The following is a 230,686-nucleotide window of genomic DNA, read 5'->3' on the forward strand; positions in this document are numbered from 1 at the left end:
ACAATCTATCTATTGGCGGCACTCTGGAGACCTACGATTACGACGATGTTTTCCGGGAATCCTTTGCCATTGCCCCAGTGGAGCAACGTGCGCTATTCAATCTGGATTACAAAGCCGATTACTGGATGCTATACGCTAGCGCCACCTGGATCGGATCTCGTGACCTGGCTGAATTTGGCTACGAAGGCTTTAACCAGCTGGGCGATTCCACACTTAAGAGCACAAACGCAGACGCCTATTGGACACTGGATATGAAATTGACCTTTGATGTGAGTGAAAACCTCAGTCTGTATCTGGGCGGCAACAATCTCACGGATTACACCCAGGTCGAGGAAGGGGAAACCCCTCTGTTCTGGGATGCCAGTGGTGCCTATGACGTAGCCTATATCTATGGTCCCCTGCGCGGCCGTGAATTCTACCTGGGCTTCGACTGGAACCTGTAATGCGAGCCTGGCTCTTACTCCTCACACTTCTGTTCGCGCCAACTGGCGCGACTGAAGTTCCCACTTCCCTATTCGATTTTGAATTGCGCAGCCTTGCCGGGTCTGAGCGTATCAACTTGCAGCACTTCAAAGACAAGCCAAGCCTGATGGTACTGGTAGAACCCGACTGCCCCTGGTGCTTTCGTCAGGTTCGAGCACTCAACTGGCTTACACACTTGTGTTCACAACAGTTCCAGCCACTTGCCCTGGGTATTAACGGATCGCGCAAAGCACTATTGGCTGAGTATCGAAAATTGCGCCCGGAATTTCCCATGTTCCAGGCGAATCGAAAAATCCAGCAAGTGCTGGGTGAAACTCCCGGCACCCCCTTCAGTTTTCTAATAGCACCCAATGGCAAGCCACTGCGCTGGCTCAGGGGTTATATTCCTGATGAGCAACTGCAGCCAATCCTGGAACAAAGCTTTGGTTTTACCTGTGGTAATACTTCTCAAAAAACGTCATAAATTGAATGATTTAATTTTGTCCCTGGTAAAGCACAGGGGTAGATAGAAAAACAATCGAGCTTTTTCCATTAACTGCCCAACTAGATGCGCGGCGCTGATTTTCGAGAGAAGAAATATTTCCAGTGAAAATGATGCTTACGCTAATACTCCACCGTGAATACTCTAATATCCAGGTTAACTAGTAGCCGCCAGTAAGCCAAACCATGACAACATCTCTACGCCAGCTTTCTGAGATGGTCCGTAAAAGAAAGATCACAGCGACATCCTTAATTGAAGAAGCCTGTGATAATGCGGTTGCCCACTCAGAGCTGGATGCTTTTATCTGCCTGGATAGGCAAGGCGCATTACAGAAAGCACAGCGCATTGATAACGAGCTGAAAGAAGGCAGCAATAACAGGCCTCTTGCTGGTATTCCCATCGTCGTCAAAGACAATATGAATGTGAGAGGTATGCAAACGACTGCCGGCACGCCTGGTATGAACTTCCAGGCCAAGGCTTCTGCCCCAATAATTGAGAATCTAGAGAAGGCCGGAGCTATCGTCATTGGAAAAACCAATTTGCACGAACTCGCCTTCGGCGTAACCTCTAATAACGCCGCCTATGGCGCCGTCAGGAATCCCTGGGACAAATGCTGCTTTCCAGGTGGTTCATCCGGGGGAACAGCAGCAGCCATTGCCGCCGGGATCGTATCTGCAGGCCTGGGCACGGATACCGCCGGTTCAATCAGGCTGCCAGCAGCCCTCACAGGAATTGTGGGCTTTCGGCCATCCACTGGCTGCCTGAGCACCGAGGGAATAGTGCCCTCTGTGCCAGCGTTTGATACCCCAGGCCCCATGGCTGCCAACGTAGAGGATACCGCCTATCTGTTTGAAATATTAACCGGGTCTGCCCCACCCCAGGCAAAGCCACTCAATCAGCTGCGCCTGGGGCTTGTCCACCCGCTATTTGATAATCTCTCACCAGGTGTATACCAAGCTTTTAAAGCTGCGTTACATTCCCTTAGCTCCGCGGGAGCCACCTTAGTAGAAATCGACTTATCCTCATTAGTGAGCGCAGTCCTTGATGTTGGGTTTCCTATCGGATTTCATCAAATGAAAACCGCTATGACCCAATTCCTGGCGAGCTACCAGCCTAATACCCAACTGGCTGAGTTGGTTGCAATGATCAAAAGTAAAGATGTAAAGGCTGCCTATCAGGAGTCAGTAATGGGCCCCAAGGCACCATCAAATGCCGACTATCAGACCGCTTTAAAGAGAATGCCTGGAGTACGCGACAGCTACCTGAAAATCATCCGGCAGCACCAACTAGACGTGATTGTATTCCCAACAGCACCGATCGAGGCTCAACCCATTAGCACGTCATCTAACCAACTGGAACTGAACGGAAAAATGCTTCCGACTCTGGATACACTCATACACAACAATGCCACAGCAGCAGTCACCGGTGCTCCCGGAATAAGCATTCCTATTGGACGGGGTAATAATGGCTTACCGGTAGGTCTGGAACTGGATGGAGTGCCCGGCGCAGACTTAACACTTCTCGCCATAGCGAAGGAAATTGAGCTTCAGATACCACCACTGGTGTCGAATGGCCTGAAGTGAGATTTCAGGCCCCACCTAGCCTATTAATACTTACTCCTTATAAATCTCTTTATAAATCTCTACAGGCAATTGGTACATACCTGCTGTCGAATAGGGGCCACATTAGAGATGTCTCAATTATTGATAGCTCACTTTAATTACTGACAGCTCGCTTTAACTCCTCTCTTTTCTTTAAAACCATCACCTTAGCAAAAGACCGCACACTGACAGTCTCAGCCAAGTAGAAAGGAGTCTGAACAAACAACTTATTCCACTCACTGACCGTTCGTTCACGCCCTTGTGTTCCCATCAGCATCTGCATATCCATTGCCGCTAAATTGAGATCTGCCCCTTTCTCCGGCAGTACAGCATCAACAATAGCTAAAGTCGCATTGTGTTCACCCATCGCCCGGTGAATATTCTTCAAAAGCTCTTTAGCCCTGGTATCATTCAGCAAGTGAAAAATAGCCACACACAAATAGATGTCCTTATCACTTACTGCATTTGGAAGTGGGTCATTTAGGATATCAGCAGGATAAAAGTCTAATCGTTTCCTAACAATATCATTCAGGTGAGTATGCCAATACTCTCGCGCAGTCGATTCTACATTGCTCCTATCAACAATAACTGCAGTCAAGTGTTTGTACGAAGAAAGGATACTCGCACTTTTACTGCCCTTTGCGCCGCCCAAATCAATAATTCGACCAAAATTTGCCCAGTTAAAGTCTTGCAAATATTGTAAACCGGTAAGGTGATCTACAGTATCCATTGCATCGGAAAATAGATCACTAACCTTCGGGTGATCATTCATATAACCAAACATCTCCCGCTCATACACACCTTCAAAAGGTACACTGCCCTCCTTGATATGCCCCTCAAAATTGGTAAACCATGGCCTACTGAATTCAGGTGAATTATGCATCAGGATCATGCTCCTTACGCTGTTGTCAGCGTTGGTACGAAGCGCCCTTGAATTTCTATTATGGGAGAAATATTTCGATTCCCCTTCTTTAAAAACCCCCATTGCACAGAGCATTCTCATCAATCGATAGAGGTATTGTTTGTCAGCATTGCAAGCATCCGCCAACTTCTCTATTGAAATGGCTTTATCTTCAATATGATCAGCAACATTGAGGCAGGCAGCAGCGTATAAACAACGAGATTGCCAAAATAAAGATCCTATTTGCATCAAACGAAAGGGAGGCGGCATCAGGCGGTTTGGAATATTACATAAACTGTAAACCGCATTGGAAACCCTCTTAAAGATCCAGTTAGAAACCCTATTCTTTTGCATAGACCTGGGCATAAGAACTCCTCAGAAACAAATATCCGATAAAAATAGCCATTAAAAGAAACATCTCTGTGATTACAAACAGAGACTTAAAAGGTTACATATTTTGTAAACCAGCCTTTAGGATTCGGCCATTAAAATCGGCAAGCTGCTTTAAAAACTCAGGCCCCATTTCCTGGCCCATTTGCTCCTCGAGAACTGGCTTGGCCAGCATGGGTAACATGGCAAGACTGACAAACGCTATCCTGAGCAAATCATATTCAATGCCAGTGTCCGAAGGTTCAGCGCCCTGAATTTCCGCCAATCTCCTGGCACCCCGCTGGCGCCCCCGCTCTAAGAGTTGGCGAACAACATTCTTTCCTGGCCCTTCATTAAGTGCCATAACCTTCAAGATTAGGGCTGGAAACCTGGGATTCTTCTGCATTGTGGCATAGTAGAGATCGAAGAGGTCACCGAAATCCCAGTCGCCATCGAGGCTCAGCTGCTCAACCGCATTAATCAGGGGGAGCAAGGTTTGACGAATCATATCTTCGTATAAGCCATCCTTACTGCCAAAGTAATACCGGATCATTGATACCGCCACGCCCGCCTTAGACGCAATCTGGCGAGTGGTTACCCGGTGGTACTCATCGTTTAAAAAGCACTCCCGTGCCGCCTCTATCAACCGATTGGCAACATCCGACTCCTGCATATTCCTTACCGTCCCCGATTCACAATCCAATGGAGGCTAACAGGGTATAGCGCCACCTTCCAGAATGACTATTGTTCAATATAAGGGGTTTGTACGAACACTGAGAGCTTTACTACATAAGAGGACTTTACAGAAAATCAGGAACAATCTGATTCCCCATATATGCTTTCCAATTGAATAACCAGTCTGTCTTTAGCGTGCCCATTCATACAGACAAATCCTAAGTCATCCAGATGCTCGTGATTGATAAATCATCGGGAGCTGGTTAACACAGGAATCTATAAAGAACGCGAATTTAATCCGAAATTCTTAAGAGGAAAATCAGATTTATCCAACTGAAAAGAACAAAATATAGGCACGAAAATAATCTTATTGGATTTTATTAAGTTTGTTTTAGTGTCAAAGCTGCGTAGAATTGGTAGATATTTATCGGTGTTTAGGGCCACAACTCAACAGGCTTCTATTGCTAAATAGCTCAGAAGTAAAAGGCCCAAGATCTTTTCAAATAACCCATTTCCCTATAGGAGAACGGTAGCGTGACATAAGAGAAAGTAAAAGGCGCTGACCCAAGGTGCGGGAACACCAGGGGCCAGCTAACCAAATTGATACACAGACTATCAAAGTGGCTACATGCATAGTACGCTAGAAACCCGCTCATCTTCAATAAAGTGGAGTACATTCAGCAGCTTGGAGCGATTCCCCAAGCTCTGGGAGCGTATTGCCTGTCTTTTCTTTTTCTACGCCTACCGTTCCCGTGCCCCACCTCAAATTTCCTGCAAACACCGCCCTTCAAGCCTTTCCGTTACGGAATGCCTAATCATAGTATGTGTATCAGTAGGAAAAGAATATGTTGATCTTAAAGCGCCGGACTGGCGAAAACCTAAGAATTGGAACAAATGTCTCTATCACAGTATTGGAGGTTAAGGGGAATCAAGTAAAGATAGGAATACATGCCCCCAAATCCCTACCCGTGCACCGTGAAGAAATTTATAGGCGCATTAAACAAGGAAAGGGAATAAGTAATAGCGGTCAGTGAAACCCTACGCTCCCAGCAAGGAAGCCCCAACCTGCTGGGTATCCCCACATTAACCTAAATAGTTAGAATACTACTAGTACTAGCAGAGAATGAAATAACTTAAAAATCAATAGAATTTAGGCAGTAAGGGGAGTTACTGCCATACCGTAGAGTACATTATATCGACAAAGGAACAGCCGTGAATTGGTCAGGTACAAAAATCACTCTTCGTCGAGAGAAACTATTCTAGTCTGCTAAAAAGATATTACAGAATAATTAGGACACACCCTAGAATTTCATCAAAATGATAATTCACTTCATATTTTTTTCTATGAATTCGATAATTGAGCTAAAAACAGCTACGTGATGCTCACTATCAGCAGGGCCATGAGCCATATCTGGATAAACTTTCCACTCATAGTCTTTATTAAATTTACTCAACATCATATGCATACGATGCATATGCTCTATATCGACAACCTCATCCTTCTCGCCATGAATAATAAACACTGGGCGACTAAGTTCTTGAGCCAAGTATACTGGAGAGATATCTTTCAAGAGATCGTAATTTTTGACAGTGTCACCAACATTCTCTTGTAACCACTTAGTTTGAGCCTCTGATGTGTAAGGGGAGTTAAGATATAAGTTAACATCTGTAACACCAGCTATACTAACTGCACAGCGAAATAATTGTTGATGTTTAATAGCCATCATCAATGCTGCATAACCACCATAACTCACTCCTGCTGCACAAATTTGTGAAGACGCAATATCCTTACGAGCGCCAACCACCTTTGTAGCCTGATAAATATCCTCAAGCATCAAGTTACCCCACTGCTGAATACCGGCCTCTTCCAGTTCAGCTGAATAGCCACTCGATCCTCGATAATTCACTCTAAGAACAGCATATTTATTCGCCACAAAGAACTGCGTGTAATAATCAAAATACTGATGATCAAAAATACCCAATGGGCCACCATGTGGCATCACTATAAGAGGGTATGGCCCGTTTCCCTTCGGCATATTCAAAACATAAGGAATATCTATTCCCTCTACTTGAATCCAGTCATGAAATTGACGACTCTCAAGCCGACCATCTAAATGAGGAAACTTAGAAGCAACAAGCTGATCAGATTTCTGTCCTTGTTTTCGGATGAAATAGCGTCCAGGCTGATCGTGGGTCTCACTAAAGTAAAGCTTTACAGTATTATCGATACTTGCTCCCACCGTTGTTTCCAGCAAACTGGTCATGCCATCGTTTACTTGTATGCTTTCATCTATATATTGATACTCAAGCTTTCCATCCCTGACAACTTTTACACCAATTAACGCACCCGTTGATTCATCTATAATCAGATCAACAATATCATAGCTATCTGATCGGTAAACTACACTTTCTTCCCCAGTGGAAAAATTACACTGGTAAACAGTGCGATCTTTCTCAGCAGTTGTATCCAGACAAAAGTAAGCACCATCCTCAGGGCTAATAGACACCGGAATAAGAACACCATACTTTTCACCTGCAGATGGCTTCTCCTCTAACTCTTCTTTCGTCCAACTCTTTATTGGAGTTGAAGAAATACCATCGGCAATCCTACTTAGGTGAAGCTTCCCTTCATCGAAATACAGAGCAGATTCTGGCTGACCTGACAGGTCAAAGAACCATCGTGCAGCAAAGCCCTTAACCGAGGCTACTTCATTCTGAGCTGTAAATTGACCGCCATCTTTTCGTACAAGCTTACTCGCTTTCTGGTTAAGTAAGTTCAGTTTTGATACGTCTATCTTGTATACCTTGGAGTAAATCCCACTCTTGGCGTATAGAAAATACCCAGGCTCATCCGGTAAGGCATGAACTAACCAACCTGATGTTTTCACCTCAAATACTTTTGGCGGTAAACTTTTAGAACCTAAAACATCGAGCACCAATAAACGATAAGCAGGCTTGGTATCGAGTAAATTTTTAACACCTTTTTTTAACTCCATAAATTGCGCAACAATATATCTAGGACCGATCCAGCGAATGAATCGGATTGACGCATCCCTAGGTGTTAAGGCTTTCAGATCAATCAATGTTCTCTTAGATCCATCCACACTATTCCAAATAACCAACTTCTGGCTTTCATCACCCTGAGCTACAGAGGCTACAAACTTCCCATCAGGACTAATCTGAGCCGTCATAGTTTCAACGGGCTTAAAGTAAGTTTCAGCAGGCATCGCAACTGCCGACCCAACATTTACTATGAAACTCAACAAAGCTAATTGAATTAGCTGACAAACAATCTTCACTGCTCTACCTCCAGCGGACCCTGCCAACTATTAAAGAACACATCTTGTACTCCCGTGCCAGACACCAGAGGATATAACTCAGTTAACGATCCAAGTGATGCTTGGATTTCATTAAAATCTGTTGCTATACGATTTTTTAAATAAACTTCAATCGAATCTGATTTTCTCTGCTTACCTATGAACAAGCTGCCAATGTAATTGGTCTTTTCTGCTTCCACATGAAAACGCCAAGTACGTCGACTAGACGTATCTAGCTTGTATGGAAGATTAAAATAAGGTGCATTAATTTGAGTAATTTGGTAAAGGCCTGAGGGGATAGCCATTAAGTAATAGCCTGAGGGCTTACCCTTTAGGCTGATATGGTAACGGTTATTTTTTTTCAGCCTGGTTTTTTTCCCACTTTCTAAGTAGGTGCTTCCGTTGGAATACAATTTAAAAAATTCGATCGAAGGCGCCGTTCCATCCACATCAAGCTTCACCAGTACATATCCCTGCCTACTTCCCAAATCAGGTGGATTTTCATAAGATACCAGTGATAGAGTTCTTGCAATTACTGACTCCGATAAAAAAAGCGCAGTAAAAATGGCACTCTTTAAAAAGAGGGCCATTCGGCCTGAGTTACACTCTACCAGCCTTTTATTCTCCAGATTTTGCGTCAAGATACCGCTTCCATAAGTTCAGGTTTGCAAATGAATGATACGGCTGAGAATATTATCTTAGAGCTAGTTGCAATACAATTAGCAGGCATCGACCAAAATTATGGAGAGTAATATGCCCGGGATAAAACCCTTCAGATGTATAAAGTTTTACCCACTTATACTTTTGACCTGTACAATAATTATACAGGGCTGTGCGGGGCAGGTTAATATACTGCCTGCTCTGGAAGAGAGCACTCCTATTAATGATCAAGAGGGTATCGTAGTCGCTCGGATCATCAATGCCTCAGGTAACCCCCTACCCTTTAATCAGCTTACAATCAACCCTGAAAACCTGAATGAGTCAAAGTCAATAAAGCCGGAGCGCCTCCTAGCCGCAAAGCCAAAATTAAATGGCACGACCGTATTTGCCTCCTATGTCAAACCTGGAAACTACTCTCTGAGTAGCATTCGAGCGTTTTACGCCAATGGTAATGGATGGTACAGCCGCTTTGTCAGTGCAAATGAAAAACTGGGAACCTTCTCCGTAAACCAGGGAGAGGTAACAGACCTCGGCACACTAATCTATTATCCGAAACCTCAAGGTGATAGGTATCTTGACCTCTTGATTCGAGCCCCAGAATCAGAGAAAGGTGAAGTGCTTACGAAATACTTCCCATTCCTTAAGTACAACCCCGAGGTACTTAATGGATGGCATGTTGATGAAAATGATGAGGAACGTGAATCAACGTATATATCTATTGCACAGAATCCTGTGACATACAATGAGCAGTATGTTTCGCCGGCCAATTCTATCTATTTTCTAGGCAAGATTGGTGTATTTATCAAGCGGACCTCTGAAGGAGAGTGGGAGCTTGATGCTGTTGACACTAATCATGAATTAACCGCCATTGCTCAAAATAAAAATGGTGACCTGGTGGTAGGGGGTAGTGAAGGAGCTCTTTTCTGGCGTCCAGCTTTTGGGGACTGGCTAGATATATCACTAGAGCACAACTCTCATGTAGAGCATTTAAGAATGCTTGATACAGGAGAAATCGAGATTTTGGTTGCTCGTGACTTTGAGCTAGATATTCTAAGAGGCGCCGTATCTGGTTCAGATGTACAATGGAGACTAATTAACCGCTATTCCACTAATTCGAGTAAAAGATGGGATCATAGATTAGAAGCTGAAATAAAAAACAAACAGGCTCACTCAAAAAAAATAGATCGCCACATATACAACACAACACTATTTGAACTCAATGGGCAGAACTATATAAATATCCGTAACCACTCAATCTACGAAAATACCATATTTGCGACAATCAATAGCGAAATTTTCATTTATAACCCCGACAATTGGATGATCGAAAGATCTGTTAATGACTTTGAATTTTCAGCAATTATTGATGCTGGTGCTGTTCAGCTAGGTATTGAAAAAGCTGGCTTTTGGTCATTGAGTGGAAAGCCAACCTATCATAAAATCGACCAAAATGGCGCTCAGAATAAAATAACAACCTATATCCGAAGCTGCCCGGATAATAAATCTCCAAAAAACTCATGTCGCAAAAAGAGCTTTACATTCCGATCCGTTCCCTGGTTCTCCAATAAAAATGATGCTATTGCTATTGTAAGCTTTGCGTTAAATAGCTTTTCTGATGGAACTCGTGATACTGAAGTCAAAATCCTAACCACCACCGATGGTGGGGAGAGCTGGGTGGCAACCGAAAATGAACCGCCGACAGACTATTGTACCTCTATAGTCCCTCAGATTGCCGACCGCCTGTTGGTATCCTGTGATGGTGCCAATGGGGACTTCTATGAGTCAACTGACTTTGGAGCCAATTGGCATCAGGTAAGACAACAGGATAATTTCTAGCAAAATATGGGTGAGCATTGGTATTTTATATGCTCACCCATATTAAGTTAAAAATAGCCTATATCGTGCATCACCCCTAAATACTATTGAATTAGTAATTTTTTATTTACACACTTCAATGGCTAGCCTGATTTGCACAAGGTTTCACTTTACCAGATGCCAAACTCCGCCCAAACTCCCACAGCAAATGATATGCTTAGCTCTAGAAAAGGAATACCGGCTGCAGGCCAATGCACTTCTATCCATAGTAATTCTGAATACCCATTGAAATCAGATTGCTTACTATTCCGCCCCTCTATCTCAGGAAATCTAATAGCGTACAGCGCCTCTTTAATAGTATTTTCCGTTCAGTACTAATGGCTGTATGAATAATTGGGCTTTTACTATCTGCGATAAAAATCCAAGGCACATTTAAGAGCATGTGAAATCTAAATATATAAAATATAAGGTACCTTTATATCTGTACAAGCACATAAGATTGCTACTACACCTTGAACAGATTAGTACTTTTTAAGCTGGAATAAATTACCCATTTCGTATGCTGAATAAATTTCCTGCATTGCTTCTTCGGTCACTTGATTGATCTTTTCGATCGTAGGGTTCAATCCAGTACCGTCCACAGTTGTTCGAAACGGTCGACTTGAAGGCTCCGTCTTCAGTAAGTTCAGAACCGCATCTGCAACTAATTGCGGACTGGGGGCATCCTCTGATTCATGGCCCTTCTCAGTACCGGCCCACATTTGCTCAGGGGCATCTGCATATTCACCATAACTCGCAGCCACTTCTTTATCACTTGCTCTTAACAGGTTTGAGCCAAAACCGGTTCCAAATCCGCCTGGTTGAACAATCAAAGATTGAATACCAAATTGCGCCAGCTCTACGCGATAATTCTCTGCCATTCCTTCTACCGCATGTTTGGTGGCATTATAAGAACCAAGAAAAGGTAATACGAACTTGCCTAAAATGCTTGATATTTGAATGAGAGTTCCACTGCGGCGTTGTTTCATCTGCGGCAACACTGCACGTATTAAACGCTGAACGCCAAAAACATTGATATCAAAAAGTTTTTAAAGTCCTCGATGGTAAAGCTCTCCTGCCACCCGAGCGTACCGACTCCCGCGTTATTAATTAATATATCAATTGGACCGACTTCTTTAGTTGCTTGAGCAATACCATTGGCGACGCTCTCATCATCGGTTACATCAATATCGACGACAACGATACCTTTAGCAATAAGCTCATTGGCTACAGAAGCATTGCGGCCACTTGGATCTCGCATGGTGCCGATTACTTTATAGCCATTATTTGCAAGTGTATTGGCAATGAGATAACCGAAACCACTATTTGAACCAGTAATAAGCGCTGTTTGAGTCATGATTGTCTCCTTAAATTTTTCATCACATCAGCTGCCGCAAAGATTAAAACTTGTACGCGCATCAATGGAATTAATTTTATGCATATAGTACTGAACAAAAACAATAGCTAAAAAACCAGTACGCAAAAGGCTTTATAAGCCACCCCTATTGATCAGATATTCAATCAGGGAGTTTTTAAAAAAATAAGAAAAAAGGACTTCAGCACAAAGAGCCGGATTGGTTATCTATCAGCTCTTTTGTCTAGTTTTTAGTAAGCAAATAGACAGACATATCGTGCCGAATAAGAGAAACATACGAAATTTTTGAAAAACCAGTCTAAGGAATGAAAACCTTAAAAGCAGTTATCTAGTACCATACAGGTATAGGACTTAAACAATTACAAAATTGAATTAAATCCTACCTGCATTCCATTTAGATAATTCTGATTATATTTCCTACTAGGAAAATAGTATTCTCACTGTTTACCCATCTCCGCCTCAAATGCCTCGCGGTAATCGGGATGCCAACGAGAGAGTGGTGGGCGATTGTTAATGATATCCCCCATAGCCCATCTCATACGTTTAACATCAGTTTCACGATCTACGTCATTATCTGGGCAAAGAATGTAAAAATCACCACGCTCGACGCTCTCCAACATAAAACTAACCACTTGATCTGCAGTCCATGCGCCATCAGGTTTACTAGAGCTACCAGTCATACCCGTGTAAGTGAAACCGGGAATTAATAAGTGGGATGAGACCTGACTTCCAGGTGTATTTCGAATAGAGTGCTGTAACGCCTCCGCAGTGGCTTTTACCGCAGCTTTACTGACGTTGTAAGCCGGATTTCCTGGTGGAGTGGTAATTCCCTGCTTAGATCCGGTTGTAACGATAACCGATGGGCTGCTTTGACTTATCATTTCGGGAGCAAATGCATGAATACAATGAATGACCCCCCAAAGGTTGGTATTGATGATCTTATTCCAACCATCTAAGTTCTCCCAGCTTCCATTTTTAACAGCAGTGCCTGCATTGTTAAAAAGAAAATCAATACGGCCGTATTCTTTTTTAACTTTATCTTTGAGTGCCAGTACCGAGCTAAAATCACTTACATCGGTTTCTACTATTAAAGTGTCACTTGGTAAAACGCGCTTGGCTTCTTCCAATTTTTCTTTGTTAACATCAGCTAAACAAATCTTCATCCCTATTTTTGATAGGGCCTTTGCGGCTGCAAAACCTATTCCACTGGCACCACCAGTAATAACTGCGACATTATTCGGCTGAAAGATAGTAGATGTGCTCATAGGGATTCCTGGATTATCGTCAACGGTACTCAAAGGTATAAAATAGAGTTTGTAAAATACGGCATTTATACCGCCCCTTCAGGCATAGGCTATTTACCGAAATCATTCTTTATAGCCTTGAGATTCTTATTGAAGCTTTGCCTGAAGAAGCCTGTTACTAAAATAGACTACTATTTCATCAATTTTAGAAGTTCTTGAGCAACAGCAATGGAGGATTTGTTGTTCTGGCCTGTTACCAGTTCACGATCAACAACTACATGCGGCTGCCAATCTTCTTTGCTACGGGAATAATTACCGCCCGCATTGGTGAGTGCATTTTGAGGCCAGTAGAACAGCTCATCACCACCCAGGTAGTATTGAGTAGCCACAGCTTCTTCTGAGTTACTAAAAGAGGTCATTTTGTAGCCGTCATACACCCACCCTTTGGCAGCTTTAGCTTTCTTACCGGCTTTCATTTGGGCTTCAAATTCAGAGCTGTTAGGCAATGCGGACAGCAGCGCAACTGGGCCGTGACACACTAAACCGGTAGGCTTGGACTCGGCGTTAAAATGTCGTAAGAAGCTACCCAGTTGATCATTGGATACCAAGTCACCTAAAGGTGCATGACCTCCCGGCACAAACAGCGCATCAAAATTCTCTATCCCGATTTGCTCTATACGCGCAAAGCTGACTACTGGACTGTGATCTTTGTCAGTCAGCATAAGCTGGTTGAATAAAGCTCTATGGGCATTGTAGTTTTCTTGACTGGTATCCAAGAAATGGTCAGGCGCATCCGAAACCGGATCCAGTGTCGGCGCCAGCCCCATCGGGGTGGCAAATGTTATTGTGTGACCAGCTTCCATCATCAATTTGACCGGTTCCATAAGCTCATTCAAATAGAAGCCCGTTTTGTAGTCACTGCCACCCTTCAGCTTCATTTTCGATACGTCTGACATCACAACCAGAACGTTGTCTGCCATCGCCAGTGGGCTCACCAGCAATGCTGCCATCGCAAGCAGTTTCTTCAAGCTCATAATCACTTCCTCGAAATTGGGGTTGAAACAATTGAAGTGGCGGCAGAATAGGACCTTAGGGTTTATTACTGAAATTAATTAATTTAATATAGCTATGAACATAACTAATAGCCGAGACCGGTTAGAATGAGCAATATTTCGGACATTGAGCTAAGCCAACTTAGGCTCCTGCAGATTATTTTTGAGACCCGAAATCTAACCCGAGCAGGCGAGCGTGCAGGGCTAACGCAATCTGCGGTAAGCCATACGCTGAAGAAACTCCGCCATAGCTTTAATGACTCACTGGTCATAAGACAGGGTAATCAACTGGTGCTGACTCCAAGAGCTGAGTCCCTACAAACACCGCTAAATCGCTGGTTAAATGACTTTGAGCGGAATATTTTAAATCAAGAAGAATTCAACCCTGCAAGTACCCAGCACACTTTTTATATCGCAACGAGCGACCTGGTGGAGCAGAGTATCGCTCCCCCTCTAATAGCATCACTTCAAAAAGACGCCCCGAGAATCCAGATTATTTTTATAAAGTTAGATAAGCACAGGATCGCCAACCAAATTGAGAGCGGTGAAGCGGATCTCTCTATCAGTGTTATGGAATCAAATCATCCAAGCCTGGTGGTAAAAACTTTGTATAAAGATGATTTCGTCTCCGCGGTACGAGATGAGCATCCATTTTTGAGAGACAAAAAAAATATTCATAATTTTTGTCGATATCCGCATATTATGGCAGGCACAGGGAGAGATAATCGCGGAACGGTTGACAAGGCACTAGAAGAAATTGGCTTGTCCAGAAATGTTCAATTTAAAGTAGCAAATTTTTCCAGTGCGCCCTACATTGTAGAATGTAGTGATGGAATCCTCACCGCGCCAAGAAAATTTATCCAGTCTATTGCCGGAAAATTCAATATTGTGCATTTTACTCCGCCGGTCAGCCTTCCCCAATACTCTATGAAAGCCTATTGGAGCTTAAAAAATAAGGATGATCCGGCAAATAAATGGCTAAGGGAAAAGATTGCGAAAGTTGCTCGTATTGAGTACTAGTTTTAAATGAGTTTGGTTTGAACTACTTTATTAAATACATCAGGTATCGAAATTTATCACGTATGGCTACAATCAGTGAAACCTCTAAAATATTTATTTATAAATTAATATCGTTATCAAGAGCCCGCCGAGAACCTTTTGGCGGCCCCCACCTTACGCACACATCATCTTTCTCCAGGGTACCTTTCAGAACATCACACCTGATTTTAGGGGTCCTTATTTGCTGTCTACACTTCTCTAATGACATATCCGGATAGGAACCTCGACAGTATTCAGCAAGTAACTCACTTGCTTTTTCCGGTCTAGTAAAATAGGTGATACTGATTATCAGTAACACTACTACCACCACAATTTTCATTAATTTGACCTTGTGCATAGATTCGGAGCACCCACAAAACTCGTAGCTATAAGCGCCATAAATATTGACACAGCATAGACTGCAAAATCAAATGCTGCACAAATATACACATTTATATAATTAATGCCTTTGCCTCGTAGCGCTCAGATCTCTTTGAGCACGATACCCTATTATCATTGCACCTCTCGCTATGCAAAATGGGAATTCCTGTGTGATACAGATATGGAATTTAGCATTGACGATGAGTATCGTCGCGAGTAAATTGAGTCCAGGATACATAATCCGACTTCAATTACCTAAAACCACAAGGTTCGAACCCCAAGTATACCTTTCAGTTTTTCACTGCCGATTAGCCCTAAATTGATAATAAATATCTACCGATACTGTACTGGTACCAATAATCTTATTAGTACCTATCTCCAATTTTTAGGTGTCCTGAATTCACCGCCAACAAATTACGCTAAAAATATACACCACTTATCCCTCTATTAATTCAACTCACCTTAAAACTAACGACCAGATTCAAATTATACAAATAGAAACTCAACACCATTAATCATCTAAAAACTACTATCACCAATAAGACGGCAAATTACATCAAATTACAAAAACCACAAAACGTACACTTCCCCAAAAATAGTATTAAACCTATTGACGCAGTGATATTTCCAAATATACCATCAGTGGCGCTACCAATACTTAAATAAAAATTAATTTCCTTACGTTGAGTTGTGCAGATAACTTCACACCCAACTCAATAAGCTCACACAGGCTTTCCTGTTGTAGAGGCAAAAGGATATCAAGGTATTTGGTACAATTTATCTTGAAGGACACTCACACAAAACCTTGGCTAAGAGCCACTTAAAAATGAAAAAATTCCTATTATTGGGTCTTGCAGCTTTAGCTGCGAATGTTCAAGCTGATGCTGTAGTTGGTCCAGTAGCTAGAATCTATGTTCATGACAACATCGTCAACTTCCGATTAAAAGATGATGCCTGTAAATTAGAGAGTACCGTAGGAAATACCTATTGGCGTTTCAGCTTGGACTCTCAACCGGAAACGGCGAAAGCTTGGTATGCCATGCTATTAAATGCGGCCACTACTGGAAAGAGCGTTAAGCTTGGGGTTCCATCATGTGACCCGGAAAACCATCAGTATATTAGATATGTGTACCAGGACTATTAGGGAGCACCTTAATTTTGGTACCACCAACTGCCAGAACAGCTTTAGTAAGTAACCAAGATGCTTCTGGAACTTTAGGGTTTGGTGAGGAATGCTTCACCAAACTCTTGCTGAATATTGAAATCAGCAGAACCATTGTGAAGCATCAATCACTAAATTAGATTGGTGCAAACCACAAAATTCTATCCAAAAGTTGCCTTTCATATTGGCGCATTTACAGAAAAGGGGAAGGTATCCTTGATTATAGGATATGCATTGCCAATAGTTACCTGGAATCTTCCGGCACAATGCCCGGGTTAAATTGTAAATATATCTACTCAGTGGAACCAATGTTGGGCGGCGACTAGCTTCGCATTTGCGAATACATAAACGATAGGGAAGCAATAATGAATATAAATGCAATACTAGGGATAGTCTCTTTCGGTGCGCTGGTCACCGCGGGATCATTCTCATTTGCCGAAGACAGCCATTCATCAATGATGAATGAAATCCCCCCTCCTCCAGATGCAGTTATCAGTGAATCCATTTGTGGACCCACTACTGACTGGCAAGATGTTGAGAGCTATAACGGAACGCTTGGGCCAACCATAGACTTCGTTAACACGCATCAAGGTGCTGTCGGACATATTCGATGGAACAATAACCTTAATGCGCTATATAACAACCCAGGAAATGTCAATGACGTTAGGTGGTGTACGGGTACATTACTAACCAACAATTTGTTTTTAACCGCCGGGCACTGCTTCGATCAGCAAACCAATGACGGGCGCGGATGGGATGCTCCTATTGACAATACCACAGGGCGGACAATTACATCCGCACAACATGCTACAAATATGCATGTTGAATTTAATTATCAATATGATGCAAATGGCACATTGAGATCCATAGTATCGTTTGACATTGTTGACTTGGTAGAATATAGACACGGTGGTTTAGACTATGCAGTAGTCCAGCTAGCAGGCAACCCTAACTCTCAATTTCCATCTGCCTCGTTATCTGCCGACATTCCAAATCTGAATGACCAATTAACAATTATCCAACATCCCGCAGGAATTCCAAAGGTAATTGACGCCGGCCAATATGACGGCGTAGAGTCGAGTGGCGGCTTGGTCGGCTATATGCGCTACGCAAACTTGGACACAACAGGAGGGAGCTCCGGCTCCGGCGTGTTAGATGATTCCGGTCACCTGATTGGTGTACATACCAATGCAGGTTGTACGTCAACGGGCGGTGCCAATCACGGCGTTTTAAATTCCGATATTGAATTGGTCTCTACAGAGGTAGCTATTCGTATTGATAACGATAATGATGGCTTGTCCAATTGGCATGAGCGTCAAATCGGTACGAATGTAAACCTGACTGATACAGACGGTGATGGAATTGATGATAAATGGGAATATGACAATGGCCTTAATCCATTATCTGTAAATGACGCATGGTATGATCCAGATAATGATGGATATACCAACCTTCAGGAGTATGAAGAGGGTACTGATCCAAATGATCCATCATCCAATCCGCAAACCAAATTTGCAGCTATTTTAATACCAATAGTCAGTCTTCTATTAAATTAAAAAAAGAGCCTGCCAATGCCAGTAATTAGCCCACTGGCATTGGTGAGCAAAAGCTGTCTAGCAAAAAATCCAAAACTTGCTGTCAGTTATGAAGTGTAATACCCAAACCTTGTATGACACTTGAATCATAAATCATTGAAGCATTTGACAAATAAATTTGTGGGCATCAAGCACACATCGTCTATTCATAAACAGGCAGATTTTACCTGACATACATATATTCCTTTTGCCAATCGCAATCGAAGTTACTCTAACATGAACTAAGATACCGACCTTTTCCACTGTGAGACCTCGTCAAAAAATTAGTCGCACTTATTGATAAAAATTAGACACTGGCATTGATCCATAGGTACTCTTACTCTCCTATTCAGTCTTCGACAAAACTTCTAGTGATTCCATTTAAAACTTCTCCAACTGGTCAAGAAGAGGGCCTATACCAGATTTCCTTTCAATATAGTGACCCAGTAGAAGATATATTAAGTACTGCACAGAAAAGTAAATAAAGGGAACTAGAATGGTCCCCCAATTTTGCCTTTTCAACATTGTGAAGTGGTCCACAAGTTCCCACATTGCATTCGATTTAAATAATGTATCTTTGAGCAGACTATGGATAAGCTATTTAGCAAGAAAATTTTGGCACTGACACTTACTATCGTATTGGCTTCATGCGGTGGCGGTGGGGGCTCCTCTTCGGATTCCGATCCATCCCCATCCACAGGGGGAGATGGTAGTGGCCAGGGCTCCGGGGGTAGCACAGGTGGCAGTGGTACGGGCGGCAGCGGATCAGGTAGCACTACACCACTTCCAGACAATGAACCCGGCACAGTGACTGTTGGCGATATTGAAACTGCAGACTTGGGATTTGCCCGAATTACTTCTCGGGATATCACCCTACCGAATGGCCAACCCAATGCTCAAGAGGTTCACGGGCTCCCACACTATATTGCCAGGACAGACAGCACCCAGGACGACACCCTAAAGTCGGTCCCCATGCGAACTTACACGGCTGCCTGCGCAACTGACACTGATAAACCTCGGATATTTGTTTCCAAGACCCTAAGCGAGGGTAGTGGAGATGATGAAGTCACTTATGGCACGGTTTATGAGCTGCAATATAACCCAGAGACTTCAAGCTTCGATCAAACCGGTAACACAACGATACTAAAACAATGCTACGAGTCGCATGGAATTGCGGCCAGCTCAGATTGCTCCCGGGTTGCGGTCTTGTGCAACACTGAATACCAGGCAAACAAGCGTTATGAGGTTCAGGGTGACTTGGTAGAGCAATACGGCAGCGATTGGATGAAAATGGAGGACAATATCAGCCCTATTGATGCCCGTATTGAAAGGGACATCGGCCTGATGATATCAACCAATCATAGTCAGTACATCGGCTACTTTACTGATCACCCAACCCTAACATTTGAGGACTTCCTCCCTGGGCTTAAAGCCAATTTCCCTGAGACCGATTTTGGTGATTCTCCATCCTTTAAGACAATTAAAGGAAATGAGATGCAAGAGGAGATGGCTTATATCGTCGATCAGCTCTCTGAAGCCGACTATAACGCGATGGTCGAGTACATTCGTGAGAGGGGCTATAAATATAACGACCAGATCTGGCTAATGGAGTGGGACAATCAACCGCTCAGTGAAAAGCCCGCAGCCTATGTTGTAAACAAGATGCACGGTGGTGGCCATGCCGGAGCCCAGGAGCTTATCTATGTGGATAATGATAGCCAAGGCCGTACCAGCTATGCGTTCTCCGTGACAGCGCGAGTTTTTGACGGCAGCTATGGTGGCTCCCACTATTCTGCAGGAATGACCGTCATTGATCGGGATAACTGGTCCCTAAACATGAGTGGCAGCAATAATAGGGGTTGGTATTGGCTTTGTGGCTATGGCCATGTATTAAATATCCGGGCTTTCTATAACCCAGACAATGAAAAATATGGAGCAATTTGTACCAGCGATGGCGGCAAATATAATCAGTCTCGCGGGTTAAACACTATTGCTATCAAAATGGAGGATACTTCCTCAACCAGTAGATTTGAAGGAAATTACAATTACCTGGTCCCGTCCGACAATGCATTCTTCTCCAATGGAGGTGGGCACACGGTAGTTCCGGTTGATGAAGATACAAATCTATCGCTTATCGTCTCCCCCAAGTATATCGATGACGAGGAAATGAATAGCTTCCTTCAAAGCAAATACGGCATTGATACAAGTAGTGGAGGCCCCTTTGATGAGCAATGTTCAGATAGTACGAATTGCTTTTTCTCATATATGTCAAGCAGCGCCAACCCAACCATCTCCAGACAGGGCCTACGCGGAGGCGATGCCTTGGACGCCTCTTCTTTAACCCGTATTGGCATCGCCAAAGTCGATGGTAACGGCAGTATCGAGGGGCAAGGCTTCAAATGGCTGGTAGAGGAGCCCGACTGTCAAATCAGTGACCCTCAACTTATCGATTTGAAAAATGGTCGCTACCTGTTTGGCTACGCACAATTTCAGTGTATCTCCGACAACCTGTCATACAACCGAAGTTCAGCCAAGAATGGCGCAATGCGTATGCTGGTCCCTAAAGCCTATTATGTTATGGAGATTGACGCAGACCTGAATGTGTTAGAAGGGCCAGTAAAACTGACTAAATATGGTTGGGGTGGCCTAGATGAACCCACTTTCCTTGGTAACGGTAAAGTAGCCTGGTCATACATCAAGAACCCTACCTATGACAACTACGGTGGCGGCAAGCAAAATGTTTGGCAAGCGATGATTTACCACTCAAACAGCATTAATTAATTCAGCCATAGAGAAATCACTAACAACTTAAAAATGGAGAGCCTCGCTCTCCATTTTTAATAAATACATCTAAGTGGATTACGAATAGTTAAGGTTAATATTCTACAACAGAAGAAAATGCTTGGTACTGACTCAAGAATACATCTCCAGATAACTTCTGCAGAAAACTACTCCTCTCCAGGCAATCCATCACTGGCCCCTTAACTTCCGACAGATGCAGTTGAATGTCTCTATCCAGTAGATTGCCATTGATAGACTCCAATACCTCCAAGGCACTCCAATCTATTTCATTCACCGCACTACACATCAATATCACATGCTTCACTTGAGGATTACTGGCGAGGCCTGCATAGATACGTTCTTCTAAAACGCCAATATTAGAGAAGATCAACCGCCCATCTACACGGAAGCTAAGAATCTCAGGAACAGTTTTTACCTGGTGCCTATGAATATTGCGGAAGTGTTCCGTACCCTCCACCAGTCCAACTTCCGCAATATGCGGCTTAGAGGCTCGATAAATAAATAACAGCAGCGAAGCACCTACCCCGCAGGCAACGCCGGGCTCTACTCCAAACAGCAGTGTAACGGCGATGGTCAGGGTTACTGCTAGAAAGTCCGCCTTAGCAAAATGCCAGGTTTTACGCAGGATAGAAAAATCCACCAGCGAGAGAACTGCAACAATAATCGTAGCAGCCAGAGTGGTTTTGGGGAGATAGTAAAGAAACGGGGTTAAGAAGAGTGCGGCCAGGGCAATGCCCACCGCGGTAAAGATGCTGGCGAATTGCGTTTGCGCACCGGCTGCGTCATTCACCACAGAGCGGGAGAAGCCTCCACTCACAGGAAATCCGCCAGAGAGACCAGCCCCCACATTGGCCATACCGAGGGCAACCAATTCCTGATTGGTATCAATTCTCTGCCTGCGCTTAGCCGCTAGGGTTTTGGCAACAGATACAGACTCCACATAGCCAATAATGGCGATCATTAATGCCGGCACCAGTAAAGTCTCAAGTAACGGCAACGATATTTTGGGCACGGTCAGCGATGGTAAACCTGCAGGAATAAGACCTACCAAGGCTACTTGCCGCACTTCAAAGTCCATCCAAAATGACAAACCAATCGTTGCCAACACCCCCAATACTGGAGCAGCTTTAGATAGGAGTTCGGCAGTGCCCGATGATAAACCAAAGGTTTTCAGCAGTGTTGCCCCATAAGCTCGCGCCCAATATAGAAACAGCACGACTCCCAAGCCGGTTATTAAAGCCAGATTATTAACTGCACTTAAATTTTCCCATAGGGAGACAAGCAATTCGGGCGCAGTATCACCACTGGCAGATATACCCAGCAGATGCCGCAACTGGCTAAGTGCTATCAATAAAGCAGAGGCAGTGATAAAACCAGATATCACTGGGTGGGAGAGAAAGTTAGCGAGCATACCAAGGCGCAAAGCACCCAGTACTGCGAGGATAGCTCCAGATAAAAGCGCAAGAGCGGCAGCGGCACTCAGGTAGTCCACAGCACCTGACGCTGTAACTTCTCCTAATGCGGCAGCACTCATCAGGGAAACCACAGCAACCGGCCCCACCGACAGAGTATTGCTAGTGCCAAAAACACCGTAGACGATAAGGGGCACCATACTGGCATAGAGCCCTACTTCAGCTGGCAGACCGGCGAGTAGAGCGTAAGCAAGAGACTGTGGAATCAACAGTACTGTAACAATTGCTGCAGCCAAAAGATCCCGAATGAGGGTGTCCCGATCATAAAACGTAAGGGTATTGAGAATAGGAAACCATCTGGAAAACTGCTGCTTGGCCATCATTTACTGCTCACATTTTTCTCTATCCACGGCCCCCTTATACGCAGGACTCAAGAAAGATAAGAGACGGCACCAGTTTGTACCGCCATAGAGAATAGTTAATCACCAGCAGCCAGAATTGACTGCTGAAAAATATATGAGATTAAGGTTCGATTGTGACCAGTACTGCACTAATATCAAAACCCGCCCCTTGAGCCTGGGAGTGCAGTTGCTTTTTATCTGCACCCATCAGGATTTTGGCCCCCGCCCAAACCTGGCTGGAGCGGTTTCCGGTTCGGCAAAATGCATGCACTTTACTTCCCTCTTGCAGCACATTGCGAAAGGCCTCGCAGTGCTCTCGCATCATACGCCCACGGGTAAAGGGAATTGCCACAAACTTAATTCCAGCTTCTTCCGCTGCAAGCTTCATATCGGCATAGCTGGGATGCGCTTCACTCTCCCCTTCCGGGCAGTTACAAACCACAACCTGTATACCATTCTGCGCCAAGGGCGCCAAAGCGTCACAGGTGATATGTTCGGAAACGCTGACCTGGTCATCCAGTTTTTTAATGTTCATGTTCGCCTCAAAATTGATTTAATCCAATCCTCTGGGGACACTTTAACAAATAGCTAAAGCTGATTTAGCGGAACCTTTAAATAGACAGTACCATTGGATTCTGCCGGAGGCATTTGTCCCGCGCGGATATTTACCTGCACAGAGGGGATAATCAGCTTCGGCATATTCAGGCTGGCATCGCGCTTTTTGCGAATTTCTACAAACTCTTCTTCGCTGACACCATCGCGCAAGTGGATATTTTCCCGGCGCTGAATCCCTACGCTGGTTTCAAACTGGTAATCCCGCTTGCCTTTGGGTGGATAGTCATGGCACATAAACATGCGGGTTTCTTCTGGCAGGGACAATATCTTGCGTGCAGACTGATATAACTGCGTGGCATCACCGCCGGGAAAATCGCAGCGGGCGCTGCCCACATCCGGCATAAACAGGGTATCTCCCACAAACAGGGCGTCCCCGATTAACCAAACCATATCTGCCGGGGTGTGCCCAGGGCTGTACATCACTCGCGCTTCCAGCGCTCCCACCTTAAAGGTGTCGTCATCTTTAAAGAGATGATCAAACTGGCTGCCGTCTGCGAGGAACTCCCGTTCCAGGTTAAAGACATCGCGAAAGATTTTCTGCACCTGGCAAATCTGGTCACCGATAGCGATACGCCCACCCAGCTGCTCCCTCAGAAAGGGGGCCGCTGAAAGGTGATCCGCATGGGCGTGGGTTTCCAATATCCATTCCAGGGTCAGCCGCTTGTCGCGAATAAACGACACAATCTCTTCTGCCCCCTGGCTACCGGTTCGCCCGGAGGCAACATCAAAGTTGAGCACAGCATCCACCACTGCGGCGGAGCCCCCCTCCTTGTCGTATACCACATAGCTCCAGGTTTCGGTGTCCCGATCAAGGAACGGCTTTACCTGAGCGACTTGCTTCTCTTGGTGCATTTCATGCCCTCCAGCACTCACTATGCTATCAATATACATTCTGATAATATATAAAACAATATATTGTTATTTTGTAAATTGTTCATAGGCTCAGCGCTATGCCAGACCCCAATAATCTCGACTTCGACAAGATGCGCGAATCCGCCGGCCAGGCTGCGGCCATGCTGCGCTCGTTGGCCAATCAGGACCGCCTGATCCTGCTCTGCCAGCTGAGCCAGGAAGAACTAAATGTAGGCGAACTTGAGGAAAGACTGGGAATTCGCCAACCCAGCCTGTCCCAACAGCTGGGCATTTTGCGCCGCGAAGGGCTGGTGGCCACCCGCCGCGAGGGCAAACACGTGTATTACCGGGTAGCTGACCAGCGAGTTCTCACCCTGCTGCAAACCCTATACCAACTTTATTGTGCGGAGTAGACCCATGACTATCGATTGGACGGCCTTTACCCCCACTACCGCTTTCGCTGGCGGTGCACTCATTGGGCTCGCAAGCGCCCTTTTACTGCTTTTCAATGGTCGCATTGCCGGTATTTCTGGAATTATTGGCGGCCTATTGGAAAGGGGGACAGGTATTGGTTGGCGTTTGGCATTTATTGCCGGGATGCTTATCGCCCCCCTCTCCTGGCAACTTTTTTCTGCCCTACCCCCAATAAAAATTGATGCGGGTTACTCAACCCTGATTGTCGCCGGACTGTTAGTAGGGTTTGGCACCCGCTATGGCTCCGGCTGCACCAGCGGCCACGGTGTTTGCGGGCTGTCCCGCCTGTCTCTTCGCTCACTGGTTGCCACGCTGGTGTTTATGGGTGCGGGCTTTGCCACCGTATATGTTTTGCGCCACTTACTGGCAGCCTGATGGAGGGAATGACAGTGAAATCCAGAATAATCGCACTAATGGCCGGATTGATTTTTGGACTGGGCCTGATGCTCTCAGGCATGGCAAACCCGGAGAAAGTACTGGGATTCTTAGACCTGGCCGGAGCCTGGGACCCATCCCTGGCGCTGGTGATGATCGGTGCAATTACCGTTGGGCTGCCAGCCTTTCAGCTAGTAAAGGGACGCAGCCGTTCTCTCCTTAAAGAGCCCCTGCAGCTACCTACCAGTGCCGATATTGATCGCCCCCTGGTAATCGGCGGCCTGCTGTTTGGCGTGGGCTGGGGGTTGGCAGGCTTTTGCCCTGGCCCAGCGATTGTGGCCACAGGTGCCGGCCAGGAAAAGGCCCTGGTTTTTACGCTGGCAATGCTCACCGGCATGGGTATTTTCCAGTTCGGCGCCCGTAAAACTGTCGCAGCCCAGAGCTAACCCCGCGCTTTAACCACTAGCGCGGCACAAGCCAACTATCTTGTTGAAGCAGGCCAATCTTCAGCAGGCAAGGGAATGCGAGCTCACCACCTTATCCCACCCTGGTTAAAGCGCTACCAGCCCAAGTGGCTGGTAGGCGATGCCGTGGGCGCGCTCCTGGCCAGCATGATGCTGATACCCCAGGCACTGGCCTATGCAGCACTTGCCGGCCTGCCGCCTTACCTGGGCCTTTATGCTGGGCTACTACCCCTGGTTGGCTACGCAATATTTGGCTCAAGCTCTGTACTGTCCGTCGGTCCGGTAGCCGTTCTGGCTCTGATGACTGCCTCAGCCCTCACCCCCATCGCCACCCCAGGTAGCGAGGAATATATAAACGGCGCCATCCTCCTGGCCCTGCTGAGCGGGATCATTTTGCTAATAATGGGATTACTGGGCCTTGGCAGCCTGTCCAATTTATTGAGCCTGCCGGTGGTGGATGGCTTTGTCTCCGGCGCAGCAATATTGATTATGGTGGGGCAGATTGCACCGCTGCTGGGTATTCAGGGTGAGGGGCACACCGCTCTGGAGATTCTGGTAAGCACTCTCAGTAATTCCCCTATGACAGATCCGGAAGCCGCCTTGCTGGGAATTGTGGCCCTGGCCAGCCTGATTGCAGCGCGCCTGGGATTGCCATTTCTGTTGCGCAAAATGGGGGCCAGCCCACCGCGGGCAAAACTGCTCTCGCGACTGGCACCTATGCTGATCGTCCTGATATCGGTCCTGCTCACCACCATCTTTCATTGGGAAAAAGAGCTGCCGGTGGTTGGCGTGATTCCCGCGGGCTTACCGGCCCTAAAGGTGCCCTCTTTTAATCTGGGCATGGTTTACGAACTACTGTTGCCGGCATTGATTATTGCCCTGCTCGGTTTTGTCGAGAGCCTCTCAGTAGCCCACAGTATCGCCCTGCGCCGGGGAGAAAAACTCAACCCCAACGCCGAGTTGCGCGGCCTGGGCACTTCGAATCTTTTCAGCGCTTTTTCCGGAGGCTTTGCAGTAACCGGCAGTTTTGCACGTACTGCCGTTAATGATGAAGCCGGCGCGAAAACCCCGCTCAGCGGGATTATTGCAGCGATAGTGATCGCACTGGTATTGCTGTATGCCACCAAGGTTTTTACCGAACTGCCGATCTGCGTACTGGCCGCCACAATAATAGTGGCGGCGGCAAACCTGATAGATGTCCGCGCAATGGCCCACCACTGGCGCTACGACCGCACCGACGGCCTTGCCATGGGCGGTACTTTCTTGGGGGTACTCTTGTTTGGGGTGGAGGCCGGGATTGGCCTGGGTGTAGGACTCTCTTTCGCTACCCTGATCTGGCGCACAAGCCGGCCTCATATTGCCGTGGTGGGACGGGTTCCCGGCACTGAGCAGTTTCGCAATGTGCTACGCCACACAGTGAAAACCCTGCCGGATATCCTCTTCCTGCGCATCGATGAGAACCTGTTCTTCAGCAATATCAGTGCAGTCGAAGAGCGTCTGTTGGTGGAGGTCAAGCGCCACCCCAACCTGCACGACCTGGTGCTGATTCTCTCTTCGGTCAACCGTATTGACAGCACTGCCATCGAGCGTCTGCAACAAATCAATCGCGACCTGCTGGAGCGTAATATCTGCCTGCACCTGGCAGAAGTGAAAGGGCCAGTACTGGACCGACTGGGGCGCTCCAAGCTATTGCAGGAGTTGAGCGGCAGGGTGTTCCTGTCCTCTTATATTGCTGAATTGGCCCTGCGCCACCATAAGATCGATGACGACAATCAAGCTGCCGGGCCCAACCCTCCCGCTGATCCTGCCTGAACCGAAATCCCCCATAAACTTGTAAGCGCCGGCCCTACACTGGCAAAATATCCAGTATTTGGGCGAAGCACACGATGGGCGGCAATACTCTCACCACTGAGCAACAGGCAATTGCAGATCACGCCGGTGGTCATGCCAAAATTATTGCCGTTGCCGGCTCTGGCAAAACCACTGCCCTGCTGCACTATGTGAAAAACCGTCTGGATGCCGGTATTTCTCCTGAGCGACTGCTGGTATTGATGTATAACCGTAGTGCGCGGGAAGATTTCGATCGCCGTATGCGGCACCTTGCGGATGGACCTATTCCCTCGGTACACACTTTCCATAGTATGGGCTACCGCTTATACCAACGCATGATCGCCAATGATCATATTGCTGCGGCCAATCTCACCCCTCTCCCCCAATCCACTGTTCAACTGCAGATCTGGAAGGCGATTGAGGAATGTGCCCCCACCCACGAGCTGGAGGAAATCCGTGCGCGTAAGCAATCGGAGATCGAAGCTGCAGAATTTTTTATTGACTACACCAAGACCATTCTATCCGGGGACCTCAGCGCATTTCAGGAGCTGAAACTCGGCGATGAGTACATGTATTTCCTGCAGGTGTTTCGTACCTTCGAGACCTGGCGCCGTAGCCAAAATGCTGTTACTTACGCCGACCTGATTTACGATCCCGCCATGCTGCTCAGCCTCGATGAGCAGATGGCCGAACAATACGGTAGCTATTACGAAGATATCCTGGTGGATGAGTACCAGGATATCAACGAAATACAGCACTTTTTATTGCGCGTACTCTACGGAAAATCCGGCAACGTAATTGCCATTGGCGACCCGGACCAGACTATTTATGAATGGCGCGGCTCCAAGCCAGATTTCCTGCTCACATTTTTTGATGGCGATTTTCCGCCCTCAAATATTTATCACCTGAGCCGCACCTTCCGTTACGGCCACCAGCTATCCCTGGCGGCCAATCACTTTATCGAAAATAATCGCGAACGCGCCGATATATTCTGTGTTTCCGCCGATGAAGACCGGTATACAGAAATCGAACTGGTTAGAACCGATAAAGAAGGCCGCTGGCTGGTAGAGCATTTGCGCCGCTGCCAAAAGCATGGGCAGCCACTCAATGATATCGCCGTGCTAGTTCGCCTCTGGTCTATTGCGGCTCCCATTGAACTGGCATTGTTGGCCAACAATATTCCGTACAAATCTGCCAGCCGCAATACGGTGCTATCACGCCGCGAATTAAGGCCACTTTTTTGGAGTTTGAATATTGCCTCAGGCCGATTTGCCGAGCTGCCCGTCAAACGGCGTCAACAGGGGCTTTACGAGTGGCTAACTGCGCCCCATGTGCGTATTCCTCGCAAACTACTGGAGCCCATTTGCTCCTCCCTCGCCGCCCTGGATAAAGGCTGGGGCAAGCAGCTGGTACACCTGCTGCCGGAAGACCTGAGCAAGCCACAAACCAAACGCCTGCGCCAGCGCGCAGATCTGCTAACCCAAATTGAAAACTGGCGCGGCCATGCCGGTGAGCTGCTGCGAAGACATATCGGCGAACTGGAACTCCTCAGCGGAATTGCTGACGACGCCTTCACCCGCCAGCAGGGAGAAGAACGGCAGCAAACCATCCTCGCCTTCTGCCAATATTTGGACACACTCAAACAGCCGCCCATAGAAGCCCTTGCCCACCTTCAGGAGCTGCAGCGACAACACCGCGAAGGAGAGCAAACTGAGGCAGATGCCATCCAGATAACAACCATGCATCAGGCCAAGGGACTGGAGTGGGATCAGGTAATTATTCCCACTCTCACCCAGCACAATATGCCCTACCAGCCCCAACGGGATTTCAGCACCCCCGCCTCCCTGGAGAGTGAGCGCCGCCTGATGTATGTCGCCATAACCCGGGCAAAGTCAAAACTATTTCTGCTGGCACCGACAGAGGCAGCCAATAAAAAAGACCCCGAAGCCTCCCAGCCTTCACTGTTTATCAGTGAAATGCAACTTCCCCTGAGCAAGTTGATGGCGGATTCACTGCGTCAACGCTCTGAACAGATAGATACTGATATCCCTGTCTCCCGCCAGGCCCTCCACTACCTGGAAGCCTGTGATTACAACCCCAATATCAGCGCCCCACGTGCGCCCATACGCAAACCGGAACCCGGCGAGGGCCTACGCCACCGCAAACTCGGCCATGGACGGGTGCTGAAATGGGAAGACCAGCGAATTGAAATACTGTTTAGTGACGGCAAACCGCGGCGCTTTGACTGGGAGACTTTGGCTCAGTATTTAATGTAGTAAATGCGATAAAGAAAAATCTCTATATCTGGAGCTGGGATATAGTTTTGCATCGATACTTAATGGTTTAGCGGTGAAATGCCTATCACTGGTGAAAACCCATCAGTATCTTATTCAGATAACGAAAATGGATTTTTTTTGCATCGGTGCCAGTTACGCATTTACTGAGCGTTAACTACTTCCCGACCAATTAACAGACAGATTTCTATGCAACCTCCCATTAAAAGCCTTCTTTGTCATCACCTCTCCCAATTACTTTTAATTACTAATAAAATTCCACAATCATTGTTCGGCAAGCAGCTTTCCCCGGATATGTTTTCCATGGGAGACAATGCAAAAATTGCAGCCAATTTTGCTTTGCGCGGATACTGCCCATTGGTTGGCCGGAAAGTTGTTTCATTCGATAAGAAAGGGGTTATAAAAGAGGATATTCAAGATACTATCCAGAGAACACTGGAGTACCTGGATACCTTACCCAAAGTAACGCAACTTGATACCAGCAGGATAATCACTGACAAAGCCGGTTTTATTGAGGTGCAGCTGCCCCAAATTGAGTTTATCTACCAATACATACTGCCAAACCTCCTATTCCATATCAGCCTGGTCTATGGGACCGCACGCGCCCATGGTGTTGCACTCAGTAAAGGGGACTTTGATGGTTACCATAGCTATCCAGCTGGCTTCAGCTTTGTCTGAACTGAGGACACGCCTCCCGGCCTAGCACAACACCCCACCACTGAATCCACCCTCTATGCATAAATACCGGTATTGACATGATCCGACCGACCCTTCTGAGCCAGACTCATTTCCTTGAAGTTGTGGCCGCTATCTCCCGCCCAGCCTCCAACATCCCTCGGATACCGGGCTTATAGAAGGTAAGGCAATGATTTATAACGACTTTTCTGTAAAAAAGTAGTTGACTTCGGCGAACACCCTCTATACTATCCGCACCCGTAACGCGCTCGTAGCTCAGCTGGATAGAGTACCTGGCTACGAACCAGGCGGTCGGAGGTTCGAATCCTCCCGAGCGCGCCATACACGAAAGCCCGCACCGAAAGGTTCGGGCTTTTTTGTTATCTGCCCTTAAGAGCCCTCGCCGACGCCCTCTCCCAAGCTGCATATAACGTAAACTTTTGTCCTAGTGATTTGGCACTTACCTCCCATGGCAACCTTGCCCCATATCAACAACACTTTCCCTGCACCGATTGACCTCATCAGGAAGTTGCGATAAGGATGGCTGCAACGGGGTTACCCATGGGTTTCCCGTGAGATAATTGACAGAGTGAAAACCTGGCCCGGCGATATTTGCAGTCCATCAGTAGTGCCGACTCCCTGCCTGTTTGGAGGTCTCCTCCGTAGTATTCAGCCATAACTCTTTTAGCTGTACTCACGTCTAACCCTTTACTTCCCCCAAAACTCCCACCCGAAGTGTATACGTCTCTCTGGTATCAATCACACGTTGCATAATCCACTGTAAGTAAGGGAGTACCCAATGAGACCGCAGCTTTTAGCCACTGCTATCGTATTCGCCATCGCCAGTACATCAATACTGGCAAACAACAACACCCGGGTAGTGAACCAGAACGGCACAGGAAATACTGCCTTAGGGGATCAATCCGACCCTACCAGTGAAGGCAATACAATGGTGCAAACGCAAAACGGGGACAACAACTTCTCCGATGCTGCACAATTTAACACTACCCTCAACAGTACTATTGTTCATACCCAGATTGGCGACAATAACTTCTCTAGCTTCCTGGAGCAGGAAGGGGCAAGTAATTCATCAATACAGCTGTTACAGAACGGGGATACTAACGAAGTATTTGCTGTTCAATTTCAAAGCCAAGACTCAAATATGAGTCTGATTCAGCAGGGCTCTGGCAATAGATCAAGTCAGGTTCAACAGTGGTCTGACCAATCCAACTCAACTGTTTTCCAGCTGGGAGACCTGAATATCTCTACGACTATTCAGGTGCTGAGCACGTCGAATATTGGCAATTATGTTCAGATTGGATCATCCAATATTGCACTTTTAAATACTGTCGAGGCTTCATTTAGCCAGTTCAATGTGCAGCAGGTTGGTATGCAAAATACTGCCACCACCGGAGGAGGCCCAATCAATTTTAACTCTATCAGTGTGTCTCAGTTCGGTGATGACAATGAGGGTAGCGGCGTACAAGGCTTTATCGACAATAGCACCATTGATGTCGTACAAATCGGTTCACAAAATGAAGCTTCAACCGGCCAGTCTTTTGGTGAATTCGCCAATACTGAGGTTCTCCAAAATGGTACGCTGAATATCGCATTCTCCAATGGTGCAGGATCCTTTATTCAGTCACTGACAACACAGTTCGGTCAACAAAACGATTCATTCCATCAACCTTTTGGAGATGGGCATATCGCAACCACGTTTCAAAGTGGCACGCTTAATACAGCAACCACCTTCCAAAACGGAGCCTCCCAGACTGCCAACATTACACAGCTTGGCAGTAGTAACACCGGCACTGTAAACCAGTAGCAGTATCAATACTTGCTAGTTACTTCTTGTCTCTAAGAGCGGGGGTGCTCTTGCAAAGAACGCCCCCGCCAAGTTAACTGTCTGTTATTCCTATGATATACGTGATAAAAAACCCTACACTTTATTCCTACTATTTTCCTACTTAACTCCCATAGTAAACCGGCTCAAAATCTACAACACTTTCAATGCACCGATTGACCTCATCAGGAAGTTGCGATAAGGATGGCTGCGCCGGGATAAGCATAGGCCTCCCGTGAGATAATTGTCAGAGTAATCGTGGATTACGGCTATTTGCAGTCTATTCGTGCCGGCGCCCAACCTGCTTGGTGAGAAGTCCCGAAACACCCAGCCTCAGTTCTGGAATTATCACTCACGCAGAGTCCTTCCCTGCCCCAGTTAACCGGCCATACATATGCAGCCTGTTGATTTCAGCCAAATTACTGTTGCCACCTACATCCAAGGGATCGCCTTATGAGACCAAAGCTTTTAGTCACGGCAGTTACGCTTATCACCGCCAGTATCCACGTGCTAGCAGGAAACAATACCTCTATTATTGAACAGATCGGTACAGGCAACATGGCCATGGCTGATCAAGCTGACCTCAGTACTCACAGCAGCACCATTTCACAAATACAAAATGGTAGTAATAATTTCTCAGACGCAACTCAATTTGGAACCACTTTAAATAGCACTATCAGTCACACACAAATAGGCAGCGGAAATAGCTCTCTCAATTTGGAACAGGAGAATGCCGTATCCTCCAATATGACTATTTTGCAGAGTGGCGATGGAAACATACTGTCAAATTTTCAGATTAATACCATCGGAACTACGGTGTCACAAACACTCTTCGGGGCCAATAATGGCACAAGCGCCACCCAAATTAATTCATCTAATGATACAGCCATTTCTTTGCAGCAGGGTGACTCCAACAATACAGCGCTCACCCAAATAGACAGTACTAATAACTTTATGAGTATGACCCAGGACGGCAGCAACAATAACGGGGTATCGATACAGATTCAAAGCTCCTTTGGTACCGTACTGATTTTACAAATCGGGGATCAAAATGAGAGTGGAATATCTCACAGTCTAAGCACTTCTGACTTTGCCAGCTCCACGCAATTTGGCACAGGGAATATGATAAGCCTTGGCCAAGGTGGAGGCAGCAACAATTTTGCTACTGTTGACCAGATTGGCGAGCAGAATTCAGTACAGGCTAATCAATTCGGTAGCTCCTTTAGTCAATTAAATATTAACCAGCAAGGTATGCTAAATACGCAAAATATTTTTCAGGCAGGTTCGCTAATTCGCTCATGGACCACCCAGAGTGGTATGGAAAATTCTGTTGTATCTAATCAGGGTGGTATGAGCCATACTTTAACCTCCCTGCAAAGCGGGAGCCTGAACAGCCTTACAGCCAATCAAAATGGTGTCTCACAACTTGCTAACGTGACCCAGCTGGGAGCAAACAATAGCGGTACGATCAATCAATAATCACCAAACAACCTGGCAAGTCTCGCATGAGCTTCAGGAAGCCCTACAGGGGGCTTCCTGCCTACCCTTCTTAGATAAGCTCCTTACAGTTTCCAAAGAAGACCGCATAAACAGGCCTCCAGGTCACTAAATGTCAAAATATGCATCTAGAATGAAGAAAATGCTTGACTCTATCTTTGCCTATCTATATTGTGCGCCTCCTCGACGCGCTCGTAGCTCAGCTGGATAGAGTACCTGGCTACGAACCAGGCGGTCGGAGGTTCGAATCCTCCCGAGCGCGCCATATTGAAAAGGCTTACGCTACTTGCGTAGGCCTTTTTTATTTCTTGCTTGTTAAATGTCCAGCGCTTCCGCTCCCGAGCGACGAAGTAATGTCCACCATTAATATTCTTGGCTTAACACCAATCTAAACTACTGCTTTTAAAAGCCCCATCTACATTTCTGATATAACCTCACCATTAACTCTTCCAAAAAAGTCTAACCTACCAAAGCACGTATCAGGCGATCCTCTTTTATAGTGACATCCGGAAAATCATAACCATCTGAAAGGGAAATCAACATGAAGATCAACATACTTAACCTGCCGAGAGAAATTCTAACTTTTTCATTAATTCTCTTAGCATCATTTGGCTCATCACAAGTATTTGCAGTAGAGTGCGGCGCCACCATTATAAAACCAAGAGTTCTCACACAGGACCTCAACTGCGAGCTAACTGCAGAGAACCCTGTAGCCTTAACTGTAATTGGGCCCTTCGGCAGCCTTATATTAGAAGATGCTGAAATTTCCTGTTCGATTCAGATTCCATTTGAGATGCAGTCTTTTGGCATAGTTCTGAAGGGGGCGAGTGCTAGTGTATCAGGAGGAAAGATCTCCGGCTGCGAGAATGGGATTTCTGCTGAAGACCACGGAACTCACTCTATTTCCAACATTGAAATTATTGATTTTGACCGGGATGGTATTCGCTTAGCCAGCGGAACCAATACTGTGACAAATGTAATGCTTACAGGGCTTGCAGGCTCCACCAATGCAGATGGCATTATGATAGCGGGAAGTAACAATAATATTAATAACTGCATGATTAGCGGTATTGGAGATGAGGGTATAGAAGTAGGTGGAAACTACAATAGTGTTACCTTCTGCCATATCTCTGGATTTAATGAAGAGGGTATTGAAATAATTGGGGACTATTCCAATATCGCCCAAAATGTTATCGAACACAACCTTGAAAATGGCATCAGGGTAAATGGCGATTTCGCCACAGTCGGGCAAAATGTTGTTAGGTCTAATGCCGAAATCGGAATTGAGATTGATAACACTGTGGGTAGCAGGATTACCCAGAATACCGTAATCGAAAATGGCTCTAATCTCTCAGAGGGGTTTGGTGGAATTGTGGTTACTGATGAGGCAGCAGCCGGAAATCAAATCATTGGGAATATTGTTTTTGACAATGAGCCATATGACTTGTCTGACCTCTTTGATCCAGACTGCACCGGAACCAACATTTGGGAAGGAAATCGGTTTGGAAGCGCCAATCCAGGCTGCTTGAATTAACGGCGTCACCGCTTGATTCTTACCGGGAAAAAGGATTCAATTCCTATTTCCCGGTACAACCCTCACATTAAGTTAACGATTCATACTTCTGGGTATAAGAATTTGCCTGTTCCTGCAGAATATCAGCGCTCCCGAGATAAATTTTATGAATATCTTATCGATGCACGAAATCAAGCCAACTTATGGAGCACTCATGTTACTTTCACAATGACCCAGGGTGTCTTTCAGGTGTTCCGTCGCCGCCTTTCCCTGGAGGATGCCATCAGGTTCTCCCAAGCACTCCCCCCATGCCTGCGATCCCTCTTTGTGGAACAATGGGATGTCACAGAAAAGCAAAAGCCATTTGAAGATTTACAAACTATGACACAGGAAGTCAGGAACCTTCGCCCGGATCATAACTTTTCTACCGACAACGCAATCAAGGACGTTGCCTGGGCATTGAGAAAACATGTTGATGAAACAGTCTTCGATCGAGTACTGGATACTTTGCCCCCAGAGGCAAAAGCATTTTGGTCGATCGACAATAGATAAAATACCTTCCGCTAATATAACTATTCCAAATAACCCAAACTTCATACACCTTACCAAAGGTCAATATACGGTTACTCACGCAAATAGATCACTAATGGCTATGCTTTAAATATTTAAATCACTTGCCCTTTTGGAAAGGAGTTCCAGATGAAAGGTTATGGCTTCAACTTAGGAAACGCCATAAAAAGTGTCGCGGTACTCATTGCTGGATCGCTATTTTCCCTCCACGTATTCGCGGTTAGCTGTGGCGACACTATAACTTCGCCAACTACATTAACAGGTAATCTAAATTGCGAGCTCAGCCAGGCAACTCCAGTTGCACTTACCGTGCAGGGCCCTGCCGGCATTCTTAATATGAATGGGTTCGCAATTAACTGCTCCACACTAGATCCCGTCGCCACAGAGTTTACAGCTGTCGAATTACAAGGTACCGCTGCAAGAGTCAGCAATGGCACACTTAATAATTGCCTCAATGGCGTCGTAGCCATGGGCGATGGCTTCCATCAGATCAGCAATATGACGATGACAGATGTTATTAGGAATGGAGTCCTATTATTTAGCGACGGTAATATTTTGCTTGACACTTCCATCACCGGAGTCGCCGGTTCCACTGTTTCAGATGGTGTAGAGGTGTTGGGAAATGACAATATAGTCTCCGGGTGCACCATCTTAGGCGATGGTGACGAAGGCGTTGAAATACTTGGCCTGCGCAATACGCTGACATTTAGTTATGTGGCGGGGTTTAGTGAAGACGGTTTAGAGCTGGACGGAGATCATATCATTGTTGCGCAAAATACCTTTGAAAATAATGGTCAAACCGGAGTAATCATCAATGGTAACTTTGCCACAGTTACCCAAAATACTGTGACCGGTAATGGCCAGATTGGTATTAATATCAGCGGCGGGAATGGTGGTAAAATTAGCACGAACTTCGTAACAAACAACGGCTCTAATGCCTCCCCCAACTATGGTGGTATCGTCCTGACTGACCCAAATAGCTCCAACTACCAGATTCTTGGCAACATTTTATCTGGCAATCAGCAATTTGACCTGATTGATCTGTTTGATCCAAACTGCACCGGAAGTAATCGTTGGCTGGGAAATCAGTTTGAATCCGCCAACCCCATGTGTCTACGCTAAAGACTGAATCCTCTTCGTTTGTTATAGTGGGGAAAGTCCGCTTTCCCCTTTTCTTTGCTCTCTCTAACCTCTTACAAACTACCGCTCCCTGGCTATTTAGCGCCATTCTTACCAATACCCACATTATCACTATCCACTTTTTTAGCGTAAAGAATAACCTCCGCACTCCACATAAAATACTTAACTGCTACCGCACAGCTGGCTTATATTTATCATCTATCATTGTTTAGCGTCACTACTCGAGAATACTATTTAAGCACTGGCAGGAACCCGATGAAATGACCCTGAATTGCAACCTCCACGGCTGGAGCTTTTATCCTTAGCTGCAATGAAAAAATCATGGCCAAAAAAGTACTCATCAGTCTATTAATTTTAGTCGCCCTCTATATCACGATTGCATATATCTACAATACCCGATTCACTCAGACGGCTATATTTGAAAGAACCTCCGTGACTGAAGAGTTCATAAAAAGCACGGCAGATATCGAAAAAAAAGACACTATCAATATTCTCATTATTGAAGGTGGCGGAGTTCGCGGCCTCATTCCACTTTATATAATCCAGTACTTGGAGTCCCGCCTTGGTAAACCTGTTAGTGAGCTATTCGATGTTTTTAGCGGGGTTTCTACCGGAGCGGCAATTGCCACCGGGGTTAATGTTCCATTTAAATCTCTCCTTGAATACCGTGGCGGAGACCTGTCAGCCACTGAATACATGATAAAGGTCTATCGGGAGGATACCGATTATGTATTTTCCTCTCCGTGGTATCATAAGATACTCACTGCAGGAGGACTTTTTTCCCCTTCTTTTCTCGGGGACCGTTTACACGAGACCTTGGCGAAGCACTACTCAAAACACCTTCCATTTACTGATTTAAAAAACTACGTCATTATTCCCGCCCTGGATGTACACAGTGGAAAAATCCACCTTTTTAAAAACCGAGGAACTTCTGTCACCGACCTACCAACCAATACCACTTACCAATTGGTTACAGCTTCTGTCAGTGCAGAGACGGCCTTCCCACCAGTAATTTTCAGGGCTCCGGATGGGGAGACAAGACACCGATTTTTCGCCGATGCGGGTATGGCTATCAACAACCCAACCAGCCTGATTTTGTTGGATATCATTAACGAATTCCCCGGGAAAAATTACTATTTACTGATCCTGGGTGCTGGCAATCCACCTCTTGCGGGGGCGAAAATCAGTTATGACCAAATAAAAAACTGGGGGCGTTTACGCTGGCTGAGAGATGCCTTCTCTAATATTCAATTGTCCATGGATCACCAGCAGGTTTTTACACTGGAAATTGCCAAGTCTCTCTCATCCAAGGGGCGCATCGAATATGATTTTCTGGATATAGATATTGCAGAACCTTTTGTAGGCATCTTTGACGCCGGCTCCAAAGGGCACCTGAGAGCCTATGCTGACCAGCTAATTGAAGAAAATCGCCCGGCTTTAGAGAGAATTATTAAGCATTTGGAACAGCAAAATTAGTGCACCGGTCTCGTAATACCTTTCTGCTATCGTTCTTCCAGACGCTAAAGGCAGGGTTAAACTAAAGATTGAAATAGCGGCACGAGCTTAGCGTTAATTCTACCTGCTGCTGTCTTCTACTCGCTGTCAACCTTAATCATGAAGGCGTTAATATTTTGTACTATTGGAATTGGAAGCTTTCCCTCGGGCCTTTTCCAACAACAGGGTTAGTGCAAACTTTATCACCGCATTAACTTGCCCAGCATGATTTCTGCCAAACAATTGGCAAACCATTAGGTCCTCAGACCCGCCTTCTGTTTTCACTGTAACGCCCCACTAAATACCACCCCCACAGCAATCAAGAACTGCAATATGAATGGAACACCCGATATACATACCGCAAATACAGACCTTAATGCTGCTGCCTGCCCTTTAAATATTAACTACCGGCAGAGCTTCGAAACGCGTTGTGTAGGCCGGTGAGCGATAGGCCTGCCGCATCTTCCACTGCTTTTGCACACCCTCAGCACCTAAAAACAAAGTGCCACTGCCAAAGCGCTGATTAACCCGGTCCAGTGTCTGCATCATCATACCAGCACGGGCCGGCTGCCCGATGGCGAATAGATCACCCTGCCCCAAAGTCTTGGGTACCAACTCAACCAGCCCCACCCCAGCTTTCATAAAACGGTGTCCCGGACGATAGAGTTCCCTTATGGCCCCCTTCGCCAAACTGGCAATCAAGCGGGTGTCATCCGTAGGGTAAGGACATCGCACCACGGTGCTGCGGCTGTAATAGTTGGGCTCATGCGGGGATGTATGCAGAAACAGGTGAATCGCTGTTACCAGGTATTCCTGCGCACGCAATTTCTCTGCCGCCCGACTCGCATAGAGTGTAATAGCCTGTAACAGGGGCGGCAGCTCGGTGAGCTTTTCCCCAAATGAGCGGGTGCAATAAATCTGCTTCTTGGGCGCGGGCTGCTCTTCCAGGCTGAAACAGGGAGAGCCATTCAACTCCTCGATAGTTCGCTCAATATTAATATTGGTACGCCTGCGTAAAATTTTGGGGTTGGCCTGCCCCAGGTCATAGGCAGTTACAATGCCAAATTCCCCTAACCGTTGGGCCAAGCGCCGACCAACTCCCCACACCTTGTCAACTGGTATGCGTCTCTGCAGCCATTGCCAACGTTGCGGGCCATCCAAGACACAGACCCCATCGCATTTGGGAATCTTCTTCGCCGCTCTGTTCGCCAACTTGGCCAGGGTTTTACTGGGGGCAATTCCAACTCCCACCGGCATGCGTACATCCCGCCACAGGGTTCGACGTATTCCCTGCCCGTACTCGACCCAGTCCTCCCGCAGGCCTTGCAGATTGAGGAACATCTCATCAATACTGTACACCTCCACCTCTGGGCTAAAGTCCCGCAAGGTTGTCATGACTCTGTGAGAGATATCACCATAGAGAGGGTAGTTACTGGAAAAAATGGCAACATCATGATGCCGCAGCAAATGTTCAATCTTGAAGAAAGGTTCCAAATCACCGATACCCAGCAATTTGGCCTCTTTGGAACGCGCTACCACAAAGCCATCGTTATTTGATAACACCACCACTGGCCTACCCCGCAGGTCCGGCCGAAAAATCTGTTCACAGCTGGCGTAGCAACTGTTGCAATCCACCAATGCCAGCATTCAGCAAGATCGATGGTAGCGAATAGATGCCTTTACCACCCCTTCCACAACGAGTTCCTGCCCCTCCCTGATAGATATCGGAGGGTAGCGATCATTGGCGGAGAGCAGGCGCCCCCGGTAGCGGTCCAGGACCTTGCAGGCGAGCTGTCCATCCAGGGCAACTACCACAACATCCCCCTGAGCCGGCTCCAGTGAGCGGTCTACTATCAGGAGATCCCGGTCAAAGATTCCCAGGCCCTGCATGGAGTCCCCATTGGCACGCGCCATAAAAGTGGCAGCGGGCCGGGTAATAAGGTGTTGGTCGAGGCTTAGTGAATCCTCCCTGTGGTCATCCGCGGGAGAGGGGAAGCCTGCTGCAACACCATGGCTGTATAAAGGGGTCAGTTTCATTAGGGAACACCAATACTGTATATAAATACAGTTTAGAGGCTGAAAAGTGACACCGGCAAGAGAATTAAGTGACCACAGGGCCGGGAAGTGCTCACTAACATCCAATGGTGGTCAAGGAGAGGTAGAGTCTGACACCAAAGGCCAGCCCACCAGTTACCCTCAAGCCGCTTGGCAGCGTGACACTCTGGCACTATGATCCGGCCCCATAGGCAAAACCCAGATACTAGGGCCTCTTATTACTCGATCAATTGCCCACTGGAACCCCTCGATAAGCCTGCCCCAGCACAAAGAGAGAGACACAAATATGAATTTATTGGTCGCTGCACTGATTGTGGCTTCTTATTTTATCTGCATGAGATTGAGCTCTTCCGCCATCAAAAAGTTAGGCGGCGCCAAAGCAGTGAAACCCTACCGCCTGAAATACATCTCCAAAACTGTGGGCATTGCGCTACTGGGATTTCACTTGGCACTGCTGATCAGTGCTTTGGGATTTGAATATACCCAGGTTTCCATCTTCCTCTCTTCGGTATTTGCTGTAATTGGCGTGGCGCTCTTTGCCCAGTGGTCAATTCTGAGCAATATCACCGCCAGCCTGATTATTTTCTTCGGTTTTCCTTATCGTGTGGGTGACAAAATCCAGGTAATGGATAAGGACGACGACATTTCCGGGATTATTGAGGAAATCACGCTCTTCCATGTATTAATCAGGAGAGGGGAAGAATTGATCACCTATCCGAACACATTAATGCTCCAGAAAGGCGTAATAAAAAATCCCGAAAAGAGTAAGGCTGAGGATAACAAAGAGCCAGCGGAGTCACGCTCGGCAGAAGTACAGTAATACCCAGGTCCCCGCTTTTTACCATACCCAGCTCATTAACAGAGGGCCGAGACGTAGCTCCCCCGGCTCTCCCATATCCTAGTAATTTGCACACGAGTCCCCATTATCGGCAACAGGGGTTCGTATCAAGTTGATTCAATAGTCTCAATAGTTAAAAATGCGCATGAATCTGTAAAATTGGCTTTAAGGGACTACATGACCGATACCCTCAAAGATATACTCCACTTTATCCAAGAAATGGGCCTGAAAAATGGTCTGTTTGTCGTATTTTTCATCTTTGCACATTATTTACTTTTCTGGATGTACAGCGGGCGACTGAAAGATCGTCAAGTTGAAATTGATCGACTAGCGGCAGATAATAGGGAGTATCGAGACAGGTTCCTGAAGCTGATGGATAATGCCTTCTCCTATTCCCCGCCCACCAGAAAAGTGGCACCGAGAAAGCCAATTAATGAAAAGGAGTTTGAGTAGTGCTCTACATATTGTTAGCCCTTGCTCTTTTCTTCATTTCAATCCAGATATATCGGCTTTGGGAAATGAGAAAACACGACCAGCACTTGTTCGAGTTTTGTCAGTTGCGGAGAGATACCATTACGTATCTCTCTAACTCCTATGAGAGTCTCTCCAGAACAGATTATATCGCCCTCAGAAAAATCAACGATGCCCTGAGTACTATCATTGCGGAGTACAAGGAGCATAGAACCGTTGTATTCAATTTCCGTTTATTTGTGGAGTACCTGGATGAGCTGAAGGCTTTCGAAAAAAAGGCTGAAAAGATCTCTACCAGCAACAAAGAAATACAGAACCTGCTAAACAGAATACATTGTTCTATCTTCAAGGCATTCCTGGCATTCACGCCCTATCTCAAATCAGAGCTCGCCCTCTCACTGGTTATGAAGTTGAGCTCACTCGGGGTTAAAGCCGGAGTAAATTCCCTCAAGGGTTATCTCAGTAGCCTCAAAGAGGCAAAAATGATGGTCAACACCTTTAAGCGATCATCCACCCCCTGCTAACTGGCATCCGCTAGTACTCAAATGGGGGCTAAGCCCCCACCACTTTCCCATTTACCCCCATTCAAGTTAGACAAACCAACCCTCAACTCTACTCAGCAAGATTGATCAAGCCTTAGTAACCCTGTCGTTATAGTATTCCATTACCAAAGGGGAGGAAGGCAAGTATGTCCAGTTATCGGGAACAATTTCTGCAAGTACTAGCTTATATCGAAGCCAACCTTGATACCGAGCTGGATATCGACCAGCTATGCGGGCTCACCCAGTTATCCAGGTATCACTTTCATCGCCAATGCTCAGCATATTTTGGCATGCCCTTAATGGCCGTTGTCAGGCTGTTAAGGCTTAAGCGTAGCGCTTACCAGCTGGCTTATCGCACAGACAGAAGGATCCTGGATATAGCTTTGGAAAATGGCTATGACAGCCATGAAGCTTTCTCTCGGGCATTCAAAAAGCACTTTGGTCAGAGCCCATCAAAGTTCCGGCTGTCGCCAAACTGGGACCACTGGCTTTCCCACTACCAGCCTATTCTGACATTGAGAACACAGATAATGAGAAGCCAGGACAAAATCCAAGTGACCATCATAGACTTTCCCGAAACTTTGGTAGCGGCCTTGGAGCACAAGGGGCCACCAAATCTACTTAGCACAACCATTAGAAAATTTATTGAGTGGAGGAAATCACAGGGGCTAACACCGGCTACAAGCAGGACATTCAATCTTCTCTATAATGATCCGGCAACAACCGAACCGGGTGAGTACCAGTATGATGTCTGTTGTTCAGTACCATATTCAGTGAAGAATGATAACCATGGCATCAAGAGCAAGACTATTCCCGCTGGTAAGTGTGCGGTTATCAGGCATACCGGCAGTGATGACACAATAGGTATCACCGTAAGCTATCTATATTCAGACTGGCTGGAAGTGTCTGGTTTCACACTGCGAAACTTCCCGATTTTTCTGGAGAGGGTGAAATTCTTTCCAGAGGTGAAAGAGAGTGAAATGATTACGGATATCTTCTTGCCAATAGAATAAGCGCACTCTCAATCACTAGGCGCAAACTGACTTCAGCCTACACCTTTTTCCCATAGTAAGGGAAACTCAGCCAGCGAAATGCAAAACTCTTTGAGGCTCGCTCACCCCAGAGAGTGACCAAGGTAAAATTACCAATCTTTCCTCAAACAGCCTCTATCAACTGGCAACAGCTGCAGCTAGTGCTGAAACTGTATTTCCTTCAATAGTGTTTTAAACAGCAGGCAGGGATACTCTTCAACGATACTAAGCCGACATAGGGATAAGTGAATAGCCAGTCTCCTAACAGAACAATCACGTTATGTAATATGTTTACCAGGATACTCATAGAAACAGGCATACAAAATACGTGCTAATCACAAAATAATCTTAGAGTTTTTTGTCCCCTGGTCAGATAAACATTATCTTTAGCGTGTTAGTCCACCCAGAGTGGACATAGCAGGGGCTAACACAGTTATGAAGAGAGTGCTTCCGATTCTACTTACAGGGTTCGCTATTACACTGGCACCTCAAGTCACCCGGGGCGAAACTCTTTACGAACGTGAGATCGTCAGTCGCTGTCAGCATACCTGTAGAGATATCTACCGCAAGTGCATTCGTGATAATGAAAGACCACAAAATATCTGTGTTGAAAATCAAAGCCACTGCGATGTTATCTGCCGTGAAGGCAACAGGGTAGATTTCTATTATGATAAGTTTGATTCAAAATATCGATCTGGATACGACAATTACGATTACTAACCTCCACAAGGTAAAATTCCCCCTAGATAGTTAGCACTCAATTATCGTTTTACAAACCTCTATTTATTAAACCTCAATAAAACCCTGCGCAAACAACAGACTTCTAAGTTCGCGCTGATTCATCCTGCAATATCAGATTACATAAAACAAGATAGGCTCGATGTAATAAGACGTATTAGAAACGACTTGCAAGCATGATACCCTAAGTGAGTTGTTACTAGGAAATTTTTCCAGGAACCCTATTAAATATGCGCCGTACCAATTAGAAACAAACAAATGGATAAAATTCTATGAATAAAAATGCTTCCTCAGCATCAATATCAAATAGTGATACTCTTGATGGTACTAAAACCAACAAGGCCGGGGCTACTCTAGTTCTATTTCTATTACTTTCTATAGCACTCGCCTTTACCGCAGCCTTTCTCGGCCAATTCTTGCGCACAGGAAACATTGCCGCTGGCATAGGGGGAGGCTTAGCGCCAATTATCATGGGGCTTATAGTTGTTGTTTTTTTTCAAATTGGGAAGCCCTTCAGAAACTCACGATCTCGCTGCAAGATACTCCTGTGGAGCCAGATTGTGCTTATATTAGGCAGTATTTCAAACTTGCTATCCTATTTTTCCCGTGGGTATTGATCACTCAATGACTAAACTTAAAACTGTCAAAAATAGATAATTAAGTATTTAGTGTCAGGGTGCTCATATAGGCCCACCTTAAGTAGGCACTTCAGTTCACCGGCGCTAACTGCAGTAAAATCACATTTTTTATGTAACAATATTTTATACAACCTTACAATCAAAGGCTGCTAAAGAATAGCATAATCCGGTGTGTGCCCTCTTCTGTAAACCAGCACAGTTCTTAAGAACGTCATAAATATATCACCATTCTGCTTGATACCTCTAGTCTCAACGGTAACTATACCTTGAGCGGGCCGCGACTTCGATTCACGCTTAGAGATAATTTCACTTTCAGCATAAATAGTATCCCCTTCAAAGACTGGTTTTAACAACTTTACTTTATCCCATTCCAAATTGGCCACAACCTTTTTACTAATCGTATTAACAGTCATGCCAGTTATGATTGCCAAGGTTAAAGTACTATCTACCAGTGGCAATTTCCACTCTGTACGCTCAGCATAGTGCGCATCAAAGTGCAACTGAGCAGTATTCATAGTAAGTAGTGTCATCCAGACATTGTCAGTTCGTGTCAAGGTTCTACCAGGACGATGCTCTATCACCAGTCCAACTTCGAAGTCTTCAAAATAGAAACCAAAATCCTCTCGAAATCGGTTTTCTTCAATTTCTTTATATGGTTTAAAATTCACGATATTCTCCTGTAATTCTTCCCCTTAAAAAATCTCCAAGGTTCCTACTTCACGCACACCTCATAAAAAATGGCGTAAAATCACACACACCAAAAATAATCTAACAACTTAGATTAATCATCTGGCACACAACCAATCTATTCACACACCACGCACTGCACGATTTCACCCTAAACAGATACTTTAATCCCGCTCAGGAGAATAGCTAAGGCTATAAACTCTTGTTGCTTTAAATTAATCAAGGAAAGCACCTTTTCAATCTATTGGCAGAAAAATCATTACAAAGTGCCCCCGGCTATTTCTTGAAACCATCCTACACCCACACTCATAAGCCACTGAAAAATACAAACGTAAAATAACGACAATACGTAACTTACCAGACAAACTGAGCCAGAAACTAACTAATTGTGCACCAAAGTTCCACCATGTAAGAAGATGTGATAACCAGAAGTAGAACAGCAACAACGTGGACATATAGAATTGACTCGCTTACTAAAAAGTAAGCAGTATCTTTTGTTGAATCTGCCTGGTCAGCATCATCGATCAGTACTTTTAAATATATAAATGGGTAATCAATATGGAAGTTGAACTTAGCACTAAAGACGGGACTTTAGACCCCCAAAATCCAAACCCTGCTCCAGTAGAAGCCAAGTACACACCTGACAACCCTCCCACTGGATGGAGCTACATTAATTACAAGAATCAACCGGGCGGAGGATTCCAATGCCCTAACTGCAATAGGGTTGAAGACGGTGCAGATGTAGATGGGCATAGCTGCAACTGAGTGGAAGTTATTTAGGGCAAAATACTATTTTTGTCCTAAATATACATTAATATTTCACATGCCAGCTATAGAACTAAAGCGATTATATTTGAGACCACTTATTAATATAAGACCTCAGACAGTGAGGCTAAAACGAATAATTCAATAGCCCTTTAGCTCCAATACATTCAGATAAAATATAAGCCAAAAACCACCTCGAGAGATAGAAACACGAGAAGCAATAAGAAAGAGGATAAAATATAAATCTTCCCCACCACAAAAAAAACAAATAATTTCCCAGTGAAACAGCCACAAGCCCTCCCCAATTAAATATCTTTACGACTGCCTGGTAATCGATATATAAAATGTAAAAAATATTTATATATTCACAGTCACCAAAAGGTATTTTTAATGCAAAACTAATACGCCATTTAGTACTCTTCTTAATAAAGAGGATACAGGTTGAATTTGGCATGAGGACCAGATACTTACTACTTACTATTACTTTGTTAGCTTTTGCTTTCATTGGGACTGTTTATTTCTACAACAATCAACTTGCTGAAAGCATCAAGTTTAATGCGACTCCTATTTCTGATGAACCAATAGTCAGCAACAAGGGGCTTGAAGACAAAGATACTATCAAAATCCTTATCATCGATGGTGGTGGTATTCGCGGTCTTATCCCTCTTTATGTCCTTCAATATATTGAGGACAAATTAGGTAAGCCTACCAGTGAAATTTTTGATGTGTTTAGTGGGGTATCAACCGGTGCCATCATCGCAACCGGGTTAAATATGCCTCATCAGAAAGACTACATGTTCAAGGATGAAGAAGCAGAGCTTCATTCAAAAAGTGAAAAAATTATTGATATCTATAAAAGCGAAAGCGAATATTTGTTCTCTTCGCCATGGTATCACAAAATCTTAACAGTAAATGGCTTTTTATCTCCTAGATTTCTGGGAGATCGACTACATGAAGTCATGCAAAAGCACTATAGTAGCGAACTGAATTTTAGAGAACTAAATAATTACGTCATTATTCCATCACTCGATATCCATACCGGTAAGCTACATCTATTTAAGAACCGCGGCGAAGATAGTAGCGAATTGCCGACAGACACTCTTTACCAACTGGTAACAGCTGCCGCCGCCGCAGAGACCCTTTTTCCGCCCGTAGACTTTATGAGCCACAATGATGATGTTAAACATCGTTATTATTCAGATGCAGGAATATCAGCAAACAACCCTGCAAGCATTATTCTGCGTGAAATCATCAAAGAGTTCCCTGGAAAAAAATACTATGTACTTGTTTTAGGCGCAGGTACTTCTCCACTAGAAACTATGGAGAAAAATTACCGAGAACTCAAAAATTGGGGAAGATTGAATTGGATGCAGGATGCCATATCCAATGTACAGAGATCAATGGATGACCAACAAATATACACACTTGACATAGCAAAATCGCTTGCTCCTGAAGGCCAAATAGAATTCAACTATTTGAATGTTGAAATTATTGACCCCTTTGTAGATCCATTCGATTACAAATCAATTGACAAGTTGAAAATATTATCAGAAAGACTTATTAACGATAATAAAGAAGAAATTTGCCACGTTCTCAAGCATCTTGGTGGGGAGACATAACAATACCTAGCTCCCTACTTCAAGATCTATTTCCCGGCGCAAGGGTTTGCCAGCAGACTTTGATTACCGTTCAGTTAGCCCGTTAAGCTAACTTTAACCTATAAAACACTGCGACCAACACCAAAAGCTCCCGCACTAAAGGTTGGACATTAACTATCCAGCAAATAGTCATTCTTCAAAGGTGTAATCTGCTGATATTGATCAAGGCTCTCACGTAATTTATCGTTATATTGGTACAGACTGAATGGTCATATATTGAATAAATTTCCAATAAGGAGTCTATGCTATGGCAGTTCGATTGGGAGATGGCTATGCGGCTTATCGTTTCAGGCCGGAGTGTACTTGGGTAACCGGCACCAATGCAGGAGAATTAAGATCTGACGGTTATGGCTCCTGTGTAGGACTGGTACTTTATAGTGGCGCTCCCAGAAAGATTGGGGTAGTCGCTCACTTCTCTGGTTCAATGCAAGCTCCACAGGTAAGGGATGATACCTTTGAGATAATGGCAGCGGTGTGCCCTATTGCACCGGGAAGAAAGTGGAGAGGATGGGTGTTTGGCGGCGTATCTCTAAATGGCAACTCTTCGCACCAAACAATGAGTGGGAACGGATCCAGCCTAAGACATACTCAAGCCCTGATTGATGTGGTACGTGGAGTACTGGATTTTAATCGAATGTTTGATGTTAATTTTAATATCTCTAACCTGGAAAAATTTAATTTTAATAGTCAGGGAGTCTTTACCGAAATGTCCCTACGCCAAGGTGATACCTATGTTGGACACCAAGGTGTGAAGCTGAATCTCGCGACTGGAAGAGTTACCTGGGACGATCGTAATCACGGGTCAGGTAAGTCAAAAAGTAAAGAGATGGTGAATTCTATGTTTTGATCATTAAGGTTAGACCTGACTGGTGGTGCCACTTACCTGCCAGGTCTAACTCACTCGGCTTAGAGGATCATATTTAGCCTTAAGGGTGTTGTATTTCAGATCCGGCCTAACTCTATTCTTATCCCCCCTCTCCCCTACCGTAACCCTTACAGAGCTCGACATAAGAGCGAGATGATATTACTAAATAAAAAACTCCTGATACCATCAGTACCAGCCAAATACTTGATACAAAATATAGAGTCCATAAATAGGCTAAGAATGGTAACGTGAAAAGCGCTAACTTCCGTACACCCGTACCCGTAATATGTAATGATGCATAAATAGATATCAAAATAGTTAGAGAAGCGCAAACCAGAAGCAGCGATGAAGACTTCATGGTCAACATTATCAGGCTGAGTAGAACAAAAACTATAAGTCCAAACCACCGCATTTCAGGTTCTAGTGCTCCCATGCTGATAGGCGCAGCCATATAGCCAACGACATGATATCCAGTTACAACCACCATAAGTGCTGCCCAGCTATCCGCATTAGCTAGAACAACAGCTGCTAATACCCAATTGACTAGCATGGACCGTCTGGAAATATTATGTATTGGATCTAACACCGCGAGCCAACGAGGCATTTGCCCAACTGTAGCCATCGCGAATAAAATTCTTGATGATGCACCAAGATAAGTATACCCAGAGGCAGAGGGGCTAGTTACGCTGTCAGCGAGTAACACTAACGCTAGAAAATGCAGACCAAGAAGGGTAGCAAGATCTAGAAGTGGAGAGGTAAAGTTCAATCCCCGCCAACCACCAGTCTCAACCAGCAGGTCACGCGGAATCGCCTCCATAAAAGCAAATTGTAACGCAAGATAAACCAGGGTGATAATCACTACTGACAATGTTATAGCCAGTGGAATATTACGTCTTGGCTTCCTAATTTCACTGGCAAATGCAACACTAATTTGAAACCCATTGTATGAATAAATAAGTCCAGCGCCAATGATGGCAGAAAATGCACTACGAAAATCAAACTGCTGATTGTAAGAAAGGGAGAAATTTGAGCTGGTTTGATTACTGGTAAAAACCACAATGAGAAGCACAGTAAGCGCAAATAATGGAGTAAAAATCTTCAGTACAGTGACTACATTATTAATTTTAGTAAGCCAACGAATACCGTAAAAGTTAATTAACAGATAAACAGCTAAAATACTGAGTGCAAGTACCTTCCCCCATATAGTAAGAGTATGATTTTGTATTAGTATCGCAGAACCGATAGCAGATGATAGATACTGTGTTGTAGCCTGTGCTTCTGTAGCCACAACCATCAAGATACCAAACCAGTTCGCAAAAGCAAAAGGCATACCAAAGATGCTATTGTGCGAAAGGGCACTAGCTTGGGCCAAGGCTCCACGCACTGGGTAAGTCGCCACAATACGAGCAAGGCAAAGCCCTACCATCAAGACCAACAGAGCAGCAAGTATCCATGCCGCAAAAGCCCAATTACCTGCATATTTCGCCGTTAATTGAGCACTAAACAACCACCCTGATCCTATCATACAGGTGGCACTGAGTAATGTTGCGCTAAAAAGCGAAACTTTTTTCTTGCCACGCTTGGTATGATGCATATCGCTGATTTGTGTAAAATAATGAAATAAGAACAGTTTACAGTTTCACTATGCAATGACAAATGCACAGACTAACCTTTTCAGTACCAGCAAAAATAACCAGGTCTTTATCCGTCATCAAAAGCATTTTAAGGGCGTATATATCATCTAAATTCACTCAAGGTTAAACCTTATCCCTACCTTTCAGCTAACACGTTCCATACACAATTAGTTAAACGGTAGAGCTTCAGAGGGAATAGCTTCTCGCTCCTATTGCCATCACAGCTTAATCAAAATTAATCCTCAAAGTAAGCAACATCTATAGCGCGTCCCCATATATAAAAACTTTTTAAGATCTATGAGTCTGAAATATTATATTTTTTCTTCACACACTCCCGAAAGGTTCCAAAGTTAAAGGGACCAGGAACAAAGACTGGCTTGCATATAACAGAATTTCCCTTAACCCAGTAAGGTGTTCCTGCAACAATTTTGGTATCAATAGTGGCTTGAAAAATTGGTGCACCAACTACACCAACCGCTTCAGGGGAGGGGTTTTTCGGAAGTGAATTAAAGAACACATCAGCCTCTCCATCCCTGATTGCTTCATAACATTCCTTTATATCAAGCTGTCGTTTAGTGACAACCACATTCTCTGGAAAATACTGATTTGCTGTTTGAGTTGAAAGGTTTCCAGTACAAATTCTTATACTTGGATTAGACTGCAAATCGTCAATGGAACTAACTACATAGGGAGAGCCAACAGGTATATGAATAAACTGGCCAGAACTAATAATGGTGCATGTTGACCGACGCCCCTTCAGCCTGCGCAGATTTTCAGACTCACCACCTTTTGCATTAAACTGGCCTATAATATCAACGATGATACCTGGGTTATTAACGAATTCGAACATCTCGTAGACTTCACTAAACGGGCTAAGGTTTGTACCAAAGATCCCATCCTGTAAGGCAGAAGTTGTATTGAAAGGAAATGGAATTTCAATAGAATTTACCTCTATCTGCTCCACACTGTAATGCTTGGCAATTTCTCTGAGTATTTCTACAAAAATATCGTCAAGTATGCTTGAGCCATACATACCATTATCAAACCAATCAGAAGTACTAGCTCCAGAACTAATAAACCAGGGCATTCCAGCTATATACCCACGGCGTATTTGACCTGAAGACAATATCTTGGCAAATCGTCCCCTGGGCTTGGCGGGAAAGGGAGTGATCTCTGGGTTTGGAAGGCAGTCAGCTTGATTTACAATGTAATCTGTTGCATCAATTACTCCTGGAATCGGCTCAGCAAAGTCTTGGATTATTTTTCGATATTTACCGCTATTAATAATTCTTACCCAAGCAGCGTCAAATGCGTCAACTAACTGATCGTCGCCATCTACTTTTCTACTAGAGCCGGCTTGAACCTGGCTAACAAATAAAAGAGATGCTAATAAAAATATTTTCAGGAAAATATGGTTGTTCATAGTGCGGCCTATTGGTGATAGATAATCGATTTCTGCAATTGCTGCACATTATTTAGCTCACCATCCCAAAAAGTGCTAACCAAGGGTGCAAAATACTCAGGTAAGTACACCTTTTACACTCTCTGTGACTATACGTTCACGGTATTCAGAGTGCCCCACAATTACCAGCTCACTTTTTTGGTTTATTTAATAAGAAGCCACCCATCTGAAGTATCAGTCACCACGCTAGAAGAGTAAAAAGAAATACCTCTGAAATTTCATACACAAAACACCGCATCTAGTGGTGCTCAAAGAGCTCTTTAATATTTATAACTAATGAAGGATAAGCTTGTAGATGAAACATACATCTAAAAGTCACAAAGCAATATTACTTCTCTAATCGAACACCACTACAATGAGTTTGAACCAATCAGGTGGCACAATGAAAACTTGGCGATCAACAATTATATTTTTCCTACTAATCTTTGTTTTCGGCATCACCGCCTATATTTACAATCATCATTTTACTGAAAAGATAAAATTCAACAGAACCCCCCGTTACAGAAGAAATAATTATCAGTGAGGGTCGCCTAAAGAAAAAGGAAACTATCAATATCCTAATCCTGGATGAAGGAGGAGTTGGTGGTGAAGAAATCACCAACCTGCCTTCGAACAGTCCCTACCAATTAGTAATCGCAGCTTCTAGTGCTGAAATGTTTTTCCCCAGTTGACTTTATGATCATAAATAGAGATTTTAGCCACTGATACTTTGCCGATGCAGGAGTATCGGCCAATGATCCCACCGCATAATATTACTGGATATCATCGAAGAATTTCCGGATAAAAATTATTATGTGCTGATTTTGGCGCAGGCTCTGCTCCTCTCAGCAGAGTAAACACTAGTTATGAAGAGGTAAAAAATTGGGGGCAGCTACGCTGGTTTCATGACATTATCACGGATATGCAAAGATCGATGGATAACCAGCAACTATACACACTAAAGATTGCCAAACTATTATCTGCCCTGGAAAGGTTGAGTACGATTATTTGAACGTTAAGGTTATTAACCCAACAGTTGGTATCTTTGATTATGAGTCTATAGATTCTCTAAAAATCCATGCCGAGAGATTACTTGAAGCAAACAAAAACTCAAATAGACCAAGCTGTCAAACAGCTTAAGCAAAGATCTGAGTAGCTAAACCTTTTCACTCCATCTCTTATCCTCTAAAAGGAGCAACAAGATTCACTGCCTTTTTGAATCGGAGGGCATGGAACTGACCCATAGGAGCAAAATACACAGCAGTCACCTTGCTTGGGGCTTAATAATTTCCCACACTGCCCGCACTCATAGAACCATTGACAAGCATTAACTGGCATACTTTCTACCTGTTTATACCCACACTCAGGGCAGGTAATCGTAGAAGTTAGAATTTGTTCTCTCATTACCAGTTCTTAGCCTCTCACATGTCTACAGTCGAAATAACAGTTGTCTTGAACTCTTGATAATCACAAAGCTATTTCAGATAACTGCTACCAAGAACCAGTAACTCTATAAAACTATCTGTCAGGAATCACTATCTACCCTTATGAAATTGCGGCAACCTTTAAGGCCTCTGCATTTCGTCGAATAAAATCATTCCATGTAGCAGGCAACCTACCAACAGCTGCCTTGAATGCGGCCTCATCAAAAGTCCGATCTGCATTAGGTATTGCGCCAGCTGCATTTAAACGGAACTGATCCCTAATACAGGCCATATAGACAGGATCAGCGCCAGCAGCTACAGCCTCCTCATAAAAGATCTGGGGGTCAAGTGGGCTTAACGCTATTGACTGCCCTACCAAGTCACTCATCATCTCGGCAACCTCAGCCATACTCGCAGCATCATAACCGAGACGCCAGACTTGACCGCTAAATCTATCAGGGCTTTTAAGGGCTGCAGCCGCGATTGCCGCTACGTCACGAGCATCAACCCAACTCCAGCGAGCATCACCGATTAGGTTGGTTAAACTGCCATTTTGCAGCCACCCAAAACTAATCAGGTTTTGCATAAAGCCCTCGGGACGTAGATGGGTATACCTAAACCCTTGCTGCTCAATATAAGCTTCTATCATCTGGTGCCACCCCCAATGGGAAACCTCGGCGGTATCAGCACCAGAAGCGCCGATATGAACAATATGATCAACTTTTGAGCGCCTTGCAGCATCAATAACACGTTTCGAGTGCTTCAACATATCTACGGTGTAACCGGTCATCAAGAGAATTCCGTCGACACCAACTACTGACTTCTCGACTGTAGTCATATCATCAAGATCAAGCTGAATTGGCTCCGCGCCAATATCAAGCATCGACTGCGCCTGATCATCCCGCCGGATAGCAGCAACTGTTTGGATATCCGGGTACTTGACTAAAGAATAAACGACTTCCGCACCTACTTTCCCAGTAGCACCAATAACGAGGAGGCGCCTCTTCTTTTGATTACTCATTAAAGTACTTTCCCCTACTTTTGTTACTTTTCATTAGACTACCCACTTTTGTCATCTGATATCGCTAGGCTAAATCATGAAATAAGAAAACCTGAGTAGACTAATTAAAGCGTATTGTAATATGGGGAGATATCTATCTACGCCAGAGAAGTGGGGTAACATCCTGTCCTGCAAATCACTTGACCTATGGACTTCTCTTTCAGCTAATATAATCTAGTAGCTATTACCAACCTACATAAAATTGATAATCTGGCGCCTTAATACTCGCTCCAATAAGCTTCTATCCTTCCTAAATACGCTTCCTATCTTAAACGGCCTTCTCAAAGTTTAGCGAATGAATCTAAGATTTCCCCAGATTAGTAGAACTTAATTGTTAGCCGTCAATCTAATATAATAATTTTGTACATGCACTAATTCTCTTACTCAATCTACAAAAATGCTTCTTAAATTAAGATAGAGGGGGCCGATGAAAATACTGATTTTATTATCAGCACTCTGTATCTACTTCATAAGTAACACAGCCTCTAGCGAAATACTGAACAATAAAATAAAAGATTCTAACTTTAACTCACTGAAATCTGTTACTGAGCGCGCAATCGCCAACTCTGCTTTTTTCAGCGAAGATATACTTCAATTAATAAATAGATCCAATTTTGATTTTAAGGAGTCAAGTGAATCTGCACAAGTCCACCTATACATTGATAGCACTTCGGCATCTATTATCACTAAGAAATCTCAAAGTAATTCAGATTTTTTGGATATTACGATCAGAGCAGCTGACGCTAATTATCACATTAAGCTTAACAACCAAAAACCCGAGTACATTATTTCCGGGCATGGATCAAAAATTGATATTGAAGGGAAATTATTGCTTTGTATTATTGTCGGAAAAATGGAATTAAAAGGATGGCAGAAATCTGAAAATTTATACAAATCTGCATCATATAAGATTGCGAACTGGTTCTCTGAAATGCCTACTGGCATGGTAATTTATACTATTGATTCGATAAAAAAAGACAATAAAAAGTAAGAAATGCTGGTATGTCAATAGCAAGGTTGCCTGGCCCTTACCTCAAGACTATTTATATTCACTGAGTTTAGTAGGATTTCTTCCCGAAAATTCTACAATCTTGGCCAAAATATTTGCGAGCACTGGTCTTTTAGGGCCCACTCAAAAGAACTTAGAGCATATGTGCCGCTACCTTACTATCAATTCATTAAAGCAATGAGCCACTTAACAGTCGATTAACTTTGCGATACCAACCAAGTTTGGGGCTCTTTATTTTTGAGCGTTTTTTGACGACAATCAATAAACCCTTTAACGACTCAGAGAATAATAATGAAGGATTTTTTGATTGTTGGCGGTGGCCATAACGGCCTTGTCTGCGCCTGCTATTTAGCCAAAGCGGGAAAAAAAGTAACAATTCTTGAGCGCCGGACTATTGTTGGCGGAGCTGCAGTTACTGAAGAGTTCCACCCAGGATTCAGAAACTCGGTAGCGAGCTACACCGTGAGCCTGCTCAACCCGAAAATCATCGAAGACCTTCACTTGCGTGAGCATGGCCTGGACATCAAGTTACGGCCACAGTCAAACTTTTTCCCACTTACAGATAGTGAGAGTCTCTCCTTCCATAATAATCTGGCAGATACACAGACAGAGGTCGCCCGCTTCTCAGAAAGGGATGCAGCCACTCTACCCGACTTTTATGCCATGCTGGAAACCGTAGCGGATATTTTACGTGAAGAATTGCTACGCTCTCCCCCCAACGTGGGTGGCGGGTTTGTAGATTTGATTCGCGCTGGTAGCTTTGGCATGAGAGCGAAAAAGCTCAGTATGGCAGCTCGCCGGGATGCACTCGACCTGTTTACCAAGAGCGCTACCAGCGTGCTGGATGCCTGGTTTGAAAATGACCATGTCAAAGCAGCATTTGCCTTCGATTCTATTGTCGGTAACTATGCCGCTCCCAGTACTCCCGGCTCCGCTTACGTGTTACTGCACCATGTGTTTGGCGAGGTTAATGGTGAGAAAGGCGCTTGGGGTCATGCCATGGGCGGCATGGGTGCTATCACACAAGCCATGCGTAAAGAGGCTGAGCGCCTGGGGGTCACTATTCGCACAGACGCCGAAGTTAAAGAAGTCCTGGTTGATGGTGGTCGCGCTAGCGGGGTGCAGCTAAGCAATGGAGAGACCGTAACCGCCGGCAAAGTAATTGCCAATGTTGGCCCTAAACTACTCTACTCCCAGATGATTGACGAACAACACCTAGAGCCGGAGTTTCGTCGCCGTGTGCGCGGCTTCAAGGTAGGGTCCGGAACCTTCCGTATGAATGTGGCGCTGTCTGAACTACCAGATTTCACTTGCAAGCCCGGAACTCACTTACAGCCACACCATCAATCTGGAATAGTCATTGGCCCCACCATGGATTACTTGGAGCGGGCCTACGTGGATGCGACACAATACGGCTGGTCGAAGCAGCCCATTGTAGAGATATTGATACCCTCTACCATCGACCCCTCCTTAGCCCCCGAGGGCCACCATGTCGCCAGCTTATTCTGCCAGCAATTTGCTCCAGAACTGTCGGACGGCAATAGCTGGGACGACTACCGCGAGCAAGCGGCACAAACCATTGTCGATACCGTCACTAACTATGCTCCCAATTTCCGTGACGCCATCATCGCCCGGCAAATTCACTCACCTCTGGATTTAGAGCGCAAGTTTGGCTTGATGGGTGGCGATATATTCCATGGCGCCCTGGGGCTGGACCAGCTTTGGAGCAACCGCCCCTTTATGGGTTTTGCAGATTACCGTACGCCGATTCAAGATTTATATCTCTGTGGCTCCGGCACTCACCCTGGAGGTGGGGTTACTGGAGTGCCTGGACATAACGCTGCAATGGAGATTCTGAAAGATAGATGAGACTGGCTCGCACTGATCTTATGAACCCAGTGCGGCCACTATTTATAGAGTGTTCAGGCCAAGGTTTACCACTCAAGAGATCAGCTGGTATATACGTTATTTGAATGAGTCCCTGCACTTGCTGGCAAGTGCAGGGACCATAATGGGAGAGCGCTGACAGCCTGTATGATCTATGTCTACCTGGACTACTACACAGCAGCCTTATAAGACTATGGTTGCGTCAAGCTAACGAATACTGATGGCATGGTGAGTTACCCCACCATACCAACAGCCGTCCCAGTAAACAAAACCCAATCTAATTAAAGATTCAGTTACTGTAGCGAAATAGCAGTCAACTCAGAGCCAGCGATATACAGGGTTCCGTCATCACCAAGACTTAAGTGCCCGGAAGATTCAAAACTCCAGTCCAGCTCCTGAGTACCTATATTAATGGCATAAGTATGTGAGGAATCTCCAACAAAAATATGCGTTCGGGTTACCACAATATTTGAAGTTAACAACGTTGGCGCCTCCCAGGCCCACACTTCGCTGCCATCTTCTTCATCGATAGCCTTCAGAATGCCAGACTGCAAGGCATAAATAACTCCACCACTAGAGGATGGCTGCCCGGAAAACCCAACAGAAGTTTTCTCCCACAAAATATTGCGTTCATCCAGATCAAATACAACTAAAGAGCCCGATTGAATTGCCACAACATTATTATACCTAGTCAAAACTGTGGCCACATTTACATCGTATCCTCTCCAGTCAAGATTAGGATATTCAATCTTATAGGCTAATTCACCAGAATCACGATAAAAAACCTGTAGATCAGTAATAAATGCATATACATACTCTTCATCTACAGCTGGGGTAAAATCTTGATAATGATCTGTTGATGTAAACCAGGACTCCGATCCATCACTCAGATCAAATGAGTAAAGTCCTCCGTAATACCCCCCCGCAGTATAAATCCCTCCATCATATACAGTTGGAGACATATAAGTTGTCCACTGATTTTCATATTTAGTAGCAAACAATAGTGAGCCATCATCTATGTCAAGCCCTCGTATAAAGGAATCCCCATGACCACCAGTTTGAAAAATGACTTTTCCACTGTCATAAGCTGGGGGGTTTATAGAATGTATACCATCATAAACGCGCTCCCATGCCAAATCTCCCGTGCTTGTATCCAGGGCAACAATTCTATGCTCAGCAAAATAGGAATCATTAGATGCGAAGACCTTACCATCAGCCACCACTACCGGGTGTAACTTCGTCATATTAGGTAATGTCACGGACCAATGGTGAGAGAAATTATCTACATCTAGCTGTAGCGGTGTATAACCAGTATGCGCTGCTCCGCCTTGATATGTCGCCCATACCACAGGTAAGGGGTAACTATTGCTATCAATAGGTGAAGTGTCTGAGAAGAACTCTTCAAAATTTGTAAAAGAATCAAAATCTTCATCATTTGCTGCATCGTCAGCATCAATGGGGTCTAGCGCATAAAGCACTTCCCATCCATCCCGCATATGATCGCCATCAGTATCAGCAATAATTGGGGATGTACCATAGGTATTCGACTCTTCAAAATCCGAAAGGAAATCACCATCTGTGTCTATATCTATTGGGGAAGACCCCAAGGTATATTCTTGCAGGTTGGTCAGGCCATCAGCATCAATATCACCAGCGCTATCATCTGCCAACAAATCCAAACCATACTCAAACTCGTACATATCTCCCATACCATCACTGTCTGTGTCTTCAAGTAATGGATTTGAGCCGAGTTCCTTCACCTCTGTAAAATCAGTAAGCCCATCGTTGTCACTATCTTGCTCCAATAAACTTGTACCTAATTCCACCTCTGCTGCATCAGACAAACCATCAGCATCTGTATCCACAACAAAAGGATTAGAACCATAAATCAACAGTTCATCGCCATCGTTAACGCCGTCATTATCAGTATCAGGGTTGTCCGCATGAGTACCAAAGGTGTACTCTAGCAACGCAGATAAGCCATCCCCATCCAAATCGGAGCCCGCATCAGCAACATTCTTCGGATCTAATCCAAAGCCATACTCCCACCAATCAGGAAGTCCATCACTGTCAGAGTCCCAATCTGGTGTCAGATCTACAAATTTACCCCGCGCATCTAGCTTGGAAAAACTACTTAAGTCTGCCGTGACACGATATAGTCCGTCATATGCTGTAGCAGCGACTAACTCCCCATTACTACGGAGATTTAGATCATTAAAGCTCTGGCCAACGAATAATGTTTTTTGCAAAACCCCACCAGCCGTAAACTGATGTATCTCACCATTCCAGGTAGCTGAAAAAATATTACCAGCCTCATCTACCGCAATTGCCCGGGAAGTTTCAATAGATATGTTGGAGAGCAGAATTCCTGACTCTGGACTGAATTGAGAAACCTGACTGCCACTTAATGCGTAGAGATAGCCATCTGCGCCAACTGTCAGATCTATAAATGAGTCTGCATCTACATAGTTCACAGAACCATTTGCTAAGTCAAACTTCACATACCCTTGACTAGGACTGCCACTCGTTGACTGGTTGGTAACGAAAACTAGTTCACCAACAGCATCTATGCCGCCATAACTCAAATTATTAATAATACTCCAACCAGGCGCTGGATAATGCTCCCAAAGATTTGACTCTAGTGAATATACACTTAAATAAGGCTCAAATGTCCCATTGAAAATCGCTACTCTTCCATCATCCAAAATCACCGCATCTCGTGCATATGTGAAATCACTTCCACTCGGATTAGGGATGTCGAAACTTTTTATTTCACGACCATCGACATCAAGTAAGTAAAGCTTATTTTCAAAAATAGAAATTCCAGAGGCCCCCACTTCAAAAATTGTAGGAAGAGAAACCCCCTTCAGTTCATCAATCAAAATGCCACAATCGTTAGCTGAGGATTCAATCCTCACATCTAATGTATGATAACCCTCAGTAATGGGAACAGATATCTTTTCCCATGATGTTTGGGAGACAGACACACCTAATAATTTCTCACCATTTAGCTCAATAACCAATTCAGCATCATAGATGGAATAGCAGGTAGATCGTGCTTGTAGAGAAAACTCTACAGGGGAAAAGTAATTGGTTGTAGAAATACCCCAACTACCTTCGGTAAATAAGCTAACAACCCCATCACTAGCTGATTGAGTGACAAATTGTGGGCTACCCTGTGAGACCCAGCCCCCCGGCAATTCTTGATTTTCAAAAGAAAAATAGAATTCATCGATTGGAGAGGGTAAAGATAACTCCTCAGTTGGGTCAGAGCCCAAAAGGTACTCGATTAGATTAGAAAACGTATCATTATCCAAATCACTATCGGCATCGGAAGCATCCAACGGATTCAGTCCAAATAGTACTTCCCAGCCATCCGGCATACCATCTTCATCTGTATCACTGTTAGATGGATTGGTAAAGTAAGTGATAACCTCGTCAAAGTCTGACAACCCATCCTGATCCGTATCTGCCATCAAAGGCGAACTGCCGGCTAAGAACTCCTCAAGATTATTTAGGCCATCAGCATCCGAATCCTTCAAGGCATCTAGTTTGTCAGTGTCATCCAAACCATGGGCCAACTCCCACCACATTGGCAAGCCATCGTTATCGGCATCAGATTCATACCGATAATTTACTATATTCAGCTCATTGCCAATTGATTGATGAATTAGTATTACACCATTTTCATCAGCAATAAGGTCTATATAGGTATCGATATCGAGATATTGTTTAAATAGAATTTCTCTAAGATCATGACTGAAAATTGCTAAAAGATATTCCCTATCTACCTTAACCAGGCCAACAGCAACACTCTCGCTCCAGGTGAAATCCTGTAGCTGTATCTCCGCACCCACATCCTCAGATAAAGAGCTCAAATCAAGTGCGCTAACGAGGGGGTTAGCGGGGTACCCCTGGATAACATTCCCCTCTCCAGTCACAAACAATTTACCATCCGGTGATTGCGACAGCCATGCACCTAAAGACTCTCCGAAGTAATAATATTGATACCCGGAAAACTCCTTTCTATCATTATCAATATTAAAGCTATTTAAATCTCCATAAGAAGAATAATGATAAAACCGGCCGGTTTCCTCCACGTAAAACAGCTCCTGTGAGCTGCTTACCCAATTGTAACTATCCCTAATCACAAAGCTTTTATTAAGCAAGTGATAATTCAAATAAGCGCTACCTGAACCACCTCCAGCAACTGCCACATAGAAATCACCAGCACTTATTAATGCTTCCAGATTACCCTCAAACGAGGCCACTTCCTGGTTTTTTATAGGTAAAGTTTCACTAAACTCAAGAAGTTTACCATTCTCAAAACCAACCAATATCGAAGATGAATTGTCGACATTAATAGACAGCGCCTTACCGTTGCTCTCAAAGTGCCCCAAATGTAAAGGATTTAAATATTTACCAGCTACCGTATCCCACTTCCAGATTGAGCTGGAATTGTCATCCAGTAAATAAAGCACGTCTCCTCTTCGAGCAACATCATCTACATTTTTGACCTGCACTTGCCCTTGAATATCACAAACACCATTTATGCCATGCTCTGCAAGGTAGCAGGCTGAATCCAGAGGAAATAAATCGAGGCTTAAACTAGATTCTCCCACAGACGGATCATACCCATCATTCCATGAGTCGGGCGCGCCATCGAGGTCAGAATCTACTGATGCAGCCCTATCGTTTGGAAATGCATCTTCTCTATTCGGAACTCCATCGCCATCTATATCATCCAACAGCTCAACGAGCTGATACTTTCGGCCATGATTTTCAGTATAAGTAATGACTAAGGCCACTTCATCTAACTGTACTAAGCCCTCAGGAAGCCCTGTATAGGTAGCAGAAAAAAACGCCTCAAAATCATTATTGTAAGCAACTAAAGAGCTTCTATTATTAGTAACAGACGCTGATAGGGTTACAATCACACTACTATCGGAAAACCCATAATCAAAACTAGTTACTGGAGAACCAATAAAACTCAAGTCACTGGCTTCGTAATAATCACCACTACCAAGCAGTACTCCATTACCACCGTTCACAATCAGAATGGGGCCTCTGATAGTGTAATCACTATGGTAGGGAGATTCCCCTTGGACACCTATAGCGCCGCTCGACTGAGAGATTTCCTCAAAATGTATATCATTAGGGGACGTGCCATCTCTAAAATGATAAATCCGGCTATTTACGTCGTTCCAAGCGTAATAATGAGAATACCTATTCCAATCCTTGCTATCTAATAAATTTCCATCCTTAGACAAGACATGGTGTGAGTACCAAGCTCCCTGATTATCTTGAAGCAATAAATAATTACCCGCCTCAGCCAGTCCAGTTGCACCAACAGGCATTTGAATGAGGTCAACTATCTTTTCAGGTGTATCAATTGAAAAATATCGGATCCAGCCGTCACTATAAGCAAGATATACTCTCTTGTGCTCATCATGGTAACGTACAACCTGGGGACTTTGATCATCAACTACTAGATCAAGTTTTCCAGTGAAGTTTTGGGTCTCTAAACTCCACTGGTAAAAATTGTAAACCCCATTTTCAGAGAAGCTGAGATATATAACACCATTCGCATCAGAAAATACTTCATCCAAAGCTAGTGTATCGGTCAGAGTAGCGAAACAGGTCTCCCCATCACCTTCATTTATCCGGGAGCACAACGCATCAAGATCGTAATGGTCAGCATTATCACCAACTCCGTCACCATCCAGATCTGATGACTCTGTTTCATCCCAAGGGAATGCGTCGTTCTCGTTTTCTACGCCATCATTGTCGATATCATTGTCAACGTCATTGGGGGTACCATCCCCATCTAAGTCGGCTCCGATAGCTTTGATAATGGAGTATTTTGGTTTATCCCCCCAGGCTGAGATCTCTCTTGAACTGTCATATTGGCGTGTTTCATGAATAAGGAGCTTAACTAAGCCACCAACTTTGAGAGGAGTCTCAGCGTCTGAAGACTCGGGGTCAAAGGTGTTGGGCACAGGTAGCTCACCAACGTTCAGCCTGGACAAAAAGTCGTAATTATCTTGTATTGCCTGCGTGGTATTTGTATCAAGACCTTCGGCAAGGCCATCTAACGCCCCATCTGTTAGATCTGAAACTAACAACTCCAGTACTGTTGAAGTGCTTATATCTGTCTCGTTTTTAAGAGCCCACACAAGAGACGCGGTAGCTTCAGAAGCGGTACGGTAGCTCAAAATATCATCAAGATCGGCCTCATTCCCAAAAGCCACTGGTGGCGTATGAAAAAGGTCTACCTTATCTAGCAGCTCAAAGCCTAACTGACTTTTAACAATCAGAGATTGAGATATCAAAGCATCGGTCAATCCCTGCTTATCTTCGATATTTCCACGCCGGATCAGATCAACTACGATGGTTGTTAGCGGTGTTGCGAAGATATCTTTAGATTTCTCGAGAGCTTCAGATTCAACAATTGTCGACAGGCCAGGAAGGATTGGGGCCATTCCTGTCGTTAGGTCTACCGTGGCATCACTAGCCAAAAATTCAATTAGATAGTAACCATTACCCGGAAGATCTAAGCCTCCCTCAGTGAATTTACCTAACTCTGTGGTTTCACCTCTCGCTACAATATCCCCCTTTAAGTCCGCCGCCTCAAAAGAAACTTCATGAATCCTATAATTGGCAAAACTTAGGGGTCCCTTTACGGCTGCCCCTGAAAGTGAATACGTCACGGGTGGGGGGGCTGGTGGCTCGGGTTCAGGTGAAGAGTCACTGCCTCCTCCCCCTCCGCAACCTAATAAGACCGCAGTGAGACCTGCCAGTACAAGCTTTAAATTAAATGCCGTTGTTCGCGATCCCATATCACAATCCTTTTCAATCACTCAGCCTGCATACTTGGTGCGATAGTACTTGAGCTGTATAAATCGAGGCCTTTTAGCCACTGTGCGATTCTTTACAATAAGCGGGCGCGAATCATATACGGCTATTAAATGAACTGCAAAACCAAACCTGGAATACAATACCTTATATCACTATATCTCCCGCTGTGTGCGAAGGGCATTCCTCTGCGGTAGGAGGGCCAAATCCGGGAAGAACTGTGAGCACCAGCGTCAGCGAGTTGAAGATAGAATGCAAAAAGGGCCGAGATCTTTACTCTCGATATCGCAGTCCCAATTACCACTCGATCCAGAAACGTATTCACGCTGCAATCTCAACCGAGCAACCCACCTCTGGTGGGCAAGGAGCGCCGGGATGCCCAAAGGCTTACCTTTTCAGCTGAGCCGCTATTTAAAGCCAGTAGACTGGAGGGGCTGGCAACTGTAACCGAATAAACCAAGGATGCATGGGTTAAGGATTGCCAGCGCTTTCTTTTCCCACCGCTAAACTCAGAAAATTCATCAAGGACTACTATCTTGCTTGTGTGGCTCTTTGCCTAAATTCCTATCAACTGTCCGATGAGCGGCTATCGTGAGTTGCATACCGCCTGTTTCTGCGCAGAACCTCTGACAACCAATTAAATGATGTAAGCGTTTGACTCCCACCTCAGTACTCTCCAATTGGTGGGTATCCAACATCGTTGCAGCTCTGATTATGAGTTATTGCACCATGTATTTGGTAAGGTCAATGGTGAGAAAGGCGCTTGGGGTCATGCCATGGGTGATATGGGTGATATAGGTGCTATCGCCCAGGCCATCTGTAAAGAGGCTGAGTATCTCGGAGTCACCATTCGCATAAAAGCTGAAGTTAAGAAGGTGTTGATTGATGGTGGTCGCGCTACCGGAGTGCGGCTAAGTAGTCGGGAAACCATTACAGCCATTATAGTAGTTACCAATGTTGACTCTAAACTGCTCTATTCCCAGATGATTCGCGAACAACATCAGGAGACTGAGTTTCGCCGCCGTGTGCGCGGTTTCAGGGTAGGCTCCGGGACCTTCCATATGAATGTGACGCTGTATGAACTACCAGGCTTCACTTGCAAGCACGGAACTCACCTACAGCCACACCATCAACCTAGAATAGTCATTGATCCTACAATGAACTACTTGGAACAGGCCTAAGTAGACGCGAGAAAACACGGCTGGTCGAAGCAGCCCAAGCCACCCGGGAAGTGGGGTTACTTAAGTACCTAGTCATAACACTGCAATGGAAATATTAAGAGATAAATAAGAATGGCCTGCGAATGCGGGCCATTCATAGCATGAGATTTAGTTTCAGTAAATGAGTTAAGCTCAACTTCGAATTCAAACGTTTCAAAGAGTCTTGTTTAGCTCCACTACAACTAATGCATAATAACTCTGAAACAGTAAAGGGTATCCACTGAAACGCCCCCGCTATTAACTCTCCAAGCCCTTTTTATTGACTATCCATTGATCAATTAATTGCTCCAATACCATCAGGGGTACAGCGCCGTTGGTTAATACAACATCGTGGAATTCACGGATATCAAACTTATTTCCTAGTTCTTGACGTGCACCTTCACGTAATTCCAGTATTTTCAACATGCCAGTTTTATAAGCCACAGCTTGCCCTGGCATTACGAAGTAGCGCTCAACCTCAGTTATGACCTCAGTTCTCGCCATACCGGTCTTTTCCACCATGTACTCAATTGCCTCTTTCCGACCCCAACGCTTGTGATGTATGCCGGTATCCACCACTAAACGTACAGCCCGAAGCATCTCATCTTGCAATCGTCCAAGATCATCATAAGGATCATCTTGAAAACCCATCTCTTTTGCTAGTTGCTCAGTATAGAGAGCCCAGCCATCTGAATAAGCAGTATTTGATACTGCCTTAAGAAAAGTTGGCAGCTCCTCTAGATCCTGCGCAATCCCTTCCTGGAAATGATGCCCTGGAACTGCCTCATGGTAAGCTAAAGTTCGCATGCTGAATTTCTTGGTTTCATGAACATCGCGCAGGTTCACATAAAATACTCCTCCGCGTGAGCCATCAATTGCTGGGGGCATATAGTATGCTTTAGGTGCACCCTGCTCTTTGAACTCTGCTATTCGTCGAACCTCTACTCTCGCTGTCGGTTTTAAATTGAAATAGTCATCAATACCTTCATTAATTTCATTAATTATCAATTGGTAATCTCTGATAATCTGCTCGCGTCCTTTATCAGAATTTTCATAAATAAACCGAGGGTCATTATTGATTGCTGAAAAACGATAATTGATACTACCTCTATCAAGACCAATAGAAGCAAAGATCGTATTCATTTCCTCCTCTATGCGTGTCACCTCCTTCAAGCCAGTATCATGCAGCTCATCAGGAGTCAGATTTGTAGTGGTATGAACACGTGCTTGATAGGCATAAAACTCATCACCTTCCGGAAGAGCCCAAACTCCATGGCTCCCTGTAACTTTAAGCTGCAATTCTCGATAATAGGCGATCAAGCTTACGTAAGCGGGGTAGACCTCGGTTTCTATTAGTATCTTTCCCCTATCAAGGATACGTGTACGCTCATGGTCTGGTAGAGTTTCAAGCACACTCAGGCGCTCTTCCAGAGAGGTATAGAGTATGTTTTCTTGAGCTGGAACATCAATAAATCCTTGCATTTCCTTCAACACACGATCAATTACAAAGCGCGGAGGCAGGATCTTTTTTTGTTCCCGAATTCTTAATCCATCTAATACCTGAGAGAATTTTCTATCCACTTCACTTAAGCGAGAAAGATAATAATCAGCCTCTTTGATACTATTAATCTGATGCAACTCAACAAGAAATTCCGGCAGCTTATTTTGAACACCAAACATCTGATTGAGAGGATAGTTATGATGTTTCCAACGATCTCCCTCTACCATGCTTTCCAGGTAGTACTCAAAAATATCATAGGAAATTGCCTGTCGATCATTGAGACTAGATCGATCATACTTCCTTAAAGTAGATAGCTCATCCTTAACTATCTGAAGCTTATGTTGTACCATCTTTTCAGAAATATCATCAAGATGGGCATTGTGGCCATCAAATCCAAATTGTTCAAGAATCCGTAAAATTGACAGCGTTTCCAGGCTGGTACTTTGAATTTTGATGAATGCTCTTTCAAAATACACATTTATAGCCCAAGGCTTAAAATAAATCGCATTGGCCGCAAAGGCTGAAACTCCAACCACCCCAATCAATAGAGCTCCACCAAACCATTTGGCTGTTATTTTTATCATTATCGACCCCTCTTACTTTAGATCGCCATTGTCACCATGCTAATAAGTGAAGTACAACCATTTGAACCAAGCAAAGCGTCGAACAAACTGAATTAGGCGATAAAATGCACATTGCAGACGCATCAAGTCAGGGGCGCCACTCCTTAAGGAAAATCAAAATTCCTAATTTTTGTGCAAGTTACCATTGCGCTAAGTTGCTATCTATTTACGGAGGACAAGAAAGGAAAACATAAGTTCGTATGAGAGATATGAACATATACTCACCATTAAAATAAAAGTATGACTAGTAAGGATTCAATGGAAGGTACCCAACGATCCCTTAAATTCTAAATAAATGATCATTAACAAAGGTAGAAATTACTTAATTGCAGATCCGGCCATAAGTTACTTGGAGCAGGCCTATATGGATACGATGCAACATGGTTGCTCAAAGTAGCCCATTGTAGAATCGTTAACCCCCTCCATCATTGCCTCCTCTCACGGCAGAACGCCAATATGTCGCCAGCCTATTCAGCTAGTAATTCCTTCCAGAACTGCCTGGCGGCAAGAGTTGGAACAACTTCGTTGCATAAAACTCTCACCTAAATTGCAGAGTCCCAATCTTTGGGCGTACAGAATCATTGTACTCCAGTACCTGCTTTATCCTTCTAAGATAATAAAACTATATATATAAATATAACGATTAAGGTGTGATTTCTGTTCATAGGACAAGCTAAACAGATGACATCAGATTTCAGACAAGCCGATTAATTTAGCATTTCTAAATTATCAAGTGTGACTTTCATAGATTTTATATGGAATTATTGATGATAATTTTTTTCATATTTGTAAAAGTACAACAAGTAATGGTTTCTTAAAAGTCTGACTGAAAGAATATCTTTAATCATTTGTTTAGTATTTCAACAAATATCAGCAGCAGCAGGCTTTTTTAATTCTTCATATAAAGAATGTTAATTATTTCTTGAAATACTTAGAGCGTTCTTTGGTATGAAAACTGGCGCTGGTTAGCTTCTAATTTACAATCATCGAGTTGTAAATATGCACGAAAGTACTATATTATGCGCCCGCACAAGAATTAAGTGTGAAAATAAAAAATGGTCGTACCGCTACTAAACATCTATTAATTTAGAGGGATTAGATATGAATAGAACTCATATTTTTCTTTCACTAGCAGTACTCTCAGGGGCATCATATGCAGATCCCCTTTACAATTTTGTTGAGATAGGCCAAGCCGCAAGTTTCATCAGCGGGCATAATGTTGCCAAGCAGCCGGTAGTAGACGAGACTGCTGTAAAGAAAGAATATACGTTAATAGAGCGCACCTCTTCTTTAAGCGCCATTGCGGTTACTCCAGACGGTAAGCAATATGTAGCAGACGTAGATGAGAAATCGCTTTCATTGCTGGAGCAAGCTATAGCGATTTTTGAGTCTCAAGGCTTGGATGCAAGTGTTTTTTCCTCTAAAGGGCAATTGCCCACTATGGTCGAAGGTCAGGAACGACTGCTACCCACAGTTGTAATAGGCACTGACGACAGAGTTCAAATCACTAATACTGTGCAAAATCCCCACTGGTATAATGGCCGCATTGATGTGGGATGTACCGGTACATTGATTACAGCAAAACATGTCTTGACGGCAGGCCACTGTGTTTCTGATGGTTCCGGCAACTGGTTCAGTTCTCTTGATTTCACGGTGGCCCAATCTGGTAGTTATAAACCCTGGGGCAGTGAAACCTGGACCAATGCTGTGACTACCACCGCATGGCATAATAATGGAGACACTAACTATGACTATGCGATTATTGTATTAGCGGAACCACCTCACAATGGATATTCAGGATGGGGGGTCTATTCGAGCGGAACCCATAGCGTTACTGGATACCCAGGAGATAAGCCATTTGCTACTATGTGGACTGACTCAGGTAGTACATCCTCAAGTACCTATAGAGTGTGTTATACATTAGATACAGCTGGTGGCCAAAGTGGCAGTGGGATTAAAGATACTAATAACACCGTTCGCGGAATCCACACCACTGGATCGCCCTCACAGAACTGCGGAACTCGCTTAACCAGCACAGTGTATACTACCTTGCAGGATTGGATTGCCACTTATCCATAAAGTGAAAATACCACACTCAAGTTCGGAAAAAGGCGCCCTTGGGCGCCTTTGTTAATAATATGAGAATACTTATTCCTTTGATCTTTTTTCTAGGTGCATGCGGGATAATGGCCGATGATGAGCCCGAATGGCATCGTGTGATGGTGAGAGGCAGTCTAAAGACACCTGATCCCGTTTTACGCGAAGTACAGCGCCTGGAACAACTAGGACAAGTAAAAGATGTCGTTATTCTTGAGTCCTACCCACTACAGATATGGTTTAGTTCCGACTTGGAGACAGCTGAAAAGCTGAAATCTCTGTCAGAAAAATACAGCTCGGTACGCTGAGCGTATGCGATTGCTAGATCTATTTCTCTGCCAGTACATCAAGTAATAATAAACCTCTATCAACCGAACCAGTCATACCGATGCTCCATTTATATGCTCAATCTATGATCAATCAGAGGGAGGCATCTCAGGCCTGATCTAATACCTACTTCTTAGCTATTAATAATTCCAGTAAAGAAAAAATACGTGAGCTTAAAGTAATTTATTTAACCTATAGGTGTCCGGGATCAGCTTTTAAACATTGGGTTTACTGAATTTCTTGCAATTAACTTATAAAGCCCACAGTAGGTGGAGCAAAACACCCGCACAGGCCCGCGGGACCGAAGCAACTTGCCTGTGATAGTTATGTTCATTTGTTTGAACCTTCAAGTCTGAGTAAATCTTTTTCTACAGATCTTACCGATCGCTAATTCTTTTTCTGGAACCGCTTATTATGTGTTTATTCATCATACTCAATAAAATCCCATGGGATTTCTTTTTTGAATATTTCAATACATTCTTGCATCAGCTCAAGAGTTACTGACTCTTTGAATACTGTGACAGTGCGGGTTTTCTCCGTATCATCTCGAAATATCTCTATGACAAGTTCGTCGTCTCTATAAATCTCGACACCAATGCCATCTCTTGGATTTACATCGCTAGCTACTACAATTCTATCTTTTGGTTGAGACATCAATACTCCATTGTCAATAGTGCCCGGCTCACCAAGCAAATTTTTGATGGCAAATTTTGTGCGGGTTTTGCACAAAAGGTAACAGTGGCCGGAAGTCAAATTACAGGCACCTGTTATATTTTAATTTTACAATTTCCATGAATCCTTTTAGCTCAACCTCTGCGGGGCCTTGCTCTTTAATACCCTGCATAATTAAGCAGGTTTCATCATCAAGCCAGCTACAGCATTTAGCTTGATCACTGCTTAAATTTACCGAATGAAAACTCATTAAAATAAGCTTGCTTGGAACCTCATGAAAATCGAGTTTGTTACACTCATATAATTCCGCAATTCTGGATGCAACACTATCAAAAGCTTCACTTTCGCATTTAAAATCAAGCTGGGATAAAACCTTATATTGCTTATTCTCATCGTTGGCTAACAAAAGATCCATTATCATTTCATCGGGCTCGTCACATCGAAGATTTTTTTCATCAGCCCACTGCGAAATCTCTCCTGAAAAACATAACGCCCGACTAAGCAGCGAGCTTCGCAGCAGTAAGTCCGGCAGGCGCTGCCTGCATATTTGAGCCGCTTGTTATGTGAATCACTAGCCTGGGAACTGGAAATCATTGGACACTTTCTTAATTACATATTTGTTCCCAGAACTATAGCTCTCATACTCTAACATCTCGTTATCCAGTTTAATGATTCGATAAGCATCATAATTAAACGGATCAGCGGGGTTAGACGGAGAAAGATGATTGTCTTCAACCCAACCACGAAATATTGCAAAATAAACTGGGCCTGACACACCCCACTGGCCGGCTTCGGTTTGTTCCTTGATTTTTCCGTCTTTGTCATAAATACGAAAAATAATCTTGTAGGTTCCTTGCGGAAATCTCTCAACTATCTCTTGTCTCTTACCACCATCCTTAGTCGGTTGACTCCCGTACCATTTTCCAACCATGAGGTTCCAAGTTTCTTCTTGCGAAAATGTAAGTGACGGCTTTGCTGATGTTATCGCCACAGAAGATGTATTTGTAGTGGCACATCCTGTAACGATGAGCCCAGCAAAGACTATGAAGATGCTGACTATTTTCATGATTTTCCTTTCACATAACGCTCTAACTTGCGGCGGTTGCCGCATCGCGGTAACCGTCCGGCAACATTAGCTTGTTAGGTGCTGCTACCTTTAGCGGGTGCACCTGATTATTGATTAAGAAACCTTCTAGTTCACTTAGCTCAGCAGGTAACTTGGCGCCCTCATGGGAACCACAGCTGATGAATCGGAACCCAGCAGCGAATAGAATTTGTACCTTACGCCACTGCCTCTTATCAACTGCCTTTGGTGCCTTAAAGCTACGTCCCATCTCATGCATACATTCGCCACAACCTGGGCAAGGGTGACATCGAGTCGCCTTTTTACCAGAGTACTCAACAGGTCTTTTATAACTTTTTCGGCAATTGAAGCATACATGAGCAACCAAGTATTCGGGACCACGATGGAATGGAACCGGCTCAGGCGAATTAATAACACGAGTTCCCGTAGCCTTACGTAATTTCATTCTTCGGTGCTTTTCTAGATTTACGCTCATAATTCCTCTGGGCACCTAACGCCGAGCTAATTTTCGTCGATAGGCGTCAAATTGAGCCCCTTGTTAGCTTATTACCTAAAATACAATGAAAAAGCTCATTTAGCTGGGCCATTTCAATGCTTCTATCAGCTTTTGGGAGTTTTATATCTTCCAAACGAGTGAGTTGCTCCTCAATGTACTGATTCAATAAGGGAATAGCCGGAGACAGCATTTTTTCCTCGCTCACCCTTTTGCGTTCTAAAAGAGCATGAATTGTATCAAGCAACTCATTGTTTGTTACTAACGATAATACTTTTTCAAACTCTATTGGAGCGGCTGTACCATATTCTTCAAGCCACTGTATAGAGAATAATGGACGCAAGACATAGAAATACTTTTTAAGCGGCACCATTTCCTCACGTAAATACCCTCGATAATTGGTTTTTGCCATACTTCTGTAGTGATATATACCCTTTTCAGTAGAATATATTTCAGGCAGCAGCTCTAATGACTTATCACGAAAACAACCATCATCAATGTAAGATATTGAAGATTGGATCCACTCGACAAATGCAGGATTTGATTTCCAGAATAGTTTCAAAGCCTTCCTTACATCCCACCCGTTTAAATCGATATCATCAACTATTGGGTATTCAATCACATCCCGCTTATCTTCCAAATCCACCGATAGATACCATTCAGGTTTATTTACATAGATAAAACGGACATCATAATCGCTATTAGGTGAAGCAAACCCCCATGCTCTACTTCCTGATTCAATTGCCATAAGAATCGTTACATCAAATTTTTCTTCAGTCTTCTCTAGGCGACTTAATATATCTTCTCTAATACTGATGTCTATCATAATTTCATCTTGAAGCTAACAGTTAATTCAAAAGAAGCTTCTTTATATCACCCTGTTTTATATTTATATGCCCTAGCTCCTTCGAGAAGGAAAAAAACTAAGAAATTCAATCAATTATCTATACTTGGTACAAATGCACCAAAATAGATATAAAGTAGCGTCTTTATATCTCATTATTTTCGCTGCTTTGTATCTATTTGAGAATCCTAAAAGTATCAATAAGTTACTGAGTTTCACCTAAAAATAGGAGCAGCTGCTGCTGATCTTTGTTATAGAATGCACAACTGTATATTTTTCACTCAATATCAATCTATCTAAATAGCCAAAAACCGAAGATTTGAGGTTTATGGCTTGCCATCCACTTGAGCCCTCTAAACTGCTCCATCACCCACCTGGCGCTTGCACACGGTGTGCTCAATATCACCTGCTTAGCCTCCACCCAAGCTTTATGCCTAAACCTCACTATCTTGTAAACACAAGTCGATACACTGCACCTTTACTCGCCTCTTCCTCGAACTCATTAATCTCCTGATTTTTTACCATCCCGCGCCAACAGGTCCTTCACTACTACCATCTTTATAAGTGGCAGTAACGAATCCAGAGATTCTGGCTACACAGGTTCGAAAGACGAGTGAAGGATTGAAAGAGGTGCGGACTTGCACTTTGTAGGGTAGCCAAGCCGTTTGAGACACTATCTAAGGCCGAATAAGCTACGAGGGGTAGAAAAAGCAATGCGCAGATCCGATCAAAAATAGAACTTCCATTGGTGGTGACTGTAGTAGTCGCTAGCTCGGCAAACAAAACCCAGGAAGTAATGATGAGAATATTCTTTACTTCATCTGTCTCGCAGACACAACACTCAGAGCTTTTTTAGCTTTCTCAATATTATCTACACTTGGTTTCAGCAAAAATGGTGCAGTACACGGAGCTTGCAAAACTCCTTCAAGTTTTGATAATTTGAATGGATATTGGGTTTCAATGATACCCTGACCACCCACCTTTGCAGATGCCACCAAATAGCGATCCTCATCCAATTGACCGGGCAATCCAAAGGTAGAATTAGTCCAGAAAAGATCCACGATAGAGCTATCGTGCTTTCCAAATAACTCCTCTTCTACTGAAAAAGTTATTAGAGCATGCCTTGGCATTCCGGTGTATCTATTCTTGTCCACAACGATATAATTTTCTACCTTACCAACAAAAACATGGTTAGCAGAAATTATATTCTCAAAAATAAAATTTTCAATTTTAATACAAGCGCTGACTGAAGAGCTTTTCAAAAATAACAACAGTAAAATTATTCTAACTCGAAACACAATATTGACCATAAAATCATAAAGCTCAACACCTAGGCTAGGTACCTCATAGATCTAATATATCACCACTTACCTACTCATGGTAAGTAGCTTGTAGAGTTGGAATGAAATTGATTTTCTTATTGGTCAAAAATTTCCGAACTAGCTAGATTTTCATCGATTGTGTGAAGGTCCTCCCTACCATAAGTACCATTTTCTAAGTTGTCGTAAAGAAACAAGAGGAGAGACTTCTCGTATTCGTCACTCAAGTTAGCACTACCTAGTGCCTACAGCAGCTTGGCACGACGCCTACTTCAATTCATATATAGCGGTTATTCGTTGGCCTACTTTGATAAATTCAGGAACTGCCATTACTAAATCCATACCGTAGGAATCAGCTTCCATGGCTAAAGCATACGCTTGAGGGCTGTACTCCAATGAAAAAGTTGCATATGCCTGCCCAAAATTCTCTTCGGTAGTAATTCCATAGACACTCTTGACCGTTCTAGACTGGGCCTTAGCAAGGGCATCGGCTTTTTTCCTAGCTTTGAAGCTCAGATCAACAATCATTTTTTCTTTGTACTCATCTTCATGAGTAGTTTCAAAGAATGCATCTATATTTTGAACACCGTCTAACCGGATTAGCTGATTCATTATGCTAGGGTACTTCGTAAGATCAGTAATACGCAAATTGAATCCTTGCTGAACCTCATAACCCAAGATATCTAAGTTGTATGCTCCATCTTTTCTTGCTCGCTTAGTGGTCTTGTCGATTTGTGTTGATTCGATATTTGAAATGGGAATTTCGTTACTTTTTAAGATTTCTAACATTTGAGCAGAAAACTTGGTTAATTGATCCATCGCCTTATCTGACGATTTATCATATGCTGAAAGACTGAAGCGCACTTTTACCAAGTCAGGTTTAACTTCTTGCTCAAATTTTTCAGTGACAATCACAAACGGAAATTCGGGTACTGGATTGGCAAAAACTGAAAAAGAAATAATTAAAGATAGTGCCAATAAAACATATTTCATGCGCGATTCCTTTTAAGTTTTAATGCCCGTATTTGTGTCTTGTTTGTAGCGCAGCGGAAAACTAATCCGACAACATGCGCATGTTAAGAGGTGCTGCCACGCTCAGCTTCGTCTAATTTCTTTAAAGCAAACTCACCCCTTTCTGATACAGAGTGTGAGTTATCTGAAGCAAAGCGCTCAGCGAATACTCGTGCTTTCATACCTAAATTGCCTAACTCCCGTATCAATATCTCTGCTGAAAGGCGCCTAACGATGGACGAGCGATCTTCAGATGATCGTTTTAATAAGTCTAGTAGCGGAATTTCAATTTCTAGCATTCGCTCACCTACGATAGGTTTTAGCTTGCCTTCACAGTACCTTATATCAGTCCACACCCATTTTCGGCCTTCGATCCATGCTACTCGCCCTTCAAATAAGCTGCGGTATGCCTTAGCTCGAACCGTAGGCTGAATTGCAGACTGAGCTATTTCTTCAATTTTCTCATCAAGTATCGGTGTGCGGCCAAGTTGAGAAAAGAGTGAAAGCATAGGTCCAGAAGCCGATGAAATTAACTTAGACCGAAGAGACTTTGCTATTTCCTCTTCGCAGATAATTTTCAGAAGAACCTCTTTATCTATTTCTTCTATCCTGCCCCACGAGTTCCAATTAGAAAGCGTGACACATAGTGCATCAACTACAAATTTTGGATCAGTCGATCTAGCTACCCCAAGAAGCGTTTCCCTTGCGGCTTTACGGACTTGAGGCACCCAATCATTGAGTCTACGAACCGCCAGAGAGAAAAAGAAAGTATTCGGCGCAGCCCCGGAAAGGGCTCGCAGTGCTTTTTCACGTGTGTAACCATCCCAGCTAGTAAGATCGAGCCAAGTTACTAATTCCTTGGATTTTGACCATACCCCACACTTCGGGGGAACAGACTCCCTTATAGCCGAAGAAAATTCTGAACGAATAGAACGTTCCCAGTGATCAAAACTCGAAAGAGGCAGCTGAGACGTCACTTCAATTAGTTCAGACATATCGGCCATGAATTTACTATCCGAGTTTATCGAGCTAGCAAACGTTCTCACTGCTGAAATAATTTTATCTTCCATAATCTGTGATTATTGCACCTACTATTCTTGCCTATTAACACCGCAATCAGTAGCAACTTGCTTTGTGTGCTGCACAAAAATAGGAGCACAGCGACCGTACAAGAAGTGCACCAAGTAAGACGTCAGCTGTATTGCTTTGTTAACTGGGGCTCAACCAATACTTTTGAGACTGGCGCCGCACCAAAAGCAATTTGGGCGCGACTTACGTATTTTATGGCCACAATCAAGGCAGTTCTTCCCAGATATGGGGTCAAATTTCCCATCTAGCTTCCCATCACGTAAGTCAATTTCAGCCATTTTTTCTTTAAGCTGACTCTCAGAGAACCCTGTAGAACGCTCAAGCTCCTCAAATAGTGCATGGCATAGCAAAGATAAACGATCTACTTTCTCTTCCAGCTCGCGGACTGATGAAAGCGCCGCTTTAGAATCATGCTTTGCATCACTACTCAGTTTTTGATTATCCGAGATCTGACTCTGCTGAAAAGCATCCCAAAACCATGACATGGTTGATTATTTCCTCCGACTGTTAACGCTTTAAGCAATGGACCAAAAACGCAGTTTTGTGTCCGCTGCCTTAATTTGTTAAGTGATTGTTAGCTACTTTGTTTGGATATAAGCTTATAAGATGGCTTATCTGTTTCTATGGCATATCCAAAAAGAATATTTGAAGAAATAACAGGGGTTACCTTAATAATGCCAATTTTATTGGCTACTAATTCACGCTTTATCAATTCATAGCTGGTATTAATTTCCTGCATATTTGGACTCATCGAACTTGTTCCAAACATAACTATAACCGTACCATCACTTGTTCCAGCCACCTTCATTTTCATGCCAGATATAGAGATCTTTTTAGTAGGTCCTGATAAGCCAGAACAATCTTGCGACAGTTTATGAGGGCTACTACAAGTCATACCAACTGCCGAAATAGAATCATTATTCAGTGAGTCTGGGACCAAAACAGGCGGGCTTGAAACACAGGCAGTTAGTAATACCGCAGAAAATAGTAGTAGTGTATTTTTAATCATCTTCCTTCCTTATTGTTTAAAGTAAATAGTGCAGAAATAGCTTCATCAACTACTTGTGAAGGTTTTTTCCTGACTAAGGACGTTCTATGTGAATATGCTGAGGCTAGCAGCAGGCTGGACTCTTTCTCATAAAAACGGATATCCACATTTAGTAAATACCACGTCACATCCCACTGCCATTGCCCCCCATAAACAATTTTCACATCATAGTCTTTAGAAGTATCTGACGATTCAGCAAAAACCTTCAACCCTTTCTTCTTTAGTTGAAGTGAAATAATTTCATCTAGCCCCCTCTCATCAGTTGTATTCTTCTCAACCTTGTAAACTAAATTACGATCAATAGATTCTCCTGGGACAATATAGCCACCCATAGTACTTGAACAACCCGCTATGGATAAGAATAAAGCGGCAACAATAAATATTTTGTACTTCACTAAAACGCCTGAATCTGATGGATATGTATTTTCACTTAACGCCGCCATATAAAAGGCGAGCAACTTGTTGCGAGTCCAGCACGCGAAGTGTGCGATTTTTAATGGCCTTGTTAGAGCTCATTTCCCTTGTTCCTTTTGTTTGAGAAAACTGACTTTAGTGCAGCCAGACCAAACAATATCAATGCTGGAGCAATTCCAAAAGTTAAAACGCCTCCAGAGTATTCAGGTAGCTTCTCGACGAAAGTATTGTATAGAACCCATACAACTATCGAAATTCCTATTAAGAAAGATGTTAAACCAAATATTGCTTGAGGGAAAAATAGCAATACTGAAATGTATTCCTGAATTTTCGTTTTCCGTTCTAAAGCTCTAAGTTCAGCTGCGTAATCGAAGCAAAACAGAGTTGAGCAAATCAAAGAGACAAGAAATAGCAATCCGAACCAACCTGTAATCCTCATTAGAAATAAAGAACTTGGGATAAGAAGGAAAGATATTAGAAGCTTTGATCCACTAGATGTCATACGCGCAGCCCTAACAGTTAATTCAAAAGAAGTTTCTTTATATTACCCTACTCCATATTTCCAAGCCCTTCTCTCTTCGAGCATAAGAAAAATCTCGAAGAATCAGCAAGTTACCTGTACTTGGCGCAAATGAACCAAAATAGATATAAAGCAGTGTCTTTATATCTCATCATTTTCGCTGCTTTATATCTATTTGGGAACCCTTTAAATATCAATGAGTTACTAATTTTTACCCATAGATATGAGAGGCTGCTGCTGATCTTTGCTGCAAAATGCATAGCTGTTCATTTTTCACTCAATATCGACCGTTCTTGCATGCTCAATACCGATCATCTGCGGGTTGGGCTAGTCATCTACTTGAGCCCTCCAAACAACCCCTCACCTGGTAGCCTCTTGGGCACAGGATACCTCACATCGCTAGGCATAGCTCCCGCCCAAAGCTGTATATGCATCCACTTCACTGCCTTGTACACAAGTCGATACACAGCACTTTCACTCGCCTCCCTTCCTCGAACTTACTGACTTCCCAATTTTTGTCATACGGTGTCAATAGGTTCTCTACTGCTGCCATCTTTATAAGTGGCGGTAACGAATCTAGAGATTCTGACTACACAGGTTCGGAAGACATGTGATGGGTTTAAGACTAGAGGTGCAGAGTGGCACTTTGCAGGGCAGTAGCCAAGCCAATTGAGACATAGTCCAGTGAAGAATGAGTTTCGAGGGGTAGAAAATCGAAGCTCAGATTTCATCAAAAGTAGAACAGCCATTACTGGTGATCGGTGTGTCCGCTACCTCAGCACATAAGAGCTAGGGAGCATTGATGGGAACATTCCGTCATCATCAAAAGGCCGGGTATCTTGGCAAAGCGTGGGCTCTATTTTTAGCACAATCCTGAAAGCCATTTTAAGCAGTTGATGGGCTCGGCAGTATTGGTATGAAGTTTTATGTACAGTAAAACGAGCAATGAGTACGCGTCTTGTGGGGCTGACAAGGCTTGCTTACCCTTTCCTCCAGTCGGCTAAGAGGGTCTGCTTGTTAAACACCTCCAAGACACCAACATGGCCGCTCCGAATTCTCAACCTAATCACCTTTGGCACCCAAGAGGCATTCGAATCAGAATGCGTATACCGCCTAACGAACAGAGGCACAATGCTTCTGCTTGGAGTCCCGATAATTATTGGGTACCTCGAGTTGCCCCACCCTTTTAGTATATTCAGGCCTTTGCTTTCCGTTCCCTTTTGATCCGCACATCGATTTCTTCACGGTGGATGGGGAGTGATTTGGGTGCGCTTATGCCTATCTTCACTTGATTGCCTTTCACCTCCAGCACAGTGACTGAGACAAATGTTTTATCAGCTTTATACACGTTGCCGCGCCTCTTTGTTAAATGAAGATAGAGCACGAACTCGTTGTAAGTTGGATTAGGTAGTTAGATCTGAAGTTACTATGGAGCAAATCATATCCCCCGCATTACTGATCCTGCCTGGCTGCCTCTGGATTGAAGCTAATCGCATAGGTAACGTCTGCGATTACCGGTCACAAAGTGAAGAGGGTGTCGGAAATTTTGTAATTAGCAGTCAGTCCAATTCTTCTTGGACCCAATCACAATACCTCGGTTTCTAAGTTGGGCACCAAGCACATCTTGCCGCTTTCTACAGGCTCACTGGTCCGGCTGTACCAGTTGAGAGGTTAAATTGAAGCGGCAGATTACAGCTCCTTGAAAACCTATGTCTAGTAGATGGCAGCAGAGAGGAGTGCAAGGATGGTAAGAACTCGGATGAGTGTGTCATATCCTAGCAGAGTTCTCTGGGCGCGTTACACTACTGCCAATAATCTAAATTTCAGCTATTCAAACACTGCATGTCCATGATTGCTACGGCACTAGAGAATAAATATGGGTTAATATTTGACTATTCAGTAAAGTAAGACCTCAACCAAAATGAGGTAAAAGCAACTTATACAGCTTCCCTCTTCTACCTCAATTAGTGGGTGTTTAGGTTTTTTGTGGGTTTTGATTGTGGGTTTTGATTGTGGGTTTTGATTGTGGGTTTTGATTGTGGGTAAAATACCCCGGCACTTAAGAGCCTATAGGGTATTCGCTGTAATAATTATATTTAACTATTATAAGTGCAATCTGAGTTCGTACACAGCTGAACTATAGTAGCTTTTTGCTTTGTGCCAATGCATCCATCCAACCTAAAACGAATAGGCTTTTGGCTAACTTGAGCTGACATTGCAATTGATACGGCACGGTCAAAAGCTGCTTCGTTGCCTAAAGAATCAGAATCAAATCTTACCGCGTGATCGTCACTACCACATTCTTGAGTTTTAGGTCCAGTCCACCTTATAACCACGTAATCAGAAAAAGATTCAAGCAAATCAATCTCACCATGCGACCAGCTAGCCTCTGCAGATACATTAGGGGTTGCAAGCATTAGCAGCAGAGAAAAAATATATTTTTTCAACGTTTATTCCTTTTAAATATTGAGAGTAATTCTAATATTATAGCAATCCAGGGTATATTTCATCATCTAAGGCACTTATGAACTGAAGAACTAGCTGTGGGATAACCAACTTTCATGGGCCTTTCATCTTACCGACCATTAATCCAAAACCTCTATTTCTGCGGCCTCAAGAGGTGGGTTTACTGAAGTACCTCACCACACCACTCTGAAATTCCTCCTAACACTGTGGCTTTATCAAAAGGCCTAAACTCTATCCGTGCCAGCATCACCAAGATGCCTGAAGACTCTGGTTAAACTTCGAATCGCCGGTGCATTTGTGAAGCAGTCTCAGGATCTTCGCAAAACTATCTTTTTAGCCATACGTTCAGTGGAGCTTATGTTAAGTATATTATCTGGAATTCAGTTTTATCCTTACAACCAAGCTTCAAGGTCTTGACCCATATGAGTATTTTGGAGAGATACTCTGAAGAAGGTTCCGTATTTCCAATACGTTGAGAATTATGAAGTTTTGATACCCTGGAATATCCAACTTAAGAAGGTTGTGCTGGCAGCTATCGCATAATAAAAGGCTCTACCCTAAAGATGTCGAGCCATTAGCAACACAGGGCCATCAAACTCTCTACGACTTTGCATTCAGCGGTGCTATCCCTGCCTATGATCTTCCTCTTAAATTTGGTATATTCCTCACCTGTAGCTCACATACCGCTTGCCAATATAAAATAGGAATAGAAATGAAGTATTTTTTACCAGCTCTATGTATTACTTTGAGCACCTCAATTCCCCTAAATTCTAGCGCCGAAACTTCTCCTATCGCCAAGATTGACCACATAACAGTTGGTGAATCCTTTGCCCGTATCCATGCCACACAAATGATGGGGGTATCGAATGGGGTGGGGAATACATGTAGCGATAAAAGTTATTACTACCTGGATTTAACTGATGGTAAGAATAAAGGACAATTTTCCGCAATTCTTGCTGCAAAAGCAGCACAAAACGATATCGCGTTCCAAATAGATAGTGGAAGGTGTATCGGAGCTTATGCCGAAATACTGCATACATATGTTTATTAATTATCTGGGCCTCTAACCTTTTCTGTTTCAGGCCAAACTAACCCCCATATCGTAATTGACACCAACACAGTCCGCCTTCATGTTATCACCTGAATAGACTTCAATGGCACTTTCATGGGGGTTTCGATTGTTCATGGTAAATATAGTATTAGTGTTCCTTCTCAGGCAATGCGCTAGTCTGGCTTACATTCCGCTGGTTCCATAACTTCCATTTATATAAATCTAACTTTCATTTTTTACTCAGCACCTACCAGTAGTATCGTTTTTTAAGGGAGTTTTTTATTGCGGAGAAGTGAGCAGTACAAGAACTACGTTATTCAAATAACGCAAGTAGTTGATGCACCGCTTACCCATTCTATAGTTTCGTACATTAAGTAGACTCTGAAAGCTAATACAGCCTACTATGTACTAGACAGGTACACTGCATATATTTTTTTGCGATCACCTACACAGCATAACCACCAATGCTCAAACCTACTTGTTATCGACCTATATACTGCACGTAAAGTTGACAGTTTTCCCCCACTTCCCGAATCATTTCATAGATCAGAGAGTAACAACAAACTAACATCTCGAAATGCCTAACCCTAAACTACTTATAAATTCGTATCATTTGCGTAGATTGCGACCAATCATCAGTCTTACAATTAAAACCGTCCGGATATCTTAGTATTACCGATTCGCCTGTAGCCATTGCTTGTTGTGCAACTGACTGAAATGAGGAAGTGCTAGATTCAGAGTGCAAACCCAATGATTTCCATGAACTCCCAGACTCATCTTGGACTCGCAAAAGAACGTCCAATTTTTGAGACTGTATTGCAGTAATTTTCCATGGGCCACAGTCTACCGTTGCATAGCAATCTGAGGCCAATATCAAAAGGGCTATTATACTAACTTTCTTCATATCACTCTCCAGTATCTCGAATTTATAACAACTGTCCAAATAGTAAACCCTATAATTTAGTACCGATTTGAGATTTACCAAAGGGTTAACCAGGATGACAGCCTGAAGGCTAAGCTACTTAAGCTATTTCACATCAAGTCCGGACACATCACCGTGAATTACTTAAACTAATTACAATAAAAACCCATGATTCCAAGTTTCTACAACGTTACTGCCATACAAACCACATACACCATGTCCATAAGCAGTAACAGTTGCTCCTGAAGCCTTTGCCGCTAAAACCATACTTAAGACCGCTTTCCCCCCATCAGTAGCTGCATCCACTGCCAATGCATTGCCATAGTTTGTTTTATCCGCACAGGCTGCCGGCGTTCCACCTAAAGGCTTATCAAAAAAAATCATGGCTCTCCCATCTCCATCGACTCGAATCTGCTCCACCTTTGCACTGACCGAGCCTAAAGAATAAGCATTTGACGCAAGTAATACCGCAAAAGCTGTAATCAACAACTTCTTCATTTTACCAACCTTAATATTTTTAAACTAATAAAAAACAGTTCTGGATACCCAGCACAGGAGTAGCTTAAACCGTTAACCCACATATCACAACATCAAGCCCACTGAGTAAGTACCAGACATAAAAACAACTATTTCTTCAAATAATGTCTCTCCCGCGCCACACACAGATCTCCCCCGGCTCACAACCTTGCTATCATTGCGCCTGCAACCGTGTGCTCAGGATACTCCTTTGCGCAGGAGTATTGAATATGAATAAGTGCAGCAAACTAAGAAATTAATTTTTATTGATATTTACATGTGGATGCGAATTTTTTAGGCCGGCTTAGACATAAAATATAGCTTCTTTAGATGCCATCCAACTTAACGCCCCATAGTTTTAGAAACACTGACTAAAATTATGGGGCATCACTCTTGAGCTCCCAATCAGTAGGAAGCACTGCAATTTTCGTGCTATCTATTTATAGGTACTCATATACAGCGGCTTTTGATAGTCAACGATAGACTCGCAACTGCCTGCAGTTTTGATTAGTACATCACCACCACCAAATGAATCATAAGCACTTATTCCTTGAATCTTGCCTACAGCACTTGGAACCGCAGCCTGGACAGATAAAGCTCCTGTTAACAATAGCGTACTCAGTAGTTTCTTATACAACTTCTTTCTCTCTTGTGCTCGTTAATTTATAAGAGATTATTATACAACAGTGCAATACTCCCAAAGCACTTCAAAGTAGCTCATCTATTTCTGATATAGAGCCAACAAACAAGGGCATTGTATCAATATATAAATTACTATTACCAAAGCCCTCAGGATCTATAGCTGTCGCGCCCATCTGGACATCAACAAATGGAGTCCACGGAGCAATGTATGTGATATCAGACTTTGCCACCTTTGCACTAAATATTTCGCCTGAAAAGCAGAATAACGCAATAACGTAGAAAAAGTACTTCCTCATCTCTCACTCCACTAAGAAGCAGTTAAATTTATAACCATGCCCCAAAGAGGTTCATATATCGCTTTATCTTCTCTTTAATTTTCACCAAAAGCCAAATCTCTTTAATGTAACGCAAAACAAGCACATATACGACAGCAGGCTTAAGGGCCGGCATTCTCGCTGCTATCGACCTTTTTGGGAAGCCTCAAAAACTAGTGAGTTAGAATTTTTATGGTGGGGTGAAGAAGTGACCCTTGCAGCCTGTCACCAAAAGATAAAACTTGGCGCACTTCCCATTTAGCCACAGAGACTCCAGGCCCCAAACTGAGTTGGATGAGCGTATTGAGTAACGTAGTGGACGCAACCAATTCTTATATCCCTATCACTCACAATGCTTGGGGCAAAATACCTTGAGAATACATGCTGACCAGGCCCTGCCGGACGGAATTGGCTCACACAGGACTACCCCTTCAGGCCTATCACATGTTTTACTTCCTCCTTACTGGAAGACTTTCCCACTCTTGATCTAAACGCAATTACTCCCACGACTATCCATCATTTTGCAAGTGCGATTTATAAGCAGGAACAGAAAATGAGTACCCCATGAAGGCCCTTTAAACTGCAAGATTCAAGCTGGTTTTAAAAATCCAACAACAATGATAGTAAACGTTTAAATCAACATTTCTTCTAACAATGCAAGAACCTAGGCTGATTCCCCCAGAGAGAATTCAAGCCCACACTGCTCCGCCTGTATCCTCAACTTCCCATCCTACTAATAGTCTCATTCTCTCCAGGATAAAAAATGGTTCATATTTGACATTACCTAACATCAATTTTTCAGCTATTATCTTCCATCTATGATTTCCAGATCAGTAAGCTGCTAAAAACCACCATACACATGTCACCACTAGAAATAACAGTTCCCTATGGTTGTTAAGTAACCAGCAAAAAAGCTCTAGCTAGCTCTAACCGTTAAATAATATCCACACAGTATGTGAGGCTCTTAAAGAGCCTATCAATATGCACTCCTAACAACCATGCATATGAAAATGGTCACTTTTGACAGTTGTGCACTAAAAGTCACCCTGGTAATCTTCGATTGTCAATATTTATTGGCCAATAACGATAACTTTAAATAGGTAATTGATTGATGTATTTGTCAAGATTTATTTCTGGCTTACTATTGATTGGGGGGTTAGCTGGTAGTAAAGCTTTCGCCTCTGACAGTATGGACTGTGTGGTTATTGAAAAAAATGACCTAGTCCAGGTTGAACTAAATAAATCCAATTCTTATCAGAACTGCTTTTCTCTAGATAAAATCCCTTCTTCAACACCAGTTGACATAGTCTCTTTTGCTTTTGATGATACTAAGAATAAATTATCTGTATATGAGGTAGGGTCTTCCAATACCAAGCAACTAGTCGTAAATTCAATCTCAGGTACTGATACTGTTAACGCAATTTCGTTAAATACACATAATAAATCTCTCATTGTCGAAATTGCTCCAACCATAAAATTAACTTCTAACAAAGATGTTGACATTACATACCTTATGGTAAATGGAAGAGCCCAGGTTATTGTAAAGATTTACGACGTTAAATCACAAACCAGCTCAGGAGGCAGCTCAGGAGGCAGCTCAGGAGGCAGCTCAGGAGGTGGAACCACAATTCCTCCTATTGATCCAGGTGGCTGTGACAGCGTCATGTGTAGAGAACCCGTATTTTTCATGGCAACCTCAAGCTCTGCTCAAGCATGCACTGCAAGTCAGAAGGCCCCAAATCCGCCATCAAATTTTGATATCAATAAGCACTTGAAGCAATTCAAGAGAGCAGGCATCGCAGCAAGCAAACTCCCTGGAGGGAAAGTCACGTTAAGTGCGGCGGTTATGGCTAGCATGTTTGCACCTAATCGAACCTATGACCTTAAAAACAACCCAAATTACAATGCAGACCAAGAGTTTGGGAATTGGTTTTATGGAGCTGCCGCTCATCAAATGGGCTTTACTGAACAGGAAGCACTTACCGCTGGAGCAGTAGTACAACAGTGGCAAAACTATAATAACTCAAATCACCCCGACGCTAATGATATTGGAAAATTAGTGGGAAATATTGCTCATGCGCTCGCAACCGGAGAAGGGGACAACCATGATGATGCGGCACCAATTAAGGGCGGGCATAGTTATAGTAAAGATATATATGAGAATGATGCTAACGCCGATAGCAACTCTGACTCTTGCAGTCCGAACAAAACTGTAAACTCACCTACTACAGCTGCTCCAGGCTATGGTATTGGTGGTCTAGGGTATGGTGGAGGTTGGAGCGGAGGCGGTATGTATTTCGGATCTGGTGGCTGCTGGGGTAGCTGTAGTAGAACTGTAATCATTGTAGAATCGCTTTAAAATACTTTGAGGCCTGTCAATCCAAGGTAGGCCTCACTTATAAGTGAATATCACTATGATAAAAATTTTCTTGACCGCAATTATTTACTTCACATTCCTTATGATTTTCCCCTTTACTGGGTATGATTTTTTCTGGAAATACTCTCCATCCCTGCTTAATATATTTCTATTCTTTGTAATAATTTTTTCAATCTACTTTACGATACTGAAACAGTGGAAAGTCTCATTTAGAGAAAAGGTTAAATATAGCGTATTATTTTTGGCAATATCTACGATTTATTATTTTTCAGTAGAAAAAAAATCATCATACGAAATAAACCCAAGTACTTATTATACTTTTGATAGATTTGATGGAGGGGCCTTTACTTCTTCCACTCTATCTAATCTTATCAAACTAGACAGAGTGGCATTAATTCTCGCAAAAAAAACTGTGATAAAAACATACGAGAATGTTAAAAAAGAAAAGATTAAGTCTGTAGAGGGGGGGCACTTAATAATAGAATTAGAAGACTACTCTGGAAAGATTGAATCTGATCAAATTGAAGTTAACAATCTAAAAGGTAATGTTCAATGAACGGCGTCAACCTCCTCAAATGAAGGAGGAGGTCTCATAAATCTTACGGCCTAGCAAGTACTCAAGACTGAAGACAATTATTACAATGTGTGCAAGGCCATACAAAAGCAGTTGACCCTACTCTTCCAGGAGAGTCAATATCTGAATTGACTCTTTCGGCGAGAGCTTTAGCCCATGTTTCTCCACTATCGCCATAAACCGCTACACGTAGATTGCCTGGACCGGTTCATACGGTGGCATCCACTCATCAGGGCCTGTGTTCCCCTTGCTCTGGTTCCGGCCGTCATCGACCAACCATAGATCCCAAAATCTTCTGCAAACATCTTTTTAGCTCTGTCTAGCAAGCTAAACCACTGGACTGGTCAGCTCAGGAAAATGCGAGGGTGTGTTCAACAGATCAGACTGAAGAACTAGCCAATGTAGGTGTCTAGGCGCACCCCTTTGTTGGCCATGAAGCTCTTAATGCTGATGAAGGCAAATAGGGCTAAGTTAAACCGCCTGCATCCAAAGAGCTGAAGCAAAGATTAGGAAAATAAATTTAACTTATGCTGAAAATTAGCTAAAAATTCTGTGCAATAGATACATCTTTTTATCTTAAGAATACATAAAGCAACAAAAACACACCCTAAATACTTTAAGTCAAAACTGGCAAAGGTATTTATTATCCCTTTTTTGACTATCCATTAAGAGTAATAGAGTTTTATGGCTCAACTGCACCAAAAATAGAGCGCCTCTTAATTGATAGACATTTGAAACACTGGTAGCATCAGCTGCCAAAGAATCTTAAGAAGAAGTGTACCGAAATAATTTATAAGGTAAATACAACATCAACGAATACGCATAATGTTATAACTACAAAGTGTAGCCCCCATGCAAATCAAAATAGCTGACATAATTCTGCGCACATCGACACTTATAGGCTTAACTACCTAGGAGTAATACATCTGGAGCCCACACACTGTGAACCTCAGGTAAAATATTGTCGAAATGCTTAGAAGTGGTTGAATTTTTGATGCGAAGGCTCATTTTTATGTAATCCAGGCTGCCTCTGGAACAGAACCATTCAACCAGTAGTTTATTAAGGATATTTAACGTGATCGCTAGACTTTTGACTTTCTTAGCTCTTATTTTTTCTGGCAGCACTAGTGCACAAATAATAATAATGCCCCCAGAACTTTATGAACCAAACGTATATTGGTGCAACAACTGTGAAAGCTATCAAAATAAAGCTAACGAGGTAGCACTCGACAACTGGCGTAAGAAATACTACATAATTGACACTAACAATGACGTTATTAAAGCATACATAGGTGTGAACTCAAGCGGATCGAGCATGGAGCCAGACGCTGCAATAGGGCAACCATCTAGTGTAGATAGCGAATTTGAGAATCTTTTTGACAACTTAATGATTGCCTATATAGATTTATCTACAACAGACCCAATACAAATTCCAGCTGAAATTGGAAATAGCGCCTGGGACATGTCAGGAAAAAGTAAGACTAGAAATGATATCGCAGATTATTTATCTGAAAACATTGGCCTAAGAAATAAAATAGGTAACTATGCTACAGCTGCAACGGAAATTGCAGGAATAATCGAAGCAGAGATCACAGTAACAATCGTTTTTGTGGACGGATCATCTGCAAAATTCAAAATTTCTGAAATTAATAACAACCAAATAGAGTTTGAGTATATAGAAGGCAGCGCCAAAGACGCCAACAACAACTCTGTACCAACGACAGTTAAAGGATTCGCTGGAACTTTTGTACTTGAAACTCCTGAGCAAATAAATGAATTCCTGCAAGGATACAATAATTGGGGAGGAAATATGCCAGGCCTGGAAGGGTGCAAGAAAGCTGACGTCACTTGCGAAGTAATAGGTGACGAGGTCAGGTGTGTTGCAAAAAGCGTAAGCTGTTAATACCACCACCCATTGATAATGGTGCTCTCGAGTAACATTCCTAACCAAACCGCCATATTAAACGATCCTGTTTTGACATAGCTCTAAGAACCAAGGCTGACTACGATCTCTTAGAGCTATGGCTACCCTACTCTTCCAGAAGTGCCAATATCTGAGTTGACTCTTCCGGCGAGAACTTCAGTCCATATTTCTCCACTATCGCCATAAACCGCTGCACAAAGATTACCTGGACCGGTTCATAAGGTAGCATCCACTCATAGGGACCCTTATCGCCCTTGGTTTGGTTCCGGTCGTCATCGACTAGCCATAGATTCTCAGGGTCTTCTGCAAATTGACGCTTCAGCTTAACAGTCCAATTGGCACCATCATGCTCATGTGCCCAAGACAACGGCACGATGTGCTCAACATCTAAGTCGGACGCCAGACTATAGAATTGACCTGTATAAGGGTCCAACCACAGGCCTGTATCTACAGCGCTTAGCATTGGTGAAGGTTACAGGTGCCAAGGAGAACTGAACTAGGAGCTCATGGTGTGTGCTCTGACAATTACCGTCAGAGTCAGACCAGCGTGGCAGCCAGATAAAACGGTAGAATCAGGTGCATGACGACCCCTCATTGTTGCTTTAAGGGATCGCACAGGAGGTAGATTAGGAGAACAAACACAGGTTATTGCACATTAGACAAGCGCACGGCATTTATTTTTGGGCGACCACTTAAGCAGCCACTAATACTCAAGCCTACTTGTTTACCGGCCATAAAAGCTGCAAGTAAAGTTGACAGTTTAGCCTCGCTTCCTGAATCGTTTAAGAGATCAATACGGTATGAACTGCTACTACCACAGTTCTCAGGGTCTATAGCCGGCGTGCTCATCCGTACATCAACAAAGGGAGTCCAGGGAGCAATGTACGTGATCTCAGACACTGGCACTTCGGCACTTCGGCACTAAGCGCATTGTTTGAAATAGAAAAAAAAGCACAAAGAAAATATATTTTTTTCATATTCTAATCTAAATAATAAATAATAAGGCATCTAAAAAAGTGCCATGTTATCTACCTTGCATGCTAAATCCATTAAATCAAATAGTTTATATCTCTGATTAAAGCCAAGCACATGGCAGAATCATAATCACTCTTTTGCTGGTCGATATTTTGACCGCTGTCGACCAATTTGAGAACCCCTATAATAGAATTTTAGTGGCAGATTAGAGGGATTGCTTAAGATGCCTGTCACTATTTGTCAAAATTTATACTTATCTTAGATTCCGCTGATGAAGCCTAAGCAGCAACCACTCTATTATTTTGAGGAAACGTACAGAAATCCAACTGTAGGAACAAACACAACCTGTCACAGCAATAACGCTAAGTTAACCGACGCACGGTGTGAAGCACGCTTTTGCGCGTCCCACGGAGACCGCTTGCGGACGTAGTGTAGTTGAACATTTTGTTAAGTGCTTACTCCGAAACTCTATTAATATCACAGTTAGCCCTGATCATTTTGCTTTTTAAATTAGGCTCTCCCTTTCTTGAAACCCACATGTGCCCAGTAGTGGATATCTGTGGAATCATGAAGCGCTGCATACAACCAGGCATGTATTCGTGCCAGTGGAGCATGAACTTGACACTGGTCGAGCCGCTAATAGGAAACTTCTCATACCAAGGGGCGCGACAACCTTTTATGGTCTCGTATTCGCCCAAAATAGCATAACTGTGGGCCATGCCGATATTTTCACCTTGTGCTGTTTCATGAAAGTAGCCCTTCACACGAAAACTTGTCTCACCTTCAATCGGTGTACACTCAAACTCTACCCTAGCCCCTGCAACAGATGATGAAGACCAAATTAGTAACAAGAAGATGAGAAGTCTCATAGGCACTGGTCTTGCCCACAAAAAGTAGACACTCTAACTATGCGTATTTTCGCTCATACTCTGCTGGACTTACATAGCCTAATGCAGAGTGCCTACGAACCCTATTGTAGAAAATCTCAATGTATTCAAACACCTCAGATTTTGCTTGCTCTTCGCTTTCGAATGTTCCGGCATAGACCAGCTCGACTTTTAATCTGCTAAAGAATGATTCCATTGCCGCATCATCCCAACAGTTAGCCTGGCGACTCATACTCGGCTTGCACTTGCTTTCGGACAAGAGATCCTGGTATTTCTGCGATCGATATTGCATACCCCTGTCAGAGTGAACTATTAGTCCAGGCTTTATTTGTCGTCGCTCTAGAGCCATTTTCAATGCTCGACGTGTCAATTCATCCGTCATCTGGGAGTCGAATGCCCAACCTACAATACGTCGAGAGTACAGATCCATAACTACCGCGAGGTACAACCACCGCTCCAGAACCCAGATATACGTAATGTCACTTGTCCAGCGGCAATTTGGTCGATCCACATCAAAGCAACGCTTAAGTAAGTTGGCGGAGACATTAATGCTCCCCTCTACGGGCTGACTATATCGAAAGCCTTTGCCGTTTCTCGCTTTAATATGCTCCTGATGCATAAGCTTAGCGACGTAGTTCCGTGAACATGGCTCACCTAACTCTCGAAGCTCGCAAGCGATTCTAGGCGCTCCATAACGACCTTTAAACGCAGTAAACGTCTCTCGGATTTTATCGATTGTTCGTATCTTTCTAATCGTGCGAGAAGGTGGCAACCGCCCTCGCCATCGATAATAACCCGATCTTGAGACTTCTAAACACCGACACATCAAGCTAACCGGGAATGACCCCACATGCTCTTGTATCAGTGCGTACTTTACTCTTGGTGGTTCGCAAAGTACGCAGCTGCCTTTTTTAGAAATTCAACCTCCTGACGTGCTTCATGCAGTTCCTTCTTGAGCTTGCGAACTTCAGTGCTTTCCTGCTTGGAATAGTTGACGCCGTCTAAACTATTGAACTGCTTATCAGACAGTCGATTAAATTGACGACGCCAGTTGTAGATCTGCTGTGCGCTGACGCCTAGCTCTCGTGCCACGGAGGCCGTTGTTGCTCCAGGCTTTTCTGCTCTCTTAACTGCTTCTCTACGGAACTCCTCCGTATACGCCTGAGTTATTTTCTTACCCATGATACACCTCCGTGTTAGGCCTAAACCTAACTATACAGGGTGTCTACTAAACGTGGGTAAGTCTTAACGCTAACGCCACAAGCAAAGGCGCGCATTAGCGCGTCCAGCCCGCAGGGCGGTTTTTCCTTGCCTTGTTAAATTTAGGGCCTGCATTCTAGCCATACTCTTTCACCAGGGTGATGCTCCGCTATTGTTGTAAGGGCCTCGTTCAGTTCTTCTTCATTTACTGGATCAATTTCATAGCTGAAGTTTGTAATATCAAGCTTCATTTCTCGATAGCTATCTATCTCAGATGCACTCAAAACGTTGCAGCCAATCCAAACAGGGTACTTACCTGTTTTAATTACTGCTTCAAGCTCTCTAAACCCTTCTTTTGTAGTTGCAAATATGACCATGCGAATTTAATGCCAGGTTTAGCGGCCGCGGCAAGCGTAGCTTGACGAGGTCCGATGGAGGCCGCAGGCTGGAACATACTGCAACCTCTTGTTCTACATTTACTGGATAATATCTGGGCAGTACAGGTTTTCTGCGCCAGCAATTCCGCCCATAACTTTTACCCAATATCTATTAGAATTAAAATCAATAATGATTTCATAACTATATACATCGCTTATTACTGGATTTGACGGAATGTAATAGTTGTAAACAACATGATCTCTACTGATTTTCTGCCAGGGTATTTCATCGATTTTGTTTAGATCTTTAACCGTAAATTCTCCTGTACTACTCATATTTTCTTAGATGAGTGATGAAATCAATTCTGGAATATTAGCTTCGTGACCCTGCTTAACAAATTGGATCTCTGACTGCACTGCAGAACTAATAAGAAAAATCAACATGGTCAGTGGTACTCGTATCATATTTGTAGATCGCCAATGTAAACGGCGAGCGACGCAAGAGCGAGTCCAGCGGGATGCCGAAGACATGTAGCGGTGTTTAACATTTTTGTTAAATGTTTTTGTCATGCACTTTAAAGTTAGCATTAGCAACCGCCACCATCTCCGCCTCCACAACCCCCATCACCACCAAAAAATCCACCACCGCTATCTCCACTGTGACCACCACGACCACTATCCGGACCTAAAAGAAAAACAAATTTGATTAGCAGTAGAATTAGAAATACGCCTACTAAAATTGGCAAGATCGTACTTTGAAATACACTTTCTGATTGAAGGTCGGTGTAGTGCCATGAAGCAACTAAACCTAAAATAAATACTATCCATGAAAACATCATTTTAATCCTGAATGACATTTAACGCCGGCCACAGCGGCTGGCAAAACTGGCGATTTTTGTGCGCAAGCATAAAAAGTGACAGGTTTGACAGTCCGCTGCTGGCCCTTGTTAAGTGCTGAACTCATTTGGGTAACTACTTGTTAAATAGTTCATTGGAGGGTTATCAATACCAATTACATGCTCGGGTTTGAACCAAAGCTTACAGCCCGGCTCTAGATAGCCACTACCCGGCTCGATACAACTTGGTTCGTTATCAAGGATGCCTAAATAATGACCTTTTGTCTTTTTAAGGACAATAACCCACATCCGCTCTCCTGAGACTTGAACCGATCCATCTCCGTCTTGAGTTTCAATATCGAAAGCAAGCTTCGCAGCTTGCCCTCGCTTTAAGTTGAAACGATCTTCTTTAGATGGAATCTCGAAAGTTTCAGGGTTCTTCTGTTGCTCGAACTCAACGTTTCGGATTTCCCAAAAGTGCTCTTCTATGTTTGGTAATACGGGATCATCCCACACTTTCTCGATTCCTCCGCGCACTTAACGCCGTGCTAAGCGGCTGATTTTGTTGATTTGAATTTGTGCTATTCAAGCACAAATTTGATGCAATGAAAATGAGTCCGCCTTGAGCGCCTTGTTATGCGCATTTAGTAATGGTTATCTGGGTGGTTTCTTGCTGCTTAAGATTTGTTTCCACTTTCTTAAACCATGCTCACCCACAATAAGAAGGCTAAAGACTGTCACTACGATAATCCATTTGGGCATAGAGAGTGCTATGACTGCGTTGCTTACAATTAAGGTCGGTATGATAATGAAAATAATCCAATAAAGGGGTGTGATGTGCTTTTCATTCATTGTGCGAGTATTTTAGTTTAGAAGAGGGCGGAGTTTCATTGCACATAACGCCTGCGACTGCGGAAACCGGCGATTTTAGACGCGAAGCGCCGTCCCGGTTGTCCGACAGCATGCGTTTGTTAACTGTGGTGCACGTCACTACACACGCCTTTCGTTATTAGGAACACAGCGCCCCAATAAATCAACAAATAGAACGTTGTAAATAAAAACCTACCTAATTTTGTTGGTAGAAGCCCTATATCTTTTTGGAACCCGAACAATTCGTCTGTTGCTATGAGTCCAGGAGAGAGATATAGCATCTCAACCAGCTGACCAATATTACTTATTACCTCAGAATCGCTTCGCCCCACCATTAGAAGGGTAAACGGTAAAGCAATAATAACTACGGACACCCAAATATGTTTATTCATAGCGTACAGTTAACGCCGCCGGCAGGGGCAGCTTACTAGCTTAATGCCGACTCCGCTCACTACTGCAACAATACCAAATTAGCCGAGTTACTGGAGTGCAAGTTTTGGCCAAAAATCGATTTCTTCCGTAAAAATGGGATGCCATATATAAATTAGCGATATATTTCCCGGAAGCAAGAGAGCTTTGTAAGCCGGCATACCTCCGCCATACACGTTCCAATTTATAAAAAATGCTACTAGGCCGACAAGTAAACCAACCAGTTCTGAAATAGAAGCGACAGCCATAGTGCTGAATTTATTCATATTGCCCAATAATGCAGTGCGCACAGGCGAGCGAAACGCAGTGTAGCAAGTCCAGCCGCGTAGCGGCGATTGTGCCACACCTTGTTATGAGTGAGCTCACTCATAAGTTTTGCCTGCATGTATTATTTGTGCCGCCCGTAGCCATGCGTTGCCTTGCTCATTGCTTGCTTCTGAGTCCTCGGCGTAAGCAACAGCACTTTCAAGAAAACCTTCGATAGTAATATTTTGCCAACCTAAAGACCCAGCACTATATGGAGACGATGGGCTTTTCTTTTCAATTTGAATTTCTCTCTCGCGGTCTTTCATTAGCGCAGTGAGAAACTGTAAAAAAGTTTTCTCGTCATGAACTTTTTCGATGAGATCAAATAAATCGGTTTCCATACTCTCTTTTACTCATAACGCCTTTAGCAGTGGCAGGCAAAGCGCAGCTTTGACTGTCCAGCCCCGAAGGAGCGATGTTGCCTAAACTCTTTATAAGCTGATTTCACTAGGTATTTCACTAAAAAACTCAAATTCATTTTCCATGCCCAAACCATTGCCTCCACCGATATACCTAACACCGACAGCCGTACCTTCTGGAGTATTTTCTATTTGAATGACGACACAAGGTACTTTTGTATTTGACTCCTCATCTAGTTGGAGTGCAAACAGAGGAAGACCTGTTTCGTAAGGCTCGCTGCCTGTTGGAACATAAAATGCTGCTCGGCCTTCCGATACGTCAGCTTTTGTAGCAGCCCTACCTGAAATACATGGCGTATCTTTCCAGTTGTTAATATCGATTGCTTCCCACATCACACTTTCCTCAGGCTTATAACATTGAGCTAACCGGCAGCCAGTGCGAAGCACGCTTTTGGCTGTCCGACGGAGGTCGCATGCGGCCGGAGTGTAGTTAAGCTTTTTGTTAGGCATGCTCTCTACTCAGCTACTGAACACGAGTAACACTCCCTTTATTTGGAAACATTAAATGCTTTGCACGCTTCGTGGTAATACCCCAATCGTCGGTTTCCCACCGCCTATCGCCTGCCTCGGTTAGAAATAGAATGGTACTCCAAGACTCAGAATTACTCCAAGTCTCTACCTTAACTAGGGCGTCGCTTATGGAGTAGTCACTTAAGCTATCTCCGTCTCGCTCACTTAGCAAAATGGTGCCGTCATTGATGAGAGATTCTATGATGTTGGTTACATCAATAGAACCGTGGTCCCACTTCTCAAACTCCCATTTTAGCTCTATCAGCGATGACTCCTCTGATGCATTTAGAGCGACAAGGAAGTAAGCATCTTGCTCGGTGATTATTTTCATATGATGCCTAACACCCCACACAGGGGCAGATAAATAAGCACAGCGTTTTGGTTGTCTCAGCGACCAACGGGAGCGATCGCTGCGGCTTATTATGTTTCATCGATGGGCTCAACTAACCATCGACCTTTATCTAAATATGCCACATAGCCGGGCTTTAGGTCTTTAAATCCAGCTATCCATGGAAATTTCGTAAACAAGCACCCCATACACACAATCATTCCGTCACTTGCATCTTCGGTGGTATTGCACATGAACTGCCAATCACCACCCTTCCAGTGGAGAACCTCAACAATGGGCTGCTCTCCGCTCATGACGAACTTGGTGGTAACTGCCCCTACATTGTCATCAAAATCGAATGGCCAGTCTTCTGGGCTGAAGGAATGTTTATGTGCTTCTACTTTATTCATGACAAAACATAACGCCTAGATCAGGTGCGCCGTGGGCGTCACCTGGATTTTTTGTTAGGTGAACATTGCTCCGTTGTTGCAAGCCCAAGATCTATATAAGCGATTATGTAACCGTATTCCTTCTTTGTTAGCTCACCAATAGTATATTTTTCCTTTACCAGTTTATGTGACCACTGACGACCACATGGTGCATTGGGAATCGTTGTATTAATTTCAAGCAAGTAGGTTTCGTTTATTTTATAGCCTTTTTTGACAGCTGCTTTAGCACACAAACTTAAAGAATACTCAACTGCATACTTATCAATAGTAGGATTACCAATAAACTCTATATCACATGCAAGTTTTCGATCTCCTTGTGAGTCAAAGTAATACAATTTACCAGTACTCGTGCATCCTGCCAGAAATAAGGCAATGACAATGAAAACTATTTTCAAATTTTTCAATGATATTCCTTGTTCACCTAACGCCCCGCACAGGGGCAGACAAATAAGCGCAGTGTTTTGGCTGTCCCTGCGACCAACGGGAGCGCCTGCTGCGGTTTGTTAACTACTTTGTATAAGAGCATATGGAATTAGAACTGTTGCAGCCAAGGCTCCCAGTAGGATGGGGATTAGGAAAACCCAAGCTATAGGCCGCCACCCGTCACTCCATATAATAGAACCCTCAAAATGGTTTATAGGTCCATAAGTTAAAACAATAAACAGTCCTAAATTCGTCCACACCCACAGCATTACCAGTAATGCCGTCGAGACAGGAGACCAACCTATAAAAGGAAGAAAAAAGGACACAACTAATAACCACCTGAATGGATAAAGCTTAAGTGCAACCTTTGTATAAAAATCAGTAAATAGTCTCATAGTACATACAACAGTTAACGCTTCAAACGGGGGCGCGCGGTAGCGCGTCCCGGCCCGAAGGGCCCTTGCTGCTTTGTCTTGTTAAGTGTTTACCCCAGCCCAGACCTACTACATATGATGAAAGCAACGCAAAACCGATGCTAAAAAACGCTAATGACTCAGCGTAGTCTTGATTGGCGTAAGCCATGGAGAGCGATAAAATCACTAGCGGCAGGCTTAAAATAACAGCACACGCTAATACGGCATAGATTGCTTGAACTCCATTTGCTTTTCCGTACCACAAGCCAACACAAATACCTGCAATTAGCCCAGACAAACAAATTGCATCTTGACCGGAATATGTTCCTGCCAATTTATAGAACCCAATAGTTCCTACCCCTATAAAGAGAAGCATCAATCCTAAAATTTTGAAAATGTGCTTGATCATGTTTTTACACTTAACGCCCGGCGTACAAGCAAAGCAGGTAGTGCTTTGTCCAACCACACGAAGTGTGGCGATTGTGCCGCCACTTGTTAAGTGTTGATGTACTGCCTGTACTCTTCATGGACATCATTGTCTATTTCCACACCTCTGTTACCGCCATACAGCCGGTCATTTTTATCTTTACGGGGCCCGGATATCCAATAGTGGTCACCAGACTCGACCTCGAAGTAATTTGCTTTAAAGCCACTACCTTTAAGGCTTTGAAATTTCATTCCTCGATAGTAAAGCGTTTTTCCTGACTTTGATAAGTAAACACGACCAATACGAGCCTCACCTTCTAGGCCGCCCGACTTATCTTCGATATACATTATTTTAGAGCGAGATAGCTTGAATTCTGAAGGAAGTTTCTCTCCCTCAAATTCTCGCTCTTCTTGCTTTCCTTGATGTCTACTCATGGATTTTACACATAACGCCGCCGACAGGGGCAGCTTACCTTATGCGTCTTTTGCGCGAAAATGGGTGCAAAGCGACCCACGCGAAAGGCGCATAAGGTAAGCTGCCCCGCGGAGGGCCGGAGGCCCAGAGCAAATTGCCCGACCTTGTTATGGAGCCCTACCACGAGACTTGATCCATGGCATTCCTGTACGAAGAAAGAGTTTTATAAGTAGCCACTTTAAGAGGTAGCTTTTGCCTCAATACCTGGTATAGAAATACTGGCACTAGCCAAAATACAAAGGTTATTCCCTGCACCACCAATCCGACAATTACTATTTCATTCTCGAAACCTTCGACTAGAAAGAAGAATAACACCAGTAAATTGATGCAACCCACTGCCCATAGAGCTCGGCGGGCATCCTTCACCAATACATCATCTACTACTTCTTTTTGTTTATTGCTCATAGTTGAAAAGCTTCATAACGCCCGCGTCATTTGCCGCAGCGAAGCGGAGGTCAAATGCACGCACTTGTTACGTTTTTATTCAGAACTAGCATAGATTTTTTCTAGTTCGACCACTCTCATTTCACTTAATCGGCGTTTACAGAATGCCATATGTAATCGGTAACCACTGAAGTTTTCAAGTCCGTCCATTTCATTTATAAGTGCACAGTGTGAATCCCTATATGAGCGCCACACAGCTGAGGTTGATTTAAAGCGTTCTATTAATTCGTTTCCATCGGCAGCTTTACTTAGTTTCTCAATAATCTCTGCGTCTAGAGCATCAATTCTTCTTTCAGCTATCATATTATGAGCCCAACCACATTGTGCCGCCCCCCATTTACCACCAGCATCGTCGCATGGATCGTAAATATTCAACTTAATGCACTTTATTAGAATCTCCTGATCTTTAATTGCCCTACATGACTGCCGATCAATCGAAAACGATTCTAAGTCACTCCCGCTCCATAAAAGTTCTCTGAGCTCTGCTGTGCGTTGCTTGTATGCCGAGATGCAACTCTTTTCATCTTTACATGCATCATTCCGCTTTTTAATCCAGCTAATCTGCTCTTTCTTAATCTCCAACGACTTTTGCCCTGCAAATGTCGACATGACAGACTTATAGACAGCTGATAGATTTTCATCATAAGATCCAAGTCGCCTATTAGAACAGATCAATAATTCAGAACTGGTAGAAGCCTTCTCACAATCAAAGCTTGTGGCAAAAATATCAGGTGAGCCAACAATCAAAAAAGCAATTAATGTAAAGAAACTAATTTTCATTAAATATCCTTATCGCACGTAACGTCTCAAACACCGGCATGGTGAAGTTGGCGGCTTTTTTGGAACAAAAAAGGGGACAGCTTTGACTTGTTAACCATTGCCCTCATACCTTAGCCAAGTGCTACCAAGAACAATGGAATCGAACTTGATACCTTTTTCTGTAACTTCCATTTCATAAGGCGGATCTACAGCTGTGGCTGATATTTTCTTGCCCGATAATGAAAAAAGGAAGCATTCTAACTCACCAGTTTCAAGCACATACTCTTTATGCCTACTTAAACCCCAAAAGAGGCACATATTCTCAATACCTATGAGTTTGCTGTCTCTTGTAGATACCCGGGCACTAATGGAGCCACAACCTAAGAACAAAATACCTGTTTCAGGCACGTACAACACTTCCTGAGATACACCCGATGAGCACGACTCCCAGAAAACATAAATAGTCAGATAATCATTGAAGGTAATGGTAGATAAAGTGTTATTTTCAGAGTTACTTGACTCAATAAATATATCTTTATCTCGGCACCAACTGGGATCGGAGCACTCTTCATGCTCTATCTTGATTTCTGCGTCATTTATTGTGATTTTGCTCGATATCATTTTTTATGGTTAACGCCCGGCTTAGGGGCGGACTTGGAGTTCTTTGTGATGTGCTAGCCTAGCGATAAGCACATAAGCAAACAACGGAAAGGCCGACCCAGCCATGCGTCTTTTTACATGGCGACTACAGCCGTTTGTTAAGCGATGCCACCTAAACACCAAAATAGCTACTTACAGCTGCTGTTAATAACAGCAAGCCAAAGAATACAAACATATTTTTAGCAGCCTTACACCTATAAATCTTACCTTTTTCATTCAACCCTCTTGGTACCCACAGAGAGTTAAAAAAGTTAAACCTTACAAATGAACTCTGATTAGTTACATCCTTATTTCTATTTACAGATGCTTTAAACATAAAATAAATACCTTTAAAAAAGCACAACCCACCAATTACTATCGTAACGGCTAGCAAAATGGTTGAAATGACGGCTCCAGCTAATTCCATAGTTTACCGCTTAACAGTTTATTAATGAGCCAATGGCTAACTATCCATTTGGCCACTATTTCTGGGAGGGAGCTTCCAAGCTCCACAGAAAAGCCTATACATACAGCAGGTTATAAATTTTTGTCTAAATAGTAACCAGAGATAGTGAGCCATTGGCTCAAGTCGCCTGGCTCGCCCCCCGCTCTTGAACACATTTTACCCATAATTAAATCAATAAGTTAGGGGGGAATTTCTGAAGATGTAAGCCATGGCTCTATAATTCGAGCTTTCGCACCGGCGGTAGGCCCTCTCCACTACTGAAAACCACAGCTAGTATCACCCGCTCGGAATCGCTATAGCCACAATCGAGTTATGCACAGCCAGACGGTTAGCCACTTCGACAATGCAGCTCGCTACCAAATCAGCGGCATGGTCGGCGACGATTACCGGCTGGCCCGCATCGGTCTGCAGAGTCTTGATGGTTACATAAACGCTGGACATCAGATCACCAGCGCCATCAGTCTGTACATTATTCTGATCATCAATGACGGCAATGGTGCATTTAAGCACTGCAGTCGCTTGAGCATCGCTATTGGTGGGCTCTGTGATCTGGGTTACCGTTGCACGCACAATAGTGCCCGCACTGTGGCCGTCATCGATGGTGTAGGCGAACTGCCAGGCCATCAGGCCTGGCACTGTTATCGGGGAAAAGCTGTGCATTATCTATTCCTTTGCTTAATCAGATTTATGTACGCCGTTATGGGGGATGATGCGATGCTGGGGACCGGTACCGGCGGCATAGCTCTTGCCACCTACAGAGACCTTGTACACGGTACGGAGGCCGGCACATTCGACCCGCTCGACGGTTTCCCAGGTGAGCGGCTCTTCTTCAAGCAGTACACCCAGCTCAACGCCCTCGCAGTACTGCGCCTCGTAGACCCGCCCTGCACGGTCGGTAACGGGGGTTTCACGGCTGCAAATTACCTAGGCACCGCTTGTTGTGGTGAGCAATACGCAGGGTATTTCTGGCTCTGCATCTACCGCGCCAGTAATGAGGCTTAGATGGGTTTCCTCGTCGCCGGTATCCCAGCAGTCGATCAGGTCTCCGCTTTCGCAGTTGTCCGATAGGAAACCTTCGCGCAGCCAACTGCCTGCAGCAACGCACCAGGGGTCTCCGAGTACCGTGGTGCCGCCGCCATTGCTCGGGGTGGTAATGGTGCCAACACCTCGGCGCCAGGTATTGGCGGCCAGCTGGGAAATGTTGGTGGTTGCGTAATGGGTAACAGCGCCGCCCTGAGTATCCGGATCATCGCACTACACGTAGTACGACAAAGACAAGCTCGGCGAACTCCTCGCTATAAATAAAAAAGACCAGTGTGAAGCCGGAAATCTTAGCTCCAGGTTTACTGACGAATGCGCAAAGCAAGTTGCAAAAGAATTGCGTGAGGAGCTGGAGCCTTTAGCAACTGAATATGGATATGTCCGGGCGGCTTGATGTTTAAGCCTCCCTATTTAATCACGGGAGTGAGCAAAATGTCTGAGAATCTAAGTATCTGGCAGCGAGTAAAGAAAACTGACGCTCGCTTTGTAAAAGAATCAACGTTATAAGGCCGCAAAACCGCCAGTATCAACTATATAACCATGGTTGAGAAAGCCACCGAAATATCGGGATCAACCGGAATTGGTTGGGGTTATGAAATTGTGGAGAGCGAGACGACCGGAGCGCACCAATAATTGTGGAAGGTCAGGAAATTGGCCACAACCTCACCCATACAATCAGGCTCCGCCTCTGGTACATGATCGATGGAGTGGGCGGTCATGTTGAAAACTACTGCCATATACCTCGCATCTATTGGTCATATAAAAATAAGTATTTTTTCGAAGATAAAGAGGCTGCCAAAAAAGTCTCTTTCTGACGCCCTCAAAAAATGCTTCTCGTTCCTCGGATTCTCTACAGACATTCATAGCGGTGCGAATACCATCAGGAGCGTCAATTAGAAAGCCAAATCGCTAATGATTTATCACTGCTTACAACTATGCGCCGTGGTGATGTGTGCAGCTTGCGGCTGGATAAGCATGTAACCGATGCTGGTATTGATAAAGGGGTTGAGAAGTCAATTAATCAACGCGGCGAGGAGAGGGCTACATATTTGCGCTGGTCTTATAATCACCACCCTGGTTTACGCCAGATAATAAACCAAGCCCGACAGCTTTCCCTTCAAAACTACCGGTGCCCTTTTGCGGTTTCATATCAACCAAAGAAAAGACAGCCGCGGGCGAAGCAAGATGAACATTAGTGCAGGTTAATGCCAGCAAGGCTATCAAACCAATTTAAAGAGGCGCGAGACACCGCAGAGGTTCGCCAGGACTTACCCAATAGCGCCAGGCCAACCTTTCACGAGTTGCGCGCCCTAGCCTCTCACCTGCTCAAGAAATCCGGTCACAGCCCGGAAGAGATTGCAGAAATATGCGCCCATACAGATGCGGAAATTACTGAGAAGTTTTATCTCGGTGGACATGAGCGGGAATACAAAGAAGTGGGTATCAGCATCGACCCAAAACTACTGCTGCGGAAGTGATTGAGAGTTTTTTACGGGGTTTTTGTACGCTCAATCGGGAAAACTGGCTGAAAGCCGCATGATATATAGAGAAAGATGGTCGGAGCGGCCGGATTTGAACCGACGACCACCACACCCCCAGAAGCACTGGTACAAAAACCTAACCCATTGGTTTTAAAAGATTTTATAGTTGGAATAGCCGCCTATGCAAGCAGCGTCGAAAATAGTGACGAAACTGTACAGGCATACACTACTTTGCTAAGCGGTACGGTGATACCGGATTGACGCCTTAACCACCCCCTCAACTAGCAATTCTTGGCCCTCCCAGACCGGTATTGGCTTGTAATTGCCATTGGCCGACAATAGCCGGCCTCGCTTCAAGTCCAAGATTTTGCATGCCAGCTGCCCATCAAGTACCACTACCACAACGTTTCTTACTACTCGTGCCAAAGATCAGTCAGCAGCACGAAAATTGCTATCGAAGATACCCCTACTTAGAGTTACCATTGCTGCGAGTATAGAGGACGGACTGCCTGTTAAATACTCATCATGGCTATCATCCATCTAACATCAGTCATCTACTGGGGGCGTGTAATTTACTCAGAGATAATTGTGGCCAATACAAGAGGCTGCTTAAAATACTCTTCAATATTTACTGCCACTTACTACTGCATCGTAGAGCCCATATTTCCATTGCCAATTTGCACGACAATAGCTGTTTGACCAATTCCTGTCTGTGTAGTTGAGTAGCTATTATTACTACCTATTTGAGAAGTTATCGCTGTACTCAAAGTAGCTCCCATTTGAGAGATATCTACAGTATTCATGGAACCAAATTGATTGCTAACAGCGGCGCTAGCAGTAGTCTCAATTTGAAACAAATCTGTATTATTCCCCGTACCGACTTGAATGACCGAGGCACTACTTGTGGTTGTTTGACCTTGAACAAGGGTGGCATTATTTCCTAGGCCTATTTGATCAATTAGGGCACTGCTCGCTGTTACTTCACTCTGAGCAAGAAAGTTTGTATTCTGTGAGCCTGCTTGGTTGATAAAAGCAATACTAGCAGTAGTATCCCCCTGAGCCAGGAAGGCTGTATTCATTGCCCCTCCTTGATTTATTAAAGCACTACTTGCAATAGTTGCACCTTGACTAGTAGTAGCATCGTTCATAGAGCCCAGCTGATTAATCCAGGCACTAGTCGCCATTGTTTCACTTTGCCCAGAAATAGCCATATTCATAGTACCAACTTGGTTAATCAAAGCACTACTGACTATGGTTGTACCTTGGCCAATTTCAGCATTATTCATAGTACCTATTTGATTAATGATAGCAGCGCCTAAAGTAGTATCTACTTGCTCAGCGTATGTTATATTTCCTTGTCCTAGCTGACTAATTGAAATAAGACTAAGTGCAGTATTATCCTCTTGTATAGATTCTGAGCTATTTAACTCCCCAACTTGTATATGGTTTACTGTACTATTGTTGGTGCCTGTGGTTTGAGATATATCCGAACCATTAGAAACACCAATCTGTGTTTGGGTAATGAGATTGTTATGAGTAGTTGGATCTACTTGATTTGAGTTAGCTATATTATCGGACCCAACTTGAATTAATATCGCTGTATTGTTTCCCGCAAAGGCATCTAGACCAATTACAGCAGACACGACAGTAGCTAGAGAGATTAACTTCTTCATTAGTAACCCTTATACAATAGTTGTACGCATATATACATCTTGTGGTCATCGTTGAGCACGGCAGTCATTTTCGTACAATTTTATACTACGTATCGAAATGACTGATTTAGTAGCCAGCGAACTAAATACTGTATTCATCAAACAGTAAAATCATATATTGCTATGGATACTATCAGCGCATGGAAAGAGTCTGGAAAGAGCAAAACCAACCCATACTTCAATTTATAAGGTTGGATAAATCTATCTCTGAGTTAACCAAGTAATTCTGACACCTAAAATCGTACTCAAACAAAACCAACGGGATAAGTCTTGCAGAGAACTAGGCTAGGATCCATAGGATAAAAATCTTAATTTACTAGGAAATAAGTTCATAAAAATAGTGGTTAGATAAGTATATTGATGGAGGCCACATGAAAGCATAATTACAGCTAGAAGCGATATACTGCCACCAGCTTCCCTCGAGATAAAGGCGCTCTCACCATAAACTTCTGCACTTAGATGGCCTGAACGGGCTTATAGGGTGGCATCCACTCATCAGGGCCCTTGTCCCCCTTACTTTGGTTGCGGCCATCGTCGACAAGCCACAGATTCACAGGGTCTTCAGCAATATGCTCGACATATAAGTCAGAAGCCAGGCTGAACAATTGGCCGGTGTATGTGTCCAGCCATAGGCCAGTATCGCCCCTGCAGCGCTTAGTATTGGTGAAAGTAACCGGAGTCAGGGAAAACCGAACTAGCAGCTCATGACGGGTGCTTTGCCAGAGTCAGACCAACGTGACAGTCACTCATGGCGGTCATAGTCTTTACTGATGTTAGCCTCTATATCAAAACTGCCAGACAAAACAATAGATAAGATGATAGGTAAAATCAGACGCATGACAACTCCTCATTGTTTTGAGGAGTCGTACATGAGGAAGCTAGAAGGAGGCCCCAGATATACTAGGGCAAAAAGCGAAGACAAGCCGGAGTGGAAGAATCCGCAGTATTATTACCCCAATCGTTAATCAAATTATCGCAAAAGCTGTCAGCGAAAGGGTCTTCTAAATCAATGGGATTACCCAGAGCAACATTTTTCCTTATAGTGTTATTGGAGCTTTCAGGAAGTTGATCACTCACTAATATTCCAACAGTGCCATTATTGTTTGACGTATTCCCTCTGACAACATTATTGGAGCCTTCAATTTCAATACCTGCTGCCATATTGTGACTTGAAGTATTTTGAAAAACAAAAGCTCCACTGGTATCGACCTCAATACCATGTAAATCATTCTCCAGCAAGGTATTGTAGGTGATAGTCCCGTTTAAACCTTCAAAATCAATACCGGCCGAGGCACTACCTACAACCTCATTTAAGGTGACTGTTACGGAGTTACCTTCGACTATTATTCCCTCACCTCCAGAGTCAATCACTGTATTTTGAATGATAAAATTGTTATCGCCATTTGAATCAATTCCATCATCCCCATCCACCTTATTTCCAAGGATCGTATTTCCCTGGATAAGGTTAAAATTACTGTCAACTTGTATAGCATCGTCAACCAAATAATCGAGAATTTCAACATAAAGGATAGAGTGAAATCCTAATCCCCCTACCAGAATACCCCCTGGGCAGTTAGAAATAGTTCCACCAGTTACTGAGTGAGAACTACCCTTAATAAATATCCCGAATTTTTCATTGGTGACACTGCCAGTACATGTAATCCCACCATCACCAATCATCCTTAAATTTCCGCCTGGACCAGCAATAGTGAGAGCATAAGGATTCGCATCAGACAGCTCACATTGAAGGTTTTCCGTAAGGATGGCGGGTGTTTTGATCACATCATAACAGCTTACAGCCAAGGACTGAGAGGATATACCTATTGATAGTGTGCCAAGTGCGATGGGCCATAAACTAAAGGCAGGCACTTTTAAAATCATTTTTTAACTCCTTTTGACTAAGTCAATATTAATATCGATTACAGATTAGAAGTTAAATACCATTTCCGCTAATTAAACACCCAAATAGCCCTCGCCATGAAGGTGGCGGCCGGCTTGGTTATCAAATGTTCATCGTGGTAGCCACTCATGGCGGTCGTAGTCGCTACTACTGTTAGCCTCAACCTCAAGGCAGCCAGATAAAACGGCAGAAAAGACGATCGGTAGAATCAGGCGCATAACACCCTCTCTCTATTATTTTGAAGGATCGTACAGAAAGCCAACTATTGGGACAAATACAACCTGTCACAGCAATAACGCCGAGCTCACCAGCGGAGGCGCATAGGCGCCGGAGTCAGGTGCAGCGTATTGTTATCCCTTTTTACCTGAAACATGGTTTTGAATTTGGTCAGCAATGCTAATGTAAACTGACTTTAGCTGATTTGGGTCCAGTGTTGATTGAAACTCAATAACCAGCCCCTCGAAACCATTTTGTGTTGTGTTAATAACGAGCTCCATTGACGTGTTTTCTTGAAACTGATGTAAATCTATGCCGGCTTTAGCAAGCTCTGAACTTAACTTTTCTTTGTTGAGAGAGAAGCTACTCAATTTTTCTTGTAACTCCTGAGCGCTAGAAACTGACAATTCGTTAGCAGGAATTGTGTAATCAAATCCTCGTGTTACAGCTAGCTCTATGATGCCACTCTTTATAGCGGCATAGATCAGTAAGATGACGAGTACAGTACCATTGGCGAATTTGGAAAACTTTGACTTTCCAAGTGTGATGAATGGTTTCCTTTCTTTAGCCATTTCTTTCCTCATAGGGTTAACGCCTTACTCAGTCGCCACCGGAATGGAGCCGCTTTGTGCTAGCGTAGCGTACAGTACAAAGCGAGTGGAGTGTAGGTTGTAGGATGCAGTAACTTGTTAACCGTGTTGCTTGATAATGGCTATACAAGCCTCAAGTATACGCGGACGAAATTTAAATTCTATTTCGGCTAAAACTGGGTCTAGCTCAAGAAGAAGGTCCGGGTTCCACTCAAGACGCTCTACACCCACTGGAATATCTAGTGGCAAAGCTGAATGAAACTCCTTAAATATTGGATATCTTTCTTCCCATTCCGGCCCTAGCCAGTAAAGTTTGTTCGACACTGATTTAGAACCGATAGTAATTCCTACCTGCCCAGACACTACTGACTTCGCGGCAGATACCAACTTTTTCGTTCGTGCTATTTCTTGCTCAATGGTAAGGCTCATATACGGTTAACGTCTTGCTCTACGGCTGGCGGCGCGAAGCGACGACAGTCCGGTGGAGGCCCGAAGGGCCGGAACGTACAGCAGCAACTTGTTAGGCTTTTTGATCATGCTCTTTTAGAAATTCATACTTCAGTTTCGAGACAAAAGAGAAGCCAGAAGATACTCTATACAAGCTTGTCATAATCAATTCTGCTTCTTCTATCGGAAGTTTCTCGTGATGTCGAGCTAGTGCTTCTTCAATCGATTTTAACGTCGAAAGTTGACACACTGCATCACGAAATATTACTTCATCTTCACCAAGTTGATTATGGTACTTTTCATGAAAAGTTCGTATTTCATAGGCTTGGTATCGACACTGGTTCAATATACAAAGTAGATTTAGCTCCACTAATTTTTCTACATACATACTTTTATACCTAATGCCAAAATCAGGTGCGCCGTAGGCGTCACCTGGACTTTTTTGTTAGGTTTCAGTTGGTTTGCACCAATCAAAGAATTCAAGTTTAATACCTTTTTCTTGATACTCCAACCAAGCAAAAAACATTTCCTTATAATGTGAAAAGCCTATATTGAATCTTGTTTTGTATATTTTTAATTCAGGATTCTTAACTAGCATTTGTTCGCACTCAGAAATAGCTGACTTGCAGGTGTCTACTTCTAAGTGAAGGCCACACGGCAAGCTATGCATTGCAAAATCAAGCAAATCTAAATTCTCAATGAATAATAATTTTTTGCTTCTTTACTTTCTGGATTAATCGTTAAAGCGGACTCTAAAAGTTCTTTTGGCTCACCTGAGCACAAAAGATATGCATCCTTATAGAGCTTTGCTTTAAACAACCATAGAAATATTTTTTCATCTGGATTATCCAGCTTACATTTCCATAATTCCAAAATTTGAGGCCAAATATTTGGATGCTCCACAGGAATATTTAAACCTACATCAAAATGAAGTTTACAAATCTCTAAAAGATAGTCATTTAAATCTTCTTTATTCAAAGATTTAATTTCTTCCAATTGTTTTGATAGCAAAGGTTTCCAAACATGCTTTATTCCTGTATCTCTAGCACCAAGATACTTATTCCATTCTTCTTTTATATTCTCGATATCTAGCATGATTGCTGAACCTGAAACCTAACGTCTTTAGCAACGGAAAATTGCGGAGCCGAAGGCGGCGTAATTTGTCCGATTGCCTAAACTTGTTAGGCGCCTCACCACTTTAACCCTTTTAGGTTAATAAGTTTTGCTGACTGACTCTCTTTATCTAGCAATACTTCATACCCCACATAAGAGAAGTAGTCCTGCAGAGTCTCTGCTGGCTCAACGTAGCCTAGTAAAAGTTCTACCACGTTATGCTCATTGTTAATTGCAGCCTCACTTAAAGCAGTATCTCCATCTGGAGTCTTCTGCCTAGGATTGGCACTTTCCTTGAGTAGAAATTCACACAGCTCATAATAACCGAGGCTTGCAGCTTCAGACAAAGGAGTGTTGCCAAATTCATTAGCCGTATTGATTTCAGATCCACGCGCTAACAACCATGCGACTTCATCTAGATGATCTTCAACTGCTAAATAATGAAGCACAGTCTCTCCAATCCCATTCTTAGCGTGTACTATCTCCGGGTCTTCCGAGATGAGTTTTTCGGCTAGAGACTTGTCCTGCATTACCGCGTTAATGAGTAAATCAAACTTTTCCTTGCTCATCGATATCCTAGTCGCTTAACAGTTTATTAAAGAGCCAATGGCTCACTATCCATTTGGCTACTATTTCTGGGAGGGAGCCTCCAAGCTCCGCAGAAAAGCCTTTATTTACAGCAGGTTATAAACCATTGCTTAAATAACAACCAGAGATAGTGAGCCATTGGCTCAAGTCGTCTGGTTCGACCTCCCGCTCTTGAACACATTTTACCCATAATTAAATCAATAAGTTAGGAGGAAATTTCTGTAGATGTCAGCCATGGCTCTATAATTCGAGCTTTCGCACCGGCGGCACACCCTCTCCACTACTGAAAACCACAGCCAGTATCACCCACTCGGTATCGCCATAGCCGCAATAGAACTATGCACAGCTAAGCGGTTGGCCACCTCAACAATACAATTCGCTACTAAATCAGCAGCGTGATCAGCAACGTTTACCGGCTGGCCTGCATCGGTCTGCAGAGTTTTGGTTGTTACATAAACGCTAGACATTAGATCACCAGCACCATCAGTTTGTACTGTGTTTTGGTTGTCGATTACGGCAATAGAGCATTTAAGTACCGCAGCAGCCTGAGCTTCGTTGTTGGTAGGCTCCGTGGTCTGGGTTACCGTTGCGCGTACAATGGTGCCGGCACTGTGGCCGTCGTCGATGGTGTAGGCGAACTGCCAGGCCTCCAGACCTGGCACTGTAATTGGGGAAAAGCTGGGCATTATCTATTCCTTTGCTTAGTCAGATTTGTGTTGTCCGTTATGGGTAATGATGCGGTGTAATGGATCAACGCCGGCGGCATAACTCTTACCACCTACAGATATTTTGTACACGGTACGCAGGCCAGCGCATTCGACCCGCTCGACAGTTTCCCAGGTGAGCGCTTCATCCTCATGTAGAACCCCCAGCTCAACGCCCTCGCAGTACTGCGCCTCATACACTTGGCCTGCACGGTCGGTAACAGGGGTTTCACGGCTGCAAATTACTTGGGCACCGCTTGTTGTGGTGAGCAATACGCAGGGTATTTCCGGCTCTGCATCTACCGCGCCAATAATGGAGCTTCGGTGGGTTTCCTCGTCCCCGGTATCCCAGCAGTCGATCAAGTCGCCGCTTTCGCAGTTTTCCGCAAGTAAACCTTCGCGCAGCCAACTGCCTGCGGCAACGCACCAGGGATCTCTAGGGACCGTAGTGCCGCCGCCATTGCTCGGGGTTGTAATAGTGCCTATACCTCGGCGCCAGGTGCTGGCAGCCAGCTGGTAAATGTTCGTGGTCGCGTAATAGGTAACAGCGCCGCCTTGAGTGCCGGGATCATCGCAATAGACGTAGTACCTAGTGTTGAAAGACAGCCCAGTAATGCTGCCACTGTTGTAATTAACAATGCCGAAACCAAACTGCACCGAGTGCGCGGCAATTGTGATTTTTGCGGTACTGCCATCATCTGAGCCGGACAGCGCGGAACTGGTAGGCAGGCTGGCAATACCAGCTTGAATCATCGGCAGGTTGCGCTGGTCTTGCACTTCCACTACATCGATTTTTACATAATCGATTAAGGTATCGCCCGTTTTAGCCGGATAATTGCAATAAAAAATTGGCGTAATAAAACGGACATTCGCCTGCATTTTGGCCGGGTTGCCAATATGGTTTGCCCCCCTAGTACCACTGTATTCAGCATTACCACTAGCATTGCCTTTGACATAGGCCACCAGCGTCTGCCAATTCTGCCCCACTATATTTAGGCCAGCGGCAAGGACGTAGTGCTGGCTACTATAAGTTTCAGCGCCGCTAGCATTACAAACTTTGCCAGTACCATCGTAACCAGCCAAGCCCGCATACATGGTGCGATCCGCATCACCTGCGGCATACACATAAACCCGAGTCTCTATCCGGTAAAGCTTTCTGGGATCAAAGGGTATTTTCTCTGCGTGGTACATCGATACATGATTAGTCAGGCGAGCCGCACCACCACCAACTTTTAGGTAACCGCTGGTATAGAAATTCTGGTATCCGCCGGAAAAGTTGGTCCAGTACTGGGAATAATTACTATCAGAAAAATCCTCCAAAAAGGTATTCCGCATGGAGCGGATCTGCGCGCGCTCCTGTGCGGTAGCGCCAACGGTGGCACCGTCCTCGGGTTTATTGGTCCCGTAAATTTCTTCCCAGTCTGCGCGAGCACCGGCAATTTGATCGATCTTAATCAGCACTTTTTGTCGTGTGCTATATACCGTCTGCCATTTGGCTTTCCAGGTGCTGCGATCAATGCTGGTGACTGTTGAGGTATTGCCCAGACCGGCGCCGCTGAGATAACTGGAAAGTGCTGTTATTGCACCGCTGTAGTTGGTTTTCTCAGTGGTGATTCCGTAGCTATTGGCCTGCCCTTCTATATCGCCCTGCTCTGCCAGGATCTGGTTGTATTCACGTACCGCGGTTAATTTCTCTGTCGGGTGCAGTTTGCCATCTGCGGCAATATTGCTGAGGTCTAAAAGGGCAGCCGCGGCATCGGTTTTGGCTTCAACAGCAGCATTTGCAGCGGCTTGCGCCTTGGCATCCGCTGCAGAAACACCAAGCAATGCTTCAGGGTCACCACTACCGCCGAGGGTAACCACAAGGCCACCGTATGTGCCGCCATCTGCGGCGTTAGACCAGATGGAGATTTCATTGGCACCGGCCTGCAGAGTGACCGGGAAGCTGTACCACTGGGCTGTATCATTCGGCCCACTCATGATTCCGACCTGGACACCATTCAAACCAATACGGGGGCCACCCTCGGCATCGTATGCCAGTACATGGATAAATCCTCGGCCAGCAGTGGCATTAAAAGAATACTTAGTGCCGCCGGCATAGTTGGTATTGGTAGGCCAGATTAGTCCGGTAGGTCGTCCATCCCACTGAAACTGCAGCGTGGCCCCGACCATGCCCGCTTCGCGCGCCTGTTGGGCGATAGCGTTAAGCAGAACCTGGCGTGCGCTGTACACCGCTTCCCAGTTGGCATTCCATATTGTGCGACTGATAGAAGTATTGACTGTAGTGTCGTTCCAAGCGGGAGACAGGACGCCCAAATAACTGGCAAGTGCCGCCAGGTTGCCGGAGTAGTTGCCTTTTTCTATTACGAGTCCGGCACCATCAGCCTGCGCTTCAATACCCGCTTGTTCTGCCTGAAGCTGGGCATATTCACGGATGACAATGAGCTTTTCGTTTTGATGCAGAACACCATCGGCGGCGATGTTATCCAAGTCTGCCAACGCGGCATTAGCGTCGGCCTGTGCGGCTTCGGCCTTATCGATCGCCTCCTGCACTTCTGGATCGAGTGCCGGGTCCTCATAGTCGGTATAGGGTGTGCGCGACTTGGGTACAAACATCAGGCGCACGGCGTTAGTGCCTAAACAGGTGCCCCCGTGCCCCGCATTACCAGGGCTATCCGGGCTTTCCCCATAACATGCGATTATTTTGCTGTTACTGAGTATTGGCATGGGGTTCTGAGTACCGTCTATCAACAGCACTATGCCGCCAGGGGCACCACCGCCGCCACTGCCTCCAGGCACCTGGATTAAATCGCCAGTAGTACCGGGGCTGCCATCTTCGCCAGAGTTTTCTATTTTGCCGCTGACACCAATGGCGACACCCCGCGCAATTACAACAATACCCGCACCGCCCTTGCCACCTAAACCACCGCGCCCACTTGGTTCATAACTGCCATCCCAGGAATAGAAAGAAGAGTGACCACCGCGAGCCCCACCAGATCCGGATAGATCATCGGGGATCCCTTGTAGATCTCCGCCGTTATTCTCGATATTAAGGGGCGGCATTACCTCATTGCGGCCTTTGACAGTTTTCCCCCAAGCTCCCCGGGCCGTTCCTCGGTTGACAGTCTCTTGGGCATTTTTTAATTGACCAGCACCGCCATAGCAGGAGCCGAGAAAACCCACGCCGTTATTGCTTGGGGTGCCCCGCAAAGTGCCGTCAATTTGCAATACACCGCGCACCCGCAGCTCAATATTGCCACTCACAGAAAGTGTGCGTCCTACAGGAATCGTAAGATCGCCAGGGTAGTAATAAATTACGCGGCTATCGCTATTGCCAGTCAAAGTACCGTCAGCAGTTAAAAAGCCGCTGGCATCGATACTCAAGCCACTGGCCGTCATGGCCGCACCTTCAGCGCTGTACCAGGCATCCGGCAATTCCGCGCTGGTGCTATCGGCCTGGTCTGCAATCATACCGGCGGGCTGATAGCTGCCGAATAGATCCACGGATACTGCACCGCTCACCTGATCGATGCTGATACGCTGCACTTCCATAGCGCGGTTCAGAGTGCCGTTGTCTACGTTCTGGGAGTGGTCGCGCAATTGCGGCAGCCTTACCCGTACAATATCCCCTACTTCCAGGTCATTGTTACTGGGCAGTAATCCCAGGCGCAGACTGAGCGGCGGGCCAGCGAACCGATCGCGCAAAGCATCGAAAGTGTTTTTTATTGTGGTATAGGTATGGCGAGAGTTATGCAGCCCCCTGAATTTGAGAGAGTGCTGTTTGGCCTCGCCATGCACGGCGACAGAGTCCGCATCAATTAAATTATTCGAGCGCAAAAACTTGCCATCGAATCCGGGCTGCTCAAACCAGCTCCATTGCACCGAGAAGATATTGCGCACCCCGGCCAGATTGTACTTGAGCTCACCCAGGCTTTTCACATCATCGGGGCCGATGGTGGCTACTGTGCCGGATTCAGCCAGCACCCCAGCCATACGGCGAAAGCCCAGTTGGCCGGCGGCGTTGACTGGCATAAAAGCGCCGAGCAATAAATTAATCTCGGTCTCGATAAACTTCTTGCCGTCGGTTTCTTCCAGACCATCAAAGCGCAGGATTTTGCCCTTGCTGTGGTCGCCGGGCTTATACCAATCTGCCCCAATATTTTCGAACTCATCCAGCACCACAAAGGCGGGATCTATGCCTAAGTGCCAGTTGCTAGGCAGTACATTATTGGTGCCGAGAATATTTCCGGTCAGCAATGCATAGGCCAGCTGGGGACCAGGGCCTTCCAGATAGATAAATTCTTCAACTTCTACGCCGCTTTCGTCGTCACTGTTTTCAGGTAACTCATGGTCTCGGGCAAAGGTGCCGAACAGGCCGCGCGTACAGTTGGTAAAGCTACTACTCATTTTACCGGTTGCGCGCACAATCTCGAAACCGTCCTGATATTTAATTTTCAGGTAATACACGGATTGGTCAGGGGCATCACCATAGGCAAGAGTGTGCGGATTGGCTTCAAAGCTGCTGGTATCGAATACCTGTAAGGTGGTGTCTGCTTTGGCAAAATTGGCAGCCAGACGCGTGGTATTAGGTACAAAAATATCGCGACGCATCTCCCGCTGAATATCCCGGCAGCGCACGCGGTAGATGCCCTCAGCGTAGGAAATGGATTCCTCGGCAATCTGGGTTTGTTCCAGGCGAAAATCCGCCCAGTCGAGTCCGACAAAACCCTGATACAGACGTACCGTGCGGCCCTTAATGCCTTTACCCTGCTCCAGCTCATCGCGCAGCACATAAGACAGCTGGCCGCCGATATCCACGACTTCAAAGGAAATAGCTCCAATTTCTGCGCGACCCTGTTCAGGAACTAACTTTTGACTGGTTGCACTGCATTTATTTAGCGCACCATGAATGGCATTGGCTGGAAGGCCGGGAATATTGTTATGGCTGGTGATATACAATGGCAGGACATAGCCGATCTCAATGACCAGGCGCAACTCACGCTGTGCAGCTTGATTATGTAGATCGAAGATCTCAGAATTGTTGCGCACTCCTACACCTCAATAGCTGTAAACGTCACATAGAACTCAAACGCACCCTGCCGCATCTCACGGAAACCGTTACGCTTTAATCGGCATACAGCGGTCTCTCTGCCTCCTGGAATATCTGAAGTATCCAGTTCAAATGCTTCACCATTAGCACAGCTCGCCTCAAACTCTCTCCATAACTGCAACTGGTTTTCGAAGAATGGTGAAACTGATATTTGCCATTCAATATCTCGCCGATACAGAACACTTTCGGTATTTCCGGATAGGGCTGTGTGCTCTTTACCAGTAGATTTTGAAGTGCGATTGCATCTTGTCGCAGTAAAAGAGAGAGACCCGCTCGAACCGGCTACCAACTCTCGTGTCGGGGTATAACTAATACTTGGCATATGTGGTCCTTGAATTAACCGGCCAGCTCCTGGGCCTGACGAGAATCTGCATTTATGATTACGACATCTTGTTCATTAATCAGCTCTTTGAATTTCTCTACTAAACTCTCGGCGTTATCGCTATTTACATCGCCATCAATATTGAAAATGACCTGAGTTCCAGTATGTTGCTCAGTGCTGGTTGAGATCTGATCATTTGAGGCCAGCGGTGCAGTGGGTGAGGTCAAGCTGCGGGATGCTGTTGCTCCTGAGTTTGTAGAACTGCCACCACCTCCGCTAATAGCTGTGGCAGCGATAGCGGCAGCCGACAAATAACCCTTAGCCTTAACAGCGGTAGCCAAGCCAGCTCCAGCGACAGGTCCAAGCCCTAACGGTGGTGGGGCCAGTGCGGCCACAGCAGCAGCTTCCGCATTAATAACTGCTTGTGCGGCTGCCAATCCACGCTGCATTAAAAAAACAGTACGGTTATTGCTGTCTACATACGAGAGGATTTCCTGCAATGTCCCCGTGATAATACCCACTCGCTTCCTTGAGCTTTTCTGCTCGAGCTTTTCACGGTCTTTAGCGTGCTTGGATTCCAGAAAAGTTAGGTTGCGCTGATACTCACCTTCGAGCGCCAAACTGGCTTGGCGAGATTCTTCTTCGGTTGCCCGGGTAGCTTCTAGATGCTCAGCCAATAGTTCTCGTTTGGAGATGTAACCCTGGTCGAGGATTTCCATTTCCTCATCGTGCCGAACTTGAAGAAGTTCATTTTCTGTGAGCCATGATTCCCTTAGACCTTGAAGGCGAGCATCAATTTCCTCATCAAGCTGCTCCTTGCTACGCTGCAAAAGCTCTTCACGCTTCTCTGGATCATGCACATTTTCTTCAATAATTCGATTGCGGCGTCGGTAGCTTTCAGCAATGGCCTCTTCCTCTGTCATTAGGCTCTGGCGCAGGTTATTAACCGTATCCAATCGCTTTTGGGCCGTGCGTTCGAATTGCTCCTGTAGTGCTCGCTCTAGGGCTGGAAGGTCATCTTTTACGCTGGTAGAACTTAGGCTTTGTGGGGCATTTATTGGAGAGAGGGATAAGGGCTCTCCACCATCGGTGAGCGATTTCGGTTTGCCGATTTCAGCTATCCTTCGATCGATTTCATTTAGGTTGTTGGCCGCCTTTTCTATCTCCTCATTTAACTCCTTTACTTTTTCAGCATTTCTGCCTGGGAGCTGATAGCTAAAGCGCGCATTAGGATCAAATCCACCATCCCTCATGGTGTCACGCTCTTTAATTAACCTATCCAACTCAGCCTGAAGCTCATCCCTTCTGTCTTGTATCTTCTGCTCTCTATTTATCCGCTGGGCTTCTGTGAGCTCATACCAGCTTTGAGTCAGCTCATCAATTTTCCCCTTAAGGCTTTCAGCTTTCTCTTCGGCAGTTGGCTGTGCCGCATTCCAGGCAATCAATGCGGTGGTAGCCAAAGCAATAACACCCACTGGTCCACCAAGAAAAGCAAGAGCAGTACGCAACCCTGTGGTAGCAACAGTCGCAGCACGAGTTGCTATCGTAGTACGACCAATAGCTTGGCCAAGCGCATTGGTTTGAATAGTGGTTTTGTATGTGGCGGCATTGAGCAGACCCATCTGCACAATCTGCTTACTGATAGCACCAGCAAACTTCCCAGCCAGGATTGCAGCAACCGCGGTGAGCGCGAATTCTATACTGCCAGCAACATCACGTACGGCCTCTGCATCCGTAGAGAAATCAATAAGGACCTTTGCAAGGCCGGAGATTGAACCGGCAACCGAAGCAGATGCTCCTGAAACGCCGTCAAGCTGGCCAATAGCAGAGGTAATACCCGAAGTAAACTGCTCGAGACTCTGACCTATGGAAGTGTTGAGTTTGGATGCTTCCGCATCGATATCTGTGGCAGCTGCCTGGAAGGCCTCCACTAGAGTCCTCGCGCTCAGTTCCCCATCTCCAGCCATATCTCGCAACTTACCAGCAGCAGAGCCAGCAGCATCACTTGTCAGGTTTAAATGGTCGATTAAGGCCTTTTGTAGGCGTGGAGCATTCTCCATTACTGAATTGAACTCATCTCCGCGGAGAACTCCTGAGGCAAGGCCCTGGGCCAACTGCCGCAACGCTCCCGCACTTTCCTGGGCAGATGCACCTGACACAAGCATCGCCTGGCTAATGGTCTTGGTAACCGCCAGGATATCTTCCTGACCGTCAAACAATTCACCAGCAGACTGTGCCAGTCGCTGATACAGAACAGCGGTGGAATCTAATGAGCCACGAGTTTCAAAAGCTATCTCAACCAGGCTTTGCTGAACGTCTGCCAGCTCTTGGGTAGTGTCAGTTACCAATCTCAGTCGGTTTGTAAGATTGGTCCAGGTATCGGTATATCTCGCTATTTCCCTGACGGATAGGCCGGCAACGACTGACGCCAAAGCTCCAGCCAGTAAGTTGCTACTTGCAGCCATACTCTGGATACGGCCACTTGCTTCACCACTACTGCGCCCAAGACTCTCAACAGTCCTTTCAGCCTTTGCACCAGAGCGCTCCATCGCATCCAGCTTCCGGCGGGCAGAATCCGGCCCTTCCGCCTCTACACGGATACCCAGGCGAGCAATTTGATCAATCGGCATTTTGAATAGCCCAGTAATTAATATCGAGAGCACGAATTACAGAGACTTCCCACGCAGATATATTGCGCTGAGTGAGCTGGCTCCAGTTCTGAATCTCGGTGAAAGTGAGCGGTTCGGTTCCGCGGATCTCGCGGTAGTAGTGGAAGAGATAAATCAGGCCATCAGGGGGTTGTTCGGCCTTAAGTTCCGGCGGTGTTATACCTGTTGTTTTTTGGACCTGCTGGAGTTGCTGGCGGAGGCTTTCTTTGCACCCTTTCGGGATTTTGTCGAGCCGGAATTGGCAGCAGGCCCAGTTGACGAAGACTTGCTGCCGCTGGCGAAAAAAAGTGCGCGGTTGCTGGCTGCGCGATCAATCTGGTCAACTAATTGTGGTGCCTCAACTAATAGCTCCTTAATAGCTTCCTGGTTGAAATCATCTTCAAGGGACCAGCCAATTACCAATGTAGCCGCTGCAGCAACTTTAGCCTCCCGCACAAGCTCAAACCGTTTCGTCTTATCTTCCTCTAGATTGGCCGTTGCCAGGTCTCGCTGCATCTCTGACTGAGCCATCTGGAATGCATCTGAATCAACACTTAAGATTTCCAGGTAATGCTCTGTGGCCGTTCCCTCAGGAGTGTAAAGTGGTAATTTAACCCCTTTATTACCCTTCTCCCGGGTATAAAAATCGCTGGCTTTCATTAGGCTGCTATCCTTTCGATGATTAAATTAGTCCCTGCGATTTCGTCGTACACTGCCTGGAATGGCAGGGGCAAAATAATTGCACCCTCCCCTGAAACATCGACTTGACCACCGGTATATTTAATTTTCGGGAGGGTGATTACGTAAGAGTTACCAGCAGCATCAACCAGACTAAACTCCAGGCTCGAAGCATCTTCATTGAGGAACTTCTCAAGGAGCGTTGAATTCTCGAAGTAGGCTGAAAGCTGCCCGGTGACATTTGAGCGCCCTGCCCCCGGCTGGACAGTAGTATCGCTACCGATCACATAGCGTGACTCGAGGCCATTTTCCAAAGTGAGGGTGACTTCAGTCACTATGGCTAGGTCAGTTGAACCCTCGCTGATAACACCTTTGAATGAATCAAAAACTTGTGTGGACGTTGCATCCCCGTAAGTCGATCCCGGTAAGGCTGCAGCCCCAAGATTCATATCCTTCCCAATAATTCCAAAGCTGCCACTTACCCGGGCACCAGGGGCAACCGTAAGATTTAAGGTATTAACCTCACAGCCCTTATAGCGGTGATAAGGTTTATCAGGGATACCTCCAAACTTTCGCTCAATAGTAAAGCTGCGACGGGTTGCTCCAACAGTCAGCTTGTCATTGGTCCATGTGCCCATGCTCACTGCTTCGAGAAGGTCATCAAAGGATCCATAGGAAAGGTTTATATTGATATCGCCACCGACACTCTTATTCATGTGCCGATAGTCGGTTATCTGGCGGTCATCGCGCAGCTCCTCATCTGCTGACCCTTCTTTGGTCAGAGCGAGAGTGGTCCCCTTATTTCGGATTGCCTTAAATGAAGGTGAGGCTGGAGTAACGCCATAGGTGGACTCTGCCGCATAGGCCATTGAGTGTTGGCTGCCATCTGCCATTAGTGTGCTCCTAACGTAGAGTTGTAGCGGTCCAGGACGCGCTTATATCAAGTTGATACCAGCCATCTACGACCCTGCCGGGAGAGATGGTTGAAGATTGAATAGTTACGATTTGGCCGGAGTACTCCGGAAAGGAACCGGCTTTGAAGTGCATGAGAATTTGATCCGCTTTTGCTAGGGCATCCCCTCGCCCTTTTCCTACCGGATAGAAAATGCTGATCTGAAATATGCCTACCCGCTCATCCCTGCCTATCTCGCCAACAGTGTCCTGATAACTATCTGCAGGCAGGTTGTACACGGCCGCATAAGGTGTACCCACATCCGGCTCAAACCCGTCATTTTCATAACCAGTAGGCAAGCCGAACCCGCCCGATACATAGTGCTGCACCAGGGCCGAATAGATTTTGCTGTACATGGATTATCTGATTATTCGTCGGATGATCGATTTAATGCGTAAGACATTGCGGCGAACCATACCCGCTGGGGCCTGCTTTGAATGACCATATTCCAGAGGCTGGATATACGGCAAGTTGTTGATTAGATAATTCACTTTGTCCAGGCCGCTAACATTCTGAATTACCTCTGCCTGGGCCTCAGCACCTGACCTATCCAACCGCAAGCTTGAGCTCTGAGCAGGAGTGCCGACAGTCGTCTGCCAATTGCCGCGAGCCCGACCTGTATCAACCGGCGTATCGCGAATAACAGAGTTAAACAGCTCGATATTTGTTGCCCGATATAAGCGATCAGCCTCGGCCAAGGCATCTTCATTGAATTGTTTTAAGCTCGCTGAAAATTTCATTTGCGCACCTGGCAGAAGTAAACCAATGGAGTTCCTGCAGGATTGGCTTCTTTAATGTTAACCACCTGCCACTTAACCCCGTTAATCTCAGCTTCAGTGGTAAGGGTTGGAGCCCACTTCAAGCCAGCTGCAGCGATGATGAGTTTTTTGTCACCTTGCTGAATGCTCTGGCCCTCTGCATACATCAAGCCGGATTCTTTGAGGTTGTAGTCCTGCAGAATCACTTGGACGGGTTGATTTATGGGGGTATCGCCTGAGCTCTGCCCGGTAACCGGATCAGATACACCCGGAATAATGTCATGAAGGATTTGCTCAGAACCAAAACGCGCAATAAGCCGCAGAGCCGTATCGGCCATACGGTTGTAGAAGTCGCTCATAGGTTATGTCCGGACTAGGAAAAGCCCGTTGTTTTTAAGGAGTGGAGCAAGCAGAGCGTCGACCTTGGCAAAAGCGGGGGTAAACTGTTGTTGTACAGGCGCGGCATAGGCCACATCTACCGCCCCCTCTACACGCTCTTTGATTATCGGACCGGTATCGGTTGGTAGCCGGTTGGGCTGCAAGTCGTTCTCTCTCGCCTCAATTGCCAGGGCCAACTGTGCATACACCAACTCACGCGGAATCTCATTACTTGGGAAAAGTGCATCTGGATAGGAAATTCCCCAAGCATCAGAGCGGGGCCACTGCAGAGGCTGGCCCTGCACAGAGATATGCCCCTTGTACCGATCTCGCTTGCCTTCTAAGAAATCCATGGCCCTGATAAGAAGTGGCTCGCACTGCTCGTCCGACAACGCAGATAGGTCTACCCCACGTGCATCTGCATAGTCGCGCAAGTCTTGCACGTTGGCATAGCTGTTGGCATTCGGATTAGTACCGTTGCCATCTTCTATCATCAGGGCCATGGGTTAGTCGCCTGTAAGCTCGGATTTAGCAGACTCAAATGCCTTCAAGCCGCCGGATGTAAGAGTCCCATCTTCGCGCACTTGATTTCGTGCTGGTGCGAATTGGATGCCTTCCAACTCAACAACAAAACCCTCTTCATCATCCTGTATAACTTTAACAGGGACTTTGGGCGGTTCGACAGATACCGGGAAATCAGAGGCGGCTATTGTCACTTCTTTTGCTTTAGCAGCAATGCCGCGATCTATTCGCTTGGCACTGGCCAGAAGCTCTTTAATACTGGGCATGGATATCTCCAAGGAAACCGGGGCATTACCCCGGACGGATTAACCGTTGGTGATGAGAAAAGCCAGGGGCACGTTTTTGCGATCGACAACCCGGTCCCAGTTGCTTGGCATGGCCAGCTCTGCCCAAGTAGGACTCACTCCAGAAACGGAAGCCTCCAACCACTTAAAGCCGAACGGATGTATCAGCCAGCTCTTGCGCTCCCATAGGGTTTCAACACCGCCGCCATTGCCCTCATTGGCTGCACGCTCAAGCTCTACCGGAGTTTTTGCTTGGCCTTCGCCATAGCCGAGAGCACCTGCACCGAACAAGACAGAAGTGTATTTAAATCCGCTAGTACCACCTAGTATCACCGGCATACCGTCATCGAGAATGACGCGACGACCAAGAAAGGTAGGAATTGTTAGGTCACCTTTAGAGTCAGGGACAAATTCCACATCGTCGTTATCTACCATGCGCTTATAGACCATCGAGTGGACACCAATGGCAGACGTGGACTCAAATCGGTCACCGAGGGTAAAGGCCGCACCGGTAAAAGCTGTGCGACTGAACACATTGCTTGCGCCGGCATTGTTACCATCTTCAATGGCAATATCCTCGACCATATCCGCATCATCATTGGCGATGTTATCTGCCAGGATGCCATTTAGGACAGGGATTACTCGGCGCTGCCACTGACGCATCCAATAAGTGCCGAATCGATTGCGAACACGCTGCATTGGATCGGAGCCCGCAATCTCTCCAGATAGATCTGCAGAGCTATACCCCTGGTTGATATAAGCCATGCGTGCAACTTGTTTGCCCGCTACAACTTTTTGTGGCGAAGCTTTCTGGGCCGGATTATCTGAGCTGTAATTGGGCTCGACAGAAGCGTCCAGATCTCTCCAGAAAGGAACATTCAGCGTATCACCGCCAGAGTTCGCTTTCTGATCTAGCATTGCATTGCGAACAGCAACACCTGACTGGAAAAATACTGTTTTTTCAGGTCCATTTTCTGCCTGATAATCAGAATATACTTCCGGAATAACTACATCGGATAGTTGGGTTAACATAATTTTTTACCTTTAGGTTGGCGATTAACCTGCATCGCGTACCCGGCGATATTCCTCCGGGTTACGTTGATACAGCTCCACACGTTCTTTTTCGGATAATTCCGAAAACTTCTTGGAGGCACCGCCTCCCCCGCCACCGGCAGCACCGCCGCCTGAGGCTTTACTTCCAACAATCAACGGCGCAAATACCGGATTGCTGGAAAATTCTTGTTGTAGTTCTGCAACCGTCATAGCACTCGGCTTACCGGAATCATCCAGCACAACGGTTGTCGGTTTACCGTCACGAACCTCCATCGACAAACGGCGTTCAAGGTGAGGAATAAGAGCCTGTGCACTACCTTGAACTGCAATATCTGAAGCAATCGAACCTGCAACCCCGGATACCATTTGCTCACTCAACCAGCCATCACGCTCGCTAACCGCCTGGTCCATATCAGCCTTGAGTCGGTCATACTTGGCCTGCCAGCTCTTCTCCAGAGCCTCAATATCGCCGCTCTCACGATGCTTGCCGTTCTTCAAATCATCCAGGCTGTTTTGCAGTTCGCCCATGCTGGTTTCCAGGTCACTGACCTTTTTCTCAGCGGCTTTGCGATGGCGTTCCGCTTCTTCGTGCTTGGCTCGATAACGGTCCTCTTCATCACCCTCAATTTTTAGGGAATAACCATCACCACTATTTTCATAAAGCCCGCGGTATTGCTCTTCGACCTCATTAAGGTCATTGATACGCTTCTTTAACATTTGAGCACTGCTCCTTTTCTCGGGGCACAGCCCCTAGTTGTTTACCGAATAAACGGCAGATACAAAAAAGGCCCGCCGAAGCGAGCCCAGTTATTAATTTGGTATTTAGAGGCCTGCCCGCTCGAATGCGATTGGCTCTTTCAGTTTCATTTCTGCCAGAGTGAGAGGTTTGAAGTTACGCCCCAGATTCAAAGCTGCAAACCGTTCTGCAGAGAGCCCCCCTTCGAGCAGAAGTTTTGCCCGGGTGGGGCCAATGGCATCCTGTATGAAACTAAGGGGCTGCTTCTTGAGCCACTGGTAATAAGTCAAGCTAGCATCGACATATCCGCCCTTACTGGCCCGTGTGGCACCCTCGCTTAATGCCCGGTCCCTTTCCTTCAATACCGCAATAACTGTACTGCGGCAGCGTATGTGAACTGGTGGACGCGGTCCTTTGTCGAGGGGGAACACTTCGTTATCCAAACTGCGGCATTGTGACGATGTACGGCTATCCAGGGTGGATACCCAGCGCATGCCTTCCAGCAAATCGGCATTGTTCTGCAGCGTCTCCATCCGCGCAGTGGTAGCCGTGTGGGCAATCGCTGTTCGAACTACCGCATCGGCATTGCGCTGGGTTATCGCCAAAATCCCGTCGCGATATTTATTCGCCTTGGTACCGCGCACATTTCGGATAATCTGCGGGGTTGTTTGCCCCTCAAAGAAACCCTGCCGGATTGCCCCCGTAACCCGCTTTCTCTCGCTGCTAGTCCAGTCCTTGATAAATGGCTCAATCAACTGGCCACCATCTGGACCGCGCACAGAGAGCGGTGTGGAGAGCACCGCCACGCGTACCTGTGCTGGTGCGGGAATTACAGTCTCTACCCCGGCAATCAATGCGGCTTGTAAGTTTCGAGCCTCAAACTCTGATTCATACTCAGCAAGGTCAAGTAAATGGCCAGCAAGTTGGTCGTAATACTTACTGAATATCTTGGCCAGGTCGTTATCAACTACATTAAGCAGCTGCTCCAACCTTGTGCGGGAGAATTCAGTTAAATCGTGACTCGATAAGCGTTGCTTTATCGAGCGGTCTATCTGCTGCAGGAATGCCGCAAACTGATTTACTTCACCAGACTTTAATCGCTCCAGGTAGACAGCATGGCGAGTGCTTGAGGTGGCGAGAGCTTCACTCATCGTTTAACCCCGGCTCAGGCTCCTCACTATCTAGCTCTTCGCGAATTACCTCGTCAGTCTTTTCAGCATTAATAACGCCATGCTTCCGCAGGTTCGCCCAGAGGTCAGAACTCGGTAAGCGACCGGACTGCCAGGCCTGCACCAAAGCTGTGAGCATCTGCGCATCAAGGTTGGATTCGGCGAAGTCCTGATTAAGCTTGTACTCCGTCTCTACCTGGACATTTTGGAATTGAGCCACCCATTGGATTGCCTGGGTGTATGCCTCACTGACGTTCTCGGCGACCAGGGACAAAACCGAGTGCTCTGATTCGTTCTCTGCCTGAGCTTCGGTGGCTGTCTTTACTGCTGAGCCACGCTCAATTAATCGAGCACCCAAGGCGACCATTTGCTTTTCTTTCTGGTCCATTGCTTCTTTGGCCAGGGTATTAGGTTCAACTTGAGCAAATCCAAAGGCGCCGCCATCGGGGAGCAAAATTGGAGAGCGGGAGCCAATATAAATGCCCTGTTTCTCCATATGGTCACGCCAGTTTTCTGTTAACCCTGAAATCCACGGCTGGGCTTGGCCAACGAAAAATGCTGAATCCTCATAGTCTGCCGAGTTACGGTAATGAGCTTTGTTGAGGTTCGCCAGGTCTAACAATGGAGACCGGTCGATACTTGAATCATTGTTCTCGGCGCCGACAAAGGTAAATGGGATAATGTCCCAGGCTTTCCCTACTCCATCTAACGGTGTGTATGTGTCGTGAATAACCCAGGTGCCGGTATCGCCACTGCGCCAAATCTCCACGGTGTACTGACCATCTATCAGCTTGAGTGCGCGGTACTGTGTTTTTTCCTCTATGCCGAAACCATCCGAAGTGACTTCTTCATAGCTTTCTCGGATAACAACCAACCCCAGCCGGTGCACACCGCCAACCCTAACGGTTCGCCAGTTAATAACCTGATTCGCTGGATAGCTAACAATCGATGCGCGCACCAGGCCAGCTTGCTGTTCAGCCTTGGAGGTTTGCCCCTCTGTTTTGGGGTAATCCACCAGCAGGCCACGACGGCCAGACTGAAGCACTGCAGCAACTACCGATTGGGATTGCTGATAGATACTCACCCCACTGCCATCTGCGTCGATCGTCAGGTATTCCAAGCCCGCAGGAATATCGACCGTTGGGGCACGACGAAAGACAGCACCAACCAGGCCCTGCAAAGTACGGCCGGTTGCGTTATAGAAAACCGCTCTGTCTGTGTACTGTTGATAGCGTGCTCTGTTTGCTTCACTCTGGTCCTTTGGGTTGGGCATAGGTAAGTAAGCGGTACCCTTGGATTTAATGACCCGCTCACCCGTACAGATATCATCAACCAGCGTCCAATCTGGCAGCGCATTGGTGTAATCGTCGCGCTGATAGGTAACGTCATTTGCCATTAGTAGGCCATTCCCATGTTGATTGTTAGTGCTGGTTTGATGAGCGGGTAATCGTGGTGGATAAAATAACCACCGGCATCTGGGGCGTGGTCGAGGCCGCCGCTTTTGTCCGGCTCACCATTCTCCGCCCAAGGTTGTTGCTCTAAGCAGTCCGAATAGCCCGGGCACTTATCGGTGTTCACTAAATAGCGGCGCTCACCCTTGGCATTGCAGAACATCGCGTTCATTGCATTGACCCGGTCTTTCACCGGGGGATTGGCTTTCGGGGCATGTACCGAGAACCCAGCATTTCTCAGTAGAGCCAAATCCGTAGTACTGGCATTTACCGACTTGCGGGAATCACCAGAGGCATCAGGGTAGATGCGCACCTCGCAGGTTTTCCGATAGTCTCCATCCCGGTATTCCCAATACCGCTCTTTAATTCTCCGAATCATGTCGGGTGTGTCATAACCCTCAAGGATTTCATCGACGGCCCGGGGCTTGCTGTCACGCTTTACGTGAGTGATTGCCGCCATCTTGCTGACATTGAAGTCCATGCCGATGAATAAAGGCTCACCGGGTTTCACCGAGTCATTGCAGTGATTGAGCTTGCGGTCGAACTGGTGATAGACCGTTCCGGTCAGCAGGTTTACAAACTGACCATTGAGATATGCCCGGATAAGCTCGGGCGTATAGGCCTCAAGCATTGAATCGATATAGTCATCAGGCAGGTTTGACTCATTGTCAAAGGTCGAGGCCTGAATTAACCCATATCGCTCGCGAAGCTTTGGTTTATCCCGAAGTGCCTTTACAAACTGGCGATAGACAAACTTGAACCCTTCCGGGGTGGTCGTTACATCAATGCCATTTTTGACACCGTGGACCTTGTAGCGCATGCGCGCCATGATTTTCCGCCAGGCCTGCTCTGCTTTCTTCTCGGCAAGAAGGTCCAGCTCATCGACTAGGGCATGGCCGATTTTAAATCCGACAATATTGGCCGGATCATCTATCGAGCGGCAGATAACAGAGCCGCGGTAACGACTACCGCTGTACACTTCTACTTCGTGGTCGCCTCGCTTGACCTTGACCCGCAGCCCCATGGTCTCGGCAACTTCGCCGATGGTGGGGTAGTAAATATCCCTGATTAGTGGATAGGTTGGAGCAAAGTAACCCTGGTTAATCTTGGGGTGCTCGTAGAAGTGGGCCAGCTGTCCTGAACAGCCTACCCAAGTCTTTCCGGATCCAAACCCCGCAACATAGGCCCGGTACTTGTGCGGCAGGTTTAAAAACTGACTTTGCGGAACATTAAGAGCCGCTCTCACTTCCCTCCCGCGTTCTTGCATCCTTGACCTCGAATACGACTTTTGTCGGTGGTATGTCGGCACCGCCACCGGCTGGGTCAGGGTTTCGTTGCCATTTCTCTCTTTGCCGGTTATGAAGCCAGGCTAAACAGGCCGTTGTGTCTGGTGGGTAGTGCTCGGTGTACTCCTGAACGATAGGGTTGCCGTTGTGCTGCATGATCTTTACAGCTTCATGGCTATAGCCGCAGGCCCTTCGAAAGAGGCTCTCGACCACGTTGGCATCAGCCAAAGTTTTGCCCTTTTTTATGGACTCAAAAAATTCGGGATGCTTATTCTTCCAGTTGTTGATTGTTTGTTCGGTTACCTCGAAGAATTCGCCTAACTCTTTGTCAGTCAGGCCCAACTTGCATAGCTTTTCAGCCTGCTCAGCAAACTCCTGTCTATAACTGGTTCGCCTTGCCACTATTCCCCTCTCTCAATCAACCGCTCCAACTTGCTGTCAATGCGCTGGAGTCGTGTTCTGATTTCGTCCTTGAATTCAGCTATGTGTTTTTGCTCCAGGGCACGCATAGCTGATTCATGCTGAATTGCCTGAGTGTTGGCGGTTATCCCTTTCTCAACATCAGAACCCCATATGAATAAGCCAGCCACCAATAAGATAATGCTGGCTATCTGGGTAATGGATACGCTTTTACTCAGGTGCCAATGCTCCACTTGTTGAGTCATCGAATCTTGTCCGTTTGGGTACCGCAAGTTTTATCGTATGAACGCATGGCACCTATCCCGAGCATGGCCGTTATCATTGAGAACAGCGCGCCAGTTTCTAGCACGGGGGGCGGGGTCACCTCGGTAGGTATCGAGCCTTTAGCGCTGCAGATAGCCCAAACCCAACAGAGCAATGGATACAGAACAAACTGATAGGCCAGAGCCATACCCCCTACCCAACCAATCCAGGGGCGCCAACCGGCAACAAAGATGCTTTTGTGTTGGGCTTCGGCTTTATTGACCTCCAGCTGGCCGAGAAGCAATTGAACCTGAGCATTTAGCTCTGCCAAGTTACACTTCTGCTTAAGTTCCTCGAGCTTACGCACTTCCTCAGCACGTTTAACCGGGTCAGGCCATATACGCTCAATAGCCATTTTGCCGGTTTCAAAAATTGCTGTTAGTGGGTCAAAAGCCATTAGTAGCTCCAGACTGTAGGGCGGGTACGCTCGCCAGGTATTGATTCAAGGTCATCCAGATGCAGGAATCGCTTACCGATTGGGCCTTTCTGCTTTACGCCTATACCGGTAAACCCTTCCTCTTGGGCGATTTGGATTAACCGATAGGCGCGTCCTACAGCTACCTGAACATCAACAGCTTGCCCGGTGGCGTGGGTCATGGTGGCATTTAACCGGGCGTTATGTGCTGGGCAGCGGTAACCGGAATTGATAGCCATTGGCTTGGCAAAGCGCTTCCTAACTCTTATCAGACGCTTTAGCGTTTCATCTTTGAAATGGTTTTTGCCACAGCAACGACAGGCCAACTCCGACTCTGTGAAGTAGTCGTTTTGGAACATGAGAGTCTCAAATTTTAGGCATAAAAAAACCGGCTGGGGGGCCGGTTTAAGAATGGATGAACGGTCGCTGCATGGAAACCAGAGCAACTATGGATGTATTAATCAAAATTACAAATACTGATTGAGATCAATTCGCTGTAAGACAACCAATTTTTAACATAAAGAACAATCTAGTCTAAAAAAGGTTGGAAAGCTGAAACTTCCGATAGAGGTATAATAATAACAGTTTTAGTCTCAGTGAGCTCCAGAATGGTATCGCTCACGCTTGAAAACTTTCCTCTATGACGCTCACCATTTTTAGTAGTTACTTCTACTTCTGTCCCGGGAGGAGTCGCAGTTACTATTGCATTTGCTAGATCTTTCAGAATGCCCTCTTCCATTTTATCACCTCAATTCAAGTAGTGAAGAAGCCCAATGCCAACCAGGGGCAAAAAGCAACTTAAAAAATAGAAATGGCTGCTCAAAGCATAAGCATGTTAGTTTATAAAAACCGCAAATGGCCAGACAGCCCTAGAAAAGGCTAATACATTTTTCCTGATCTCACAAAAACAATATTGAAATAAGAAACAAAAATAGAAAAAGATCAGAACATCCCTGAAATATCATCTGAAATATCATCTGAAATAGTACGAAGACTAATTGATCAATAGCCGTCAAAAGATATTGGTCTTAGTGTAACCTCTATTTGGGCTTGAAAAATGACCAGTATCAGTCTTCATTCTCAATAATAATTGAGGAGCTAACACTCGGAACAAAATCGCATAATAAGTACCCCATCTAATCTCCTAGAAATGAAGTGGTAAGTATCGTTTCTACCCTTGCTAAGACTCATCTTTGATCGTGTACTCCGTATCAATACTAGACTTGACATAGAGTTTAAATGCTAACCACCGACTTCTTAACCATTTTGGCCACCACTATAATTCCCACCGGCCAGGCCATTTAGCTGAACTGAAAGACTCTATACCCTCCCAAGGGTACGACTCTCGCATAAACCTTTGTCAAACTATTTCTGTACTACGGTATAAAAAACGGTCACGGATACATAGCTACTAAGTGTGGACTCCAGATTGCATGCGTATCATTTGAAGGTGAGCAAAAGGGCTTTGATTTCCATTACCTGGCATAGAAAAGCCCGTATTAAACAGGCTTCAGAGTAATCAACTAAAGATCTACACACTTACCCCAGTATGGGATTTTTATACAATTCTGACACAGAGAAAGTCAAGGGTTTTCAATTCATTGATTTACCAAGCTTACTACTATCCGATTCAATATGGAGCAAATCGAAAAAAAGTATAATTGGCACGAAAATAGACGTAGCAACCTCTCAAAAAGCATTTCAGAAAACTCATCTTCGAGATATAAAATATCAATCAACTAGAAACCTATAGCCAACTGGCAAGCTAAACCTTTTAACCCAACACTAACTAATTTAAATTTACGCCCCAGTTTATTCCTAAAAAAACAAACCAAAACCATACAATCTAAACATTTTCCTTTTAGACCTCAATGATATATTGATGTCGCATCTAATCATGGCCTTGTTTGAAGTCAAATTTTATTATACTCCAGCTTTTTGCCTTTACCGTAACTGGTAATTACATTGCCACTTAAAGCCGCCACAAAGAGAGTAAGGAGAATAAAAAATGATAATAAAGCAGGATGCGTTAAAGCGTATCTTATCACGCCATCGTAAAATTATTAAAGAACCAGATCCCAGCAATGAAGATCTTGGGCCACTGAAAGAGTTTCCGGGAATATGGGAAAATACAGGTGATTTTAAAAACCATGGATGGAATATAATTGCATTGCCATTCTTGGTCTTGGATAAATGTGGCGAAATAGAAAGTACTTATCGACTTCTTGTTAATCAATATAATGAAAAGTTGACATTTAATGCGCTAGACGGCCCGGTACCTAATAGAGGAGTAATTCAACAAACAAAAGAAAACTTAGATCAATTTTTGTTTGCCCTGGAATATGAACAAACGATTACTCAAGTAGCATCTGAAGATTTTCCAAACAGTGGACGCGCGGGTGATCCCGGAGCTGTCATTCATGATGAGCCTGGGCTATGGCTCCACATATTCAATCACACCACCAATAATATTAACATTGCACGTCTTGCAAGCATACCGCACGGCAATTCTGTGTTGGCACTTGGTAGCTACGAAGAATTTAATTGCGCCCCAGTTATTCCTTTTACAGACAGCTTGCCAGTGGGCCACACTAGGGATGTTTGTAAAGGATATTTAGCTCCTTATCGTCACTTTAGTGAGTTCGACATTGATAAAGAATGTATATGCGAATCGAAACCTGCACCTGACCCAAATCAAGGAAAGTTTAGAGGTAAGCTAGATGTATTAGACCCAGCAGCTTTGTTACGTGAAGGCACTCCTCCAAATGTGGTAAAAACCACCAAGATTGAGGTTACTACTCGTATTGAGGATGCTGGTATCGTTAATATTCCGTTTATCGTAAAACACGCGAATGCTACGGAAATGACCTCTACGTTCTGGATAATGGAGACAGATAAAAAAGATGATAAGGGCCGCCCCATTTATGTAATGCAATATATGCAAGTAATTATGCTTGAGTTCTTCCCTCGTCTTGATGGTGAACCCGGTTTGATTAGATGGCCCCATATAAGCTTCAATACAATGCAACGACGTCCATTTGATTGAAAGCTTAAAGGGAAACAAAAAATATGCTTTGCACTAATACTTATCATTTATAGTCAGCATGAGTCTCAAGTACACAAGTTAACGCACTTTAACTAAATTACTGTCGTTGAGGCTCTCACATCTTTATTCTTACCTATATTTTAATCTACATTTTTCCTTTACAGCAGACTTTTGGAATATGTCTCATCCATTCAAAGCTAACCGGCATCGAATATTTAATAACCAGGCACATAAAAGCCCACATTGAGTGGGCTTCATCGTATGAATCTGGGAATCTATCTACCCCAGCATAAAATTTAATACAGTCCTGACACAGGGAGAGTCAATCATTTTCCAGTTGCGGTACCCAGACCAAGAATAGATTTATAGATACAACTCTCTTAATCAAGCTTGTGGATGAGCCCGTCAGTTGAGGCGCTAGTTACTCCATTACCAGCCCAGATCTGAGTGTATTTGGATCCAATAAATGAGGTTATCAGGCTTACCCCTTCACTTCTCTCAAAAACCCCCGATGTCAGGGATGGAATATCCCAAAATGTACTGTCATAGAATCTATTAGCAGCAGCAGAGTTGATTCCATCAGCATTATAAAGTCTTACCTCACCACTCGATTTAAGCTTAAATGCCGTGTTTAGAGAAGGTACATTCGAATCGTTAAAGTAATTAGCCTCCATAGCGCTTATAGTCCATTGAGCGCTAGAATAGAAATAGCCAAAATTAATAGCCGAACCTGTACCATTTCCTCTATAAATCCTAGTTTCTGATGGGGATTGCAAAGCCATAACAACCTGGTCGCTACCTTCGCGTGAAAAATCACCAGCCGTCATCGCCGAAACTGCCCAATAATTGCTACTATAGAGGTTACCCATATTCAATATACTGCTAACTCCATCACCTCGATAAACACTGGTTTCATCAGAGTTTAACTTTAGAGCGGTCATGATCTCTGAAACGCCGTCACCATCAAAGTCACCTGCAATCATTGCTGCAACCTTTGCTTGGTCATTGGAATATATTTTTCCGTGATCCAGTAAGTTGGTATCTGCATCACCACGGTAGATATCCGTGCGCCCAGTGCTTCTCAATTCAAATGCAGTAATGATTTCATCTTTATCTTCTCCTACAAAATCGCCTGCGGCAAGATCTACAATTTTGAAGCTAGGTGAGATATAAAGTACATCTTTTAAATATTTACCCTCTCCACCTGTCGCCTTTACTACTTTTGTAAAAGAGTCATAATTGAAAGCAATAAGCAATTCATCTAACCCATCCCCATTAAAATCACCAGCTGCTGTAGCGCCTACTTCCTCACTAACGATCTGAGTTCCGTGAAAATATTTTTGTCCTTGATCAATAAAGGTACTTACATCACCGCTGCCCAGCTTTGCTGTTAACTCAATATTACTTGATGTCTTATAAGGAAAAGTTACAATGTTGCCTTTAACTTTATTAGAATGGGAGGACTGTTCGCCGGTGCTAGCATTGTGCCAACTTGATAGAAATGCTTTCTGCCCAACTCTATCCGCATAATTGTTATAAATATTATTATTGTTGCTCTGGTCTCTTACCCTAATCGGATCTCCAGATACCAAATAAATATAGTTATCATGTATTTGGTTATTTGTACTATCATGTGCAAGATAGACGGCATGGAGTAAACCTGCCTGAGAGGGTAGATTTTCCGCTTTGTGAAATACGTTCTCATATATCAGATTATTATCTGAATTTACAACATCTATAACACCATAACCTTTACAGCCATCAGAACAATTTGAAGTATCATAAAGAGTCCCAATTTCCACAAAATTATTATTATGTATACTATTACATCCATTCCATGTTGTTGTGCGCTCAGACCGCCCACCGCTTAACAAAATTGCAAAGGTGGCATAGTGTTTCATCGTAAGATGACTTATTTCAACATTAGTACACTCACCTTTTTGAGCATTCAACTTAAAAAAAACAGGATGCCCCTCCCCCTCAAAAACTGGCTCTTCATCACCATAAGCAGTGATCTTTAACCCATATTCACTTGATGTTTTCGTCCAAGATATCGACTCACCATGATATACACCTCCTCTAATGAGAACAGTGGTATCCCCATCACTAAAATCAACTAGCTCATGCACTCTGCTTAAAGTTTTAACTGGGTCGGTTATCGATAGACCTGCATTTGCGTCATTTCCATCTGTAGCCATGTAGATGGTTTTAGAGAAACCAGTCACTGGCAAAGCTAAAACGGCGAGAAACATTAAAACTCGAGATATATTTATAAACTTCACAAAAACTTCCTAACTTCCATTTACAATAAAAATAAGTGTTATCTTTGAAACACCCAAAACCACCTAACTAGTACTTCTACTCCCTTATAATGAATGGCTATTGATAATACCTTAAAAGATAAGTATTTATCTCAATTATTAATTAGAAGCTGACTCATCCATAAAAAGCGGTCGGCGATACAAAGAGTTAGCCAATCTCTCAAACCGTACCAATACCCTGCACCAATCCTTATTGCAACGCAACATTCATCATAGCTAACTCACTTTCACATCTTACGAATTCAACTCACCATCTAGTGATATAGCGCAATGCTGGAGAGTGGTCATAAAAAAGAAAGCCCACACTGAGCGAGCTTCAGAGAATTGTACGGTGGATTCGCATATTTATTCTGCAATGGGATTTTTATACAGTTCTGACACAGAGAAAGTCAAGGATTTTGGTTCTCTATGGAATTTCACCCTAGTCTATCTCCTAACGTGTCTTTTTACTGCTACAACTACGTGCCACACAAGAATAGCAAAAGCAATATAGAAAATTAAACTAATAAACTCCATACCTTCCTTAAGAAACCGCTTAAATGGTGAAATATTTGATGCAAAGCCATTAATATGGTCAATAATAAAAGGACTAAGACCAGGGAAAGCCTTATACAAATAGTTCCCCTCATAACCCAAAATAAGAAGATAATAGAGAACCGAAAGAGCAAAAAAATAAAACAATGGCCGCAAATAACTAACACCAAATCCAGATATTTTTGAACTCAACCATAAGATGAATTTTTCTTGGCTCCTGGGCTTACTCGAAAGCTCCTCTCTATATTTATTCATCTCCAGAACAAAATATTTATTAGCTTCGATATGATTCCCAACCCCATCAAAAGAGTCCTTAATAATACGTAGCGTTTCCCTGTTCGTCCCTTCAAAGCTAACATCTGCATTTAAAAAATTAGGAGAGTTCTTGATATTTGTTTTTTCAATATCTAAACCCGAATAAAATTTTGCACCTCTGAAATTTGCAAAATCCAAGAAGGTAACATGTGCAAACTTGGCCACCAGATCACCCTCTGAAAGATCTAACAAGCCAAATTCACTCTCTTCAAGATTAACAAAACCTTCACATACAACCTTCTCTAATGAAAAAGATCCAAACTTAGTACCATACAGATCAAATTTATTATCGAAATCAACACTACGCGACTCAAAACCCCCTACCTGACTCTCCCTTATTTTAAACTTACCAGAAAAAGTGGAATCACGAATCAATATGGACTGGAAAATGGTATTATTAATAACAAAGGCATCACTTACACTACACTCACTTACAATTAAACTATTGCAAACTGCACTGCGACCTTTACGGTCAGAATTATCAAAAACCCGAGAACCAAATGAAATTCTGCTTAACTCAAGTTTGCCCTTGAAATCACAATCAGAAAAAACAGGAGCTGACCAATCTTTAGCTCCACCATCACCTCCAGACAGGAGAACATCACCCTCAAACCTACAACTATCGTAAAGTACATTCTGGTATTCTTCTAATAGCTTTCCTTTAGAGACTGTCCAGTTATTATAAAAGCGGCACTCCTGATAACTGACCTGGGTGTTATGTAGATCGAGAATACCACCCCAAAATTTACACTGATTAAAATGGATTCGCCCAAGGATCCTTAGAGCATCCAAATAATTATACTGGCCTGAACCCCCAAAACTCGGAAAATCAACTCCAGAGAAAACAAAAACAGGCTTATTGCCCGACAAGACTAAATCTGAAGGCAACTGTCCACGCTTAAGACAGCCTATAACTCTTCCCTTCAATTGAGATTTTTCACTACTAAGCGAACTCTCAGCCGTCTGATCTGCAATAGATTCTATCAGTAAGTCAAAAAAATCAGACCGTATTGAACCATTAAGCTCACCACCCTTCTCAAGATGTAAAGCACAGCTAGAAGCATCAGAATAATTTTTATAACTACACTCATCAAAGTCACATATACTCACAAAACCCCCACCAAACACACAACCACATCAACCGAGCAAGTTACATACAGAAAAATCGACCCAATTGAAACTCGAATCGACAACAACAAACATTATCCCTATAACAATCCATTCATCATACTTCTGGAATATACCCTTAAATCTTAACCACCCTACCTTACAGCCGCTTATATTAAGAGATATGTAGTTCGCATAAAAGCACTCAGGGCCGCAACAGGCGAAGGATCTAGCCACATAAAGCACATCCACTCACCGCTCAATAAAAAATGAGAAAGAAAAAGACCAACACAAAACCCAAAAGAGCAATTGAAAGCAGAGGAACAACCCAGTGACTTGAGCGCTCTAACCAGCACAGAAGCGCTGAGGAAGTAAACAACCCAGAAACCAACATTAAATTAAATAAAATTATGAGAAGAACAAGAGCACCACCACCCACCAGACCAGTAAAAAGGAAATGCAGGAAGGAAACTATAGAGATGCCTATAGTGAATGCCACAATTGAGCTTGTCAGCTGTCTCAATCTAACCTTCAAATGCTCAGTAGAATCGTGAAAGATATTGAATGGAATTCCTACTCGAGATATAAAAGCTGCCATCGACCCTGTAATTAAGACCCCAAAGAGTATCAACCCATAAGCCTGAACAGCAACAAAGTCTGCAAAAAGTTGATCCGGCCAGGACTCATTTGGTGCCACCCTACCCCCTTTAAGCCAGTGGTGCACTAAAATAAGGGCACCAACAAGAACACCAGAAAGAGAAAAGAAAGGAAGATCTTTTTTAAGCTCCCTAAGAAATTCTTTTCCAACACTTATCACAATTCCATCCATGTCCTTCTGAATAGCCACATTCATATTCTTGCCTCCCCCATCAATAATCATCAAATTTAAGAACCTAATTTTTTGCGCACGAACAGTAAGAGAACTAGAATTTGTCCCCTAAAACACGAATATCAAACAGCAAGATAAGGGTAAAGGAATAGCCTCAAATCCACTAAAAATTTTTTTTGCGTTATGTCAGACTAGAAATCAACTTTTCAAAACTCGTCTCAAGGACAAGAAAAGCACCCTCAAATAATTCTTATTCACTAAAAAATCATTTCTAGGCGGAGCGCACCAAAAAGGATAATGGCTGAAGCGCCCGTACAGGCAAAGAATCAAGCAACCTCTCAAACCGAACCCAAATCCTGCGCCACTCTCGATGCCACTCATCTTTATCACACTTAACTAATCGTCTAGCCTGACGAAGATCAATTCGCCTCCCTGTCACATCACGTAAAGCAAAAGAGTGAATACAAAATAGGGCCAACTGCCCAGCTTTCAAAGGGGCATGCGACTCATCCCAGGTTCTAAAATGCGCCATCATGTAACTCAAAAGATAAGCCCGCTCCTTATACCTATTTCCCGGCGGTGCATAAGCAGCCATCCCCCAACAGTAAGCAAGCTCATCAGTTTCTCTCAACTTTGCAATAGCATGCTGCACCAACCCCTTCTCGCAAGCATCCATAATTCGGCCACTACTGCCCTTCCCCACCCTAGTTTCAGTTGCATAAACAGTCTGACCTGCCAATCTAGCAGTAACTTTTCCATTCTCATCCCGAATTTCATCGATGTAGTGCTTTCTACCTCGGCTTCGCACCGTCTGACCGCCCAAGATTTCTGCATAATCAGACTGTTGCGTAGCCGTATCAAATGCATCATGCCAAGCCTGTCGAGCTGAGTGAAAATTCATTGCTTCACCTTAAAGATTTTTCGGAATATCTTTGATGTGGGCTCTCTATCTCGATACCTCACCTTGCCTGTGTCTTGCCAGCGTAGGTAATCACTGCAAGCGAGCTCTTCGGCTGCACACCTATCCCTTTGCTTACACGCATCGCACGGAGATGGCTCAAACAAGGCGCTCTGCTGGTTGCGAGTTAGTTCGGTATTTCCCCAGCTAGGCATTGGTTACTCCTTTATCAATCCCTTTTCGCGCATCTTGCTTTGGGTTTCGTATAGCGCTCTAAGCTTGCTGCGCTCCACCTCAGCCTTTGAGATATCCGTTTTGCTCCGGCCATCAATAACGTCATGGCAATTGCTACAGCCGTATACACCCCACCAGTCAGGAGACTTTCGGGCTAGACCTGCATTGCTGGGCAGATGGCAAAGCACCACCGTTTCCGGGTTGCTGTTACAGTGAGGGAATAACCTCAAGGTGCATTCTTCGCCTCTAGCAGACTTGCGAATTTTGCTCATTGCTCTCCTCCCTGCTTCAGCTTCATGAATTCACCTTCCCCTGGCACGGTCAGAAATAATCCACGTTCGGTTGCCCAGGCCAAATGCATATCCATCATGCGAAGCATCTCGCCTTTCTCGCCGCTGGCGGTCTTGTAGCGTTTACCGTTTGCATCAAGCCCCAGGTGCTGACTCACAAATAGCTCATGCGCGTCCTGAGCGTTGAATGGACGCTGTCCATACGGTTTGCCGCCTTTCATGCATAGAGGCATGGTTGCACCTCTCGCTGCCATCCATTCAGCTGTTTCGCTCATCCACATACGCCAAGTTTTCTTCATGGGCCAGCTGTTAGGGTTGTGGCGATTCCACTTGAATAGCCAGGGCTTACCGTCCAACTTTAACGCCTTGATAAAATCAATCAGTTGAGACCTGGCAAATTCATTTCGGATTAAGTGCTGCTCAGGCATTGCTAACCTCCCTGTATGCACTGATAAATGCAGCTGCTAACTCCGCATTGACTGCATTGCCATAACCGCGCAATCGTCCCACTCGGGCGGGAGCGCCATCAGCCAGCGGGAATGTTCCGGGTTCAACTGGCCGGAACTTTCCATCTCTGCATCCGAGCCAGTCAGCATTTCTCCAGAAGCCGTTAGTCGGACCAGGGACATTAGCTGCACTTGGTGCGCAAGAGCTGTTACAGACTGTCCCGCAGATGTTCCCTTTTTCCTCTCCAGAGCTCTTTCCGGTGTGCCTCCTGGAGTACTCGCAGTTGGCGTGCCCCATCCTGCTAACGTCACCTGTGCGCTCAACGGTTTTCCTCGGGAATGCGACCACCTTTTCTGATTGAATTCCTTGCTCGCCGATTCGCTTTTCCAGTCCCGGGCAGCCGGAGTTGCCCAACCTGTTTTCTGCAACAAAGTAGAGCCGCTGCCTGATGTTCGGGGAACCGACGCCCGCAGCGCATAAATCGAGCGCCCCGCTGTCGTAACTCGCTCCTTCCAGGTCAGCTTGTACAAGGTCGAGCCAAGCGAGCGCAGCTTTACTTGAAGACTGTTCGCCAAAGATTGTTCCAGGTCGGCACTGCTCGATGAGATGGAACCACGTGGGCCATAAGTGCCGCTCGTCAGCCTCCCCTTTTCCTTTGCCTGCCTGGCTGTAAGGCTGGCAAGGGCAGCTCCCGGTCCAGACTGGTTTTCTATCCGGCCAACCAGCTTTTCTGAGTGCAAAACTCCAGACTCCGATTCCGGCGAAGAAATGGCATTGGGTAAATCCAACAAGCTCATCTGCTCGAACATCTTCAATACTCCTTTCATCCACTTCGCCTGGCGCTATGTGTCCAGCTGAAATTAACTCCCTTAACCACTGGGCAACGAACGGATCTATTTCGTTGTAATAAGCTGCCATCGCTCCCCCTACTCCAACCCAATCAAAAACCAAACACCTGAGCCAACCGCCACCACCCACAGAGAGAATTCCAAATAAAGAAGTGTTTTGGTTGGGGCTGGCTCATTCATCACGCGACTTCTCGCATACTCTCTGAGCAGTCATGAAGCCGCTGGCGGGCCTCGCTCAAGCTCTCCTTGTGGAAGCTACCCAGGTAGTTGATATCGCCCCACTCGATGCGCTGCTGGGTGCGGATGGTTTTTGCAAACATCACATCCACTTGGTCAACTCGCTTGGTGCGGAACACTGCTAGCGGGCTACAGGGCTCAGTGGTTGAGATCCGCTGAAGGGCTTCTGGAATGGTGGCTACGGTCATGGGTATCACTCCGTGATGGTTATAGGTTTACCAGCTGGTGTCGGTGAGTATTTCGGTCACGGACCGGTCTCGGGTCCGCCCTTGATGCATGGATGGAGAGTGAGACTGCTGCCCTTGGTTCTCGTGATTCAGTAGCCACTGGAACTGAAATCCTCGCCACTCTCTCTCGCAGCAAACGGCAAGGCAATAATCAACGCAGTAGCCATGCCGGCTTGCCAAGTGGAACTGCTTTGCAAGTTGATTTACCGCGGTCTGGGTGAGCGGAGCCTTACGGACTTTTTTCCAGTCCTGCAAAACTTCCTTCCCGGGTTCGGTTGGCCAGGATGAAAAATCCAATCCCCTATTAATATTTTTAGGTTCTTTTAGTTTCTTTTTAGATTCGTGGTCCGTTTTTGGGACTGGTCCAGTACCGTTTTTGGGACTGGTTATGTCCGTTTTTGGGCCTGGTCCGTTTTTGGGACTAGTACCGTTTTTGGTACTGGTGATTTGGCCAAAATTCAAAGTGAACTGATTGCTAGAACCTGTCGATTTGGCGCGGATAATGAGGCTAGATTCTTCGAGGTGCTCCATCGCCGTGATGACTGTTTTACGGTTTAGGCCGGTTGATTGGGCGATATAGGCAATGGATGGATTACACTGCCCATTGGCCTCATTGTGGCAATTGGCAAGAGACAGCAGCACTAGCTTATGCGTGGACTTCACACCCTGCTGCCATGCCCAAAAAGTGGCCTCAGCGCTCACAGTTAACCCCCCTTTACTTCAATAAAGTTAGAGGGAGCCTCTGAGCCTCTCTGAGGCTCACAAAGTGAATCGACAATATCGCTACATAAGCCAGCCATCTGCTGGCGTCGCTTTTCGTCTGTTTGTAATTCACTGTAATTTTTCGGGGGTTGGGCAGGAATTGTTATACGCGGCTCATTTAGAGTTAGCGCATTAGGAGTTTTATTAGACATAAATTGCCCCTTTATTTTGCTCTTGAAAGTTGCACCGCTTTTGTTTTTTATCGGTACTTCTACGGCTGAGAAATCTAAATCTATTTAGAACGCGCGGACTTTGGAGAGGACCGCCATACCCGTTAGGGCTTCTTTTAAGTCTGTGGGAGTCTGAGCTGTATAAACTGGAAGGCAGGCTTCAATCATGATTCTCAGTAACTGTTCATGGCCTATGCCCAATTCCATAGCTCTGGACTTAAGCTGGTCGAAGTCAGACTGCTTAATCCTTAAATTGCATTTCCTTAAACTCGTCTCCATTGCTGTTACCTGAATCATCCTTGGTTTGAAAAGTTGCTTTCAGCTCTTCAGTTGTTAGTGAAGCCAATCAGTCCTACTGCCAGAGGTCTGGCCGCGCCTCGGGGCGACTCACCTGCCCGCCACTTGCGGATACAAACCTTTTGGCAAGACTTGGTCCCAGACGACGGTGCCCGCCTCGAACTAGGTTCAGGTAGCCAAGTGTCGTGCCTATCTTCTCTGCGAAGCTTGCACGTTCTCTTTGGCTCATTGGTGTCAGGAATTCGATTGGTGTCATGCTTAAAATGTATCTTATTGATACATTTTAAGCAATCATTGATAAACTAGACTTGTGGTAAAGTGCGCCATAATGAATCATTCTGGCCAATTGATTGGGCTTCCTGGGTTTATCAAAATGATGTGAGCAAATAAAAATGGTCTACAGGCGCACACGAATGGAAGTTAGCAATATCAGGCTTGAGAATGCCCGACAGCTCTCCAAAGAGTTCAATAGTCTCAAGGAATTCGCTGTAGCATTAGATATGCAGCCCTCCCAGCTTTCCCAGCTAATCGGCCCCAATCCCCGCCGCAGTATTGGCTCTACAGTCGCTAGGCGAATCGAATCTACCTGTGGTCGTGAAAAAGGTTGGCTTGATGTAATACATAGAGAGACTGGGGATGCCGTAACTACAAACAAAGGCATTAACCTCGATTTACTTGTCGATTGCATCACAGCTGTAGAGGAGAAGGTAACTGAACTAGGCATTAAGAGTATGCCGGTAGAAGCTAGAGCCAGAGCAATCACCACTGTTTACGCTTATACAGAGCAATCCCAGTCCACAGAGGTTATGGACCCGACTTTTGCGATTCGCATGGTTTATCGAGGGGAGTAGAGAACTCCCAATCCAAGCAGAACTCCTCCTGAGCCACCTTGGTGCAACTACGAAATTTGATGCAATCGCCACACTGATATCCGGCCCACCTTAACCCCTCCTTGATTGCATCAATCACAATTAAACTATCGCCCCTCTTCTGCTCTCGCAGCTCCCTGAATAGACGACTCACGTTGCCTCCCGTCCATAGGTCCCCGTGTGACCTGAAGAGATTAACACCCGAAATAAAATCGAAAAGGAGGCATAATCAATCATTTTGATAACTTATGCGTGATAAATCCCGCAAATCCGCTAAATATTGTATCTCGGATGACGCAAAACCTCACACCCGGCCAGGTGATTCACCGAGCCAGAAAGTCAAAGAAAATGAGCCAGGAAAGACTAGGTAAGCTCCTAGGACTGGAGCGCGGCGCTATCAGGGACCTTGAAAGAGGAAAGAAAAACTCACTTACATTTCAGCAGTTTTCCACGCTTTACCGTGAGTTCTCTATAACACCTAACGATATCCTCGGCATACATTCAGATGTGGACACCTCGGATGAGGAAGCTCTTTCATTGGCTATCGGGCGAGCAGCGCCAGAAATTTCAACGTTAATACTCAAGAAGTTACACGCCAGAAAGATAAAATAATTTATCTTTAATGTTGCACGACTTTATCATTGTGATACATTTATCTCAGACGCTACATGAGGACAGGGAAATGTACACAGCCAGCTCAACCACCCCCGCCGAAGACTCTCTCAGAAGTTATGAGCGTCAGCAAGACTCTCTGCCAGATGAAGGGGCAATTCAAAAAGCCAAGACAGAGAACCTAGCTGCCGATTTTTTCCTGCGCCGTATCCTCACAAAAGATGGCCGCCTATCTAGAGCCGAAGCCAACTGCCATAGCCGGTTTACCGAAATAGCGAACGACGAACTTGGAGAAGATGAGCTTGGAAAAATCTTCAAGCTCGCTGAAGAGGATGGTTGCGCTGCGGGAGTTGAGATTAAAAGGCTGGCCAAGCAATACGCAATACAAATGGCTAAAGGGTGTCGCGAAGATTTAGAAATTGCAGCTCGCAACACTGGATACCTCGACGAGCGGGAAGGCTTTTAAGCCCTCCCCTCTCTAATCAAAGGAGTGAGCAAAATGTCTGAGAATCTAAGCATCTGGCAGCGAGTAAAGAAAACTGACGCTCGCTTTGTAAAAGAGTCAACGCTAGAAGGCCGCAAAACTGCCAGCATCAACCATATAGCCATGGTTGAGAAAGCTACCGAAATATGGGGGCCAATTGGTATTGGCTGGGGTTATGAAATTGTCGAAGAGCGTGATGATAAAGGCGCGCCAATATTTGTAGAGGGTCAGGAAATTGGCCATAACCTCACCCACACAATCAGGCTGCGTCTCTGGTACATGATCGATGGAGTGCGCGGTCATGTAGAAAACTACGGCCATACACCTCGTATCTATTGGTCACATAAAAATAAGTATTTTGTCGAAGATAAAGAGGCAGCTAAAAAGTCCCTTTCTGACGCCCTCAAAAAATGCTTCTCCTTCCTCGGATTCTCCGCAGATATTTATAGCGGCGAATGGGATGACCCCGAATACCGTCAAGAGCGCCAGCTGGAAAGCCAAATCGATAAGGCTGAAGACAAAGACTCCGCGCGAGACAAACAAACCAAAGAGCTTACCGAGTACGTCCAGAAACACCTCGAGACACTGAAAAGCTCCCGTCGTCTTCATGAGGCCGCCGGAATATTCAAAACCTCAATTAAACACCTTGAGCGGCAAGGAAATATGCCACACCTCGCAGAGGTCGCCAAAAAAGGAATTACCGCTCTCACCCAAACCTACGAAGCACAAAAGGAAAGCCTCAAAGGAGCCGCATGATGACCACCTTAAAACTATATGAAATCACCGACCAAGCCCGCGAGCTGAAGCAACTAGCCGAAGATAACGACATGACGCCGGCAGACATTGCCGACACTCTGGAAGGGATAGAACTGGAATTTAATGAGAAGGCTATCCAGATAGGAAATCTCCTCATGAACTTCACTCCCTTTGAAAAGGGGCTTGATGATGAAATTAAGCGGTTACAAGCCAAGAAAAAAGCCCTGCAAAACCGCCGCAATTCAATCACCGAATATCTCCGCTTCAATATGCAGGAATGCGGAATTAAGAAAATTGAATGCCCGGTGTTCACTATCTCTCTGAAAAAGCCTATGGCCAAAGTTGAGATTGAGAATGAAGATGCCCTACCCGGTGAATTCGTCACCGTGAAAAACACATTCACACCCGACAAGAAAGCCATATTGGCCGCCCTGAAAAAAGGCCAGGAAATTCCAGGGGCACGGTTGGCCGAAGCCAGACCTGCCTTACAAATACGTTAGCGCGTGGGTCTTGCGCCGCTAGTACAGGGCGCTTTTTTGAAGGAGCCAATCATGGCTAGAGGAATCAACAAAGTAATTCTTATCGGCAACCTGGGTAGTGACCCAGAAACTATGTATGCGCCCAGCGGTGGAGCTGTAACCAATGTCAGCCTAGCCACCAGTGAAAGCTGGAAGGATAAGCAAACCGGCCAACAGCAAGAGCGCACCGAATGGCACCGCGTAGTCTTTTTCAATCGCCTTGCAGAAATAGCCGGAGAATACCTTCGCAAAGGGGCGAAGATTTATGTTGAGGGCTCACTTCGCACGCGGAAGTGGCAAGACAAAAACAGTGGCCAGGACCGCTTCACTACAGAAATTGTCGCAGCTGAAATGCAGATGCTTGATGGCCAGCAGAATGGCGCTCAGCAGGGCCAGGGATTTCAGCCGCCCTCCCCTATGGCCCCGCAAAGCCAGCCACAGCAAAGACCAACCCAAGGCCAGGGATATCAACAGAACCGACAGCCCCCAAACGCCATGGGTGGAACAAATGACTTCAACCAGCAGTTTGATGAGCCACCACCATTTTAACTATCAATCTGGGCCGCTGGTTCAGGGCCTCTAACGGGGTTCACATGGAAATTTCAAAACTACCTCTCAATAAGCAGGCAACAGCAGTAGTAGCAGAAGTAAAAAAATTCCTTTCTGCATTCCAGGGTTTAAAAAACCGGAAACCCGAAAGAGTCGCGGTTAAGTCAGATAAATTCCAAATGATTCAGCGTGCTGTAGTTGCTGAGTTAAGAAGACAAAACAAAGGAACTGCATCTGCAAAATAAATTACCCCCCCCGATGTGCTGAGTGTTGAAGGGGTCGATATTTATCCGTTTGCAGCCTGAACTAATTTCAACTCTTACTGAGCCCCTTAATTGGGGCTGGGTAGGTGCAGGGCCTAGCCCATTTAACTAATCAATAATTTAACTCAACCGAGGGTAAGAAAATGATAACGAAGGGGTAACGCCCCTAGAGTTGATCTGAGTAAGCGAACCAACAAATTTGCAAGCTCCAAATAACTCCCCCAGCCCGCCCAGTGCGGGTTTTGCGGGTGAAAGACAATATCGAGGGATATGCAATGGAACAGGAAATCATAGAAAAAATAGGGCCAAGACCCCTAGAGCCTGCATTTTCAAACGAAGACCCCGAGGGCTGGGCGGCCGTTTCAGGATGGGAAGACCAAAGAGCAGAGCTTTGGGAGAGCAAGTGCAAGGAATTACAAGCTCAACTCTCTGTCGCCCCCGTTAGATTTGAAAACCTCCTGGAGCGGTGGAAGCAAAAAGCCACGGAAATAGCCGGAACCAGCGAAGGGTTCACCTTCTACGACCCAGAATTTAATGAATTCCTGCATTGGATGTTTTCGCAGTTTCAGGTGGCCACTGAATCAACTGGAAACAGACCCACAGAATATAACTTAGCTGTCTGGCGCATGAGAGATACCGGCACCAGAAGAGCGTCATATAGATATTTTCCCTCAAAAGAGGAAGCAGAGCAGACTGCAAGCATTGAATCGATGTCACGCGATGATGGCCATTTAACGGACCTCACCCCACTTTATGAAATAAATAATGGCTCATGCAGTACATGCTGCGGGCGTGGTGAAATCGGTGGAATAACACAAGAACATCCATGTGGATATTCGGAGCCCTGCCCTGATTGCAATCCTGCGGAATCCAACTCAACCATATCATAGGTGACGGTATGAAAGCACAAACCGGAGTTGTTGAGGGCGGCCAGCAAAGGGCGCCCCAAAGCATCAATCAACTGATGTACTGGAAAGATTGGGTTAGAGAGAGCTTTGCCGGAACCCAGCCCGCACGCGAGACCGTTATAAAGTGGGTTTCAACTGGTGAAGTTGCTGGGCGCTGGTTAGGCGATAGATTATATATTTACCGAAACGGGTTTCATGACCCTTACACAATACGCACGGAAGAGCGCACGGCCGCAGAAGCAGAGCCAATCTCACCGCTACTCGCACGCAGATAACACGGAAGAAAATAATGGCTAGACCAAAAAAGCCTAGATATGTGGACGGTCTGGAGTTGCCAGAAAACCTTTATACCGACCCCAAAAAGCGGGCAAACTATTGGCGCTATTTGCGCCCAGATGGCTCCAGTCTCACATTCCACGGCACAACAGCCGAAGCGATTCGTCAGGCAAAACAAGCCAACCGACAGCGCGACCTCTATGAGCGTCAGCCAGCAACAACGGATACCGTTTGGACTGCGCGAGCAGGAAGCCTGCTGGACCGCTACAGCGACTGGGTTGCCTGGATGGAACTAAACCACCCCAAACAGGCCACAGCTGCACGCTGGAGCCAAAAGCGCCGCTATGTTGAGCGTATGTGCGAACAGCTTAAAAACCCTATGCCGCATGAGCTAACGCTGACAATGGTTCGCGACTGGTGGGAATCGCAAGATTATCATCCCCAACGAAATAGCCGTGCTGCCCTGCGCAGCTTTATTAATTATTTAATGCTGGAGGGCTCGGTTCCAAAACTTACATTTAATCCATTTAACACCAGTGACGAAGCCCCTAAATTAATTCCAAGGCAACGACCGGAAAAAGTACGTCAACGGCTTACCCTGCAAGATTTCTGGCGCATACACGACGCAGCTGGCGAGCTGGGTTATACAGGTCTGCAAATTGCTATGGATTTATCACTGCTTACAACTATGCGCCGCGGTGATGTGTGCAGCTTACGGCTGGACAAGCATGTAACCGATGCAGGGATTGATAAAGGGGTAGAGAAATCAATTAATCAACGCGGCGAAGAAAGAGCTACATATCTGCGCTGGTCTTACAATCATCACCCTGGATTACGCCAAGTAATTAACCAAGCCCGACAGCTCTCCCTGCAAAATTATCGATGCCCTTTTGCGGTTTCATATCAACCAAAGAAAAGACAACCCCGAGCGAAGCAAGATGAGCATTGGTGTAGATTGATGCCAGCAAGGCTATCAAACCAATTTAAAGACGCACGAGACGCCGCAGAGGTTCGCCAGGACTTACCCAGCAGTGCCAGGCCGACATTTCACGAGGTGCGCGCCCTAGCCTCTCACCTGCTTAAGAAATCCGGTCACAGCCCGGAAGAGATTGCCGAAATATGCGCCCATACGGATGCAGAAATTACTGAGAAGTTTTATCTCGGAGGGCATGAGCGGGAATACAAAGAAGTGGGTATCAGCATCGACCCGAAATTACTGATGCGGAAGTGATTGAGAGTTTTTGTACGGGGTTTTTGTACGCTTGAGAATTGGTTTTTGTACGCTCAATCGGGAAAAGTGGCTGAAAGCCGCATGAGATATAAAGAAAGATGGTCGGAGCGGCCGGATTTGAACCGACGACCACCACACCCCCAGTGTGGTGCGCTACCAGGCTGCGCTACGCTCCGATTTTGAAAAATCGCTCACTTCGCTAAGTGATTGATTTTTAAAGACATCGTATTCCGATGTGGCGTGAATCATACCGGACTAGCAGTGGATTGCAAGCCCGGATTAGCGATTTTAGAAATTATTTTCCCCTTCCAGCAGGGCTACCACATCTTTCAGTTCTGCAATCACTTCTGGCAGTACCTGCTGTAGTTGTACCACTTCTGCCCGCTCGCTGCCGGTCTCTATCTGCAGGCGGGCCCCTCCAATGGTATAGCCCTCTTCGTACAGGAGCGCACGAATCTGGCGGATCATGATGACATCCTGATGTTGGTAATAACGGCGATTACCACGGCGCTTTACAGGCTTCAGCTGCGGGAATTCCTGTTCCCAGTAACGCAGGACATGGGGTTTAACGGCGCATAATTCACTCACCTCTCCAATGGTGAAATAGCGCTTTCCAGGAATTGCAGGTAGCTGAGCGTTATTGCTCGGTTCCAGCATATTCTTCTACTCGTGCCTTGAGTTTTTGCCCTGGTTTGAAGGTAACTACCCTGCGGGCTGAGATGGGAATTTCTTCGCCGGTTTTCGGGTTACGGCCTGGCCGCTGGCTTTTGTCGCGCAGGTCGAAATTGCCAAAGCCCGAGAGCTTGACCTGCTCGTTATTTTCCAGCGCATTGCGGATTTCCTCGAAGAAGTACTCGACGATCTCTTTCGCTTCGCGCTTGTTAAAGCCCAGCTCTTCGTACAGTTTCTCGGCGAGCCCGGCCTTGGTCAGTGCCTCTGTCATTGGATCCTACCAATTGATTCAGAGGCGTCGACTCCAGATCGGAAGCGGCCCAAACCGCGGCGGCTTCAACCCGGTAGCAGACGCTCTCGGGGTGCAATTCAGCCTGCACCCGAGAGCATCATGCCCTGCTAGCGCAGACTAGCGTTATATTTTTCTTCTAGTTTTCCGACCACCGCATCTATAGCGGCATTGATTTCGTCGTCATTAAGGGTGCGCGACGAATGCTGAAAGGTCAACCCCAAAGCGACACTTTTTCTATTTAAATCAATGCCTTTGCCCTGGTAGACATCAAATATTTTGAGGTCGGTCAAGGTTTCGCCGGCTACTTCGACGGCGGTTTCCACCAAGCTGGCGGCAGGAACATCGGCATCGATCAATAAAGCCAGGTCGCGACGCACTTCCGGGAACTTGGATAGCGGGCGGAATGCAGGCACTTTGCCCTCTCCGATCGCTTCCAGGCTCAGCTCAAATACGAAGGCAGGCTTGGACAGATCCAGCTTCTTCTGCAGCTGAGGGTGCAGAGCGCCAATAACCCCTACTTCGCGGTCGCCGCGCATGATCTTGGCGGTTTGGCCTGGGTGCAGCGCGGGGTGCTGGCCGGCAACAAAGCGGAACTCATTGGCGGCGCCAGTGCGTGCCAGCAGGGCTTCCACGTCAGCTTTCACATCATAGAAATCCACACTGTCTTTACTGCCCGTCCAGTTCTCTGCATAACGGTTGCCATAAGCCAGGCCTGCGATCATCTGCTCTTGCTGCAGCTCGGCGCCAGGTACAAAACGCAGGCCGGTTTCAAACAGGCGCACGCGGTTCTGCTGGCGGTTGAGGTTATATTGCAGAGCTTTACAGAGGCCTGCCAGCAAGGTGGTACGCATAACCGCAAGTTCGGCACTGATCGGGTTTTGCAGGGCCACCGGGTCGGCTTCCGGATCAAACAGAGCGGCGTTGTCGCTATCGATAAAGCTGAAAGTGATCGCTTCGTAGTAACCGCGGCTCAGCAGGGTTTGCTCGAGGTTGTCCTGGGCAACCATGCTCTCTGGGCGCGGGGCAATTTCCAGTTCAGCGGTAAAGCTTTCGCTGGGGATACGGTTGTAGCCATACACACGGGCCAGCTCTTCCAGCAGATCTGCTTCGATGGCGATATCGAAACGGAAGCTGGGTGCGAGGAAAGTCCAGCCTTCATCATTCTGATCGATCTTTTCCAGTCCCAGACGGGTGAGGATATCGACGATTTCGTCATCGGCCAGCTTGATGCCCAGGCCCAGCTCTACCCGCGCGCGGCGCAGGGTGATATGACGCTCGGCGGGCATGGTTTCAGTCAGCTCGCGCAGATGTACTGGGCCGGGCTCGCCGCCAACAATATCCAGCAGCAGCTGGGTAGCGCGCTCAACCGCTTTCTCTTGCAGGTGGTAGTCCACGCCCCGCTCAAAGCGGTGGGAGGAATCCGTGTGCAGGCCGTAGGAGCGGGCCTTGCCGGCAATCGCCAGCGGATTGAAGAAGGCGCTCTCCAGAAAGATATGCTGGGTACCTTCGGTAACAGAGGAATCCAGGCCGCCCATAATACCGGCCATCGCCAGGGGCTTTTCTTCGTCGGCAATAACCAGGGTGCCTTCCTGCAGTTTTACTTCCTGGCCATCCAGCAGAGTCAGTTCTTCACCGTGCTCAGCCATACGCACTTTGATACCACCGGAGAGTTTCTCCAGGTCAAAGGCGTGCATGGGTTGGCCGAGTTCCAGCAGGACGTAGTTGGTGACATCCACTACCGGGTCGATGCTGCGCAGGCCGCTGCGGCGCAGGCGCTCCTGCATCCACAGAGGAGTTTGGGCTTTGATATCGATATTGCGAATTACCCGGCCTACATAGCGTGGGCAGGCAGATTCCGCCAGCAGGGATACCGGCAGGCTTTCTTCAATCTGCTGGGGTACCGGGGCAATTTCAGGGCCCTGAACGGCGCAGCGGTTCAGCACGCCCACTTCGCGGGCAATACCGGCAACACCGAGGCAGTCGGAACGGTTCGGGGTGAGATCCACTTCGATGGTCTCATCATCCAACTGCAGGTATTCACGCAGATCGGTACCGGTGGGTGCGTCTTCCGGCAACTCCCAGATACCGTCGTTGTCTTCGCCCAGCTCCAGTTCGGTTTGCGCACAGAGCATGCCAAAGCTCTCTACACCGCGCAGCTTGGCTTTCTTGATTTTAAAATCGCCCGGTAGCTTGGCGCCTACCAGGGCAAAAGGAATTTTGATACCCACACGCGCGTTGGGAGCACCGCACACCACTTGCATTTCACCTTCAGGGTGACCGGCTACTTTACAGACGCGCAGTTTGTCTGCATCCGGGTGTTGTTCACAGGCGATAATCTCACCCACAACCACTCCGGAAAAATCACCCGCTACTTTTTCTATGCCATCCACTTCCAGGCCGGCCATGGTGATTTGATCGGCCAGTTCCTGAGTGGTGAGTTCCGGGTTTACCCATTCCCGCAACCAGGAGTTGCTGATTTTCATAGTTGATCTCTTTCTGTATTCCGTCAGCGCAGCTCTGTGCGCATTTTGCCTGGGGCCTTTCGCCACGCAGGCCTACACAATTCGATTTTGGCTTAGAACTGTTTCAAGAAGCGCAGATCGTTATCGAAGAACAAGCGCAGGTCGTTAACGCCGTAGCGCAGCATGGCGAGGCGCTCGATACCAATACCGAAGGCAAAGCCCGAGTATTTTTCACTGTCGATATCGCAGGCGGCAAATACGTTCGGATGCACCATGCCGCAGCCGAGAATTTCCAGCCAGCCAGTGCCGGAACACACGCGACAACCTTCGCCACCACAGGCGGTACATTGGATATCCGCTTCTGCAGAAGGCTCGGTGAACGGGAAGTAAGACGGACGGAAACGCACCGGTACTTCCGCTTCGAAGAAGGCACGCAGGAACTGGTCGATGGTGCCTTTCAGGTGGGCGAAGCTGATGTTCTCGCCGATTACCAGGCCTTCCACCTGGTGGAACATGGGCGAGTGGGTGACATCGGAATCACAGCGGTATACGCGGCCCGGGCAGATAATACGCAGCGGCGGAGACTTTTTCTCCATGGTGCGGATCTGCACTGAGGAGGTGTGGGTTCTCAGTACGGTGGTGGGGTCCACATAAAAAGTGTCGTGCATCGCGCGCGCTGGGTGGTGCGCGGGAATATTCAGGGCTTCGAAGTTGTAGTAGTCCTGTTCGACCTCCGGGCCGTTCTCAACAGAAAATCCGATACCGGCAAAGAATTCTTCTACGCGCTTTAAGGTGCGGGTAATCGGGTGAGCATTGCCCTGCTCTTCACCGCGCCCCGGCAGGGTGACATCTATGGTCTCTTCCGCCAGCTTGGCATTGATGGCCTCTTGTTCCAGCCTATTGCGCCGCGCGTTAATTTTTTCCTGAACCTGCTGCTTGGCTTCGTTGATCTTGGCACCCGCCGCCGGGCGCTCCTCAGCAGACAGCTTACCCAGGCCTTTCAGCAGTGCCGTCAGCTGGCCCTTTTTGCCCAGGTAATCAACACGCACCTGATCCAGTGCGGCGAGGCCGTCGGCCTTCTCCACCAGCTCCATTGCCTGCTCGGTGAGGGACTGCAAATCTTGCATCGAACTGTTCCCGTTTGAATCCAACTTCGATTAATTTTTTCTGCTTTGTTCGGCCGGTGCTCTCTGCACCGGAGGGGTCTACCCCAGGTACCGCCACCGGTAAAAAATAGCGGAAACCCCATAAAAAAATAGGGAAGGGCCGCTACAGCCCTTCCCTATTTTAAGTATTCAGTTTTACAACTGAAGTGACAGCTTACGCTGCCAGGGCTGCCTTAGCTTTTTCAACTACGGCAGCAAAAGCGGCTTTATCGTAAACAGCCAGATCAGCCAGTACACGGCGATCCAGTGCGATGTCCGCTTTCTTCAGACCTGCGATCAGGCGGCTGTAGCTCAGGCCTTCTGCACGGGACTGGGCGTTAATACGGGTAATCCACAGAGCGCGGAAGTTACGCTTCTTAACGCGACGGTCACGGTATGCATACTGACCAGCTTTAATAACTGCCTGCTTGGCAACGCGGAATACGCGAGAACGCGCACCGTAGTAACCTTTAGCCTGCTTCAGAATCTTCTTGTGACGACGACGCGCCTCTACACCACGTTTAACACGGGCCATACTTCTATCCTCTTAAACCTTTGCGATTTGGACCAATTACTTGGCGCGCAACATACGATCGACCAGACCGGCATCAGACTTGTTCATAGTCTGGGTGCCACGCAGCTGACGCTTACGCTTGGTGGTCATCTTGGTGAGGATGTGGCTCTTGTTAGCGTGCTTGTGCTTGTAGCCCGCAGCCGTCTTCTTGAAGCGCTTGGCAGCGCCACTATGAGTCTTTGCTTTCGGCATTTTGTACTCCAAAGTGAATAATCGCCTGTAAAACAGGCACCTTTAGTAACTGCCGATAACCGGGGTTATCGGCACTGCGAGAGTGGGGAGGCAGCCGTCGCCCAACCACTTCTCAAAAGGAGACCTCGGGAATGACTTCCCCAAACCTCACTTTTTCTTTTTGCTAGGAGCAAGAACCATCAGCATCTGGCGACCTTCCATTTTGGGTCGCTGCTCTACAATGGCCAGCTCTTCCAGGTCCTTCTCGATGCGCTGCATCATTTCCATACCCAGCTCCTGGTGGGCCATTTCACGGCCACGGAAGCGCAGGGATACTTTGGCTTTGTCACCCGCTTCCAGGAAGCGGACGAGATTGCGCAGCTTGATCTGGTAGTCACCGATATCGGTGCCCGGGCGGAATTTCATTTCCTTGATCTGTTGCTGCTTCTGTTTCTTCTTGGCGGCATTCTTGGCTTTCTTGGCCTCGAATACGTGCTTGCCATAGTCCATGATCTTACAGACTATCGGCGTGGAGTCCGGGGCAATTTCAACGAGATCCAGGCTGGCCTGTTGCGCAGCCTCGAGCGCCTCCTCCAGGGAGACAATGCCCACCTGCTCGCCATCAGCACCTATCAGGCGGAGTTCTGACGCTTCAATCTGATCATTTATGCGGGCCTTTTTGGACCGTCCCTTAGTGTCTCGTTTAATAGCTATGGTCTCCCAGTTGCCAAGTTGTTATGCATTATCTTCTGTCAAACGACCGCGACGACTAACGTCCTGCTCAAGGATCTCAAGGAATGACTCATACGTCATAGCTCCCAGATCTTCACCGCTACGGGTGCGAACAGCCACAGTCTGACTTTCCACTTCCTTATCGCCGATCACCAGCAGATAAGGAACACGCTGAAGCGTGTGCTCGCGGATTTTAAAGCCGATCTTCTCGTTTCTCAAGTCAGCTGTGGCGCGGTATTGCTGCTCACTCAGGCGGGCTTGCAAATCGCGACAATAATCAGCCTGGCGATCGGTGATATTCATGATCGCCACCTGCTGCGGTGCCAGCCAGGTTGGGAATGCACCTTCGTAGTGTTCAATCAGAATTCCGATAAAGCGCTCGAAGGAACCCAGGGCTGCGCGGTGCAACATTACCGGCGACTGGCGCGAACCATCTTCAGCAACATATTGTGCATCCAGACGGCCCGGCATAGAGAAGTCCACCTGAATGGTGCCGCACTGCCATACACGGCCGAGACAGTCTTTCAGGGAGAATTCAATCTTGGGTCCGTAGAAGGCGCCTTCACCCGGCAGCTCTTCCCAGGGCAGGCCCGCGGCATCCAGCGCATCGGCCAGGGCTTTCTCCGCCTTATCCCAGCTTTCATCGGAACCTACACGCTTCTCCGGGCGAGTGGAGAGACGGTAAATAACATCATTAAAGCCAAAGTCTTTGTACACTGAGTGCAGCAGATCCATAAAGTCAGAAACCTCTGACTGGATCTGATCTTCGCTACAGAAGATATGGCCATCATCCTGTACAAAACCGCGCACGCGCATCAGGCCATGCAGGGAACCGGAGGGCTCGCTGCGGTGACAGGAACCAAACTCCGCCAGGCGCAGCGGCAGGTCGCGATAGCTGCGCAGGCCTTGATTGAACACCTGTACGTGACAGGGGCAGTTCATCGGTTTGATGGCGAACTGACGCTCCTCACTGGTGAGGGTGAACATGTCATCGGCAAATTTGTCCGCATGACCGGACTTGCGCCACAGGCTGAAATCCACCAGCTGCGGGGTTTTGATTTCTTTGTAGCCGAATTCGCGCTGGCGACGACGCATGTACTGCTCGATAGTGCTGTAAATAGTCCAGCCGTTCGGATGCCAGAACACCATGCCGGGTGCCTCTTCCTGGATATGGAAGAGGTCATATTTCTTGGCCAGCTTGCGGTGGTCGCGCTTCTCTGCCTCTTCAATACGACGCAGGTAAGCCTTCAATTCTTTTTTGTTGGCCCAGGCGGTGCCGTAAACACGGGTCAACATTTCATTGTTGGAGTCACCGCGCCAGTAGGCACCGGCCACTTTGGTTAACTTGAAGGCTTTCAGCCTTCCAGTGGAGGGCACGTGTGGTCCGCGACACAGATCTTCGAAATCACCCTGGCGATATAAAGAGATATCTTCATCGCTGGGAATGCTGTCGATAATCTCAGCCTTGTACTCTTCGCCCATATCGCGGAAGTATTTCACCGCTTCTTTACGGGGCATCAAGCGGCGGGTAACCGGAATATTTTCCTTGACCAGCACTTCCATTCGCTCTTCGATCTTCTCGAGATCCTCTGGCGTAAACTGACGCTCGTAGGCGAAGTCGTAGTAGAACCCATCTTCAATAACCGGGCCAATAGTGACCTGGGCGGTGGGGTACAACTGCTTGACTGCCTGTGCCAGCAGGTGTGCGGCGGAATGACGGATCACTTCCAGGCCTTCCGGCTGACGATCTGTGATGATAGCCAGATTTACATCGCGATCGATGATGTAGCTGGTATCAACCTCTTTACCGTCAACTACACCGGCAAGTGCAGCTTTGGCCAAACCTGGACCGATATCTGCAGCAACATCGTGTACGGAAACCGGGGCGGAAAATTCTCGACGGGAACCGTCGGGGAGAGTAACAACGAGCATTGTATGTCCTTTCTCTCAGTGGCGATCCCTACCAAAGACCGCATGAAACTATCCATGAAATCGTTCATGGAACTATTGATCCGGATGGGCCAGCCATCCTTTATAGATGGTAGACCCGAGCGGATTTGAACCGCTGACCTCTGCCATGTCAAGGCAGCGCTCTAACCAACTGAGCTACGGGTCTAAAACTCTGCAGCGGGGGAACCCAGTGCTGCGAAGAGCGCGAACTTTAGCACCGCTTTTCAGTGTTTTCAACAACTTACTGAACTTTTGTGTGATTAAAATTAAGGCCGTGAACCCTGCAAATCGGGCTGAGATGATTGCAGAATACAGCCCGGCATTCACCTATTCCGCCTCCTTCAGACGGGAGATCTCATCGCGCAATTTGGCTGCGGATTCAAACTCCAGGTTCTTGGCGTGCTCGTACATCTGCTCTTCAAGCTCACTGATTCGCGCCCAGCGCTGCTTGTCAGACAACGGCTTGGCATCAACTTTATAAGCACCCTTCCCTTCGGCCACCTTACGCTTGTTTTTCGGCACGCCGGGCGCCACAGCTCCTTCAAGAATGTCCGCCACACTTTTGCGAATCCCTTTGGGGGTAATGCCATGCTCTTGGTTAAAGGCGAGCTGCTTCTCACGGCGGCGGCGGGTCTCCTCGAGAGCCCGCTCCATAGAGCCTGTCACCTTATCCGCATATAGAATAGCCCGCCCCTCAAGGTTACGCGCAGCGCGGCCAATAGTCTGGATCAACGAGCGATCTGAACGCAGAAAGCCTTCCTTATCTGCATCAAAGATGGCTACCAGCGCTACTTCAGGCATATCCAGACCTTCTCGCAGAAGGTTAATACCCACCAATACATCAAATTCACCGATACGAAGATCCCGAATAATCTCTACCCGCTCTACGGTATCAATATCAGAATGCAGGTAGCGTACACGCACCCCATTCTCAGCCAGATACTCAGTCAAATCCTCGGCCATTCGCTTGGTCAGCACGGTAATAAGGACTCGCTGGTCTGCATCTGCGCAGCGGTGAATCTCTGACAGGGCATCATCCACCTGGGTTAGGGCCGGGCGAATCTCCACCTCTGGGTCAACAAGCCCGGTTGGCCGCACTACCTGCTCAACCACCTGCCCTGCGTGATCACCCTCGTAGGGCCCCGGTGTCGCCGAGACAAATACCGTCTGCGGAGCCAGGTTCTCCCACTCTTCAAACTTCAGGGGGCGGTTATCCAGGGCGGAGGGGAGGCGGAAACCGTATTCCACCAGGGTCTCTTTACGCGAGCGATCCCCCCGGTACATGCCGCCAATCTGCGGGACGGTTACATGGCTTTCATCAATAAACAGCAGGGAATCATGGGGCAAATAATCAAACAATGTGGGTGGCGGCTGGCCGACATCACGCCCGGACAGGTAGCGGGAATAGTTCTCTACGCCATTGCAGTAACCCAGCTCCTGCATCATCTCCAGGTCATACCGGGTGCGCTGATCCAGCCGCTGGGCTTCCAATAATTTATTGTTACCGCGCAACTGATCAAGGCGCACCCGCAGCTCTTCCTTGATGTGATCAATAGCACTGACGATGGTTTCCCGAGGGGTTACATAGTGAGACTTCGGGAAGATAGTGACCCGGGGAACCTTCTTGAGCTGTTCACCAGTAAGGGGGTCAAACAGGGTAATATCTTCAATCTCTTCATCAAACAAGGAGAGGCGCACCGCTTCCATATCGGAATCTGCCGGGTAGATATCGATAATATCGCCGCGCACACGGTAGGTCGCACGGCGGAAGTCTGCATCGTTACGAGTGTATTGCAGCTCCGCCAGTCGGCGTAGAATCGTACGTTGATCGACCAGGTCACCACGATCCAGGTGCAGTACCATCTTGAGGTACTTATCCGGGTCTCCCAAACCATAAATAGCTGACACTGTAGCAACCACTACCACGTCTCGCCGCTCAATCAGGGCTTTGGTGGCGGAAAGGCGCATCTGCTCAATATGCTCGTTTACCGACGCATCCTTCTCTATAAAGGTATCCGAGGATGGCACGTAAGCTTCGGGCTGATAGTAGTCGTAGTAGGAGACGAAGTACTCTACAGCATTCTTGGGGAAGAACTCTTTAAACTCACCGTAAAGCTGGGCAGCCAGCGTCTTGTTGTGAGCCATCACTATCGCCGGACGCTGCAGGCGCTCAATAATGTTGGCCATTGTGAAAGTCTTGCCCGACCCAGTGACCCCCAGCAATGTCTGATGGCTAAGGCCATCATTAATCCCTTCTGCCAACTGCTCAATTGCCACCGGCTGATCGCCGGCCGGGCTGTAGCTACTCTCTACCTTGAACGGACGCGACTCCATACACTCACCCAACCATCAATCCAAAAAACAGAATGCGATTGTAGGCCCTCCTCAAAGACCCCACAAACCCGAAAGACCTGTCACACCTCACCTCTCCCGCTATTACCCGATATCTTTTTGCGTACAAATCGAACAAATAATTTCCTGACAAATCAATTAGTTAAATCGAAAAAAAGAGTTGACCTGCCCAAAAGTGCTCTATAATATACGCGCCATCTCGACGGCACAGCCGTTAAGAAATTCCGCCTTAGCTCAGTTGGTAGAGCAAATGACTGTTAATCATTGGGTCGCTGGTTCGAGCCCAGCAGGCGGAGCCAAATTTCTAAGCGCAGCTTAATTTGCGCTATACAAATTAGATTAAATTCCGCCTTAGCTCAGTTGGTAGAGCAAATGACTGTTAATCATTGGGTCGCTGGTTCGAGCCCAGCAGGCGGAGCCAAACAAAAACCCCACACGGTACAAAAACTGTGTGGGGTTTTTTCTTTACTGTAAACTGAAAATCTTATCCCTCAATTAAAGCCCCAACTACCGCCAGGGCGATTCGCAGGCCTGACCATCAGCAAGCCCTAGCCACCTCATGAAGTCGCTTAACCGGCGCCTTGCCCTCAGGCGGAGAATCCTGACGCCGCTGCGCCCAGGCCATATCCACCAAACTCTGCCTTGGCGAATAATCCCCGACTGCCTCACGCAAGATTCGGTGGATTTCTTTGCAATCATGCCGCAAACAGGCCTGACGCAACTCGCCAAGTAAAACCTGAAGGGCTTTTGGTACAAGGCAATCTTCGGCTCGGCAACGCACATGATCACCGGGTGATAAAAACCCAGAAAAAGATATCAAAGACTCACACCGAGAAGGATACTTTACTCTGGCGAGGGTTATGAACACGATGAATTGCCCCACAACCCCTACGGACGACCCGCTATGTTAGAGGCATTGATACAACCACAAGCAATAGCGGATAACAATTACACACACAACAGGAAGCAGCCAACCCATCAATAGGCGCTGCTAACGCCTACCACCAATACAATTTACAATATTCTATCGATACGCCGTAGAAAGGACTAAGCAAACTACATGGTAGCGAAGCCCAAGGAAAGCATCAGGACACAACCCTTAAACCCGAAGCAAAAGGCCTGACCTGCTAGCGCACCCAAATTAAAACCGGGCCCAACTGGGCACCAGTTGAATGCCCGGCAATAGCTAATAACGGACAGCTTTCCAAATACTAAAGGCGAATCCTCTCCTTGTTTTTCTTAAGTGTCGTCGCGCCGATACCCTTTACATTCAACAACTGATCAATAGAAGTAAAGGGGCCATGTTTCTCACGATACTCTATGATTAACTGCGCCCGAGCCTCCCCTATGCCATCCAGCTTTTCAGCCAGCTCAACGACTGATGCACTGTTTATATTAACCTCTGATATCAATTGTTTTGCAGCTTCAACCTCTCCATCATCTGCAAAAACCATCACCGGCTGGCAAAGTGCAAAAGTTAGTACAAATACAGCAGAAAGTAATACGCGAAAGTTTGTCATGATTGACTCCAAGTGAAAGTGTTTTTTGTTTCACATTGGGACTGCCAATACTTCCCCAAGCCGCACCATGATAACTATGCGCCGAGCTCAAACTCACTTAGCACTAATTACACCACATCACATACGACCAAAGTAATCAAAGCTTACTTACCTGAAACTTCGGTCAAAATACCCTGTAGTGCCTCTAGCGGATTTGCAGATGCGGTTATCGGGCGCCCAATAACGAGATAGTCAGAACCTTCCGCAATAGCTTCAGAAGGTGTCAATGTGCGGCGCTGATCCCCAGCATCACTCCCAGCCGGGCGAATACCGGGAGTCACCAAGGCAAACTCCGGCCCACAGGCCAGCTTAAGAGCGCTCGCTTCACGTGCAGAACACACAACCCCATCAAGACCGCAGGCTTTGGCCTTCTCTGCCAAACCCACTACATGATCTTTTAGTGATTTTTCAACTCCCGCGGCTTTCAGTTCCTCTGGAGTGGTGCTTGTTAATACAGTTACCCCGATTAGTAGTGGCTTACTATCGCCAAACTCTTCAAGAGCTTCAGAGGCCGCTCTCATCATGCGCTCGCCACCACTGGCATGTACATTGACCATCCAGACACCCAGGCGCGCTGCGGCCTTCACCGCAGAGGCCACAGTATTTGGAATATCGTGAAACTTTAAATCGAGAAAAACCTCAAAACCTCGCTCTACAAGAGCCCGAACCACATCGGGTCCAGCAATGGTAAAAAGCTCTTTACCTACTTTTACCCGGCAAAGGGCCGGATCAAGCTGGCCCGCCATAGCCAGGGCCGCTTCTTTATTGTCATAGTCGAGAGCGACAACGATTGGAGAGGAAACTTGAGAGCGCAAAGAAATACCTCATATAAATTTCATTGGTACATTGATTGAGCAAAAGACAAGCAGCCGGAACTACTCACCTTCGATACCCTTGACCGAACGGACAGAGTCCCAGTGCTTGCAACTGGGGCACAGCCAATGCAATTGATTGCCGGAAAAACCACAATTACTACATCGATAATGGGGGCGGTTTGCGATCAATTGATCAACCAGCGTTTTTAACAGGGAGAGATTTTCTCTCGCTCTACCTTGTGCCGTGCCAATATACAAATCAAGAAAACGCCCCAGCCCTCGCAAAGAAGGGCGCAAAGCCAATTGCTTACCCATAAACGCTGCCGCAGCGGCTTCGCTATCCTGCTCCTGGATTCGCTCAGCCAGTGCTATTAATACGCTATTCGAGGGGTGCTCCTTTAGGAGGGACTCCAGATACCGATCCAGGCCTCGGCCATCATCAAGCTCTCCATAACACGTCAGGAGAAGCTCCAGAATCTCCGGAATATAGTCAGGGCTCTGCTTGGGGATCCTCTGCAAGACCTTGATGGCATCACGCTGCTTGCCGAGTAGATACTCCAGGCGCGCCCAAAGCAAACAGGCCCGCACTGAACTGCGATCATACCCCAGGGCTGCATCTAAATGTTTACGCGCACTGAGGTAGTCCTTAGCAGCAATCGCCTCCTCTGCCAACTCACAGCAAAAATGTGCCTGCACTGGCGCCCAATCAGCAGATAAGCGCTTAAATCGGCGGCCATGCAACAAGTTGACGGCATGAATTGCTTTGGCCCACTCGCGCTCATCCCGATAGACTTCTACTAAGTGCTCAAGACTGGTTGTACGCAGCTCCTGGGAAGTTTCTACCAGTTCCTGCAGCAGGCGTTCAGCACGGTCGAGCCACCCCGCAGCAATATAATCACAAGCCAGTTCGAACTGAGCCTTATGCTGACTCTGCCTGGATAGACTGGGACGCGCCAACAAATTTTGGTGCACTCTTATTGCCTGATCGTACTCACCCCGCCTTCTCAAAAGATTCCCCAATGCCAAATGGGTATCAAAAGTGGCCGGGCTGACCTCAAGCGAGTCAATAAATTTATCAATACTATCGTCGTGGTGTTCGCTGAGCAGGTAATTCAGCCCCTGCGCATAGGAACGAGCCAGGGATTCTTCCTGCTCGCTGAAGTCCGGCTTCTTTTTGGAGCTGCCTCGCCCCAGCATCCAGCCTATGGCGATGGCTGCCAGCAGGAAAAAGAAATAGGCGAAATCGAGCAAATCAGTCTCCGGATACCTTGCGGTGAGCAGCCTGAAGCTCTCGCTCCATTTTCTTTAACTGTCTACTCAACCCCCTTACCCGGCGACGCTGCGTAAAGAGAGGTAGCAGGCTAGCCAAAACTCCCAGCAAAATCCCCAAAAGCAGCATTGCGATAAGCCAAACTCCCACACTGCCAGAAAATGGGGAGTACCCTGCGATAACCGGTGAAATAATTTGGGGATTTTCCACTGATATATAGATGCCGAGGGCGACACACAGAAGGGCCACAAAGCCAAGAAAAACGTGCATCAACCAACGCAAGAATGACAAGGGAACCTCCACGTTCCACTAGATAGCTTTATTAAGAAGCCACAGAGACTATTCAGGAAAATCACATGATGCAGAGCGAATCACAATCAGCCGCTGCCGAGGTGTAATCATACCCCGATCCCTGCCTCATCGTGCATACTCCGATTGACTCTGTCGCGCAGTTCCTTACCAGGCTTGAAGTGAGGAACATATTTGCCCGCCAAGTCCACGGCATCCCCGGTTTTAGGGTTCCGCCCTGTACGTGGTGCCCGGTAATGTAATGAAAAACTACCAAAACCTCGTATTTCTATCCGCTCACCCTGGGAGAGCGCGTCAGACATGGAGTCCAACATAACTTTGACTGCCAGCTCTACATCTTTTACCGGCAGCTGATCCAACCTCAACGCAATCCTTTCGATCAGTTCGGATTTGGTCATGTGCCCCGCAACCTTTCTAAGTCATTGATTATTTTGGAGTAGAGCAGCAATCATCTAATAGAAAGCCGGACTGGGCAACCCCAGTCCGGCTTTCGGGTCACTCCAAATGCTTCATCTGGAGCTCTAAACAATCAAAGATAATCAGTCTTTGTTGTTCATCTGCGCCTTGATCAGGTCACCGATAGTAGCGGGCTGAACCTGCTCAGACTGCTTCTTACTGTGATCCTTGATAGCTTGCTTCTCGTCATCCTGGTCTTTGGCTTTGATAGACAGGCTGATCACACGGTTCTTGCGATCCACACTGGTGATCTTAGCTTCTACCTCTTCACCTTCTTTCAGGACATTGCGAGCATCTTCAACCTTATCTCGGCTGATTTCAGAAGCGCGCAGAACGCCTTCTACTTCGTTCGCCAGGGTGATTACTGCCTGCTTAGCATCAACTTCCTTAACAGTACCTACAACGATGCTGCCGCGGTCGCTGGTAGAAACGTAGTCGGAGAACGGATCGGACTCCAGCTGCTTGATACCCAGGGAGATGCGCTCGCGCTCGGAGTCGATACCCAGGATAACAGTCTCGATTTCGTCGCCTTTCTTGAACTTGCGTACGGCTTCTTCGCCAGCTTCGTTCCAGGAGATGTCGGACAGGTGCACCAGACCGTCGATGCTGCCGTCGAGACCGATAAAGATACCGAAATCAGTGATGGACTTGATCTTACCGGAGATCTTGTCACCCTTAGCGAATTTACGCGCAAAGGCATCCCACGGGTTTTCCTGGCACTGCTTGATACCCAGGGAGATACGACGACGCTCTTCGTCGATATCCAGGATCATCACCTCTACCTCGTCGCCCACCTGGACAACTTTGGACGGGTGGATGTTCTTGTTGGTCCAATCCATTTCGGAAACGTGTACCAGACCTTCCACACCTTCTTCCAGCTCGGCGAAGCAGCCGTAGTCGGTCAAGTTGGTTACAACCGCCTTCACGCGGCTGTTTTCTGGGTAACGCTGCTTGATGGATACCCAAGGATCTTCGCCCAGCTGCTTCAGGCCCAGGGATACACGGCTGCGCTCACGATCGAACTTCAATACTTTTACTTCGATCTCGTCGCCAACGTTCACGATCTCGCTCGGATGCTTGATGCGCTTCCAAGCCATATCGGTGATGTGCAGCAGGCCATCGATACCGCCCAGGTCCACGAAAGCACCATAATCGGTCAGGTTCTTCACGATACCCTTGATGCTCATGCCTTCCTGCAGGCTTTCCAGCAGTGCTTCACGCTCTTCGGAAGTCGCAGCTTCCATTACCGCGCGACGGGAAACAACAACGTTGTTACGCTTGGAGTCCAGCTTGATAACTTTGAACTCGAGCTCTTTACCTTCCAGGTGCGCGGTGTCGCGAACCGGACGAACATCAACCAGAGAGCCGGGCAGGAATGCGCGGATATTGGCAACGTCAACAGTAAAGCCACCCTTAACCTTGCCACTGATAACACCTTTAACCACTTCGTCAGCTGCGTGGGCTGCGTCGAGGATTTTCCAGGCTTCAGCGCGCTTGGCTTTTTCACGGGACAGACGGGTTTCACCGAAACCGTCTTCCACAGCTTCCAGGGCAACCTGTACTTCGTCGCCCACCTGCAGCTCAACTTCGCCCTTGTCATTGGCGAACTGTGCGGCAGGGATAACACCTTCAGACTTCAGGCCCGCGTGAACGGTTACCCAGTCTTTGTCTACGTCAATTACAACACCGGTTACAATAGCGCCCGGTGCCATTTCAACGCTTTTCAGGCTCTCTTCAAATAGTTCAGCAAAGCTCTCGCTCATTACATTACCTATAGTGCTGGGCCCAGCCGTTGGTAACTGTTGAGTTTAGTCAACCGCCAGCCGTGACCCCAACCGCGTTGCCAGCACGCGGGTCGGATTACAACAACGGCCGGGCAATTCTGGCGGATCCCGGCCGTTATCGTTAGTAAACTATGTGCTGCTCAAACTTCAGGACGAAATTCGATCCTGTATCAAATCGAGCACCTTTTGGAGAACTTCATCGATACCCACCCCTGTGCTATCGAGCTCTACCGCATCCTCAGCGGGAGCCAGGGGAGAGGCTTTTCTATTCATATCCTGTGCATCACGGGCACGGATGTCCTCCAGCAGGTCGCGGAGGCTAACAGAAACACCCCTCTCCCGCAACTGCGCCTCGCGACGCCTGGCGCGCTCCTCGGCGCTGGCTGTCAGGAATACTTTGACTGGCGCGTCAGGAAACACCGTAGTCCCCATATCCCTGCCATCTGCAACCAGGCCGGGAGACAGACGAAAATCTCGCTGCCGCTGCAATAAAGCGGCCCTCACTCCAGGAATTGCAGCCACAGATGATGCAGCCATACTAACCCGCTCCATCCGAATATCATCAGTGACCTCGCGCCCATCAAGAACCACCCGCAGCTTACCTTCACTCACAGCAAAGTGAACATCCAAGGCCTTTGCCACCTGAGTGAGCGCCTCCTCATCAGCCAGGTCTACCCCCTTATCAAGAGCAGCCAGAGCCGCAGCCCTATACAGGGCGCCAGAATCAAGCAAGGTAAAGCCCAGGCGGTCCGCCAGCAGCTTGGCTATAGTGCCCTTCCCCGAGCCACTAGGGCCATCAATTGTGACTACCGGCGGCAGCCTGTTCGAATCACTCATATCTTCTAATAAAACTCTACTTCTGAAATAACTGCGCGAACTGCGAGGTTTCCAAATTCCCCCTAAGCCAACTGAAGCTTTAAGCCAGCCTCCGTCGCCAGTTCGGCAAAATTTGGAAATGAGGTAGCCACGTTGGCGCAATGAAGGATGCGGATTGTATCTTTTGCGCGCAATGATGCCACTGCAAAGGCCATGGCAATACGGTGGTCCCCCAGGCTATCAACTGTCCCACCAGAGAATACGTTTTTCTCGCCAGTACCCTGAATCACAATACCATCAGGGGTTGCCCTGGCCGACACCCCCAGCGCCGCCAACCCATTCGCCATTGCCTGAATGCGGTCGCTCTCTTTAACACGCAATTCCTCTGCCCCGGTCAGCACAGTCTCTCCCTCTGCACACGCAGCGGCAATAAACAGGGCCGGAAACTCATCAATAGCCAGTGGCACCAGGTCTTCTGGAATGCGAATGCCTTGCAGTGGGGCATAGCGAATCCGTATGTCCGCTACTGGCTCTCCACCCACCTCTCGTACATTTTCGAGCTCAATATCAGCCCCCATAGCCCGCAAAATACTTATTACGCCGTCTCGCGTCGGGTTGATCCCCACATGCTCCAGCACAATATCTGAACCAGGAGAGATAGCCGCTGCCACCATAAAGAAAGCAGCGGAAGAGATATCTGCTGGCACATCAATACGGCAGGCCGCCAAAGCCCCTCCGCCACAAACACTTGCCTTAGCGCCGTTTCGCTCTACTACATACCCAAAACCTTGCAACATACGCTCGGTATGATCTCGGGTAGGCGCCGGTTCCACAGTAGAGGTTTCGCCATCAGCGTAGAGCCCAGCGAGGAGCACAGCGGATTTCACCTGGGCACTAGCCATCGGCAACGGGTAGTTGACCCCTGCCAGCTGCCCACCGCCTTTGATCAAAAGCGGTGGGCGCCCTTCCGGCCCGGTTTCAATATTTGCACCCATCTCCCGCAACGGATTGGCCACCCTATTCATGGGGCGCTTGGAGAGAGACTCATCGCCTGTAAGGGTCACATCAAAGTCCTGCCCGGCAAGCAGTCCCGCCAGCAGCCGCATGGAGGTACCTGAATTACCCAAGTACAAGGGCCCCGGAGGTGCCTTCAATCCGCGCATACCCACGCCGTGGATAATTACCCGACCATCGTGCGGCCCCTCTATCACCACTCCCATATCACGAAAAGCCTGTAAAGTCGCCAGCGCGTCCTCCCCTTCAAGGAAACCCTCCACCTGCGTCACCCCTTCTGCCAGGGAGCCCAGCATAATGGAACGGTGTGACATCGACTTATCTCCAGGTACCCGGAACTTGCCTGTGACCTTGGCAGCAGGCTGTGCAATAAAAGTAATTTCCTGTGCTTGCATAGAATCTGAATACGCTTGTTTCGCCAACATTTTTGTAAAGTGATCCCGGGCCGCTTTGGCTCGGGTGAAGACACCCATCAGCGCCGCACTATCGCCGGAGGCAATGGCACTACGTAAAGATGAGAGATTGAGACTGTAGAGATCGATTGCCTTTAAAATGGCATCCCGGTTAGCCAGCATAATATCTCGCCACATGACCGGGTCACTGGAGGCAATTCGAGTGAAGTCGCGAAAACCACCGGCTGCATAGCGAAAAATATTTTCATTTTCTGCATCGTGCGCAAGAGTGTCCACGAGACTAAAAGCGATGACATGAGGAAGGTGGCTGGTCGCCGCCAATACCTCATCATGCTCCTCCACTGGCATTTTAAGCACTTCAGCACCAGCCGCCTGCCAAGCCAGCTCCACCAGCTGCAAATGACTCGTATCGGTTTCCGGCAGCGGAGCAAGAATAACCCGATGATCGCGATAAAGATCATCCCTGGCCGCTGTCACGCCACTTTTCTCTGACCCGGCAATAGGGTGGCCCGGAACCAGGAAATCGGGCATTCGCCCCCATACCTTTTTTGCCGCAACTACCACACTACCCTTAACGCTGGCAGCATCTGTAGCGGTTACCCCATTTGGCAAGGCCCCTTTAAGTTGAGCAAACACCGACTCCACCGCAAGCGTGGGTACCGCGACAAAAACCAGGTCGCCAGGCTCAAGCTCGGGTAGCACTTCCTCGAGACGGGTGCTGGCTCGGTCGACAATGCCCAACCTTCTAGCCTGCTCACAGGTTTCAGCGTTAGGAGCAACACCAATAACCTCCCGGCAGGCACCTGCTGCCTTTAGCGCCAGAGCAAAACTTCCACCAATAAGGCCAATCCCAATAACCAGCAGCCGGCCAATTTGCTCTTGCTCCATCAGAGTACACCGCGCGGATAGGAGCCCAGCACCTTCAAGTCGGAGGCACAAGCCCCAACCTCTCTCAAGGCTGCAGAGATTCCATCTGCATCCCGGTGGCCTTTAAAATCAATAAAGAACACATAAGTCCAGTTACCTGATTGAGACGGGCGGGTTTCCACACGGGTCAAGTCGATACTGTAGCGACGGAACGGTTCCAGAAGATCATGCAATGCACCCGGCTCGTTGCGCATGGATACCATCAGGGAGGTCTTATCATCCCCGCTGACTGGAACCTGCTGCGTACCAATAATCAGAAAGCGGGTGGAGTTGTCCGGGCGGTCCTCAATCTTTTCCGAAAGAACCTTCAGGCCGTACAAATCAGCCGCCATGTCACCGGCAATCGCCGCAGTATTCCACTCCCCCTTAACTCGTTTGGCCGCATCAGCATTGCTGGACACAGCCACCCGCTCCACATTGGGGTAATGGGCATCAAGCCATTTGCGGCACTGCGCCAGACTTTGCGCATGGGAATAAATACGGGTGATTGACTCAGGCCGTGTTACATCCGAGATCATCAAGTGATGGTGAATCCGCAACTCCACCTCTCCGCAAATACTCAGATTGGAATTCATGAAGTTGTCCAGAGTGTGGTTGATCACACCCTCGGTAGAATTCTCAACGGGCACCACGCCATAGCTCACCGCCCCCGCTTCCACCTCTCGAAACACTTCATCGATAGCGGCGAGCGGGCGGCTTTTGGCCGAGTTGCCAAAATGCTTCAATGCGGCCTGCTGGGTAAAAGTACCCTCTGGCCCCAGATAAGCCACCTTGACCGGCTCTTCTAACGCGAGGCAGGCTGACATAATTTCACGGAACAATCGCGCCATTTCCTCATTGGTCAAGGGCCCTGGATTGCGCTCCATAGCCTTGCGCAACACCTGCGCCTCCCTCTCGGGCCGATAATACAGCGCGTCTTCACCAGTTGCCTTTTTCACCTCTGCAACCTCCAGCGCACAGCGCGCCCGCTCACTAATAAGCTGGGCGATCTCGGCATCAATGCCATCTATACGGTTGCGCAGCTCTAATAAGCGCTGGTCGCCACTAGTAGTTTCCTCTGTCATTCGCCTATCTACTTTTCCGTGAATTCATCAGTATTATTTACCCTTTCCGACACTTAACCCCGGCGAACCTCAAAGTCCGCCATAAATGCCACCAAAGCCTTCACCGCTTCCAGAGGAACAGCGTTATATAGAGAAGCGCGCATGCCACCGACCGAGCGATGCCCCTTCAAACTTAACAGTCCAGCAGCTTGGGATTCCTCCAGGAATAATTTATCAAGACTGGCGTCTGCCAATACGAAAGGCACATTCATACGCGAACGACTACCCACCTCTACCGGACTGGAGAAAAAGTCGCTGCTATCCAAGAAGTTGTAGAGCATTTTGGATTTTGCATCGGCCTGCTTTGCCATCTCCTCAACACCACCCTGAGCCTTCAGCCATTGGAAAACCAGGCCTGACAGATACCAGGCAAAAGTAGGCGGCGTGTTATCCATAGAGCCCGCATCAGCAGCCACCTTCCAGCTCAAACTGCGGGGGATATTTTCCATTGAACGATCGAGCAAATCATCACGAATCACGGCTACGGCAATACCTGAAGGACCAATATTTTTCTGTGCGCCGGCATAAATTACACCGAAGTTCTCCACCTCAATAGGTTGCGACAAAATAGTCGAGGACATATCAGCCACCAGCGGGCAATCCACCTCCGGCACATAATCAAACTCCACACCGCCAATCGTTTCATTCGGCGTATAGTGTAGATATGCGGCCCCTTCCGTTTGCTGCCAACTGTCTGCAGCTGGCACATAGCTGAAATTTCGATCCTCACTGGAAGCCACTACATTGACCTCACCGTAGCGACGAGCCTCTTTAATCGCCTTGGCCGCCCAGTGACCTGAATGAATAAAATCGGCCTTGGTAGACCCAGCGCCGAGAAGATTCCAGGGCACGGCACTGAACTGCCCAGTTGCACCACCCTGAAGAAACAATACTTTGTAGTTGCTCGGCACACTGAGCAGATCGCGGAGGTCCTGTTCGGCCCGCTCAGCCACCTCAACAAACTCTGGAGAGCGGTGGCTGACCTCCATTACAGAGCAACCGAGCCCTTGCCAATCGAGCAACTCCCTTTGCGCCTGCTCCAGTACGGGCTGCGGTAAAGCGGCAGGGCCTGCACAGAAATTAAACTTCCTCATGAGCTGATTTCCACAATACAAAAAAGGTTTCAAATACAACTAGATGTGTCTACGCACAAATTGCCATTCAGGGGGATAGATATCGCGCCTTTAGCGTTTTTCGTGGGAGCCAAAGGCAAGAAAGGCCGCGATAAACGCAGCCTTTCTTAGTGGTCTGGAGCGGTGGGTCACTCTTCCCCACCGTTTTCTTCACCGTCATCTTCGGTCTCTTCAATGCGACCGAGACCAACCAGCTTCTCGCCAGTCTTCAGGCGAATCACTCGCACCCCCTGCGTGTTGCGCCCAAGTACAGACACTTCATCAACACGGGTGCGCACCAGAGTGCCCTGGTCGGAGATCAACATCATCTCTTCACCCGGATGCACCTGACAGGCACCAACCAAGGCACCGTTGCGTTCACTTTCCGCGATCGCAATAACACCCTGGGTACCGCGCCCCTTGGTGGGGAATTCGCTGATAGCTGTGCGCTTACCATAACCATTCTCAGTAGCCATCATCACAGAGCCACCCTCTTCAGGGATAACCATAGCGATAACCTGCTGACCTTCCTGCATACGAATACCGCGAACACCACGGGAAACACGACCCATAGAGCGCACATTGGACTCGGAGAAGCGCGCTGCCTTACCGGCGCTGGTAAACAGCGCTACATCGCGCTCACCATCGGTAATCGCAGTGGCTACCAGGCGATCGCCCTCTTCCAATTCAATTGCACGCAAACCAACACTGCGGGGGCGGGCAAACGCGGTGAGGGGGGTTTTCTTTACGGTGCCATTGGCGGTAGTGAAGAAGATAAAGTGATTTTCGTCGTACTCGGACACCGGCATCATGCTGCTGATACGTTCACCCTCTTCCAAGGGCAGCATATTAACCATTGGGCGACCACGGGAGGCTCGGCCAGCGGTGGGCACTTCGTAGACTTTCAGCCAGTACACCTTGCCCTTATTGGAGAAGCACAGAAGGGTGTCATGGGAGTTGGCGATCAATAGATGCTCGACGAAGTCCTCGTCTTTTACCTGGGTCGCGGATTTACCCATACCACCACGGCGCTGGGCCTGGTAATCGGTCAGAGGCTGGCTCTTGGCGTAACCACCGTGGGAGATAGTTACTACCTTGTCTTCCGGGGTAATCAGGTCTTCAACGGTCAGATCCTGGCGAGACGCAACGATATCGGTTCGACGCTCATCGTTAAAGTCCTTTGACAGCTGCTCTAACTCTTCGCGGATCACTTCCATCAGACGCTCGAAGCTACCGAGGATATGCAGATATTCAGCAATCTGCTCCAGTCGATCCTGGTATTCGGCCAGCAGCTTATCGTGCTCCATGCCCGTCAGGCGGTGCAGGCGCAATTCGAGAATTGCCTGAGCCTGGGCCGGGGACAAGTAGTAAGCGTCGTCGCGCAGACCAAATTCTTGCGGCAGATCATCTGGACGGCAGGCATCAGCACCAGCCCGCTCCAGGAACTGCTGTACATTGCCTACAGGCCAGCCTTTGGCCAGCAACGCCTCGCGGGCATCTGCCGGCGTGGCGGAAGACTTGATCAGCTCAATTACCGGATCAATATTGGCGATGGCAATCGCCAGACCTTCCAGAATATGACCGCGCTCGCGGGCTTTGCGCAACAGGTAGACCGTACGGCGGGTAACGACTTCCTGACGGTGGCGAATAAAGTGCTCGAGCAGCTCTTTGAGGTTCAATACCTTGGGCTGGCCATCGACCAGGGCTACCATATTGATACCGAAGACGCTTTCCAGCTGGGTCTGGGAATAGAGGTTATTCAGAACCACATCACCCAGCTCTCCCCGCTTAAGCTCAATCACTACGCGCAAGCCGTCTTTGTCGGACTCGTCGCGCAACTCAGAGATACCCTCGATCTTTTTCTCTTTCACCAGCTCAGCAATACGCTCGATCAAGCGCGCCTTATTCAGCTGGAAGGGGATCTCAGTAATGATGATGGTTTCGCGATTGGTCTTGTCATCGCGGATCACATCTGCTTTGGCACGCACATAAATGCGCCCACGGCCAGTGCGGTAGGCCAGGAGAATACCGGCGCGGCCATTGATGATGGCGCCCGTGGGGAAGTCCGGCCCGGGGATGTACTCCATCAGGTCGTCGACGGTCAACTCGGAATTGTCGATCAGAGCCAGGCATGCCTTGATCACCTCACCCAGGTTGTGGGGAGGAATATTGGTAGCCATGCCCACCGCAATACCGGAGGAGCCATTGACCAAAAGGTTCGGCACACGGGAAGGCAACACCTCCGGCATTTGCTCGGAACCATCGTAATTATCGACAAAGTTAACCGTTTCTTTATCGAGGTCGGACAGCAGCTCGTGGGCCAACTTGTCCATACGGATCTCGGTGTATCGCATGGCAGCTGGGCTGTCACCATCGATAGAACCGAAGTTACCCTGGCCATCTACCAGGGTGTAACGCATAGAAAACGGCTGCGCCATACGCACAATAGTGTCGTAGACCGCAGTGTCTCCGTGCGGGTGATATTTACCGATTACATCACCAACGACACGCGCTGATTTTTTGTATGGTTTATTCCAGTCGTTTTTAAGCTCGCTCATCGCGTAGAGCACGCGGCGGTGTACCGGCTTGAGGCCATCGCGTACATCCGGCAGTGCGCGCCCGACAATCACGCTCATGGCATAGTCGAGATAAGACTGCTTGAGTTCTTCTTCGATATTAATCGGAGAGATTTCTTTGGCTAATTCGCCCATGGCTTACGGCGTTCCTTTTATAGCGCGGGCATGTGTACCGAGCCCGGATAAGCGGGCGATTCTAGCATAGTTTGACGCCGTTGGAGGGGGGCATCTGAACAGCCACTCACGCCATTTAGATCCCTGGTTGCCGTAACAGTCCCCCGCCGCTAAAGTTGAATCCACTTTAACCGCCGCCTCTTAGCACTTATGTCACAGCCCGTCGATACATTGATCCACGCACGCTGGATTATTCCAGTGATTCCTGAACAAAAAGTGTACGAAGATTGCTCTCTCGCTATTGAGCAGGGCCGAATTACGGCACTCTTGCCCTCCTCAGAAGCCAAGATCCGTTTTAAGGCAAGCCAGGAAGTAGATCTCAACCAGCACGCCTTGATTCCCGGCTTAATTAATACTCACAATCACGCCCCTATGACATTGCTGCGAGGCTATGCCGATGACCGCCCGTTAAAAGAGTGGTTGGAGCAACATATCTGGCCGACAGAACAACGCTGGGTGGGCCCAGAATTTGTCGCAGATGGCAGTCGTCATGCCATTGCCGAAATGCTGAGATCTGGCACCACTACATTTTCTGACCAGTATTTCTTTCCTGAGGCCGTAGCTTGTGCAGCACGGGAAAGTGGCATCCGGGCCCATATCGCCTTTCCTGTACTGGACGCACCCACTCCTTGGAGCCGGCATAGTGAGGAAGCACTACATAAGGGTCTAGCTCTTCGAGATGATTATCGCGCCCATGAGCGTATCGAAGTGGTCTTTGCACCGCACGCCCCCTATACAGTGGGGGATCAGACCCTGGAAAAAATCGCTGTATGCTCTGCGGAGGCCCAGGTTCCCATACAAATACACCTGCATGAGACTTTTCACGAGGTAGAAACCGCTTTAGAGAAAAGTGGAGAACGCCCAACTGAGCGCCTCTTGCGCCTGGGCCTGATGGGGCCGCAAACTCTATGTGTGCACATGGTCGCAACCAACGAAAGGGATATCGAGCTACTAAGTAAAAGCGGCGCCCATGTAGCGCATTGCCCCTCTTCAAATCTCAAACTAGCTTCCGGCTTCTGCCCTGCGACAGAGATTCTAGACGCCGGTATCAATGTATCGCTTGGCACTGATGGCGCAGCCAGCAATAACAGCCAGGACCTTTTTGCCGAAGCTAATACCGCCGCCCTTCTGGCAAAAGCAGTCAGCGGCCGAGCTACCGCTCTACCCGCACACCAAGCCCTGGCAATGGCCACTATCAACGGCGCACGTGCACTGGGAATTGATGAAATTACCGGAAGCCTTGAAATTGGTAAAAGTGCAGACATTACTGCTATCAATTTGGGAGGAATTGAGCAACAGCCAGTGCACGACCCGATCTCCCAGCTGATTTATACCGGGGGCGGCCATAATGTAAGTGATGTCTGGGTAGCCGGCAGACAACTTTTAAAGCAACGCCAATTGCAAACCTTGAACGAAATAGAGGTAGTTCAGCGAGCACAACTGTGGCGTGATAGAATTGCCGGCCATTCGCGCTAAGCGCGAATTAACCCCCAGTGATCCTATTACCGGCGAGGGTCGGCCACTAGCGACGGAGTTTGCATAGAAGTTCATGAGTAATGTAGATCCTGCAGAAATTGCCAAATTCGAACAGCTCGCCAGCCGCTGGTGGGATAAAGAGGGCGAATTTAAGCCACTCCATGAAATCAATCCGCTGCGCGCCAACTATATCGATGGACTTGCATCAGTCGCGGATAAGAAGCTATTGGATGTCGGATGTGGCGGGGGCATTTTGACGGAAGCCATGGCCCAGAGAGGCGCTGACGTTACCGGCATCGACATGGGAGAGGCACCACTGAATGTGGCCAAACTGCATGCACTGGAAAGCGGCGTAAATGTAAATTACCGGCGGGTAGCTGTCGAAGACTTGGCTGAAGAAATACCGGCTAGTTTTGATGTCGTTACCTGCCTGGAAATGCTGGAACATGTGCCCGATCCGTCATCGGTGATCCGCGCCTGCGCGAAGCTTGTCAAACCCGGTGGCCACCTATTTTTTTCGACAATCAATCGCACTCCTAAGGGCTGGCTTTTCGCAGTAGTAGGGGCAGAATATATCCTACGCTTACTACCCAAAGGCACCCATGAATACGGCAAGTTTATCCGTCCCTCAGAAATGGGCGCCTGGCTGAGGGAAAGCGATTTGGAGTTAAAGGATATTACCGGTATGACATACAACCCGGTAACTCGCACTTATAAACTCAACTCTCGCGATGTCGACGTAAACTACCTTGTGCATGCCATTAAACCCGAGTAAGCGGACGATAAAATGAAAGCAGCTTTATTTGACCTGGATGGCACTCTTCTCGATACCGCGCCAGATTTTATTGTTGTACTTAATCAACTACGGCATCAGGAACAACTGCCTCCACTGCCAGATGAAATAATCCGCGGCACGGTTTCCAATGGTTCTCGCGCATTGGTAACACTGGGGTTTGGCAAGGAAGAGGGAGACCCAGAGTTCAGCAGTCTGCTACAGCGCCTTCTGGATCTATACCTTGCTCACTTGGCTGAGCAAACAGCGCCTTTCCCGGGTATTGAAAACTTGTTGGACACCCTCGTGGACAACAGTATCCCCTGGGGCATTGTGACCAATAAGCCCGAGGCATTTACGTTACCATTAATGCAGGCATTTGAGCACCTACCACCAGCAGCAGCTGTGATTTGCCCAGACCACGTCAGCAAGACAAAACCAGACCCGGAGCCCATTTTCCTGGCATGCAATCAAATTGGCTGTGCCCCCTCGGAAGCCGTTTATATTGGTGATCACGAGCGGGATATTGTTGCGGGGCAGCGTGCTGGCATGCCAACAATCGCCTGTAGTTATGGTTACATTGATGCATCAGACAACCCAGCCAACTGGGGCGCAGATCACTTGGTCAGCTCTGTAGAGGAAATCTGGCCCCTGCTTAAACAACATTATATTTAACTTTCTAACCCGCGCAGTAACGCCCAGCTCTTGTGCTTGGCGATAGCATCAGGATTTTTCATGTCAGAATTTGCCGGCGACTATGTTGCGCCCACCAACCTGCTCAAAGATAAAATAATACTCATTACTGGTGCTGGTGACGGCATCGGAAAAACTGCCGCAAAAACTTTCGCCTCACACGGAGCCACTGTAGTTTTGCTGGGGCGAACCACAGCAAAACTGGAAATGGTATATGACGAAATTGAAGCAGCTGGCGGTCCTCAACCAGCAATATTTCCGCTCGACTTGAATGAGGCCCGGATCGAGAATTTCGAAAACCTTGCCGAAGCAGTTGATCAAGAGTTTGGCCGACTGGACGGGCTGCTACACAATGCGAGTCTCCTCGGCCAACGAACACCACTAGCCAACTACAACTTCGCCACCTGGCAGCAGGTCATGCAAGTAAATATCAATGCAACATTTGGTCTCACTAAAGCCCTGCTACCACTACTGGAAAAATCTAAAGCTGGGTCGATTGTATTCACCAGCTCAAGTGTTGGTTTAAAAGGGAGAGCCTACTGGGGCGCCTACTCAGTATCAAAATTTGCTACCGAAGGGCTGATGCAGGTTCTCGCCGATGAATTGGATGGCGTATCAAATATACGGGTAAATAGCCTAAATCCCGGCGCCACACGTACATCTATGCGCGCCACTGCATATCCAGCCGAAAACCCCCAGTCTGTGGTAGCTCCCGAAGAAATAATGCCCACTTATCTCTACTTGATGGGGGATGACAGCCTAGGCCAGAGTGGTAAGCACTTCAGTGCACAAAAACGATAATATTGCTAACTGGAAAAACCGGGCATAGCTCGGTTTTTTTATGTCATAAATCAAGAAATTAATTAGCCCTTCCGCTGCCCTGGAGACTTCTTGTCCAGATCGCTATCCCGCTCTGTACCACCATGCTCAGGGGCATCTGCAAAAATATCCCCTTCAAACTCCATCATTTCATTACCCTCGAAAATCTCTGCTTTTTTATCTACCTTACCACTGCTGTCGAAGAGATTTTGCTGAGCTCCACCCTCGAGTGACTGACCTGCTACCAACTCCGTCGCTACCGCTAATGCCGCCCCCGAAACTGAAAGTCGCATGCCCTCATAACAAAAATAGGTGGCCACAAGGGCAAACAAGACTGCTGGAGTTACTAGACTTTTCATTTTCCAATCCTGGATAGCTTTAATTTATAAAATTTTTCCAATTGATAAATTAATACCCAGGATTTAGTTGATATGCCCCCTGGATACCAAGTCAGATTTAGCCAATAGATCAATCAGACTTAAGAGTGAGGCTATTTTTCCACGCAGATTCAGGCAAAAGCGTGAAATATCGCACAAATTTCATTGTCCAGCCCTGCTGGGTCGGGCAGAATAACGCTAACACTAGGCAATAATATGAAATAAAGATTATGAAAGCGGTTCTTTGTTCTCTCGCTTTAATTTTATTGACCCCAATAGCGTATGCTAACTCCTTGACAAAACAGCTGGAAACCTGTTCTGCAATAGCAGTAGATGAAGATCGATTGGCTTGCTTCGATAGCCTCAGTGGATCCTTGGAACAGCAAGCAAAACAAAGCTTTGGCCAAGAACATAAAGCGACCCTTCAAGTTCCAGAGTACATCGAAGCCAAAATCGCCAAAATTCAAGATGACTCTTATGGTAAAAAAATTATTACGCTAGACAATGGCCAGATCTGGAAGCAAAGCGGAAGTGCACGCATATTTTGGGGGGCTGGCGATCTAGTCACTGTAGAGCGTGCCATGCTCGGCTCTTTCTTTATGAAACAAGCAGACGGCGGTCGCAAAATGCGAGTAAAGCGGGTTAAATAACAACCTTTCTTGTCTAAAGGGCAGTAACAGACCCTATCAGCTGCCCTTCCAACCTCAAAGAAGCCTGACAATTAGAACCTTCTAGTCATCGAAAGTAAGGCGCAATAATCAACTTTCATCTATGGTTAAGGTGAAATGGGCGCCACAGGCTGCCTGGAGAGACCAACCAGTACATATCGTTCACGCAGTCAACAGAAGGTTTGAGCACTTGTCCCGAGAAAATTTCTACTCAAGGGATGAAGACTGGCTGAAGGATACAGACAACGCCCTCTCCGATTCCTGCTCCAATGCAGATGATCGCGACCAGGCCACTGATGCCGGGCCCGATATCGAAGAGATTCATTCTGTTGGGGAGCCACTCTCTGAGAGTGGCACAACCCCCATGCAAAGCTACTTAAAGCACCTTTATCGACTCGAGCTGCTAACTCCTGAGGAGGAACACAGTACCACATGCATGCTCAGAGATCTGGAAGACAAACTCATTGTCATCTTACAGCAATACGGCACCGAGCTAGTGCAATTGCGCAGTGAAGGTGTAGAGCAACGGGGAAGTACAGGGGCCTATGATCATGGGCTGATCATAGAGCGCACAGAAGCCCTATTAGTCCTCGATCACCTACCACGCAGAGAGCGCAGTAGACTCAACGGCGTGCTAAAGCGCTTCCAAAAACAGCGCAAAAAGCTGATCCAGTGCAATCTGCGCCTGGTAATCGCCATTGCCAAGCGTTTTCGCAACCCATCGGTTCCTTTTATCGACCTTATCCAGGAAGGCAATGTCGGTCTGATGAAAGCCATAGAGCGCTTTAAGCCACAAATGGGTTATCGCTTTTCCACCTATGCCTATTGGTGGATTCAACAGGAAATCCAGCTGGCCCTGCGCCGAAATGAGGACCTGGTTCGCCAACCTGCAAATGTCCAGGATGATCTGAGAGCGATCTACAGGGCGATAGGTGAAGTCCGTGCCCAAGGGCTTCCCGCATCCGATGAAAATCTCGCTACGCAAACCGGCTTGGACCTGGAGCGCATCCAAAGCCTACTAAAGCTGCCTGGGCCCACCGGCTCGTTAGATGACCCTGTTGCCGATGACCAAAGCAGCACGCGACTCGACTACGCGCCAGCCGACGAACTCTACAATACCGACGAGCTGGTAACCAACCAGGAGTTGGCCGAGCGATTGCGTGAAGCTGTCGCGCGACTACCTGCCAGACAGAGAACTGTTTTAAATCTTCGCTATGGGCTGGTATCCGATAGAGACTGCTCATTTCGAGTCATCGGCGAACAACTGGGATTAAGTCAGGAAAGGGCCAGGCAACTGCATTCCGACGCACTTCGACAACTGAAGCGGCAATGGCGCTGAAAAAAAGGAAGAAGCCGGTGGCAAGCCTCATCATTGAAACTTGCCATCGCCATCTTTCCCTCTAGTCTTAATAAAGCTCAATTAGTTAACATCGGAAGTTATGCGTAAGCCAGTGGTTTCATGTATGTGCGGTAATACCCTTAAAAATTACGCACCTTTTTTTATTTATGGACTCTTAATTTCCCCTTTCACTTTTGCTGAGTCAGAATTTATTGCTAGCGCAGGAAAGGGGCTGGGCAGTGAGCTGATGCAAGTGCACTCCATCTCAGCCGCAGAAATGGCAGGCTTCAGCTATTCCTACCTGCTCGCATCATCCAATCTCGACAACAATTTTTGGGAATGGTGGGGGCAAGGTAGTTATTCCCACATGCGAATAAAATATCGCGACGAAAGCCAGCAACAAAATATATTTGAATTAAAGCCTCTACTGCGCTGGTACCCACGCAATGAACCTCGCGGCGGATTTGGAGAAGCTGGTGTAGGCGCATCCTATTTAAGTAACGATCATTTTGGCAGTATCAGAATGAGCACAAAATTAAACTTCGCACTGCATTTTGCTTTGGGCTATCGCTTCTCAGGTGGCCATACACTATCTTTACGCTATAGCCACTTCTCCAATGCCAGGACCAATACACCCAACCCCGGCTTCGACTTCGCATCCCTAAATGGGCACTTCAATTTTTAGTCAGGCCAAAAATAGATTATCAAGGCCTATCCAGTAATTCATGGTAAAGGTTTACAGTTTGTTTAACTAAATCCTCATTATAAAAACTGTGAAATTCAATTTTTACTAAACGATCGGTTAAGGCTAAAGCAGCTTCAGATAAAGCTTCTACATTTTTGCGCTCTACGATTCCCTCCGGAAAACAATGGGCCAACACTTCCCCCGCACACGTATCCTTATAAGCAATCACTGGACATCCCATTGCAAGCGCTGCCATAGCATTCCTGCCGCATGGCTCATACGGGCGAGCAAGACTAACTAACACCTGGGATGAGGCATACAGCTCGCGCATGTCCTGGCGAGCCCCAAGGAACAGCACGCGCCCTTCTAAACCCAGTTCTTGGGCATATAACTCCAGCTTGCGGATATAACGCAAATCATCCTTTTGTTGCTTGCCAATAACCAAGCCCATTATATCCTCACGACCTCGCACTGAATAAGCGAGTCCCTGTAGAAAAAAGCCTAACTCTCCTTCCAGGGATAAATCCCCCGAATACAGCCACCAGTTTTTTCCCTCCAGCTGAGGATAATTATTCAGAAGACGCAAATGCCATTGCCCTGAAATGGGTTTGCTACGATCAAATTCCTTAGCGCTAACTCCCCAAGGAATAACACTGGCCGGCGAGACCATCTTCTTTCCGTAGTGCGCCTGTAATTGATTAGCCACTCCAAGGGATGTGGCGATAACCCGCTCCCCGGCAATCACACCAGCATCTCGGCGACTGGGTGCACGATTGCTATCGACATGGGTTACCAAACCTGGACGATTTACATCATCCATACGCCGCCAAGCCCGCGAAGTCAATAAAGCGGCTAACCGTCCATGCACATGTATGATATCTGCTTGTAGCCCGGCCAAAATATTAGTAAGACGCCGTACAAGGGGTTGTGACCAGAGGGGCTTTTTATTCAAAGGTAGTTGAATATGCTGGATACCATGTAGCTTGAGACGAGCAACCAGCGCCCCACCTGCCGAGATCACAACAGGCTCATGCCCCTGTTGGCTCAGCTCTTGTATAAAGTCCAATGCGGCCTTCCCTGCATCTCCAGGCTCTAACTCAGGCCAAACTTGTACAATTCTCAAAATGTTTACCGCGAAAATGGAACAAAGTCACTATTTTGACTCTCACTGATTTAGTTTCCCAGTAAATTCCGCACATGCCTACGGGAAAACCTACACATATGGCCAGTTTATCTTTGCCGTCACCTCCAGTATCAGCGCCTACTCCAGGGTGTTACTATTCTTTCGCTTAAACAAGATCAGGGACCAGCAATGATTCATCGTTACTTATCACAGTCGATAGCTCTCGCTCTCATATTATTTGTCGGTTTAGTAAATGCCGCAGAAACTGACCAAGGTATCTTCTGGAAGGCCACCAAAGAGAACCAGACTATCTATCTGCTGGGCTCAATCCACTTAGCTACAGAAGACTTCTACCCCATGCGCCCCCAAATTGAGCGCGCCTATGCCGAGAGCGATGCCATTGCAGTAGAAGCCGATATTCTCGCTGCGGAAGGCGATATGCTGCTACAGCAGAAAATCATGATGGAATCAGTCTACCAGGGTGAACGTAATCTACGTGACGACCTCCCCCCGGAAACGTACAAACAGCTACAGAAGTGGATACAAAAGCACAATATGCCGGAGGCTATGTTTATTCGCCAGCGCCCTGCAATTGCCATGATTTCCATGAGTATGGTCGAAATGCAGGCCCATGGCCTCAATCCTGAACTGGGTATAGATCGCCATTTTCTGCAAAAAGCCAAGAAAGATGACAAACCGGTCGTTGAACTCGAAGGGGTTTTACAGCAGTTCCAACTGTTAAATGGCCTGGACAACCCAGCTCTTCTGTTACAACAAACCCTTGAGCAGCTGGAAGATATATCCAGCTTCCTCCCCAAGCTCACCAAGGCTTGGAAGGACGGCGATGAGAAAACTCTCCACCACCTAATTATTCTTGACGGACTCAATGAAAACCCGGAATACAAACCGCTTTACGATACGCTGTTTTTCAAGCGCAATGAAAATATGGCGAAGCGAATCAGCTTAAAAGCGCCAAACCATTCATCCCTGTTTGTTATTGTTGGAGCAGGACACCTAGTTGGGGGGGGCAGCATCGTGGAGCTGCTCAAAGAGGACGGATACAAGCTGGACCGGATATAGCCCCCACCGGATAATAGTCGAGCTATTTGGTAGTACGAGACGATACTCCCTCCTAATGACCTTGCCGCCGGTTTCTTTTAGGCGGCAATCTTCTTCCCCCATTTCCCGACAGTCCAACAACTATTAACAGCAATCAGCTTTGCTCCATCTCGCGCGGGGTACATACAGAGAAAACCTAAGACTCCCTTACAACTGCTCCATGCACACTTGCTAAACTGCAACAACACGCCGCGGTCGCTAAGTACCGCTTTGATACGGAGCGTCATATGAAATGCTATGGCCTATATTGCGCCTTAGCCTTTGCTTTTCTATCGCCCCCTGCTTTGGCAGACAAAGCCGAATCGAAAGGGGGGCTCAAAATTGTCTCCGACGACGGGAACTTTTCTGCGGAACTTGGAGGTCGCATCCATTTTGACACCTACCTCTTTGATAAAGATGATAGCTACTATGAAGACCTCATTCTCATTGACGACTTTGAAGAACCGGTAAATACCACAGATTTCCGTCGGGTACGCCTGGCAATGAAAGGAAAGCTATGGGAATGGGAATATAAGCTCGAACGGGACTTTGCCACTAGCGGTACCGCTGGGCTTAGAGATGTTTATTTGGCGACCGAAGTCTTCGATGGAAGGCTCCGAATAGGAAACTACAAACCGAACCGTTCCATTAATGAGCTTACGTCCTCCAACGAAATCACCATGATGGAACGCGCCTTTGCTACCGCTGCCGGCATCTATGACAACCGAGGCAGGCAGCAGGGCATCGGCTGGAATACCTACTGGTGCTGCCATACTTTTGGCTTTGATTTGATAAATTTGCGCAATCCTGGCGACCCCCGCAATTCAGGTGTTGGCGCCACAACCAGGTTTACCTGGGCTCCGATTGATGACTATAAAAGTACATTGCATCTGGGTGCCTCGCTTAGTTATGAAGATGCCAATCAAGACACTCCTCCTCGGAAGGCCCTAGTCGAATATGCCGGCCGCCGCGGCCCAGAGCAATTAGTCGCATTGAGCCCAGGCGGAAACGCTTTATTCTTTGGGGAATTTGGCGATGAGGAGTTTTATCTTGGGAAGCCAGAAGGTGATGTACTGATACTGGGCCTGGAACTGGCTGGTACTTATGGCCCTTTTTTTGCTCAATCGGAGTATGCTATTGGCAGATTCTCCGGTGACTTTTTCCTCTCCGAGTTCACTTTCGAAAAGTTTTTTGGTGCCCCACCCAACTTCTTTTGCGACCCACTTACTGGTTGTTTTATCGGTGACCAAAGTGTCCATACTTGGTATATCACTGGAAGCTGGGCAGTAACCGGGCAGCACAAACCCTATAACTATAAAAAGGGGCTTTTTGAGTCAATTAAGCCCCAGCCTCCAGCTGGGGCTTTCGAAGTGACGGCCCGTTACGACACAATTGAAAATCGCGACATTCCCGATATGACGGTTCGAAATTTTGTCTTTGGGTTTAATTACTATTTCAATCCCAAAGTACGATTCATGTTAAATGTGACTCTAGGAAATAACCGCTTTACTGGAGATCAAACCCGACAGTTTGCTGTTCGCATGCAGGGATTTTGGTAATTATCAACGAGGGAGGCTCAACGGCAAGCCGTCAAACCGCCCAATGAGAATTAATAATTAACCAACCTGCTGGGCATTTGCAGGATCAAATACCTCCACTTCAGAGGCCCGTTTGATATCGCGCACCGGGTTTTCGAAGCGAGTGAGAGCCACATCACGCTGTTGCCTGGCTTTCTCCAGATTGGCCTCTTTCACGTGGCCATAACCTCGAATTTCCTCTGGATAGTTGAGTAAATCAATAGCTGCGGCGTGGTTCTGTGCATTCAGCTCACCCATTACCTTATCGACCAACTCCTCATATTCGCTAATTAAGGCACGCTCCATTCTGCGCTCGGCAGTGTAACCAAACACATCCAATACGGTACCACGCAGGAATTTTAATCTGGCCAGGACACCGAAGGCTTTAAACATCCATCCGCCAAACTTCATTTTGCGTGGGCGCCCCAATACCTTGTCAAAACGCGCCAGCAGGGGCGGGGCCAAGTTGAACTCCAACTCAATTTCGCCGCTGAAATTCTCCTGCAGGGATTGAGTAAAACGGCCATCGGTATATAAGCGCGCCACCTCGTATTCATCTTTATAGGCCAAGAGTTTGGCGTAATTACGCGCGACAATCTCTGCAAGCTTGAGATTGCCCGGCACTTTAAGAACTTCCGCTGCCTTCACCTTATCCACCAGGTTTTGGTAGCGCTGCGCCAGTTCAGTATTCTGGTAACCAGTGAGATGCTTTACCCGGTGAGCAACCACTTCTTCCAACCCCTGCGGTAAAGCAACAGGGACTTGGTCGTGAGCCAGTAGCTTGTTTAAGGTTTTGGAATCAGCAGCGGCAAGGCGACCAGCGGCAAAGCCCTGCAGGTTGCCCTCAACTGCAACACCATTCAGCTCAATAGCCTGTAACAACGACTCCTGAGAAAGCGGCAATAACCCTTTTTGCCAGGCAAAACCCAACATAAAGATATTTGCGGCCAGGGTATCCCCCAGTGCCAACTTGGTGAGCCTATGCGCCTCTACAGACTCCAACTCACAAACAGCATTACTCAAGGTGTCTAATACAGCCTGAGGCGAGTGTGCATCTTCACGACCCAAAACAGTAGCAGCGGTTGGACTCAGATGGGTATTTACCACTGCCCGACTATGGGTTTCATCCAGCTTAGCCAGACAGGCTGCGAGGTTGCCTGCGGCAATCAGGTCACAAGCCATCAGCGCGTCTGCTCGACCATCAGAAATACGAACAGCCTGCAACGCGTCAGGCTTTGCAGCAAAGCGGATATGGGAATAAACCGCCCCGCCCTTTTGCGCAAGGCCAGTCTGATCCAGGGTACTGCAGGCCTTACCTTCAATGTGGGCTGCCATTGCCAGCAAAGCACCGATAGTAACCACTCCGGTTCCACCTACACCGGTTACCAGGAAGTTAAACGGCTCACCCAGGGCGGGTAGTTGCGGTGCAGATAATTTATCCGCCTCAGTGCGTAACACATCGCCAACCCCGGCACCTTTGGCCAGGCGCCCACCTTTCACAGTAACAAACGATGGGCAAAAACCATTGATGCAGGAGAGGTCCTGATTGCAACCAGTCTGGTTTACCCGGCGCTTATCCCCCAGGGCAGTAGCAACTTTTTCTACCGCGATACAGCTGGATTGCTGCACGCAGTCACCACAGCCTTCACACACCAGCTCATTGATAAACGGGCGCCCCTCTGCCTGGGGTAACAGGCCGCGTTTGCGCTTGCGGCGCAGCTCAGTAGCGCAGGTTTGGTCGTAGATAATTACTGTACAACCTTCAACTTCGCGAAGCTCTTCCATAACCGCCGGCATATAATCGCGATGGCGGATCTCCACCTCGGCAGGGAAAGATAGAGCACCCTTATATTTATCCGGGTTATCCATCACCAGTACAACTTTCTGCACCCCCTCAGCCAATACCTGGCGACAGATCATATCCGGTGCCAGCTCTCCGTCATGGGGCTGGCCACCTGTCATAGCGACAGCATCGTTAAACAGAATTTTGTAGGTGATATTCACCTTGGCTGCGACAGACGCCCGAATGGCCAAGATTCCTGAGTGAAAATAAGTGCCATCACCCAAGTTCACGAATACGTGCTTTTCACTGGTAAAAGGCGCCTGGCCTACCCAGTTGACGCCCTCAGCGCCCATCTGAGTAAAGGTAAAAGTCTCCCTATCGAGCCACTGGGCCATATAGTGACAGCCAATTCCCGCGAGAGCACGGCTACCTTCAGGCACTTTTGTTGAGCGGTTATGGGGGCAACCGGCGCAGAACATGGGCAAGCGTGAAACACTGGAGCCCGCCTGCTGGGAAATCCGCTGGGAAAGGGCATTGAGGCGCATCAGGCGATAGCGACCACGCTCACCCAACTTGTCGTCACCCAACACAAAGCCCAAAACCTGGGCAACAATCGCCGGTGAAAGCTCACCGTAAGCGGGCATCAGTGGCTGGTCATGCTCATCCACCTTACCGAGAATACGCGGGAAACTAGGGTCTTTAACGTGGACGTTATACAGCTCCTCTTTTAGCTGCACTTCCATCAAGCTGCGCTTCTCCTCCAGCACTAGCAGGGTATCCAGGCCTCGAGCAAATTCCTGAATGCCAGGTACATCCAGCGGGTAAGTCATACCCACCTTGAGAATCCGAATTCCAAGCTGCTTAGCCTGGCCTTCATCAATCCCCATATCCTCAAAAGCCTGCATCAGGTCAAGATGGGCCTTGCCGGTAGTGACGATGCCGAGACTGGCCTCGGGATTTTCCAGCACAACTTTGTTCAGATTATTGGCACGGGCAAAAGCCAACGCTGCCGGACGCTTATAACGCCACAGGCGCTCCTCCTGCTCCAGGGGGTTATCCTGTTTGCGAATGTTTAACCCCCCCTCGGGGCGCTCGATTTCCGGATAGGTGAACTGCACACGCTGCGAGCCCACTTCTACCGTGGCAGAACTGTCCATATTTTCCGCCAGAGTGATCATCGCTACCCAGCAGCCACTGAAGCGGGACAACTCCAAGCCATAATGACCATAATCCAGTACCTCCTGCACAGTGGCGGGGTTAAGCACTGGAATATGCATATCTACAAAAGCAAATTCAGATTGGCCCGGGTATGAAGATGACTTACAGCCGTGGTCGTCGCCGGCCACAATCAGGGCTCCACCCTTTGGAGAGGACCCTGCAGCATTCGCATGGCGGAAAGCATCACAGGAGCGGTCCACACCCGGTGTCTTTCCATACCAAATGCCACAGACGCCATCTACCTCAGCGCCTTCAAACAGACCCACTTGCTGGGAACCCCATACCGCAGTCGCAGCCAGCTCTTCATTGACGCCCGGCTGGAAACGAATATTGTGCTGCCCCAGTAGTTTTTTGGCGCGAGAAAGCTGCAAATCATAGCCACCCAGCGGTGATCCGCGGTAACCAGAGATAAAAGTCGCGGTATTGAGACCGCGGGATTGATCCATACGCATCTGGTCGATCGGCAGGCGCACCAACGCCTGGATGCCAGAGAGAAGCACACGGCCTTTAAGGGTGGTATAGCGATCGTCCAGGGATACTTGCTTCTTTACCTGGTTGTCCGCCGCGCGCTGGGGACTGGTTACGTTATCAGTCATACACCTAACTTCCGGTCGTTTATTCTTCTCGAAACTCGGTTCGAGTTTTAAGTCATTATTCTTCCGAATCGCCTCGTATCAGCAGTCGGATGCCGGGTTCGTGATGGGCCCACAGAATCCTTTGGCGGGCAATCACAAAAAGCATCCGCCCTGAGACGGATTGGTCAGGTCATACTAGTTCGTTAAGCGCAACAGAGCATTGCTTTATTTACGTAAATGTGCGTAAATTTGTGATGAAAATCTCGATCGATCAAATTTTTATAGGATAGGAGTCTTTATGAAGCGTTCGACAGACCTGGATGATTTTGACCGTAAGATTCTGCGAGCGCTGCAGGAGAACGCCGATTATTCCATGGCGGAGCTAGGAGACAAAGTCGGCCTCTCCCACACTCCCTGCTGGCGCCGGATCAAAAGGCTGGAGGCGGAAGGGATTATCCGTGGCCGGGTAACCCTGCTGGACCCCCGCAAGTTAGACCTGGGAGTGACAGTATACTGCTATGTCACTATCCACAACCATGACGAAGAATCCCTGAACAATTTTGAGTCTGCGGTCCAGGATGTCCAGGAAGTTGTAGAGTGTTATTCAACCAGTGGTGACAAAGACTATGTTCTACGTGTTGTCGTGGACAGCGTGGAGCATTATGAGCAACTTCTAAAGCGCTCTCTGGTGCACCTGCCCAACGTGGCCTCGGTGAACTCTACTTTTGCCTTAAAGCAAGTGAAGTACACTACCCAGCTTCCCCTCTGAGGAAAGATATAAGTCAGAGCCCCAACAATCAAGGGGCTCAACCGCCGCTTTAGGGTTGTCGTGGCAGTTGACTTAACAACTGATCCAAAGCCTGCTGCATGGTCAGACCGTCGCAGTCTACCGTAATGTCCGCATATTCCCGGTACAGAGCTTGGCGTTCAGTAAATAGGGCTTCAAAAGTCTGCCCCGGAGCCTTGGCAATCCCGCGACTTTCATAATTGTGAATACGGCGGCGCAACTCTTCAGCAGAGCACTCCAAGAACACGATTGTGCCGAGTTCTTTTAAATTGGCCATACCTTCGCCGCTATAGACAGCGCTGCCACCCGTAGCAATGACATGGCTGGGCAGATGGGCAGCCTCGATCACTTCTCCCTCAATAGCCCTCAAATTCAAATAGTCGCTTTCTGCCATGATCTCCTGCAGGGTTTTCCCCTCCCTGGCTTGGATCAGTACATCGGTATCGACAAAATCCAGAGCCAACTCCTTTGCCAGCAACACACCCAGGGTGCTCTTGCCTGCACCAGGCATACCAATCAGAACAATACTTTTTCTTTTTTTCATCAGTTCAAATGTTCGAGAATAAATCGTGCATACCTTTTTAATCCCCACGGCGAGGGAAAACTACCGAACGCAACCAACCTAGGACGCCGTTGCCCTTGAGCATCATCTTGTCAAGCTCATCCAGATTATGGGCCTGGCGAAAAGCATCGGCAAATAATGCCTCACGAGTAATCATTCGGCGTTTGGGATTAATACTTTTTACAGGCTTTGCAGGATTACCAGCAACTACAGTATTTGCCGGAACATCCTTGGTAACCACACTGCCTGCTCCAACCACCGAATTATCCCCAATACTCACCCCCTTACAAATCGTCGCACTATCACCAATCCAGACATTATTTCCCAAGCGGACTGGTGCAGTGCAGCGAAAAGGCCTGGTGCGATTATAGAGTCCATGCCAATCCGAATCCGAAATATATACATTCGCGGCAATCATACAGGCGTTGCCAATTTCTATGGACTGTGCAGCGGAAATACGCACACCCGGGGAAATCAGCACATAATCACCGATGGTGATAAATGCCTCGCCACCCTTATGGCCAAATGTCGTAAAGCGAATACATTTTTCTGCATTGGAAATTAAATGGGGATAATTACCAATACGGACATTACTGCCAAAAACATAGACCGAAGAGGGATCCATCACTTCAGGCTCGACCCCTATGGCATCAAATTGTGGCAGCAGAAAGTACTCAGTGCGCCAGTTGCGCCAACGCAACTGTAAACGCTTCATCCAATAGGGCCTATGGTCCTTGCGCATACATTAAATTCTGTTTGATTTAGCACTACATATAAAACAAATCGCAATTGCTTTTGTATAAGCAGCGGTTTAGTGTTTGGTCCACAAAAAATAGCAAGCGGTTACCCATGTCCATTAAATTATCTATCGATATTCGAGCTATCAAAGGATTTCTTGCTGCCCATGAAGGTGAAGCACTTTACCATCTGGCCGCGGAGGCCAGCGGCCTGGGGCCCTGCCTGGAGGTCGGCAGCTACTGCGGAAAATCGACAGTGTACTTAGCTACCGCCTGCAAACTCACAGACAATGTGGTCTTCGCTGTGGACCACCACCGCGGCTCGGAGGAGCATCAACCCGGCGAGGAGTACCACGACCCGGACCTTTTTGACGAAAGAGCCCAATTAATGGACAGCTTTCGCAATTTTCGCGCAAATATCCGTGCAGCTGAGCTCGAGGACTGGGTAGTTCCTGTCGTGGCCCCCTCTGCTATCGCTGCACGCCACTGGAATACACCTCTCGGCTTGGTGTTTATTGACGGAGGCCACTCTTTGGAAGCTGCGATGACCGACTACCGCAGCTGGTCCCGCCATATTGTTCCCGGTGGCTACCTCGCCATCCACGATATATTCCCGGACCCGGCCGACGGCGGCCAGGCCCCTTACGATATTTACAAGCTAGCCCTGGCTTCCGCTCAGTTCGAGCTCGTCGAAACTGTAGACACCCTGGGTATCCTGAGACGTATTTGAAGACAGTTGTACCGATGTAAACAAACTACTCGCCGGCGTCAGGTCGGCGAGTGCATCCGCCGCCAACAACATAGCACCCACAGTCCAAGTAGTTTTCTCTTCCGGCCAAACTGCCTCATCCCGATAGACATAACCAGTCCAGTAACCGCCATCACTGTCCTGCCAGCGGTGAAGCCCCCGAAATATAATCTCAGCACGGGAACGCTGCCCTGCAGCCAATAGTGCCATTGTCAGCTCGCAAGATTCCGCCACAGTTACCCAGGGCTCATCATTAACACAGCGACAACCCAGTCCCGCCACGACAAACTCATCCCAACGCTGATGCAGGCGAGTGCGAGCAGCTTCTCCAGAAAAGGCCCCTGTTAACACAGGATAAAACCAATCCATGGAAAAGCGTGCCTTACTTTCCCAGGTTCGATCGAAACGTTCCGGCTTGTGCCGCAAAGCGTACCCCAAAGCCTGGCGCCCCTGCTCCCAATTGGGGCGGTCAACACGCAGCTCTCTGGCAATGTTGATGGCACATTCGAGGCTCTTAAAAACCGAAGAACAGCCAGTTATCAGGGCATCTTTCTTTGGCTCTCCCTCTGCATCCACCGCCCAGTGAATTTCCCCGTGCTCCGTCTGCAGTGCCAAAACAAAATCAATTGCACGCTCAACCATCTGCCAGTAGCGACGCAAAAAGCCTTTGTCTCCGCTAATCAGATAAAAGTGCCAAATGCCGGTGGCCACATAGGCAACAAAATTTGTCTCGCGGCGCTCACGATTATCAACAGCACCGTTTTTGTATGCCGCCCACCAGCTGCCATCGGCCAACTGAATATCTGCCAACCAGCGATAAGCTTTTTCTGCGGCGGCAAATTCACCTGCGATTGCCAAGCCCATGGCCGCCTCAACGTGATCCCAGGGATCGGCATAATGTCCCTTAAACCAGGGAATAGAGCCATCGGGCAGTTGCTGGGAGAGAATATAGGCAGCACTGTCACGGACAAACCCATCGGGAAAGAGGTTTGTGTTTTTTACCGGAGGAATAACCATCTCACTCACGAACTCGCCTCCCCCACCAAGCGCAAAGTCTCCGGCGCTTCCTGCTCAGCTTTGACAAAATAAAGCGCGATACTTTTACCTAACAGCGGATTCAGTATCTTTTCCGCGGCACGAGTAAGCATTGGCTGCTTCATCAAGTCCCAAACCAACAAGCGATGATAGGCTGCAACTAAGCGGGAGTCCGGCTGATTCCAGAACAGACACTTCAGCCACCAATACGGGGAGTGCAAAGCATGAGCCTTATGGCGTGCAAAATAGCGATGCCCCAAGGACTCAATACTTCCCCTCAGCTCTTTCTCACGGAATATACGAATATGGCCACCCTCCACCTCATGGTATTCATCGCTCAGTTTCCAGCAGACCCACTCGGGGAAGTAAGATGGTACCGTGGCAGCAAAAATACCGGAGGGTTTCAAAACCCGATCGATTTCTGCTAGGACCGCTTTGTAATCCTCAATATGCTCCAATACCTCTGAACAAATCACCACATCGAAAGTGGCATCGGCAAAAGGTAGCCGCAGGCCATTGGCAACCCCAAGTAACAGGCGCCCTTTGGCATGCTCCGGGCTTTTAAAAGGCTCAGCCCGCTTACTGGCTGTACGCACATCATCAAGGCATAAATCTATGCCGAAGATATCCACTTCATCAGTAATCATCAGGTGAATGGAGTGGCGACCTTCGCCACACCCGAGATCCAGAACTTTTTGTCCTGGGCGAAGACTCAGGTGCTTCGGATCTACAGTAATCATCAAGCCGCCTCCGCACCGCTGACATCTGCGCCAACTATCTCATCTTCATGTCGACGCTGCACTGCAGATTCACCCAGTATTTCACGGTAATAAGCCACGAGGCTCGCAGCTGCCAGCCCCCATGAGAACTTTTCCTCTATTCGTGCCCTACCCTTAGCACTCAGCTCAGCTTGAAGAGATATGTCCGACAAAACCCGACCAAGGGCTTCACCCAATGCCTGGCTGTTACCAGCCGGCACCACTATGCCAGCATCCCCTACCACCTCTGGTAGCGCGCCACCGTCGCTGGAAACTACCGGTGCCCCACAGGCCATGGCTTCACCAGCAGGCAGTCCAAATCCTTCATATAAAGATGGGCAGGCTACCACTGTGGCACTGCGGTAATACCCCACTAATTCAGCATTGGAAATGCCAGAGACAAACTGCACTGCATTCTGCAAATCGAGCCGATGAAGCAGCTCCTCCGTTGCCCCCCCCTCCCGTAGCTTCCCCACCACCAACAACTCGAGACCGTTAAACCTCTGGCGCAAGCTGGCAAGTGCCAGCAATAACACCCCCAGTCCTTTGAGTGGCTGATCTGCTGAGGCAGTTGTCATAATTCTAAGTGGCAGGCGCTCAACACTTTCGCTGGGGCTGAATATTTCTGTGTCGATGCCGTTATAGATCAGGTTTATCTGTTCTGGCTTCACGCCAAACTGCTCGATGATATCCCGCTCTGACTGGCGTGATACTGTCACAATATGGCGCAGCTTACGTGAAACCTTGATCTGCATTTTCAGGAAGTTATGCCAGCGACGCACCAGCAGGCGAAAACGCCAATCCGGCGCCGCATCCAACGCCAACTGGCGATCACGGGTAATGGGGTGATGGATAGTAGCTACGACAGGCAGCCCACTTTTTTCAATATCCAACAATCCATAACAAAGAGACTGGTTATCGTGCACTATGTCATAGTCACGGCCGTGTTTACGCAAGTATTTGGCCACGCGGCGACCAAAGGTGTAAGGCTCGGCAAAACCGCCGGTGAGTTTGCTCCACCACTCAAAAAAGTCCGCCCAGGAAAGCAGGTGTTTAGCCTTAAGAGCTCGCACCGGGTTCTCAACCTCATACAGGTTCAGTCCCGGCATCTTTATCAAATTTACCCGCTCATCCAACTCTGGATAGGGTTGGCCTGAGATAACATCCACAGAGTGGCCAGCATCAACCAATGCCTTACTCAGGTAGCGAAGGTAGATTCCCTGACCACCGCTATGTGGATTGCTGCGATAACCTAATAAACATATTTTTAGCGGCCGCGTCTTGCCAGCCATTGGACCGTCTGCACAATTTCCCAAGGCGGTCATAGATTCCCCATCTGCTTGTTCTGAGGCCCACCTATCTTTCACCAATCCGGTAACACCACGTCGTGGGCTATGTTACGTCGACTGATAAATCGGGGGCCTTACGCTAGTAAAGCGGAAGAATACACTGGCGTGGAAATGACTGCTAGGCAGAAGCTGTCCACACTATTGGCCAACCCGACTGCCATGTAGATTGACGAGCCAAACTGAAAGCCACATACAGCAATGCTTTCCCCCCAAAGAGTGAAAACAAACACGACTGGATTCAGGAGAGCCTATTCCATATCGACCCAATCTATGTATTGACAGTCACTCACTGATCATTGGGAAAAAGAACCGAAGGAAATCCTAAGCATCTGCGATGGTGTACTGGATGACTGAAGAAACGTTTTGCGAGGATAAAAAAATGCCCGCCAGAGGCGGGCCAGGTTTCTCGAACACACTTTCAGGAGGAGAGTTTCAAGCGCGTTACGCACTTAAATTTAGGTATAGCAGAGTATTACAGCTCTCCATCTGCCCTGTCGTAAAAGCCGTTCAGTATTCATACAATCGGTGCTGTATCACCTCTTAAGTCATCGCTAAACGCGGTGCAAATAGCTCTGGTACTCCACATCTGTAACCCGTGAACCAATTTCCACCTGTTCCTGACGCTTAAGTAACAGGAATAATTCAATAAAGCGTGGATCAAGGTACTCACGCCATAGCTGGCTCTGCTCAAAACGCTTGAGTGCGCCACTCCAGGTATTAACCAATTGCTCACTTTCAACTTGATAGGCGTCGCCTTCCACTGGAGCTGGCGGTTGCAGCTGGTTTTCCAGGCCATGACAGACGCCAACAAGAATTCCCGCCAGAACCAGATAGGGGTTTACGTCTGCTCCGGCAATGCGGTGCTCAATACGCCGAGCTTCGGGGTTACTTGCCGGAATCCGCAAGGTCGTCGTTCGGTTATCATAGCCCCAGCAAAGATTTAGCGGCGCATGTGAGCCCTCCTGGAAGCGACGATATGAATTGCTATGCGGCGCGAAAAATGCCATCGCATCGTTTGCGGTTGCCAACATACCAGCCGCCGCTTGGCGCAGCAGATCTGACCCCATCTCACTGCCGTCGTCAAAAACATTTTTTCCCGAACTGTCGATCAAGCTCATATGCACATGCATACCGTTACCAGCCTGATCCCCAAACGGCTTGGCCATAGTGCTCACCCGGAAACCATGGCTGCGGGCCACACCTTTCAACAGTCGCTTGAACAGTAGGGTCTGATCGGCAACCTTCACCGGATCAGCACTGTGCAACAAGTTAATTTCAAACTGACCTGGCGCGCACTCGGACAGTACAGAATCAGCCGGGATCCCCTGCTCTTCACAAGCAGCACGAACATCAGCAAAGAAGTGGCGCTGTGCATTCAGCTCAGACAAATCGTATACGTCTGTGGAAGGCACCAACTCAGCGTCGTTATCACTAACCGGGCGCGGTCGTGCCAGGTGATCCACCTCATCACGTAACAGGTAAAACTCCAGCTCGGTGGCACAAACTGCGGTGTAACCAAGTTTTTTTAATCGATCCACCACTCGCTGCAACTGGGCGCGTGGATCTGCGTACAGTGCGCTTCCATCCGCCTCATGCAGTTGCATATGCAATTGGGCCGTCTCTTCTCTGTGCCATGGCGCCAGGCTGATCGGCGAAACCGGCAAGCAGACACCGTCGCTGTCTCCACTGGCGAAGACCAGGGGACTGTCTTCGATATCCCGCCCCCAGATGTCCAGGCTGACAGCGCTGCGCGGCATCTGCAGACTGCCTTTAAGCAGTTTTTCTGCCGCCTCGGCAGGCAGCCATTTGCCACGGGGCACACCGTTAATATCGAACATAAAGCCTTCAATCCACTTTAGGTCCGGGTGCTCTGCCAGGAATTTACGCGACTGCTCCAGCAGCTCTGGCTGGGCAGTGAATTCTTTTTCTTGAGACATAAGTTGCCTGAGGTAATCCAGTCAAACCGCAAAAGCGGCCTTGAGCCACCACTCACATCCGCCACCGACAGACGATGAGGGGCGACCTAGGGCCGCTCTCATAAATAGATGCGATACCGCGAGTTTACGCCAGTGCTTTTGCGGTATCGTCCAGGGCGCGATGCGCTTTCTCCACCAACTCATCGACCTGCTCAGTGGTAATAATCAGCGGCGGCGCGATAACCATTGCATCGCCCACAGCACGCATTACCAAACCGTGCTTGATACTGAGATCACGACACACTGCGCCTGCGGTACAGTCGTCATCGAAGCGGGCACGGCTCGATTTATCTTTTACAAGCTCCAGTGCTCCAACCATACCCAGACTTCGGGCTTCACCAACAATCGGATGCTCTGCCAGCTCAGCCCAGCGCTTGGCCAGGTAAGGGCCTGTCACATCGCGCACATTCTCAATAATTTTTTCATTGCGCAGGATGTTAATTGTCGCCAATCCTGCCATACAAGCTGCCGGGTGCGCTGAGTAGGTGTAACCGTGAGTAAATTCACCACCCTTACTTTTAATCACGTCAGCAACACGATCACCCACCATGGTGCCGCCCAGCGGGAAGTAACCATTGGTTACTGCTTTGGCAAAAGTCATCAGATCGGGCTTGAGGCCGTAAAAATCTGCGCCAAACCACTCACCGGTGCGACCAAAGCCAAAAATCACTTCGTCCATCACCAGCAAGATATCGTACTGATCCAGCACCTTCTTCACTTCTGGCCAGTAGGTTTCCGGTGGGATTACTACACCACCAGCACCCTGTATAGGCTCTGCAATAAAAGCGGCAACTTTCTCAGGTCCGAGTTCCTGGATCTTTTCATCAAGGCTGCGCGCAGCATGAATGCCGAACTCTTCCGGGGACATATCGCCACCCTCGGCAAACCAGTAAGGCTGTTGCACATGCTCAATGTAGTCCAGCGGCTGAAACTGCTTATGCATACCACTCATACCACCGAGGCTAGCACCGGCAATGGTAGAGCCGTGATAGCCATTCTTACGGGAGATCACGATACGCTTCTCAGGTTTATCCTGAAGATCCCAGAAACGGCGAATCAGACGCAAGTTCGTATCGTTTGCTTCGGAGCCGGAGCCGGTAAAGAAAACGTTGCTCATATTGGCCGGGGTCACCTCCGCCAGAGCATCAGCCAGCTCAATAGAAGGCACAGTGGTGCACTGGAAGAAGCTGTTATAGAACGGCAGGGTATTCAACTGCTCATAGATGGCATCGCTAATTTCTTTACGGCTGTAACCCAGGTTACAACACCACAATCCAGACATACCGTCCAACATACGATTGCCATCGATATCAGTGATGTAGGCACCTTCAGCGCTGGTAATCACTCGGGTACCCTGCTGGCCCAGATCGTTGAAGTCCGTAAAGGGGTGCAGCAGGTGCTCGCGGTCGTGTTGTTGCAGCTCACTCTTGTTCATATTTCGCTCCTGGCTTTTGCTCTGGGGTTTTCCCGCCGCTCCCGACAAGCAGCCTCTGCTTGTCGGGCGGAGGTTTTCCCGCAATCTGTCATCCGCACTGCTCTACTGCTCAATGGGTATCACAAGGCGAATTATTACTACCAAATTTGTGATCACATTTTAGTAGCGAGACTCACAGAAGCGCAAGATCTATCTATGCCTCACAGCAACCTTAAGGTCGAATGAGGCCAAGTGGGCAAACTGGTGGGAAGGCAAAACCAGACGGTCAGTTTGTTTGGGCGACGTCTCCTGCCACGCGCGGTTTGATGTACAGCGGGTTAACAGTTACGACTGCTTGCTAGAGCAGCTCCTCAGCGGAGATTGAGCCGAGCCCCTCTTCTATATCCTGGCGAATGGCGCGGCGAACCCTCTCTACACTTCTGTCTGCAATGGCATCCAACAAATCCTCGTGGCGATCCGGCAGCTCCTGAACACCAAAGCGCTGAAATACAAGATGCTGAAGAGGCGCTGTCTGCAGCCACAAACTCTCGATCAACGAGAGAATGATATGCGGCCGCCCCATGCGATAGAGAGTAAAGTGAAAATCGAGATTAGCAGTGACATACTGCTCAATATCCTTTTGTTCGAGGGCAGCCGTCACCCGCGCGTCCAGGGCTCGTAGCTGCTGCAGTTCTTCCTCCTGTACAAACGGCAGGGCCTGCTCCGCAGCCTGGCACTCAAGCGCAACACGCGCCGCACAGATCTCATCGAGCTTCTCAGGAGTCATTGTCGGCACCGTGACACGACGGGTATCGGATAACTCCAAGGCCCGCTCAGAAGTCAGGCGCCGCAAGGCTTCACGCACCGGCATAGGGCTGCAATCCAGCTCCGCAGCCAAGCCGCGAATGGTAATCGCATGCCCCGGCAAAAATTTGCCACGTAAAATAGCATCTCGCACCTGGAAATAGACTCTCTCCTGAGTGGTGCGAAACTCTTCCTGCGGATGATTAAACTCCTGCGCCATGTTCATGCGGCCCTGACCTGATGTAACTTGTGCGGAATATCATCGAAGCCAACCTCTATGAGGTGGTCCGCTGCACGGCCACTCTGCCAGACTTCATGGAAATCATCGGCAACCCATTTGCTCAGTTCCACAACCTTCTTCCAATAGCGAATCCGTTCCTCGCGGCCCATCTTATAAAAATCATTACGATCAGGGATTTTGCCATAGGGCAGCTTCGCCACGAATGCAGGAGAAGGTGCCACCAACAGTGTCGATGACATAGCATCACCTCGCACACGACGCCAGGAAAGCCCTTTATCAAACCAGCCCGGCACCATAAACGGGAAAAAGTGCGGGTAGAGCACCAAACCCTGAGGGTGACTGAAACGTAAATCAAAATGGTAGTCGGTGATACCTCCATCACGATAATTTCCCTGTGGAGCACCAGCGGGGTTGCGAACTCCCGCCATCACCAATGGAATAGAACCACTCGCCAGGACCGCTGCACAAACATTGTCCGCGGATAGCGTCGTATCCACCGTACTCAGGTTGCCAAACCGTACTGCGGCATCACGGCCAGAGTGAAAAACCACCCGTTCCCAAAAAGCGCTCAGGCTGTGCCTGGAGAGCGCGTTGGCCATGGCCGATGCAAACAACGCCGGGGCCAGGAAGGCGCGCTTTTCACTAGCCAGGGGACCGCGGCCACGCACAGTGACAAAATGGCTGTGCCACAACGGGTTGCCTGCTACTTCGCCTGCACCATTTTCACCTAAAACATTGAGCAGGATTTGCTCCCCGGCAGCAGTGATCTCCGCCGGTGTCGGTTTGTCTGAGGCATAACTCTGATGGATATAACCATATTCCAAGCACTCCAGGGCCTCCAATGGCTCCGCCATGGCGTAACACATATTGCGAAAGCTACCGATTGAAGACCCCAGTGTCGCGATAGGATCACGACGCCCCTTAAAAAATTCCCCCATCAGTACCCGGTCCAACTGGCTGATGACCAGCCACTTGGGGCCTCCTGAGGCCCCCACCAGGGTGGAAAACTGTTCCTGGCGTAAGCCCTCCTCACGAATCTGGTGCGCCGCATTTGCGCCGGCCAATAATATGCAACTGGTATTCTTCACAAAGCGTCTCTTAAGGTATCCATTCAGGCGGAAGTGTACCGGGTTTGAATCCTGAGGGGATCACCACTCTCCGGTATTCTCCATTGATTGCCAGGGTTCCTGAGGCGCCAACGGCTCTCCATTTTGTAGTAGCTCTATCGAGATACCATCTGGAGAGCGAAAAAATGCCATATGTCCATCACGGGGAGGCCGGTTGATAGTCACGCCCGCATCCATCATCCGCTGGCAAACGGCATAGATATCATTAACTCCGTAAGCCAAATGGCCAAAATTGCGCCCGCCACCATAGGATTCCGGATCCCAGTTGTAGGTAAGCTCCAGCATAGGGGCCTTATTTTCCCTTGCGGCATCTACATCTTCCGGTGCAGCCAGATACACCAAAGTAAAGCGACCTTTGTCGTAATCGTTACGCGTTACAAGCTGTAGCCCTAACTTTTCACAGTAAAATTTTAAAGATTCTTCCAAGTCGGCCACGCGGACCATTGTATGCAGATACCTCACCCTCTACTCCTTCCTGCTATCAGGATCTAAAATCGCGGAATAATAAATAATTCAGCCTCGCGTGGCGAAAAGCAAATGTATAAGAAATTCTATCGAGCCTTTTCACAAGCCCCTAGCGGCAGCCCCTCTGCCATGTTGCATATGGCCTGCCACTCCCATCATTATTGGCCGGATATCACTCTGGAGGCGGTGCAACAATATTGGCACGATGCGGCACTGCTTGCCGACGATAAATGGGGACCCATTTTTCACGAGAAAATACCCGCCTGGCAAAATGCTGTCGCGCGCACACTACAAATTCCAGATGCCGGGCAAATCGCTATTGCCCCAAACACCCACGAATTGGTTTACCGCTTGATCAGCGCCCTGGATCCCGCCAAGCCACTGCGCATACTCACCACCGATAGCGAATTCTACAGCTTTGCACGCCAATTACAGCGACTCGAAGAATTGCCCCATGTGGAAGTAACGCGTATTCCAAAGACCCCCTATGCGACACTAGCCGAGCGCTTTGAGAGAGAGCTGCATACCCGGAACTACCAGCTGGCTTATGCCAGCCTGGTATTTTTTGATTCTGGCGTGGTATTCCCCGAGCTGCTACGTATTACTGAGCAAAAACCCGAGGAAACCGAGTTTGTTATTGATGGCTACCATGGTTTTTTTGCTCGCCCCATTGACCTGAGCAAGGTCGCAGATAAGGCCTTCTTTACTGCAGGCTCCTATAAATACCTAGGTGCCGGTGAAGGTCTGTGCTTTATGAGTATTCCATCCCGGTGTCGCTTGCGCCCGCTCAACACTGGCTGGTTTGCCGAAATGGCAGAACTTGAAAATCGCCCTGGAAGTGTCAATTACGGGGATAACTGGCTGCGTTTTGCCGGCGCCACTATGGACTATTCCTGCCTGTACAAGGGTCTTGCCATTTTCGATCTATTCCGACGGGAAGGTATCACCGTAGATAAAATCCACCGCTATGTCCTCAATGCCCAAAGCCGCTTCCTGAACACAATGGACAAAAACAGCCACCCGCTACTCAACCGGGAGCGCCTGATTCACCACGACCTGAAGGAGGGCCATGGCCACTTTTTCACGTTCGATTGCGGCACAACAGAAAACTCAGAAAAGCTACAAAAAGAGCTGAAAGCCCGAGCAGTCCTTTGCGACAGGCGCCAACATCTGCTGCGCCTGGGCTTTGCTATCTACCATGACGACAATGAAACTTATCAGCAGGTTTTTGACTCTCCCTAAATAAATTCGCGGGCACCGTTCTGCTGATTAACATACCAAGCTAGCCAGCGGCCCGCTCAGCCTCTATTGATCCATACTCTAATCCATACTTTAGCGGGCGATATAATCTAGAAATAAGAGAGTCTGGACCTGATCATGAAGCTGCTTCTCCTCAACCCAAATACCACAGAATCTATGACGTCACTAATGGCGGGCGCCGCACAAAGGGTTGCATCTCCGCGCACCAAAATCGTAGCGACCACCGCCAAGATCGGCTTTCCTTATATTTCAAGCCGGGTCGAGGCCGAAATTATTGCTAGTGATATCCTCGAGACAATTGCTGAACACCACACACAGGTAGACGCAGTCATTATCTCTGCATTCGGGGATCCAGGTCTTATTGGTGCGCGTCAGTTATTCGACATTCCCGTGATCGGTGTTGCCGAGGCGGCAATGCTGACCGCTTGTGCGCTTGGCCAGCGCTTCTCGATAATCACATTTAGCGATAGTTTGGCGGACTGGTTTCGCGATGGTGTGCTGCGTGCCGGTCTCGAAAATCGTTTCACCGGCATTCGCCTACCTAGCGAGCGTTTCCAATCGATCGAAACCGTACAGGAAGAGCTTAGCGAAAGCTTGGTTCAGCTCGTAGAAGAAGCCGCATATACTGACCGGGCAGATGTCGCCATCCTCGCTGGAGGGCCGCTCGCCGGTCTTGCCACAAAGGTTTCTGGCAGACTGCCGATTCCTGTAGTCGATCCAGTCCCTGCCGCTGTCGTGCTAGCAGAGGGTCTTGTACGGCTCAACCCAGGCATTGCCCGCGCAGGTGGTTTCGCCCGTCCGCCCGCGAAAGACACATTGGGCCTCCCCGATAGCCTCGCCAGGCGAATAGGGCACACTGACTGAGCTTCTTCCAAGCCCTCCTTATAATAATCTCTACTCTCCCGACAGCTCTGACTCATAGAATTACGGCGGCTGGATTTAGCCTGCCAGGTACAGCCTGCGATTGAGCATCCTAAAAACACATGCAGCCACGTGTTTCCAACAGATGTCGATACCTTCTTCTCCTGGGGTTTGTTATCTACCAAGAAAGATGAAACTTATCAGAAGAAATTTAGCTCTGATTAAGTGGGCAGCACTTTCCCGGCCAAGTGGCAAGCCAATATTGCCAAGCAGCTTGTCTACAGCTCCCCGATGATCCGTTATGCTGACCTTCTTGCTCAGCTGCGGTTCAGAAAGGCACTGATAGTATTTGGCGCCTAATGCATCGGAGTGATGCCAAATCCATAGCGATTGATAAGGAAAAATCATGAAGTTAGTAAAATTCTCGACAATCACAGTGCTTACTCTGCTTATCGCCGCTTGCGGAAATGGGCAGGCTCCCTCCGAACGGGGAACCCTGGTCTCTATTGCGGCTCACGGTGAAGCCAGCCAGATACCAGATGTAGCCAATATTTCCGTGGGCGTGGTAACAGAAGCCCAAGACAGCAAAAAGGCCATGAGTGATAACGCTGAACAAATGGAATCACTGATGGCGGCGATAAAGAAAGCGGGTATCGCCAAGAAAGATATCCAAACCAGCGGTATCAGCCTTTCTCCCCGCTATCGCTACCAACAAAATCAAACCCCGAAAATAGTGGGCTATACAGCGCGGAATACGGTGAGCGTTAAAGTGCGTAAACTGGATAAACTGGGCCAGGTACTGGACGGTTTGGCAGCTGCTGGAGCAAACCAAATTCACGGCCCAAGTTTTGAAATCGGCGAACCTGGCCCGGTCAAAGCGGAAGCCCGTGAAAAGGCCCTCTTAGATGCCCAGGAGCGAGCTACTATCTATGCAAAAGCCCTGGGAATGAAAGTTCGAAGAATTGTTAGTATTTCTGAAAATGGCAATGGCGGTATGCCCCGCCCGATGATGCTGCGCAGTGACATGGCGGTAAAGGAAAGCGCTTCAACCCCAATCTCTCCCGGTGAGACGACCCTTTCCGTAAATCTTGAGCTGGTATTCGAACTGGAAGACTAAGACAAGCTTTCCGGCTCCACCAATATTTTATGGGGCCGGAAATCTGTTCCCTTCAGCTCTCGCCCACACCCTCGATAAATACCTCAACCGCAGGTTCGCTGGGCTCCTTAAATACTTTGCCCCCTTTCATTACAAATTGCACCCGCTGCAATTCGGAAATATCCTCCAGGGGATTGCCCGCGACTGCGATAATATCGGCAATTTTACCCTCGCTGATGCTACCCAGTTCATCCTGTACCTGCAGAAGTTGAGCCGCATTCCACGTGGCCGAACGGATAGCGTCTGCTGGCGTCATACCACCTTGCACCATCAGTACAAACTCCCGAGCATTCTCTCCGTGCCTGGTGACCCCTGTATCGGTGCCAAAAGCAATTTTGACACCGCGCTTATAAGCTTTGGAAAAAGTATCCTGCATTAACGGGCCCATAGTTGCTGCCTTGGGGCGCACAATATCTGGCAGGAACCCTTCGATTGCGGATTTTTCAGTCACCCACTCCCCCGCCATGAGTGTCGGTACAAACCAGGTACTATTGCGCCGCATCAGGTCCATTACTTCTTCATCCATGTAGGTGCCGTGCTCAATTGAATCCACTCCAGCACGGATCGCACGTATCATCCCTTCCTTACCATGGGCATGCACCGCCACGGTAAAACCATAGTCCTTAGCCGCTGCAACAATGGCCTCAAGCTCATCCTGCATAAACTGTGGGTTCTGTCCGCTTTTGGCAACACTCAAGACACCACCGGTTGCAGTAATCTTGATTAGATCTGCACCATCCTTATAGCGCTGACGTATTGCCTTACGAGCAGAGATTGGGCCATCGACAACACCATCGACCGGGCCGGGATTACCAACCAGATCTTCACGGCGTCCATTTGTGGGGTCCGCATGGCCACCGGTGGTAGCAATTGACTTACCCGCAGTATAAATTCTCGGCCCCTCAATCGTGCCAGCTTCAATAGCCCGGCGCAGGCTCACGGTTACATTATCGTGATCACCAAGATTGCGTATAGTAGTAAAACCCGCTTGTAATGTGCGATTAGCTGCATCTACACTGCGCAGAGCAAAGTCTGCCGGATTCCAGGTATAGGACTCCACGTAAGCGCGAGGACCAAACTCATAAGTAAGATGGCTATGCATATCCATAAGCCCTGGCAATACGGTGTACTCGCGCAGATCTACCAGGGACTCCCTATCCCGCTTGGCAAATCCTTTTTGTACCGATTCAATCCGGCCATCCACCACATGAATGGTGCGATTTTCCAATAATTTTCCATTAGTGCTGTCGAACATTTTCCCCGCATAAATAGCGACACTCTCTGCAGATACCGGCAGGCTGAAGAATCCTACACAAACCGCCACGGCAGTGGCGGTGCGGCGAAAGAAGCTGTTTCTCTTGGCACTTGTGGTCATTGTCCTCACCAGTAAGTCTCTCTTAGATTTGAACTGTTTTTATTGGAAATCGTACAATTTACCGTAATCGCCAAGGCGAGAGGAAGCCCCTATGAAAATCTATGAGTTTGCGAGTGCACCCAATTGCCGCCGAGTTCGTATGTACTTGGCTGAAAAAGGCATTGATGTAGAGTTTGCTCCTGTGGATATTACCAAGGGGGAAAATCTCACCCCAGAATTTCGCAGCAAGGATATCAATAAAAAAGTACCGGTTTTGGAGTTGGACGATGGCGCCCACATTGCCGAATCTGTGGCTATCCAGCGTTACTTCGAGGAATTACACCCAACCCCTCCCCTTTTCGGGCGAAATGCTAAAGAAAAAGCCCTGGTGGAGATGTGGAATCGTCGCGCTGATTTTAATTTGATGTTCGCCGTTGGGATGTGCTTTCAGCATGTTTCCGGATTTTTTAAAGACCGTATGAATGTCTACCCAGAGTTTGGTGAGGATGCAGGTAAACGCGCCCTGAAGTTTATGAGCGTTTTAAACGATCACTTTTCCGATAGTGAATACCTGGTTGGCGACTATTTTTCAGTCGCGGACATCAGTATGGTTTGTAGTCTGGACTTCGGCAAAGTTCAAAATCTGCGCCCGAATGAAGAAAAGCACCCCCACCTGATTCGCTGGCGCGAGCAGCTCAAGAAGCGCCCCAGCTTTAAGGTATGACTGAAGCACACAACTAATTTCACTTCACAAAGATAAAGACTATCGCCCCATATAAATGGCGTGGGGCGAATTTATCGAGAAAGAACCTGAAATTACAACAGCATAGATCCCATTCAAACAAACAAGTCATCATCCGACTAATATTTAGGGTTACTCTAACAATTAAGCTTCTCTAGATTTCACCACCTTCAGGTCTCCATAAGTTACCATCAACAAATATAAAGGAAACGTCGCAAGTTCAGTCGACAGATTAAGGATGGAGTTTACGACAAAATTAACTTGAACCCAGACAATGAAAATTGTAAGAGATTGCCCAATAAGATAGCAACTGTGAGACTATGACTGTACGAAAACTTCCAATGTATTGAAATCTATTAAGAAACTCCTGAGGAGGGTGACTACCAAAAGAATCTCCCTAATACGCTCACCAAAAAAACCTACATTAAACCAATATCAGTAAGAGCATCCTTCAGTGCCTGCTGGTTATCATCCAAAGACCAACCCAATATTGACTGAATTAGTTGTCCGTCGTAAAAGAAGTAAAACGCCGGCGTACCCAAATTAGCATCTAAGAAAGACCACGATGATGAGTTATATATCAAGCCGACCGGCAATTTTGGATAGGTTTGCATCCAGTTTTTATGCTGTTCAATTTGCAGACTTCCACCTGGCTGGGTAAGCCAAACAGAATACTTAAAAAATATCTTTTTTAATTGTACATCATCACTAATGTAATTTGCTGCAGCCCTGGAAAAACGACACCCAGGATTTGAAATAACTAAAATAAAAGGACCCTGTGAAGGAATCTCAAAAGCACGCTGCTTAAGCGACGAATCTTCAAACTCTAAAATAAATGGCTTTTCGAGCGCCAGGTCATTAACCCTGTTAATTTTAGGCAAATATTCCAAATAGTTTAATTTCTTTTCTTCAACCATACTCCTGGCTAATTCGAACTGCCCAGCGGCAACATAGGCTTTTTGCAAATCAGCATAATGCCGCCTCTTTACAAATTCTTCTCTCTCAAGAAATTCCAATAGCCTAAGCAAATCATCAGTATAATTAACCCGAGGATCATAAAAATTAACAACCGTTACAGCTCTAAATAAATATTCTAGATCCAGCTGTCTTAGCTGCTGCTCACCAAGGTTAGCTATAATTGGTTTAAAATTCTCTAGATATAGACTCTCAGCTACCTCCCTTCTTTCCTTAATTGAGCCAAGCTCTGCATTAGAATAAATTTCATTCAACTGATCGTAACGATCCTTGATAGAAGTGTTACTACTTGCCCATATCTCCACCACGCTTAAAAAGGGCAGCATAAACAGTATCATTACGGGTGTTTTTTTCATTATGATGTCCTAGCTTTATGATAATCCCTTCCGGCTCAGAAATCCGTTTTCGACTGCGTCTGATATATAGCCCTGAAAAAGGAAGCCTTTCAAAGACTGAGCGTGTGACACAACATTTAACACCTTTAAGAAAAGTTCATCCATAGAACCAAACCACCAATACATGGACACATAATTTAAATTACACTAAGGTGTTCTACCGAAATATATAGATTCTTAATTATTCCGGACAGGAAAACTAATTTTTCTATCTTCGCCTGTATACGCAATCAGCATCCTTCTACCAGCCAAGCACAACAATACTTTGGTAGTTTTATTATAAACTGTAATTTTCTTGCCCAGAACACCTAATTGGTTAAAGCAATGCAAACCTGTATCAAAATTCACCTTGCTACTATATTTCCGTGGAAATATGCACTCGAAGCTATTTTATTTAGCCACTGAAAGATCTTCAACAATGAATATCTCATTAGAATAGATTGACTTTCGACCAACGCTATTTATCTATTGGCTACTGAACATCTAAAGTTGAGATGGCACTCGATTTAAAGCCATACTGTAATTCACAGTATTGTCATTACAATATTAGTCCACTCCTGCCACCCTACTACCCGCCAAGATTCTTCCACAAAGATGCAGACAACTGGAACACTGATTTTCAAGTATCAATAGCAGCCCTAGCCTTGAATCTATAGCAACACCGCCTTTGAACTGCACTTGTCAACATTCATGTGTTTTGACATAGTTTTCGAACCTTTAGCCTGCTATAGCTTTTCTAGCAATCTACAGCAAAAATTGAACTCAGAAGGCAGGCCGATCCTATGACAGCTCCAGAGAAACTATCCTGCCCCAACCACTGGGCGAAGGCAGGATAAACCGTGTAGATTAGTAGCGCCCTAATAAGCTAGCTTTAAATCCGCAGATTAGGGATAGTTACACGTCCGTGAATTGCACATAGAGCGCGCCTGCTTTGCACAATAACGAATCGGCCAGCCACCCATATCTACGTCAGACTTACAAGTATAATCTTCGACCCACTCCCAATTAAGAGAGAGTGCAGCTTCAGCTCGCTCTGCTATCGCTCTGTCTTTTTCTGATTCCACAGTTAAATTTTTCATCGCCAAGGTAAATGACTGCAAACCAAATAATTCAAGGATATCATGTACTTCTGTTGCTGTTGGCCCATATTCTAACATCCCGTAATCAAACCCAGCCAAACCCTTGTCGGTGAATTTTAAGCTGTTGATAAATAGCTCTCGCTCTATTTCTGGCAACTTCCCGAGGGGCGTCTTTTCCACTGGATTAGCCACCAGATAATGATTTAAGTCTGACTCACTTTTGATTGGAGCATTCAAGAATTCAACCTGCCTCTTTAAAGACAAAATTTCCTCTTGAAGCTTAAGGAGAGCACTGTTCTCTTGAGCACCTAAAGAAACATCCTTAGAAAATACCTGCTGAGAAAATACAACAAGCAAAAGTGCAAACGCTGTACCAATTAACCTTAAATTTTTCATACTTCAATTCCTTTGAATAATCATATTTTTGCACCAAAGAAAAGTTAACAGCAACTTTTCCGGGCCGTAACTTACCAACCATATAAAAAAATGTAAAGGTTAATTATGTGCGACACCTTCGCAAAAACCCGGCCTTACGAAGGGTAATATTAAATTCCATCATGACAACCTTTCCAACAGATTGACTTATTTCCAGAACCCTCCCACCCACATACCAGCCGAATAATCATCGTAAACCATGTCGAACTTTTTATCGCAATTATATACTGGTGACAACCGGGAATTACCTATTTTAAGCTTTAAGCTTTAACGAATAGAAATTATGCTGACTACAAAGCCAATAAGCTTTCCGCACAGCACCCCCTATAACTGGCACCCCAAAATTCACGAAGAGCCATTTTAGCCACTTCCACCTAATTTATTTCAATTTCAGTAAAGCAGAACCCTAAAATCATACCTTTTTGTGAACTTCATTTTTATATCCACCATGTACAAAATACCTCTTGCTTTGAGTCAATTTCATAGCACACTGATAGGTGAAGTGAAAAATCCCTGAATATTCTAGACATAAAAGCTCTAGAATGATTAATATAAGCATCCTCCCCCCCTTACAGACTCGCCCTCTTAATTTCACCATCACAAATTACTATTTAATTTTAGGTGCAAATGATGTTATCCAACCACGATAAATTTTATAGAAGACACTAGGGATAAGCTAATTATAGGAATCAACAAACAAGGGGACAGGGCTCTCAGATTGCGCTCCTAATTTGAATGCCAAGATGACCCCAACTATCTTAAGCTAGACACTCTAGGTAGGAACTCCTCACAAGCCTTAGCATGTTGATGACGAGAAATAATCTTAAGCGCCATCAGCATTGAATTAGCGGCGCAAATCAAACTGAAGTGCAGACATAGAGCTTGACTACCATAAATAGAAAATAAGTACAGAAATTATTTTCAGGCCACTGCACAGGATCCAGCTTATTATTCCGTTAATTTTGCCAACCCCTGAAAGCCGTCCCTTAATAAACCTCAGACCCCCTCAACGCTTTAACTCAGCAACTCATAACTTCGCTAGATAGAAACTTAAATAACACCCTCGAATGACCATCAACTAAATAGTATTTAGAGACAGCTAACTGGCCGCCCTTAGCATATATCTCAATCTGGCAGGCTCAACTGAAAAGTTGGTTATTTTACTTTGCAAATACAACCTTAAACACCATCATCGTAACGAGATAAATTTTCCTGGAAAAATAGATCGTATCAATTTTGATTTAAGCAGCTTTCTCGTTCCGAACTTCAAAAAACAACTTGTATAACAATTGTACACCTTTAAAACCATCAAATGATTCATTTAAGAACCTTGTAATCGGACAATACATTCAAAAATGATAGATTTCTTACCTGAAGGACCAACTCGAAAATAGCAAAGTTTTAATTATCGACCTGTATATCAATTGGACTCACTAGGAAGTTGGAGTATTATTGCTCCCCACAATATCATTGCCAGTGGCCTCATCTTTTAGCAAACCAGGAAATAGCATAACCAACCTTTGCATGCCCCTGGTTCTGGTTAATTAAAGACAGCTTGGATCTCAAACTTTTTTTTTCAAGAAGTAGTAGGATTCCTGATCGACAACAATGAAGCAAGTTAAAACAGGTCTGATAAATTACCCCAAAATGTATGATATGCTTTGACACAGGATTCACAATTATCCAGCCTGCGCGACCTTTCCGGGAAGGCAAACCCCTCTTTCAATTTGACAATCACTTCATTTATCGATGGTATGCAAATCAAATAATCGTGACACTCTTAATCAAAAGAGTTCTTTTGGCAGCTATATATAGTTATTACCTATTCTGAGATTGAAAATTATCCCTCTTGCTTGGCAAATGATCACCAAAGGTTTTCCCTGCCTCATGTGGGACTTATACGCTGTCCTGCTACCCATACTTTCTAGTTTTGCCCACTATTAATACCGACACCCTCAACAGGATTTGTATTTATGAAAGCCTGTATTGTTGAATAACAACTCCAAGAGATGATCAGGGTCTTTAAACCATACAGTGCCCAACCAAAGGAACACATTGAAATTACGTGAATTAAAATACTATTTTTCCGGCAACTCCAACCCCAATTCGCACCCCCGTAAAAAATAGATATTATTTCCTTCTTCTATCTGCTTTCGAAATCAATAAGTGGCGATTTATACAGACTTTGATGTTAAACAGAAAATATATACACTTACCTTCGAAAAAATTAGATGAATGACCATCCAGCAGCGGATTACTAGTAATCTAGTTAGCCCGCCAGAGAGAGCTCATGCGCCCAGACTTTGCACATATCTATGTCAATAGGACTGTGACCAGGCTTAACATCTATAAGGTAACCGGCTGTGGAGATGAGATTTTCTGCCCCTCCCAGAGCCAACAAAGAAGCTGACCGCCTGGACAACTGCGCGTACGATACTATCCGCACCTTGAAAATGGACTGCATTCGTAGATATTGACATATCCCATGCTACCGTTGATTCACCCAGCCTTCCTCCAGAGTAGATGGGGGCGGCAGCATAACAATCAACCTAAGCAAGTTGAACAATAAGACTCATGAAACACCTGTAATGCAAAAAATAATTTATAGTAGCCTCTTAATACATCTAGAAGTTAAGGCACCCAAACTAACCCTGCAGCTTCTGTTAAATTGTTTGGCATCAAAGCCGCGTAAAATCGATGGGCATTTATTCATTTCACAGGCTTTGGTTGAGCTCGCCCCCCATAACCATTCACTAATCGGTTCTAGCAGAGATATTCGAATTGCAAATCAAGCATTCAAGTACTTTTTTATCGTAGAAAGTTTTTAAATATGCGCTACAAACTCAGGTTGAAAAAGGCCATAAAGGCCTTTTTCAAAAGTCTGATAAAGCCCTAATCCTTTGAAGGCAGAACTTCTACCGGGCCAATATCCAGCGCCTCTACTTCTCCCTTGATCTTATCCAGGTCTCCAACAATGACCCAGGTAAATTGCTCGGGGGCCAGGAATTCCTGTGCCGAGGCTTCAACTTTATCGGTATCAAGCGCGGCCACCCGCTGTGGGTACTCAGCGATATACTCCTCCGGCAGCCCCTTTTCTACCTGCCAATTAATACTGGAAAGCAATTGCCCCTTGGTTTGGAAGCGTGCACTCTGCTTGAGTACCTCATCATTTCGGTAATCTTCGAGCTCCTTCTCCGTAATTGGACGATCACTGAGATAATCCCGATACTCTTTCACTAACTCCTGTATTGCTGGTGCGGTTTTATTCGTTTGCACTGGCGCGAACAAAATGTAGGGACGCTGGCCTTCTGTATCCATAGAAACAGCGCGAGCTCCATATGACCAGTGCTTATCTTCACGCAGATTCATATTTACTCGGGAAGTAAATTTCCCTGCGATAATATTGGCCATTGCATCGAAGGCCTCAGCACCTTGGGGTTGCCAGGGAGGCATAACCAAACCGGCCATGATAAAACTCTGCTGCGCTCCTGGGCGATCCAGCAAATACACTCGGGCTTTTTCGGGACGCTCAACTTTAGCCACTTCAATTTTTGGTAATTCAGTTTTAGGTGCCTTCCAACCACCCAGAGTTTCGTTCAGTAATGGCTCAATTTCTTTTTCCGTTACATCCCCCACAACCGTCAGAGTGGCGTTATCCGGTCTCACCCAGGTTTTCTGGAAGTTCACCAGATCTTCCCTGGTTATTGACTTTATCCCCTCGGGAGTACCGGAACCGGTCAACGGTGAACCGTAGGGATGATCTGGACCAAACAGCAACGGCGGCAGCTCACGCAGAGCCAAGCCCTGGGGCTGTGCCTTTTCCTGGGCTATGGCATCCAAGCGGTTGGATTTTACCCTTTCAAGATCCGACTCAGGGAAACGGGGCTCAGTCACCACTTTGGCAAACAACTTCAAAGAGGGCTCCAACTGGGTCTTGAGGGCGCTCATACTGATGGAGTTGTAATCCAGTCCGCTCCCCCCGCCAATACTCACCCCAAGCTCCTCAGAGCGCGCACTAAACTCCAGGCTGTCCAGGTCTCCAGCACCCTCATTTAACATTTGAGCAGTCACAGAGGCGAGACCAGGTTTATTCTGATCGGCAGAGGCCCCACTGCGGAACTGCAAGTTCATCAATACCACAGGCGTATCATGACGCTCCGCCAGAACCACCTTGAGGCCATTTTTCAATGTAAATTCGCGCTGCTTGGGCAACTCCAACTCTACATTCTTATCGACCTCTGGCAATTTGCTGCGGTCGGCACCCTCTGTGGCGGCGGTGTACTTTTTCTCGGGCTCGATGATCAAGGTATAGGAATCATCCTTTAGCCACTGCTTTGCCACATCCTGCACCTCAAGCGCGGAAACTTTGGCATAATCTTCCACACCTTTAAGCAGGGCCCCAGGATCCCCATAATAAAATTCAGAGCGGGCAAGAATATCGCTCTTGCCACCAAAGCCACCGGTTTTTTCCAGCCCCTTCACCAACCCGGCAAATTCTCCCTGCTTAACTCGGCGTAGCTCCTCTGCGCTCACCCCGTTTTTCGCAAATTCTCTCAATTCTTTATTCAAAAGTTTTTCAACTTTATCGAGGGACTGCCCAGGTTTCACATCGACAATAATCATCAACTGCCCAGCCAGCTGGCGCCCATAATAAAAAGCGCTCACACTCGTCGCTACTTGCTCATCCCGCACCAAGCGACGATAAAGTAGTGAATTTTTTCGGTTAGCCAACAAGGAGGTCATCAGTTCAAGTGCGTGCTCCTCATTACTACCTACCGCAGGAACATTCCAAACTTTGTAAATACGAGTTTGCGGCACCTGGTCTCGTACCACCTCCCGTTTTTTAACCTGGGTAGGCAGTTCCCAGTTTTTAATTCGCGGTTGTACTCCTGTGCTGGGTATATCGCCAAAATACTTGCGCGCCTTGTCCATAGCCTCATCAACACTGACATCGCCAGCAATTACCAAAGTGGCATTTGCCGGTTGGTAGTGATCTGCAAACCACTTTTTCACATCCTCCAGGCTGGCATTATCCAGGTCTTCCATTGATCCAATTGGCGTCCAGGAGTAAGGGTGATCTGCCGGAAAAGTACTCTTGGCAATAATGTCGAAAGCCTTTCCATAGGGAGCATTCTCCCCCTGGCGCTTCTCGTTTTTTACCACTCCACGCTGTTCATCCAAAACTTCCTGGGTGATAGCGCCCTTGAAGTGGCCCATTCGGTCAGACTCCATCCACAGAGCCATATCCAGGGCACCTTTAGGCACAGTAGCAAAGTAGTTGGTGCGATCATTATTAGTGGTGCCATTCATATCCGTAGCACCCGAGCGCTGGAAAGGCTCGAAGTATTCACCTGGATAGTTCTCACTGCCGTTGAACATCAGGTGCTCAAACAGATGTGCGAAGCCAGTTTTGCCCTGCGGTTCATCCTTGGAGCCCACTTTGTACCAGATATTGGTGGAGACAACCGGGGCTTTGCGATCCTCGTGCACTATCACCGTCAACCCATTGGGCAGAACTTCTTTGTGATAGGGGATATCCAGCTCCGGCGGCGGTACATAGGCCTCTTTATCGGTGGCTGCTGCCTTGCTGCTGGCAGCGGCTTCTTTATCCACAGATAACGCATGGGGTGTATCGTCGACAGACTTGCCGCAACCGGCAAGACCTGCAGTGGCAATAACGACACTGATAAGTACTGGACGCAAGTCCATATTGTCACTCCCTCTTAATAACCGCGGCTTCAGGATGGCAAGTTTAGGCCAGGATTCACTCCTGATATCTGCTAAACCCTCAGCACATTCAAACAGTGGATCTGGCATCTTACCCGGTTGCCAGATCGATCGGACAAATATCAGACAAAAAAATGGGCACCGAAGTGCCCAAAAAATACATCACAGAGAGAAATGATCAAAGCAATCGCCTGTGGCGATCAGGTCACCGACACTTCTCTTGCGTTAAACTGCTGTTATGCGGCTACAGTGCCGGATTTATTCTCGGTATCGCCAGTCACAGAATGGTGGCCAAAACGCTCTTCGGCTATACGGTCAGCAACATGTGCCGTAGTCTCACCAGTCTCATCCGCACGTACAAACACCTCTTTCATAGTGCTGCCAATTTCTTCAATGTGCGCACGCACCTCATCAGCGTTGTAGTCGCCTTTCTGCTGGTAGTACACATCGATTATTCCACCGGCATTAATTACATAGTCCGGGGCGTAGAGGATTCCCTTCTCACGCAATGCTTCTGCGTGACGCTCTTCAGCTAACTGGTTATTTGCCGCACCGGCCACCGCACCAACTTTTAGACGGGAAATAGTGTCATCATTGAGGATCGCACCCATGGCACAGGGAGCAAATAGATCCACATCGAGGTCAAAGATCTCATCAGCGGTTACAGCAATCGCGCCCAGCTCAGTCACTGCGCGATCAATGTTGTCCTGGAAGATATCGGTAACGAACAGCTCCGCACCGGCATCTTTCAGCAGCTTAGCGAGGCGGAAACCCACATTACCAACGCCCTGGATGGAAACTTTCAGGCCGGTAAGGTCAGTTTTACCCCAGCGATGTTCCACCGCAGCTTTAAGGCCCACAAATACACCGTAGGCTGTAGAAGGAGACGGATCACCACCGTATTCAGAGCCCGCAAACAGGCCGGATACATATTCGGTGGTCTCACCAATCACACTCATGTCAGCGACACTAGTGCCGGAGTCCTCAGCGGTGATATAGCGACCACCGAGGGTATTGATAAATTCGCCCATGGCGCGCAGCAACTCAGGAGTCTTTTCCTTGCGCGGATCACCGATGATCACAGATTTCCCGCCGCCGAGCTTTAACCCCGCCATTGCAGACTTATAAGTCATGCCTCGGGAGAGGCGCAATACATCATTCAGTGCCTCACCATCATCGGCGTATGGCCACATGCGACAGCCACCCAGTGAGGGACCTAAATTCGTATTGTGTACCGCGATAATTGCCTTGAGTCCGCTCTTAGCATCTTGGTAAAACGCCACTTGTTCGTGTTTATCGTAGGCGGAATGGGAAAAAATACTCATTAACTGTTCCTCTCCGGAAGGCCGGTTCTACAGCTGGGGAACAACCACAGCCCTTATCTGTTTTTATTCAGGGGTAAGATTATATCCACCTTCGACAGATAAAGTTTGCATATTTTGCACATAACCACAAAGCAATAGCTAAATTGTCACATAAAGCATATTTTTTTAGGATAAACGACCTTGCGAAAATATAGTCGCCTAAGCGGTCAGCAATCCTGACCTCCCCTTCAACCCACCGCGCGGCCCCATTAGCACAGGGATACTTTCTTCCACTACCGGACTCCGTTACATCGTGTCAGCATGGTCTGGTAGAATCCGCGCCCAAATCGACCCGAGAGATAAACTCGATGCTGAATGCCGACGCTCTGAAACAACTTTCACAACTGAAAACAGATATTCGCTCCAGTAAGGACTTTGCCGAAGGCCGGGTACGCGGCAGCAATGGCAAATTTGGCTTCGTGGAGCTGGAGGATGGACGGGAGGCCTTTCTGCCACCCAACGAAATGGAACGTGTTTTCCCAGGTGACCGGGTTCGCGTCTGCATTACAAAGGAGAGCAAAGGCAAACTGACAGCCGAATTAGATGCCCTACTCGACAGCCAGCTGGATTACCTGGTTGGCCAATATGTACAGCGAGGTCAAGGGCACTTTATCCAGCCCACTCAGAATGGCCTGTCTCGATGGATTTTCCTGCCTCCTAAAGCAAGGGGCAAGGCACAGCCAGGCGAATTTATCGCCTGCAAAGTCAATCGTCATCCCTTTAAGGACGGGCGCGCCCAGGCAAAAGTTGAGACTGTTATCGGTAAACCAGAAATGCCTGGCATTGAGCATGCCTATGTAGTGGCCCAATACAAGCTACCTGAGCAGTTTGGTCCGGCAGCGGAGAAACAGGCTAAAACCATTTCTGAACAGATTGTCACCAATACCTCTGAGCGCACCGACTTATCCGAATTGGGCTTTGTCACTATTGATGCGGAAACCACCCGCGATATGGACGATGCCCTCGCCGTTACACCTAGCGAAAACGGCTGGACCCTGCATATCGCCGTTGCCGACCCCTCAAGTGCTATCACCGAGGGCAGCCCATTGGATCTCGAGGCGTTTAAGCGCGCCCACAGCCAGTATCTCCCTGGCGAAACTCTGCCTATGCTGCCGCGCAGCCTATGTGAGGACCTTTTTTCCCTGATACCTAATGAGTTGCGCCCTGTACTGGTAGTACACATCGATATCGACAGCGACGGTAAAATTATTTCAAGCCGCTATGAATTTGCCGCAATTCGCTCCCAATATAAATTGAGCTACAACCAGGTAAGCCAACTCATAGAGGGAGATGAGTCCGCGGTACCGGAAGAGCAAAAAGAAAGCTTGCGCAACCTTGCCGCTCTGTATGAGGCCCGCGCCAAATATCGCGCAGGGCACTCCCTGGCAATGGAAGAGCGCCCTGACTATGAAATTCACCTCAACAAAGAGCGCAAAATCGAGCGTATTGAGAAGCAGGAGCGTAATATTGCCCAGCGCATGGTTGAGGAAGCTATGCTCGCCACCAATATCTGCATCGGAGCAAAACTGGCAGAATTACAACAGGGCTGCTTCTCAGTACACCTGGGTTTTCGCGAAGAACGGATGGGCGAAGTAAGAAGCCTTCTAAAGGAATTACTCCCAGAACATGCGGAAAACGATCTCAGCCAATTGCAGCACTATTTAGCGCTGGTTAAACACCTGGAGAGCCATGAAGATGCGCAAATGCGCAACCTTCTCGCAGTGCTGAAGCGCATGCTGCGTCCCGGCCAGCTCAACAACAACTCCGGTGCGCACCTGGGTCTGGGACTTGAGGCCTACGCCACCGTAACCTCACCCATTCGCAAGTACAACGACCTGTACAACCACCGCGTACTGCGCGCAGCATCTGAGAATAGTCCTGCGAAAACACTGAGCGACACAGAAATCGAGAGCCTGCAAGATAGCCTGCTCCGTGGACGCCAAGCCAATCGAGCCCTCGAACAATGGCTTTACACTCAGTTTATGCAGGATAAAGTAGGTCAGGATTTTACTGGCAAGATTGTCCTGGTTAATGGAGCTGGGCTGGGCGTACGCTTGGACCAATACGGCATTGATGGATTTGTCCGCTTGAACGGCGAAAAAAAGAATCTACCCACATTTGACGGCAAACACTTAACACTCACCCACAATGAGCAAAGTTTTCAGTTAGAGCAGACCGTCAATGTCAAAGTTACTGCGGTGGACATAGATAAACGCCGCATTGCACTCGAGCTTTTGTCAGAGAGCTCTGTAACTGAAGAGGCCCCACAAAAGTAACGACGAGCAACATCCAAAGAGCCCGGCAAATGCCGGGCTCTTTCCTGTTACCTCTTGGTCGACCCCATAAACAGGTTTTACAGGAAACGACAATTAATCCCATAAGAATGATTTGAGGCCACCAATGAGCAATATTGCTGAGCTGAACCCTACCCCTCTCTGGAAACACTTCGCCAAACTTTGTGAAATCCCCCGCCCTTCCAAGCATGAAGATAGAGTTGTTGAGCACATTGTCGATTTCGCCAAAGCCCGCGGCCTGGATGTGCAGCTGGATGAGATTGGCAATGTTATTATCAAAAAGCCGGCAACACCGGGCATGGAAAATCATCAAACTCTGGCGCTGCAAAGCCATGTCGACATGGTGCCGCAAAAAAATGCGGATACTGAACACGATTTCCTCACCGACCCTATCAAACCGCATGTTGATGGTGAGTGGATTACCGCCGAAGGCACTACCCTTGGAGCCGACAATGGCATCGGTGTCGCCGCCATTCTTGCCTTGATGGAGTCTACAGATATCCCCCACCCCGCCCTGGAAGCTCTGCTCACCATCGATGAAGAAGCGGGCATGACCGGTGCTAAGAACCTGCAGCCAGGCTACTTCGAAGCCGATCTGCTGTTAAACCTCGACACTGAAGACGAAGGTGAACTCTACATTGGCTGTGCCGGTGGTATCGATGTCAATGCAGCTCTGCCCTACAAGGCAATATCTGTAGCAGCTGGCAGTCAGGCATATAAACTGTCTGTACGCGGCCTGCGCGGAGGCCACTCAGGGCTGGATATTGATAAGGGACGTGGCAATGCCAATAAGATTGCCAACCGCATTATCGATGCCGCCCTACGTGAAATTCCTACTTTGAGAATCGCTACATTAGATGGGGGAAGCTTGCGCAATGCCATTCCCCGAGAGTCATTTAGTACCCTCGTAGTTCCTGCTGACAACCAGGAGCAACTACAAACGGTTGTCCATACTGAAAGCGCACAAATTGCACGGGAGCTGGATAACGAAGCGGCACTGGAAGTTAGCCTCGAGAGCACCGATACACCACTCAATACAATGGATATCACGAGTCAACAAAAGCTGATTCGCGCTATTCGCTGCTGCCCCAATGGCGTGGAGCGCATGAGTACCGCACTGGAAGGTATTGCTGACACTTCCAACAATTTGGCCCGCGTGGTCACTATAGAAAAAGACGGCCAATACCGGGTTCAAATACAGTGCCTGGTACGCAGCCTTTCTGATAGTGCTAGGGATCAGCACAGCCTGGATGTAGCCGCTACTTTTGAATTGGCCGGTGCAGAAACCAAACTGGATAATTCATACCCCGGCTGGACGCCAAACCCCAACTCACCACTACTCGCGATGATGAAGGGTGTTTACAAAGAAATGACCGGAGAAGAGCCTGAAGTGAAAGTGATCCACGCCGGCCTGGAGTGTGGCCTTCTAGCCAAACCTTACCCCAATTGGGATATGGTCTCATTCGGCCCCACCATTCGCCGCGCCCACTCGCCAGAAGAGAGAGTACACATCCAAAGTGTCGCCAACTTTTGGGATTACTTTATTAAAGTTGTTCAGGCAATCCCAACTAAAAACTAAACTCCCTTTCGTGCCTATTAATTATAAATAGAATGATCCCGTTACCATCCATCGGAGTGAGCCCGGTGGATGGGCTGCTCACCCACTCCCTCTCACGACACTATCTATAGTCCTTGTAAAGCAATCACATTTTTCAGACCCTAATAGAAAAAAATCGATTAAAAAGATTAAGGGCTAGACTGGGAGCTAGATAGATACTTTTTAGATTAAATTTCAATCAAAATAAGAATATGGAACTTTACATCCAACCTTCTAGTCAATACATTCACTTCAACTATGACATGGAAGAAGCAATAAAAATTTAAGTTTGTCTGTAATCCATAAAGCGTCACAACCAACATTCATAGGTGTGGGCACTAAATTGTTAAAGGATACCGGCCACCATAGCGCTTCAGTCACAGATGAAAAGCTTTAAACCGGAATATTAATTTCTCAAGGAAGTTATATAATTTATGAAAAGTCTAATTTTAATATTTAGCATTTTTTCTCTAACAGCTTGCGGAACCGTTACCACCTTATCAAGCACAGATCTCGAAATTGCAAGAAACTTAAAAAAGCAGAAAACTAATTGTGAATCCATCCCTAGAGTTTATAGCGGGCTGTCGTACAACATGTGCAAAATGCATTCAAACAGCGAATCTTTGAATTTTGCACCGCTTCTTGGGGCCTATCTTGTTGACAGTGTTCTCTCCGCAGCCACTGACACAGCTGTCCTTCCCTTCACAATCTATGAGCAGCATAAGAGTGGAAACATATTAGTTCAAAGTAGCCAACATTAACTTGTCCGATACTAGCTACTTTCCAATTCAATCGGCCGGCGCTTAAGGGGTCGGCTGGTTTGACTCGCTGGACTATTGAAGATAATATCCACAGCATTGTCAATCTTCTTTATTGCAAACCTCACGTCTGTTTGATCAAGTAGATAGGATACACACATCCTTAACTTTGTTGTGGGCATTAGCGCAGGCAGCTTTTCCTGTAAGCGATTCCATGATTCATCATAAGCACCCACATCATCGCAATCCACTCCAGGCTGATGAATAAGGAATTCTGCGAGATGCTATGAATATCAGCCAATTCCTTTTTAATTCATACCATAATGAATAGCTGCCTCTTCAAAGTCCCGCATGAGTAGCTATTCTTTGCCCGGTCCATGATCCAAGACATTGTTTATCAGATAGGTGCAAACAGGAATTTTTTATACCCCTATGACGAGATCCGCACTCCGAATCAAAAAATCAATCGCTTCAACTTTATGCAGAGACTCAAGTAGAGAGTTCAGTGAAATGTAGAGCACTAACCATCATACAAATACCAGGGAAATTCAGAACCTCAAGATATCCCCCAAAAACTCTATATATGATTGCTCTTAGATTGCTTAGATATCCACCATTTAGCAACATCCTCCCGACGACAAATCCAAACAGCTTCAAAGGTAATGATATAATCTAAAAATCGAGCAATAGCCATAGCCCTGGCCGGGTGCCCACTAATACGACCATGTAAACCAATACTCATCAGTTTGGGGCTTTTCTTTCCCTCCTTCCAAAGACAGTCAAAAGCGTCCTTCAACAATAAAAAGAAATCCTGCCCCGATGAAAAACCATTAGGCATTAGATATCTCATATCGTTGTTCACTAAGGTGTATGGTATTATCAATTTCTCAGATATACTGGACTGCCAATAAGGCAGGTCGTCACAATAAGAATCAGAAATATAAATAAGATCACTCTCATCATTTAGTAATTTCCTGGTATTAAGGCTCGTCCGACCCGTATACCAACCTCTAGGTGGACATCCTGTTATGTGCTTAATTATTTCAATAGTGCGCCTAATACCCTGCCGCTCATCTTCAACTGGCACTGTCTTATAATCCAACCAGCGATAGCCATGACCCGCAACTTCATGCCCCCCTGCAGAGAGGGCCTCCCCAATTTTTGGATTTAATTCCAGCGCCAATCCCGTAGCAAACGCAGTTAACTTTAACCGTCTCTCCTCAAATAGGTTTAGCAAACGCCAAACTCCAGCCCGAGCACCATACTCATACATACTTTCAACACTAAAATCCCTCTCACCTACCCGGGGAGGCCTACCAGAAATTTCATGTAAATAAGACTCAGATTGTCCATCACCATTAACCAGTGTAGATTCGGACCCCTCTTCGACATTAAGAACAAATTGCACGGCAACTTGAGCCTCATCAGGCCACTGAGGATGCGGAGGTTTACCGGCATAACCAATCAAATCTCGCTTTTGCATTAGCCTAACTCAAAAGTTGTAACGCCAAACACGCGATCATGCATAATTTTCGGTTTGGGCCCTAGATACATTCTGGCACAACCAAAAACTTCCTCCATACCGTATGCTCGGGCCAATGCCATTGCTGCAGGATTATTTTCTGGAACGTCCAAGAATACTTCCTCACCTGCCGCATGTACCAATAACTGATCACAAAGGGACTCTGCTACCTGTCGATCATTTGCAAATAGAGGTCCAATTTTGAATCCTTTTCTACACTGACGCATTACTCCATACCCTTCAAGGCGACTGTCCTTTAAATACCCCAAAGACAGGGCCTCAGGTTGAGCTATCCACTCCTGTAGAAACTTACCTCTGTAGGCAGGAAAACAAGCGCGGTCATATTGGTTTAGATGATCAAAAGGCACTTGGCACAGAGGAACAACACTCCCTTCAAGGGTTTTTATCCTGCTTGAGGGCCGGCAAACAAAACGCAGGTTACGATGCGAGAAAGAAAATCCGCCCTTGGCATAGTAGCTTTGCATGTCAAAAACGCCATCTAATCCAACAGTAGACCCAGGACAGAGCCGCGCCAACATTTTATCTCTACGTATATGCCATAAGTAGTTTCCGTAGCCACGATGTCTAAATTCTGGCCGCACAATAAAAAAACCCATAAATCCATACCTCCCATCGTAGGAAGTAATCGCTCCACCTCCTATCAATTCCTTGCCTTTTAATGCTGCAACAAATGCTTCAGGGTCGGTATTCCAAAATATTTCCGCATCATTTAACCCAGGATTCCAGCCTTCCTCTGCCGCCCAATCCACTAATAAATCCACTTCCCCTCTTGTCATTGGGCGAATAGTAAGCTCTTGAGACATTATTTCCTCCTTTTTCGCCACATGTTAAACATCCTATATTCAGCATCACTTCAAATCTGCAAGAGAACCTTTATTAAACTGAATTTTCCCCATATTTAAAAAGTGGATTACTGAAAGCATTGCTCCATATGAAATACTTAACAGAGATAAAATTGAAAACACATGCATAGGAATTACACACCAAGCTTGCTTACAAAAGAAAGCAATTATTACGTAGCTTTCCAATATGTACATCCCAAGAAATACTCCCAGCACTATCAGACCACCATCCAGCTCCAGAGTGGATACCTGAACGATAAAAAATATAATAGCGGTAAAGAATAGAAAATTACCAGCAAGGCGAAATCCCCAGACAACTTTTATTCTAGGTAGTGCTACAGCCTTCTCAATATTCCTTCGCGAATGAGTCAATCTCTCTGATGCACTTTTCGAATTGATTTTACTTACCACTAAATCCGCTTGTGGTGTTTGATATATACCACCACTCACAACACCCCTCTCAAATACATCCCATCTACTAATCAAGCAAAATTGCATCAATAAGAGACTTTTTATTATTAAACTGTTAAAAGGGCATATTCCGCCGCTTGAACAGACAATTTTATCATCATTTTCAAAAGCCGCTTCCCCTATATTGACTAGATACTATTTTGAGGTGAAGTGAGAGATATTCCTAACATCATGAATTGTAGGTCTTATTTTGGTGCAAGAAATTTGAAAGGACTCGCCGGCTTAAATTCAGAAACAACCTCTCCCCCAAGATTCTCAGGAACATCCAGTTTCATACTCATTACTTGAGCACCGAGACTAAGGTTTAACTTATCAAGATCTACCCAAATGACTGAGGGATTGATAACCGATTCAAAATAGTAGCGTTTGGCAGACTGGTCTATCACTGAACGCCACAGTGTCGAGGCGATATTAGGCTTCTCTGGATTACTCATTCCCAGAGGAACGCTAACAGCGCGTATTTGTGAGAACACGGAAGCTAATGCATCCCTACGCGCATTGTATTTCGGGGATGACTCCAAGGCATAGCTAGCTCGCACAAACCTGTCAGCTGCACTAATAGTACCAGGCAGAAAATTCTGGCCACCAATAAGGTCCCAATAGGTATTGATAGCTAGTTGTTGTCCATAAATTGGCGAGTTTGTCATTACCGTGTATTGTTTCCCATGATGAACCTGCAATTCCCCTTTTATATATTCAAATATTGCAGAATCACCAGATGGATCAGAAAGAGCAATATGTGCGGTAGCCGGCCTGCCATTGGGCAGATCTGTACCAACCACGGTGAAAGGCTCTCGCTTCATCGCATTTACCGCTTCACTAACTGTACGAAAGTTATCCAGAAAATATTGTAACCAGGCCCCAACCGAAATTGTTGGCTTACCCCGTGCTTCCGGATTACCGTAATCCGCTTCAGCCAGATATAGAAGATTTCCCACTAAACCAGCTTCATTGATCCCATCTGAAGTCGCAGACTCATAGATACTGATCACAACAGAACCATAATTGGATGTCCACTCAATAGAGCCTCTACCAACCCCTCCGTTGCGTTGCATCCCCTTTGGAAATGCCCAGAAATCCATAGCAGCTTTAATATCACTCCAGTCCATGCTTCTTCCGGTGATATAGTTCCCTGTACCAGTTCCATATAATATCCGCGTGCAAGCTTGTGAAGATGCAACAACTAGTAAGAGGGAAAAAAAGAGGATTGAAGCAACCCAGTAAAACAAGGGCTTGGCTTCATTTAAATTATGCAATCTCACAGATATTCTCCGCTTGCTTTAGGTGTTCAATAATTCACCCTTCATCTAAAAAGTTCACTTTATCTAACAGACTCAAACACAATAAAAGTGAAAATATATGTAGAATAGTTTTAGCGCATATGAGGTATTCAGCATGTAGAAATTGAGATGTATAACCTCAAATCTAACGAAAACTCTATTTAACCTCCTATTTCTGGCGTGCTTTCCAACCAAACGGATTCACACCCCATTCTTTTTAAGTAAAATTCCCCGTTACTGAAAAGGATTACACTATGTAGGAAAGAAAACTCACGCCGATCCAAATGTAATAGGGGGAGAGCATGAACTCCATTGGTAGACTGGTAATTTTGGTCAGGGAGTACGAAGAGGCAATCAGGTTTTATAGAGATAAGCTGGGCTTTGAAGTATTTGTCGACTCAGAAGCGCCTCCCCTTCGGTTCGTCCATGTCCGCTTACCAAAACAGAAAGATGTAGGAATCTGGCTACTTCAAGCTTCCTCAGAAAATCAGGAGAAGAGCGTCGGAAAACAAACTGCCGGGCAACCATGCGCCGTCATTTATACGGATAACTTTCAGAGTGAATATGAACGCCTAGTGGATAACGGTGTTCAGTTTACTAAGCCCCACAGATCTGAAGCTGGTGCAGAATTTGCACACTTTGAAGATTTATATGGCAATGAGTTTGTCCTAGTTGAACTGAAAACCGAGCTTGCTGAGTAAATTTTATGGGCCTTTGTCGATTCCCTCACTTGGGCCCGATTTGTGAAGCGGTTGCCCTCATGCCGAACAGACTTTCAGATTTCTTAGAACCTTCTGGATTACCCGATACTTTCCTGAAAATTTCCTGTTTACTTCTCCTGCCCTATCACATATAAATCGGACAAGACTCATTCATTGGGTTCCAAGCTCCTGCCACCTTAATCACGATCACTGGGTGAGCCCGTTTATAGAACAAATTTTCGGCACTGGAATGTGCCATTGCTGACTTTCTGCCAGCATACACCTAAAGATAAGGAAGTTCGTTTCTCAAAGCAGCACCGAACAACAAAAGTTTAGTTGGCTATTGGCCTTCGATCAATTTGGAGTGCTCACGCTACCGTTACCGATCATTTGGAAGCATCATGAATAGAAGCCTGATTTTGCTGGTTCCCGGCTTAACGAGGGTCACCAGCACTGCTCAGCTGTCCGAATTCACCGAAGGACTTATCGCAGCAAGCGAGCGCATGCCGCTCACTCCCATTGCAGATCCCTCTATTCCCCCTGGAGTCCACCGCTTACGAGTAGCTTCGAGCGGACAGCCCCAGGAGCTGGATCTTGTGGAGGCATACTGGAACGACTTGGTTCCCAGTATTACTCAGCAAACATTGAAAACTCGGCTTGCCAGAGGATTCTCATTGATCTGGTTCTGGCTTGCCAATCTTCACATCTGGAAAGGGGTACTTAGACGTAAATACTTAACTTTTGGCCTGACGCTATCGGCTCTTGCTTTTATTGTCTGGTACCTAGGTACCATTATTTTATTTGTTGAGGCCATAGAGCCAGCCACAGACAACCCTTTCTTCTTCCTGGTGGAAAAGTTGAAGCGCTCCGTGGAGTACATTGGTGGCTGGCGAATATGGGCTGTAGCCACGGCAATAGTGGCATTAATGCCGGTCTCCCTATTAGTAGACATCTCTGATTTTTGTAAGCGCTACCTCACCAATGAACCTGCGGCCAGGGGCAAACCTGCGGTACGTTTTGAAATAATCCGACGAGTACGTGAACAATTGGAAAGCAGCCTTGCACAAGAAAAATACCAGTCGGTGACCATTGTCGGACACAGCTTCGGTAGTGTTGTCACTGTTGACCTGTTTGCTGACCTTCCCCCCATTGGAGTCCCTGTTCGCATACTCACAATGGGCTCCCTAATTGAGGTATTAGGTAAGCAAGCACCCTGGCTGCAGAATGAAGTACTTGAACTGTCCCAGCGCAAAGACTTAATTGAGTGGATTGATATCAAGTCTCACTCAGATTGGTTTGCCAGCGGATCGGCAGTACCAGATGCCCATCATTGCTATGAGCGTATTATTGGCTCATATGGCACTTTCCCAGACAAGCTGGCTGCCAGGGTACACTCTCGTTACTTTGACAATCAGGAGGCCGTGAGGCTACTGCTATCTTATTACGAGCGACAAAATAGTATCGTTAGCCCTAGCGAAAAAATAGCCATAGAGCCAGCCTGAACCAATAACAAAGCGCACTGCTCGTGCCGGTAAGAAATTTCCAGAACACAACAGTCACCAACAATACACTTACAGCAAGGAGAGTAAAGATGTCAGCCAACCAGCCAATGAAAAGAGCATCGACTCTGTGCTTATTTCTGGCGATTCTTGTCAGTAGCTGTACCCAGCTTGCTCCCAGGTATGATGCGGAGCTTTATTCAGGCCTAACCGAAGTCAATGCTGAATTGATGCAATTCTTTTCCTCGGTTTCCCATGGCACCAACAAAGGCTCCTATAGCGAGAGAAGCCAAAACTATCACTCCTTAATTGGTAAAATTGATGCGCTGGCCATGCAATCAAATACCCGACCTGTCCCCGGCAAGGTTACTTTGAGAAAAATCAACAATTACCTTGACTCTACAGATAGCAATATTAGTTTTGAATCTGCACCACCAAGTGTTGCTTCCCTTGAAAAAATTTCCAGCAGTCTAAATCGAATGCGAAAGGAAGATGAAGATAAGGGACTGCGTGCTACTGCTGTTGCTCTCTTCAAAAATGAAGTTGTAATCTCCATGGACCAGGCCCTGACCTATGAATCTTTTCTAAACCGCTGAGGAATTAGACATGTCACTTGACGTTAACCAGCTGATTTCCAATATCAAAGATGCAGCTTCCACAGTTATCAATCACGATATCACCGAGATTCGCGGTTTTTCAGAACGCCAACTGGCTGCGCTGGCGCTGCAAGCAAAGCTCATCGCCAACGCAATTTTGGCCGAGGAAATTGATGATGACCTCAGAGACTACTTTCTAGACTCTCTGGAAGATATGGCCCTAAACTTTGCCAAAACTTTACGTGGACTTCTCGCAGTCACTATTGAAAAGGTTTGGAATGCGGTTGTCGGTATTATTTGGTCAGCAATAGAGGCCTGCACTGGAATTTCATTGAAAATTGCCTCTTGACCCTAAATAAATTTTTCCATCTCACGCCCCGAAACTTTATCGTAAAGCTCCGGGGCTTCCAATTCATCAATGTATAACCCATTTTCTCATGTTTTGTGCCCTATCAGAGCCTATCCCTAATTTTGACTCCCTAAGAACGGAATATTTATTGAGCCTCTAATCAGAATACTAAGCTCGCTTCCCCCTAACCCGTTTGATGAAGACAACCTGGGTAGTGTAGTTTCAGGCGGTGCCTGGGTGGGCGCTCCGTGCACAATATCACCATCAGTTATCCTGGATTTCTAAGTACCTTTCCATAAGCATCCAGACAGCTCCCAATGAGCGCTGCTTGGATGCTTAAATTGGCTCACCTAAACAGTTGCCCTTTCGCAAAATAAATATGAATAAGCTTGTAGTTTTTTCTTACCGTGTTTTTTCGGTAAAATTTGGCGTCGCTCAAATCATAAAGAGATATAGCGCGATATAACAAATAATAACACTGGGCAACGCCCACAGAGGATACACTCTATGAAGGCCCTTCTCTCGGCAATACTGGCTATAACACTTTGCGCCCACTCTAAGGCTGCCGATAATCTGGTGCTGGTAACTATTGATGGCTTGCGCTGGCAGGAAGTTTTTTCCGGTTACGACCAGGAAATATTGAATCACGAAAAGTTTACGGAGAATAAAGATCAATTGATCAAGCAATTTGGAGGCGAATCAGCAAAGGTAAAGCGAGAAAAACTTTTTCCTTTTATCTGGAATAAAATAGAAAAAGGCGGATTTCTGGCCGGTAACCGTGAAAAGGAATCTTTTGCCAATATCACTAACGGCTGGTGGTTTTCCTACCCAGGCTACAATGAAATCCTCACCGGGCGCGCCGATCCAAAAATTAACAGCAATGATCCACTACCCAATGACAATATCACTTTCCTGGAATGGTTAAATAACAAACCAGAGTTTGAAAAAAGTGTAGCTGTTTTTGGTAGCTGGGGCGTATTCTCAGCTATTATCAACCGGGATCGAAGCGGTGTTTTTGTCAATGCAGGATTGGAACCCGCCAACTGGCCTGGAATATCCCAGCGTGCTCAATTTCTGAATGAACTGCAAGGCCAGCTGCCAGTTTTCTGGCAGGATGTACGCCCGGACGCCTTCACCTATGGGCTCGCCAAAGAATATTTAATCCATAATAAGCCAAAGATGCTCTATATAGCCCTGGGTGAGACCGATGATTTCGCCCACGATGAACAGTACCACCAATACCTCGATTCCGCCCATCGCAGTGATGTAATTCTCGCAGACCTATGGAGTACCCTGCAATCTATCGAAGGCTACCGAAACAATACTAATTTGATAATAACCGTGGACCATGGCCGCGGTAACATTGCCGAAGCCTGGCCACACCACGCCAGCGGCCCGGCACTGACTCAATATTTTGGCAAGGAAGACCACCCACACAAAAATGGCATGCCCGGATCAGATGAAATCTGGATTGCAGCACTGGGCCCGGATATCAAAGCACATGGTGAAGTATCAGGGGGCCCCACTCTGTACCAGAATCAGATTGCCGCCACAGCATTACAGTTGCTGGGTTTCACTCCCACAGATTTTTCCAGGGACGCCGGTCCAGCCATAGATAACTTAGTGAAGAAATAGCCTTTTCTGCTTCGGGGCCACTATGGCTGGCCCCAGTCAGTTCAGCAATAGAACTTGGTGCAATCGTCTCCAATCTGGCATTTGGAAACAGCTCACTAGCTGCCCCGCCCCAGTTTCCGCATAATTGTCGGCCGCACTCGTAACTAAATACAAATGGCCTGATGTATGTGGTTTAAAAACCTTCGTGTCTATCGCTTAACCAAAGAATTCAGCCTGGATGCTGAAAAATTCAACGAACTGCTGGAGCCACAGGCATTTATACCCTGTGGCAGCCAGGACTCCTCTCGCTATGGCTGGGTCCCCCCCCTTGGACGCCACGGTAACCAGTTGGTCCACTCCACCAATGGCTACTTAATGGTCTGTGCCAAAAAACAGGAAAAGGTTCTGCCCGCGGCAGTCGTCAATGAAAAAGTCGAAGAGCTAGCCCAAGCTATCTCCGCAAAAGAGGCCCGCCAGGTTGGTCGCAAAGAGCGACAAAACCTGAAGGATGAAGTGTTGCTTGAAATGCGGCCTAAAGCCTTTGCTCGCTCGCGCCTACACTACGCCTATATCGCGCCCCACGATGGTTTGGTCGTAGTAGATGCCTCCTCAGCATCTGCCGCAGAGGAATTGCTGGAAAACCTCCGCGAAGCGATCAGCAGCCTTGCGGTAATCCCCCTTTCCGCCAAAAATTTGCCACAGCAAACCATGACCCACTGGCTCACCGCACCTGAAGCGCCAATACAGTTTGATTTTGGCCATGAATGTGAGCTTCGAGATCCTAAAGACAGCGGTAGTGTGATCCGCTGCAAAAACCAAGACCTTTGCGCGGAGGAGATACACAACCACCTGGTGGCGGGGCTTCAAGTCCACAAGCTGGGACTGGTCTGGCGTGGAGGAGTTGAATTCCTGGTTGACGACCAGCTCTCCCTGAAACGCGTCAAGTTCAACGATGAATTACTGGAAAAAGCCGATAGCGCCGATGCAGATAATGCAGCTCTGCGCTTTGACGCCGATTTTGCCGTAATGACCCTTGAAATCTCAGCTCTGCTCAAGGACTTGCTTGCCGCTTTTGGCGGAGTAAATATGGAGGCTGCCAGCGTGGAGGAAATAGTAGCCAAAGCCTCACGTGGAGAAGTCGATGAGCGGGTACGAGAAGTGGAAGAAGTAGCGTTCTGAGTACTTACCCGGTGCCATTCGCACCGGGAGGCCCACCGGGTGAAGCCCACTCCTACCCTCAGAATATAAGTGGGCTCTTCCCCTCACTCTCTATCAGATCATATCTCTACAACAGGGCGACCTGGCTCACTCCAGAGTACGTGGTATTTCCTCTGCTCAGGCTGGTCCACACGGGAGAAAGTATGCGCGCCGAAGAAGTCCCTCTGCCCTTGTAGCAAATTAGCTGGCAGGGACTCTGTGCGGAACGCATCGTAGTAACTCAAAGCCGAAGACAGTGCCGGTACCGGAATACCATTCAACGTGGCACTGGCAACCGCCTGACGCCAATTGCTTTGGTGTTCGGCAATCTGCTGAGTAAAGAAGTCATCCAATAACAAATTGGACAGCTTGGCATCGCGCTCATAAGCATCGCTGATAGACTGAAGAAATACTGCACGGATAATACAGCCAGCCCGCCAAATACGCGCAATCTCAGAAAAATTCAGCTGCCAGCCCTGCTCTCGCGCAGCCAGCTTCATCAGGTCAAAGCCTTGGGCGTATACACAAATTTTCGCGCAGTACAGGGCATCGTGCAGCTCCTGGATTACCTCATCACGCTGCTCCACCGCTACCGGGGATACTGACGGCCCCTTTAGTTTCTGAGCAGCACGAGAGCGCAGGGTCTTACGCGTAGACAGGGAACGAGCATAAACTGCTTCGGCAATACTCGGTGCCGGACATCCCACCTCCAAACTGCTGATTGCCGTCCACAGCCCTGTTCCCTTCTGGCCGGCTCGATCCAGAATCACATCAACCAGCGGCTGCTCGGTGACAGAATCCAGGGTGGATAGAACTTCCGCACTGATATTGATCAGGTAGCTGTTCAGTGGGCCGCGATTCCATTCTCGAAACACTTCAGCAATCTCGGCTGGTGACATCTCCAGGGCACTGCGCATCACATGGTAGGCCTCACAGATCATCTGCATATCAGCGTATTCGATACCATTGTGCACCATCTTTACATAGTGACCGGAACCAATGGGACCAATATAGGCCGCACAGGGCTCTCCCTCACGCACAGGATTGCCTGGCTCAAAGCGCTCGATAGGTTGGCCACTGGCCTTATCGACCTTGGCTGCAATGGAGTGCCAAACCGGCTCTATACGGCTCCAGGCATAACGGTCACCACTAGGCATCAAAGAGGGGCCAAAACGGGCACCAACCTCGCCTCCGGATACTGCCGTGGTAAAAAAGATCAGCTTACCTTCATATCGCTTGGCGCGCTCAACGGAGTCAGTCCACAAGCTGTTACCGGTATCCACCACGATATCGTCTGCTTTAAGCCCTGCATCCAGTAGCTTGCAGCAAACATCATCTACTGGTGCACCCGCTGGCACAGACAGAATAATCAGGTGCGGCGCCTTTACTTTTGCCAACAGCTCGGTGTACGAATTGCAGGTCTCCACCCGTGCAGGCTGATCACCGCGCTCTTTCTTGTCCTGCTCCAGCAGTGCGTTGAGCCGATTGTGATCCAGGTCGAAAGCACAAACCTTGTAGCCATTGTCGGCCAGGTTCAGGATCAGGTTCTTACCCATCACACCGGCGCCGATAAAGCCAATATCGCACTGTGAGTCAGACATCAAGTTCTCCGTACTAAGATAGGGGTCTTTCAGGGGCGCGGAGTATAGCAATATGCATACGAGGCCGGGAGAGCAAAAATCCAACAACATCACCCATGCGTACAAAGAATAACCAACAAAATATTGCTCACTG

At 46.8% G+C, this 230,686-nt stretch carries 218 protein-coding genes, 6 tRNA genes and 1 pseudogene (1 of these 225 cut by a window edge); 80 read left to right on the plus strand and 145 right to left on the minus strand.

Annotated elements, in window-relative coordinates:
* The 3 genes from ACJJI7_RS21000 to ACJJI7_RS21010 all read left to right on the plus strand — a co-directional run.
* On the plus strand, nt 1–443 hold the 3' portion of the coding sequence (locus ACJJI7_RS21000; protein WP_353376704.1) for a TonB-dependent receptor plug domain-containing protein. The gene continues 1,666 nt to the left of window position 1, outside the view; the window shows 443 of its 2,109 coding nt (coding positions 1,667–2,109); the start codon falls outside the window, past its left edge; it ends in the stop codon at nt 441–443.
* Entirely contained in the window at nt 443–946 is a 504-nt protein-coding gene (locus tag ACJJI7_RS21005) for a TlpA family protein disulfide reductase (protein ID WP_444901285.1), read from the plus strand. The genes ACJJI7_RS21000 and ACJJI7_RS21005 overlap by 1 nt, the downstream gene beginning before the upstream one ends.
* Nucleotides 947–1,149: 203 nt before the next feature.
* Nucleotides 1,150–2,547, plus strand: a complete 1,398-nt coding sequence (locus ACJJI7_RS21010; RefSeq protein WP_444901284.1) for an amidase family protein — start codon at nt 1,150–1,152, stop codon at nt 2,545–2,547.
* Nucleotides 2,548–2,680: 133 nt separating this feature from the next.
* On the opposite strand, the gene ACJJI7_RS21015 is transcribed toward ACJJI7_RS21010, so the two are convergent.
* Together ACJJI7_RS21015 and ACJJI7_RS21020 are read right to left on the minus strand one after the other, a co-directional pair.
* Nucleotides 2,681–3,820 (minus strand): methyltransferase, encoded by a 1,140-nt coding sequence (locus ACJJI7_RS21015; RefSeq protein ID WP_444901283.1) that lies wholly within the window; start codon nt 3,818–3,820, stop codon nt 2,681–2,683.
* Nucleotides 3,821–3,914: 94 nt separating this feature from the next.
* Nucleotides 3,915–4,508: a TetR/AcrR family transcriptional regulator gene (locus ACJJI7_RS21020; protein WP_353376700.1), complete on the minus strand. Its 594-nt coding sequence runs from the start codon at nt 4,506–4,508 to the stop codon at nt 3,915–3,917.
* 847 nt (nt 4,509–5,355) lie between these two features.
* On the opposite strand from ACJJI7_RS21020, the gene csrA reads away from it, so the two are divergent.
* Entirely contained in the window at nt 5,356–5,544 is a 189-nt protein-coding gene (csrA, locus tag ACJJI7_RS21025; protein WP_444901282.1) for a carbon storage regulator CsrA, read from the plus strand.
* Nucleotides 5,545–5,835: 291 nt separating this feature from the next.
* On the opposite strand, the gene ACJJI7_RS21030 is transcribed toward csrA, so the two are convergent.
* A complete protein-coding gene (locus ACJJI7_RS21030; RefSeq protein WP_020413234.1) occupies nt 5,836–7,809 on the minus strand; it encodes an alpha/beta hydrolase family protein in 1,974 nt (657 codons plus the stop codon).
* The gene (locus ACJJI7_RS21035; protein WP_444901281.1) at nt 7,806–8,468 is read right to left on the minus strand and encodes a hypothetical protein; all 663 of its coding nucleotides are present in this window, start codon (nt 8,466–8,468) and stop codon (nt 7,806–7,808) included. Before ACJJI7_RS21035 ends, ACJJI7_RS21030 begins: the two co-directional genes overlap by 4 nt.
* A 112-nt stretch (nt 8,469–8,580) precedes the next feature.
* Here ACJJI7_RS21035 and ACJJI7_RS21040 point away from each other — a divergent pair, with 112 nt between their 5' ends.
* Nucleotides 8,581–10,323, plus strand: a complete 1,743-nt coding sequence (locus tag ACJJI7_RS21040) for a WD40/YVTN/BNR-like repeat-containing protein (protein WP_444901280.1) — start codon at nt 8,581–8,583, stop codon at nt 10,321–10,323.
* A gap of 500 nt (nt 10,324–10,823) precedes the next feature.
* Here ACJJI7_RS21040 and ACJJI7_RS21045 read toward each other — a convergent pair.
* The 3 genes and pseudogenes from ACJJI7_RS21045 to ACJJI7_RS21055 all read right to left on the minus strand — a co-directional run bounded on the left by ACJJI7_RS21045 (nt 10,824) and on the right by ACJJI7_RS21055 (nt 13,994).
* Nucleotides 10,824–11,698: pseudogene (locus ACJJI7_RS21045) on the minus strand (SDR family oxidoreductase).
* 455 nt (nt 11,699–12,153) lie between these two features.
* Nucleotides 12,154–12,981, minus strand: a complete 828-nt coding sequence (locus ACJJI7_RS21050) for an SDR family oxidoreductase (protein WP_282953075.1) — start codon at nt 12,979–12,981, stop codon at nt 12,154–12,156.
* Between the two features lie 170 nt (nt 12,982–13,151).
* Nucleotides 13,152–13,994, minus strand: coding sequence for a type 1 glutamine amidotransferase domain-containing protein (locus tag ACJJI7_RS21055; RefSeq protein ID WP_282953074.1), 843 nt, complete (start codon nt 13,992–13,994; stop codon nt 13,152–13,154).
* Between the two features lie 126 nt (nt 13,995–14,120).
* On the opposite strand from ACJJI7_RS21055, the gene ACJJI7_RS21060 reads away from it, so the two are divergent.
* From ACJJI7_RS21060 to ACJJI7_RS21075, 4 genes are all read left to right on the plus strand, one after another.
* Nucleotides 14,121–15,032: a LysR family transcriptional regulator gene (locus ACJJI7_RS21060; RefSeq protein ID WP_282953073.1), complete on the plus strand. Its 912-nt coding sequence runs from the start codon at nt 14,121–14,123 to the stop codon at nt 15,030–15,032.
* A 1,225-nt stretch (nt 15,033–16,257) separates the two neighbouring features.
* Entirely contained in the window at nt 16,258–16,575 is a 318-nt protein-coding gene (locus ACJJI7_RS21065) for a hypothetical protein (RefSeq protein WP_020413241.1), read from the plus strand.
* Nucleotides 16,576–16,958: 383 nt separating this feature from the next.
* Complete coding sequence (locus tag ACJJI7_RS21070; protein ID WP_444901279.1) at nt 16,959–18,149, plus strand: trypsin-like peptidase domain-containing protein; 1,191 nt, start codon at nt 16,959–16,961, stop codon at nt 18,147–18,149.
* A 606-nt stretch (nt 18,150–18,755) separates the two neighbouring features.
* Complete coding sequence (locus ACJJI7_RS21075; protein ID WP_444901278.1) at nt 18,756–20,948, plus strand: hypothetical protein; 2,193 nt, start codon at nt 18,756–18,758, stop codon at nt 20,946–20,948.
* A 94-nt stretch (nt 20,949–21,042) separates the two neighbouring features.
* On the opposite strand, the gene ACJJI7_RS21080 is transcribed toward ACJJI7_RS21075, so the two are convergent.
* The 3 genes from ACJJI7_RS21080 to ACJJI7_RS21090 all read right to left on the minus strand — a co-directional run bounded on the left by ACJJI7_RS21080 (nt 21,043) and on the right by ACJJI7_RS21090 (nt 24,249).
* Nucleotides 21,043–22,764 carry a SulP family inorganic anion transporter gene (locus ACJJI7_RS21080; protein ID WP_020413244.1) on the minus strand — a complete coding sequence of 574 codons (1,722 nt, stop codon included), beginning with the start codon at nt 22,762–22,764 and terminating at the stop codon, nt 21,043–21,045.
* 139 nt (nt 22,765–22,903) lie between these two features.
* Entirely contained in the window at nt 22,904–23,317 is a 414-nt protein-coding gene (locus ACJJI7_RS21085) for a protein tyrosine phosphatase family protein (protein WP_020413245.1), read from the minus strand.
* Nucleotides 23,318–23,370: 53 nt separating this feature from the next.
* On the minus strand, nt 23,371–24,249 hold the full coding sequence (locus tag ACJJI7_RS21090) for an MBL fold metallo-hydrolase (RefSeq protein ID WP_020413246.1): 879 nt from the start codon (nt 24,247–24,249) through the stop codon (nt 23,371–23,373).
* A gap of 98 nt (nt 24,250–24,347) precedes the next feature.
* Here ACJJI7_RS21090 and ACJJI7_RS21095 point away from each other — a divergent pair, with 98 nt between their 5' ends.
* The 14 genes from ACJJI7_RS21095 to ACJJI7_RS21160 all read left to right on the plus strand — a co-directional run bounded on the left by ACJJI7_RS21095 (nt 24,348) and on the right by ACJJI7_RS21160 (nt 38,400).
* Nucleotides 24,348–24,662, plus strand: a complete 315-nt coding sequence (locus ACJJI7_RS21095; RefSeq protein WP_282953067.1) for an ArsR/SmtB family transcription factor — start codon at nt 24,348–24,350, stop codon at nt 24,660–24,662.
* 4 nt (nt 24,663–24,666) lie between these two features.
* Nucleotides 24,667–25,098: a YeeE/YedE family protein gene (locus ACJJI7_RS21100; RefSeq protein ID WP_444901277.1), complete on the plus strand. Its 432-nt coding sequence runs from the start codon at nt 24,667–24,669 to the stop codon at nt 25,096–25,098.
* A gap of 8 nt (nt 25,099–25,106) precedes the next feature.
* The gene (locus tag ACJJI7_RS21105; RefSeq protein WP_444901276.1) at nt 25,107–25,544 is read left to right on the plus strand and encodes a DUF6691 family protein; all 438 of its coding nucleotides are present in this window, start codon (nt 25,107–25,109) and stop codon (nt 25,542–25,544) included.
* Between the two features lie 75 nt (nt 25,545–25,619).
* Nucleotides 25,620–27,374 (plus strand): SulP family inorganic anion transporter, encoded by a 1,755-nt coding sequence (locus tag ACJJI7_RS21110; RefSeq protein ID WP_282953063.1) that lies wholly within the window; start codon nt 25,620–25,622, stop codon nt 27,372–27,374.
* 74 nt (nt 27,375–27,448) lie between these two features.
* Complete coding sequence (locus ACJJI7_RS21115) at nt 27,449–29,668, plus strand: ATP-dependent helicase (RefSeq protein ID WP_444901275.1); 2,220 nt, start codon at nt 27,449–27,451, stop codon at nt 29,666–29,668.
* A gap of 207 nt (nt 29,669–29,875) precedes the next feature.
* Nucleotides 29,876–30,364 carry a DUF1993 family protein gene (locus tag ACJJI7_RS21120; RefSeq protein WP_282953060.1) on the plus strand — a complete coding sequence of 163 codons (489 nt, stop codon included), beginning with the start codon at nt 29,876–29,878 and terminating at the stop codon, nt 30,362–30,364.
* Between the two features lie 262 nt (nt 30,365–30,626).
* A tRNA-Arg gene (locus tag ACJJI7_RS21125) sits at nt 30,627–30,703 on the plus strand.
* Nucleotides 30,704–31,160: 457 nt separating this feature from the next.
* Nucleotides 31,161–32,186 (plus strand): hypothetical protein, encoded by a 1,026-nt coding sequence (locus ACJJI7_RS21130; RefSeq protein ID WP_282953059.1) that lies wholly within the window; start codon nt 31,161–31,163, stop codon nt 32,184–32,186.
* Between the two features lie 576 nt (nt 32,187–32,762).
* Complete coding sequence (locus ACJJI7_RS21135; protein ID WP_444901274.1) at nt 32,763–33,683, plus strand: serine-rich family protein; 921 nt, start codon at nt 32,763–32,765, stop codon at nt 33,681–33,683.
* Nucleotides 33,684–33,889: 206 nt separating this feature from the next.
* Nucleotides 33,890–33,966: transfer RNA gene (locus ACJJI7_RS21140), tRNA-Arg, on the plus strand.
* Between the two features lie 276 nt (nt 33,967–34,242).
* Nucleotides 34,243–35,235, plus strand: coding sequence for a right-handed parallel beta-helix repeat-containing protein (locus ACJJI7_RS21145; RefSeq protein ID WP_282953057.1), 993 nt, complete (start codon nt 34,243–34,245; stop codon nt 35,233–35,235).
* A gap of 102 nt (nt 35,236–35,337) precedes the next feature.
* Nucleotides 35,338–35,766, plus strand: coding sequence for a DUF2267 domain-containing protein (locus ACJJI7_RS21150; protein WP_282953056.1), 429 nt, complete (start codon nt 35,338–35,340; stop codon nt 35,764–35,766).
* Between the two features lie 147 nt (nt 35,767–35,913).
* Nucleotides 35,914–36,906: a right-handed parallel beta-helix repeat-containing protein gene (locus tag ACJJI7_RS21155; protein WP_282953055.1), complete on the plus strand. Its 993-nt coding sequence runs from the start codon at nt 35,914–35,916 to the stop codon at nt 36,904–36,906.
* 339 nt (nt 36,907–37,245) lie between these two features.
* On the plus strand, nt 37,246–38,400 hold the full coding sequence (locus ACJJI7_RS21160) for a patatin-like phospholipase family protein (protein ID WP_444901273.1): 1,155 nt from the start codon (nt 37,246–37,248) through the stop codon (nt 38,398–38,400).
* Between the two features lie 411 nt (nt 38,401–38,811).
* Here the strand turns inward: ACJJI7_RS21160 and ACJJI7_RS21165 are convergent, their stop codons facing one another.
* Both ACJJI7_RS21165 and ACJJI7_RS21170 read right to left on the minus strand, forming a co-directional pair.
* Entirely contained in the window at nt 38,812–40,065 is a 1,254-nt protein-coding gene (locus tag ACJJI7_RS21165; protein ID WP_020413272.1) for a Y-family DNA polymerase, read from the minus strand.
* Entirely contained in the window at nt 40,066–40,455 is a 390-nt protein-coding gene (locus tag ACJJI7_RS21170; protein WP_282953052.1) for a LexA family protein, read from the minus strand.
* A gap of 304 nt (nt 40,456–40,759) precedes the next feature.
* Here ACJJI7_RS21170 and ACJJI7_RS21175 point away from each other — a divergent pair, with 304 nt between their 5' ends.
* From ACJJI7_RS21175 to ACJJI7_RS21200, 6 genes are all read left to right on the plus strand, one after another.
* A complete protein-coding gene (locus tag ACJJI7_RS21175; RefSeq protein WP_282953051.1) occupies nt 40,760–41,293 on the plus strand; it encodes a mechanosensitive ion channel domain-containing protein in 534 nt (177 codons plus the stop codon).
* Nucleotides 41,294–41,488: 195 nt separating this feature from the next.
* Nucleotides 41,489–41,764 carry a hypothetical protein gene (locus ACJJI7_RS21180; protein ID WP_020413275.1) on the plus strand — a complete coding sequence of 92 codons (276 nt, stop codon included), beginning with the start codon at nt 41,489–41,491 and terminating at the stop codon, nt 41,762–41,764.
* Nucleotides 41,764–42,306 carry a hypothetical protein gene (locus tag ACJJI7_RS21185; RefSeq protein WP_020413276.1) on the plus strand — a complete coding sequence of 181 codons (543 nt, stop codon included), beginning with the start codon at nt 41,764–41,766 and terminating at the stop codon, nt 42,304–42,306. Before ACJJI7_RS21180 ends, ACJJI7_RS21185 begins: the two co-directional genes overlap by 1 nt.
* A 164-nt stretch (nt 42,307–42,470) precedes the next feature.
* Complete coding sequence (locus ACJJI7_RS21190) at nt 42,471–43,337, plus strand: AraC family transcriptional regulator (protein WP_282953050.1); 867 nt, start codon at nt 42,471–42,473, stop codon at nt 43,335–43,337.
* 453 nt (nt 43,338–43,790) lie between these two features.
* Nucleotides 43,791–44,075, plus strand: a complete 285-nt coding sequence (locus ACJJI7_RS21195; protein ID WP_157533484.1) for a hypothetical protein — start codon at nt 43,791–43,793, stop codon at nt 44,073–44,075.
* Nucleotides 44,076–44,365: 290 nt separating this feature from the next.
* Nucleotides 44,366–44,710 carry a hypothetical protein gene (locus ACJJI7_RS21200; protein WP_020413278.1) on the plus strand — a complete coding sequence of 115 codons (345 nt, stop codon included), beginning with the start codon at nt 44,366–44,368 and terminating at the stop codon, nt 44,708–44,710.
* A 170-nt stretch (nt 44,711–44,880) separates the two neighbouring features.
* On the opposite strand, the gene ACJJI7_RS21205 is transcribed toward ACJJI7_RS21200, so the two are convergent.
* A complete protein-coding gene (locus ACJJI7_RS21205) occupies nt 44,881–45,399 on the minus strand; it encodes a MaoC/PaaZ C-terminal domain-containing protein (protein WP_020413279.1) in 519 nt (172 codons plus the stop codon).
* Nucleotides 45,400–45,976: 577 nt separating this feature from the next.
* Between ACJJI7_RS21205 and ACJJI7_RS21210 the strand changes: the two genes are divergently transcribed.
* The 3 genes from ACJJI7_RS21210 to ACJJI7_RS21220 all read left to right on the plus strand — a co-directional run bounded on the left by ACJJI7_RS21210 (nt 45,977) and on the right by ACJJI7_RS21220 (nt 48,688).
* Nucleotides 45,977–46,183: a hypothetical protein gene (locus ACJJI7_RS21210; protein ID WP_282953049.1), complete on the plus strand. Its 207-nt coding sequence runs from the start codon at nt 45,977–45,979 to the stop codon at nt 46,181–46,183.
* A 452-nt stretch (nt 46,184–46,635) separates the two neighbouring features.
* A complete protein-coding gene (locus ACJJI7_RS21215; RefSeq protein WP_444901272.1) occupies nt 46,636–47,802 on the plus strand; it encodes a patatin-like phospholipase family protein in 1,167 nt (388 codons plus the stop codon).
* A 286-nt stretch (nt 47,803–48,088) separates the two neighbouring features.
* The gene (locus ACJJI7_RS21220; RefSeq protein WP_020413282.1) at nt 48,089–48,688 is read left to right on the plus strand and encodes a hypothetical protein; all 600 of its coding nucleotides are present in this window, start codon (nt 48,089–48,091) and stop codon (nt 48,686–48,688) included.
* Nucleotides 48,689–48,806: 118 nt separating this feature from the next.
* Here the strand turns inward: ACJJI7_RS21220 and ACJJI7_RS21225 are convergent, their stop codons facing one another.
* The 4 genes from ACJJI7_RS21225 to ACJJI7_RS21240 form a co-directional block, all read right to left on the minus strand.
* Nucleotides 48,807–50,300 (minus strand): APC family permease, encoded by a 1,494-nt coding sequence (locus ACJJI7_RS21225; RefSeq protein WP_353376665.1) that lies wholly within the window; start codon nt 50,298–50,300, stop codon nt 48,807–48,809.
* Nucleotides 50,301–50,635: 335 nt separating this feature from the next.
* The gene (locus ACJJI7_RS21230) at nt 50,636–51,763 is read right to left on the minus strand and encodes a hypothetical protein (RefSeq protein WP_020413284.1); all 1,128 of its coding nucleotides are present in this window, start codon (nt 51,761–51,763) and stop codon (nt 50,636–50,638) included.
* Nucleotides 51,764–52,966: 1,203 nt separating this feature from the next.
* The gene (locus ACJJI7_RS21235) at nt 52,967–53,185 is read right to left on the minus strand and encodes a GDCCVxC domain-containing (seleno)protein (RefSeq protein ID WP_083922721.1); all 219 of its coding nucleotides are present in this window, start codon (nt 53,183–53,185) and stop codon (nt 52,967–52,969) included.
* A gap of 141 nt (nt 53,186–53,326) precedes the next feature.
* Nucleotides 53,327–54,226 (minus strand): NmrA family NAD(P)-binding protein, encoded by a 900-nt coding sequence (locus tag ACJJI7_RS21240; protein ID WP_020413285.1) that lies wholly within the window; start codon nt 54,224–54,226, stop codon nt 53,327–53,329.
* Between the two features lie 466 nt (nt 54,227–54,692).
* On the opposite strand from ACJJI7_RS21240, the gene ACJJI7_RS21245 reads away from it, so the two are divergent.
* Nucleotides 54,693–55,256, plus strand: a complete 564-nt coding sequence (locus ACJJI7_RS21245) for a hypothetical protein (protein ID WP_282953047.1) — start codon at nt 54,693–54,695, stop codon at nt 55,254–55,256.
* A gap of 309 nt (nt 55,257–55,565) precedes the next feature.
* Nucleotides 55,566–57,143, plus strand: coding sequence for a phytoene desaturase family protein (locus ACJJI7_RS21250; RefSeq protein WP_444901271.1), 1,578 nt, complete (start codon nt 55,566–55,568; stop codon nt 57,141–57,143).
* Between the two features lie 311 nt (nt 57,144–57,454).
* Here the strand turns inward: ACJJI7_RS21250 and ACJJI7_RS21255 are convergent, their stop codons facing one another.
* Nucleotides 57,455–64,021 (minus strand): BamB-related PQQ repeat family beta-propellar protein, encoded by a 6,567-nt coding sequence (locus ACJJI7_RS21255; protein ID WP_444901270.1) that lies wholly within the window; start codon nt 64,019–64,021, stop codon nt 57,455–57,457.
* Between the two features lie 678 nt (nt 64,022–64,699).
* On the opposite strand from ACJJI7_RS21255, the gene ACJJI7_RS21260 reads away from it, so the two are divergent.
* Nucleotides 64,700–65,197 (plus strand): FAD-dependent oxidoreductase, encoded by a 498-nt coding sequence (locus ACJJI7_RS21260; protein WP_282953041.1) that lies wholly within the window; start codon nt 64,700–64,702, stop codon nt 65,195–65,197.
* Between the two features lie 276 nt (nt 65,198–65,473).
* On the opposite strand, the gene ACJJI7_RS21265 is transcribed toward ACJJI7_RS21260, so the two are convergent.
* Nucleotides 65,474–67,300 (minus strand): DUF885 domain-containing protein, encoded by a 1,827-nt coding sequence (locus ACJJI7_RS21265; protein WP_444901269.1) that lies wholly within the window; start codon nt 67,298–67,300, stop codon nt 65,474–65,476.
* Between the two features lie 1,140 nt (nt 67,301–68,440).
* On the opposite strand from ACJJI7_RS21265, the gene ACJJI7_RS21270 reads away from it, so the two are divergent.
* Both ACJJI7_RS21270 and ACJJI7_RS21275 read left to right on the plus strand, forming a co-directional pair.
* Nucleotides 68,441–69,418 (plus strand): trypsin-like serine peptidase, encoded by a 978-nt coding sequence (locus ACJJI7_RS21270; protein ID WP_282953039.1) that lies wholly within the window; start codon nt 68,441–68,443, stop codon nt 69,416–69,418.
* A gap of 107 nt (nt 69,419–69,525) precedes the next feature.
* Nucleotides 69,526–69,744 (plus strand): hypothetical protein, encoded by a 219-nt coding sequence (locus ACJJI7_RS21275; RefSeq protein ID WP_282953038.1) that lies wholly within the window; start codon nt 69,526–69,528, stop codon nt 69,742–69,744.
* Nucleotides 69,745–70,183: 439 nt separating this feature from the next.
* Here the strand turns inward: ACJJI7_RS21275 and ACJJI7_RS21280 are convergent, their stop codons facing one another.
* The 13 genes from ACJJI7_RS21280 to ACJJI7_RS21340 all read right to left on the minus strand — a co-directional run bounded on the left by ACJJI7_RS21280 (nt 70,184) and on the right by ACJJI7_RS21340 (nt 80,704).
* The gene (locus ACJJI7_RS21280; protein ID WP_282953037.1) at nt 70,184–70,417 is read right to left on the minus strand and encodes a hypothetical protein; all 234 of its coding nucleotides are present in this window, start codon (nt 70,415–70,417) and stop codon (nt 70,184–70,186) included.
* Nucleotides 70,418–70,517: 100 nt separating this feature from the next.
* Entirely contained in the window at nt 70,518–70,850 is a 333-nt protein-coding gene (locus ACJJI7_RS21285) for a hypothetical protein (protein ID WP_282953036.1), read from the minus strand.
* Nucleotides 70,851–71,006: 156 nt separating this feature from the next.
* Nucleotides 71,007–71,501 carry a hypothetical protein gene (locus tag ACJJI7_RS21290; RefSeq protein ID WP_282953035.1) on the minus strand — a complete coding sequence of 165 codons (495 nt, stop codon included), beginning with the start codon at nt 71,499–71,501 and terminating at the stop codon, nt 71,007–71,009.
* 22 nt (nt 71,502–71,523) lie between these two features.
* A complete protein-coding gene (locus ACJJI7_RS21295) occupies nt 71,524–71,994 on the minus strand; it encodes a hypothetical protein (RefSeq protein WP_444901268.1) in 471 nt (156 codons plus the stop codon).
* Nucleotides 71,995–72,040: 46 nt separating this feature from the next.
* The gene (locus ACJJI7_RS21300; protein WP_282953033.1) at nt 72,041–72,838 is read right to left on the minus strand and encodes a nucleotidyltransferase domain-containing protein; all 798 of its coding nucleotides are present in this window, start codon (nt 72,836–72,838) and stop codon (nt 72,041–72,043) included.
* 830 nt (nt 72,839–73,668) lie between these two features.
* Nucleotides 73,669–74,166 carry a hypothetical protein gene (locus ACJJI7_RS21305; protein ID WP_282953032.1) on the minus strand — a complete coding sequence of 166 codons (498 nt, stop codon included), beginning with the start codon at nt 74,164–74,166 and terminating at the stop codon, nt 73,669–73,671.
* A gap of 276 nt (nt 74,167–74,442) precedes the next feature.
* Nucleotides 74,443–75,168, minus strand: a complete 726-nt coding sequence (locus ACJJI7_RS21310; protein WP_282953031.1) for an SIMPL domain-containing protein — start codon at nt 75,166–75,168, stop codon at nt 74,443–74,445.
* Between the two features lie 83 nt (nt 75,169–75,251).
* Nucleotides 75,252–76,256, minus strand: coding sequence for a hypothetical protein (locus ACJJI7_RS21315; protein ID WP_282953030.1), 1,005 nt, complete (start codon nt 76,254–76,256; stop codon nt 75,252–75,254).
* Nucleotides 76,257–76,406: 150 nt separating this feature from the next.
* Nucleotides 76,407–76,760 carry a hypothetical protein gene (locus tag ACJJI7_RS21320; RefSeq protein ID WP_282953029.1) on the minus strand — a complete coding sequence of 118 codons (354 nt, stop codon included), beginning with the start codon at nt 76,758–76,760 and terminating at the stop codon, nt 76,407–76,409.
* An 89-nt stretch (nt 76,761–76,849) separates the two neighbouring features.
* Nucleotides 76,850–77,284, minus strand: a complete 435-nt coding sequence (locus ACJJI7_RS21325; protein ID WP_282953028.1) for a hypothetical protein — start codon at nt 77,282–77,284, stop codon at nt 76,850–76,852.
* The gene (locus ACJJI7_RS21330; protein ID WP_282953027.1) at nt 77,281–77,718 is read right to left on the minus strand and encodes a hypothetical protein; all 438 of its coding nucleotides are present in this window, start codon (nt 77,716–77,718) and stop codon (nt 77,281–77,283) included. Before ACJJI7_RS21330 ends, ACJJI7_RS21325 begins: the two co-directional genes overlap by 4 nt.
* Nucleotides 77,719–79,452: 1,734 nt before the next feature.
* A complete protein-coding gene (locus tag ACJJI7_RS21335; protein WP_282953026.1) occupies nt 79,453–79,605 on the minus strand; it encodes a carbon storage regulator in 153 nt (50 codons plus the stop codon).
* A gap of 748 nt (nt 79,606–80,353) precedes the next feature.
* On the minus strand, nt 80,354–80,704 hold the full coding sequence (locus ACJJI7_RS21340; RefSeq protein ID WP_282953025.1) for a hypothetical protein: 351 nt from the start codon (nt 80,702–80,704) through the stop codon (nt 80,354–80,356).
* Nucleotides 80,705–81,435: 731 nt separating this feature from the next.
* Between ACJJI7_RS21340 and ACJJI7_RS21345 the strand changes: the two genes are divergently transcribed.
* Nucleotides 81,436–81,774: a hypothetical protein gene (locus tag ACJJI7_RS21345; RefSeq protein WP_282953024.1), complete on the plus strand. Its 339-nt coding sequence runs from the start codon at nt 81,436–81,438 to the stop codon at nt 81,772–81,774.
* A gap of 1,075 nt (nt 81,775–82,849) precedes the next feature.
* Here the strand turns inward: ACJJI7_RS21345 and ACJJI7_RS21350 are convergent.
* From ACJJI7_RS21350 to ACJJI7_RS21360, 3 genes are all read right to left on the minus strand, one after another.
* Complete coding sequence (locus tag ACJJI7_RS21350) at nt 82,850–83,194, minus strand: hypothetical protein (protein WP_282953023.1); 345 nt, start codon at nt 83,192–83,194, stop codon at nt 82,850–82,852.
* A 454-nt stretch (nt 83,195–83,648) separates the two neighbouring features.
* Nucleotides 83,649–83,849, minus strand: coding sequence for a hypothetical protein (locus ACJJI7_RS21355; protein WP_444901267.1), 201 nt, complete (start codon nt 83,847–83,849; stop codon nt 83,649–83,651).
* 70 nt (nt 83,850–83,919) lie between these two features.
* Nucleotides 83,920–84,150 carry a hypothetical protein gene (locus ACJJI7_RS21360; RefSeq protein WP_444901266.1) on the minus strand — a complete coding sequence of 77 codons (231 nt, stop codon included), beginning with the start codon at nt 84,148–84,150 and terminating at the stop codon, nt 83,920–83,922.
* Between the two features lie 1,129 nt (nt 84,151–85,279).
* Here ACJJI7_RS21360 and ACJJI7_RS21365 point away from each other — a divergent pair.
* The 3 genes from ACJJI7_RS21365 (at nt 85,280) to ACJJI7_RS21375 (ending at nt 89,022) form a co-directional block, all read left to right on the plus strand.
* The gene (locus ACJJI7_RS21365) at nt 85,280–86,527 is read left to right on the plus strand and encodes a polymorphic toxin type 44 domain-containing protein (RefSeq protein ID WP_444901265.1); all 1,248 of its coding nucleotides are present in this window, start codon (nt 85,280–85,282) and stop codon (nt 86,525–86,527) included.
* 55 nt (nt 86,528–86,582) lie between these two features.
* Entirely contained in the window at nt 86,583–87,101 is a 519-nt protein-coding gene (locus ACJJI7_RS21370; protein WP_444901264.1) for a hypothetical protein, read from the plus strand.
* Nucleotides 87,102–88,194: 1,093 nt separating this feature from the next.
* A complete protein-coding gene (locus ACJJI7_RS21375) occupies nt 88,195–89,022 on the plus strand; it encodes a hypothetical protein (protein ID WP_282953019.1) in 828 nt (275 codons plus the stop codon).
* 127 nt (nt 89,023–89,149) lie between these two features.
* On the opposite strand, the gene ACJJI7_RS21380 is transcribed toward ACJJI7_RS21375, so the two are convergent.
* From ACJJI7_RS21380 to ACJJI7_RS21485, 22 genes are all read right to left on the minus strand, one after another.
* Nucleotides 89,150–89,506, minus strand: a complete 357-nt coding sequence (locus ACJJI7_RS21380) for a GmrSD restriction endonuclease domain-containing protein (RefSeq protein ID WP_282953018.1) — start codon at nt 89,504–89,506, stop codon at nt 89,150–89,152.
* Nucleotides 89,507–89,688: 182 nt separating this feature from the next.
* Nucleotides 89,689–89,943 carry a hypothetical protein gene (locus ACJJI7_RS21385; protein WP_444901263.1) on the minus strand — a complete coding sequence of 85 codons (255 nt, stop codon included), beginning with the start codon at nt 89,941–89,943 and terminating at the stop codon, nt 89,689–89,691.
* 530 nt (nt 89,944–90,473) lie between these two features.
* Nucleotides 90,474–90,887, minus strand: coding sequence for a hypothetical protein (locus ACJJI7_RS21390; protein ID WP_020413310.1), 414 nt, complete (start codon nt 90,885–90,887; stop codon nt 90,474–90,476).
* Between the two features lie 37 nt (nt 90,888–90,924).
* Nucleotides 90,925–91,824 carry an IS3 family transposase gene (locus ACJJI7_RS21395; protein ID WP_475717150.1) on the minus strand — a complete coding sequence of 300 codons (900 nt, stop codon included), beginning with the start codon at nt 91,822–91,824 and terminating at the stop codon, nt 90,925–90,927.
* A complete protein-coding gene (locus ACJJI7_RS21400) occupies nt 91,779–92,087 on the minus strand; it encodes a transposase (protein ID WP_282953016.1) in 309 nt (102 codons plus the stop codon). Before ACJJI7_RS21400 ends, ACJJI7_RS21395 begins: the two co-directional genes overlap by 46 nt.
* Before the next feature lie 140 nt (nt 92,088–92,227).
* Nucleotides 92,228–92,482, minus strand: coding sequence for a hypothetical protein (locus tag ACJJI7_RS21405; protein ID WP_282953015.1), 255 nt, complete (start codon nt 92,480–92,482; stop codon nt 92,228–92,230).
* A gap of 99 nt (nt 92,483–92,581) precedes the next feature.
* Nucleotides 92,582–92,818 carry a hypothetical protein gene (locus tag ACJJI7_RS21410; protein ID WP_282953014.1) on the minus strand — a complete coding sequence of 79 codons (237 nt, stop codon included), beginning with the start codon at nt 92,816–92,818 and terminating at the stop codon, nt 92,582–92,584.
* 251 nt (nt 92,819–93,069) lie between these two features.
* Nucleotides 93,070–93,321: a hypothetical protein gene (locus ACJJI7_RS21415; protein WP_282953013.1), complete on the minus strand. Its 252-nt coding sequence runs from the start codon at nt 93,319–93,321 to the stop codon at nt 93,070–93,072.
* A 108-nt stretch (nt 93,322–93,429) separates the two neighbouring features.
* Entirely contained in the window at nt 93,430–93,834 is a 405-nt protein-coding gene (locus ACJJI7_RS21420) for a hypothetical protein (protein WP_282953012.1), read from the minus strand.
* A gap of 833 nt (nt 93,835–94,667) precedes the next feature.
* Nucleotides 94,668–94,883, minus strand: coding sequence for a hypothetical protein (locus ACJJI7_RS21425; RefSeq protein WP_444901262.1), 216 nt, complete (start codon nt 94,881–94,883; stop codon nt 94,668–94,670).
* Between the two features lie 96 nt (nt 94,884–94,979).
* The gene (locus ACJJI7_RS21430) at nt 94,980–95,264 is read right to left on the minus strand and encodes a hypothetical protein (protein ID WP_282953011.1); all 285 of its coding nucleotides are present in this window, start codon (nt 95,262–95,264) and stop codon (nt 94,980–94,982) included.
* 90 nt (nt 95,265–95,354) lie between these two features.
* The gene (locus ACJJI7_RS21435; protein ID WP_282953010.1) at nt 95,355–95,675 is read right to left on the minus strand and encodes a hypothetical protein; all 321 of its coding nucleotides are present in this window, start codon (nt 95,673–95,675) and stop codon (nt 95,355–95,357) included.
* Between the two features lie 130 nt (nt 95,676–95,805).
* On the minus strand, nt 95,806–96,183 hold the full coding sequence (locus ACJJI7_RS21440) for a hypothetical protein (protein WP_282953009.1): 378 nt from the start codon (nt 96,181–96,183) through the stop codon (nt 95,806–95,808).
* Between the two features lie 89 nt (nt 96,184–96,272).
* A complete protein-coding gene (locus ACJJI7_RS21445) occupies nt 96,273–96,590 on the minus strand; it encodes a hypothetical protein (RefSeq protein WP_282953008.1) in 318 nt (105 codons plus the stop codon).
* A gap of 38 nt (nt 96,591–96,628) precedes the next feature.
* Nucleotides 96,629–97,033, minus strand: coding sequence for a hypothetical protein (locus tag ACJJI7_RS21450; RefSeq protein ID WP_282953007.1), 405 nt, complete (start codon nt 97,031–97,033; stop codon nt 96,629–96,631).
* 436 nt (nt 97,034–97,469) lie between these two features.
* Nucleotides 97,470–97,874: a hypothetical protein gene (locus ACJJI7_RS21455; protein ID WP_282953006.1), complete on the minus strand. Its 405-nt coding sequence runs from the start codon at nt 97,872–97,874 to the stop codon at nt 97,470–97,472.
* 86 nt (nt 97,875–97,960) lie between these two features.
* Nucleotides 97,961–98,326, minus strand: coding sequence for a hypothetical protein (locus ACJJI7_RS21460; RefSeq protein WP_282953005.1), 366 nt, complete (start codon nt 98,324–98,326; stop codon nt 97,961–97,963).
* A 157-nt stretch (nt 98,327–98,483) separates the two neighbouring features.
* Nucleotides 98,484–98,771, minus strand: coding sequence for a hypothetical protein (locus tag ACJJI7_RS21465; protein ID WP_282953004.1), 288 nt, complete (start codon nt 98,769–98,771; stop codon nt 98,484–98,486).
* A 75-nt stretch (nt 98,772–98,846) separates the two neighbouring features.
* Nucleotides 98,847–99,590, minus strand: coding sequence for a lysozyme inhibitor LprI family protein (locus ACJJI7_RS21470; RefSeq protein WP_282953003.1), 744 nt, complete (start codon nt 99,588–99,590; stop codon nt 98,847–98,849).
* 90 nt (nt 99,591–99,680) lie between these two features.
* Nucleotides 99,681–100,190 (minus strand): hypothetical protein, encoded by a 510-nt coding sequence (locus ACJJI7_RS21475; RefSeq protein ID WP_282953002.1) that lies wholly within the window; start codon nt 100,188–100,190, stop codon nt 99,681–99,683.
* A gap of 151 nt (nt 100,191–100,341) precedes the next feature.
* Nucleotides 100,342–100,635: a hypothetical protein gene (locus ACJJI7_RS21480; RefSeq protein WP_282953001.1), complete on the minus strand. Its 294-nt coding sequence runs from the start codon at nt 100,633–100,635 to the stop codon at nt 100,342–100,344.
* Nucleotides 100,636–100,950: 315 nt separating this feature from the next.
* Nucleotides 100,951–101,334, minus strand: coding sequence for a hypothetical protein (locus ACJJI7_RS21485; RefSeq protein ID WP_282953000.1), 384 nt, complete (start codon nt 101,332–101,334; stop codon nt 100,951–100,953).
* On the opposite strand from ACJJI7_RS21485, the gene ACJJI7_RS21490 reads away from it, so the two are divergent.
* The 3 genes from ACJJI7_RS21490 (at nt 101,329) to ACJJI7_RS21500 (ending at nt 103,193) form a co-directional block, all read left to right on the plus strand.
* Nucleotides 101,329–101,676: a hypothetical protein gene (locus ACJJI7_RS21490; protein WP_282952999.1), complete on the plus strand. Its 348-nt coding sequence runs from the start codon at nt 101,329–101,331 to the stop codon at nt 101,674–101,676. The two genes, ACJJI7_RS21485 and ACJJI7_RS21490, sit on opposite strands and share 6 nt — an antisense overlap.
* Entirely contained in the window at nt 101,666–101,890 is a 225-nt protein-coding gene (locus ACJJI7_RS21495) for a hypothetical protein (RefSeq protein ID WP_282952998.1), read from the plus strand. Before ACJJI7_RS21490 ends, ACJJI7_RS21495 begins: the two co-directional genes overlap by 11 nt.
* 1,030 nt (nt 101,891–102,920) lie before the next feature.
* A complete protein-coding gene (locus ACJJI7_RS21500; protein ID WP_282952997.1) occupies nt 102,921–103,193 on the plus strand; it encodes a site-specific integrase in 273 nt (90 codons plus the stop codon).
* Between the two features lie 644 nt (nt 103,194–103,837).
* Here ACJJI7_RS21500 and ACJJI7_RS21505 read toward each other — a convergent pair.
* The 31 genes from ACJJI7_RS21505 to ACJJI7_RS21655 form a co-directional block, all read right to left on the minus strand.
* Nucleotides 103,838–104,869, minus strand: coding sequence for a hypothetical protein (locus ACJJI7_RS21505; RefSeq protein WP_444901261.1), 1,032 nt, complete (start codon nt 104,867–104,869; stop codon nt 103,838–103,840).
* Nucleotides 104,870–105,363: 494 nt separating this feature from the next.
* Nucleotides 105,364–105,513: a hypothetical protein gene (locus ACJJI7_RS21510; protein WP_444901260.1), complete on the minus strand. Its 150-nt coding sequence runs from the start codon at nt 105,511–105,513 to the stop codon at nt 105,364–105,366.
* A gap of 295 nt (nt 105,514–105,808) precedes the next feature.
* On the minus strand, nt 105,809–106,789 hold the full coding sequence (locus tag ACJJI7_RS21515; RefSeq protein WP_444901259.1) for a right-handed parallel beta-helix repeat-containing protein: 981 nt from the start codon (nt 106,787–106,789) through the stop codon (nt 105,809–105,811).
* 369 nt (nt 106,790–107,158) lie between these two features.
* Nucleotides 107,159–107,608: a hypothetical protein gene (locus tag ACJJI7_RS21520; protein ID WP_444901258.1), complete on the minus strand. Its 450-nt coding sequence runs from the start codon at nt 107,606–107,608 to the stop codon at nt 107,159–107,161.
* A 105-nt stretch (nt 107,609–107,713) separates the two neighbouring features.
* On the minus strand, nt 107,714–108,043 hold the full coding sequence (locus ACJJI7_RS21525) for a hypothetical protein (protein WP_444901257.1): 330 nt from the start codon (nt 108,041–108,043) through the stop codon (nt 107,714–107,716).
* A 91-nt stretch (nt 108,044–108,134) separates the two neighbouring features.
* A complete protein-coding gene (locus ACJJI7_RS21530) occupies nt 108,135–108,449 on the minus strand; it encodes a hypothetical protein (RefSeq protein ID WP_444901256.1) in 315 nt (104 codons plus the stop codon).
* 57 nt (nt 108,450–108,506) lie between these two features.
* Nucleotides 108,507–108,746 (minus strand): hypothetical protein, encoded by a 240-nt coding sequence (locus ACJJI7_RS21535; protein WP_444901255.1) that lies wholly within the window; start codon nt 108,744–108,746, stop codon nt 108,507–108,509.
* Between the two features lie 2 nt (nt 108,747–108,748).
* Complete coding sequence (locus ACJJI7_RS21540) at nt 108,749–109,156, minus strand: hypothetical protein (RefSeq protein WP_444901254.1); 408 nt, start codon at nt 109,154–109,156, stop codon at nt 108,749–108,751.
* A 95-nt stretch (nt 109,157–109,251) separates the two neighbouring features.
* Nucleotides 109,252–109,743, minus strand: a complete 492-nt coding sequence (locus tag ACJJI7_RS21545; protein ID WP_444901253.1) for an ankyrin repeat domain-containing protein — start codon at nt 109,741–109,743, stop codon at nt 109,252–109,254.
* A gap of 321 nt (nt 109,744–110,064) precedes the next feature.
* The gene (locus ACJJI7_RS21550) at nt 110,065–110,448 is read right to left on the minus strand and encodes a hypothetical protein (RefSeq protein WP_444901252.1); all 384 of its coding nucleotides are present in this window, start codon (nt 110,446–110,448) and stop codon (nt 110,065–110,067) included.
* A 15-nt stretch (nt 110,449–110,463) separates the two neighbouring features.
* Nucleotides 110,464–115,515, minus strand: a complete 5,052-nt coding sequence (locus tag ACJJI7_RS21555) for a hypothetical protein (protein ID WP_444901251.1) — start codon at nt 115,513–115,515, stop codon at nt 110,464–110,466.
* A 2-nt stretch (nt 115,516–115,517) separates the two neighbouring features.
* The gene (locus ACJJI7_RS21560; RefSeq protein ID WP_444901250.1) at nt 115,518–115,898 is read right to left on the minus strand and encodes a hypothetical protein; all 381 of its coding nucleotides are present in this window, start codon (nt 115,896–115,898) and stop codon (nt 115,518–115,520) included.
* Nucleotides 115,899–115,912: 14 nt separating this feature from the next.
* Nucleotides 115,913–118,528 carry a tape measure protein gene (locus ACJJI7_RS21565; RefSeq protein ID WP_444901249.1) on the minus strand — a complete coding sequence of 872 codons (2,616 nt, stop codon included), beginning with the start codon at nt 118,526–118,528 and terminating at the stop codon, nt 115,913–115,915.
* Nucleotides 118,518–118,790: a phage tail assembly chaperone gene (locus ACJJI7_RS21570; protein ID WP_475114787.1), complete on the minus strand. Its 273-nt coding sequence runs from the start codon at nt 118,788–118,790 to the stop codon at nt 118,518–118,520. The genes ACJJI7_RS21565 and ACJJI7_RS21570 overlap by 11 nt, the downstream gene beginning before the upstream one ends.
* Nucleotides 118,724–119,206, minus strand: coding sequence for a phage tail assembly chaperone (locus tag ACJJI7_RS21575; RefSeq protein WP_444901248.1), 483 nt, complete (start codon nt 119,204–119,206; stop codon nt 118,724–118,726). The genes ACJJI7_RS21570 and ACJJI7_RS21575 overlap by 67 nt, the downstream gene beginning before the upstream one ends.
* Nucleotides 119,206–120,117 carry a phage tail tube protein gene (locus ACJJI7_RS21580; protein WP_444901247.1) on the minus strand — a complete coding sequence of 304 codons (912 nt, stop codon included), beginning with the start codon at nt 120,115–120,117 and terminating at the stop codon, nt 119,206–119,208. Before ACJJI7_RS21580 ends, ACJJI7_RS21575 begins: the two co-directional genes overlap by 1 nt.
* 10 nt (nt 120,118–120,127) lie before the next feature.
* Nucleotides 120,128–120,532, minus strand: a complete 405-nt coding sequence (locus tag ACJJI7_RS21585; protein WP_444901246.1) for a phage tail terminator-like protein — start codon at nt 120,530–120,532, stop codon at nt 120,128–120,130.
* Nucleotides 120,533–120,535: 3 nt separating this feature from the next.
* Nucleotides 120,536–120,916, minus strand: a complete 381-nt coding sequence (locus ACJJI7_RS21590) for a hypothetical protein (RefSeq protein WP_282952982.1) — start codon at nt 120,914–120,916, stop codon at nt 120,536–120,538.
* Entirely contained in the window at nt 120,913–121,293 is a 381-nt protein-coding gene (locus ACJJI7_RS21595) for a hypothetical protein (RefSeq protein WP_282952981.1), read from the minus strand. Before ACJJI7_RS21595 ends, ACJJI7_RS21590 begins: the two co-directional genes overlap by 4 nt.
* 3 nt (nt 121,294–121,296) lie before the next feature.
* A complete protein-coding gene (locus ACJJI7_RS21600) occupies nt 121,297–121,815 on the minus strand; it encodes a DnaT-like ssDNA-binding protein (protein WP_444901245.1) in 519 nt (172 codons plus the stop codon).
* Between the two features lie 3 nt (nt 121,816–121,818).
* Nucleotides 121,819–122,100, minus strand: coding sequence for a hypothetical protein (locus tag ACJJI7_RS21605; RefSeq protein WP_444901244.1), 282 nt, complete (start codon nt 122,098–122,100; stop codon nt 121,819–121,821).
* Nucleotides 122,101–122,139: 39 nt separating this feature from the next.
* The gene (locus ACJJI7_RS21610; RefSeq protein ID WP_444901243.1) at nt 122,140–123,150 is read right to left on the minus strand and encodes a major capsid protein; all 1,011 of its coding nucleotides are present in this window, start codon (nt 123,148–123,150) and stop codon (nt 122,140–122,142) included.
* Between the two features lie 24 nt (nt 123,151–123,174).
* The gene (locus ACJJI7_RS21615; protein WP_444901242.1) at nt 123,175–123,888 is read right to left on the minus strand and encodes a hypothetical protein; all 714 of its coding nucleotides are present in this window, start codon (nt 123,886–123,888) and stop codon (nt 123,175–123,177) included.
* 105 nt (nt 123,889–123,993) lie between these two features.
* Nucleotides 123,994–125,058, minus strand: coding sequence for a minor capsid protein (locus tag ACJJI7_RS21620; protein ID WP_444901241.1), 1,065 nt, complete (start codon nt 125,056–125,058; stop codon nt 123,994–123,996).
* Nucleotides 125,051–126,472 carry a DUF4055 domain-containing protein gene (locus ACJJI7_RS21625; protein ID WP_444901240.1) on the minus strand — a complete coding sequence of 474 codons (1,422 nt, stop codon included), beginning with the start codon at nt 126,470–126,472 and terminating at the stop codon, nt 125,051–125,053. Before ACJJI7_RS21625 ends, ACJJI7_RS21620 begins: the two co-directional genes overlap by 8 nt.
* The gene (locus ACJJI7_RS21630; protein ID WP_444901239.1) at nt 126,472–127,773 is read right to left on the minus strand and encodes a terminase large subunit domain-containing protein; all 1,302 of its coding nucleotides are present in this window, start codon (nt 127,771–127,773) and stop codon (nt 126,472–126,474) included. Before ACJJI7_RS21630 ends, ACJJI7_RS21625 begins: the two co-directional genes overlap by 1 nt.
* A complete protein-coding gene (locus ACJJI7_RS21635) occupies nt 127,757–128,215 on the minus strand; it encodes a hypothetical protein (RefSeq protein WP_444901238.1) in 459 nt (152 codons plus the stop codon). Before ACJJI7_RS21635 ends, ACJJI7_RS21630 begins: the two co-directional genes overlap by 17 nt.
* Complete coding sequence (locus ACJJI7_RS21640; protein ID WP_444901237.1) at nt 128,215–128,478, minus strand: hypothetical protein; 264 nt, start codon at nt 128,476–128,478, stop codon at nt 128,215–128,217. The genes ACJJI7_RS21635 and ACJJI7_RS21640 overlap by 1 nt, the downstream gene beginning before the upstream one ends.
* Complete coding sequence (locus ACJJI7_RS21645) at nt 128,475–128,933, minus strand: 3TM-type holin (protein WP_444901236.1); 459 nt, start codon at nt 128,931–128,933, stop codon at nt 128,475–128,477. The genes ACJJI7_RS21640 and ACJJI7_RS21645 overlap by 4 nt, the downstream gene beginning before the upstream one ends.
* Nucleotides 128,933–129,310, minus strand: coding sequence for a D-Ala-D-Ala carboxypeptidase family metallohydrolase (locus ACJJI7_RS21650; protein ID WP_444901235.1), 378 nt, complete (start codon nt 129,308–129,310; stop codon nt 128,933–128,935). Before ACJJI7_RS21650 ends, ACJJI7_RS21645 begins: the two co-directional genes overlap by 1 nt.
* A gap of 170 nt (nt 129,311–129,480) precedes the next feature.
* Nucleotides 129,481–129,690: a hypothetical protein gene (locus ACJJI7_RS21655; protein WP_444901234.1), complete on the minus strand. Its 210-nt coding sequence runs from the start codon at nt 129,688–129,690 to the stop codon at nt 129,481–129,483.
* 1,269 nt (nt 129,691–130,959) lie between these two features.
* On the opposite strand from ACJJI7_RS21655, the gene ACJJI7_RS21660 reads away from it, so the two are divergent.
* Entirely contained in the window at nt 130,960–131,997 is a 1,038-nt protein-coding gene (locus tag ACJJI7_RS21660) for a heme-binding protein (RefSeq protein WP_444901233.1), read from the plus strand.
* A 380-nt stretch (nt 131,998–132,377) separates the two neighbouring features.
* Here ACJJI7_RS21660 and ACJJI7_RS21665 read toward each other — a convergent pair whose 3' ends face one another.
* From ACJJI7_RS21665 to ACJJI7_RS21720, 12 genes are all read right to left on the minus strand, one after another.
* Nucleotides 132,378–134,279, minus strand: coding sequence for a hypothetical protein (locus ACJJI7_RS21665; RefSeq protein ID WP_444901232.1), 1,902 nt, complete (start codon nt 134,277–134,279; stop codon nt 132,378–132,380).
* Between the two features lie 465 nt (nt 134,280–134,744).
* Nucleotides 134,745–136,277, minus strand: coding sequence for a hypothetical protein (locus tag ACJJI7_RS21670; RefSeq protein WP_444901231.1), 1,533 nt, complete (start codon nt 136,275–136,277; stop codon nt 134,745–134,747).
* Between the two features lie 256 nt (nt 136,278–136,533).
* Complete coding sequence (locus ACJJI7_RS21675; RefSeq protein WP_444901230.1) at nt 136,534–137,127, minus strand: hypothetical protein; 594 nt, start codon at nt 137,125–137,127, stop codon at nt 136,534–136,536.
* Between the two features lie 247 nt (nt 137,128–137,374).
* On the minus strand, nt 137,375–138,004 hold the full coding sequence (locus ACJJI7_RS21680) for a hypothetical protein (protein ID WP_444901229.1): 630 nt from the start codon (nt 138,002–138,004) through the stop codon (nt 137,375–137,377).
* A gap of 215 nt (nt 138,005–138,219) precedes the next feature.
* Nucleotides 138,220–138,507, minus strand: coding sequence for a nuclease domain-containing protein (locus tag ACJJI7_RS21685; RefSeq protein ID WP_444901228.1), 288 nt, complete (start codon nt 138,505–138,507; stop codon nt 138,220–138,222).
* A complete protein-coding gene (locus tag ACJJI7_RS21690; protein ID WP_444901227.1) occupies nt 138,504–138,953 on the minus strand; it encodes a NinB/YbcN family protein in 450 nt (149 codons plus the stop codon). The genes ACJJI7_RS21685 and ACJJI7_RS21690 overlap by 4 nt, the downstream gene beginning before the upstream one ends.
* Nucleotides 138,946–139,890 (minus strand): DNA cytosine methyltransferase, encoded by a 945-nt coding sequence (locus tag ACJJI7_RS21695; protein ID WP_444901226.1) that lies wholly within the window; start codon nt 139,888–139,890, stop codon nt 138,946–138,948. The genes ACJJI7_RS21690 and ACJJI7_RS21695 overlap by 8 nt, the downstream gene beginning before the upstream one ends.
* A 109-nt stretch (nt 139,891–139,999) precedes the next feature.
* The gene (locus ACJJI7_RS21700; protein WP_444901225.1) at nt 140,000–140,245 is read right to left on the minus strand and encodes a hypothetical protein; all 246 of its coding nucleotides are present in this window, start codon (nt 140,243–140,245) and stop codon (nt 140,000–140,002) included.
* Nucleotides 140,246–140,272: 27 nt separating this feature from the next.
* Nucleotides 140,273–140,986, minus strand: coding sequence for a helix-turn-helix domain-containing protein (locus tag ACJJI7_RS21705; RefSeq protein WP_444901224.1), 714 nt, complete (start codon nt 140,984–140,986; stop codon nt 140,273–140,275).
* A gap of 2 nt (nt 140,987–140,988) precedes the next feature.
* Nucleotides 140,989–141,198, minus strand: coding sequence for a hypothetical protein (locus tag ACJJI7_RS21710; protein WP_444901223.1), 210 nt, complete (start codon nt 141,196–141,198; stop codon nt 140,989–140,991).
* An 84-nt stretch (nt 141,199–141,282) separates the two neighbouring features.
* Nucleotides 141,283–141,495 (minus strand): hypothetical protein, encoded by a 213-nt coding sequence (locus ACJJI7_RS21715; RefSeq protein ID WP_444901222.1) that lies wholly within the window; start codon nt 141,493–141,495, stop codon nt 141,283–141,285.
* Nucleotides 141,496–141,568: 73 nt separating this feature from the next.
* On the minus strand, nt 141,569–141,769 hold the full coding sequence (locus tag ACJJI7_RS21720) for a hypothetical protein (protein WP_444901221.1): 201 nt from the start codon (nt 141,767–141,769) through the stop codon (nt 141,569–141,571).
* Nucleotides 141,770–141,926: 157 nt separating this feature from the next.
* Here ACJJI7_RS21720 and ACJJI7_RS21725 point away from each other — a divergent pair, with 157 nt between their 5' ends.
* From ACJJI7_RS21725 to ACJJI7_RS21770, 10 genes are all read left to right on the plus strand, one after another.
* Nucleotides 141,927–142,364 carry a hypothetical protein gene (locus ACJJI7_RS21725; protein ID WP_444901220.1) on the plus strand — a complete coding sequence of 146 codons (438 nt, stop codon included), beginning with the start codon at nt 141,927–141,929 and terminating at the stop codon, nt 142,362–142,364.
* A 366-nt stretch (nt 142,365–142,730) separates the two neighbouring features.
* Entirely contained in the window at nt 142,731–142,994 is a 264-nt protein-coding gene (locus ACJJI7_RS21730) for a hypothetical protein (RefSeq protein ID WP_475717105.1), read from the plus strand.
* A 70-nt stretch (nt 142,995–143,064) separates the two neighbouring features.
* A complete protein-coding gene (locus tag ACJJI7_RS21735; protein WP_444901218.1) occupies nt 143,065–143,460 on the plus strand; it encodes a hypothetical protein in 396 nt (131 codons plus the stop codon).
* 33 nt (nt 143,461–143,493) lie between these two features.
* Entirely contained in the window at nt 143,494–144,234 is a 741-nt protein-coding gene (locus ACJJI7_RS21740; RefSeq protein WP_444901217.1) for a hypothetical protein, read from the plus strand.
* Nucleotides 144,234–144,734: a siphovirus Gp157 family protein gene (locus ACJJI7_RS21745; protein WP_444901216.1), complete on the plus strand. Its 501-nt coding sequence runs from the start codon at nt 144,234–144,236 to the stop codon at nt 144,732–144,734. The genes ACJJI7_RS21740 and ACJJI7_RS21745 overlap by 1 nt, the downstream gene beginning before the upstream one ends.
* Nucleotides 144,735–144,785: 51 nt before the next feature.
* Nucleotides 144,786–145,301: a single-stranded DNA-binding protein gene (gene ssb, locus ACJJI7_RS21750; RefSeq protein ID WP_444901215.1), complete on the plus strand. Its 516-nt coding sequence runs from the start codon at nt 144,786–144,788 to the stop codon at nt 145,299–145,301.
* A 44-nt stretch (nt 145,302–145,345) separates the two neighbouring features.
* Nucleotides 145,346–145,546, plus strand: a complete 201-nt coding sequence (locus tag ACJJI7_RS21755) for a hypothetical protein (protein ID WP_444901214.1) — start codon at nt 145,346–145,348, stop codon at nt 145,544–145,546.
* 293 nt (nt 145,547–145,839) lie between these two features.
* Complete coding sequence (locus ACJJI7_RS21760; RefSeq protein WP_444901213.1) at nt 145,840–146,454, plus strand: hypothetical protein; 615 nt, start codon at nt 145,840–145,842, stop codon at nt 146,452–146,454.
* Between the two features lie 8 nt (nt 146,455–146,462).
* Nucleotides 146,463–146,747, plus strand: coding sequence for a hypothetical protein (locus ACJJI7_RS21765; protein WP_444901212.1), 285 nt, complete (start codon nt 146,463–146,465; stop codon nt 146,745–146,747).
* Between the two features lie 14 nt (nt 146,748–146,761).
* Nucleotides 146,762–147,979: a site-specific integrase gene (locus ACJJI7_RS21770; protein WP_444897931.1), complete on the plus strand. Its 1,218-nt coding sequence runs from the start codon at nt 146,762–146,764 to the stop codon at nt 147,977–147,979.
* A gap of 99 nt (nt 147,980–148,078) precedes the next feature.
* Here ACJJI7_RS21770 and ACJJI7_RS21775 read toward each other — a convergent pair.
* The 11 genes from ACJJI7_RS21775 to uvrB all read right to left on the minus strand — a co-directional run bounded on the left by ACJJI7_RS21775 (nt 148,079) and on the right by uvrB (nt 158,311).
* Nucleotides 148,079–148,155: transfer RNA gene (locus ACJJI7_RS21775), tRNA-Pro, on the minus strand.
* 112 nt (nt 148,156–148,267) lie between these two features.
* Nucleotides 148,268–148,636: a MerR family transcriptional regulator gene (locus ACJJI7_RS21780; protein WP_020413346.1), complete on the minus strand. Its 369-nt coding sequence runs from the start codon at nt 148,634–148,636 to the stop codon at nt 148,268–148,270.
* On the minus strand, nt 148,617–148,922 hold the full coding sequence (gene ihfA, locus ACJJI7_RS21785) for an integration host factor subunit alpha (RefSeq protein WP_020413347.1): 306 nt from the start codon (nt 148,920–148,922) through the stop codon (nt 148,617–148,619). The genes ACJJI7_RS21780 and ihfA overlap by 20 nt, the downstream gene beginning before the upstream one ends.
* A 128-nt stretch (nt 148,923–149,050) precedes the next feature.
* Nucleotides 149,051–151,426: a phenylalanine--tRNA ligase subunit beta gene (gene pheT, locus ACJJI7_RS21790; protein WP_282952946.1), complete on the minus strand. Its 2,376-nt coding sequence runs from the start codon at nt 151,424–151,426 to the stop codon at nt 149,051–149,053.
* A 92-nt stretch (nt 151,427–151,518) separates the two neighbouring features.
* Nucleotides 151,519–152,532 (minus strand): phenylalanine--tRNA ligase subunit alpha, encoded by a 1,014-nt coding sequence (gene pheS / locus ACJJI7_RS21795; protein ID WP_020413349.1) that lies wholly within the window; start codon nt 152,530–152,532, stop codon nt 151,519–151,521.
* Nucleotides 152,533–152,725: 193 nt separating this feature from the next.
* Nucleotides 152,726–153,085, minus strand: a complete 360-nt coding sequence (gene rplT, locus ACJJI7_RS21800; RefSeq protein WP_020413350.1) for a 50S ribosomal protein L20 — start codon at nt 153,083–153,085, stop codon at nt 152,726–152,728.
* Nucleotides 153,086–153,121: 36 nt separating this feature from the next.
* Entirely contained in the window at nt 153,122–153,316 is a 195-nt protein-coding gene (gene rpmI / locus ACJJI7_RS21805; protein ID WP_020413351.1) for a 50S ribosomal protein L35, read from the minus strand.
* Between the two features lie 147 nt (nt 153,317–153,463).
* Nucleotides 153,464–154,009, minus strand: coding sequence for a translation initiation factor IF-3 (infC, locus tag ACJJI7_RS21810; protein ID WP_083922723.1), 546 nt, complete (start codon nt 154,007–154,009; stop codon nt 153,464–153,466).
* A 21-nt stretch (nt 154,010–154,030) separates the two neighbouring features.
* Nucleotides 154,031–155,959: a threonine--tRNA ligase gene (gene thrS / locus ACJJI7_RS21815; protein WP_282952945.1), complete on the minus strand. Its 1,929-nt coding sequence runs from the start codon at nt 155,957–155,959 to the stop codon at nt 154,031–154,033.
* A 107-nt stretch (nt 155,960–156,066) separates the two neighbouring features.
* A tRNA-Val gene (locus ACJJI7_RS21820) sits at nt 156,067–156,143 on the minus strand.
* A gap of 161 nt (nt 156,144–156,304) precedes the next feature.
* Complete coding sequence (uvrB, locus tag ACJJI7_RS21825; protein ID WP_444901211.1) at nt 156,305–158,311, minus strand: excinuclease ABC subunit UvrB; 2,007 nt, start codon at nt 158,309–158,311, stop codon at nt 156,305–156,307.
* Between the two features lie 241 nt (nt 158,312–158,552).
* On the opposite strand from uvrB, the gene ACJJI7_RS21830 reads away from it, so the two are divergent.
* Together ACJJI7_RS21830 and ACJJI7_RS21835 are read left to right on the plus strand one after the other, a co-directional pair.
* A tRNA-Asn gene (locus ACJJI7_RS21830) sits at nt 158,553–158,628 on the plus strand.
* Nucleotides 158,629–158,674: 46 nt separating this feature from the next.
* Nucleotides 158,675–158,750, plus strand: a tRNA-Asn gene (locus ACJJI7_RS21835).
* Nucleotides 158,751–159,540: 790 nt separating this feature from the next.
* Here the strand turns inward: ACJJI7_RS21835 and ACJJI7_RS21840 are convergent.
* From ACJJI7_RS21840 to gyrA, 11 genes are all read right to left on the minus strand, one after another.
* Complete coding sequence (locus ACJJI7_RS21840; protein WP_020413355.1) at nt 159,541–159,849, minus strand: ComEA family DNA-binding protein; 309 nt, start codon at nt 159,847–159,849, stop codon at nt 159,541–159,543.
* A gap of 143 nt (nt 159,850–159,992) precedes the next feature.
* Nucleotides 159,993–160,703, minus strand: coding sequence for an orotidine-5'-phosphate decarboxylase (pyrF, locus tag ACJJI7_RS21845; RefSeq protein WP_020413356.1), 711 nt, complete (start codon nt 160,701–160,703; stop codon nt 159,993–159,995).
* Between the two features lie 60 nt (nt 160,704–160,763).
* Complete coding sequence (gene lapB / locus ACJJI7_RS21850) at nt 160,764–161,954, minus strand: lipopolysaccharide assembly protein LapB (RefSeq protein WP_282952943.1); 1,191 nt, start codon at nt 161,952–161,954, stop codon at nt 160,764–160,766.
* A 1-nt stretch (nt 161,955) separates the two neighbouring features.
* Nucleotides 161,956–162,264: a lipopolysaccharide assembly protein LapA domain-containing protein gene (locus tag ACJJI7_RS21855; RefSeq protein ID WP_245556689.1), complete on the minus strand. Its 309-nt coding sequence runs from the start codon at nt 162,262–162,264 to the stop codon at nt 161,956–161,958.
* 107 nt (nt 162,265–162,371) lie between these two features.
* Nucleotides 162,372–162,680, minus strand: a complete 309-nt coding sequence (gene ihfB, locus ACJJI7_RS21860; RefSeq protein WP_020413359.1) for an integration host factor subunit beta — start codon at nt 162,678–162,680, stop codon at nt 162,372–162,374.
* A gap of 141 nt (nt 162,681–162,821) precedes the next feature.
* Nucleotides 162,822–164,501 (minus strand): 30S ribosomal protein S1, encoded by a 1,680-nt coding sequence (gene rpsA, locus ACJJI7_RS21865; protein ID WP_020413360.1) that lies wholly within the window; start codon nt 164,499–164,501, stop codon nt 162,822–162,824.
* A 168-nt stretch (nt 164,502–164,669) separates the two neighbouring features.
* A complete protein-coding gene (cmk, locus tag ACJJI7_RS21870; RefSeq protein WP_282952942.1) occupies nt 164,670–165,359 on the minus strand; it encodes a (d)CMP kinase in 690 nt (229 codons plus the stop codon).
* Between the two features lie 62 nt (nt 165,360–165,421).
* Nucleotides 165,422–167,653 carry a bifunctional prephenate dehydrogenase/3-phosphoshikimate 1-carboxyvinyltransferase gene (locus ACJJI7_RS21875; protein WP_282952941.1) on the minus strand — a complete coding sequence of 744 codons (2,232 nt, stop codon included), beginning with the start codon at nt 167,651–167,653 and terminating at the stop codon, nt 165,422–165,424.
* Nucleotides 167,653–168,756, minus strand: a complete 1,104-nt coding sequence (gene pheA, locus ACJJI7_RS21880) for a prephenate dehydratase (protein ID WP_020413363.1) — start codon at nt 168,754–168,756, stop codon at nt 167,653–167,655. Before pheA ends, ACJJI7_RS21875 begins: the two co-directional genes overlap by 1 nt.
* A 53-nt stretch (nt 168,757–168,809) precedes the next feature.
* Nucleotides 168,810–169,889: a 3-phosphoserine/phosphohydroxythreonine transaminase gene (serC, locus tag ACJJI7_RS21885; protein WP_282952940.1), complete on the minus strand. Its 1,080-nt coding sequence runs from the start codon at nt 169,887–169,889 to the stop codon at nt 168,810–168,812.
* Between the two features lie 167 nt (nt 169,890–170,056).
* The gene (gyrA, locus tag ACJJI7_RS21890) at nt 170,057–172,618 is read right to left on the minus strand and encodes a DNA gyrase subunit A (RefSeq protein ID WP_020413365.1); all 2,562 of its coding nucleotides are present in this window, start codon (nt 172,616–172,618) and stop codon (nt 170,057–170,059) included.
* Between the two features lie 189 nt (nt 172,619–172,807).
* Here gyrA and ACJJI7_RS21895 point away from each other — a divergent pair, with 189 nt between their 5' ends.
* From ACJJI7_RS21895 to ACJJI7_RS21910, 4 genes are all read left to right on the plus strand, one after another.
* Nucleotides 172,808–174,133, plus strand: coding sequence for a TRZ/ATZ family hydrolase (locus ACJJI7_RS21895; protein ID WP_020413366.1), 1,326 nt, complete (start codon nt 172,808–172,810; stop codon nt 174,131–174,133).
* Nucleotides 174,134–174,206: 73 nt separating this feature from the next.
* A complete protein-coding gene (ubiG, locus tag ACJJI7_RS21900; RefSeq protein ID WP_020413367.1) occupies nt 174,207–174,908 on the plus strand; it encodes a bifunctional 2-polyprenyl-6-hydroxyphenol methylase/3-demethylubiquinol 3-O-methyltransferase UbiG in 702 nt (233 codons plus the stop codon).
* A 12-nt stretch (nt 174,909–174,920) separates the two neighbouring features.
* Complete coding sequence (locus ACJJI7_RS21905) at nt 174,921–175,580, plus strand: HAD family hydrolase (protein ID WP_020413368.1); 660 nt, start codon at nt 174,921–174,923, stop codon at nt 175,578–175,580.
* Nucleotides 175,581–175,640: 60 nt separating this feature from the next.
* Nucleotides 175,641–176,399 carry a YciK family oxidoreductase gene (locus ACJJI7_RS21910; protein ID WP_444901210.1) on the plus strand — a complete coding sequence of 253 codons (759 nt, stop codon included), beginning with the start codon at nt 175,641–175,643 and terminating at the stop codon, nt 176,397–176,399.
* Between the two features lie 62 nt (nt 176,400–176,461).
* Here ACJJI7_RS21910 and ACJJI7_RS21915 read toward each other — a convergent pair whose 3' ends face one another.
* Nucleotides 176,462–176,776, minus strand: a complete 315-nt coding sequence (locus ACJJI7_RS21915; RefSeq protein ID WP_020413370.1) for a hypothetical protein — start codon at nt 176,774–176,776, stop codon at nt 176,462–176,464.
* 248 nt (nt 176,777–177,024) lie between these two features.
* Between ACJJI7_RS21915 and ACJJI7_RS21920 the strand changes: the two genes are divergently transcribed.
* From ACJJI7_RS21920 to ACJJI7_RS21930, 3 genes are all read left to right on the plus strand, one after another.
* The gene (locus ACJJI7_RS21920) at nt 177,025–177,444 is read left to right on the plus strand and encodes a hypothetical protein (protein ID WP_282952937.1); all 420 of its coding nucleotides are present in this window, start codon (nt 177,025–177,027) and stop codon (nt 177,442–177,444) included.
* Nucleotides 177,445–177,652: 208 nt separating this feature from the next.
* Complete coding sequence (locus tag ACJJI7_RS21925) at nt 177,653–178,801, plus strand: sigma-70 family RNA polymerase sigma factor (protein WP_040628847.1); 1,149 nt, start codon at nt 177,653–177,655, stop codon at nt 178,799–178,801.
* A 100-nt stretch (nt 178,802–178,901) separates the two neighbouring features.
* Nucleotides 178,902–179,486, plus strand: a complete 585-nt coding sequence (locus ACJJI7_RS21930) for an acyloxyacyl hydrolase (RefSeq protein ID WP_157533489.1) — start codon at nt 178,902–178,904, stop codon at nt 179,484–179,486.
* Nucleotides 179,487–179,505: 19 nt separating this feature from the next.
* Here ACJJI7_RS21930 and ACJJI7_RS21935 read toward each other — a convergent pair whose 3' ends face one another.
* Complete coding sequence (locus ACJJI7_RS21935; protein WP_444901209.1) at nt 179,506–180,609, minus strand: glycosyltransferase; 1,104 nt, start codon at nt 180,607–180,609, stop codon at nt 179,506–179,508.
* Nucleotides 180,610–180,798: 189 nt separating this feature from the next.
* On the opposite strand from ACJJI7_RS21935, the gene ACJJI7_RS21940 reads away from it, so the two are divergent.
* The gene (locus tag ACJJI7_RS21940; RefSeq protein ID WP_020413375.1) at nt 180,799–181,689 is read left to right on the plus strand and encodes a TraB/GumN family protein; all 891 of its coding nucleotides are present in this window, start codon (nt 180,799–180,801) and stop codon (nt 181,687–181,689) included.
* 266 nt (nt 181,690–181,955) lie between these two features.
* Entirely contained in the window at nt 181,956–183,266 is a 1,311-nt protein-coding gene (locus ACJJI7_RS21945) for an OprO/OprP family phosphate-selective porin (RefSeq protein ID WP_020413376.1), read from the plus strand.
* 57 nt (nt 183,267–183,323) lie between these two features.
* Here the strand turns inward: ACJJI7_RS21945 and ACJJI7_RS21950 are convergent, their stop codons facing one another.
* The gene (locus ACJJI7_RS21950) at nt 183,324–186,881 is read right to left on the minus strand and encodes an indolepyruvate ferredoxin oxidoreductase family protein (RefSeq protein WP_444901208.1); all 3,558 of its coding nucleotides are present in this window, start codon (nt 186,879–186,881) and stop codon (nt 183,324–183,326) included.
* A gap of 277 nt (nt 186,882–187,158) precedes the next feature.
* On the opposite strand from ACJJI7_RS21950, the gene ACJJI7_RS21955 reads away from it, so the two are divergent.
* The gene (locus ACJJI7_RS21955) at nt 187,159–187,629 is read left to right on the plus strand and encodes an Lrp/AsnC family transcriptional regulator (protein WP_020413378.1); all 471 of its coding nucleotides are present in this window, start codon (nt 187,159–187,161) and stop codon (nt 187,627–187,629) included.
* A gap of 49 nt (nt 187,630–187,678) precedes the next feature.
* Here the strand turns inward: ACJJI7_RS21955 and ACJJI7_RS21960 are convergent, their stop codons facing one another.
* Together ACJJI7_RS21960 and ACJJI7_RS21965 are read right to left on the minus strand one after the other, a co-directional pair.
* Nucleotides 187,679–188,191 carry a shikimate kinase gene (locus ACJJI7_RS21960; RefSeq protein WP_282952931.1) on the minus strand — a complete coding sequence of 171 codons (513 nt, stop codon included), beginning with the start codon at nt 188,189–188,191 and terminating at the stop codon, nt 187,679–187,681.
* 37 nt (nt 188,192–188,228) lie between these two features.
* Entirely contained in the window at nt 188,229–188,951 is a 723-nt protein-coding gene (locus ACJJI7_RS21965; RefSeq protein ID WP_444901207.1) for an acyltransferase, read from the minus strand.
* A 107-nt stretch (nt 188,952–189,058) separates the two neighbouring features.
* On the opposite strand from ACJJI7_RS21965, the gene ACJJI7_RS21970 reads away from it, so the two are divergent.
* Nucleotides 189,059–189,676, plus strand: coding sequence for a class I SAM-dependent methyltransferase (locus tag ACJJI7_RS21970; protein WP_020413381.1), 618 nt, complete (start codon nt 189,059–189,061; stop codon nt 189,674–189,676).
* Here ACJJI7_RS21970 and ACJJI7_RS21975 read toward each other — a convergent pair.
* The 8 genes from ACJJI7_RS21975 to ACJJI7_RS22010 all read right to left on the minus strand — a co-directional run bounded on the left by ACJJI7_RS21975 (nt 189,605) and on the right by ACJJI7_RS22010 (nt 198,860).
* Nucleotides 189,605–190,711: a prenyltransferase/squalene oxidase repeat-containing protein gene (locus tag ACJJI7_RS21975; RefSeq protein ID WP_040628851.1), complete on the minus strand. Its 1,107-nt coding sequence runs from the start codon at nt 190,709–190,711 to the stop codon at nt 189,605–189,607. The genes ACJJI7_RS21970 and ACJJI7_RS21975 overlap by 72 nt on opposite strands.
* A gap of 5 nt (nt 190,712–190,716) precedes the next feature.
* Complete coding sequence (locus ACJJI7_RS21980; RefSeq protein WP_020413383.1) at nt 190,717–191,469, minus strand: class I SAM-dependent methyltransferase; 753 nt, start codon at nt 191,467–191,469, stop codon at nt 190,717–190,719.
* Nucleotides 191,469–192,812, minus strand: a complete 1,344-nt coding sequence (locus ACJJI7_RS21985; RefSeq protein ID WP_444901206.1) for a glycosyltransferase family 4 protein — start codon at nt 192,810–192,812, stop codon at nt 191,469–191,471. The genes ACJJI7_RS21980 and ACJJI7_RS21985 overlap by 1 nt, the downstream gene beginning before the upstream one ends.
* A 575-nt stretch (nt 192,813–193,387) precedes the next feature.
* A complete protein-coding gene (locus ACJJI7_RS21990) occupies nt 193,388–194,773 on the minus strand; it encodes a glutamine synthetase family protein (RefSeq protein WP_282952927.1) in 1,386 nt (461 codons plus the stop codon).
* Between the two features lie 124 nt (nt 194,774–194,897).
* Nucleotides 194,898–196,247: an aspartate aminotransferase family protein gene (locus ACJJI7_RS21995; RefSeq protein ID WP_282952926.1), complete on the minus strand. Its 1,350-nt coding sequence runs from the start codon at nt 196,245–196,247 to the stop codon at nt 194,898–194,900.
* A gap of 337 nt (nt 196,248–196,584) precedes the next feature.
* Entirely contained in the window at nt 196,585–197,256 is a 672-nt protein-coding gene (locus tag ACJJI7_RS22000; protein ID WP_282952925.1) for a GntR family transcriptional regulator, read from the minus strand.
* Nucleotides 197,253–198,359 carry a hypothetical protein gene (locus ACJJI7_RS22005; RefSeq protein WP_282952924.1) on the minus strand — a complete coding sequence of 369 codons (1,107 nt, stop codon included), beginning with the start codon at nt 198,357–198,359 and terminating at the stop codon, nt 197,253–197,255. Before ACJJI7_RS22005 ends, ACJJI7_RS22000 begins: the two co-directional genes overlap by 4 nt.
* Nucleotides 198,360–198,419: 60 nt before the next feature.
* A complete protein-coding gene (locus ACJJI7_RS22010; protein ID WP_026305087.1) occupies nt 198,420–198,860 on the minus strand; it encodes a VOC family protein in 441 nt (146 codons plus the stop codon).
* A 75-nt stretch (nt 198,861–198,935) separates the two neighbouring features.
* Here ACJJI7_RS22010 and ACJJI7_RS22015 point away from each other — a divergent pair, with 75 nt between their 5' ends.
* The 3 genes from ACJJI7_RS22015 to ACJJI7_RS22025 all read left to right on the plus strand — a co-directional run bounded on the left by ACJJI7_RS22015 (nt 198,936) and on the right by ACJJI7_RS22025 (nt 202,101).
* Complete coding sequence (locus tag ACJJI7_RS22015; protein WP_282952923.1) at nt 198,936–200,105, plus strand: hypothetical protein; 1,170 nt, start codon at nt 198,936–198,938, stop codon at nt 200,103–200,105.
* A gap of 135 nt (nt 200,106–200,240) precedes the next feature.
* The gene (locus ACJJI7_RS22020) at nt 200,241–200,987 is read left to right on the plus strand and encodes an aspartate/glutamate racemase family protein (protein ID WP_282952922.1); all 747 of its coding nucleotides are present in this window, start codon (nt 200,241–200,243) and stop codon (nt 200,985–200,987) included.
* 403 nt (nt 200,988–201,390) lie between these two features.
* The gene (locus tag ACJJI7_RS22025; protein ID WP_020413393.1) at nt 201,391–202,101 is read left to right on the plus strand and encodes an SIMPL domain-containing protein; all 711 of its coding nucleotides are present in this window, start codon (nt 201,391–201,393) and stop codon (nt 202,099–202,101) included.
* 52 nt (nt 202,102–202,153) lie between these two features.
* Here the strand turns inward: ACJJI7_RS22025 and ACJJI7_RS22030 are convergent, their stop codons facing one another.
* Nucleotides 202,154–203,515 (minus strand): metal-dependent hydrolase family protein, encoded by a 1,362-nt coding sequence (locus ACJJI7_RS22030; RefSeq protein WP_282952921.1) that lies wholly within the window; start codon nt 203,513–203,515, stop codon nt 202,154–202,156.
* A 91-nt stretch (nt 203,516–203,606) separates the two neighbouring features.
* On the opposite strand from ACJJI7_RS22030, the gene ACJJI7_RS22035 reads away from it, so the two are divergent.
* Nucleotides 203,607–204,218: a glutathione S-transferase family protein gene (locus tag ACJJI7_RS22035; RefSeq protein WP_020413395.1), complete on the plus strand. Its 612-nt coding sequence runs from the start codon at nt 203,607–203,609 to the stop codon at nt 204,216–204,218.
* Nucleotides 204,219–204,655: 437 nt separating this feature from the next.
* Here ACJJI7_RS22035 and ACJJI7_RS22040 read toward each other — a convergent pair whose 3' ends face one another.
* The 4 genes from ACJJI7_RS22040 to ACJJI7_RS22055 all read right to left on the minus strand — a co-directional run bounded on the left by ACJJI7_RS22040 (nt 204,656) and on the right by ACJJI7_RS22055 (nt 214,172).
* Nucleotides 204,656–205,567: a hypothetical protein gene (locus ACJJI7_RS22040; RefSeq protein ID WP_444901205.1), complete on the minus strand. Its 912-nt coding sequence runs from the start codon at nt 205,565–205,567 to the stop codon at nt 204,656–204,658.
* Between the two features lie 923 nt (nt 205,568–206,490).
* On the minus strand, nt 206,491–207,081 hold the full coding sequence (locus ACJJI7_RS22045; RefSeq protein ID WP_282952919.1) for a hypothetical protein: 591 nt from the start codon (nt 207,079–207,081) through the stop codon (nt 206,491–206,493).
* 2,931 nt (nt 207,082–210,012) lie between these two features.
* Nucleotides 210,013–212,829 (minus strand): M16 family metallopeptidase, encoded by a 2,817-nt coding sequence (locus tag ACJJI7_RS22050; protein WP_282952918.1) that lies wholly within the window; start codon nt 212,827–212,829, stop codon nt 210,013–210,015.
* Between the two features lie 254 nt (nt 212,830–213,083).
* Nucleotides 213,084–214,172, minus strand: coding sequence for a Glu/Leu/Phe/Val dehydrogenase dimerization domain-containing protein (locus tag ACJJI7_RS22055; protein ID WP_020413400.1), 1,089 nt, complete (start codon nt 214,170–214,172; stop codon nt 213,084–213,086).
* A 347-nt stretch (nt 214,173–214,519) separates the two neighbouring features.
* On the opposite strand from ACJJI7_RS22055, the gene ACJJI7_RS22060 reads away from it, so the two are divergent.
* Nucleotides 214,520–216,487 (plus strand): VacB/RNase II family 3'-5' exoribonuclease, encoded by a 1,968-nt coding sequence (locus tag ACJJI7_RS22060; protein ID WP_444901204.1) that lies wholly within the window; start codon nt 214,520–214,522, stop codon nt 216,485–216,487.
* Nucleotides 216,488–216,611: 124 nt separating this feature from the next.
* The gene (locus ACJJI7_RS22065; protein WP_444901203.1) at nt 216,612–218,084 is read left to right on the plus strand and encodes an aminoacyl-histidine dipeptidase; all 1,473 of its coding nucleotides are present in this window, start codon (nt 216,612–216,614) and stop codon (nt 218,082–218,084) included.
* A 1,353-nt stretch (nt 218,085–219,437) separates the two neighbouring features.
* Here the strand turns inward: ACJJI7_RS22065 and ACJJI7_RS22070 are convergent.
* The 4 genes from ACJJI7_RS22070 to ACJJI7_RS22085 all read right to left on the minus strand — a co-directional run bounded on the left by ACJJI7_RS22070 (nt 219,438) and on the right by ACJJI7_RS22085 (nt 222,978).
* Nucleotides 219,438–220,343: a polysaccharide deacetylase family protein gene (locus tag ACJJI7_RS22070; protein ID WP_444901202.1), complete on the minus strand. Its 906-nt coding sequence runs from the start codon at nt 220,341–220,343 to the stop codon at nt 219,438–219,440.
* A complete protein-coding gene (locus tag ACJJI7_RS22075) occupies nt 220,343–221,227 on the minus strand; it encodes a GNAT family N-acetyltransferase (RefSeq protein WP_444901201.1) in 885 nt (294 codons plus the stop codon). Before ACJJI7_RS22075 ends, ACJJI7_RS22070 begins: the two co-directional genes overlap by 1 nt.
* Nucleotides 221,228–221,251: 24 nt before the next feature.
* Nucleotides 221,252–221,695, minus strand: coding sequence for a hypothetical protein (locus tag ACJJI7_RS22080; RefSeq protein ID WP_444901200.1), 444 nt, complete (start codon nt 221,693–221,695; stop codon nt 221,252–221,254).
* Between the two features lie 206 nt (nt 221,696–221,901).
* Complete coding sequence (locus ACJJI7_RS22085) at nt 221,902–222,978, minus strand: bile salt hydrolase (protein WP_444901199.1); 1,077 nt, start codon at nt 222,976–222,978, stop codon at nt 221,902–221,904.
* 320 nt (nt 222,979–223,298) lie between these two features.
* Between ACJJI7_RS22085 and ACJJI7_RS22090 the strand changes: the two genes are divergently transcribed.
* The 6 genes from ACJJI7_RS22090 (at nt 223,299) to rdgC (ending at nt 228,934) form a co-directional block, all read left to right on the plus strand.
* On the plus strand, nt 223,299–223,697 hold the full coding sequence (locus ACJJI7_RS22090; RefSeq protein ID WP_020413407.1) for a VOC family protein: 399 nt from the start codon (nt 223,299–223,301) through the stop codon (nt 223,695–223,697).
* Nucleotides 223,698–224,098: 401 nt separating this feature from the next.
* The gene (locus ACJJI7_RS22095; protein WP_282952912.1) at nt 224,099–225,199 is read left to right on the plus strand and encodes an alpha/beta hydrolase family protein; all 1,101 of its coding nucleotides are present in this window, start codon (nt 224,099–224,101) and stop codon (nt 225,197–225,199) included.
* An 89-nt stretch (nt 225,200–225,288) separates the two neighbouring features.
* Nucleotides 225,289–225,792, plus strand: a complete 504-nt coding sequence (locus ACJJI7_RS22100; RefSeq protein ID WP_020413409.1) for a hypothetical protein — start codon at nt 225,289–225,291, stop codon at nt 225,790–225,792.
* Between the two features lie 10 nt (nt 225,793–225,802).
* On the plus strand, nt 225,803–226,141 hold the full coding sequence (locus ACJJI7_RS22105; RefSeq protein ID WP_020413410.1) for a hypothetical protein: 339 nt from the start codon (nt 225,803–225,805) through the stop codon (nt 226,139–226,141).
* A gap of 507 nt (nt 226,142–226,648) precedes the next feature.
* Entirely contained in the window at nt 226,649–227,776 is a 1,128-nt protein-coding gene (locus tag ACJJI7_RS22110) for an alkaline phosphatase family protein (protein ID WP_444901198.1), read from the plus strand.
* A gap of 165 nt (nt 227,777–227,941) precedes the next feature.
* Nucleotides 227,942–228,934, plus strand: coding sequence for a recombination-associated protein RdgC (gene rdgC, locus ACJJI7_RS22115; RefSeq protein WP_353376592.1), 993 nt, complete (start codon nt 227,942–227,944; stop codon nt 228,932–228,934).
* A gap of 98 nt (nt 228,935–229,032) precedes the next feature.
* Here the strand turns inward: rdgC and gnd are convergent, their stop codons facing one another.
* Nucleotides 229,033–230,553, minus strand: coding sequence for an NADP-dependent phosphogluconate dehydrogenase (gnd, locus tag ACJJI7_RS22120; RefSeq protein ID WP_020413413.1), 1,521 nt, complete (start codon nt 230,551–230,553; stop codon nt 229,033–229,035).
* Nucleotides 230,554–230,686 lie beyond the last annotated feature (133 nt).

The organism is Microbulbifer variabilis, assembly GCF_056232115.1.

Bases quoted from the DNA above. Each gene is read 5' to 3' on its own strand.
- ACJJI7_RS21005 (WP_444901285.1), top strand. From the start codon at position 443: ATGCGAGCCTGGCTCTTACTCCTCACACTTCTGTTCGCGCCAACTGGC.
- ACJJI7_RS21010 (WP_444901284.1), top strand. From the start codon at position 1,150: ATGACAACATCTCTACGCCAGCTTTCTGAGATGGTCCGTAAAAGAAAG.
- ACJJI7_RS21015 (WP_444901283.1), bottom strand. From the start codon at position 3,820: ATGCAAAAGAATAGGGTTTCTAACTGGATCTTTAAGAGGGTTTCCAAT.
- ACJJI7_RS21020 (WP_353376700.1), bottom strand. From the start codon at position 4,508: ATGCAGGAGTCGGATGTTGCCAATCGGTTGATAGAGGCGGCACGGGAG.
- csrA (WP_444901282.1), top strand. From the start codon at position 5,356: ATGTTGATCTTAAAGCGCCGGACTGGCGAAAACCTAAGAATTGGAACA.
- ACJJI7_RS21040 (WP_444901280.1), top strand. From the start codon at position 8,581: ATGCCCGGGATAAAACCCTTCAGATGTATAAAGTTTTACCCACTTATA.
- ACJJI7_RS21050 (WP_282953075.1), bottom strand. From the start codon at position 12,981: ATGAGCACATCTACTATCTTTCAGCCGAATAATGTCGCAGTTATTACT.
- ACJJI7_RS21055 (WP_282953074.1), bottom strand. From the start codon at position 13,994: ATGAGCTTGAAGAAACTGCTTGCGATGGCAGCATTGCTGGTGAGCCCA.
- ACJJI7_RS21060 (WP_282953073.1), top strand. From the start codon at position 14,121: ATGAGCAATATTTCGGACATTGAGCTAAGCCAACTTAGGCTCCTGCAG.
- ACJJI7_RS21065 (WP_020413241.1), top strand. From the start codon at position 16,258: ATGAAAAAATTCCTATTATTGGGTCTTGCAGCTTTAGCTGCGAATGTT.
- ACJJI7_RS21070 (WP_444901279.1), top strand. From the start codon at position 16,959: ATGAATATAAATGCAATACTAGGGATAGTCTCTTTCGGTGCGCTGGTC.
- ACJJI7_RS21075 (WP_444901278.1), top strand. From the start codon at position 18,756: ATGGATAAGCTATTTAGCAAGAAAATTTTGGCACTGACACTTACTATC.
- ACJJI7_RS21080 (WP_020413244.1), bottom strand. From the start codon at position 22,764: ATGATGGCCAAGCAGCAGTTTTCCAGATGGTTTCCTATTCTCAATACC.
- ACJJI7_RS21085 (WP_020413245.1), bottom strand. From the start codon at position 23,317: ATGAACATTAAAAAACTGGATGACCAGGTCAGCGTTTCCGAACATATC.
- ACJJI7_RS21090 (WP_020413246.1), bottom strand. From the start codon at position 24,249: ATGCACCAAGAGAAGCAAGTCGCTCAGGTAAAGCCGTTCCTTGATCGG.
- ACJJI7_RS21095 (WP_282953067.1), top strand. From the start codon at position 24,348: ATGCCAGACCCCAATAATCTCGACTTCGACAAGATGCGCGAATCCGCC.
- ACJJI7_RS21100 (WP_444901277.1), top strand. From the start codon at position 24,667: ATGACTATCGATTGGACGGCCTTTACCCCCACTACCGCTTTCGCTGGC.
- ACJJI7_RS21105 (WP_444901276.1), top strand. From the start codon at position 25,107: ATGACAGTGAAATCCAGAATAATCGCACTAATGGCCGGATTGATTTTT.
- ACJJI7_RS21110 (WP_282953063.1), top strand. From the start codon at position 25,620: ATGCGAGCTCACCACCTTATCCCACCCTGGTTAAAGCGCTACCAGCCC.
- ACJJI7_RS21115 (WP_444901275.1), top strand. From the start codon at position 27,449: ATGGGCGGCAATACTCTCACCACTGAGCAACAGGCAATTGCAGATCAC.
- ACJJI7_RS21120 (WP_282953060.1), top strand. From the start codon at position 29,876: ATGCAACCTCCCATTAAAAGCCTTCTTTGTCATCACCTCTCCCAATTA.
- ACJJI7_RS21130 (WP_282953059.1), top strand. From the start codon at position 31,161: ATGAGACCGCAGCTTTTAGCCACTGCTATCGTATTCGCCATCGCCAGT.
- ACJJI7_RS21135 (WP_444901274.1), top strand. From the start codon at position 32,763: ATGGCCATGGCTGATCAAGCTGACCTCAGTACTCACAGCAGCACCATT.
- ACJJI7_RS21145 (WP_282953057.1), top strand. From the start codon at position 34,243: ATGAAGATCAACATACTTAACCTGCCGAGAGAAATTCTAACTTTTTCA.
- ACJJI7_RS21155 (WP_282953055.1), top strand. From the start codon at position 35,914: ATGAAAGGTTATGGCTTCAACTTAGGAAACGCCATAAAAAGTGTCGCG.
- ACJJI7_RS21160 (WP_444901273.1), top strand. From the start codon at position 37,246: ATGGCCAAAAAAGTACTCATCAGTCTATTAATTTTAGTCGCCCTCTAT.
- ACJJI7_RS21165 (WP_020413272.1), bottom strand. From the start codon at position 40,065: ATGCTGGCATTGGTGGATTGCAACAGTTGCTACGCCAGCTGTGAACAG.
- ACJJI7_RS21170 (WP_282953052.1), bottom strand. From the start codon at position 40,455: ATGAAACTGACCCCTTTATACAGCCATGGTGTTGCAGCAGGCTTCCCC.
- ACJJI7_RS21175 (WP_282953051.1), top strand. From the start codon at position 40,760: ATGAATTTATTGGTCGCTGCACTGATTGTGGCTTCTTATTTTATCTGC.
- ACJJI7_RS21180 (WP_020413275.1), top strand. From the start codon at position 41,489: ATGACCGATACCCTCAAAGATATACTCCACTTTATCCAAGAAATGGGC.
- ACJJI7_RS21190 (WP_282953050.1), top strand. From the start codon at position 42,471: ATGTCCAGTTATCGGGAACAATTTCTGCAAGTACTAGCTTATATCGAA.
- ACJJI7_RS21195 (WP_157533484.1), top strand. From the start codon at position 43,791: ATGAAGAGAGTGCTTCCGATTCTACTTACAGGGTTCGCTATTACACTG.
- ACJJI7_RS21200 (WP_020413278.1), top strand. From the start codon at position 44,366: ATGAATAAAAATGCTTCCTCAGCATCAATATCAAATAGTGATACTCTT.
- ACJJI7_RS21210 (WP_282953049.1), top strand. From the start codon at position 45,977: ATGGAAGTTGAACTTAGCACTAAAGACGGGACTTTAGACCCCCAAAAT.
- ACJJI7_RS21215 (WP_444901272.1), top strand. From the start codon at position 46,636: ATGAGGACCAGATACTTACTACTTACTATTACTTTGTTAGCTTTTGCT.
- ACJJI7_RS21220 (WP_020413282.1), top strand. From the start codon at position 48,089: ATGGCAGTTCGATTGGGAGATGGCTATGCGGCTTATCGTTTCAGGCCG.
- ACJJI7_RS21225 (WP_353376665.1), bottom strand. From the start codon at position 50,300: ATGCATCATACCAAGCGTGGCAAGAAAAAAGTTTCGCTTTTTAGCGCA.
- ACJJI7_RS21230 (WP_020413284.1), bottom strand. From the start codon at position 51,763: ATGAACAACCATATTTTCCTGAAAATATTTTTATTAGCATCTCTTTTA.
- ACJJI7_RS21235 (WP_083922721.1), bottom strand. From the start codon at position 53,185: ATGAGAGAACAAATTCTAACTTCTACGATTACCTGCCCTGAGTGTGGG.
- ACJJI7_RS21240 (WP_020413285.1), bottom strand. From the start codon at position 54,226: ATGAGTAATCAAAAGAAGAGGCGCCTCCTCGTTATTGGTGCTACTGGG.
- ACJJI7_RS21245 (WP_282953047.1), top strand. From the start codon at position 54,693: ATGAAAATACTGATTTTATTATCAGCACTCTGTATCTACTTCATAAGT.
- ACJJI7_RS21250 (WP_444901271.1), top strand. From the start codon at position 55,566: ATGAAGGATTTTTTGATTGTTGGCGGTGGCCATAACGGCCTTGTCTGC.
- ACJJI7_RS21265 (WP_444901269.1), bottom strand. From the start codon at position 67,300: ATGATAAAAATAACAGCCAAATGGTTTGGTGGAGCTCTATTGATTGGG.
- ACJJI7_RS21270 (WP_282953039.1), top strand. From the start codon at position 68,441: ATGAATAGAACTCATATTTTTCTTTCACTAGCAGTACTCTCAGGGGCA.
- ACJJI7_RS21275 (WP_282953038.1), top strand. From the start codon at position 69,526: ATGGCCGATGATGAGCCCGAATGGCATCGTGTGATGGTGAGAGGCAGT.
- ACJJI7_RS21280 (WP_282953037.1), bottom strand. From the start codon at position 70,417: ATGTCTCAACCAAAAGATAGAATTGTAGTAGCTAGCGATGTAAATCCA.
- ACJJI7_RS21285 (WP_282953036.1), bottom strand. From the start codon at position 70,850: ATGGATCTTTTGTTAGCCAACGATGAGAATAAGCAATATAAGGTTTTA.
- ACJJI7_RS21290 (WP_282953035.1), bottom strand. From the start codon at position 71,501: ATGAAAATAGTCAGCATCTTCATAGTCTTTGCTGGGCTCATCGTTACA.
- ACJJI7_RS21295 (WP_444901268.1), bottom strand. From the start codon at position 71,994: ATGAGCGTAAATCTAGAAAAGCACCGAAGAATGAAATTACGTAAGGCT.
- ACJJI7_RS21300 (WP_282953033.1), bottom strand. From the start codon at position 72,838: ATGATAGACATCAGTATTAGAGAAGATATATTAAGTCGCCTAGAGAAG.
- ACJJI7_RS21305 (WP_282953032.1), bottom strand. From the start codon at position 74,166: ATGGTCAATATTGTGTTTCGAGTTAGAATAATTTTACTGTTGTTATTT.
- ACJJI7_RS21310 (WP_282953031.1), bottom strand. From the start codon at position 75,168: ATGAAATATGTTTTATTGGCACTATCTTTAATTATTTCTTTTTCAGTT.
- ACJJI7_RS21315 (WP_282953030.1), bottom strand. From the start codon at position 76,256: ATGGAAGATAAAATTATTTCAGCAGTGAGAACGTTTGCTAGCTCGATA.
- ACJJI7_RS21320 (WP_282953029.1), bottom strand. From the start codon at position 76,760: ATGTCATGGTTTTGGGATGCTTTTCAGCAGAGTCAGATCTCGGATAAT.
- ACJJI7_RS21325 (WP_282953028.1), bottom strand. From the start codon at position 77,284: ATGATTAAAAATACACTACTACTATTTTCTGCGGTATTACTAACTGCC.
- ACJJI7_RS21345 (WP_282953024.1), top strand. From the start codon at position 81,436: ATGAAGTATTTTTTACCAGCTCTATGTATTACTTTGAGCACCTCAATT.
- ACJJI7_RS21350 (WP_282953023.1), bottom strand. From the start codon at position 83,194: ATGAAGAAGTTGTTGATTACAGCTTTTGCGGTATTACTTGCGTCAAAT.
- ACJJI7_RS21360 (WP_444901266.1), bottom strand. From the start codon at position 84,150: ATGAGGAAGTACTTTTTCTACGTTATTGCGTTATTCTGCTTTTCAGGC.
- ACJJI7_RS21365 (WP_444901265.1), top strand. From the start codon at position 85,280: ATGTATTTGTCAAGATTTATTTCTGGCTTACTATTGATTGGGGGGTTA.
- ACJJI7_RS21370 (WP_444901264.1), top strand. From the start codon at position 86,583: ATGATAAAAATTTTCTTGACCGCAATTATTTACTTCACATTCCTTATG.
- ACJJI7_RS21380 (WP_282953018.1), bottom strand. From the start codon at position 89,506: ATGCTAAGCGCTGTAGATACAGGCCTGTGGTTGGACCCTTATACAGGT.
- ACJJI7_RS21390 (WP_020413310.1), bottom strand. From the start codon at position 90,887: ATGAGACTTCTCATCTTCTTGTTACTAATTTGGTCTTCATCATCTGTT.
- ACJJI7_RS21400 (WP_282953016.1), bottom strand. From the start codon at position 92,087: ATGGGTAAGAAAATAACTCAGGCGTATACGGAGGAGTTCCGTAGAGAA.
- ACJJI7_RS21405 (WP_282953015.1), bottom strand. From the start codon at position 92,482: ATGGTCATATTTGCAACTACAAAAGAAGGGTTTAGAGAGCTTGAAGCA.
- ACJJI7_RS21410 (WP_282953014.1), bottom strand. From the start codon at position 92,818: ATGAGTAGTACAGGAGAATTTACGGTTAAAGATCTAAACAAAATCGAT.
- ACJJI7_RS21415 (WP_282953013.1), bottom strand. From the start codon at position 93,321: ATGATGTTTTCATGGATAGTATTTATTTTAGGTTTAGTTGCTTCATGG.
- ACJJI7_RS21425 (WP_444901262.1), bottom strand. From the start codon at position 94,883: ATGAATAAATTCAGCACTATGGCTGTCGCTTCTATTTCAGAACTGGTT.
- ACJJI7_RS21430 (WP_282953011.1), bottom strand. From the start codon at position 95,264: ATGGAAACCGATTTATTTGATCTCATCGAAAAAGTTCATGACGAGAAA.
- ACJJI7_RS21435 (WP_282953010.1), bottom strand. From the start codon at position 95,675: ATGTGGGAAGCAATCGATATTAACAACTGGAAAGATACGCCATGTATT.
- ACJJI7_RS21440 (WP_282953009.1), bottom strand. From the start codon at position 96,183: ATGAAAATAATCACCGAGCAAGATGCTTACTTCCTTGTCGCTCTAAAT.
- ACJJI7_RS21445 (WP_282953008.1), bottom strand. From the start codon at position 96,590: ATGAATAAAGTAGAAGCACATAAACATTCCTTCAGCCCAGAAGACTGG.
- ACJJI7_RS21455 (WP_282953006.1), bottom strand. From the start codon at position 97,874: ATGATCAAGCACATTTTCAAAATTTTAGGATTGATGCTTCTCTTTATA.
- ACJJI7_RS21460 (WP_282953005.1), bottom strand. From the start codon at position 98,326: ATGAGTAGACATCAAGGAAAGCAAGAAGAGCGAGAATTTGAGGGAGAG.
- ACJJI7_RS21465 (WP_282953004.1), bottom strand. From the start codon at position 98,771: ATGAGCAATAAACAAAAAGAAGTAGTAGATGATGTATTGGTGAAGGAT.
- ACJJI7_RS21470 (WP_282953003.1), bottom strand. From the start codon at position 99,590: ATGAAAATTAGTTTCTTTACATTAATTGCTTTTTTGATTGTTGGCTCA.
- ACJJI7_RS21475 (WP_282953002.1), bottom strand. From the start codon at position 100,190: ATGATATCGAGCAAAATCACAATAAATGACGCAGAAATCAAGATAGAG.
- ACJJI7_RS21480 (WP_282953001.1), bottom strand. From the start codon at position 100,635: ATGGAATTAGCTGGAGCCGTCATTTCAACCATTTTGCTAGCCGTTACG.
- ACJJI7_RS21485 (WP_282953000.1), bottom strand. From the start codon at position 101,334: ATGCACAGCTTTTCCCCGATAACAGTGCCAGGCCTGATGGCCTGGCAG.
- ACJJI7_RS21495 (WP_282952998.1), top strand. From the start codon at position 101,666: ATGAGGCTTAGATGGGTTTCCTCGTCGCCGGTATCCCAGCAGTCGATC.
- ACJJI7_RS21500 (WP_282952997.1), top strand. From the start codon at position 102,921: ATGCCAGCAAGGCTATCAAACCAATTTAAAGAGGCGCGAGACACCGCA.
- ACJJI7_RS21505 (WP_444901261.1), bottom strand. From the start codon at position 104,869: ATGAAGAAGTTAATCTCTCTAGCTACTGTCGTGTCTGCTGTAATTGGT.
- ACJJI7_RS21515 (WP_444901259.1), bottom strand. From the start codon at position 106,789: ATGATTTTAAAAGTGCCTGCCTTTAGTTTATGGCCCATCGCACTTGGC.
- ACJJI7_RS21520 (WP_444901258.1), bottom strand. From the start codon at position 107,608: ATGAGGAAAGAAATGGCTAAAGAAAGGAAACCATTCATCACACTTGGA.
- ACJJI7_RS21525 (WP_444901257.1), bottom strand. From the start codon at position 108,043: ATGAGCCTTACCATTGAGCAAGAAATAGCACGAACGAAAAAGTTGGTA.
- ACJJI7_RS21530 (WP_444901256.1), bottom strand. From the start codon at position 108,449: ATGTATGTAGAAAAATTAGTGGAGCTAAATCTACTTTGTATATTGAAC.
- ACJJI7_RS21540 (WP_444901254.1), bottom strand. From the start codon at position 109,156: ATGCTAGATATCGAGAATATAAAAGAAGAATGGAATAAGTATCTTGGT.
- ACJJI7_RS21545 (WP_444901253.1), bottom strand. From the start codon at position 109,743: ATGAGCAAGGAAAAGTTTGATTTACTCATTAACGCGGTAATGCAGGAC.
- ACJJI7_RS21550 (WP_444901252.1), bottom strand. From the start codon at position 110,448: ATGCCCAGCTTTTCCCCAATTACAGTGCCAGGTCTGGAGGCCTGGCAG.
- ACJJI7_RS21560 (WP_444901250.1), bottom strand. From the start codon at position 115,898: ATGCCAAGTATTAGTTATACCCCGACACGAGAGTTGGTAGCCGGTTCG.
- ACJJI7_RS21565 (WP_444901249.1), bottom strand. From the start codon at position 118,528: ATGCCGATTGATCAAATTGCTCGCCTGGGTATCCGTGTAGAGGCGGAA.
- ACJJI7_RS21575 (WP_444901248.1), bottom strand. From the start codon at position 119,206: ATGAAAGCCAGCGATTTTTATACCCGGGAGAAGGGTAATAAAGGGGTT.
- ACJJI7_RS21580 (WP_444901247.1), bottom strand. From the start codon at position 120,117: ATGGCAGATGGCAGCCAACACTCAATGGCCTATGCGGCAGAGTCCACC.
- ACJJI7_RS21585 (WP_444901246.1), bottom strand. From the start codon at position 120,532: ATGTACAGCAAAATCTATTCGGCCCTGGTGCAGCACTATGTATCGGGC.
- ACJJI7_RS21590 (WP_282952982.1), bottom strand. From the start codon at position 120,916: ATGAAATTTTCAGCGAGCTTAAAACAATTCAATGAAGATGCCTTGGCC.
- ACJJI7_RS21595 (WP_282952981.1), bottom strand. From the start codon at position 121,293: ATGAGCGACTTCTACAACCGTATGGCCGATACGGCTCTGCGGCTTATT.
- ACJJI7_RS21600 (WP_444901245.1), bottom strand. From the start codon at position 121,815: ATGGCCCTGATGATAGAAGATGGCAACGGTACTAATCCGAATGCCAAC.
- ACJJI7_RS21605 (WP_444901244.1), bottom strand. From the start codon at position 122,100: ATGCCCAGTATTAAAGAGCTTCTGGCCAGTGCCAAGCGAATAGATCGC.
- ACJJI7_RS21610 (WP_444901243.1), bottom strand. From the start codon at position 123,150: ATGTTAACCCAACTATCCGATGTAGTTATTCCGGAAGTATATTCTGAT.
- ACJJI7_RS21615 (WP_444901242.1), bottom strand. From the start codon at position 123,888: ATGTTAAAGAAGCGTATCAATGACCTTAATGAGGTCGAAGAGCAATAC.
- ACJJI7_RS21620 (WP_444901241.1), bottom strand. From the start codon at position 125,058: ATGAGTGAAGCTCTCGCCACCTCAAGCACTCGCCATGCTGTCTACCTG.
- ACJJI7_RS21625 (WP_444901240.1), bottom strand. From the start codon at position 126,472: ATGGCAAATGACGTTACCTATCAGCGCGACGATTACACCAATGCGCTG.
- ACJJI7_RS21640 (WP_444901237.1), bottom strand. From the start codon at position 128,478: ATGACTCAACAAGTGGAGCATTGGCACCTGAGTAAAAGCGTATCCATT.
- ACJJI7_RS21645 (WP_444901236.1), bottom strand. From the start codon at position 128,933: ATGGCTTTTGACCCACTAACAGCAATTTTTGAAACCGGCAAAATGGCT.
- ACJJI7_RS21650 (WP_444901235.1), bottom strand. From the start codon at position 129,310: ATGTTCCAAAACGACTACTTCACAGAGTCGGAGTTGGCCTGTCGTTGC.
- ACJJI7_RS21655 (WP_444901234.1), bottom strand. From the start codon at position 129,690: ATGGAAGAGGGCATTCTGAAAGATCTAGCAAATGCAATAGTAACTGCG.
- ACJJI7_RS21660 (WP_444901233.1), top strand. From the start codon at position 130,960: ATGATAATAAAGCAGGATGCGTTAAAGCGTATCTTATCACGCCATCGT.
- ACJJI7_RS21675 (WP_444901230.1), bottom strand. From the start codon at position 137,127: ATGAATGTGGCTATTCAGAAGGACATGGATGGAATTGTGATAAGTGTT.
- ACJJI7_RS21680 (WP_444901229.1), bottom strand. From the start codon at position 138,004: ATGAATTTTCACTCAGCTCGACAGGCTTGGCATGATGCATTTGATACG.
- ACJJI7_RS21685 (WP_444901228.1), bottom strand. From the start codon at position 138,507: ATGAGCAAAATTCGCAAGTCTGCTAGAGGCGAAGAATGCACCTTGAGG.
- ACJJI7_RS21690 (WP_444901227.1), bottom strand. From the start codon at position 138,953: ATGCCTGAGCAGCACTTAATCCGAAATGAATTTGCCAGGTCTCAACTG.
- ACJJI7_RS21695 (WP_444901226.1), bottom strand. From the start codon at position 139,890: ATGGCAGCTTATTACAACGAAATAGATCCGTTCGTTGCCCAGTGGTTA.
- ACJJI7_RS21700 (WP_444901225.1), bottom strand. From the start codon at position 140,245: ATGACCGTAGCCACCATTCCAGAAGCCCTTCAGCGGATCTCAACCACT.
- ACJJI7_RS21710 (WP_444901223.1), bottom strand. From the start codon at position 141,198: ATGTCTAATAAAACTCCTAATGCGCTAACTCTAAATGAGCCGCGTATA.
- ACJJI7_RS21715 (WP_444901222.1), bottom strand. From the start codon at position 141,495: ATGGAGACGAGTTTAAGGAAATGCAATTTAAGGATTAAGCAGTCTGAC.
- ACJJI7_RS21720 (WP_444901221.1), bottom strand. From the start codon at position 141,769: ATGACACCAATCGAATTCCTGACACCAATGAGCCAAAGAGAACGTGCA.
- ACJJI7_RS21725 (WP_444901220.1), top strand. From the start codon at position 141,927: ATGGAAGTTAGCAATATCAGGCTTGAGAATGCCCGACAGCTCTCCAAA.
- ACJJI7_RS21730 (WP_475717105.1), top strand. From the start codon at position 142,731: ATGAGCCAGGAAAGACTAGGTAAGCTCCTAGGACTGGAGCGCGGCGCT.
- ACJJI7_RS21735 (WP_444901218.1), top strand. From the start codon at position 143,065: ATGTACACAGCCAGCTCAACCACCCCCGCCGAAGACTCTCTCAGAAGT.
- ACJJI7_RS21740 (WP_444901217.1), top strand. From the start codon at position 143,494: ATGTCTGAGAATCTAAGCATCTGGCAGCGAGTAAAGAAAACTGACGCT.
- ACJJI7_RS21745 (WP_444901216.1), top strand. From the start codon at position 144,234: ATGACCACCTTAAAACTATATGAAATCACCGACCAAGCCCGCGAGCTG.
- ssb (WP_444901215.1), top strand. From the start codon at position 144,786: ATGGCTAGAGGAATCAACAAAGTAATTCTTATCGGCAACCTGGGTAGT.
- ACJJI7_RS21755 (WP_444901214.1), top strand. From the start codon at position 145,346: ATGGAAATTTCAAAACTACCTCTCAATAAGCAGGCAACAGCAGTAGTA.
- ACJJI7_RS21760 (WP_444901213.1), top strand. From the start codon at position 145,840: ATGGAACAGGAAATCATAGAAAAAATAGGGCCAAGACCCCTAGAGCCT.
- ACJJI7_RS21765 (WP_444901212.1), top strand. From the start codon at position 146,463: ATGAAAGCACAAACCGGAGTTGTTGAGGGCGGCCAGCAAAGGGCGCCC.
- ACJJI7_RS21770 (WP_444897931.1), top strand. From the start codon at position 146,762: ATGGCTAGACCAAAAAAGCCTAGATATGTGGACGGTCTGGAGTTGCCA.
- ACJJI7_RS21780 (WP_020413346.1), bottom strand. From the start codon at position 148,636: ATGCTGGAACCGAGCAATAACGCTCAGCTACCTGCAATTCCTGGAAAG.
- ihfA (WP_020413347.1), bottom strand. From the start codon at position 148,922: ATGACAGAGGCACTGACCAAGGCCGGGCTCGCCGAGAAACTGTACGAA.
- pheT (WP_282952946.1), bottom strand. From the start codon at position 151,426: ATGAAAATCAGCAACTCCTGGTTGCGGGAATGGGTAAACCCGGAACTC.
- pheS (WP_020413349.1), bottom strand. From the start codon at position 152,532: ATGCAAGATTTGCAGTCCCTCACCGAGCAGGCAATGGAGCTGGTGGAG.
- rplT (WP_020413350.1), bottom strand. From the start codon at position 153,085: ATGGCCCGTGTTAAACGTGGTGTAGAGGCGCGTCGTCGTCACAAGAAG.
- rpmI (WP_020413351.1), bottom strand. From the start codon at position 153,316: ATGCCGAAAGCAAAGACTCATAGTGGCGCTGCCAAGCGCTTCAAGAAG.
- thrS (WP_282952945.1), bottom strand. From the start codon at position 155,959: ATGCTCGTTGTTACTCTCCCCGACGGTTCCCGTCGAGAATTTTCCGCC.
- uvrB (WP_444901211.1), bottom strand. From the start codon at position 158,311: ATGGAGTCGCGTCCGTTCAAGGTAGAGAGTAGCTACAGCCCGGCCGGC.
- ACJJI7_RS21840 (WP_020413355.1), bottom strand. From the start codon at position 159,849: ATGACAAACTTTCGCGTATTACTTTCTGCTGTATTTGTACTAACTTTT.
- ihfB (WP_020413359.1), bottom strand. From the start codon at position 162,680: ATGACCAAATCCGAACTGATCGAAAGGATTGCGTTGAGGTTGGATCAG.
- rpsA (WP_020413360.1), bottom strand. From the start codon at position 164,501: ATGAGCGAGAGCTTTGCTGAACTATTTGAAGAGAGCCTGAAAAGCGTT.
- cmk (WP_282952942.1), bottom strand. From the start codon at position 165,359: ATGAGTGATTCGAACAGGCTGCCGCCGGTAGTCACAATTGATGGCCCT.
- ACJJI7_RS21875 (WP_282952941.1), bottom strand. From the start codon at position 167,653: ATGGAGCAAGAGCAAATTGGCCGGCTGCTGGTTATTGGGATTGGCCTT.
- pheA (WP_020413363.1), bottom strand. From the start codon at position 168,756: ATGACAGAGGAAACTACTAGTGGCGACCAGCGCTTATTAGAGCTGCGC.
- serC (WP_282952940.1), bottom strand. From the start codon at position 169,889: ATGAGGAAGTTTAATTTCTGTGCAGGCCCTGCCGCTTTACCGCAGCCC.
- gyrA (WP_020413365.1), bottom strand. From the start codon at position 172,618: ATGGGCGAATTAGCCAAAGAAATCTCTCCGATTAATATCGAAGAAGAA.
- ACJJI7_RS21895 (WP_020413366.1), top strand. From the start codon at position 172,808: ATGTCACAGCCCGTCGATACATTGATCCACGCACGCTGGATTATTCCA.
- ubiG (WP_020413367.1), top strand. From the start codon at position 174,207: ATGAGTAATGTAGATCCTGCAGAAATTGCCAAATTCGAACAGCTCGCC.
- ACJJI7_RS21905 (WP_020413368.1), top strand. From the start codon at position 174,921: ATGAAAGCAGCTTTATTTGACCTGGATGGCACTCTTCTCGATACCGCG.
- ACJJI7_RS21910 (WP_444901210.1), top strand. From the start codon at position 175,641: ATGTCAGAATTTGCCGGCGACTATGTTGCGCCCACCAACCTGCTCAAA.
- ACJJI7_RS21915 (WP_020413370.1), bottom strand. From the start codon at position 176,776: ATGAAAAGTCTAGTAACTCCAGCAGTCTTGTTTGCCCTTGTGGCCACC.
- ACJJI7_RS21920 (WP_282952937.1), top strand. From the start codon at position 177,025: ATGAAAGCGGTTCTTTGTTCTCTCGCTTTAATTTTATTGACCCCAATA.
- ACJJI7_RS21930 (WP_157533489.1), top strand. From the start codon at position 178,902: ATGCGTAAGCCAGTGGTTTCATGTATGTGCGGTAATACCCTTAAAAAT.
- ACJJI7_RS21940 (WP_020413375.1), top strand. From the start codon at position 180,799: ATGATTCATCGTTACTTATCACAGTCGATAGCTCTCGCTCTCATATTA.
- ACJJI7_RS21945 (WP_020413376.1), top strand. From the start codon at position 181,956: ATGAAATGCTATGGCCTATATTGCGCCTTAGCCTTTGCTTTTCTATCG.
- ACJJI7_RS21950 (WP_444901208.1), bottom strand. From the start codon at position 186,881: ATGACTGATAACGTAACCAGTCCCCAGCGCGCGGCGGACAACCAGGTA.
- ACJJI7_RS21955 (WP_020413378.1), top strand. From the start codon at position 187,159: ATGAAGCGTTCGACAGACCTGGATGATTTTGACCGTAAGATTCTGCGA.
- ACJJI7_RS21960 (WP_282952931.1), bottom strand. From the start codon at position 188,191: ATGAAAAAAAGAAAAAGTATTGTTCTGATTGGTATGCCTGGTGCAGGC.
- ACJJI7_RS21965 (WP_444901207.1), bottom strand. From the start codon at position 188,951: ATGCGCAAGGACCATAGGCCCTATTGGATGAAGCGTTTACAGTTGCGT.
- ACJJI7_RS21970 (WP_020413381.1), top strand. From the start codon at position 189,059: ATGTCCATTAAATTATCTATCGATATTCGAGCTATCAAAGGATTTCTT.
- ACJJI7_RS21975 (WP_040628851.1), bottom strand. From the start codon at position 190,711: ATGGTTATTCCTCCGGTAAAAAACACAAACCTCTTTCCCGATGGGTTT.
- ACJJI7_RS21980 (WP_020413383.1), bottom strand. From the start codon at position 191,469: ATGATTACTGTAGATCCGAAGCACCTGAGTCTTCGCCCAGGACAAAAA.
- ACJJI7_RS21985 (WP_444901206.1), bottom strand. From the start codon at position 192,812: ATGACCGCCTTGGGAAATTGTGCAGACGGTCCAATGGCTGGCAAGACG.
- ACJJI7_RS21990 (WP_282952927.1), bottom strand. From the start codon at position 194,773: ATGTCTCAAGAAAAAGAATTCACTGCCCAGCCAGAGCTGCTGGAGCAG.
- ACJJI7_RS21995 (WP_282952926.1), bottom strand. From the start codon at position 196,247: ATGAACAAGAGTGAGCTGCAACAACACGACCGCGAGCACCTGCTGCAC.
- ACJJI7_RS22000 (WP_282952925.1), bottom strand. From the start codon at position 197,256: ATGAACATGGCGCAGGAGTTTAATCATCCGCAGGAAGAGTTTCGCACC.
- ACJJI7_RS22015 (WP_282952923.1), top strand. From the start codon at position 198,936: ATGTATAAGAAATTCTATCGAGCCTTTTCACAAGCCCCTAGCGGCAGC.
- ACJJI7_RS22020 (WP_282952922.1), top strand. From the start codon at position 200,241: ATGAAGCTGCTTCTCCTCAACCCAAATACCACAGAATCTATGACGTCA.
- ACJJI7_RS22025 (WP_020413393.1), top strand. From the start codon at position 201,391: ATGAAGTTAGTAAAATTCTCGACAATCACAGTGCTTACTCTGCTTATC.
- ACJJI7_RS22030 (WP_282952921.1), bottom strand. From the start codon at position 203,515: ATGACCACAAGTGCCAAGAGAAACAGCTTCTTTCGCCGCACCGCCACT.
- ACJJI7_RS22035 (WP_020413395.1), top strand. From the start codon at position 203,607: ATGAAAATCTATGAGTTTGCGAGTGCACCCAATTGCCGCCGAGTTCGT.
- ACJJI7_RS22040 (WP_444901205.1), bottom strand. From the start codon at position 205,567: ATGAAAAAAACACCCGTAATGATACTGTTTATGCTGCCCTTTTTAAGC.
- ACJJI7_RS22045 (WP_282952919.1), bottom strand. From the start codon at position 207,081: ATGAAAAATTTAAGGTTAATTGGTACAGCGTTTGCACTTTTGCTTGTT.
- ACJJI7_RS22050 (WP_282952918.1), bottom strand. From the start codon at position 212,829: ATGGACTTGCGTCCAGTACTTATCAGTGTCGTTATTGCCACTGCAGGT.
- ACJJI7_RS22055 (WP_020413400.1), bottom strand. From the start codon at position 214,172: ATGAGTATTTTTTCCCATTCCGCCTACGATAAACACGAACAAGTGGCG.
- ACJJI7_RS22060 (WP_444901204.1), top strand. From the start codon at position 214,520: ATGCTGAATGCCGACGCTCTGAAACAACTTTCACAACTGAAAACAGAT.
- ACJJI7_RS22065 (WP_444901203.1), top strand. From the start codon at position 216,612: ATGAGCAATATTGCTGAGCTGAACCCTACCCCTCTCTGGAAACACTTC.
- ACJJI7_RS22070 (WP_444901202.1), bottom strand. From the start codon at position 220,343: ATGCAAAAGCGAGATTTGATTGGTTATGCCGGTAAACCTCCGCATCCT.
- ACJJI7_RS22090 (WP_020413407.1), top strand. From the start codon at position 223,299: ATGAACTCCATTGGTAGACTGGTAATTTTGGTCAGGGAGTACGAAGAG.
- ACJJI7_RS22095 (WP_282952912.1), top strand. From the start codon at position 224,099: ATGAATAGAAGCCTGATTTTGCTGGTTCCCGGCTTAACGAGGGTCACC.
- ACJJI7_RS22100 (WP_020413409.1), top strand. From the start codon at position 225,289: ATGTCAGCCAACCAGCCAATGAAAAGAGCATCGACTCTGTGCTTATTT.
- ACJJI7_RS22105 (WP_020413410.1), top strand. From the start codon at position 225,803: ATGTCACTTGACGTTAACCAGCTGATTTCCAATATCAAAGATGCAGCT.
- ACJJI7_RS22110 (WP_444901198.1), top strand. From the start codon at position 226,649: ATGAAGGCCCTTCTCTCGGCAATACTGGCTATAACACTTTGCGCCCAC.
- rdgC (WP_353376592.1), top strand. From the start codon at position 227,942: ATGTGGTTTAAAAACCTTCGTGTCTATCGCTTAACCAAAGAATTCAGC.
- gnd (WP_020413413.1), bottom strand. From the start codon at position 230,553: ATGTCTGACTCACAGTGCGATATTGGCTTTATCGGCGCCGGTGTGATG.